221 protein-coding genes, 1 tRNA gene and 3 pseudogenes (2 of these 225 cut by a window edge) are annotated in these 221254 nt (G+C 66.7%); 92 read left to right on the forward strand and 133 right to left on the reverse strand.

Going from position 1 to position 221254, the window contains the following annotated elements:
* Positions 1-563, reverse strand: partial view of a trigger factor gene (gene tig / locus ACP7CK_RS11280; RefSeq protein WP_426026043.1) — the beginning only. The gene continues 781 nt to the left of window position 1, outside the view; 563 of the gene's 1344 nt are visible here — the first part of the coding sequence; it begins with the start codon at positions 561-563; its stop codon lies off the left edge, out of view.
* A gap of 192 nt (positions 564-755) precedes the next feature.
* Between tig and ACP7CK_RS11285 the strand changes: the two genes are divergently transcribed.
* The gene (locus tag ACP7CK_RS11285; RefSeq protein WP_426026044.1) at positions 756-1457 is read left to right on the forward strand and encodes an MBL fold metallo-hydrolase; all 702 of its coding nucleotides are present in this window, start codon (positions 756-758) and stop codon (positions 1455-1457) included.
* A 1-nt stretch (position 1458) separates the two neighbouring features.
* Here the strand turns inward: ACP7CK_RS11285 and ACP7CK_RS11290 are convergent, their stop codons facing one another.
* Positions 1459-1752 carry a DUF883 C-terminal domain-containing protein gene (locus ACP7CK_RS11290; protein ID WP_040349637.1) on the reverse strand — a complete coding sequence of 98 codons (294 nt, stop codon included), beginning with the start codon at positions 1750-1752 and terminating at the stop codon, positions 1459-1461.
* 109 nt (positions 1753-1861) lie between these two features.
* On the opposite strand from ACP7CK_RS11290, the gene ACP7CK_RS11295 reads away from it, so the two are divergent.
* Together ACP7CK_RS11295 and ACP7CK_RS11300 are read left to right on the forward strand one after the other, a co-directional pair.
* A complete protein-coding gene (locus ACP7CK_RS11295) occupies positions 1862-2026 on the forward strand; it encodes a hypothetical protein (protein WP_426026045.1) in 165 nt (54 codons plus the stop codon).
* 117 nt (positions 2027-2143) lie between these two features.
* A complete protein-coding gene (locus ACP7CK_RS11300) occupies positions 2144-2362 on the forward strand; it encodes a general stress protein (protein ID WP_035306217.1) in 219 nt (72 codons plus the stop codon).
* Between the two features lie 174 nt (positions 2363-2536).
* Here the strand turns inward: ACP7CK_RS11300 and ACP7CK_RS11305 are convergent, their stop codons facing one another.
* From ACP7CK_RS11305 to ACP7CK_RS11335, 7 genes are all read right to left on the reverse strand, one after another.
* Positions 2537-2749 (reverse strand): hypothetical protein, encoded by a 213-nt coding sequence (locus tag ACP7CK_RS11305; RefSeq protein WP_426026046.1) that lies wholly within the window; start codon positions 2747-2749, stop codon positions 2537-2539.
* 131 nt (positions 2750-2880) lie between these two features.
* Positions 2881-5043 carry an ergothioneine biosynthesis protein EgtB gene (gene egtB, locus ACP7CK_RS11310; RefSeq protein WP_426026047.1) on the reverse strand — a complete coding sequence of 721 codons (2163 nt, stop codon included), beginning with the start codon at positions 5041-5043 and terminating at the stop codon, positions 2881-2883.
* Between the two features lie 117 nt (positions 5044-5160).
* Positions 5161-6372 (reverse strand): acyl-CoA dehydrogenase family protein, encoded by a 1212-nt coding sequence (locus ACP7CK_RS11315; protein WP_008259750.1) that lies wholly within the window; start codon positions 6370-6372, stop codon positions 5161-5163.
* 104 nt (positions 6373-6476) lie between these two features.
* On the reverse strand, positions 6477-6782 hold the full coding sequence (locus ACP7CK_RS11320) for an SCP2 sterol-binding domain-containing protein (protein ID WP_035306210.1): 306 nt from the start codon (positions 6780-6782) through the stop codon (positions 6477-6479).
* 259 nt (positions 6783-7041) lie between these two features.
* On the reverse strand, positions 7042-7320 hold the full coding sequence (locus ACP7CK_RS11325) for a SemiSWEET family sugar transporter (protein WP_008259199.1): 279 nt from the start codon (positions 7318-7320) through the stop codon (positions 7042-7044).
* Positions 7321-7352: 32 nt separating this feature from the next.
* Positions 7353-8861 carry an amidase gene (locus ACP7CK_RS11330; RefSeq protein ID WP_426026048.1) on the reverse strand — a complete coding sequence of 503 codons (1509 nt, stop codon included), beginning with the start codon at positions 8859-8861 and terminating at the stop codon, positions 7353-7355.
* Positions 8795-11044: a DPP IV N-terminal domain-containing protein gene (locus ACP7CK_RS11335; protein WP_426026049.1), complete on the reverse strand. Its 2250-nt coding sequence runs from the start codon at positions 11042-11044 to the stop codon at positions 8795-8797. Before ACP7CK_RS11335 ends, ACP7CK_RS11330 begins: the two co-directional genes overlap by 67 nt.
* A gap of 108 nt (positions 11045-11152) precedes the next feature.
* Between ACP7CK_RS11335 and ACP7CK_RS11340 the strand changes: the two genes are divergently transcribed.
* The 4 genes from ACP7CK_RS11340 to ACP7CK_RS11355 are packed head-to-tail and all read left to right on the forward strand — an operon-like array spanning position 11153 to position 12820.
* Positions 11153-11968: a ferredoxin--NADP reductase gene (locus tag ACP7CK_RS11340; protein ID WP_426026050.1), complete on the forward strand. Its 816-nt coding sequence runs from the start codon at positions 11153-11155 to the stop codon at positions 11966-11968.
* Positions 11969-12008: 40 nt separating this feature from the next.
* A complete protein-coding gene (locus ACP7CK_RS11345; RefSeq protein WP_035306208.1) occupies positions 12009-12341 on the forward strand; it encodes a chorismate mutase in 333 nt (110 codons plus the stop codon).
* A gap of 25 nt (positions 12342-12366) precedes the next feature.
* Positions 12367-12555 (forward strand): antitoxin, encoded by a 189-nt coding sequence (locus ACP7CK_RS11350; protein WP_292147187.1) that lies wholly within the window; start codon positions 12367-12369, stop codon positions 12553-12555.
* Positions 12548-12820 (forward strand): type II toxin-antitoxin system RelE/ParE family toxin, encoded by a 273-nt coding sequence (locus ACP7CK_RS11355; RefSeq protein ID WP_040349638.1) that lies wholly within the window; start codon positions 12548-12550, stop codon positions 12818-12820. Before ACP7CK_RS11350 ends, ACP7CK_RS11355 begins: the two co-directional genes overlap by 8 nt.
* On the opposite strand, the gene ACP7CK_RS11360 is transcribed toward ACP7CK_RS11355, so the two are convergent.
* Entirely contained in the window at positions 12817-13170 is a 354-nt protein-coding gene (locus ACP7CK_RS11360) for an Hpt domain-containing protein (RefSeq protein ID WP_008259521.1), read from the reverse strand. The genes ACP7CK_RS11355 and ACP7CK_RS11360 overlap by 4 nt on opposite strands.
* Positions 13170-14582, reverse strand: a complete 1413-nt coding sequence (locus tag ACP7CK_RS11365) for an amino acid permease (RefSeq protein ID WP_008261041.1) — start codon at positions 14580-14582, stop codon at positions 13170-13172. The genes ACP7CK_RS11360 and ACP7CK_RS11365 overlap by 1 nt, the downstream gene beginning before the upstream one ends.
* Before the next feature lie 155 nt (positions 14583-14737).
* On the opposite strand from ACP7CK_RS11365, the gene ACP7CK_RS11370 reads away from it, so the two are divergent.
* Positions 14738-14813, forward strand: a tRNA-Lys gene (locus ACP7CK_RS11370).
* A gap of 634 nt (positions 14814-15447) precedes the next feature.
* Here ACP7CK_RS11370 and ACP7CK_RS11375 read toward each other — a convergent pair.
* Both ACP7CK_RS11375 and ACP7CK_RS11380 read right to left on the reverse strand, forming a co-directional pair.
* Positions 15448-16410 (reverse strand): DUF4928 family protein, encoded by a 963-nt coding sequence (locus ACP7CK_RS11375; protein WP_419756400.1) that lies wholly within the window; start codon positions 16408-16410, stop codon positions 15448-15450.
* Positions 16407-16985 (reverse strand): hypothetical protein, encoded by a 579-nt coding sequence (locus tag ACP7CK_RS11380; RefSeq protein WP_419756401.1) that lies wholly within the window; start codon positions 16983-16985, stop codon positions 16407-16409. Before ACP7CK_RS11380 ends, ACP7CK_RS11375 begins: the two co-directional genes overlap by 4 nt.
* A 115-nt stretch (positions 16986-17100) precedes the next feature.
* Between ACP7CK_RS11380 and ACP7CK_RS11385 the strand changes: the two genes are divergently transcribed.
* Positions 17101-18309, forward strand: coding sequence for a DNA cytosine methyltransferase (locus tag ACP7CK_RS11385; protein WP_419756402.1), 1209 nt, complete (start codon positions 17101-17103; stop codon positions 18307-18309).
* A 195-nt stretch (positions 18310-18504) separates the two neighbouring features.
* Here ACP7CK_RS11385 and ACP7CK_RS11390 read toward each other — a convergent pair whose 3' ends face one another.
* From ACP7CK_RS11390 to ACP7CK_RS11400, 3 genes are read right to left on the reverse strand one after another with little or no spacing between them, the layout of a single operon-like run.
* Positions 18505-18810 carry a hypothetical protein gene (locus ACP7CK_RS11390; protein WP_421731826.1) on the reverse strand — a complete coding sequence of 102 codons (306 nt, stop codon included), beginning with the start codon at positions 18808-18810 and terminating at the stop codon, positions 18505-18507.
* Between the two features lie 11 nt (positions 18811-18821).
* Complete coding sequence (locus tag ACP7CK_RS11395; RefSeq protein ID WP_419756404.1) at positions 18822-19700, reverse strand: ImmA/IrrE family metallo-endopeptidase; 879 nt, start codon at positions 19698-19700, stop codon at positions 18822-18824.
* Positions 19701-19716: 16 nt separating this feature from the next.
* Complete coding sequence (locus ACP7CK_RS11400) at positions 19717-20043, reverse strand: helix-turn-helix domain-containing protein (protein WP_304271708.1); 327 nt, start codon at positions 20041-20043, stop codon at positions 19717-19719.
* Between the two features lie 126 nt (positions 20044-20169).
* Here ACP7CK_RS11400 and ACP7CK_RS11405 point away from each other — a divergent pair, with 126 nt between their 5' ends.
* From ACP7CK_RS11405 to ACP7CK_RS11420, 4 genes are all read left to right on the forward strand, one after another.
* The gene (locus ACP7CK_RS11405) at positions 20170-20385 is read left to right on the forward strand and encodes a hypothetical protein (protein ID WP_421732049.1); all 216 of its coding nucleotides are present in this window, start codon (positions 20170-20172) and stop codon (positions 20383-20385) included.
* Between the two features lie 195 nt (positions 20386-20580).
* Positions 20581-21741 carry an SAVED domain-containing protein gene (locus ACP7CK_RS11410; protein WP_426026051.1) on the forward strand — a complete coding sequence of 387 codons (1161 nt, stop codon included), beginning with the start codon at positions 20581-20583 and terminating at the stop codon, positions 21739-21741.
* The gene (locus ACP7CK_RS11415) at positions 21734-22948 is read left to right on the forward strand and encodes a nucleotidyltransferase domain-containing protein (RefSeq protein ID WP_419756406.1); all 1215 of its coding nucleotides are present in this window, start codon (positions 21734-21736) and stop codon (positions 22946-22948) included. Before ACP7CK_RS11410 ends, ACP7CK_RS11415 begins: the two co-directional genes overlap by 8 nt.
* Complete coding sequence (locus tag ACP7CK_RS11420) at positions 22945-23421, forward strand: hypothetical protein (protein WP_419756407.1); 477 nt, start codon at positions 22945-22947, stop codon at positions 23419-23421. Before ACP7CK_RS11415 ends, ACP7CK_RS11420 begins: the two co-directional genes overlap by 4 nt.
* Positions 23422-23536: 115 nt before the next feature.
* Here ACP7CK_RS11420 and ACP7CK_RS11425 read toward each other — a convergent pair whose 3' ends face one another.
* Together ACP7CK_RS11425 and ACP7CK_RS11430 are read right to left on the reverse strand one after the other, a co-directional pair.
* The gene (locus ACP7CK_RS11425; RefSeq protein WP_419756408.1) at positions 23537-24976 is read right to left on the reverse strand and encodes an IS1182 family transposase; all 1440 of its coding nucleotides are present in this window, start codon (positions 24974-24976) and stop codon (positions 23537-23539) included.
* 240 nt (positions 24977-25216) lie between these two features.
* Positions 25217-27235 (reverse strand): ParB/RepB/Spo0J family partition protein, encoded by a 2019-nt coding sequence (locus tag ACP7CK_RS11430; RefSeq protein WP_419756409.1) that lies wholly within the window; start codon positions 27233-27235, stop codon positions 25217-25219.
* A gap of 502 nt (positions 27236-27737) precedes the next feature.
* Here ACP7CK_RS11430 and ACP7CK_RS11435 point away from each other — a divergent pair.
* The 3 genes from ACP7CK_RS11435 to ACP7CK_RS11445 are packed head-to-tail and all read left to right on the forward strand — an operon-like array spanning position 27738 to position 30818.
* Positions 27738-28091 carry a helix-turn-helix transcriptional regulator gene (locus tag ACP7CK_RS11435; RefSeq protein WP_426026052.1) on the forward strand — a complete coding sequence of 118 codons (354 nt, stop codon included), beginning with the start codon at positions 27738-27740 and terminating at the stop codon, positions 28089-28091.
* Positions 28088-29383, forward strand: coding sequence for a type II toxin-antitoxin system HipA family toxin (locus ACP7CK_RS11440; protein WP_426026053.1), 1296 nt, complete (start codon positions 28088-28090; stop codon positions 29381-29383). The genes ACP7CK_RS11435 and ACP7CK_RS11440 overlap by 4 nt, the downstream gene beginning before the upstream one ends.
* A gap of 46 nt (positions 29384-29429) precedes the next feature.
* Positions 29430-30818: an RES family NAD+ phosphorylase gene (locus ACP7CK_RS11445; protein ID WP_426026054.1), complete on the forward strand. Its 1389-nt coding sequence runs from the start codon at positions 29430-29432 to the stop codon at positions 30816-30818.
* A gap of 80 nt (positions 30819-30898) precedes the next feature.
* Here the strand turns inward: ACP7CK_RS11445 and ACP7CK_RS11450 are convergent, their stop codons facing one another.
* The 7 genes from ACP7CK_RS11450 to ACP7CK_RS11480 all read right to left on the reverse strand — a co-directional run bounded on the left by ACP7CK_RS11450 (position 30899) and on the right by ACP7CK_RS11480 (position 39957).
* Positions 30899-32224, reverse strand: coding sequence for an MFS transporter (locus ACP7CK_RS11450; RefSeq protein ID WP_426026055.1), 1326 nt, complete (start codon positions 32222-32224; stop codon positions 30899-30901).
* Between the two features lie 105 nt (positions 32225-32329).
* Positions 32330-32956: a transmembrane anchor protein gene (locus ACP7CK_RS11455; protein ID WP_426026056.1), complete on the reverse strand. Its 627-nt coding sequence runs from the start codon at positions 32954-32956 to the stop codon at positions 32330-32332.
* 14 nt (positions 32957-32970) lie between these two features.
* Positions 32971-33633, reverse strand: a complete 663-nt coding sequence (locus tag ACP7CK_RS11460; protein WP_426026057.1) for a HupE/UreJ family protein — start codon at positions 33631-33633, stop codon at positions 32971-32973.
* A 119-nt stretch (positions 33634-33752) separates the two neighbouring features.
* Complete coding sequence (locus tag ACP7CK_RS11465) at positions 33753-36941, reverse strand: efflux RND transporter permease subunit (protein ID WP_426026058.1); 3189 nt, start codon at positions 36939-36941, stop codon at positions 33753-33755.
* Positions 36942-36955: 14 nt separating this feature from the next.
* A complete protein-coding gene (locus ACP7CK_RS11470) occupies positions 36956-38212 on the reverse strand; it encodes an efflux RND transporter periplasmic adaptor subunit (RefSeq protein WP_426026059.1) in 1257 nt (418 codons plus the stop codon).
* Entirely contained in the window at positions 38209-39513 is a 1305-nt protein-coding gene (locus ACP7CK_RS11475) for a TolC family protein (protein ID WP_426026060.1), read from the reverse strand. The genes ACP7CK_RS11470 and ACP7CK_RS11475 overlap by 4 nt, the downstream gene beginning before the upstream one ends.
* Before the next feature lie 48 nt (positions 39514-39561).
* Positions 39562-39957, reverse strand: a complete 396-nt coding sequence (locus tag ACP7CK_RS11480; RefSeq protein ID WP_426026061.1) for a hypothetical protein — start codon at positions 39955-39957, stop codon at positions 39562-39564.
* Positions 39958-40321: 364 nt separating this feature from the next.
* Here ACP7CK_RS11480 and ACP7CK_RS11485 point away from each other — a divergent pair, with 364 nt between their 5' ends.
* The 3 genes from ACP7CK_RS11485 to ACP7CK_RS11495 all read left to right on the forward strand — a co-directional run bounded on the left by ACP7CK_RS11485 (position 40322) and on the right by ACP7CK_RS11495 (position 43066).
* Positions 40322-40618 carry an ATPase, T2SS/T4P/T4SS family gene (locus ACP7CK_RS11485; protein WP_426026062.1) on the forward strand — a complete coding sequence of 99 codons (297 nt, stop codon included), beginning with the start codon at positions 40322-40324 and terminating at the stop codon, positions 40616-40618.
* Positions 40584-42428 (forward strand): type IV secretory system conjugative DNA transfer family protein, encoded by a 1845-nt coding sequence (locus ACP7CK_RS11490; RefSeq protein ID WP_426026063.1) that lies wholly within the window; start codon positions 40584-40586, stop codon positions 42426-42428. Before ACP7CK_RS11485 ends, ACP7CK_RS11490 begins: the two co-directional genes overlap by 35 nt.
* A gap of 95 nt (positions 42429-42523) precedes the next feature.
* Positions 42524-43066 carry an LPD7 domain-containing protein gene (locus ACP7CK_RS11495; RefSeq protein WP_426026064.1) on the forward strand — a complete coding sequence of 181 codons (543 nt, stop codon included), beginning with the start codon at positions 42524-42526 and terminating at the stop codon, positions 43064-43066.
* Positions 43067-43131: 65 nt separating this feature from the next.
* Here the strand turns inward: ACP7CK_RS11495 and ACP7CK_RS11500 are convergent, their stop codons facing one another.
* The 7 genes from ACP7CK_RS11500 to ACP7CK_RS11530 form a co-directional block, all read right to left on the reverse strand.
* Positions 43132-43350: an ammonium transporter family protein gene (locus ACP7CK_RS11500; protein WP_426026065.1), complete on the reverse strand. Its 219-nt coding sequence runs from the start codon at positions 43348-43350 to the stop codon at positions 43132-43134.
* A gap of 10 nt (positions 43351-43360) precedes the next feature.
* On the reverse strand, positions 43361-43744 hold the full coding sequence (locus ACP7CK_RS11505) for a copper resistance CopC family protein (RefSeq protein ID WP_426026066.1): 384 nt from the start codon (positions 43742-43744) through the stop codon (positions 43361-43363).
* Positions 43745-43761: 17 nt separating this feature from the next.
* Complete coding sequence (locus tag ACP7CK_RS11510) at positions 43762-44958, reverse strand: copper resistance protein B (protein ID WP_426026067.1); 1197 nt, start codon at positions 44956-44958, stop codon at positions 43762-43764.
* Complete coding sequence (locus ACP7CK_RS11515) at positions 44955-46766, reverse strand: copper resistance system multicopper oxidase (protein WP_426026068.1); 1812 nt, start codon at positions 46764-46766, stop codon at positions 44955-44957. The genes ACP7CK_RS11510 and ACP7CK_RS11515 overlap by 4 nt, the downstream gene beginning before the upstream one ends.
* Before the next feature lie 129 nt (positions 46767-46895).
* The gene (locus tag ACP7CK_RS11520) at positions 46896-47465 is read right to left on the reverse strand and encodes an RNA polymerase sigma factor (RefSeq protein WP_426026069.1); all 570 of its coding nucleotides are present in this window, start codon (positions 47463-47465) and stop codon (positions 46896-46898) included.
* A 9-nt stretch (positions 47466-47474) separates the two neighbouring features.
* On the reverse strand, positions 47475-47915 hold the full coding sequence (locus tag ACP7CK_RS11525; RefSeq protein ID WP_426026070.1) for a Spy/CpxP family protein refolding chaperone: 441 nt from the start codon (positions 47913-47915) through the stop codon (positions 47475-47477).
* Positions 47912-48190, reverse strand: a complete 279-nt coding sequence (locus ACP7CK_RS11530; protein WP_426026071.1) for a hypothetical protein — start codon at positions 48188-48190, stop codon at positions 47912-47914. Before ACP7CK_RS11530 ends, ACP7CK_RS11525 begins: the two co-directional genes overlap by 4 nt.
* 129 nt (positions 48191-48319) lie before the next feature.
* Between ACP7CK_RS11530 and ACP7CK_RS11535 the strand changes: the two genes are divergently transcribed.
* From ACP7CK_RS11535 to ACP7CK_RS11545, 3 genes are read left to right on the forward strand one after another with little or no spacing between them, the layout of a single operon-like run.
* Entirely contained in the window at positions 48320-49474 is a 1155-nt protein-coding gene (locus ACP7CK_RS11535) for an acyltransferase family protein (RefSeq protein WP_426026072.1), read from the forward strand.
* On the forward strand, positions 49471-49947 hold the full coding sequence (locus tag ACP7CK_RS11540; protein ID WP_426026073.1) for a DUF411 domain-containing protein: 477 nt from the start codon (positions 49471-49473) through the stop codon (positions 49945-49947). The genes ACP7CK_RS11535 and ACP7CK_RS11540 overlap by 4 nt, the downstream gene beginning before the upstream one ends.
* A 47-nt stretch (positions 49948-49994) precedes the next feature.
* Positions 49995-50486: a YybH family protein gene (locus tag ACP7CK_RS11545; RefSeq protein WP_426026074.1), complete on the forward strand. Its 492-nt coding sequence runs from the start codon at positions 49995-49997 to the stop codon at positions 50484-50486.
* 98 nt (positions 50487-50584) lie between these two features.
* Here the strand turns inward: ACP7CK_RS11545 and ACP7CK_RS11550 are convergent, their stop codons facing one another.
* From ACP7CK_RS11550 to ACP7CK_RS11570, 5 genes are all read right to left on the reverse strand, one after another.
* Complete coding sequence (locus ACP7CK_RS11550; protein ID WP_426026075.1) at positions 50585-50731, reverse strand: hypothetical protein; 147 nt, start codon at positions 50729-50731, stop codon at positions 50585-50587.
* A 48-nt stretch (positions 50732-50779) separates the two neighbouring features.
* Positions 50780-51112 (reverse strand): hypothetical protein, encoded by a 333-nt coding sequence (locus ACP7CK_RS11555; RefSeq protein WP_426026076.1) that lies wholly within the window; start codon positions 51110-51112, stop codon positions 50780-50782.
* A 73-nt stretch (positions 51113-51185) separates the two neighbouring features.
* On the reverse strand, positions 51186-52100 hold the full coding sequence (gene copD / locus ACP7CK_RS11560) for a copper homeostasis membrane protein CopD (protein ID WP_426026077.1): 915 nt from the start codon (positions 52098-52100) through the stop codon (positions 51186-51188).
* 4 nt (positions 52101-52104) lie between these two features.
* A complete protein-coding gene (copC, locus tag ACP7CK_RS11565) occupies positions 52105-52467 on the reverse strand; it encodes a copper homeostasis periplasmic binding protein CopC (protein ID WP_426026078.1) in 363 nt (120 codons plus the stop codon).
* A gap of 114 nt (positions 52468-52581) precedes the next feature.
* Positions 52582-52773, reverse strand: coding sequence for a heavy-metal-associated domain-containing protein (locus tag ACP7CK_RS11570; RefSeq protein WP_426026079.1), 192 nt, complete (start codon positions 52771-52773; stop codon positions 52582-52584).
* Between the two features lie 199 nt (positions 52774-52972).
* On the opposite strand from ACP7CK_RS11570, the gene ACP7CK_RS11575 reads away from it, so the two are divergent.
* Positions 52973-53404, forward strand: coding sequence for a DUF4396 domain-containing protein (locus tag ACP7CK_RS11575; RefSeq protein ID WP_426026080.1), 432 nt, complete (start codon positions 52973-52975; stop codon positions 53402-53404).
* A 56-nt stretch (positions 53405-53460) separates the two neighbouring features.
* Here the strand turns inward: ACP7CK_RS11575 and ACP7CK_RS11580 are convergent, their stop codons facing one another.
* The 3 genes from ACP7CK_RS11580 to ACP7CK_RS11590 form a co-directional block, all read right to left on the reverse strand.
* Positions 53461-53835 (reverse strand): YkvA family protein, encoded by a 375-nt coding sequence (locus ACP7CK_RS11580; RefSeq protein ID WP_426026081.1) that lies wholly within the window; start codon positions 53833-53835, stop codon positions 53461-53463.
* Between the two features lie 79 nt (positions 53836-53914).
* On the reverse strand, positions 53915-54361 hold the full coding sequence (locus tag ACP7CK_RS11585) for a DUF305 domain-containing protein (protein WP_426026082.1): 447 nt from the start codon (positions 54359-54361) through the stop codon (positions 53915-53917).
* Between the two features lie 93 nt (positions 54362-54454).
* Positions 54455-54907: a DUF305 domain-containing protein gene (locus ACP7CK_RS11590; RefSeq protein WP_426026083.1), complete on the reverse strand. Its 453-nt coding sequence runs from the start codon at positions 54905-54907 to the stop codon at positions 54455-54457.
* A gap of 124 nt (positions 54908-55031) precedes the next feature.
* Here ACP7CK_RS11590 and ACP7CK_RS11595 point away from each other — a divergent pair, with 124 nt between their 5' ends.
* The gene (locus tag ACP7CK_RS11595) at positions 55032-57515 is read left to right on the forward strand and encodes a heavy metal translocating P-type ATPase (protein WP_426026084.1); all 2484 of its coding nucleotides are present in this window, start codon (positions 55032-55034) and stop codon (positions 57513-57515) included.
* Complete coding sequence (cueR, locus tag ACP7CK_RS11600) at positions 57512-57964, forward strand: Cu(I)-responsive transcriptional regulator (protein WP_426026085.1); 453 nt, start codon at positions 57512-57514, stop codon at positions 57962-57964. The genes ACP7CK_RS11595 and cueR overlap by 4 nt, the downstream gene beginning before the upstream one ends.
* A 37-nt stretch (positions 57965-58001) precedes the next feature.
* Here the strand turns inward: cueR and ACP7CK_RS11605 are convergent, their stop codons facing one another.
* Complete coding sequence (locus ACP7CK_RS11605; protein ID WP_426026086.1) at positions 58002-59039, reverse strand: relaxase/mobilization nuclease domain-containing protein; 1038 nt, start codon at positions 59037-59039, stop codon at positions 58002-58004.
* Positions 59036-59557 carry a plasmid mobilization relaxosome protein MobC gene (mobC, locus tag ACP7CK_RS11610; RefSeq protein ID WP_426026087.1) on the reverse strand — a complete coding sequence of 174 codons (522 nt, stop codon included), beginning with the start codon at positions 59555-59557 and terminating at the stop codon, positions 59036-59038. Before mobC ends, ACP7CK_RS11605 begins: the two co-directional genes overlap by 4 nt.
* Before the next feature lie 326 nt (positions 59558-59883).
* Here mobC and ACP7CK_RS11615 point away from each other — a divergent pair, with 326 nt between their 5' ends.
* Positions 59884-61011: a hypothetical protein gene (locus tag ACP7CK_RS11615; protein ID WP_419756248.1), complete on the forward strand. Its 1128-nt coding sequence runs from the start codon at positions 59884-59886 to the stop codon at positions 61009-61011.
* A gap of 36 nt (positions 61012-61047) precedes the next feature.
* Here ACP7CK_RS11615 and ACP7CK_RS11620 read toward each other — a convergent pair whose 3' ends face one another.
* Positions 61048-61932 (reverse strand): ArdC family protein, encoded by an 885-nt coding sequence (locus ACP7CK_RS11620; RefSeq protein WP_419756249.1) that lies wholly within the window; start codon positions 61930-61932, stop codon positions 61048-61050.
* A gap of 66 nt (positions 61933-61998) precedes the next feature.
* Positions 61999-62295 carry a DUF736 domain-containing protein gene (locus tag ACP7CK_RS11625; protein WP_419756250.1) on the reverse strand — a complete coding sequence of 99 codons (297 nt, stop codon included), beginning with the start codon at positions 62293-62295 and terminating at the stop codon, positions 61999-62001.
* A 497-nt stretch (positions 62296-62792) separates the two neighbouring features.
* Here ACP7CK_RS11625 and ACP7CK_RS11630 point away from each other — a divergent pair, with 497 nt between their 5' ends.
* From ACP7CK_RS11630 to ACP7CK_RS11675, 10 genes are read left to right on the forward strand one after another with little or no spacing between them, the layout of a single operon-like run.
* Positions 62793-63149, forward strand: a complete 357-nt coding sequence (locus tag ACP7CK_RS11630; protein WP_419756251.1) for a PepSY domain-containing protein — start codon at positions 62793-62795, stop codon at positions 63147-63149.
* 52 nt (positions 63150-63201) lie between these two features.
* Complete coding sequence (locus tag ACP7CK_RS11635; RefSeq protein ID WP_419756252.1) at positions 63202-63879, forward strand: response regulator transcription factor; 678 nt, start codon at positions 63202-63204, stop codon at positions 63877-63879.
* Positions 63872-65227 (forward strand): sensor histidine kinase, encoded by a 1356-nt coding sequence (locus tag ACP7CK_RS11640; protein WP_419756253.1) that lies wholly within the window; start codon positions 63872-63874, stop codon positions 65225-65227. Before ACP7CK_RS11635 ends, ACP7CK_RS11640 begins: the two co-directional genes overlap by 8 nt.
* 8 nt (positions 65228-65235) lie before the next feature.
* Entirely contained in the window at positions 65236-66582 is a 1347-nt protein-coding gene (locus ACP7CK_RS11645; protein WP_419756254.1) for a TolC family protein, read from the forward strand.
* Entirely contained in the window at positions 66570-67625 is a 1056-nt protein-coding gene (locus ACP7CK_RS11650) for an efflux RND transporter periplasmic adaptor subunit (RefSeq protein WP_419756255.1), read from the forward strand. Before ACP7CK_RS11645 ends, ACP7CK_RS11650 begins: the two co-directional genes overlap by 13 nt.
* Positions 67622-70669 (forward strand): efflux RND transporter permease subunit, encoded by a 3048-nt coding sequence (locus tag ACP7CK_RS11655; protein WP_421731741.1) that lies wholly within the window; start codon positions 67622-67624, stop codon positions 70667-70669. Before ACP7CK_RS11650 ends, ACP7CK_RS11655 begins: the two co-directional genes overlap by 4 nt.
* Positions 70666-71280: a dual specificity protein phosphatase family protein gene (locus ACP7CK_RS11660; protein ID WP_419756257.1), complete on the forward strand. Its 615-nt coding sequence runs from the start codon at positions 70666-70668 to the stop codon at positions 71278-71280. The genes ACP7CK_RS11655 and ACP7CK_RS11660 overlap by 4 nt, the downstream gene beginning before the upstream one ends.
* Positions 71280-72047 (forward strand): phosphatase PAP2 family protein, encoded by a 768-nt coding sequence (locus ACP7CK_RS11665; RefSeq protein WP_421732054.1) that lies wholly within the window; start codon positions 71280-71282, stop codon positions 72045-72047. The genes ACP7CK_RS11660 and ACP7CK_RS11665 overlap by 1 nt, the downstream gene beginning before the upstream one ends.
* Entirely contained in the window at positions 72044-72673 is a 630-nt protein-coding gene (locus ACP7CK_RS11670) for a methyltransferase family protein (RefSeq protein ID WP_419756259.1), read from the forward strand. Before ACP7CK_RS11665 ends, ACP7CK_RS11670 begins: the two co-directional genes overlap by 4 nt.
* 31 nt (positions 72674-72704) lie before the next feature.
* A complete protein-coding gene (locus ACP7CK_RS11675; RefSeq protein ID WP_419756260.1) occupies positions 72705-72941 on the forward strand; it encodes a hypothetical protein in 237 nt (78 codons plus the stop codon).
* Positions 72942-72979: 38 nt separating this feature from the next.
* Here ACP7CK_RS11675 and ACP7CK_RS11680 read toward each other — a convergent pair whose 3' ends face one another.
* The 8 genes from ACP7CK_RS11680 to ACP7CK_RS11715 form a co-directional block, all read right to left on the reverse strand.
* On the reverse strand, positions 72980-73603 hold the full coding sequence (locus tag ACP7CK_RS11680) for a hypothetical protein (protein ID WP_419756261.1): 624 nt from the start codon (positions 73601-73603) through the stop codon (positions 72980-72982).
* Between the two features lie 66 nt (positions 73604-73669).
* A complete protein-coding gene (gene lgt, locus ACP7CK_RS11685; RefSeq protein WP_419756262.1) occupies positions 73670-74536 on the reverse strand; it encodes a prolipoprotein diacylglyceryl transferase in 867 nt (288 codons plus the stop codon).
* Between the two features lie 105 nt (positions 74537-74641).
* A complete protein-coding gene (crcB, locus tag ACP7CK_RS11690; RefSeq protein ID WP_419756263.1) occupies positions 74642-75016 on the reverse strand; it encodes a fluoride efflux transporter CrcB in 375 nt (124 codons plus the stop codon).
* Between the two features lie 53 nt (positions 75017-75069).
* Positions 75070-76176 (reverse strand): hypothetical protein, encoded by a 1107-nt coding sequence (locus ACP7CK_RS11695; protein WP_419756264.1) that lies wholly within the window; start codon positions 76174-76176, stop codon positions 75070-75072.
* Positions 76166-77077: a HEPN domain-containing protein gene (locus tag ACP7CK_RS11700; RefSeq protein ID WP_419756265.1), complete on the reverse strand. Its 912-nt coding sequence runs from the start codon at positions 77075-77077 to the stop codon at positions 76166-76168. The genes ACP7CK_RS11695 and ACP7CK_RS11700 overlap by 11 nt, the downstream gene beginning before the upstream one ends.
* Positions 77078-77132: 55 nt before the next feature.
* Positions 77133-77285 carry a hypothetical protein gene (locus ACP7CK_RS11705; RefSeq protein WP_419756266.1) on the reverse strand — a complete coding sequence of 51 codons (153 nt, stop codon included), beginning with the start codon at positions 77283-77285 and terminating at the stop codon, positions 77133-77135.
* A 12-nt stretch (positions 77286-77297) separates the two neighbouring features.
* The gene (locus ACP7CK_RS11710; protein WP_426026088.1) at positions 77298-77963 is read right to left on the reverse strand and encodes a hypothetical protein; all 666 of its coding nucleotides are present in this window, start codon (positions 77961-77963) and stop codon (positions 77298-77300) included.
* 75 nt (positions 77964-78038) lie between these two features.
* A complete protein-coding gene (locus ACP7CK_RS11715) occupies positions 78039-78602 on the reverse strand; it encodes a manganese efflux pump MntP family protein (protein ID WP_419756268.1) in 564 nt (187 codons plus the stop codon).
* A gap of 221 nt (positions 78603-78823) precedes the next feature.
* On the opposite strand from ACP7CK_RS11715, the gene ACP7CK_RS11720 reads away from it, so the two are divergent.
* Entirely contained in the window at positions 78824-79099 is a 276-nt protein-coding gene (locus ACP7CK_RS11720; RefSeq protein WP_419756269.1) for a metal/formaldehyde-sensitive transcriptional repressor, read from the forward strand.
* Positions 79100-79106: 7 nt separating this feature from the next.
* On the forward strand, positions 79107-80045 hold the full coding sequence (gene dmeF, locus ACP7CK_RS11725) for a CDF family Co(II)/Ni(II) efflux transporter DmeF (RefSeq protein WP_419756270.1): 939 nt from the start codon (positions 79107-79109) through the stop codon (positions 80043-80045).
* Between the two features lie 34 nt (positions 80046-80079).
* Here the strand turns inward: dmeF and ACP7CK_RS11730 are convergent, their stop codons facing one another.
* The 8 genes from ACP7CK_RS11730 to ACP7CK_RS11765 form a co-directional block, all read right to left on the reverse strand.
* The gene (locus ACP7CK_RS11730; RefSeq protein ID WP_419756271.1) at positions 80080-81288 is read right to left on the reverse strand and encodes a hypothetical protein; all 1209 of its coding nucleotides are present in this window, start codon (positions 81286-81288) and stop codon (positions 80080-80082) included.
* Between the two features lie 239 nt (positions 81289-81527).
* Entirely contained in the window at positions 81528-82970 is a 1443-nt protein-coding gene (locus ACP7CK_RS11735) for an integrase arm-type DNA-binding domain-containing protein (RefSeq protein ID WP_421732055.1), read from the reverse strand.
* Positions 82971-83405: 435 nt separating this feature from the next.
* A complete protein-coding gene (locus tag ACP7CK_RS11740) occupies positions 83406-84053 on the reverse strand; it encodes a hypothetical protein (RefSeq protein ID WP_035306196.1) in 648 nt (215 codons plus the stop codon).
* 49 nt (positions 84054-84102) lie between these two features.
* The gene (locus ACP7CK_RS11745; RefSeq protein ID WP_292149344.1) at positions 84103-84447 is read right to left on the reverse strand and encodes a hypothetical protein; all 345 of its coding nucleotides are present in this window, start codon (positions 84445-84447) and stop codon (positions 84103-84105) included.
* Between the two features lie 322 nt (positions 84448-84769).
* Complete coding sequence (locus ACP7CK_RS11750; protein WP_426026089.1) at positions 84770-86458, reverse strand: cisplatin damage response ATP-dependent DNA ligase; 1689 nt, start codon at positions 86456-86458, stop codon at positions 84770-84772.
* A 97-nt stretch (positions 86459-86555) separates the two neighbouring features.
* Entirely contained in the window at positions 86556-87068 is a 513-nt protein-coding gene (locus tag ACP7CK_RS11755) for an RcnB family protein (RefSeq protein WP_426026090.1), read from the reverse strand.
* 121 nt (positions 87069-87189) lie between these two features.
* Positions 87190-89007 carry a response regulator gene (locus tag ACP7CK_RS11760; RefSeq protein ID WP_426026092.1) on the reverse strand — a complete coding sequence of 606 codons (1818 nt, stop codon included), beginning with the start codon at positions 89005-89007 and terminating at the stop codon, positions 87190-87192.
* Between the two features lie 85 nt (positions 89008-89092).
* Positions 89093-89398, reverse strand: a complete 306-nt coding sequence (locus tag ACP7CK_RS11765; protein ID WP_426026093.1) for a BolA family protein — start codon at positions 89396-89398, stop codon at positions 89093-89095.
* 45 nt (positions 89399-89443) lie between these two features.
* Here ACP7CK_RS11765 and ACP7CK_RS11770 point away from each other — a divergent pair, with 45 nt between their 5' ends.
* A complete protein-coding gene (locus tag ACP7CK_RS11770; RefSeq protein ID WP_292149338.1) occupies positions 89444-90112 on the forward strand; it encodes a J domain-containing protein in 669 nt (222 codons plus the stop codon).
* Between the two features lie 23 nt (positions 90113-90135).
* On the opposite strand, the gene ACP7CK_RS11775 is transcribed toward ACP7CK_RS11770, so the two are convergent.
* Together ACP7CK_RS11775 and ACP7CK_RS11780 are read right to left on the reverse strand one after the other, a co-directional pair.
* On the reverse strand, positions 90136-90816 hold the full coding sequence (locus tag ACP7CK_RS11775) for an SDR family oxidoreductase (protein ID WP_426026094.1): 681 nt from the start codon (positions 90814-90816) through the stop codon (positions 90136-90138).
* Between the two features lie 42 nt (positions 90817-90858).
* The gene (locus ACP7CK_RS11780; protein ID WP_008258855.1) at positions 90859-92028 is read right to left on the reverse strand and encodes an N-acetylmuramoyl-L-alanine amidase family protein; all 1170 of its coding nucleotides are present in this window, start codon (positions 92026-92028) and stop codon (positions 90859-90861) included.
* A gap of 517 nt (positions 92029-92545) precedes the next feature.
* Here ACP7CK_RS11780 and ACP7CK_RS11785 point away from each other — a divergent pair.
* Genes ACP7CK_RS11785 through ACP7CK_RS11795 form a run of 3 tightly spaced genes read left to right on the forward strand, consistent with a single transcriptional unit; the run spans position 92546 to position 97617 of the window.
* Entirely contained in the window at positions 92546-95338 is a 2793-nt protein-coding gene (locus ACP7CK_RS11785) for an Rne/Rng family ribonuclease (RefSeq protein WP_426026097.1), read from the forward strand.
* A 58-nt stretch (positions 95339-95396) separates the two neighbouring features.
* Positions 95397-96797: a M48 family metalloprotease gene (locus ACP7CK_RS11790; protein ID WP_426026099.1), complete on the forward strand. Its 1401-nt coding sequence runs from the start codon at positions 95397-95399 to the stop codon at positions 96795-96797.
* Positions 96798-96828: 31 nt separating this feature from the next.
* Positions 96829-97617: a thioredoxin domain-containing protein gene (locus tag ACP7CK_RS11795; RefSeq protein ID WP_426026100.1), complete on the forward strand. Its 789-nt coding sequence runs from the start codon at positions 96829-96831 to the stop codon at positions 97615-97617.
* A 124-nt stretch (positions 97618-97741) separates the two neighbouring features.
* Here ACP7CK_RS11795 and tuf read toward each other — a convergent pair whose 3' ends face one another.
* The 4 genes from tuf to rpsL form a co-directional block, all read right to left on the reverse strand.
* Complete coding sequence (gene tuf, locus ACP7CK_RS11800; RefSeq protein WP_040349698.1) at positions 97742-98932, reverse strand: elongation factor Tu; 1191 nt, start codon at positions 98930-98932, stop codon at positions 97742-97744.
* 110 nt (positions 98933-99042) lie between these two features.
* Positions 99043-101121 carry an elongation factor G gene (fusA, locus tag ACP7CK_RS11805; protein WP_008258868.1) on the reverse strand — a complete coding sequence of 693 codons (2079 nt, stop codon included), beginning with the start codon at positions 101119-101121 and terminating at the stop codon, positions 99043-99045.
* Between the two features lie 166 nt (positions 101122-101287).
* Positions 101288-101761 carry a 30S ribosomal protein S7 gene (gene rpsG / locus ACP7CK_RS11810; protein WP_008260172.1) on the reverse strand — a complete coding sequence of 158 codons (474 nt, stop codon included), beginning with the start codon at positions 101759-101761 and terminating at the stop codon, positions 101288-101290.
* Positions 101762-101842: 81 nt separating this feature from the next.
* Complete coding sequence (rpsL, locus tag ACP7CK_RS11815) at positions 101843-102217, reverse strand: 30S ribosomal protein S12 (RefSeq protein ID WP_008260482.1); 375 nt, start codon at positions 102215-102217, stop codon at positions 101843-101845.
* 468 nt (positions 102218-102685) lie between these two features.
* On the opposite strand from rpsL, the gene ACP7CK_RS11820 reads away from it, so the two are divergent.
* Entirely contained in the window at positions 102686-103318 is a 633-nt protein-coding gene (locus tag ACP7CK_RS11820) for a hypothetical protein (protein ID WP_426026101.1), read from the forward strand.
* Positions 103315-104142 carry a hypothetical protein gene (locus ACP7CK_RS11825; RefSeq protein WP_426026102.1) on the forward strand — a complete coding sequence of 276 codons (828 nt, stop codon included), beginning with the start codon at positions 103315-103317 and terminating at the stop codon, positions 104140-104142. The genes ACP7CK_RS11820 and ACP7CK_RS11825 overlap by 4 nt, the downstream gene beginning before the upstream one ends.
* A 64-nt stretch (positions 104143-104206) precedes the next feature.
* On the opposite strand, the gene rpoC is transcribed toward ACP7CK_RS11825, so the two are convergent.
* The 3 genes from rpoC to ACP7CK_RS11840 all read right to left on the reverse strand — a co-directional run bounded on the left by rpoC (position 104207) and on the right by ACP7CK_RS11840 (position 113626).
* Positions 104207-108403, reverse strand: coding sequence for a DNA-directed RNA polymerase subunit beta' (gene rpoC / locus ACP7CK_RS11830; RefSeq protein WP_008263311.1), 4197 nt, complete (start codon positions 108401-108403; stop codon positions 104207-104209).
* A gap of 117 nt (positions 108404-108520) precedes the next feature.
* Positions 108521-112636, reverse strand: coding sequence for a DNA-directed RNA polymerase subunit beta (rpoB, locus tag ACP7CK_RS11835; RefSeq protein ID WP_008260904.1), 4116 nt, complete (start codon positions 112634-112636; stop codon positions 108521-108523).
* A gap of 300 nt (positions 112637-112936) precedes the next feature.
* Positions 112937-113626, reverse strand: coding sequence for a hypothetical protein (locus ACP7CK_RS11840; protein WP_426026103.1), 690 nt, complete (start codon positions 113624-113626; stop codon positions 112937-112939).
* A gap of 91 nt (positions 113627-113717) precedes the next feature.
* Here ACP7CK_RS11840 and ACP7CK_RS11845 point away from each other — a divergent pair, with 91 nt between their 5' ends.
* Both ACP7CK_RS11845 and ACP7CK_RS11850 read left to right on the forward strand, forming a co-directional pair.
* Positions 113718-114272 (forward strand): FKBP-type peptidyl-prolyl cis-trans isomerase, encoded by a 555-nt coding sequence (locus tag ACP7CK_RS11845; protein ID WP_426026104.1) that lies wholly within the window; start codon positions 113718-113720, stop codon positions 114270-114272.
* A 15-nt stretch (positions 114273-114287) separates the two neighbouring features.
* Positions 114288-116051: a patatin-like phospholipase family protein gene (locus tag ACP7CK_RS11850; protein ID WP_426026105.1), complete on the forward strand. Its 1764-nt coding sequence runs from the start codon at positions 114288-114290 to the stop codon at positions 116049-116051.
* Here ACP7CK_RS11850 and ACP7CK_RS11855 read toward each other — a convergent pair.
* Genes ACP7CK_RS11855 through ACP7CK_RS11875 form a run of 5 tightly spaced genes read right to left on the reverse strand, consistent with a single transcriptional unit; the run spans position 116017 to position 120013 of the window.
* Positions 116017-116709 carry an LrgB family protein gene (locus ACP7CK_RS11855; RefSeq protein ID WP_008258778.1) on the reverse strand — a complete coding sequence of 231 codons (693 nt, stop codon included), beginning with the start codon at positions 116707-116709 and terminating at the stop codon, positions 116017-116019. The two genes, ACP7CK_RS11850 and ACP7CK_RS11855, sit on opposite strands and share 35 nt — an antisense overlap.
* Complete coding sequence (locus tag ACP7CK_RS11860; protein WP_426026351.1) at positions 116706-117089, reverse strand: CidA/LrgA family protein; 384 nt, start codon at positions 117087-117089, stop codon at positions 116706-116708. The genes ACP7CK_RS11855 and ACP7CK_RS11860 overlap by 4 nt, the downstream gene beginning before the upstream one ends.
* 2 nt (positions 117090-117091) lie before the next feature.
* On the reverse strand, positions 117092-118897 hold the full coding sequence (locus ACP7CK_RS11865; protein ID WP_426026106.1) for an aminopeptidase P family protein: 1806 nt from the start codon (positions 118895-118897) through the stop codon (positions 117092-117094).
* 18 nt (positions 118898-118915) lie between these two features.
* Positions 118916-119782 (reverse strand): 50S ribosomal protein L11 methyltransferase, encoded by an 867-nt coding sequence (locus tag ACP7CK_RS11870; RefSeq protein WP_035310799.1) that lies wholly within the window; start codon positions 119780-119782, stop codon positions 118916-118918.
* 3 nt (positions 119783-119785) lie between these two features.
* Positions 119786-120013 carry a hypothetical protein gene (locus ACP7CK_RS11875; protein ID WP_426026107.1) on the reverse strand — a complete coding sequence of 76 codons (228 nt, stop codon included), beginning with the start codon at positions 120011-120013 and terminating at the stop codon, positions 119786-119788.
* Positions 120014-120023: 10 nt separating this feature from the next.
* Here ACP7CK_RS11875 and ACP7CK_RS11880 point away from each other — a divergent pair, with 10 nt between their 5' ends.
* On the forward strand, positions 120024-120500 hold the full coding sequence (locus tag ACP7CK_RS11880; protein WP_426026108.1) for a hypothetical protein: 477 nt from the start codon (positions 120024-120026) through the stop codon (positions 120498-120500).
* A 61-nt stretch (positions 120501-120561) separates the two neighbouring features.
* Here ACP7CK_RS11880 and ACP7CK_RS11885 read toward each other — a convergent pair whose 3' ends face one another.
* Complete coding sequence (locus ACP7CK_RS11885) at positions 120562-121458, reverse strand: LysR family transcriptional regulator (RefSeq protein WP_008261683.1); 897 nt, start codon at positions 121456-121458, stop codon at positions 120562-120564.
* 97 nt (positions 121459-121555) lie between these two features.
* On the opposite strand from ACP7CK_RS11885, the gene ACP7CK_RS11890 reads away from it, so the two are divergent.
* The 5 genes from ACP7CK_RS11890 to ACP7CK_RS11910 all read left to right on the forward strand — a co-directional run bounded on the left by ACP7CK_RS11890 (position 121556) and on the right by ACP7CK_RS11910 (position 126683).
* Positions 121556-121723: a hypothetical protein gene (locus ACP7CK_RS11890; protein WP_426026109.1), complete on the forward strand. Its 168-nt coding sequence runs from the start codon at positions 121556-121558 to the stop codon at positions 121721-121723.
* Between the two features lie 23 nt (positions 121724-121746).
* Positions 121747-122916: an MFS transporter gene (locus tag ACP7CK_RS11895; protein ID WP_426026110.1), complete on the forward strand. Its 1170-nt coding sequence runs from the start codon at positions 121747-121749 to the stop codon at positions 122914-122916.
* A 219-nt stretch (positions 122917-123135) separates the two neighbouring features.
* Positions 123136-124773 (forward strand): DEAD/DEAH box helicase, encoded by a 1638-nt coding sequence (locus tag ACP7CK_RS11900; protein WP_292148262.1) that lies wholly within the window; start codon positions 123136-123138, stop codon positions 124771-124773.
* Between the two features lie 80 nt (positions 124774-124853).
* Positions 124854-125906 (forward strand): GGDEF domain-containing protein, encoded by a 1053-nt coding sequence (locus ACP7CK_RS11905; protein ID WP_426026111.1) that lies wholly within the window; start codon positions 124854-124856, stop codon positions 125904-125906.
* 27 nt (positions 125907-125933) lie between these two features.
* Positions 125934-126683 (forward strand): lysophospholipid acyltransferase family protein, encoded by a 750-nt coding sequence (locus ACP7CK_RS11910; protein WP_426026112.1) that lies wholly within the window; start codon positions 125934-125936, stop codon positions 126681-126683.
* Here the strand turns inward: ACP7CK_RS11910 and ACP7CK_RS11915 are convergent.
* The 12 genes from ACP7CK_RS11915 to ACP7CK_RS11970 all read right to left on the reverse strand — a co-directional run bounded on the left by ACP7CK_RS11915 (position 126676) and on the right by ACP7CK_RS11970 (position 134696).
* The gene (locus ACP7CK_RS11915; RefSeq protein ID WP_426026113.1) at positions 126676-127032 is read right to left on the reverse strand and encodes a TfoX/Sxy family protein; all 357 of its coding nucleotides are present in this window, start codon (positions 127030-127032) and stop codon (positions 126676-126678) included. The two genes, ACP7CK_RS11910 and ACP7CK_RS11915, sit on opposite strands and share 8 nt — an antisense overlap.
* 1 nt (position 127033) lies before the next feature.
* Entirely contained in the window at positions 127034-127423 is a 390-nt protein-coding gene (locus ACP7CK_RS11920) for a HesB/IscA family protein (protein WP_035306948.1), read from the reverse strand.
* A 13-nt stretch (positions 127424-127436) separates the two neighbouring features.
* Positions 127437-127826: an SUF system Fe-S cluster assembly protein gene (locus ACP7CK_RS11925; RefSeq protein WP_291754962.1), complete on the reverse strand. Its 390-nt coding sequence runs from the start codon at positions 127824-127826 to the stop codon at positions 127437-127439.
* A 4-nt stretch (positions 127827-127830) separates the two neighbouring features.
* Positions 127831-129042 (reverse strand): aminotransferase class V-fold PLP-dependent enzyme, encoded by a 1212-nt coding sequence (locus ACP7CK_RS11930; RefSeq protein ID WP_426026352.1) that lies wholly within the window; start codon positions 129040-129042, stop codon positions 127831-127833.
* Between the two features lie 77 nt (positions 129043-129119).
* Entirely contained in the window at positions 129120-130142 is a 1023-nt protein-coding gene (gene sufD, locus ACP7CK_RS11935; RefSeq protein WP_008262359.1) for a Fe-S cluster assembly protein SufD, read from the reverse strand.
* On the reverse strand, positions 130139-130888 hold the full coding sequence (sufC, locus tag ACP7CK_RS11940) for a Fe-S cluster assembly ATPase SufC (protein ID WP_008260455.1): 750 nt from the start codon (positions 130886-130888) through the stop codon (positions 130139-130141). Before sufC ends, sufD begins: the two co-directional genes overlap by 4 nt.
* A 6-nt stretch (positions 130889-130894) precedes the next feature.
* Positions 130895-131197, reverse strand: coding sequence for a type II toxin-antitoxin system RelE/ParE family toxin (locus tag ACP7CK_RS11945; protein WP_426026115.1), 303 nt, complete (start codon positions 131195-131197; stop codon positions 130895-130897).
* Positions 131194-131454 (reverse strand): hypothetical protein, encoded by a 261-nt coding sequence (locus ACP7CK_RS11950; protein WP_426026116.1) that lies wholly within the window; start codon positions 131452-131454, stop codon positions 131194-131196. The genes ACP7CK_RS11945 and ACP7CK_RS11950 overlap by 4 nt, the downstream gene beginning before the upstream one ends.
* The gene (locus tag ACP7CK_RS11955) at positions 131454-131615 is read right to left on the reverse strand and encodes a hypothetical protein (protein WP_426026117.1); all 162 of its coding nucleotides are present in this window, start codon (positions 131613-131615) and stop codon (positions 131454-131456) included. The genes ACP7CK_RS11950 and ACP7CK_RS11955 overlap by 1 nt, the downstream gene beginning before the upstream one ends.
* On the reverse strand, positions 131612-133078 hold the full coding sequence (gene sufB, locus ACP7CK_RS11960) for a Fe-S cluster assembly protein SufB (protein ID WP_426026118.1): 1467 nt from the start codon (positions 133076-133078) through the stop codon (positions 131612-131614). The genes ACP7CK_RS11955 and sufB overlap by 4 nt, the downstream gene beginning before the upstream one ends.
* Positions 133078-134217, reverse strand: a complete 1140-nt coding sequence (locus ACP7CK_RS11965; protein ID WP_426026119.1) for a cysteine desulfurase family protein — start codon at positions 134215-134217, stop codon at positions 133078-133080. Before ACP7CK_RS11965 ends, sufB begins: the two co-directional genes overlap by 1 nt.
* On the reverse strand, positions 134214-134696 hold the full coding sequence (locus ACP7CK_RS11970) for an Rrf2 family transcriptional regulator (protein ID WP_008264270.1): 483 nt from the start codon (positions 134694-134696) through the stop codon (positions 134214-134216). The genes ACP7CK_RS11965 and ACP7CK_RS11970 overlap by 4 nt, the downstream gene beginning before the upstream one ends.
* A 158-nt stretch (positions 134697-134854) precedes the next feature.
* Between ACP7CK_RS11970 and ACP7CK_RS11975 the strand changes: the two genes are divergently transcribed.
* On the forward strand, positions 134855-135505 hold the full coding sequence (locus ACP7CK_RS11975) for an alpha/beta hydrolase (protein ID WP_008262115.1): 651 nt from the start codon (positions 134855-134857) through the stop codon (positions 135503-135505).
* A gap of 32 nt (positions 135506-135537) precedes the next feature.
* Positions 135538-136824: an NAD(P)/FAD-dependent oxidoreductase gene (locus ACP7CK_RS11980; RefSeq protein WP_426026120.1), complete on the forward strand. Its 1287-nt coding sequence runs from the start codon at positions 135538-135540 to the stop codon at positions 136822-136824.
* Positions 136825-136843: 19 nt separating this feature from the next.
* Here the strand turns inward: ACP7CK_RS11980 and ACP7CK_RS11985 are convergent, their stop codons facing one another.
* From ACP7CK_RS11985 to ACP7CK_RS12010, 6 genes are all read right to left on the reverse strand, one after another.
* Complete coding sequence (locus tag ACP7CK_RS11985) at positions 136844-137803, reverse strand: DMT family transporter (protein WP_372705691.1); 960 nt, start codon at positions 137801-137803, stop codon at positions 136844-136846.
* An 88-nt stretch (positions 137804-137891) separates the two neighbouring features.
* A complete protein-coding gene (gene ahpF / locus ACP7CK_RS11990; protein WP_426026121.1) occupies positions 137892-139478 on the reverse strand; it encodes an alkyl hydroperoxide reductase subunit F in 1587 nt (528 codons plus the stop codon).
* 159 nt (positions 139479-139637) lie between these two features.
* The gene (ahpC, locus tag ACP7CK_RS11995) at positions 139638-140201 is read right to left on the reverse strand and encodes an alkyl hydroperoxide reductase subunit C (RefSeq protein ID WP_008260815.1); all 564 of its coding nucleotides are present in this window, start codon (positions 140199-140201) and stop codon (positions 139638-139640) included.
* A gap of 119 nt (positions 140202-140320) precedes the next feature.
* A complete protein-coding gene (locus tag ACP7CK_RS12000; protein WP_426026122.1) occupies positions 140321-140998 on the reverse strand; it encodes a DUF6624 domain-containing protein in 678 nt (225 codons plus the stop codon).
* A gap of 62 nt (positions 140999-141060) precedes the next feature.
* Positions 141061-142263, reverse strand: a complete 1203-nt coding sequence (locus tag ACP7CK_RS12005) for an exo-beta-N-acetylmuramidase NamZ family protein (protein ID WP_426026123.1) — start codon at positions 142261-142263, stop codon at positions 141061-141063.
* Positions 142260-142766, reverse strand: coding sequence for a DOMON-like domain-containing protein (locus ACP7CK_RS12010; RefSeq protein ID WP_426026124.1), 507 nt, complete (start codon positions 142764-142766; stop codon positions 142260-142262). Before ACP7CK_RS12010 ends, ACP7CK_RS12005 begins: the two co-directional genes overlap by 4 nt.
* 199 nt (positions 142767-142965) lie before the next feature.
* Between ACP7CK_RS12010 and tyrS the strand changes: the two genes are divergently transcribed.
* From tyrS to ACP7CK_RS12030, 4 genes are all read left to right on the forward strand, one after another.
* The gene (tyrS, locus tag ACP7CK_RS12015; protein WP_426026125.1) at positions 142966-144219 is read left to right on the forward strand and encodes a tyrosine--tRNA ligase; all 1254 of its coding nucleotides are present in this window, start codon (positions 142966-142968) and stop codon (positions 144217-144219) included.
* A gap of 127 nt (positions 144220-144346) precedes the next feature.
* Positions 144347-144814 carry a peroxiredoxin gene (locus tag ACP7CK_RS12020; protein WP_426026126.1) on the forward strand — a complete coding sequence of 156 codons (468 nt, stop codon included), beginning with the start codon at positions 144347-144349 and terminating at the stop codon, positions 144812-144814.
* 158 nt (positions 144815-144972) lie between these two features.
* Entirely contained in the window at positions 144973-146118 is a 1146-nt protein-coding gene (locus tag ACP7CK_RS12025) for a peptidoglycan DD-metalloendopeptidase family protein (RefSeq protein WP_008264420.1), read from the forward strand.
* Positions 146102-146659 carry a bactofilin family protein gene (locus tag ACP7CK_RS12030; protein ID WP_040350235.1) on the forward strand — a complete coding sequence of 186 codons (558 nt, stop codon included), beginning with the start codon at positions 146102-146104 and terminating at the stop codon, positions 146657-146659. The genes ACP7CK_RS12025 and ACP7CK_RS12030 overlap by 17 nt, the downstream gene beginning before the upstream one ends.
* A gap of 78 nt (positions 146660-146737) precedes the next feature.
* Here the strand turns inward: ACP7CK_RS12030 and prfB are convergent.
* Positions 146738-147863 (reverse strand): peptide chain release factor 2 gene (gene prfB / locus ACP7CK_RS12035; protein ID WP_292148240.1). Its coding sequence is split into 2 segments (ribosomal slippage): positions 146738-147793 and positions 147795-147863, totalling 1125 coding nucleotides; the frame shifts between segments, so codons are not numbered across the junction.
* Between the two features lie 119 nt (positions 147864-147982).
* Complete coding sequence (locus tag ACP7CK_RS12040; protein ID WP_426026127.1) at positions 147983-150388, reverse strand: penicillin-binding protein 1A; 2406 nt, start codon at positions 150386-150388, stop codon at positions 147983-147985.
* 138 nt (positions 150389-150526) lie between these two features.
* Between ACP7CK_RS12040 and ACP7CK_RS12045 the strand changes: the two genes are divergently transcribed.
* Complete coding sequence (locus ACP7CK_RS12045; protein WP_426026128.1) at positions 150527-150955, forward strand: organic hydroperoxide resistance protein; 429 nt, start codon at positions 150527-150529, stop codon at positions 150953-150955.
* On the opposite strand, the gene ACP7CK_RS12050 is transcribed toward ACP7CK_RS12045, so the two are convergent.
* The 4 genes from ACP7CK_RS12050 to ACP7CK_RS12065 are packed head-to-tail and all read right to left on the reverse strand — an operon-like array spanning position 150952 to position 154625.
* Positions 150952-152079 (reverse strand): ABC transporter permease, encoded by a 1128-nt coding sequence (locus ACP7CK_RS12050; protein ID WP_292148238.1) that lies wholly within the window; start codon positions 152077-152079, stop codon positions 150952-150954. The two genes, ACP7CK_RS12045 and ACP7CK_RS12050, sit on opposite strands and share 4 nt — an antisense overlap.
* Position 152080: 1 nt before the next feature.
* Positions 152081-153019, reverse strand: coding sequence for an ABC transporter ATP-binding protein (locus tag ACP7CK_RS12055; RefSeq protein ID WP_426026129.1), 939 nt, complete (start codon positions 153017-153019; stop codon positions 152081-152083).
* On the reverse strand, positions 153016-154005 hold the full coding sequence (locus tag ACP7CK_RS12060; protein WP_426026130.1) for an HlyD family secretion protein: 990 nt from the start codon (positions 154003-154005) through the stop codon (positions 153016-153018). Before ACP7CK_RS12060 ends, ACP7CK_RS12055 begins: the two co-directional genes overlap by 4 nt.
* Entirely contained in the window at positions 154002-154625 is a 624-nt protein-coding gene (locus ACP7CK_RS12065) for a TetR/AcrR family transcriptional regulator (RefSeq protein WP_292148235.1), read from the reverse strand. Before ACP7CK_RS12065 ends, ACP7CK_RS12060 begins: the two co-directional genes overlap by 4 nt.
* A gap of 121 nt (positions 154626-154746) precedes the next feature.
* Here ACP7CK_RS12065 and cobS point away from each other — a divergent pair, with 121 nt between their 5' ends.
* The 6 genes from cobS to ACP7CK_RS12095 all read left to right on the forward strand — a co-directional run bounded on the left by cobS (position 154747) and on the right by ACP7CK_RS12095 (position 161555).
* Positions 154747-155757: a cobaltochelatase subunit CobS gene (gene cobS / locus ACP7CK_RS12070; RefSeq protein ID WP_372705679.1), complete on the forward strand. Its 1011-nt coding sequence runs from the start codon at positions 154747-154749 to the stop codon at positions 155755-155757.
* 69 nt (positions 155758-155826) lie between these two features.
* Positions 155827-157590 (forward strand): response regulator, encoded by a 1764-nt coding sequence (locus ACP7CK_RS12075; RefSeq protein ID WP_426026131.1) that lies wholly within the window; start codon positions 155827-155829, stop codon positions 157588-157590.
* A 63-nt stretch (positions 157591-157653) separates the two neighbouring features.
* The gene (gene mutL, locus ACP7CK_RS12080) at positions 157654-159540 is read left to right on the forward strand and encodes a DNA mismatch repair endonuclease MutL (RefSeq protein ID WP_426026132.1); all 1887 of its coding nucleotides are present in this window, start codon (positions 157654-157656) and stop codon (positions 159538-159540) included.
* Between the two features lie 163 nt (positions 159541-159703).
* Positions 159704-160537, forward strand: a complete 834-nt coding sequence (locus ACP7CK_RS12085; protein WP_426026133.1) for a hypothetical protein — start codon at positions 159704-159706, stop codon at positions 160535-160537.
* A 4-nt stretch (positions 160538-160541) separates the two neighbouring features.
* Entirely contained in the window at positions 160542-161027 is a 486-nt protein-coding gene (locus ACP7CK_RS12090; protein WP_426026134.1) for a low molecular weight protein-tyrosine-phosphatase, read from the forward strand.
* 177 nt (positions 161028-161204) lie between these two features.
* On the forward strand, positions 161205-161555 hold the full coding sequence (locus ACP7CK_RS12095) for an endonuclease domain-containing protein (RefSeq protein WP_426026135.1): 351 nt from the start codon (positions 161205-161207) through the stop codon (positions 161553-161555).
* A 212-nt stretch (positions 161556-161767) separates the two neighbouring features.
* Here the strand turns inward: ACP7CK_RS12095 and ACP7CK_RS12100 are convergent, their stop codons facing one another.
* Positions 161768-162061, reverse strand: coding sequence for a hypothetical protein (locus ACP7CK_RS12100; protein WP_426026136.1), 294 nt, complete (start codon positions 162059-162061; stop codon positions 161768-161770).
* 98 nt (positions 162062-162159) lie between these two features.
* On the opposite strand from ACP7CK_RS12100, the gene ACP7CK_RS12105 reads away from it, so the two are divergent.
* Together ACP7CK_RS12105 and ACP7CK_RS12110 are read left to right on the forward strand one after the other, a co-directional pair.
* Positions 162160-162609, forward strand: a complete 450-nt coding sequence (locus ACP7CK_RS12105) for an RNA polymerase sigma factor (RefSeq protein ID WP_426026137.1) — start codon at positions 162160-162162, stop codon at positions 162607-162609.
* Positions 162606-163178: a hypothetical protein gene (locus ACP7CK_RS12110; RefSeq protein WP_426026138.1), complete on the forward strand. Its 573-nt coding sequence runs from the start codon at positions 162606-162608 to the stop codon at positions 163176-163178. Before ACP7CK_RS12105 ends, ACP7CK_RS12110 begins: the two co-directional genes overlap by 4 nt.
* A gap of 7 nt (positions 163179-163185) precedes the next feature.
* Here the strand turns inward: ACP7CK_RS12110 and rsmD are convergent, their stop codons facing one another.
* Together rsmD and ACP7CK_RS12120 are read right to left on the reverse strand one after the other, a co-directional pair.
* Positions 163186-163749, reverse strand: a complete 564-nt coding sequence (gene rsmD, locus ACP7CK_RS12115) for a 16S rRNA (guanine(966)-N(2))-methyltransferase RsmD (protein WP_426026140.1) — start codon at positions 163747-163749, stop codon at positions 163186-163188.
* A 3-nt stretch (positions 163750-163752) separates the two neighbouring features.
* Positions 163753-165312, reverse strand: a complete 1560-nt coding sequence (locus ACP7CK_RS12120) for a pseudouridine synthase (RefSeq protein WP_426026141.1) — start codon at positions 165310-165312, stop codon at positions 163753-163755.
* 12 nt (positions 165313-165324) lie between these two features.
* Between ACP7CK_RS12120 and tadA the strand changes: the two genes are divergently transcribed.
* Complete coding sequence (gene tadA, locus ACP7CK_RS12125; RefSeq protein ID WP_426026353.1) at positions 165325-165783, forward strand: tRNA adenosine(34) deaminase TadA; 459 nt, start codon at positions 165325-165327, stop codon at positions 165781-165783.
* A gap of 39 nt (positions 165784-165822) precedes the next feature.
* Entirely contained in the window at positions 165823-166266 is a 444-nt protein-coding gene (locus ACP7CK_RS12130) for an MliC family protein (protein ID WP_008264014.1), read from the forward strand.
* Here the strand turns inward: ACP7CK_RS12130 and ACP7CK_RS12135 are convergent.
* From ACP7CK_RS12135 to ACP7CK_RS12145, 3 genes are read right to left on the reverse strand one after another with little or no spacing between them, the layout of a single operon-like run.
* The gene (locus ACP7CK_RS12135; RefSeq protein ID WP_426026354.1) at positions 166263-166850 is read right to left on the reverse strand and encodes a GNAT family N-acetyltransferase; all 588 of its coding nucleotides are present in this window, start codon (positions 166848-166850) and stop codon (positions 166263-166265) included. The genes ACP7CK_RS12130 and ACP7CK_RS12135 overlap by 4 nt on opposite strands.
* Positions 166850-167956: a 3-dehydroquinate synthase gene (gene aroB, locus ACP7CK_RS12140; RefSeq protein ID WP_426026143.1), complete on the reverse strand. Its 1107-nt coding sequence runs from the start codon at positions 167954-167956 to the stop codon at positions 166850-166852. The genes ACP7CK_RS12135 and aroB overlap by 1 nt, the downstream gene beginning before the upstream one ends.
* Complete coding sequence (locus ACP7CK_RS12145; RefSeq protein WP_426026144.1) at positions 167953-168519, reverse strand: shikimate kinase; 567 nt, start codon at positions 168517-168519, stop codon at positions 167953-167955. Before ACP7CK_RS12145 ends, aroB begins: the two co-directional genes overlap by 4 nt.
* 125 nt (positions 168520-168644) lie before the next feature.
* On the opposite strand from ACP7CK_RS12145, the gene ACP7CK_RS12150 reads away from it, so the two are divergent.
* Together ACP7CK_RS12150 and ACP7CK_RS12155 are read left to right on the forward strand one after the other, a co-directional pair.
* A complete protein-coding gene (locus ACP7CK_RS12150; RefSeq protein ID WP_426026145.1) occupies positions 168645-169547 on the forward strand; it encodes a site-specific tyrosine recombinase XerD in 903 nt (300 codons plus the stop codon).
* Between the two features lie 17 nt (positions 169548-169564).
* On the forward strand, positions 169565-169816 hold the full coding sequence (locus ACP7CK_RS12155; RefSeq protein WP_426026146.1) for a DUF1902 domain-containing protein: 252 nt from the start codon (positions 169565-169567) through the stop codon (positions 169814-169816).
* 284 nt (positions 169817-170100) lie between these two features.
* Here ACP7CK_RS12155 and ACP7CK_RS12160 read toward each other — a convergent pair whose 3' ends face one another.
* From ACP7CK_RS12160 to ACP7CK_RS12170, 3 genes are all read right to left on the reverse strand, one after another.
* Entirely contained in the window at positions 170101-170409 is a 309-nt protein-coding gene (locus tag ACP7CK_RS12160; protein WP_426026147.1) for a hypothetical protein, read from the reverse strand.
* Positions 170410-170639: 230 nt separating this feature from the next.
* Complete coding sequence (locus ACP7CK_RS12165; RefSeq protein ID WP_426026148.1) at positions 170640-170957, reverse strand: RNA polymerase sigma factor; 318 nt, start codon at positions 170955-170957, stop codon at positions 170640-170642.
* Positions 170958-171005: 48 nt separating this feature from the next.
* Positions 171006-171563, reverse strand: coding sequence for a helicase (locus ACP7CK_RS12170; protein WP_426026149.1), 558 nt, complete (start codon positions 171561-171563; stop codon positions 171006-171008).
* Positions 171564-171660: 97 nt separating this feature from the next.
* Between ACP7CK_RS12170 and ACP7CK_RS12175 the strand changes: the two genes are divergently transcribed.
* Positions 171661-171909 carry a helix-turn-helix domain-containing protein gene (locus ACP7CK_RS12175; RefSeq protein ID WP_426026150.1) on the forward strand — a complete coding sequence of 83 codons (249 nt, stop codon included), beginning with the start codon at positions 171661-171663 and terminating at the stop codon, positions 171907-171909.
* 106 nt (positions 171910-172015) lie between these two features.
* On the opposite strand, the gene ACP7CK_RS12180 is transcribed toward ACP7CK_RS12175, so the two are convergent.
* The 4 genes from ACP7CK_RS12180 to traA form a co-directional block, all read right to left on the reverse strand.
* Complete coding sequence (locus tag ACP7CK_RS12180; protein WP_426026151.1) at positions 172016-172582, reverse strand: homing endonuclease associated repeat-containing protein; 567 nt, start codon at positions 172580-172582, stop codon at positions 172016-172018.
* Positions 172486-173361 carry a recombinase family protein gene (locus ACP7CK_RS12185; RefSeq protein ID WP_426026152.1) on the reverse strand — a complete coding sequence of 292 codons (876 nt, stop codon included), beginning with the start codon at positions 173359-173361 and terminating at the stop codon, positions 172486-172488. Before ACP7CK_RS12185 ends, ACP7CK_RS12180 begins: the two co-directional genes overlap by 97 nt.
* 84 nt (positions 173362-173445) lie before the next feature.
* Positions 173446-174138, reverse strand: coding sequence for a DUF6118 family protein (locus ACP7CK_RS12190; protein ID WP_426026154.1), 693 nt, complete (start codon positions 174136-174138; stop codon positions 173446-173448).
* Between the two features lie 18 nt (positions 174139-174156).
* Positions 174157-177147: a Ti-type conjugative transfer relaxase TraA gene (gene traA, locus ACP7CK_RS12195; protein WP_426026155.1), complete on the reverse strand. Its 2991-nt coding sequence runs from the start codon at positions 177145-177147 to the stop codon at positions 174157-174159.
* Positions 177148-177574: 427 nt separating this feature from the next.
* Between traA and ACP7CK_RS12200 the strand changes: the two genes are divergently transcribed.
* Both ACP7CK_RS12200 and ACP7CK_RS12205 read left to right on the forward strand, forming a co-directional pair.
* Complete coding sequence (locus tag ACP7CK_RS12200) at positions 177575-177862, forward strand: mobilization protein (protein WP_426026156.1); 288 nt, start codon at positions 177575-177577, stop codon at positions 177860-177862.
* Between the two features lie 69 nt (positions 177863-177931).
* Positions 177932-179461 (forward strand): type IV secretory system conjugative DNA transfer family protein, encoded by a 1530-nt coding sequence (locus ACP7CK_RS12205; RefSeq protein WP_426026157.1) that lies wholly within the window; start codon positions 177932-177934, stop codon positions 179459-179461.
* A gap of 298 nt (positions 179462-179759) precedes the next feature.
* Here the strand turns inward: ACP7CK_RS12205 and ACP7CK_RS12210 are convergent, their stop codons facing one another.
* Positions 179760-180071, reverse strand: coding sequence for a transposase (locus tag ACP7CK_RS12210; RefSeq protein WP_426026159.1), 312 nt, complete (start codon positions 180069-180071; stop codon positions 179760-179762).
* On the opposite strand from ACP7CK_RS12210, the gene ACP7CK_RS12215 reads away from it, so the two are divergent.
* The 3 genes and pseudogenes from ACP7CK_RS12215 to ACP7CK_RS12225 all read left to right on the forward strand — a co-directional run.
* Positions 179973-180959, forward strand: a complete 987-nt coding sequence (locus ACP7CK_RS12215; protein ID WP_426026160.1) for an IS110 family transposase — start codon at positions 179973-179975, stop codon at positions 180957-180959. The two genes, ACP7CK_RS12210 and ACP7CK_RS12215, sit on opposite strands and share 99 nt — an antisense overlap.
* Positions 180960-181097: 138 nt before the next feature.
* The gene (locus ACP7CK_RS12220; protein ID WP_426026162.1) at positions 181098-182300 is read left to right on the forward strand and encodes an IS256 family transposase; all 1203 of its coding nucleotides are present in this window, start codon (positions 181098-181100) and stop codon (positions 182298-182300) included.
* 67 nt (positions 182301-182367) lie between these two features.
* Positions 182368-182595: pseudogene (locus ACP7CK_RS12225) on the forward strand (IS110-like element ISMmg1 family transposase); the annotation flags it as partial.
* Positions 182596-182850: 255 nt separating this feature from the next.
* On the opposite strand, the pseudogene ACP7CK_RS12230 reads toward ACP7CK_RS12225, so the two are convergent.
* The 10 genes and pseudogenes from ACP7CK_RS12230 to ACP7CK_RS12275 form a co-directional block, all read right to left on the reverse strand.
* Positions 182851-183215, reverse strand: a pseudogene (locus ACP7CK_RS12230) (IS5 family transposase); the annotation flags it as partial.
* 294 nt (positions 183216-183509) lie between these two features.
* Complete coding sequence (locus ACP7CK_RS12235) at positions 183510-184850, reverse strand: acetyl-CoA hydrolase/transferase family protein (RefSeq protein WP_426026164.1); 1341 nt, start codon at positions 184848-184850, stop codon at positions 183510-183512.
* Positions 184851-184935: 85 nt separating this feature from the next.
* On the reverse strand, positions 184936-185619 hold the full coding sequence (locus ACP7CK_RS12240; RefSeq protein ID WP_426026165.1) for an OmpW/AlkL family protein: 684 nt from the start codon (positions 185617-185619) through the stop codon (positions 184936-184938).
* A gap of 61 nt (positions 185620-185680) precedes the next feature.
* Complete coding sequence (gene bphC, locus ACP7CK_RS12245; protein WP_426026166.1) at positions 185681-186547, reverse strand: biphenyl-2,3-diol 1,2-dioxygenase; 867 nt, start codon at positions 186545-186547, stop codon at positions 185681-185683.
* Positions 186544-187398: a 3-(cis-5,6-dihydroxycyclohexa-1,3-dien-1-yl)propanoate dehydrogenase gene (hcaB, locus tag ACP7CK_RS12250; RefSeq protein ID WP_426026167.1), complete on the reverse strand. Its 855-nt coding sequence runs from the start codon at positions 187396-187398 to the stop codon at positions 186544-186546. Before hcaB ends, bphC begins: the two co-directional genes overlap by 4 nt.
* A gap of 1 nt (position 187399) precedes the next feature.
* Complete coding sequence (locus ACP7CK_RS12255; RefSeq protein ID WP_426026169.1) at positions 187400-188629, reverse strand: NAD(P)/FAD-dependent oxidoreductase; 1230 nt, start codon at positions 188627-188629, stop codon at positions 187400-187402.
* The gene (locus ACP7CK_RS12260; RefSeq protein ID WP_426026170.1) at positions 188629-188952 is read right to left on the reverse strand and encodes a non-heme iron oxygenase ferredoxin subunit; all 324 of its coding nucleotides are present in this window, start codon (positions 188950-188952) and stop codon (positions 188629-188631) included. The genes ACP7CK_RS12255 and ACP7CK_RS12260 overlap by 1 nt, the downstream gene beginning before the upstream one ends.
* A gap of 12 nt (positions 188953-188964) precedes the next feature.
* Positions 188965-189528, reverse strand: a complete 564-nt coding sequence (locus ACP7CK_RS12265; RefSeq protein WP_426026171.1) for an aromatic-ring-hydroxylating dioxygenase subunit beta — start codon at positions 189526-189528, stop codon at positions 188965-188967.
* Between the two features lie 65 nt (positions 189529-189593).
* Positions 189594-190955: an SRPBCC family protein gene (locus ACP7CK_RS12270; protein ID WP_426026172.1), complete on the reverse strand. Its 1362-nt coding sequence runs from the start codon at positions 190953-190955 to the stop codon at positions 189594-189596.
* Between the two features lie 54 nt (positions 190956-191009).
* On the reverse strand, positions 191010-191879 hold the full coding sequence (locus ACP7CK_RS12275) for an alpha/beta fold hydrolase (protein WP_426026173.1): 870 nt from the start codon (positions 191877-191879) through the stop codon (positions 191010-191012).
* Between the two features lie 227 nt (positions 191880-192106).
* Between ACP7CK_RS12275 and ACP7CK_RS12280 the strand changes: the two genes are divergently transcribed.
* Positions 192107-192904: a GntR family transcriptional regulator gene (locus ACP7CK_RS12280; protein ID WP_426026174.1), complete on the forward strand. Its 798-nt coding sequence runs from the start codon at positions 192107-192109 to the stop codon at positions 192902-192904.
* 15 nt (positions 192905-192919) lie between these two features.
* Here ACP7CK_RS12280 and ACP7CK_RS12285 read toward each other — a convergent pair whose 3' ends face one another.
* Genes ACP7CK_RS12285 through ACP7CK_RS12300 form a run of 4 tightly spaced genes read right to left on the reverse strand, consistent with a single transcriptional unit; the run spans position 192920 to position 195853 of the window.
* Positions 192920-193078, reverse strand: coding sequence for a hypothetical protein (locus tag ACP7CK_RS12285; RefSeq protein WP_426026175.1), 159 nt, complete (start codon positions 193076-193078; stop codon positions 192920-192922).
* Positions 193075-194130, reverse strand: a complete 1056-nt coding sequence (gene dmpG, locus ACP7CK_RS12290) for a 4-hydroxy-2-oxovalerate aldolase (RefSeq protein WP_426026176.1) — start codon at positions 194128-194130, stop codon at positions 193075-193077. Before dmpG ends, ACP7CK_RS12285 begins: the two co-directional genes overlap by 4 nt.
* Entirely contained in the window at positions 194127-195071 is a 945-nt protein-coding gene (locus ACP7CK_RS12295; protein WP_426026177.1) for an acetaldehyde dehydrogenase (acetylating), read from the reverse strand. The genes dmpG and ACP7CK_RS12295 overlap by 4 nt, the downstream gene beginning before the upstream one ends.
* Entirely contained in the window at positions 195068-195853 is a 786-nt protein-coding gene (locus tag ACP7CK_RS12300; protein ID WP_426026178.1) for a 2-keto-4-pentenoate hydratase, read from the reverse strand. Before ACP7CK_RS12300 ends, ACP7CK_RS12295 begins: the two co-directional genes overlap by 4 nt.
* Before the next feature lie 111 nt (positions 195854-195964).
* Here ACP7CK_RS12300 and ACP7CK_RS12305 point away from each other — a divergent pair, with 111 nt between their 5' ends.
* Both ACP7CK_RS12305 and ACP7CK_RS12310 read left to right on the forward strand, forming a co-directional pair.
* Complete coding sequence (locus ACP7CK_RS12305; RefSeq protein ID WP_426026179.1) at positions 195965-196735, forward strand: IclR family transcriptional regulator; 771 nt, start codon at positions 195965-195967, stop codon at positions 196733-196735.
* Between the two features lie 289 nt (positions 196736-197024).
* Positions 197025-198024: pseudogene (locus ACP7CK_RS12310) on the forward strand (IS110 family transposase).
* Between the two features lie 629 nt (positions 198025-198653).
* Here the strand turns inward: ACP7CK_RS12310 and ACP7CK_RS12315 are convergent.
* The gene (locus ACP7CK_RS12315) at positions 198654-200081 is read right to left on the reverse strand and encodes a tyrosine-type recombinase/integrase (protein ID WP_426026180.1); all 1428 of its coding nucleotides are present in this window, start codon (positions 200079-200081) and stop codon (positions 198654-198656) included.
* Positions 200082-200455: 374 nt separating this feature from the next.
* Here ACP7CK_RS12315 and ACP7CK_RS12320 point away from each other — a divergent pair, with 374 nt between their 5' ends.
* From ACP7CK_RS12320 to ACP7CK_RS12330, 3 genes are all read left to right on the forward strand, one after another.
* Positions 200456-201403, forward strand: coding sequence for an acetyl-CoA carboxylase carboxyltransferase subunit alpha (locus ACP7CK_RS12320; protein WP_008263509.1), 948 nt, complete (start codon positions 200456-200458; stop codon positions 201401-201403).
* Positions 201404-201539: 136 nt separating this feature from the next.
* A complete protein-coding gene (locus ACP7CK_RS12325) occupies positions 201540-202022 on the forward strand; it encodes a response regulator (protein WP_230307721.1) in 483 nt (160 codons plus the stop codon).
* The gene (locus ACP7CK_RS12330) at positions 202019-202507 is read left to right on the forward strand and encodes a chemotaxis protein CheE (protein WP_426026181.1); all 489 of its coding nucleotides are present in this window, start codon (positions 202019-202021) and stop codon (positions 202505-202507) included. The genes ACP7CK_RS12325 and ACP7CK_RS12330 overlap by 4 nt, the downstream gene beginning before the upstream one ends.
* Here the strand turns inward: ACP7CK_RS12330 and ACP7CK_RS12335 are convergent.
* From ACP7CK_RS12335 to ACP7CK_RS12345, 3 genes are all read right to left on the reverse strand, one after another.
* Positions 202492-204315 carry an ABCB family ABC transporter ATP-binding protein/permease gene (locus tag ACP7CK_RS12335; protein WP_426026182.1) on the reverse strand — a complete coding sequence of 608 codons (1824 nt, stop codon included), beginning with the start codon at positions 204313-204315 and terminating at the stop codon, positions 202492-202494. The genes ACP7CK_RS12330 and ACP7CK_RS12335 overlap by 16 nt on opposite strands.
* A gap of 125 nt (positions 204316-204440) precedes the next feature.
* Positions 204441-205457 carry a threonine aldolase family protein gene (locus ACP7CK_RS12340; protein WP_426026183.1) on the reverse strand — a complete coding sequence of 339 codons (1017 nt, stop codon included), beginning with the start codon at positions 205455-205457 and terminating at the stop codon, positions 204441-204443.
* Positions 205457-206404, reverse strand: a complete 948-nt coding sequence (locus ACP7CK_RS12345) for a mechanosensitive ion channel family protein (protein WP_426026184.1) — start codon at positions 206402-206404, stop codon at positions 205457-205459. Before ACP7CK_RS12345 ends, ACP7CK_RS12340 begins: the two co-directional genes overlap by 1 nt.
* A gap of 822 nt (positions 206405-207226) precedes the next feature.
* Here ACP7CK_RS12345 and ettA point away from each other — a divergent pair.
* The 8 genes from ettA to metH are packed head-to-tail and all read left to right on the forward strand — an operon-like array spanning position 207227 to position 216140.
* Entirely contained in the window at positions 207227-208894 is a 1668-nt protein-coding gene (ettA, locus tag ACP7CK_RS12350) for an energy-dependent translational throttle protein EttA (protein WP_035308847.1), read from the forward strand.
* Between the two features lie 24 nt (positions 208895-208918).
* Positions 208919-209152 carry a DUF433 domain-containing protein gene (locus tag ACP7CK_RS12355; protein ID WP_035308849.1) on the forward strand — a complete coding sequence of 78 codons (234 nt, stop codon included), beginning with the start codon at positions 208919-208921 and terminating at the stop codon, positions 209150-209152.
* Positions 209149-209481, forward strand: coding sequence for a DUF5615 family PIN-like protein (locus ACP7CK_RS12360; RefSeq protein WP_426026185.1), 333 nt, complete (start codon positions 209149-209151; stop codon positions 209479-209481). Before ACP7CK_RS12355 ends, ACP7CK_RS12360 begins: the two co-directional genes overlap by 4 nt.
* Positions 209478-210404 (forward strand): 2-hydroxyacid dehydrogenase, encoded by a 927-nt coding sequence (locus ACP7CK_RS12365; protein WP_291754400.1) that lies wholly within the window; start codon positions 209478-209480, stop codon positions 210402-210404. Before ACP7CK_RS12360 ends, ACP7CK_RS12365 begins: the two co-directional genes overlap by 4 nt.
* 47 nt (positions 210405-210451) lie before the next feature.
* Entirely contained in the window at positions 210452-211426 is a 975-nt protein-coding gene (locus ACP7CK_RS12370) for an ArsR/SmtB family transcription factor (protein ID WP_291754398.1), read from the forward strand.
* Positions 211426-212379: a methylenetetrahydrofolate reductase [NAD(P)H] gene (gene metF, locus ACP7CK_RS12375; RefSeq protein WP_426026355.1), complete on the forward strand. Its 954-nt coding sequence runs from the start codon at positions 211426-211428 to the stop codon at positions 212377-212379. The genes ACP7CK_RS12370 and metF overlap by 1 nt, the downstream gene beginning before the upstream one ends.
* Positions 212379-213473, forward strand: coding sequence for a homocysteine S-methyltransferase family protein (locus ACP7CK_RS12380; protein WP_426026186.1), 1095 nt, complete (start codon positions 212379-212381; stop codon positions 213471-213473). Before metF ends, ACP7CK_RS12380 begins: the two co-directional genes overlap by 1 nt.
* Positions 213474-216140: a methionine synthase gene (gene metH, locus ACP7CK_RS12385; protein WP_426026187.1), complete on the forward strand. Its 2667-nt coding sequence runs from the start codon at positions 213474-213476 to the stop codon at positions 216138-216140.
* A gap of 45 nt (positions 216141-216185) precedes the next feature.
* Here metH and ACP7CK_RS12390 read toward each other — a convergent pair whose 3' ends face one another.
* Together ACP7CK_RS12390 and ACP7CK_RS12395 are read right to left on the reverse strand one after the other, a co-directional pair.
* Positions 216186-216770, reverse strand: coding sequence for a hypothetical protein (locus tag ACP7CK_RS12390; RefSeq protein ID WP_426026188.1), 585 nt, complete (start codon positions 216768-216770; stop codon positions 216186-216188).
* Between the two features lie 134 nt (positions 216771-216904).
* Positions 216905-220081 carry a TonB-dependent receptor gene (locus ACP7CK_RS12395; protein WP_426026190.1) on the reverse strand — a complete coding sequence of 1059 codons (3177 nt, stop codon included), beginning with the start codon at positions 220079-220081 and terminating at the stop codon, positions 216905-216907.
* A 550-nt stretch (positions 220082-220631) separates the two neighbouring features.
* Between ACP7CK_RS12395 and ACP7CK_RS12400 the strand changes: the two genes are divergently transcribed.
* Positions 220632-221254 carry the 5' portion of an MBL fold metallo-hydrolase gene (locus ACP7CK_RS12400; protein WP_426026356.1) on the forward strand. 280 nt of this gene lie beyond the right edge of the window, so only the first 623 of its 903 coding nucleotides appear in the window; its start codon is at positions 220632-220634; the stop codon falls past the right edge of the window.

Below are 221254 nucleotides of genomic sequence, written 5' to 3' on the forward strand. Positions count from 1 at the left end.
CCGCCGTCGAAGGGCTCGCCGTCCAGCTTGCCCAGGAAGTCGATGGTCAGTTGGTCGCCCTCGGCGGCCTTGACGGTCTTGCCCTTCTTGTCCTCGTAGGACTTGGCCTGGCCGGCCAGTTCGGTCAGGGCCTCGTCCAGATCGGCGTCCGAGGCTTCGTAGGTCGGGCGTTCCAGCTTCAGGGTCTTGGGATCGACCGGGGTGAAGTCCGGCATGATTTCCAGGGCCATTTCATAGGCCAAGTCTTCCTGACCGGCCATGACCTTGTCCATGTCGGAGGTCAGCTTCATCTCGGCCGGGGCGGCCGGACGGATCTTGGCCTCGTCTAGGGCCTTCTGGCTGGTCTCGTTCAGTTCGGCGTTGATGATCTCGCCCATGAACTCGCGGCCGAAGGTCTTCTTGACGTGGGCGACCGGCACCTTGCCCGGGCGGAAGCCCTTCAGCTTCACCTGCGGGGCGACTTCCTTGACGCGGGCTTCGAGCTTCTCGTTCAGCTCCGCGACGGGAATGGTGACCGCGAGCACGCGGCTGAGGCCTTCGTTCGACTTTTCGACGACTTGCATGGTCGGGATTTCTGACGCTCTGGGGCGCATGGACCGTCGAAACGGTCGGCGCGAAATGGATAAAGCAAGAAGGCCGCCCCGTTGGGAGCGGCGCCTCGAAGCCCGCCCTTATGTCGAGAAGGGCCCCAAAGGTCAACGTGAGCGTGGCCTCGGACGGTGGTTTCGCGCCGCAGGGGCGATTATGTAGGACGGATGAGCCAGCCCGCCTCCCCCATCGGCGTCTTCGTCACGCCCGTCACCCCGCTTCAGCAGAACTGCACCACCGTCTGGTGCACCGCCACGAACAAGGCGGCGGTGATCGATCCGGGCGGGACGGTGGATGCGGTTCTGGGCGAGGTGACGCGGCGCGGCCTGACCCTCGATCAGATCTGGATCACCCACGGCCACCTGGACCACGCCGGCGGCGCGGCCGAAATGCAGGAGAAGACCGGGGTCCAGATCACCGGGCCGCAGAAGGCCGATCAGTTCTGGATCGACCGGATCGTGGAGAGCGGCCGGATGTACGGCCTGCCCGATGCGCGGCCCTTCACCCCCGACCGCTGGCTGGAGGACGGCGATACGGTCAGCCTGGGCGAGACGACCTGGGAGGTGCGGCATTGCCCCGGCCATACGCCGGGCCATGTGATCTTCTTCAATCGCGCGGCGCGATTCGCCCAGGTGGGGGACGTTCTGTTCAAGGGATCAGTCGGCCGCACCGACTTCCCGATGAGCGATCCGCCCGCCCTGATCCGCGCCGTGGTCGAGAAGCTGTGGCCGCTGGGCGACGACGTGACCTTCGTGCCGGGGCACGGGCCGATCTCGACCTTCGGCGAGGAGCGGCGGACCAATCCCTTCGTGTCGGATGCGGCGCTGCAAAGGGCGCCGATCCAGCGGGAACCGGTGGGGCCGGCCTAGATCAGCGGCGCAGAAGCATGCCGATGATGACGCCGACGCCCAGGGCGTAGAGGGTCGTCTTCATCGGTTCATCGCGGATGCCGTCGCGGGCGGTTTCGACCCGGCCGACCACCTTGCTGCGGATCAGTTCGGCGTCTTCACGCAGGGCCTGACGCAGGGAGGTCGTATCTTCGAAGCTGCGGCGCTCGCCTTCGGCCAGGATGGCGTCGGCCTGACGGTCCAGACGCTGGGTCAGGGTGTCGTCTTCCAGGACGATGTCGTCCGGCGATGCGGGGGTGATGGGGGTCTGGGTCATGGTGATCTCCGGGGTTCGGACACTGAACCGGCGCGCCCCGATCCAGTTCCAACCCCGCCGTGAACATTGCGGGTCGCGTGGCGTTCCTTCAGCACCAAAGGAGAAGACCATGACCTATGTCGAACCCACGCCCCCCGGAACGCCGCAACCCGAGATCCAGCCGGACCCGACGCCCCAGCCCGAAATCGATCCGTCCGACACGCCCGACGAAATGCCGCCGATGGAGCCCGGCGGCGGCGACGGAGGCGATTCCCGCCCCTACGGAGCCGATTGAAGTCAAACCACAAAGACGTTCAGAGGCGGGACAGTAAAACGAAGTTCCGCACGGAACCGTCACCGAGTCACAGGGTTCACTTCGGCAAGCGCAACCGCAGCACTGAAAGGAACACCGATGGACAGCCAACCCACGCGACCCTCCGGCGTTTCCAAGCGAGGCTTCGCCTCGATGGATCCGGAACGGCAGCGCGAGATCGCGCGCAAAGGGGGCGCCAGCGTCCCCAGCGAGAAGAGAAGCTTCTCCCAGGACCGCAGTTTGGCGGCCCAGGCCGGACGCAAGGGCGGCGAGGCCTCGCATGGCCCGAAGAAGGACGCTTCGAACGAAGCCGAGTGATACGGCTTCAGTGAGAGTCTGCAGGGCGGCGCATCAAAGATGCGCCGCCCTTTTTCTGTTCCCCGTGGCTCTGCGGACAAGTCCTGAATGAGGGAGACAGCGACACGGGCAAAGGTCGGACGCCAGCGCCCGTAAGCGGACCTTTCAAACGGCTATTATGGGTGGAAAGCAGCCCTAAACACGGCCTGCTATTTCAGCGTCAATCTCCGCTACTCGCGCTTCCAGCTTCGCCAAGTAGGGGGTGCCATGCTTCGCCATTTTTTCGGGTGAGTAACCGCGAATACCAATCCGGTAGTTTTCCACCTCGTCAACGAGCGTGCTCCTAAGCCGCTCAAGCTCGTTGAGGCTGAGGGTTTTGCGTCGCTCATATGCGGTGCTGTTGTGCATCCGGCGATCTTCGTCGTTCGACTGAATGTCCGCAACGGGTCGCGAAGCGAAATTGACCCACCGTCAGAAAGCCGACCTTCAGATCGCGACTGTAGGCGTCGTCGGCCTTGGCTAAGGCTCGCCCCAGGGTTTCACCCTCGCAGCAAGGCCAGGGCCACGCGGGGTTCGGGCGAAACCTCGAAACCGGCCATGGACCAGCCGGACTCCTTGGCCAGTGCGGCGACCGAATCCTGCGTGAACTTGCGCGAGCTTTCGGTGTGGAGGGTCTCTCCGGCCATGAAGGTGAAGACGCTGTCGCCCACGCGGGCGGCGGTTTGGCGCGCGGCCTGGAGGTGCATCTCCATGCGCGACTGATCCGGGTTCCAGACGGCGCGGTGGGCGAAGGCGTCCAGGTCGAAATCGGCGTCCAGTTCGGCGTTGGCGCGGACGAGGAGGTTCAGGTTGAAGGCGGCGGTGACGCCCTGGCTGTCGTCATAGGCGGCGACAAGGATCGCGGGATCCTTGACCAGATCGACGCCCAGAATGAACAGCGCCCCCTCCCCCAGCATCCGCCGGGCCGAGGCGAGGAACCGCACCGCCTCGTCCGGCTCCAGATTGCCGATGGTCGATCCGGGGAAGAAACCGATCCGTCGTCCGTGCGGCAAATCGTCCGGCAGGGGCGCCAGATGTTCGAAGTCGCCCAGGACCGGCTGGACCCGCAGGCGGGGATAGTCGGCGCGGATACGGGCGGCGGCGTCCAGCAGGGCTGACTCGCTGATGTCCAGCGGCACATAGGCGCCGAGGTCGGGCGCGGCGTCCAGCAGGAGACGGGTCTTTTCGCTGGCCCCCGATCCGAACTCGACCAGGACGGCTTCGGGGCCGAAGTCGGCGGTCAGGGCGGCGGCGCGGTCGCGCAACAGGGCCGTCTCCTGACGGGTCGGATAATATTCCGGCAGGGCGGTGATGTCCTCGAACAGGCGCGAGCCCTCGGCGTCGTAGAACCATTTGGGCGGCACGGCCTTCTGGTCGCGCGACAGGCCCTGGACAAGGTCACGCCGGAAGGCGGCGGTCTGGGTGTCGTCCTCGGGGGAAACCTTGCGCTCGTGCGGGGCGTCTTCGGCCAGTCTCAGACCCATGAAGGCCCACCTCTGTTGGGGGTAGAAGAAGTTGCGATAGGTGATGCGGGCATGGCCGGGCGGCGTGGCGAAGGCGCCGCCGCGCAGGACCATCTGATTGGCCATGAACTTGCCATTGTACTCGGCCGCCGTGCCCGGCGTCGGCTGGAAGCCGGGATACGGGGCGTAGGCGCTGGACGTCCACTGCCAGACCTCGCCCGACAGGTTGGAGAAGGCGTCGGGGGCCGTGGTGGCGGCGTGCTCCCACTCGGCCTCGGACGGCAGGCGTTTGCCGGCCCAGCGGGCGTAGGCGTCGGCCTCGTAGAAGCTGACATGACGCACCGGGGCGGAGGGATCGACGGGAACGCGGCCGGTCAGGCTCATGACCGTCCAGTCGTCGCCGTCGCGGCGCCAGTAGAGGGGCGTGGTCCAGCCTTCAGCCTTCACCGTGGCCCAGCCGTCGGACAGCCACAGCTCGGGTCGGGCGTAGCCGCCGTCGGCGATGAAGCCCAGCCAGTCGCCATTGGTCACGAGATCGGCGGCCAGGGCGAAGGGCTCCAGCCAGACCCGGTGAGACGGTCCCTCGTTGTCGAAGGCGAAACCGGCGCCGTCGTGGCCGATTGAGACCAGGCCGCCGTCGAAGGCGACAACGCCGCCGCGCGGACCCTCAACCGGCGCCTGACGCGGCTCGACCCCATAGGCGGCCGGGTCCAGCGGCGAGCGGGACATCAGGTTCAGCAGGTCCATCAGGAACAGCTCCTGGTGCTGCTGGTCGTGGTGCAGGCCCAGTTCGAACAGATAGAGTTGCTGACCGCTGGACGGACCCGAGGCCAGCCAGGCGGCCATGCGGCGATCGATCTCGCGCCGATAGGCCAGGACCTCGTCCACCGAGGGGCGGGTCATCAGGCCGCGCTGGGGCCGGGGCACCCGTTCGCCCAGGGCCTCGTAGTAGGAGTTGAACAGCTGCTGGAAGCGCGGATCGACCGGCTGGTAGTCCGGATCGGCCGACAGGATCATCGCCTCGAAGAACCAGCTGGTGTGGGCCAGGTGCCATTTGCCTGGACTGCAATCCGGCATGGACTGGGCCGACAGGTCCTCGGGCGAAAGGCCGGCGGCCAGGGCGGGCATGGCGGCCCGGGTCTCCCTGAAACGCGCCACATCCGACGCCGCCCGCGTATCGGGCTCGAAGCGAGCATTCATGTCAGCCGTTCCGTCCCGCCTCAGCCCCGAAGCCCCGGCGGGCGTCGCGTCGTCCAAGCAGAACGAACGTCACGCCTCAGCCGGAGTTCCCCTGATCTAGGAAGCGTAACGGTGAATTCAACGCACCGGCTTGCCGCCGTGTTTGGCGTACTCCAGCCGGGCGATGCTGCGGTTGTGAACCTCGTCCGGGCCGTCGGCGATCCGCAGGGTGCGCACCGTCGCATAGAGTTCGGCCAGGGGCGTGTCGCCCGAGACGCCGGCGCCGCCGAAGGCCTGGATGGCGTCGTCGATGACCTGAAGCGCCATGCGGGGGGCGGCGACCTTGATCTGGGCGATTTCGGAGCGGGCGTTCTTGGCCCCCGCCTCGTCCATCATCCAGGCGGCCTTCAGCACCAGCAGGCGGCACATCTCGATATTGGTGCGGGCGTCGGCGACCCGCTGCTCCCAGACCGAATGTTCGGCCAGCTGTTTCCTGAAGGCGGTGCGGTTCAGGAGGCGCTTCACCATCAGCTCCAGCGCCCGTTCGGCCGCGCCGATCACGCGCATGCAGTGGTGGATACGGCCGGGGCCGAGGCGCCCTTGCGCGATCTCGAACCCCCGGCCCTCGCCGGCGATCAGGTTCGAGGCGGGGACGCGGACGTTCTCCAGCACCACCTCGGCGTGGCCGATGGGACGTTCGTCATAGCCGAACACCGACAGCATCCGCTCGACGCGGAAGCCGGGCGTGTCGACGGGGACGATGATCTGGGACTGCTGGGCGTGGGTCGCGGCGTCCGGGTCGGTCTTGCCCATGACGATGGTCACGGCGACGTTCGGATGGGCCATATTGGTCGACCACCATTTGCGGCCGTTGATGACATAGTGGTCGCCGTCGCGCTCGATCCGGGTCTGGATATTGGTGGCGTCGGACGAGGCGACCTCGGGCTCGGTCATCAGGAAGGCCGAGCGGATTTGGCCGGCCATCAGCGGTTTCAGCCAGCGGTCCTGCTGGGCCGCGTCGCCGTACATGTGCAGGACTTCCATATTGCCGGTGTCGGGGGCGTTGCAGTTGAACACCTCCGACGACCACAGATGGGCGCCCATCATCTCGGCCAGGGGGGCGTAGTCGAGGTTGGTCAGGCCGGCGCCATGCTCGCCCGGCAGGAACATGTTCCACAGGCCCGCCTCGCGCGCAGCGGCCTTCATGGCCTCCATGACCGGGGGCTGGCGGTTCGGGTTCTCGCGCACCTGGGCGAAATATTCGGCCTCGCGCGGGATGACCTGTTCGTCGAGGAAACGGCGCACGCGGGCGTGCCAGTCCAGGGCGCGGTCGGAATGTCTGAAGTCCATGTCGTTTCCTCGTTTTTCGTTCGCGTCTCTGACGGGCGCTGAAGACGAAAACGGCGCGGCCCCGAGGGGAGCCGCGCCGCAATCAACTGTTGCTCAGCCTGCCATCAGCGCTTCAGCAGCGGGGCCAGTTTCTGGGCGATCATCATGTCGCCGGCGATCTTCAGCTTGCCCTGCATGAAGGCCATCATCGGATCCAGCTTGCCTTCCGACAGGGCCATGAAGTCATCCCATTTCATCGAGATGGTGGCGTCGGCGGGCTTGTCTTCGTTGGTGACGGTGTTCGGCGCCGAGGCGCCGTCGATGAAGATCTTGCCCTCGTCGCCGAGGTCGAGCTTCACGGTCTTGCCGAGGCCGGAGTTGTCGCCGACGGCGCCGCGGATGTGTTCTGTGACTTGTGCGAGATCAGGCATTGGAGGCGTCTCCCTTGGACGTTGGAACACATGCCGTAACCCGCATCGCGCAGGGCGCCAAGATCACGTCGGGTAAAGCTGTCGTCACTTGTCGTCGGACGAGCGCGAATACAGGCCGGCCAGGGCCAGCGCGGCCATGAAGAAGACGAAGGCCGCGACGATAGCGGCGACGAATGGGACTGCGTCCTGGGGCATGCGAAATCTCCTCCGCCCACGATTGCGCCGTCAGACAGGGTTCGCCTTGATCCGGATCAAACCGTCACGCTTCGGGATCGCCGTTCCGGAAGCGCCATTTCATCGCCAGGACGCCCGAAGCCATGACCAGGGCGCATGAGTTGGCGATGGTCACCGGCCAGGCCTGGGTCATGACGCCGTAGACGACCCACAGGGCGAAACAGGTCACGGTCAGCGAATAGGTCTTCAGACTGACCGAGGAGGCGTCGCGCTCCTTCCAGATCTTGATCGCCTGGGGCGCGAAACTGGTCACGGAGCAGACCGCTGCGGCCGAGCCGACGATATTGGCGATCAGGTCGCTCATGCCGCATTCCCAGCGGCCGCGACCGCCCGATGTCAGGGCCGGGATACAGGCGGCGGCCGCCGCGCCTGCGTCGCCTGTTCGAAGGCGTAACCAAGGGAAAGGATGCGCGCGTCATCCCATTTTCCACCGATAAAGCTGAGACCTACGGGCATATTCTGATCAAACCCCATCGGCACGGTCAGGTGGGGATAGCCGGCGACGGCGGCCAGACGGCTGGCGGCGCCCTGCATGTCGTCGTCGTCCTTGGGGTCATTGGTCCAGGCGCGCGAGGTGGTGGGGGCGACCAGGGCGGACAGGCTGTGCGCCCGCATCAGCCGGTCGATCCCTTCCTCCCCCGCCAGTCGCAGCGAGGTGGCGCGGGCCTGGATATAGGCGGGGTCGTCCAGCCCGCCCATGGCCTGGGCCTGTTCGAAGACGTCCTGGCCGAACAGCACGGTCTCGCGCGGCTCGGCGGCGTTGAAGGCGATGACCTGGGCCAGGGTGCGTGTCCTGACCTGGGTCGGGTCGGTCGAGGCCAGATAGGCGTTCAGATCGTGCTTCAGTTCGTACAGCAGCACCTTGAACTCAGCCTCGCCCAGGGTGCGGCCGTCAGGCCCCTCCGGCAGATCGATCAGGACGGCGCCGGCGTCGCGCAGGGCCTGCAGGTTCTGTTCGAACACCGCCTGGGTCTCGGGCGAATAGCCCTGCAGGAACCGCATCACCCCGATCCGCGCACCGCGCAGCGATCCTGCGTCCAGGGCGGCGACATAGTCGGTCTTGCGCGCATCCGCCTCGACCGTGGCGGCGTCGGCAGGGTCCGAACCGGCGATGACGGTCAGCACCCGCGCGGCGTCGCGAACGGTCGCCGCCATCGGGCCGGCGGTGTCCTGGGAATGGCTGATCGGCACGATGTGGGTGCGCGAGACCAGGCCGACCGTGGGCTTGAACCCGACGATCCCGTTGACCGAGGCCGGACAGGTGATGGAGCCGTCCGTCTCGGTGCCTATGGCCGCAGGCGTCAGGCCCAGGGCCACCGCCGCACCGCTGCCGGACGAGGAGCCGCAGGGGGTGCGGGCGGGATCATAGGGGTTCAGGGTCTGGCCGCCGACCGCGCTCCAGCCGCTGATCGAGTCCGACGAGCGGATATTGGCCCATTCCGACAGATTGGTCTTGCCGACGATGACCGCGCCACCGGCGCGCAGACGGGCGACCAGGGGCGCGTCGCGGCCCGGCGCATTGTTCGCCAGAGCCAGCGCCCCGGCGGTGGTCGGCATGTCCGCCGTCTCGATATTATCCTTCAGCAGGATCGGCATTCCGGACACGGCGGACACGCCGCGGCCGGTCGGCGAAGCCACGCTCCAGCGCAGCACCGCATGGGCGCTGTCGTTCAGCCGGCCGGCCGCGACCACCGCCGACGCGGACGGATAATCCCTCGCCTGACCGCCCGCCCCGGCCGTGCATCCCGCCAGGGACAGCGCGACCGCAGCCGCGAGGATCAGTCGGCGGCCGGTTCCGCCCGCTTGCCGATCGTGCGGTCCAGGAAGTCGAGGTAGGTGCGCCATTGCTGAAGTTGCCTCGGTTCGCCGCGGACGCCGTGTCTCTGGCCGGGATAGAGCATCATCTCGAACGGCGTGCTCTTGGCCTGAAGGGCGTCGATCACGCGGGTGGCGTTGCCGAAGATGACATTGTCGTCGGCCATGCCGTGCAGGATCAGCAGCCGGCCGGTCAGGTCGTCGAGGCGCGGCAGGACGTCGGTGGCCGCATAGCCGTCCGGATTGTCCTGCGGCGTGGACATGTAGCGTTCGGTATAATGGGTGTCGTAGAGGCTCCATTCCGTCGGCGCCGCGCCCGCCAGGGCGGCCGCCAGATCCGCATCCTTGTCGGTCAGGGTCAGCAGGCTGAGGAAGCCGCCGAAGCTCCAGCCCATGACCGCGATATGGTCAGGATCGACATAGGGCAGCGTCTTCAACCATTTGGCGGCCAAGGCCTGATCCTCGACCGCAGGAAGGCCCAGGCGGCGATAGATGCTGGTCTCGAAGGCCTGGGACCGGTCGCCCTCGCCACGGTTGTCGACGCGGAAGACGATATAGCCGGCCTCGGTCAGCAGTTGGTTGGTCAGGGGCTGCCAGCTCTTCTGCACGCCCGCGCCGGTGCCGGGACCGCCATAGACCTGCATCACCACCGGATATTTCTTCGACGGATCGAAGTCGGGCGGGGTGGTCATGCGCCAGACCAGGGTTTCGCCGTGGCTCTGCATCGTGCCGAACTCGGGCGTGCGAAGACGCGAGACATAGGGGGCGAAGGCGTGGGCGGCGTCGAGCCTGTTCTCCTCGATCCAGCGCACGCGCGTGCCGTCGATCCGGTACAGGGCCGATTGCGGCGGGGTCTTCGGATCGGAATAGTTGCCGACATAGGCGGTCGCCGGCCCGTTGACCGAGACGTTCCACCAGCCGCCGGCCGGGGTCACCGCCACGGGATCGACGGTGCGGTTCAGGCTGGCGCGGAACATCTGCTGCTCGATCGGCAGTTCCTTGCCGTCGCGCATCGAGGCGGTGAAATAGACCTCGCCGGTCTGTGCGTTGACGCCGTCCAGATGTTTAACCGGATAGTCGCCGCGCGTGATGGCCCGCAGTTGGCGCCCATTGCGGTCGTACAAATACAGGTGGCGCCAGCCGCTGTCCTCGTTCGACCAGATGAAACGGCCGTCCGCCAGGACATGGAAGTCGTTGTTCAGATCGACCCAGGCCTGGGCCTTCTGGCTGAGGATGACGCGAGAGGCGCCGGTGGCCGGATCGACGCTGAGCAGGTCCAGCGTCTTCTGGTCGCGCGACTGGCGCTGGACATACAGGGTCTGGCCGTCGCCGGCCCAGTCGACCCGCGCCAGATAGATGTCGGTGTTGGAGCCCAGGTCGACCTTGACCCGCGCCCCGGTCTGCAGGTCGCGGACATAGAGTTCGACCACGGCGTTGGGCCGGCCGGCGCGGGGATAGCGCTGTTCGACCATGGTGGCGCCGGCGCCGGTGATCTCGAACCGGGGCACGATGTCCACCGGGCTTTCGTCCACACGCGTCAGGGCGATGTAGCGTTCGTCCGGGCTCCACCAATAGCCGGTGTCGCGGTCCATCTCCTCCTGGGCGATGAACTCGGCCGTGGCCCAGGTGATCAGGCCGGCGCCGTCGTCGGTGATCGGGGTCTCCTGGCCGGTCGCCAGGTCGTAGATCACCAGGTTCTGGTCGCGGACCCAGGAGACATAATTGCCCTTGGGCGAGACCTTGGCGTCGATCTCGTCGGCGGCGGTCTCGGTCAGGCGGCGCACCTTGCCGTCGGCGCGGCTGGCCAGGAAGATGTCGCCCTCCAGCGGCGCCAGGATGTAGCGGCCCTGCTGGTCCCAGGAATAGTCGACGACGCCGCGGGCGCTGATCCGCATCCGCTCGCGCCGGGCCTTTTCGGCCTCGGACAGTTCGCCGGCGTCGGGGACCAAGGCGCGGGCGTCGATCAGCTTGTATGGTTCGCCCTCGCCGGTCGGGGCGGCCCACAGGTCCTGGACGTCCACATTGTCCTCGCGCGAGCGCAGGAAGGCCACCAGCTGGCCGTCGGGCGACAGGCTGACCCCCTTGGCCACCGGGCCGTTCAGGCTGGGGCTGGAGAAGACCCGCTCGGGCGTAAGGATGTTGGAGGGCGACTCCTGGGCGACCGCTGAACCGGCCGAGAGGAGGATGGTCGAGGCAAGAAGAATTGTGCGCATGGTCGGCGACGCTAGCGGCGCTTCTGCAAGCCGTCACGAGGAAAAGTCGCCATTGGGACGATGGCTTTTCCTTCCCTGCGAGCGGGTCTCAGATTAGAGAGGCGTACGATGACCGACGCCGCCCCCTCCCCCGCTCCCGTCAAAGCCAGCCCGTTCAACGAACTGGAGGTTCTGTGGGTCCGCCACTGGACCGACAGCCTGTTCAGCTTCGGCGTGAAACGGCCCGAGGATTTCCGCTTCCGCTCGGGCGAGTTCGTGATGATCGGCCTGCCCGGCGAAGACGGCGGCAAGCCCGTCCTGCGCGCCTATTCCATCGCCAGCCCCTGCTGGGCCGAGGAGCTGGAGTTCTTCTCGATCAAGGTCGCCGACGGTCCCCTGACCTCGCGCCTGCAGAAGATCCAACCGGGCGACACGCTGCTGATGGGCAAGAAACCGACGGGCACCCTGGTGCTGGACGCCCTGACCGGCGGCGAGCGGCTGTTCCTGATCGGCACGGGCACGGGCCTGGCCCCCTGGCTGAGCGTGGCGCGCGATCCCGAGACCTATTCCCGCTTCGGCCATGTCTATGTGATCCACACGGTGCGGAACGTCGCCGACCTGGCTTACCGCGACTTCTTCACCCGCGAGATCCACGACGATCCGCTGATCGGCGACGAGGCCAGGGCGCAGCTGACCTATTATCCGACGGTCACGCGCGAGGAATTCCAGACCCCCGGCCGGATCACCGACCGGATCAAGGCGGGCGACTTCTTCCGCGACCTGGGCCTGCCGGAAGGCTTCGACCCCGCCCGCGACCGCGCCATGCTGTGCGGCTCCATGGCCATGATCAAGGAAGCCGGCGAACTGCTGGAGACCTATGGGCTGAAGGAAGGCTCGAACGCCGAACCCGCCGACTATGTGCTGGAACGCGCCTTCGTCGGCTGACGTCTTGGCTTGGGCGGCCTGAGCGGCTAACCCCACGACCATGCACCACCCTGCCCTTGTCGCCGTCGACGCCCGCGTCGATCCCGCCGAATGCCAGTCGATGGCCGAGGTCCGCCAGGGCGTGGACGCTTTGGACCGCGCCCTGGTCGCCCTGCTGGCCGAACGCCAGCGCTATATGGAGGCGGCCGCCCGCATCAAGCCCGACCGCGACGCCGTCTTCGACCAGGCCCGCATCGACGACGTCGTGGCCAAGGTCCTGACCGCCGCCGAAGCCCACGACCTGGCGCCCGAGATCGCCGAACCGGTCTGGCGCCTGCTGATCGACCGCTGCATCGCCCACGAGTTCGCGGTCTACGACCGGACTCGGAGCTAACGCCTTACAGTGGTATTCTCCTGACATGGCGCATCAGGAACCTTCCATCTTCAGCCAGCCTGACCCCGAGGCGGACGCCCGATCCCTGGAAGAGGCGGAGGCCGATTTCGCGGCCGGCCGGGTCGTCCCGCATGAAGAGGTCGCAAAGTGGCTTCTGACCTGGGGCACACCTGAGGAAGGCCCGCCGCCGGAGTCTTGGGGCCTGGATGACTAGGGTGGTTTGGACGATCAGGTCCCTTCGGAGCCTCCGGTCGATCCAAGCCTATATTTCCCACTTCAACCCGCTGGCCAGTCAGCGCATAGCAAGTCGGCTCAAGGCCGCCGGCGATAGTCTGGCTGATTTCCCCGAACGTGGAGCGCCGATAGGCGGCGGTCGCCGCCAGTTGACGCATGTCCCACCCTATTTGCTGCGTTACCGCGTAGTGGGAGACATGGTGGTGATACTCGACATCAGACATTCCGCCCAGGACCTCGACTAGCCTCGCAGCCCTCGCAGCATCAGCTCGTGGCGATAGGCGGCCACGTCGGCCAGGGCGACATCCAGCGCCGTCTTGACCCGGTCCAGCGCCGGCGCCGCCAGGGTCTGTTCCGCCGCTTCCGCCTCGGCGCAGATCGAAGCCAGGTCGCCGGCCCCGATCCCTGCCGCCGCGCCCCGAATGGTGTGCACCCCGTCGCGCCAGCCGTCGGCCTTGGGGTTCAGCAGCACAGACCAGAGGGCGGCCTGTTCGACGAACAGGCCCAGCACCTCTTCCGAAATCGACGCGTCGCCGCCGGTCATGGCCTCAAGCACGCTGAAGTCGACGGCGCCGGTCAGATCGCGGCGCGCCATCAGGCGGCCTCTTCCTCACCCTTGGCCAGGCGCGAGTTCTTCGACGACCACAGCAGATAGATGGCCACGCCGATCAGGTTCCAGACGACGAAGCCCACCTGGGTGACGGGCTTCAGACTCAGGAAGAAGACGATGCAGCCGATCACGCTGATCGCGCCGACCAGGGGCCACAGCGGCGCCTTGAACACCCGTTTGCGATTCGGCTCGCGAATCCGCAGCACGACCAGGCACACCCCCACCGAACAGAAGGCCGCCAGGGTGCCGGCGTTGGCCAGGGACGCCAGTTCGTCCAGCGGCAGCAGGCCGGCCAGGATCGCCACCACCACAGCCGTAAAGACCGTCACCACCGCCGGCACGCCGCGCGCCGACACCTTGGCCAGGCGGCGCGGCAGCAGGCCGTCGCGCGCCATGCCCAGGAAGATGCGGCTCTGGCCGAACAGGAAGGCCAGCAGCACGGTCGGGAGCGCGATCACCGCCGCCGCCGCGATCCACTGGGCCGCCGTCCCCTGCCCCATCTGGCGCAGGATCAGGGCCAGGGGCTCGGGGCTGTCGGCGAAATCCGCCACCGGCCGGGCGCCGATGGCGGCGGCCGCGACCACCAGATACAGGGCCGTGCAGACCAGCATGGAGCCGACGATGCCGATGGCCAGGTCGCGCTCGGGCTTCTTGGTCTCCTCGGCCGCCGTCGAAATGGCGTCGAACCCATAGAAGGCGAAGAAGATGATGGCCGCCGCCGCCATCACCCCGGTCTGGACGAAGGGGGCGCCGAAGCCGTTGGGCATGAAGGGGGTGAAGTTCTCGGGCTTGAAGGCCGGCAGGGCGATGGCGACGAAGACCACCAGGGCGGCGATCTTGATCACCACCAGCACGGCGTTCAGCGTCGCGCTCTCCTTGGTGCCCAGCAGCAGCAGGCCCGTCACCACCCCGATGATGGCTACGGCCGGCAGGTTGATGATCCCGCCGGCGTGCGGCCCGGCGACCAGGGCGGCCGGCAGATCGACGCCCAGACCGCTGAGGAAGCCGACCGCGTAACCGGACCAGCCCACCGCCACGGCGCTGACCACCAGCGAATATTCCAGGATCAGGCTCCAGCCCACCACCCAGGCGATCATCTCGCCCAGGACGGCGTAGGAATAGGTATAGGCGCTGCCCGCCGCCGGCATCATGGTCGACAGTTCGGCATAGGCCAGGGCGGCGCAGGCGCAGACCAAGCCGGCCAGACCGAAGCTGATCAGCACCGCCGGCCCCGCCAGCCCCGCCCCGACCCCGATCAGGGTCAGAATGCCGGTGCCGACGATGGCGCCCACGCCCAGGGCCAGCAGGTGCGGCCAGCTGAGCGTCGGCTTCAGGCGTGGTCCGTCGTGTGGCGCCGTCATGACGTCGATCGAACGACGCCGGTTCCAGAAGGCCATGATGATTGCTCCCCCGCCGCCCCACGCGACCGATTCCGTGCGGACCATGCCCGTCAAAGAAAGTTTGCGAAAGCGCTTGCCAACCCCCCAAGGGCTGGGTAGTAGGAGCGCCCTTCGGCAAGGCCTCTCGCCCCCGAAGACGAAGACGACCGGTCGGGTGATTAGCTCAGTTGGTAGAGCAGCTGACTCTTAATCAGCGGGTCGTAGGTTCGAACCCTACATCACCCACCATCGTCCTTCAATGAAATCAGCAGTTTATGGCCACCAAGGGGTGACCGCTCGTTCTAGCTTGACCGTTTAGAACGGTGTTTAGAACGGTGACTTTGGCGACTATTCGCGGGCGTTGAGCGCCGGTGACTTTCGCGTGATCGAGCGCTCGAACCCGAGGACTCACGGTGCGACGCCATCGGGTCGCCCGCACCTCGCACTGAGGGCATCATCGCCGATCTGGACGGAGGTTCGAGATGAGCACGCGCGTAGGTCAGCGGTTTCTGCGCACCCCTCAGGCGGGAGAGTATCTTGGCCTCTCCAGCAGGACGCTCGAGAAGCACAGAACCTACGGCACGGGGCCGGTGTATCGTAAACTTGGTGGGCGGGTCGTATACGACCTGGACGATCTCTGTCAGTGGGCGGACAGCGGCCTCCGAGCTTCGACATCGGATCTGTGCTCAGGCCCGCACCCAGCATCTCCACGCTCCTAGAGCGCTGCTCCCCTTCCGCAATGCGGTTCCTGACAGCTGTGCGCCAACTGCGGACATTGGCTGTAACGCCCGAAGCGGACATTCTGATCGCAAGTTGGCTTTAGCCGAATTGCCCGACGCCGATTGGGTTGATTCATCAGGCCAAAGGTTGAGGCGTAGGTTTATCACCCGCCCAGCGCGACACGAAGGCTGGGACTGGGCTCAACCTGATCGATGATCGCGTTGTAGGTCTCAATAAGCCGCGTTAGCTGGCCTCGAACGTTCAAAGCCTTGAAGCCACCGAGGCTGTAAAGTTGCACGCAAACGAACTGTTCGAAGTCCACGAACTCGATCCGACTGCCGAGCCCTTCTGCATCAGCGAGAACCTCCGCCGCGATCAAGGGCTTGGGATTAGTGACGATGACTGGCCGCGTCCCTGCGTCTAGGTTCGCGCGGCATTTGCCGATCAGCTGGGCAGTGGGCGCATTGGTGACGTGCAGCACCGCGTCCTCCAGCTCGAAATCCCCGCCCCTGCCCTTGGCGTCATTCTGGTTGGAGCCGTGATGGGTGACGCCGCCTCGTCCCAACGACAACTCCAGGACCGCCCCCACGATATGCTGCATGACCGCACCCACGATCATCACCCCGCCCATGGACTTCTGGCGCAGCTCGGCCTGCGCGAGCAGCTCGCGCAAGGCCATCCGCAGGCTGAGCGCTGGATCGGCCCGGAACGCGATCGGAGTGGTGTTGAAATAGTCCCGCGCCTTCTGCACCCAGAAGGCCTCAACCGCGTCAAGATCCAGATCCCCTGCCGCATGACGACGGTTGAGCAGGGCGACCAGCTCCTCCATCCGGTCGATGCTGCCGCGGCTGGTTCGTCCACCCTCACTGCCCAAGCTGTTGTTGACGCCATGTCGTCTGAGGATCCGGTTGGCCGCTACCCCGCCGGCTCCGGCGACCTGGGCGCTGTTGGCGGCCCGGAAGTCGAACGCGTCCAGCGGCATGTCGCGCCCCCGGGCGCGATCCACCACGACTAGGGCGATCGCCAACGGCCCGGTCGTGGCGAAACGGCCGCCGGCGATCAGGGCTTCTAGGTCCGCGAGGGCTTCGGCGCTCAAGGCCGGAGGCGTCAACTCATCACCGGTCATGCGCGATCCACCGGAAGGGCCTGATCGGTCAGGGCCAGTTCCGCAAAGCGAAGGAAGTCTTTTACCCGACGGGCATGAAGCACCAGAGCGCCATCCCTGGTCACGATTTGCAGGAGCCCGGCCCGGACCGCCCAATCCGACACGATGAGAAACCGTCGCGGGCGGATGTAGCAGGCCACATAGGGATTGGAGCCCAAATGGACCCGGCCGAACGCGCCGCCGTTGCAGCTGGCGACGGGAACTGCGCCGACGGCGGCCAAGACCAGAACGGCTGAGGCGACGCCCAGGTCGAGCCCCCGCAACGGCGTCTCGTCGTCGTCATCGCGCTGGCCGTCCAGTTCGGCCTCGATCTGGCTTTCCTCGCCGCTTGGGTCGAAGGCGTCCTCGACCCGACGCACCAAGGCGGCCTCCAACTCCAGCACGCGGGAGACGTCCGCCCAGCTGGCTGCAGTGAGATCCTGATAATGCTGATTGCCCACAGGCGCGGCCTCATCACCCGACACTTCCCAGCGCCGGGGCCATCGGAGCCGCCCCGGATCGGGCGCGGCGGGCGTCTCAAGGTCGAAGGTCTTCATTCCAGCGCTCGCCTAGCGTGCAACCTTGTCCACCGATTCGCCTTTTTCAGCATTGACGTTAACGGAACATAAGTGGAACTAGAATGAAGATGTGCGCCGATTCGGAGGGTGAGCCATGACCGTCAGCCCGTTCCCCGCGCCCGGATCGCAAGGCGCGCAGCGCGTCTTCTTCGAATTCTTCGCCGGCGGCGGCATGGCGCGAGCCGGCCTGAAGGGCTGGCGCTGCGACTTTGCCAACGATTTCGACCCGATGAAGGCGGCGGTTTACGCCGCCAACTGGGGTGACGATCACCTCGTTTGCGGCGACGTCGCCGAGGTCAAACCGGCCCAGCTCCCCGGCCGCGCCGACCTCGTCTGGGGCTCCTTCCCCTGCCAGGATCTGTCCCTGGCCGGGCTCAACAAGGGCCTTGGCGCGCGTAACGGGAACGAACACACCCGCTCGGGCTCGTTCTGGCCTTTCTGGTCCCTGATCACGGCGCTCAAGGCCGAGGGCCGCGCCCCGCGCACCCTGATCCTGGAGAATGTCTACGGCGCCCTGACGTCCAATCAGGGGCGGGACTTCGCCGCCATCTGCGAGGCCATCACCGAAGCCGGGTACCGGTTTGGGGCGATGGTCATCGATGCTCGTCGGTTCGTCGCGCAATCGCGCCCGCGGCTGTTCATCGTCGCCGTCGATGAGACCGTCGCCCTGCCGGGCGGCGTCATCAGCCAGACGCCTGAAGCGGCTTGGACACCGGCCCGGCTGCAGGCCGCCGTCGACGGCCTGCCCGAAGCGGTGCGCCAACACCATTTCTGGTGGGCCATGCCCGTACCCACGGAAACGCCGCCCCTCTTCTCCGACCAGATCGAGGAAGAACCGGCCGACGTGCCCTGGCACACACCCGCCGAGACGCGGAAGCTGCTGGCCATGATGAGCCCACTCAACCGCGCCAAGGTGAAGACCGCCCAGACCCAGGGCCGGCGCGTGGTGGGGGGGGTCTACCGCCGCACCCGCCCGGACGCCCAAGGCCGCAAGGTCCAACGCGCCGAGGTGCGCTTCGATGAGGTGGCTGGCTGCCTGCGCACCCCTGCCGGCGGCAGCTCCCGCCAGATCATCCTGGTGGTCGAAGGCGACCGGGTCCGTTCACGACTGCTGTCCGGCCGCGAAGCCGCCCGGCTGATGGGGCTAGACGACGATTACGTCCTGCCGGCCCGCTACAACGACGCCTATCACGTCGCCGGCGACGGCGTCGTCGCCCCCGTCGTCACCCACCTGGCCCGCAGCTTGTTAGAGCCCGTCCTTGCTTGGGATGACGGCGCACTGGCGATGATCGCGGCTGAGTAGCGGCAAGCTGCGCCACGCGGGTTATGCGCCACCCACAACAGCCACTGTATTCCTGAACGCGCTAGAACCGGACCTCAGCGCCGAGGCGAAAAGCGGACAATCACAGCACTGGATGGTCGGACTGCTCGCCGTACTGGACGTTCGATCGATGATCCGGGCATTGGAGCGATCCGCGCGGTCGGCCGCCGCGATAGATTACTCCTCATAGCGCCCCTCGTGGTGTCTCGGAATAGCATCGCCCGTGAGTTCGACGGTCATGACGTGCATGTCCGGCCGGATCGAGAAGGCTTGGGATTGGTCCCACCAGCGCGCGTGAACTGATAGGGTAAGTCCATCCTGACCTTTCAAGGTGTAGTTCCATCGCTGTCCGGAGTTCCGCTGCTCTTCCCCGCCCTGCATGCCAACTTCGGCCGCTGATTGGGGCACGGCATAAATGTTCTTCTTAACTACCGCCTCGTCGATGATCTCCACGAAACGGCAATACATATCCCTGAGGTCCATCGTACTTCTGCCTATCGAAACCGCGTGTTCCGCCGGTTCCAATTCCGGTCATCGTCTTCGGCATCCTCATCTTCGTCGATGACAAGAAGCGTGGTTGTCCAGCCGTCGCGCTGGAGCAGGACCTGTTCGTAGAGCGCCGAGACATCGCCACGGCGTTCCAGCCAAGCCGTCGTAGCCACACTTTGAAGATTGGATGCGGTGCCGACTGGATGAGTGCGGCGAAACTCGTGCGTGAGGGTTTCGCGTGAAATCGGCTGGCCTAGCTTGAGGCCCAAATAGGGAAACTCTCGCGGGAGTATGAAACGGCGGACCAGGCCGTCCTTGCACATCAAGATCCCGATCTTGGCGTCAGCCTGATCAACGTAGAGACGCGCCAGGAATTCCTGGGATACGTCGAACCGGTCGGCGAGGGTGCGGATGTTGACAACATCTTCGTCCGAACCGAGTGCTTTGCGCGCGGTTCGATATTCGGGCAGGGGGACGAGGAGGGTCGCCGCGAACTCGTTGGCTTCGACCTCAATCTGCTCGAGCGCTGGGCGGTCGGTGAAGCCTGCCGCCCGGGCGGCTCTGACGGCGGCGGAATCGCACTCGAAACGGGATTTGAGGGTGCGGTGCCAAGGGTTGAGGAAGTGCCCGAGCTCATGGCCCAGGGTAAAGTTGCGCCGGCCGCGATTGAGGCCGCGTCGAAGCCCGATGGCGCCTTTTTCGCCCTGAACGACGAGGGTGCCTTCAAATCGATCGGTGTCGAAGTCGTCGATGGCGACGATACCGACGGCTCGTGCGATGCCATCGAGCGGAACTCGGTCGGGAACCGAGCCATATTGCGCGCGCAGCTGCTTGTGAATTTCGAGGGCGAGCTTCCGCGGCTGGCCGATATCGGCCAGCTCCATCAAATCTATGACCGGATCACTTGCGCTCACTGTCTGTGATCCGATCCAGCAGTTTCTCGAAGATGTCGAAATCTGCGTCAGTCATGCCCTCGAACTTGGAACTATTCCGACGGAAAAACTGGTCGGCCTTGGTCAAGTCGCCTGGTTGTTCGTTAATGAGGTAGGCAACCGTGGTTCCGAAATGCCCGGAAATCTTCTGGAGCAGGTCAAGCGATGGGTTCTTGCTCCGATTGCTCTCCAGTTCCCAGATGTGAGCCTTCGACGCGCCAATCGCGTCCGCCACCTGTTGCAGGGACTGCCCCTTTTTTAGGCGCAGCTCCTTAAGCCGGTCCCCTATCGCCACATGCCCTCCTTACGCTTGTACAAATAGATCGAACGATCCGGTCGAATCATCTTGACACGAACGAACCGTCTGATTTACCCATACAGATGCCGGATCAGCGGCAATTTGGCAAGGGAGAATACGACGATGGGCAAGGGCAAAGGCGGCGGTTCCTATCGGAGCGCCATTTCGGGCCGGTATGTGACCTCCGGGCACGGCAAGGCCAGTCCCCGCACCACGGTGAAGGAAAGCGGCGGCAAGAGCGGCAGCACGGGCGGGGCCTACCGCAGCGCGATCTCGGGTCGCTTCGTCACCACCAAGCACGGCAAGGCCAGCCCGCACACGACGGTGCGCGAGAGCTAAGCGGGGCCGCATCGCTCCGGCGATGCGGTTCGCTTGAAGTCGGGGAATCTCGGTAGTTAGTTCACAGCATGTTCCCGGTTTGGGTCCGTGTTGTTCTAGGGAGGGGCAAGTGCGCGTGAGACAGATCATCGAGCTGCCGCCGTCAGGCGGTCGAACAAAAGAGCCCGGCATGGCCGGAAGAATGAGGAACCAGGAGTGGGAGTTTCAAACCGAACCCGCCTGACACTCTGGACGCGTAGCGGCGGCCGTTGCCAGTTCTGCAACGACCCGCTTCTCGGCGACTGGCTGTCCGGCAAAGACGAGCTGAATAACGGCTACGTCGCGCACATCGTCGCGGAATCTGCCGGCGGGCCGCGCGGCGATCCGCACCGTTCGCCGAAGCTGGCCGACGACGTCGCCAACCTGATGCTGCTCTGCAATGCGCATCACCGCCTGATCGACGGAAACGACACCTCGCAGGACTATCCCGAGGCCCTGCTGCTGGAGATGAAAGCCGCGCATGAAACGCGGATCGACATCGTCACCGGCATCGCGCCCGACCGGGCGTCACATGTTCTCCTCTATTCCGCCCGTGTCGGCGAACATGACTGCCCTGCCCGTTATGACCTGGCCAAGGCTGCGATGTTGCCGGAACGCTTTCCTGCGGTTCGCGAACCCATCGCGCTCGACCTGACCCGCTGCGAATTCGGGGATCACGAACCGGAATACTGGAGCATTCAGTCGCCCAACCTGCGCAGGCAGTTTGACCGCAAGGTCCGTGACCAACTGGCGGATGGGCACATCAAGCACCTATCGGTTTTCGCGCTGGCCCCGCAGCCGCTCTTGATCGAACTCGGACGGTTGCTGTCGGATATTCCTGCTGTGACGGTCCACCAGTTGCACCGGGAGCCTCAAGGCTGGGACTGGCGCGACGGCCGCGACCCCGTCGCTTTCGAGGCAAGCGAGAAGGTCGGTATCGGCAAGTCGGTGGCGCTGATCCTGAGCCTGAGCGCGATCATCACCGACGACCGCATCGAAGCCGTTCTCGGCGATGCGCCGATCTGGCGGATCACCGTGCCGCAACCGGATCGTGACATTATGCACCGGCACGACGATCTCGGCCGGTTCCGTGAAACGGTCCGGCGCACGTTCGACCAGATCAAGGCCGTTCACGGCCAGGACGCGGCGATCCACGTCTTTCCGGCGATGCCGGTCTCGGCGGCTGTCGAACTCGGTCGTGTCTGGATGCCGAAGGCTGATCTGCCACTCATCATCTACGACGAGAACCGTGCGCATGGCGGCTTCGAGCCGCGGCTGACCATCGGCCAAATTTCCTCCCCCACCAACGCGGCTCGAAAGGAGCTCGATCATGCCTGACGGCTCCCCGAACAGAACTTTTGACAGCCTGTATTTCCGGAAAGTCGAGACCTACGGCTTCCTGGATCGTCTGTGTCAGGAACTCGACCTGACGGAGACGCAGTATCAGGAAGCGAAGTCGCGCTACGAGACGGTCGGGTCCTGGCTGGCCTATGCGGACGACATGCTGCTGAAGACCAGCGTGATCTACGCCCAGGGCTCGACGGCTATCGGCACCAACGTCAAGCCGATCAAGAGCAACGAGCATGATGTCGATCTGATCGCCCTACTGCCCGACGCCAAGCCGAGCATGCAGCCGGGCCTCGTCAAGCAATTGGTCGGAGACCGTATCCGTGAGAACGGCCGTTACCGTCCGATCCTGGAGGAGAAGCAGCGCTGCTGGCGCATCGTGTACGCCAACGAATTCCATCTGGACATCACGCCCTCGATCCCGAACCCGCACTGCCCCAGCGGTGGCGAATTGGTGCCGGACAAATCGCTCAGCCAGTGGAAGCCGTCGAACCCGAAGGGCTTCCGCGACAAGTTCGATGAGCGCTCCAAGCTGGTGCCGCTCCTGCGTGTCGAGAAGGCGATGCAGGAGAACCGCTACACGGCCGATGCGAGTGTCGAGCCGTTCCCGACCAAGTCGGGTGCGAAGGGTGTTCTGCGCCGCACGGTGCAGATCCTGAAGCGTCACCGCGACGTCGCTTTCGAGAAGCAGGATTTGTCGCTGGCGCCGCTTTCGGTGATCATCACGCAGCTGGCTGCGCGCAGCTACGAATACTGCTGCCGACAATGGACGTTCGACAACGAACTCGACCTCCTGCTGAGCATCGTCAAGTTTATGCCGATGTTCATCGAGAAAGAGGTGTTCGAGGGCCGCACGCACTATTTCATCTGGAACGAAACCACCCACGGCGAGAACTTCGCCGAGAAGTGGAACGTCGAGCCGGCGCGGGCGGATGCGTTCTATCGGTGGCACCGCAAGGCCCAGGCCGATCTCAGCCGGCTGATCGAAATGGATGGCCTGGACGAGCTGGTGGGCGAACTGCGTCACTCGCTCGGCGATGGCGTCGTCGAGAAGGCGCTGAACGCCTACACCGGCCGCATCTCGGAGGCGCGGTCGACCGGCAAGCTCGGTGTGGCGGCGGGCGTCGGGCTGGTCACGGGGGTCGCGAAAGCGACGCCGGTGAGGGCCAACACCTTCTTCGGAGCGCCGGACGAGTGAACTACGGCGGCAGGCCATCTCTGTCTGTGGCGCAGCAGCTGCTCCATCTGCGCAGCAGCGAGGTCTATCCGGGCAACGGCTCGGTGGCGCGCGGGCGGCTGACCTGGCGCATGTCCAGGCGGCCGTTTCCGCTCGCTCGCGAATACGAGCTGCGCCTCGTGTACCAAGAGGGCGAAACGCCTCAACTGTTCGTCGACAGACCGGATCTCGTCCTTCTGGCGGAGGGCGACAAGCTGCCTCACGTGTATTCTCAGCGGCCTACGCGGCTGTGTCTGTACTGGCCGAATGCCCGGGAGTGGACAGCGTCGGACCGTCTCGACCTGACGTTCCTGCCTTGGATGGATACGTGGCTCTATTATTTCGAGGACTGGATGGCTGGCGGTCGGAAGGAATGGCAGGGCGGGGGCGAACATCCGGACCCGTCTGAAGCGTCTTCACGCGAGCGTCGACGAGTGCTGAGACAGTTCACCTAGCACTGACTTCACCTAATGCAGACGAACTGAACCGCCGGTATGAGTCGAGGCCGTGTAAAAACGTGCAGAGCTGCGGCTAGGCGGAGGTTGCGACGAGGCGCAGAGCGCCCCCTCCTCAGGCCCTGATCGCTTCCATCAGGGGCTTCGTGCCCAGCACCGCCATCACCCGTTTCATGTTGTAGGCTAGGATGTGGAGGCTGATCTCGGTCTTCACGTTGGGCAGCCGCTTCGTCAGGAAGTGAGTGTGGCCCATCCAGGCCTTGATCGTGCCGAACGGGTGTTCGACCAAGCTTCGTCGGACGCGCATGGCGCGCGGGGCCAGGTCCATCCGCGTCTGGAGCGCGTCGATCACCGCTTCATTCTCCCAGCGGCTGACCCGACGCTCGATGCTGGGGGTGCATTGCGGCTTGAGCGAACAGCCGGTGCAACTGGCCCGGTCCCAGTATCGATGCAGGGTCATGCCCTTCTCGACGGTCGTCATGTGACGAGGCAGCAGCGCCCCGGCCGGGCAGCGATAGACGTCCTGCTCGGGCAGGTAGACGAAGTCCTGCTTGCCGAAGCGACCCGCCGCCTTGGCGCCTGAGGTCAGGGGCTTGGGCACGAAGGGGGTCACGCCCATGGTCTCGCAGGCGAGGATCTCTTCTCCGGAGAAGTAGCCGCGGTCGGCCAGCACATCGAGCGCCTCCACGCCCATCGCGTCCTTGGCCTTCTCAGCCATGGAGGCCAACTGCTCGCGGTCGCTTCCCGTCATCACGACCTCATGGGCGACGATCAGGTGATGCTCACCTTCGACGGCGGACTGGACGTTGTAGCCGACCATGCCGCTCCCCCGGCCGGACGTGGCCATGGATCTGGCGTCGGGATCGGTCAGGGAGACCTGGCCGTCCGGCGACGCCTCGACCTCGGCCTCCATGGCCTTGAGCATCGCCATCTGGGCGCGGAGCCGATCGATCTTCTCGACCAGTCGTCCGGATCGCGCCTCGGCGGCTTCGCCCTCGTGGCGGTCCGCCGTGTCCAGGTCCTGAAGATAGCCGGCGATGTGCTCGGCCACCTGTTCGATCCGCCGCTTCACCTTGTACGCCGTGAAGTTCCGGTCCCGGGTGTTCACCGCCTTGAACTTCGAACCGTCGATCGCGACCAGCGCCGATCCGAACAGGCTGAGCTGGCGGCAGAGCACGACGAACTGGGCGCACGCCGCCTGGATTGCCGCGCCGTTCCCGCGGCGGAAGTCGGCGATGGTCTTGTGGTCCGGCGCCAGTCGCCCCGTCAGCCACATCAGCTCGACGTTGCGCTGCGCCTCCCGTTCCAGCCGCCGGCTGGACTGCACCTTGTTCAGATAGCCGTAGACGTAGAGCTTCAGCAGCATCGCCGGGTGATAGGCCGGTCGGCCCGTCGCCGCCGGCGTCATGCCCTCGAAGCCCAGAGCCTTCAGGTCCAGGTCGTCAACAAAGACATCGACCACCCGGACCGGATTATCCTCAGCCACATAGTCATCGAGGCACTCGGGAAGCAGCGTCTGCTGCCGGCGGTCTGCACCCTGAACGAAGCGGCTCATGCCCACCTCCTGCTGCCCCCGGAAGGCTACCCTAATTCGCTCGATCCGCAGGCGTTTTCACACAGCCTCAGTCACGAGCGGTCTCGTTGTCGGTTGCCTCAGCGACTTGGTCGCCTGGGCGCGCCGTTCAGACTGGCGCGTGAACTGCTTCTTTCACACCCTCGTCCCCAGTGCGGGCGACGCACGAAAAAAGCCGCGCGCCCCCAAAGGGCGCGCGGCCAAGTTTCGCTCGCGATCTAGCTATTCAGCGGCGAACGAATAGCCGTCGTCCGTCACGGGCGCGTCGGCGGCTTCGGTTTCGTCGTCAGCGACCGGCGCGACCCGCAGGACGGCGGGCAACCAGCCCTTGCCCTCGACCAGCCGCTCCGCCGCCTCCGCCATGTCGCCCTTCTTGAACCCGGCGATGCGACCCGCTTCCTCGGGATTGACCGCCTCGGTCACGGCCTCCAGCACCCGCGCCTTGGGAACACGGTTGAAGTAGCTGGCGGCGGTGGCCGACCATGTGCCGCTCATATCCAGCCCGACCGCCGTCGCCAGCGTCTCGGCCTGCGCCCACGCGCCGGGCCGCCGGTCGTGCGGGTCGCGCACGGCATGGAGGCCGACCCCCGCGCAACAGGCCAGCAGGTCCAGTTGCTCCGAGGGCGCGAGCCCGGCCACCACGCCCCACAGGTCTTCCGCCCGCTCGGGCAGCCGCGCGCCCCACGCCTCGCACCGGTCGTTGACCCGGCGCCCGGCGGGACCGTCCAGAACTCCCGGCGCCAGCCGCTCCAGCCCGCTGACCGTCAGCCGAAGCTGCAACGGCGTCCAGACGCCGTAGGTCGGATAGAAGACCTGCAGGGCCAGGGCGTGAACCACGGTCGCGAGCGCCGCCCCCACATCGGCCTGCACCGCGTCGCGCAGCCCCATGGTCTTGTGAGCGGTCAGGTCGATCAGCAGACGATCGGACAGCGGCGAAGCCGCATCCTCCACCTCGACGCCGCCGTCCGCGGCGTCCGGCTCTCGCTCGGCCCCATCGCCGTCGCCGTCGGCGTCGGCGTCGGCTTCCGCCAACGGCGGCTCCACGACCGCGTCCTCGGCCCGGACCAGACCCCGCTCGAAGCGGGCGAGGCCGTCATGGCCGAGCATGACCATGACCCCGGCCCGCGCCTTGGTTTCGGGGGCGTAGTCGAAGTCCGGGCCGAAGGCCTGAAGGGCCTTGTCGATCGCCTCCAGCCGGGCGTCCACCTCGGGCGGCAGCATATCGGCGGCGTCCGTCTCCGAGACGAGCCGGTCGTACTCTTCCGACAGGTCCGCGATCTGCGCGGCGTCCGCATCCGACCGCTCCACCGCGACCGGATAGACCCGCCCGAGCGCCGACACGTCGGCATACTCCACGCACGGTTCGGCCCATTTCCAGCCTTCCCGCTCGCGCGCCTCGTCGGCCAGCCCGGCCAGCTTGTCGCTGACCAGCCGGTCCAGCAACCCGGCGTCCTCCAGCCAGCCGCCGCCGTCCTCGGTGAACAGGTCGCGCAACACCGGCCCGCCCGCCGCCTCATAGGCCTCGACGCCGACAAAGCGGACGCGCCGGTCATCGACCCGCACCTTGGCCTCGGTCATGGCGCGGCGGATGGCGTAGGCCGGGGTGTGGGGGCCGATCTGCGCCAGCACCTGCCGCTGCCGGTCCTGGTCCTCGCTGACGCAGAAGGCGGTCAGCTGGTCCAGCGCCAGCGTCCCCTCCCGATACGCCGTCATCAACTCCGGGGCCGCCGCCGCCAGCCGCAGCCGCTGGCGCACCACATGGGCCGACACCCCGAACCGGGCGCCGATTTCCTCGGGGCCGTAGCCCTTCTCTACGGCCAGCCGCTGGAAGGCCTCGAACTGGTCGGCGGGGTGCATGGCCTCGCGGGTGATGTTCTCGTCGAGGCTGATTTCGTGGGCGTCGTTCTCGTCATCCACGATGACCCGCACCGGATGGGTCCGCTTGATCGCCTTGCGCTTGGCCAGCAGCCGCAGCCCCTGACGGCGTCCCTCGCCGATGGTGACGAGATAGTTCCCCGTGGGGACGCCCTCCCCGTCCCGCTCGATCTCGACCACGGGCGGCTGCAACACCCCCTTGGCCTTGATGGAGGCGGCGAAGGCCTCGATGGTCGCCGGGCTGTGCGGCGTCTTCCTCGCGTTCTTCGGCGAGGCCTTGAGCCGGTTCAGCGGCACGATCACCTCCGCGCCGTGCTGCGGCGCGGTCGCTTCGGTCGCGACGGTTTCGATGGGTTGAGCAGTCATGTCTGCCTCCTTTGGGCATGGGTTGCAGGCACGCGAACTGCGCGCCTGAAACCCTGCCCCTCGGCGAGAGCGGGGTAGCAAGGGCCAGGGCGGACCGGCCGGAGGGGGATCGCCCGGCCTGCACAAGCCTGACGCCCCTGACGATGATGATCCTGATCGCCGGCGCGGAAGGTCGGGGAGACCGGCCGGTCCGGCGGCGGAGCCGCTTCACCCTGGCCCGCGCGAGGGCGGAGCCCTTAGCCTTCGGCGACCTGTCGCGGGGGCCGTTCGCAGCGTCGGGCCAAGCCCCGAACGCTTACAACCGTGAACCTGCGGGTTTGAACCCCACGCCAGCCGACCACATGATCATCACAAGTCGCCATTTCTGGCGAGTTATAGCCGTTTATGCGTATAACTCGCCACATATGGCGAGTTACGAGATTTAACTTGCGATCTTCATAATTCGCCATTATTGACGAATTAACGCGCGCATCCCTATATAAGTCGTCGAAAGTGGCGAGTTATGAAAATCACCAATCTGACCACGGACAAGGCGGTTCTGGGCGAACTGGGCCGCCGCACCACGGATTACCGGCTCCAGCGGCACATGACCCAGTCGCAATTCGCCGAGGCCGCCGGCGTGTCGAAGCGGACGGTCGAACGGCTGGAGGCGGGCGAGTCCATCCAGCTCAGCAATCTGGTCCGCGCCCTGCGCGTGCTGGGCCGGCTGGACGCCTTCGACCGCGCCCTGCCGGACGCCCCGGCCAATCCGATCGATCTGCTTGAACGTCACGGCAAGACGCGTCAGCGGGCCCGCCCCGACGCCAAGGGCGACGAACCGGGCGCTGCGCCCTGGCGATGGGGTGACGAGGCGTGACCGTCGCCGCCGTCAATCTCTGGGGCCGCCGCATCGGCGCCGTGTCGCTGGCGCCGGGCGAGGACGTCGCGACCTTCGCCTATGACCCCGCCTTTATCGGCTCGGGGATTCAGGTCGCGCCGCTGGAGATGCCGCTGGGCGACCAGGTGTTCAGCTTTCCCGGCCTCAACCCCGAGAGCTTCCACGGCCTGCCCGGCCTGCTGGCCGACGCCCTGCCCGACCGTTACGGCGCCACCCTGATCGACGCCTGGCTGGCCAGCCAGGGCCGCACCCGGGACAGTTTCGACGCCGTCGAGCGGCTTTGCTACACCGGCTCGCGCGGCATGGGCGCGCTGGAGTTCACGCCGGCGAAGGGCCCGCGCGCGCGCAAATCCGAAAAGGTCCAGATCGAAAGCCTCGTGCAACTGGCCTCCAAGGTCCTGACGCACCGCAACGACCTGCAGACCTCCTTCGCGGACGGCGAGGAGGCCGACGCACTGCGCGAGATCCTGCTGGTCGGCACCTCGGCGGGCGGGGCGCGCGCCAAGGCCGTGATCGCCTGGAACCCGGACACCAACGAGGTGCGCTCCGGCCAGGTCGAGGCCGGCGACGGCTTCAGCTACTGGCTGCTGAAGTTCGACGGGGTCAGCGAGAACCGCGACCGGGGCCTGGCCGATCCGCAGGGCTACGGGGCCGTCGAGTTCGCCTATTCGGAGATGGCCAAGGCGGCCGGGATCGTCATGACCGACTGCAGGCTCCTGGCCGAGGGCGGCCGGCGCCACTTCATGACCCGGCGCTTCGACCGGACGCCGAAAGGCAAGCTGCACATGCAGTCGCTCGCGGCCCTGGCGCACTACGACTACTGCAGCCCCGACAGCTACACCTATGAGCAGGCCTTCCACGTCATGCGCCGCCTCGGCCTCCCGATGGAGGCGATGGAGGAAATGTACCGGCGCATGGCCTTCAACCTCATCGCCCGGAACCAGGACGACCACGTCAAGAACATCGCCTTTCTGATGGACCAGTCGGGCGCCTGGTCTCTGGCCCCGGCGTATGACATCACCTGGGCCTACGACCTGCGCAACAAGTGGCTGGCCCGCCACCAGATGTCCGTGAACGGCAAGCGCGACGACTTCACCCGCGCGGATCTGGACGAATGCGCCGCCACCGCCTCGATCAACGCGGCCCGGGCGCGGTCGATCGTCGAGGCGGTGAAGGCCGCCGTGGCCGATTGGCCGCGCTTCGCCGAGGCTGCGGACGTCGATGAGACGATGCGGCGGTCGATCGACCCGAGCTTCCGCCTCGACCTTTGAGCCAGAACCGGTCGCGCGACGCCGTCGCAGACCCTATGTGGCCCGCATGGACGACGACGAACTTTCCGAGAAGCGGCTGTGCATCGCCTGTGTCGACGAGCCCTTTCTGGCCGGGCAGATGATGAAGGACGGCGAGACTGCCGTCTGCGACTACTGCGGGAAGACGGAAGCCACCGAGACCATCGCCGAACTCGCCGATCGCTTTGAGCTCCTGTTCGAGGCGCATTTCGAACGCGCGGCGGAAACCTCCTGGGACGATCAGCGCGGCGACGAGGTCGCCTTCATCATCCAGGACACCGGCCGGATCGACGAAGCTCCCGCCAATGACATCCAGCAGGTCATGGCGGACCGTCATGAAGACATGGAAGCCGCCCAGATGGGCGAGCGAACCGCCTATGATTCTGAGCTGTCCTACGTCGAGAGCGACATCGACGATCGGCGGTTTCAGGAGGACTGGGAGGCTCTCGAAACCGACCTGAAGACCCGTAACCGCTTCTTCAGCGACGAGGTCGAGACGGTGTTCGGGCGGCTGTTCGCCGATCTCCACGCGCTCAAGACCCGTGACGGCCGGCCGGTGATCCGCGCGATCGGCGTCGGCACGGACCTGCCCGCCCTGTATCGGGCGCGCGCCTTCCAATCGAGCGCCGCCTTCGACGAGGCGATCATCGATCCCGAACGCTTCGTCGGCACGCCCGCGCCCCGCTTCGCCCGCGCGGGCCGGATGAATCCTCATGGCGTCCCCTTTTTCTACGGCGCCACCACCGAACAGCTCGCCCTGACCGAGGTGCGCCCGCCGGTCGGCAGCCGGGTGATCACGGGCCGCTTCGAGCTGCAGGCGACCCTCCAGGTGCTCGATGTCGAGGCGCTGGAAAGCGTGCTGGAGCGGGGCAGTCTGTTCGACCCGGCCTTCGGCGATCGCCTGGCCCGGGCGAAATTCCTCGGCAAGCTGGCGCGCCGGATCCGCATGCCGGTGCTGCCCGATGACGAGCTGACCGACTATCTCGTGACGCAGGTGATGGCCGGCTACCTCGCGTCCCGGATATCGCCGTCGGTTCACGGCGTGGCCTATGGTTCGGCCCAGGGCGAGCCGGAGGCCTTCAACGTCGCGCTGTTCAACGGGTCGTCGCGCGTCCGGCCGGCCGCGGCGCTATCCGGCGCCCGTCACGAGGTGCGGGCATCGGGAAACGAGGACGAGATCGACGCCTGGGTGGTATCGACCACGATCAAGGCCCCTCCCCCGTCGCCGCCCCCTGCGGCGCCGGTGCAGTTCATCTTGGAACCGCCTGATCCTGAAACGCTGGACCTGCGCGCGGAGGTCCTGGTGCTCGACCGCGACAGCATGAAAGTCCATCACGTTCACACGGTGTGCGTGAAGGCCGACGCCCTGCCGATCTACCGGTTCTCGCACACGGACGGGGATCCGGAGCCGTTCTAGCAGGCGGGTTTCTCTTCAACTCTCTCGGCCTCGACAATTTCCGGTCGGCGTCCGGAATGGCCCCGTCCTAAAGGCCGCCGTCATCCGCCGTGCGGCGGCCACCGCCGGTGACGGTCGTCGATGACGAAGGGATGGGCGTGACTGTTCTCCGGTCCCGGTTCTCCATCGGCCAGATGCGGGTCGTCGGCGTCCAGATCGGCGTGGGAGTGAGCCAGCGCGTCCGGATCGTGAGCCGGCCAGACGATCCATCCCGCCACCGTCCCGATCGCGCACAAGGCGGCGAGCACGAGGAAGGCGGCGCCCGGCTGGGCCTCGGCGCTGACCAGGCCGGCGACGGGATAGGCGATCAGCCAGCAGGCGTGGGACAGGGCGAACTGGGCGGCGAACAGCGCCGGCCGGTCTTGGGCCGTCGAGGAGCGGCGCAGCGCCCGTCCGGCCGGCGTGATCGTCAGCGAATAGCCGAAGCCCATAACGACCCAGAGGGCGATCAACGCCGGATAGGAGGTCGCCACCCAGGGACCGGCCAGCAGGGTGGCGGTCATCAAGGCGGCGCCGGCCGTCATGGCGACCCGGTCGGTCATCCGTCCCAGAAGCCGGGGCAGGAGCAAGGCGGCGAAGATCGATCCGCTTCCGAACGCCGCCAGCGCCCAGGCGGTGGCCTGATCGGACAGGCCGAAGCGGGACTGCACCAGGACGACGGTGTTGACGAACACCATCGCGCCGCCCGCCGCTGTGGCCAGGCTGACGGCGAGAAGGCCTCGCAGCCGTGGCGTGAAGATGAAGAGCCTCAGACCCCCCGTCAGCCGTTGGACGAAGGGCCTGGGCGCGACCCAGACGAGCGCCGGCAGGGCCGCCGTGATCACGAAGAGGGCCGAAACGCCGAAGCCGATCGCTGTGCCCGCGAACAGGTTGTTGTAGCTGATGAAGGCCAGCAACACCGCGGCCAGGACCGGGCTGGCCACGCTCTCGAGGTCCGCCGCCAGCCGCGAAAGCGACAGGGCCTTGGTGTAGTCCGCCTCGTCCGGCAGCAGATCGGGGATCATGGCCTGAAAGGCCGGCGTGAAGGCCGCCGACGCGACATAGAGGACCGTCATCAGGGCGTAGACCTGCCAGGCCGCGCCGACGAACGGCAGGGAGGCCGCGACGCCCGCGCGAACCAGATCCAGGCAGACCAAAAGCGTCTTGCGGGGCAGGCGCGCGGCCAGGGCGCTGGCGAAGGGCGCGACGGCGATATAGGCGACCATCTTGATGGCCAGGGCCGCGCCGAGAATCTCCCCGGCCCGCGCGCCCGCGAGATCGTGCGCGAGGAGGCTGAGCGCCACGGTCGCCATGCCGGTCCCGAGCAGCGCCGACACCTGGGCGATGAAGAGATGCCGATAACCAGGGTGGCGAAGCGGCGAGAACATGGAACGTCTCCGTTGTAAGCGACGGCGCGGCGGTCGACCCGTGGAAAACCGCCAACGCCACAACGGCGATGCGACGGCTGGGCGCCGTCGCCATCGCCGCCTGGATCAGACCACCCGTTTCACCTCGGTATAGGCGCCCGAGGTTTGCAGGGTGATGGTCACGGGTTCTCCGGTCCGATTGCGCCAGAACCAGCCGTGACTGCCGTCGAAGGCGGCGATCAGGTCGCCCTCGACCCGCTGTTCCGACCCCTTGCCGTAGCCATGGTAGGGCGTGCCGGGGCGGTCCGCATGGGTGTCGTAGTTGATGCGGCCGCCGCTGCTCGTCCAGGTGAACCGGACCCGGGCGCCCTCGGCCATCACGAGCTTGATCTCCGCGCCTTGATCGGGCGCGAGGGTCAGAACGGTCCGGTCCGTCCGCTGGCCGGCCGGGGACGCCCCTGGCGGCGTCGCGGCGGCGGCGGAGGACGCAGCCAAGGGCGTCACGGGGGCCGGCGCAGTGTCGGCGGTCCCGGCCGTCTCCGCCTCGGCTTCGGCGGCGAGCTGCCTCTTGATGCGGCCCATCTCCGTCAGGCCGAACACGGAACCGACCCGCGTCGGGTCGACGCCGTACTCGGCGGGCAGGACGACCGTGACGAGGAGCGCCGACGCGACGACCAGGGCGATGCCGGTGGATTTCAGCAGCGCCGCGGTCGACGGAAGTTCCGAAACATCGGGTTTATTGGCGTTATACATGCTCAGGTCTCCGGTCAGACGACGAAGAAGCCGACGAGCTGATAGCCCGCCAGAATGAAGCCGAGGCTCATGAGGACGACGTTGGCGGCGTAGGCGTGACGCCAGAAGCCGGATGTCTTCCTCCAGAAGCCCATGACGATGAGGATGGCGCCGAGGGCCAGCAGCTGCCCCGCCTCGACGCCGATGTTGAAGGCGATCAGATTGCCGATCAGCCCGTCACGGGACAGGTTGAAGTCCTGCAGCTTGGTGGCCAAGCCGAACCCGTGGAACAGGCCGAAAATCAGCGTGGCGGCCTTGGTTGAGGGCTGGAAGCCGAACCAACGCTGATAGGCGCCCATGTTGTCGAGCGCCTTGTAGACGACCGACAGGCCGATGATGGCGTCGACCAGATAGCTGGAGACGCTGATGTCGGTCAGCACCCCCAGCAACAGGGTGGAGGAGTGGCCGACGGCGAACAGCGTCACATAGAGGCTGATGTCCTTCATCCGGTAGAGGAAGAAGATCACCCCCAGCAGGAACAGCAGGTGGTCGTAGCCGGTGACCATGTGCTTGGCCCCCAGATAGAGGAACGGCCAGAACAGGAAGCCGGACGTCTCCTGGATATAGCCCTTGTCGCCGTCCGCGACCCCGTGGGCCATGGCCTGAGACCACGCCCCGTCGAGGATGAAGAACAGCACGATTGCGACCAGCGCTGTCGTGGGCGATCTGAGCCACGACACGGGGTCGGGACGGCTTGCCGCTGTCATAATGACCTTTCGGGACGTCAGAGAGGGAAGGTGGGAAAACGACCGGCCCATTATTTGACCCCGCGACCGGGACGGAACGGCAGGTGGTCCAGCCAGGCCGGACGGGGTCGATCCCCGGGTCCGTCGCGCCCGTGCACCAGACTGTAGAGCGCGGGCAGGACGAGCAGGGTCAGGATCGTCGAGGAAATGATCCCCCCGATCACGACCGTGGCCAGCGGACGCTGGACTTCGGCCCCGGCCCCGACGTTCAGCGCCATGGGCACGAAGCCCAGGCTGGCGACGAGTGCGGTCATCAGCACGGGCCGCAGGCGGGTCAGGGCGCCCTCCCGGACGGCGTCCCTGACGGGCTTGCCCTCCTCGATCAGACCCCGGATGAAGCTGACCATCACCACGCCGTTCAGCACCGCCACGCCCGACAGCGCGATGAAGCCGACCGCCGCCGAGATCGACAGCGGCAGGCCTCGCATCGCCAGCGCCGCCACGCCGCCGGTCAGGGCCAAGGGCACGCCGGAGAAGACGATGGCGCTGTCCTTGACCGACCGGAACAAAGCGAACAGCAGGCCGAAGATCAGCAGCAGCACGATCGGCACGACCAGCTGCAGCCGTTTGGCCGCCGAGATCAGCTGCTCGAACGTGCCGCCATAGCTGATCCAGTACCCGGCGGGCACCTCGACCTCGGCTCCGACCTTGTCCTGCACCTCAGCGATGAAGGAGCCCAGATCCCGGCCGCGGACGTTGGCGGTGACCACCACGCGCCGCTTGCCGTCCTCGCGGCTGATCTGGTTCGGTCCCTTCTCGACCACGATGGTCGCGACCTCTTCCAGGGGAATGAAGGCGCGGCCCCCGCCGCCAGTTGAGGGCAGAGGAATCTGCAGCCGACCGATGGCGTCGGTGTTCTGACGCATCTCTTCGGGCAGGCGGACCACCACGTCGAAGCGGCGGTCGCCCTCGAAGACCTGACCGGCCGTCGTGCCGCCGATCGAGGCGGCCACCACCTGCTGCACGTCGTCCAGGCTGAGGCCGAGCCGGGCCAGGGCGGCGCGGTCGGGCGTGATCTGAAGCACGGGCAGGCCGGTGACCTGCTCGACCGCCACGTCCTGGGCGCCGTCGATGCCGCCGATGACTCCTTCGATGGCCTGACCCGTCTCCAGAAGCTGGTCCAGGTCGTCGCCGAAGACCTTGATGGCGACATCGGCGCGGACGCCGCTGAGCAGTTCGTTGAACCGCATCTGGATCGGCTGGGTGAATTCGTAGTTGTTGCCGGGGATCAGCTCGACCGCCGCCCGCATCTCCTCGACCAGTTCGGTCTTGGGCTTTCTGGGGTCGGGCCATTCGGACCGCTCTTTCAGCATGATGAAGGTGTCGGCGACCGAGGGCGGCATGGGGTCGGTGGCGACCTCGGCTGTGCCGATCTTGGCGAACACCCGCTCGACCTCCGGGAACTGCGAAAGTCGCCGCTCCAGCGCCGTCTGCATCTGCACCGCCTGGGTCAGGCTGGTGCCCGGGATGCGCAGGGCGTGCATGGCGATGTCGCCCTCGTCGAGGTTCGGGATGAACTCCGATCCCATCCGCGACGCGCCCAGACCGGCGATGACCACCAGGGCGATGGCGACCCCCACGAAAGCCACGCGCAGCCGCAGGGCCACGTCCAGCGCGGGCTCGTAGAACCGGCGCGCTCCCCGCATGATGAAGCTGTCCTTCTCCTCGACCTTGCCGGTGACAAACATGGCCACTGCGGCCGGCACGAAGGTCAGAGACAGGACCAGGGCGATGGTCAGCGCCATGACGACGGTGATCGCCATCGGATGGAACATCTTCCCCTCCACCCCGGTCAGGGCGAAAATCGGCACATAGACCAAGGTGATGATCAGCACCCCGAACAGCGACGGCCGGATGACCTCGCTGGACGCCGAGGCGGCCAGGTTGAACCGTTCCTCGCGCGACAGGATGCGACCCAGACGGTGCTGGGCCTCGCCGAAACGGCGCAAACAGTTTTCGACGATGATGACGGCGCCATCGACGATCAGGCCGAAGTCGAGCGCGCCCAGGCTCATCAGATTGCCGGACGTGCCGGTCTGCACCATGCCGGTGATGGTCATCAGCATGGTCACCGGAATGACCGCCGCCGTGATCAGGGCCGCGCGGATGTTCCCGAGCAGCAGGAACAGCACGACGATGACCAGCAGCGCCCCTTCGAGCAGGTTCTTCTCGACGGTGTGGACGGCGCGTTCCACCAGATCGGTCCGGTCATAGACCGCCACCGCGCTGACCCCGGCCGGCAGGGACTCCGCCGCCACTTCCAACCGCGCCGCGGCGGCCTGGGCCACGGTGCGGCTGTTCTCGCCGACCAGCATGAAGACCGTGCCGAGCACGATCTCCTCGCCGTCCTGGGTCGCCGCTCCGGTGCGCAGCTCCTCGCCCATGATCACATCGGCGACGTCCGCCACGCGGATCGGCGCTCCGCCGCGATTGGAGACGACGATGGCGCCCAGGTCTTCAATCCCGATCGCCTGGCCGGCCACCCGCACCAGATATTGTTCGCCGTAGCGTTCGACATAGCCGGCGCCAACGTTGGCGTTGTTGCGCTCCAGCGCCTCGACCACCTCGGCCATGGTCACGCCATAGGCGGCCAGACGGTCGGGATAGGGGGTGACGTGATACTGCCGTTCGAACCCGCCGATGGTGTTGACCTCGGTGACGCCCGGCGTGTTGCGAAGCTGGGGCCGGATCACCCAGTCCTGAAGCGTTCGCAGGTCTTCGGCCGTGTACATCTCGCCGTCGGGCCGGCGCGCGCCCTGGTCGGCGACCACCGTGTACATGAAGATTTCGCCCAAGCCGGTAGCGATGGGTCCGAGTTCGGGGGTTACCCCTTCCGGCAGTTGCCCTCGCGCGGCCTGGAGCCGTTCGTTGACCAGCTGGCGCGCGAAATAGATGTCGGTCCCGTCCTCGAAGACGATCGTGACCTGGCTCAGGCCGTAGCGCGAGATGGAGCGGGTGTACTGCAGCCCCGGCACGCCCGCGACGGCGGTCTCGATCGGAAAGGTGATGCGCTGTTCGGACTCCAGCGGCGAGAAGCCGGGGGCCTCGGTGCTGATCTGCACCTGGACGTTGGTGATGTCCGGCGTGGCGTCGATGGGCAGGCGCTGGAAGCTCCAGACCCCCACGGCGCAGGCCAGAAGGACGAGCGCCATGACGATCCAGCGGAACCGGATCGACAGCGCGATGATGCGTTCAAGCATGATGTGCGCGCCCCCTAGTGGTCATGGCTCGCGCCGGACTTCTCGACGTCCGCGCGAATGAGGAAGGCGCCGTCGACGACGTATTCGGTCCCGGGTTCGAGTCCGCCGAGCACCTCGGTCCATTCCGGCGTGCGGCGGCCGAGCTCCAGCATCCGCACCTCATAGGTGTTCCCCACCTTGGCGTAGACGACCTGGAAGTCGCGGAACGGCTGGATGGCCTTGGTCTGAACGGCCAGCGGCACCTCAGTGGTCGCGACCTGCACGGTTCCCCGCACCCCCAGTCCCGGACGCCAAGCCCCGTTCTGGGACGGCAGATGGACGTGGGCGATCAAGGTCTGGCTGGTGATGTCGGCGGTCGGCAGGATGGCCTCGACCGGAGCGATGATCCGGTGATCTCCGGCGAGGGACAGCACCTCCACCCGCTGTCCCACCCGCACCCGCTCGGCATCGCGCGGATAGAGGAAGAACTCGGCATGGACCTGGCTGGGATCGCCGATCACCAGCATGGGATCCCCGCCGCCGGTGATCGATCCGACATTGGTGTTCTTGGCCATGATGACGCCGGAGATCGGCGCGGTGACGGCGTAGGTCTGCAGGCTCTCGCTGGATTCCACGCGCGCCAGAACCTGGCCGCGTCGGACCCGATCGCCGAGCTCGACCGACAGCGCCATGACCCGCCCGGGGTAGCGGGCATGGACCTCGCTCTGCCCTTCGGGCGTGATCTCGATCCGTCCCTGCAGCGGCAGGGATTCGCCCAGATAGGCTGAACCGGCGCGCTCGGTGGTCACCCCGCCCGCCCGGGCGGCCTCCGGCGTGATGATCGTCCGCCCCTCGTAGGACGGATAGGTCCAGCGATGTTGTTTCCCTGCGTGGGCGGCGGCGACCGCAACGTCGAACGAATGCGGCTCGGCCACCACGGTCGGACTGGTCAGATAGTCCTCGGTCGCGGTGAAGGCGAAGCGGTCGATCTTCGGCCCGAGACGGGTCAAGACGATCGAGGCCTGGACCTGGCGCGGGTCCAACGGCTTGTCCTTCAGATAGGGATAGAGCCGGTAGAGCGGCTCCGGCCCCTCCTCGAAGATGGTGACTTCCACGGCGAAGTCGCCGTCGCGCAGCATCCGCCCATTGTGCGGGCCGCGCTCATAGTCGCCGGCCTGGGCCTCGGCCTCGGCCGGATCCGCGCCGCCGCCCTCGCCGCAGGCGGAAACCCCTGCGGCCAACGCCAGCAAGGAGACGGCGATCCATCGCCGCGAAGGAGAGAAACGGGTCATGGCTGGATCTCCGAGGCGATCAACAGGTCGCCGTGCGCGCCGGTCAGCCGGTCAAGGCGGGCGCGATCGATGTGAAATTGTTTGAGGACGGCCACGCGTCGCGCCCGCGTTTCGAGCAAGGCCCGCTGGGCGCTGATGACGTCGTTGTAGGTGAAGCCGCCGCGGTTGAAGCCCTCGCGGACGAGGACCACGGCGCGCTCCGCCTGAGGCAGGGTTTCCTCCTGGATGCGCCGGGCCTCCAGCGCCCGGGAGGCGAGTTGGACCTGAAGCCGGGCGATCTCGCGCTCGCGCTCCTGACGCGCCACGGCCAGATCGCTGTCGGCCGCCAGCCCTTCGGCGCGGGCCCGGTCGATCGCGCCCTGGTTCCGGTCGTAACGACCCAGCGGAATGGAGCCGCCGACGACCAGGCCGACCGCGCCGTCGTCCCACAGGCTGCGCACGCCGACGCTGACGGTGGCGTCCGGCGTCGCCCGGGCCTGCTCGACCCGCACGCGGGCGTCAGCGATCTCGCGCTGCGCGGTGAAGACGATCAGGTCGGCCTCCGCGACATCGCCCGCCGTCACACGCGCCGCGCTCGTGTCAACAAAGTCGGCCGGATCGAGCGAGAAGTCGGACACGCCGGACCAGAATCGCGACAGGATCGCGCGCGTCAGTCGGGCCTGAATCTCGGCCTGGTCGAAATCGATCTGGGCCTGGGCGAGTTCGGCTTCAGCGCGGGCGCCGGCGAACAGCGGGTCACGCGCCACGTCGACACGGCGCTGCACCTCGGCCTGGAACCGCTCGGCCAGTTGGAGGCGTTCGGCGGCGATCTCCAGCTCGGCCTGGGCGGCGAGGGCGTCGGCCCAGGCGCGCTGCACAGCCTCGAGCCGGTCGAGCCGGCGAACGGCGGCCTCGGCCTGGACGACCCGGGCTTCGGCCTGCGCCAGCGAAACGCGCGCGGGGCGGTCCCCGCCCCGCTCCAGACGCTGCTCATAGGTGAGGGTCGCCTCGGTGCGATCGGCGATCCCGCCGCCGCCGATCGTCGGCAGGTTCTCGACCGTTAGGCCAAGGGTGGGGTTGGGCCGCACGTCCGCCTGGCGGACGCCGGCCTCTCCGGCCCGGACCCGCGCCTCAGACCCGGCTCGGGCCGGATCGACCGCGGCGGACCGGGACAGGGCCTCGGCCAAGGATAGCGGAACCGCAGCCGCGCGGTCCTGCGCGACGACGACGGTGGGCGGGATCACCGCCAGTGAGAGCGCCAGCGTCGAAACGACGGCCAGACGCGCCCACGACCCGGCCGGGCCGGTCATGTGCTTCTTCAAGGAAGTCTCCAAAAAACAGTGCGCGTGCGGCCCTGCGGCCGCGACGGATCAGGCGATCAGGCGCAGCTGTTTCGGAGGGTGTTCGGGTCCATCGCCGATGAGCCCTTCAGGCAGTTGGCCCGCCCCGAGCGTCGTGGGGGGAACACGCGCGCTCACAAGCCCAGGCAGGCCGCCCTGGTGGTCTGGAAGGGCCGCATGGCTGTCGCCGCCACCGTGATGATGATGGCCGGCGGGAAGGGTTCCGGACGGCGTCTCGACCCCAGCTTCGGCCGCGATCTCGACGGCGTCACCCTGTGTTTGGTTATGGTCGTGACCGATTTCGTCGCTGTGTTCCAACGTCGCGTGCGACACATCGTGGCGGAGATCCGACACGCCATGGGTCATCATCCCGCCGATGACGGCGACGCAGACGATGGCGCAGAGGGCGTGAATCAGTTTGTGCAAGATGAGCCTCGTCCCGCCGGTATCGCGTCTTGCCCCAAACTGCAACGCGGCATGGTGGACGCCGGCGCAATCATCCAGGACGACCGATCGGTCGGTTGCGGCTCTGAAAGCCGGGCGATGACGGGACTCTCCAAAAACCCATACACGGCCGTGGGGCGCGGCTCGCGAAAGCGTAAGCGACGCGCTAGAGTGTCAAACGGCGGGTTCCGGGAACGATAGGCGCCGATCGAGAGCCAGGGGACGTGCGAACGTCGGCAGCGGTCGGCGGCGAAACGCCGGGCTTCATCACAGAAGTTCCTGGCCCGCCCCCTTCCCTCACCCCGGTTCGATCAGCCCCTGACGCACAGCCAAGGCGACGGCCTCGATGCGGGTGCGCACCCGCAATTTGGAACAGGCCTTTTCGAGATATCTGCGCAACGTCAACTCCGGCCATCCGGGTTCGATCACCACGGTCCATGCGGATTCGGCGGCCCTGGCCTTTGAACAATTGACCTTGCTGGTGAGAGAATCCGAAGGCGGACGCGACCTGCCGCGCGAGGACATCCGGGCTCTGCTCCATCTGCTCGTCGATGTGGTCGTGCAGATGAAGAAGGTCGACGGCCGATTTCGGATGACGGAGGTCTGGCATGACCCGCTTCGAAAGCGCCGGCCCGGGCGCTAGGGCGGCGGTGATCGCCGCCGTCGTCCTCTTCCTCCTGGGCGTCACCGCCATCGGCGCCACGGCCATCGCCCTGATCGGCCTGGGCCGGTTCTCGGGCGACATCGAGCCCGCCCGGATTCCCGCCTGGTTCCTCTATTACCGGCACGATCCCGAGGTGCGCCGCTGGCTCGCGATCGGCGCCGCCTCGACCAGCCTGTTCACCCTGGTCCTGTCCGCCGCGGTTGCGCTCAATCGTCGTCGCCCGCTCCATGGCGCCGCGCGCTGGGCGTCCGCTTCGGAACAGCGCCGTGCCGGCCTGCGTGCGCGACAGGGCGTGATCCTCGGCCGGACCGGCGACGGTTTGCTGATCGCGGATGGGCCTCACCACGTCATGCTTTACGCGCCGACCCGCACCGGCAAGGGCGTCGGAGTGGTGATCCCCAACCTGCTGGCCTGGCCCGGATCGGTGGTCGTGCTGGACATCAAGCGGGAGAACTACGCGGCCAGCGCCGGCTATCGCGCCGAGGCCGGTCAGCGCGTCCTGCTGTTCGATCCCCTGGCCCCCGGCGGCGGCGGCGCCCGCTTCAATCCCCTCGGTCATATCGACCGGAGCGACCCGATCGAGGTCCTGGACGAACTACAGCGCATGTCGGCGATGCTGTTCACCGGCAGCGATCACGCCGATCCCTTCTGGTCCGAGGCCGCTCGGACGGGCTTCATCGGCGTCGGCGCCTTCGTCGCCGAGACCTCCGAGCGGCCCTTCACGCTCGGCGAGATCTATCGCCAGCTCACCGAGGGCGATCCCCGCTTGCGGTTCCCCGGATTGATCGAGGACCGGCGGCGCCAGGGCCGGCCGTTGTCCGCCGGCTGCGTGTCCGCCCTCACGGATTTCTGCGCCTCCAGCGAAAACACTTTCGCCTCGGTGCGCCAGTCGATCACCAGCCGCATGGGCCTGTGGCTGAACCCCGCGGTCGATGCGGCGACCAGCGCCAGCGATTTCGACCTCAGGACAGTGCGTCAGGGACGACTGTCGCTCTACCTCGGCGCCTCCCCCGACAATCTGCTGCGGGTCGCGCCGCTCTACGCCCTGCTGTTCCAGCAACTCGTCGATCTCAATAGCCGCGCCCTCCCCGGTCCCGCCGACGCGCCCGTCCTCGTCCTGCTCGACGAATTCGCCCGGCTCGGACATGCGCCGGTGCTGGCCCACGCCTTCGCCTGGGTCGCCGGCTACGGCCTGCGTTTGCTTCCGGTGATCCAGAGCCCCTCCCAGCTCCGTGCCCTCTACGGCCCCGACCTCACCGAGGAAATCCTGACCAACTGCGCCGTCGAGATCGTCTTCGCGCCCAAGGAGTTGAAGGTCGCCCAGGATCTCAGCGAACGGCTCGGCTACTATACCTACGGCGCCCGTAGCCGGAGCCGGCCAAGCGGGCTCGCGCAGGGGCGGCGGAGTCATACGGATTCCGATCAGCGCCGCGCCCTGATGCTGCCGCAGGAACTGATGCAACTGCCCGCCGACAGGCTCATCGTGCTGAAAGCCGGGCTGCCGCCGGTCCGCGCCCGCAAGATCGTCTACTACCGCGAACGCGCGTTCATGGACCGGCTTCGGCCGGCGCCGATGATTTCGTCCGCGCCTTGGCCCACGCTCCCGCCCCCGTCACCGCCGACGGAACCCGAGTTGGACTTCGACAGCCTCGCCCTGGCCCTCGCCGCTGAAGGACTTCCCCCGCCGTCGGCCGACGCATCCGAGGCGGTGTTCGGCGACTGGATCGATCGGATGATCGACACCGCCGCGCCGTCCGTCGGCGAACTCGTGGAGGCGCGTGACCGCTGATGGAGGACCAGAAGCAAGACCGCCCCGATCAGAACCGGGTCGCACCGGCGGCCGGCCCGGACGCGCCGCGCCCGCGATCGACCGAGAAAGGCGACATGCCGCCCGCCCTGCTCGACCGCTATCTGGTGGAGCGCGACCGACAAGGCCGCGCCGAACGATTCTTCCGCGATCACCGGGCCCAGGAGCCGATGTTCAGCGACAAGGGGCGATCCCTGATCGCCACTCAGGCCTATCCGGACGCCGTGGCCGACATGCTCAAGGTGGCCCGGCATCGGGGCTGGTCGAAGATCCGGGTGGCGGGGGACGAAGCGTTCCGGCGAGAGGTCTGGATCCAGGCCCAGGCGCTCGGACTGGACGTGACCGGATATCGTCCGAGACAACGCGACCGCCAGGCCGGCGGCGATTCCCCGGACCGCAAGAGGGAGACGGCTTCGCCCGCCCCCGTTCGCGTCGGTCGAGCTTTGGACGATCGGTTGAGAACGGCCTCCACCGTCGTTCGCGCGCTCGTGGCCGATCCCGAAGCGCAAGGCCGTCTGATCGAGCGCGCCTGGGCGCGCGCGGCGACCCATCTGGAGCGAATGCGTCGGCCGCCGGACAGGGAGGCCGGCCGACGCCGAGATCAGGGTCGCGACCGCTGACCGGCGGAATCCGGCAGCGTTCCGGAGCGACGGGCCTCGCCGCCCCGGAAGGACCGAAGGTCTTGTCAGCCCTGAGGCGCGGGCGCCGGCGCGGCCGGAGCGTCATCGGACGGTTCGGCCGCAGGCGCCGTCGGGTCCTGAGCCGGCCGCATCTCGTCACAGCATTTCATCTCGGCGTCGGCCGCCATGTCCTTGCAGCACTCGCAGCCTTCGGCGGCGAGCGCCGCGCCGGCGCTCAGGACGAAGGCCGCGCCGGCGGCGGCCATCAGGTTGGAAATTCTCATCTTCGCTCTCCTAGTGGACCATGAAGCTGACGGAGCCGGACATCTTGTGACCATCCGGGCCTTCGGCGGTCCAGGCGGCAGTGTAGGTCCCGGGCGCGAGGCGCGGCAAGGCCACGCTGACGGTGGCGGCGGCGGGCGCGGCGGGCGCGGTCACCGCGACCGGGGCCTGGCCCTCGGCGGTGAGCGTCACGGTCTTCAAGATCATCGCGTGCGGGAAGGTGACGCTGAAGCGTTCGGGCGAGCCGGAGGTCATGGCGCCGTCGGCCGGGACGGTGGTGATGCCCGATTGAGGCGCGGCCGCCTGGGCCGGCATGGCGTGGCCGGCGTGCGGATCCTGGGCGGCGGCGCCGCCGGCGAACGCCAGGGCGGCGGTGAGGACGAGCGTGCGGATCATGGGGTGGTCTCCTTGGGTTAGAACCAGGCCTTGAGGCCGATGACGAAACGGACGTCGTCAGCCTCGCCGCCTCGGGCTTCGATGTAGTCGGCGGTGTCGCCGAACGCGCGGCTCCACTCGACGCCGACGTAGGGAGCGAACTCCTTGCGGAATTCGTAGCGCAGCCGCAGGCCCGCCTCGATCGAGGAGAGGCCCGAACCGATCTCCAGTTCCGGAATGTCGCTGGCCGAAGCGTCGATTTCGAGGCGCGGCTGGAGGATCAGGCGCTGCGTGATGCGCTGGTCGTATTCAGCCTCGACGCGGGCGGTCAGGTCGCCCTCGGTCGACAGGAAGGCGGCGGCGTCAATCTCCCACCAGTAGGGCGCGAGCCCCTGGAGGCCGAGGACGAGATGCGTCGTGTCCTCGCCGTCGGGGCGGAAGTCCTGGCGGACGCCGGCTTGTAGGTCCCAGAAAGGCGTCACGGCGCGGCTGTAGAGGGCCTGGAGTTCGGCTTGCTCCAGACCGCCGCCGAAGTCACCTTCGCCTTCCGACTTCCACCAGAAGCGGTTTATGTCGCCGCCGGTCCAGCCCTGGACGTCCCAGAGATAGCTCTCGCCATCGTCGCCGAAGCCCGCCTCGAGGCGGTCGATGATGACGGCCGTCGTGCGGACGTCGCCGTTCTCGCGAACGAGGGTCTGGCGGGCGGCGGCCATAGCGTCCGCGCCGAAGACGAGGTCCGCGGCATGGATCGGGCTGCTCAGGGCGGCGGCCGGAAGCGGGTCTTCCGGAGGACGGCCGGGATTGTCGGCGCTGGTCGGCGCATCCGGCGGCCCCATGCTCATGGTCGACATGTCATGCCCGGCGTGGGGATCGGCGGCCTGAGCGGGAGCCATGGCGGACATGTCGTGGCCTGCGTGCGGATCGGACGGCGCCACCGGCTGCATCGTCGACATGTCGTGACCCGCATGGGGATCAACGGGCGCGGCCTGGGCCGGCATCTGATGGCCGGCGTGAGGGTCGGCGGCCGGCGGCGTCTGCGCGGGCGGCATGACATGACCCGCGTGCGGGTCCTGCGCGGGCGGCCGAGCGGGCGCCTGCGGCGTGGGAGCCGGAGCGGGCGCGAGTCGCGCCGACGCCGGCGGCATTGTGTGACCCGCGTGCGGGTCCTGGGCCTGGGCGCTGAAGGCGCTGGCGGCGAGGATCAGCGGCGCGAGGGCGACGGCGAGGCGGTTCATGACGCGGCTCCGTCCATGGGCCGCACCGTCACGACGTTGAACATCCCGGCGTGCATGTGCATCAGCATATGGCAGTGGAAGGCCCAGTCGCCGGGCGCGTCAGCGGTCAGGTCGAAGGTCACCTTGCCGCCCGGCGCCACGTTGACGGTGTGCTTCAACGGCTGATGCCCAGCCGGGCCGCCGGTCACCAGTTCGAAGAAGTGGCCGTGCAGGTGGATGGGGTGGGCCATCATGGTGTCGTTCACCAGGGTCACCCGCACCCGCTCATCCCGCTCGAAGCGGATCGGTTCGACCAGCTCGCTGAACTTGCGGCCGTCGAAGCCCCACATGAACCGTTCCATATTGCCGGTCAGGTGGATTTCCATTGTCCGCGACGGCGGGCGCTGGTCCTTGTTGGGCTGGAGCGACACCAGATCGGTGTAGACGAGCACGCGGTGATCGACGTCCGTCAGGCCGATGGGACGCTCGCCCAGCCGGTTCGCCGGGTCCATGGCGATCGCATCGACGCCCACGCCGACCGCCATGTCCGGCGGGGCGTTTTCGGGATCGCGCATGTTCATCCCGGCCATCGACATCCCGGCCATGTCGCCGGCCGGCGCCGCCCCTTGCCCTGGCGTTCCATGGTCCATGCCCGCCATCGCGCCGTGATCCATCCCGGACATGCCGCCCATTGAGCCGTGATCCATTCCCCCCATGCCCATGTCGCGCATGGTCAAGTTCGGCACCTCGCGCAGGGGCGGCACCTCGGCGGTCATGCCCAGGCGCGGCGCCAGGGTCGCCCGCCCCATGCCGGACCGGTCGATAGCCTCGGAGACGATGGTGTAGGCGCGGTCCTCGGTCGGCTGGACGATCACGTCATAGGTCTCGGCCACCGAAATCTGGAACTCGTCGGTCTCGACCGGGCGCACGTTCTCGCCGTCCGCCTGGACCACGGTCATGGGCAGGCCGGGGATGCGGATGTTGAAGATGGACATGGCCGAGGCGTTGATGATGCGCAGCCGCACCCGCTCGCCGGGCCGGAACAGGCCGGTCCAGTTCTCCTGCGGTCCGTGGCCATTGATCAGATAGGTGTAGGTCGAGCCGTTGACGTCGAGAATGTCGCGCGGGTCCATCCGCATCTCGCCCCACATGCGCCGCTCCTCCAGGCTCATCCGGTCCTCGCCCGAGATGAGGCCCGCGAGCGTGGTGCGCTGCTGGTTGAAGTAGCCGGGACTCTTCTTCAGCTTGGACAGGATTTCGTGCGGATGCATGAAACTCCAGTCCGACAGGACCAGCACATGCTCTCGGTCGTAAGCGACGGGATCGGCGCCCGCCGGGTCGATGACGATCGGACCGTAATGGCCCATCGCTTCCTGAAGGTTGGAGTGGCTGTGATACCAGAAGGTGCCCGACTGCTTGATCGGGAACTCGTAGACGAAGGTCTCGCGGGCCTTGATGCCGGGAAAGCTGATGCCCGGCACCCCGTCCATCTGGAATGGAACCAGCAGGCCGTGCCAGTGGATCGAGGTGTCCTCGTCCAGGCTGTTGGTCACGGACAGTCGGACGTTCTGGCCCTCCCGCAGACGCAGCAGCGGCGCCGGCAGCACGCCGTTGATGGTCACCGCATGGCCGGTGCGTCCCCCGACCGTGAAGGGCGAGTGGCCCACGGTGAGGTCGACGTTCGGTCCCGTCAGCGTCGGCAGGTCCGACCGCAGGCCCGTCGATCCCGTCTGCGCCCAGGCGGGCAGCAGGCCCTGCAGTCCCAGCAGGCCGCCGCCGGCGGCGGCGCCTCGGAGGAGCGTTCGGCGATCAAAGTGCGCGGTCGACATAAGCGAGAAGTTCCTTGGCCGGCTATTCAGCCGTTCGTTCAGATACGCATCCGGGCGGCGCATCCCTTGCGTCAGGTCGCCACAGCCGGTCAGGCTCGCGACCTTGTGCACCTTCCCATCATGGCAAGGTCAAGCGTCTTCACCCGGCTTCCGCGCCAAGGCTTCGCCCAGCTTCTTGCGGGCGCGAGCGATGCGGGTCTCCACGGCCTTGGGCGTGAGGCCCAGGATGGCGGCGATCTCGGCGTGAGGCCGCCCTTCAAGCGCGGCGAGCAGAAGCGGCGCCTTCAGGGCGTCGGGCAAGTCGGACAATGCGCGCTGCAGAGCCTCGGCCCGGCGCTGGTCGTCCAGCCGGGTCTCCGGCGCAGGGGTCGCGTCCCCCACCGCCGTCGCCTCGGGCGCATCCAGACCCATGACCCCGCGCACGACGCGGCGGACCGCGCGCCGACGGCTCCAGTCGCGACATTTGTTCAGGGCGATCGAGCGCAGCCAGACCTCGAACGGCCGAGCCGGATCGTATCGCCGCAGGGCGAGCCAGGCGGACGCATAGGCTTCCTGAAGCACGTCGTGCGCCTCGGCCTCGTCGCCGACGTAACGGCGCACGAACCGGTAGAGGTCGGCCTTGGTGGCGGTCATCAGGGCGGTGAAGGCGGCCCGGTCTCCACCCGCCGCGCGGACCTCTATGCTCTCCTCGGCCCCCACGCGCCGCGCTTAGCCGGCGTCGTCGCGCAGGGCGTCGACGACCGCCGCGTCGAACACCTCGGCCTGGGCCGGGGTCAGCACGGATCGCATCTCGAAGACATGGGTGATGGTGGCCTTCTGGAGATCGCCCATGGCCGCGTGGAAATGATCAACCGCCGCCTGGACCTGCGGCGTGTCGCCGTCGCTGGCGGCGATGGCGGCGGCCAGTTCGCGATTGGCGGCCCGGACCTCGGCCTCCAGCGCGGGTCGCTGAGCGGCGAAGCGGGCTTCGATGACGTCGAGCCGACGATCCTGCTCCGCGCTCAGATCGAGTTGTTCATGGACGACGCTGTGCAGGCTGGGCGGCTGCCTCTCCCGCATGACCCAGGTCGCGCTCGCCCAGGTCGCCGCACCGCTGGCGAGCGCGGCGAGGATCGCGGTGAGGACGATGGATTTCCAGCCCGCCCTCATCCCCGGACATCCAGGCCGGAGAGCGGCGACAGGCCGGCCGACACCGTGAAGATCCGCATTTCCGATGGCTCGGGCCGAGGCGCCAGGAGCATCAGGCCGCCGTTGGCGACGCCGATCACCAGCGCCAGGGCCACGGCGGCGACCCGGACCTGACCCATGCGGGTACGGTCCCTGCGCTCACCGATACGCGCCCAGACCGCGTCTTCGACGCCGGCGAGCCGCGCGGTGTCGCCCGGCGCGACCGCTCCGATCAGTCTTTCCATATCGTCAGTCATCGCGCACCTGCGTCACGCCCCCTCTGCCATACGCGCGGGCTTCAGTTTCCCCTCATGAGGGGACGGGCCGGCGCCCGCGTAGATACCAGAGAACGACCGGGACAGCCGCGTCGTCCGTGGGGGATCGATGTGAGCGACAGGTCAGGCCCCCAGCGGGTCCCCTTTCCGGACGTGCTCGATCCGCTCACCGGCGTGCGGTTCTTCCTCGCGCTCGGCGTCGTGCTGTTTCACTTCCAGCTCTACTGGACCTTGCCGGCGGAGAGCGCCGGCCTGTTGAACCGGGCCCGGCTGGGTGTGGACGTCTTTTTCATCCTGTCGGGCTTCATCCTGACGCACGTCTATCTGCAGGGGGACGAGGCGCCGCACTACAGGCGGTTCCTGGCGGCGCGGTTCGCGCGGATCTATCCCGCTCACCTGTTCATTCTCCTGGCCATGCTGGGACTCGTGCTCATCGCCCCCCTGTTCGGGGTCGGCCTAGAGCCGGGCCGGTTCAATTCCCCCGACTTCGCCGGCACCCTGCTGCTGGTCCAGGCGTGGTTTCCGCGCGAGACCCTGGCCTTGTGGAACGGACCGGCCTGGTCGCTGTCCGCGGAGTGGTTCGCCTATCTGGCCTTCCCCGCCTACGCCGCCCTTGCGCTGCATCTGCGGGCCAGACCGTGGGTCCTGATCGCGCTCGCGATGATGCTGTTCGTGGCGCTCGACGCCTTTTACCGCGCCCAGTTCGGACGGGTTCTGCCTCGGGCCGAGGACAGTCTGGGCATCCTGCGCATCGCCCCGGAATTCCTCTACGGCATAGGTCTCTACTACCTCGGCCAACGCTGGACCCCTTCGCCGCGCGTGGCCGTCATGGGCGCCTGGGGAACCACGGCTGCGCTGCTTGGTCTCATGCAGATCGGCGCCGACGACCGCATCATCGTGGCGGCGGCTGGCCCCTTCATTCTGGCGCTCGCGTTGTTGGCCAAGGCCCCTGGTCGGACTTTCCTGTCCCACCCCGTCGCCTTGTTTGTGGGCGAGGCCTCGTTCGCCCTCTATCTCGTCCACATCCCCATCCTGATGGTGTGGCGCAACGCGGCGCAGGCGTTCGCCGGTTGGCCCGGCGACTACCGGATGGGGGTGGGCGAGCTGACCGCCCTGCTGGTGTTGACGCTCGCCGCCGCCGCCGCCATCCATGTCTTCGTCGAGCAGCCGGGCCGCCGCTGGCTCCGGGAACGGATGGCGCCGCAGCGCGCCGACCCTGTCGAAGCCAGACGATCCGTTCACAGCGATCAGGGAGAACCCTTTTGAACCCCGCCAACCTGAACCGTCGCCTGCTGCTGGGCGCGGCCGTTTTCATCGGCATAGGCGGAACCGCGTGCGCGCAGACGCCGCGGTCGAGGAACCTGACGGTCTTCAAGACGCCAACGTGCGCCTGCTGCGACGCCTGGATCGCGCACATGCGCCAGGCGGGCTTCAGCGCCACCATCACGGTTCTTCCGAGCCTCCAGTCGGTCCGGAGCAGTCGAGGACTGCCGGACGCGCTGGCGTCCTGTCACACCGGGTTGATCGATGGTTATCTGGTCGAAGGTCATGTGCCCGCCCAGGACGTCATCCGCCTGCTGGCTGAGCGACCGACAGCGATCGGTATCGCCGTGCCGGCCATGCCGCTCGGTTCTCCCGGCATGGAGACACCGCAGGGGCACAAAGAGCCTTACGACACTCTGCTGGTGCTTCGGTCGGGCGCGACCCGCGTGTTCGCTCGCCACAACCAGCCGACCTGACACACCGCGCTCAGCCCATTCAGATCACCCACAAACCGGAGCCTGCAATGTCCCGCACATCCCTTGTCCTCGCCCTGTCGTTCGCCGTGCTTTCCGCGACGCCCGCCTTCGCCCAGGACCACGCCCACGGCCCCGACCACGCCGCGGGCTCGGTCGCCGCTGAAGCAGCGGACGCGGCCACCGCCGTCGACGCCTTCCACGCCGCGCTCAAGGCCGGCGACACGGCCGCCGCTCTGACGTTTCTGGCGCCGGACGTGATGATCTTCGAAGAAGGCGGCGCGGAGCGGTCGCGCGAGGAATACGCGTCCCATCACCTGGGTTCGGACGCCGCCTTCGCCGCCGCGTCGGAGGCGACCGTGGCCCGGCGGTCGGGCTGGGCCGACGGCGATGTCGCCTGGGTCACCAGCGAGGGCCGCACGACGGGCCGGTTCAACGGCCGCACCGTGGATCGCCTGACCACCGAGACCATGGTGCTGAAGCGGCACGCCGAGGGCTGGCGCATCCACCACATTCACTGGTCGTCGCGCGCGCCCGGTTAACGGTTCCAGGATCCTGAGCAGAAGACCAACTGGTTCTCCCTGGGGAATCCGGAAGCCAAGACGCCCGCCCTCGCAGGCGGGCGTCCCTGATCAAGCGATCAGCAGCAGGTGCAGGCTTCTGCGCACGCCGCGATGGCGTCGCAGCACGCGCATACGGCCTGGGCCACGGCGTCCGGCGCAGCCGCGAAGGCGGCGGAACCGGAAGCCAGCAGCACCAGGGTTGCAATGGTGAGAGTGCGTTTCATGGTTTTGATCTCTGTTTGATTTGAACGAAGTTGGTCTTCAGAACAGGATCAAGTTCGTGGAGGAGGGTCGTCCGCCTCGAGGCTGAAGTCGGCGTGTCGCGCATCGAGCGATGGATAGCGGACGGACGAATAGCTGCGCGCGGGCGTTGAACCGCCGCCTTGCGGGATGAGGCTTTGGCAGAAGACCAGACAGGCCTTCTGGCACGCGACCTTTACGGCCTTCGGCTGGCACGGGGCGCCGTCGTCGTTCATCGACATGGACATCATGTCCTGATCGACCGGGGCTTCGCACGCTATCGAAGCGGTAGACACGAACAAAACCGCCAGCGCCGCGAGGAGCGCAGCCGTCAGCGGGAAAAGATCATGGCGCAGGAACGACATCGTCCTGATCATACCTCGAACACGCCGGAGAGCGACAATCTTCCCAAGGTTGGCCCGGAATCGCCGACAACCGTCACAGAGACGCCGGGGGCGGTAGGGTTCCCATAGCCGCGACGACAGCCAGGAGCGCCAGGCCTAATCCCGTTTCGAGCAGCAGGCTTCGCCTCAGATCGCGCATAGCGGCGGCGGATGGTTCGCCCGCCTGAACGGCCGAGCCCAGCGCCGGGGTCAACCGAAACCGGTTGCTGGCCGCAAGCGCGAGCATCAGTCCGAACAGGATGAGTTTGGCGATCAGAAGCTGGCCGTAGAGGCCGGTTCCCAGGTCTCCGACGCGCGCAGGGCCGACAAGGAACCAACTGTTCACGAGACCGGTCAGCACCAGCAGGGCGACGGCCAGCGTCCCCAGGCCGGCGAAGCCGTGCAGGGCGCGATGGATCACGATATCGTCCGGCGCGGCCCGGCGCACCAGCAGGATCGTCAGGGCCGCCAAGGCTCCCAGCCACAACGCGGCGGCGATCGCGTGAACGATGTCTGCGCCGAGATGGAGAAGCCCGCCGGGGCCTTCGGTGGCCGCGCCATGACCGGTCCAGGCGAAGCTCCCGGCCACGATCAAGCCTGCCGACGCCGTCAGGCCCCAGAGCATCCGACTCGGTTTCATCGCGATGACCATGACAAGGCTGAGAACGGCGATGACCGCCCGAACGACCATGGCCACGCCCAGGGCCGTGCCGGTGATCATGAAGGACAGAGACGCGGGTTTGACCGCTTCGTTCAGCGACCCGGCCATGACGGCGGTCTGGGCCACCAGCGCGGCGAGCGACGCGAGCGCGACGACGAACGCCGCGACGATCAACGTCGGACGCGTCCAGGCGAGGTTCGGGCCGTCAGCGCCCCTGAAGCTGAAGAGCAGGAACAGCGGCATGCCGAGAAGGACCACGGCACCGCTGTATTGAAGCCAGCGGAGCACAATGACCGCGACCTCGAGCACGGCGTCAGCGCACCGAGAAGGTGTAGGACCCCGTCATGCGGTGGCCGTCGCTCGACGCGATGCGCCAGTCGACGCGGTAGGCGCCGGCAGCCAGCGGGCGGGTCAGGGCACCCGTCAGGGTCTTGCCGTCCTCGGCGACCGAGGTTCGGATCGCGACCTTCTCCCCCGCCGCATTGACGACGTCGAAGCCGGAAAAGGCGGGCACCGTGCGCTCGCTGAAGGTCAGGGTGACCGTCCGCGTCGCGGCCACGGTCGCGTTGGGCGCCGGCGTCGCGCTGACCAGCCTGGCGTGGGCCGCCGCCGGTCCAGCGGCGAAGGCCACGGCCGCCGCCACGGCGATGAACGGCGCGGGATTGAAGTGACGCATACTCAGTCTCCAGACGTTGGCCGATCCCGGCCTTCTGCTTCTTTACGCGCCTCACGGGCGCTCCCCTCATGAAGGACGATCGCGGCCGATCCAAGGACCGGCCGCGACACTCGTTCAGGCGACGCCGTAGCCGGCTTGCTCGATCGCCGCCCGGACGCGGCCCTCGTCGGCGTCGCCTTCCACCCGCAACGTCCCCGTAGCGACCTCGATCTCCATCCGGGCCGTGGGCGCCACCTCCAGCACGGCGGCCCTCACGGTCGCGGCGCAGCCGCCGCAGGTCATCCGTTCAACCTTCAACTCGATCATCGTCATCTCCTTTGTCGATCGACGATGAGGCAGGTGGGGTTTCCCAGCATGGCAAGGTCAAGGGGCGAACGGCATGCTTGACCTTGCCATGCTGGGAAGGTGCAGAAGGAACGGCAGGAGCGACATGATGAACCATAATCACGACCCCCAAGCGCAAGATGCCGCGCCCGACGAGCAGGCGCGCGCCCATGGCGTTTCATTGAACCGCCTAGCCTTCACCGCGACGCTGCATTGCCTTTCGGGCTGCGCCGTCGGCGAAGTGCTGGGAATGATCATCGGAACGGCGCTCGGATGGAGCGCCCTGTCGACCATCGGCCTTGCCGTGGGGCTGGCCTTCGTCTTTGGCTACGCCTTCACTATGGTCCCGCTGTTGCGGGCGGGTCTGGCGTTCGGGGCGGTTCTGAAGCTGGCTTTGGCGGCCGACACGGTCTCGATCGCCATCATGGAGATCGTCGATAACGCCATCATGCTGGTCATCCCCGGGGCGATGGACGCCCATGTGGACTCGCCGCTGTTCTGGGGCAGCCTCGGAGCCGCGCTCCTGATCGCAGGCGCCGCCGCCTTCCCCGTCAATCGTTGGCTGATCTCGCGGGGCAAGGGCCATGCCGTGGTCCACGCCCATCACCACTGAATGAGCGCAATTGGCTTCACGGACCGCGACGCCTTCGAGGCAGCGATCGGGGCAATTCAGAGGAACAGGTTCTGGAGAGCCCACCCACACGCCGCCGCGGCGGCGACCCACAGTGCGGCGATGACGCCCGCGGCGGCGAGACTCCGGGGTCGAGCGGCTTGATCAGAGGCCAAACGGCGAAACTCCGCCATCAGGGGATCCGGTATGAGCCGTATCGCCGCTGCTATGCCGAGGGGCACGATGATTAGATCGTCCAGGTAGCCAAGCACCGGAATGAAGTCCGGAATCAGATCGATCGGGCTGAGCGCGTAGGCCGCGACCGCACCGGCGATCAGCTTGGCCGCCAAAGGCGTCCGCTTGTCTCTCGCCGCAAACCAGAGGGCGGTGACATCGCGTTTGATCCCACGCGCCCATGCAGCCAGGGTCTTCATGCGACGGTTCACCGACGATCTCCGCTAACGGGACAATTCGCAACGCGCGGCATAGCAGAAGACCTTAGGACACGCGCGTTCAGAGCCGGTCCAGTATCGACTGCATCTGATTGATCTCACGCTTCTGCGCCTCGACGATCTCTCCGCAGAGCGGGACGATTTCGGGGTCCGTGAGCGAGGCCTGCTCGCACATCAGGATCGCGCCGGAGTGATGGGGGATCATGCCCCGGATCAGCTCCTTGTCGCCAATCGCCGCCTGAGTGCGCATGGCGTAGAAGCTGGCGGCGAAGACCACAACGGCCCCGAGACCAATCATCCAGTTGACGCGCTTGTTCTGATACATGGAGCGCATCAACACGAGCATGAGGACGGTCATCGGCGCGACCATCATCAGCGTCATGTAGACGTTGTTCAGGTTGAAGTAGAAATGATCCAGCGTCGCGATCATCGTGTACATCACCAGATACATGATGATGAAATCGAGGATCAGCTCGAGCGCCAAGTTCCGGTAGCTGTGGCCGTGCATGTCGTTTCCTCCAGGGGCCCCGAGCCTCAGGTCGGGCCGCCCCCATGCAAATACGCGCGGGAGGCGCCGATCCCGCGCGTTTCACAGGGACGATCAGCTCGCGGGTTGGGCTGGGGCCGGCATGTCGCCCGCCCCGCCGGCGCGGTGAGCTGTGACCCATTCCTCCAACATCGGGATCTCCCGGCCCTGGTCCGCGATGGTCTTCTCGGCCATGCGGCGCAGGGCGGGGTCGGGGTTTTCACGCAGCACGACCTGGGACATCTCAATCGCGCCGCGATGATGCTCGATCATCTTCAGGGCGTAGGTCTCCTGAACATCCGACCCGGCGGCCTGCATCATGCCTTGGTGCATCTTGTTCTCGGACGGACTGAAGGGCGTCTGCGGACCGGCCATTGGTTCGCCCGCCATGCCGCCCGGCATCTCTGAGGTCGCAGCCGTCTCGGTCCCGCTGTCCGCCGCCGTTTCGGCGTTCTCGGCCGGCGTACAGGCCATCAGCAGTGCAGACAGGGCGACGCCGGCAAGGCCCGGCTTAAGGGTGATCGACATCTTGGCTCTCCATCGGTGAAGTCCAACCAACAGCCTTGCGCGCACGCCGTTCCAAAAAGGCGCTTGACCCTCCCATGACTGGAACCTTCATCAAGGGCGGGACTTCGATTTGGAGACCGTCCCTATGACCGCCACAACCCTGCGAACCCTCGACATCCCCGTGCTCGGCATGACCTGCGCCAGCTGCGTCGGGCGAGTCGAAAAGGCGATCCGCGCCGCGCCCGGCGTGAAGAGCGCCATGGTGAACCTCGCCGCCGAACGCGCGCGGGTGGAACTGGACGACGCTGGCTCCGCGCAGGCGGTGACCCAGGCGATCCGCTCCGCCGGCTACGAGCCGATCGAACACACCCTCGAGCTGAAGATCAGCGGCATGACCTGCGCCAGCTGCGTCGGCCGGGTGGAACGCGCCCTGAAGGCCGCCCCCGGCGTTGTGGACGCCAGCGTCAACCTGGCCACCGAGCGCGCCACCGTCCGGGTGCTGGAAGGCGCCGCAGATGCCCGCGCTCTGACAGAAGCCGTGGCCAAGGCGGGCTACACCGCCGAGGCGGCGTCCGCGCCGGACGCGACCAGCGAGGATCGCGAACAGGCCTTGCGCGCCGCCGAAATCCGCGGTCTCGGCCGCGCCGTCGCCATCGCGGGCGCGGCCACCCTGCCGTTGTTCGTCATCGAGATGGGGCTGCATTTCATTCCCGGCGCCCACGGCTGGCTGATGGACTCCATCGGCATGACGCCCTGGCGGATCATCAGCTTCCTGCTGGCGACCTTCGTGCTCTTCGTGCCGGGTCTGCGCTTCTATCGGAAAGGCGTGCCGAACCTCGTCAGGCTGACGCCGGACATGAATTCGCTGGTCGTGCTGGGCGCCACCGCCGCCTGGGCCTTCTCCACCGTCGCCACCTTCACGCCGCAGTGGCTGCCCGCCGGCACGGCGAACGTCTATTTCGAGGCGGCGGCGGTGATCGTCACCCTGATCCTGGTCGGCCGCTGGTTCGAAGCGCGCGCGAAGGGCCAGACCAGCCAAGCCATTCGCCGCCTGATGACGCTTCAGGCCAAGACGGCGCGCGTGGAGCGGGATGGATCGGAGATTGAACTGCCGATCGATCAGGTCACGCCCGGCGACGTGATCGTCGTCCGGCCGGGCGAACGCATTCCGGTCGATGGCTCGGTGCTGTCGGGAGCCTCGTTCGTCGATGAGTCCATGCTGACCGGCGAGCCAATTCCTGTCGAGAAGATCGAGGGCACCAAGGTCGTCGGCGGCACGATCAACACCACCGGCGCCTTCCGCTTCCGCGCCGAGAAGGTGGGGTCCGAGACCGTGCTGGCCCAGATCGTTCGCATGGTCGAGACGGCGCAGGGGGCGAAGCTACCGATCCAGGCGCTGGTCGATAAGGTCACCGGCTGGTTCGTTCCGGCCGTCATCGCCATCGCTGTGCTGACCTTCGGAGTCTGGCTGGTGTTCGGCCCGCAGCCGGCGCTCGGCTTCGCCCTCGTCAACGCGGTCGCGGTGCTGATCATCGCCTGCCCCTGCGCCATGGGGTTGGCGACGCCGACCTCGATCATGGTCGGGACCGGCCGCGCCGCAGAACTCGGTATCCTGTTCCGCAAAGGCGAGGCGCTTCAAGCGCTCCAGGGCGTCGAAGTCGTCGCTTTCGACAAGACGGGCACGCTGACCGAAGGGCGGCCGAAACTGACCGACCTCACCGTCGCCGAGGGCTTCGCCGAGGACGAGGTGTTGAGTCTGGTCGCCGCGCTGGAGACCCGTTCGGAGCACCCCATCGCCCGTGCCATCATCCAGGCCGCCGAGACACGGGGACTGCCCGTGCCGGAACTCGAAACCTTCTCGTCGCGCCCCGGTTTCGGCGCTGAAGGCCGGGTCGCCGGCCGCTCGGTTCAGGTCGGTGCCGACCGCCTGATGCGAGGTCTCGGCCACGACCTGTCCGCTTTCGCCGATCAGGCCGAGCGGCTCGGCGAAGAAGGCAAGAGCCCCCTCTATGCGGCCATCGACGGCCGCCTCGCCGCCATCATCGCCGTCGCCGACCCCATCAAGCCGACCACGCCCGCCGCCATCGCCGCGATCCACGCGCTGGGGCTCAAGGTGGCGATGGTCACCGGCGACAACCGCCGGACCGCCGAGGCCGTGGCCCGACGCCTGGGCATCGACGAGGTGCGCGCCGAGGTTCTGCCGGACGGCAAGGTCGAGGCCGTCCGCGCCCTTCAGGCCGGCGGACGACGCGTCGCCTTCGTTGGCGACGGCGTCAATGACGCCCCGGCTCTGGCGGCGGCCGATGTCGGGCTCGCCGTCGGCGGCGGCACGGACGTCGCCATCGAGAGCGCGGATGTGGTCCTGACCGGAGGCGACCTCCGTGGAGCGGTAAACGCCATCGCCCTGTCGCGCGCCACGATGCGCAACATCCGCCAGAACCTGGTCTGGGCGTTCGGCTACAACGTCGTGCTGATCCCGGTCGCGGCGGGTCTGCTGTTCCCGCTGTTCGGCTGGCTGCTGTCACCCATGCTGGCCGCCGGCGCCATGGCCCTGTCCAGCGTCAGCGTCCTGACCAACGCGCTGCGTCTGCGCGGCTTCAAGACCCGCTTCGAAGGAGCCCATCCATGAACATCGGCCAGGCCTCCAGGGCGACGGGCGTATCGAGCAAGATGATCCGCTACTACGAATCCGTCGGCCTGATCCGGCCCGCGGACCGGACCGAGAGCAACTACCGGGACTTCTCGGACCGGGACGTGAACGAGTTGAGGTTTATCCGCCGGGCGCGAAACCTGGGCTTTTCTGTCGAGGAGATCACCCACCTGCTGTCGCTCTGGCGCGACCGGGAGCGCCCCAGCCGGGACGTGAAGGCCATCGCCGAAAAACATGTCGCCGACCTCGACGCCCGGATCGCCGAGATGTCCGCCATGGCCGACACCCTGCGCGACCTGGCACGTTGCTGCGCCGGCGACGACCGGCCGGACTGTCCGATCCTCACCGACCTGGCCGCCCCACACGCGGCGCCGGGTCCCGCTCCGACGAAGACGCGACGCGGCTCGAAACCTGCTGCTTCCTCGTGACCCCTTTCAACCCGGCCCGATCTGTAGCCGTTGACGCTTAGCGTCGACGCCCCGCCGATCGATCGGGCGGCCCGGTCGGAGGACGGGCGGGGTCCTTCCCGAGCCGCGCCTGCTCAAGCTGACGCTCGATCTGTTGTCCTTGGGTCTGGACGGGCGGCATGTCGCGCACGAACTGCTCGATCCGGCGGCCCAGTGCCTGGTCCTCGGCGCGGCCGGACCGGGCCAGCCTGAGCGCTTCGGCGACAAAGGCGCGTCGGACCGCCAGCTGCCGGTCCCAGATCGGTTCGAGCCAGGCCGCGCCACGACCGTCCTGTCTTGCGGCCTCGCGATAGGCGCTCGCCAGCACCGTGGGGATTTCGCCCGTCCCCGCGACGAACCGCTCGCGCAGTTTGCGCACGGGGAGGCGCTCGGCCTTCCTGACCACGCCCCGCGCTCGACGCGGGGTCGCCTCGGCTTCAACGCCCCTCGCCCGAAGCGCCCCTGCGAACCTGTCCCGCCAGACCTGCAGATCGGCCTTGCGCGGGTTCAGCCGTTCGCCGTCCCGCCCCAGCGCCCGCACGGTCAGATGCACATGAGGGTGACGGTCGTCGGTGTGGAGTGCGAACACATAGGGATGGCGGCCGCCGAAGGTCTGGTCGGCGAAGGCGCGGGCCGCGTCCTGCACCCGGAAGGGGTCGGTCCCCGCCGGCATGCTCAACACGATCGACAGGGAGACCGGCGAATCCCGTCGCTGCCTCGGATCGACGGAGAGCTCCGCCGTCCAGTCCTCCGCCAGCGTCCGGACCGCGGCCCGACCCTCCAGCCGTTCGCCGTCCGCCCCCTCAAGGACGAGCTTGCCGTTGCGCGAGATGTAGTCGAGGTGACGCAGCAGGTGACCCCCGTCACGCGTCCGGCCCGTGATCTTGACCATCGCCTCCGGCGTCCGGCGCACGACCCGCATCAGCCGCGCGCGCGTTCCCGGCGCCGGCCCGGCGGTGGGCCCGCCCAGCAAGGCGGCGGTGATCCGCGCACGGCGAAGATCGACGGGCGGACGCAAGGCCTCCTCGAACCCGAACGGCGTCCGGAAATCCGTCACGCCGTGGCCGACCAGTAAATGAGGTTGCCGTCGAAGGCCTCGCGCAGACCCGTTATATGGGCCCGGATTTCGTCGGCGAAGGCCGCCAGCTGCGCCGTCTCCAAGTCAAGCACCGTCCCTTCCATCACCGCCGTGTTCAGGGCGCGGGCGATCTGGTTGACGTTGACGCCAATCCGCCGGAGTTCGCGCTGGACCTCTATGAAGGCCAAGGCCTCCGGCCGGGCGAACTGGGGCCTGCCGTGAAGGCGCCGGCGGATCAACGCCGCGGACCATTGGGTGCGCGACAGGCCCACGCTCGCCGCCTCCGTCTCCAGCAGGGCCAGGTCCATCTCGCCCAGACGAAGGGTCAGCTTGCCCGACTTGCCCCCGGGCGGCGGAATCTCGAGCCCGGGAAGAGACGCCTGCGCGGCGCCTTCCATGAGGCTGCGCAGAAATCTCGACCGGCCGCCACGTCCCGCCGCTACGGCGTCGAAACGGCGGGCCAGATCGGGCGAGAGGCGAAGGGTGAGGCGGTCCATCAGTCGAGAGCTTTGTCAGACATTGCCGGCGCAAAGCCTATCCTGCCCTAGACCGTCATCCCCCTCGCCCCGTAGAGCTCCGGTGCTGCCCGCCCTCCCCTCGGCGGCCGTTCACGTCCGCTCGCCCGCCGCCCTTTCGGGCGCCCCAGCCTGGCGGGTCGCTCGCGTTCCCCCGTTGATTCCGCCAGGTTGAACACGCCCCGAGGCCCAACGGCGGAACGCGAGCGCATCCGGCTGCGGACTTCGCAAAGACCTGCCGAGCCAAGCGAGAATCATCCCATCAGAAGGCGTACCGGAGCCTTGCCGAACTGCGCAGAGGGCTGACCATGCACCCGACAGAACCGGCTGAACGAGAGCCCATCGACGTCAACGCGATGCGGCTTCCCTCCATCGTCCGAAACGACCTCCATCGGGCGGACGTCGCCTACGTCCTTCACTACGACGAAACCAACAACATCCGGCGACTGCATCTGGAGACCAACGCCTTCAACGTGCCGGTCCTGAACTGCTGGGTGCTCGGCGGGTTCGCGCGGCGGGATGCGACGCCGGTCGACCTGGGTCGATTGCGAGAACGCGCGCGGATTCACCCCAACGCCGAGGAGCTCAAGTTCGCGCTGTTCGGCAAGGGCGACTTTCCGACCGTATTGGGTGCGCGGAAGCTGGAAGTGTTTCTCGAGTGGGCGCTCGAGGAAGAACTCCTGGTCCACTACCTCGCGCTCGATCCCTTTTACTGGTCTGTCGTTGATGTCGTGGACTCGGTGCTGGCCGCCGGCGAGATGCCCGGCGGCTTCGACGAGACCCTGAAGTCGGATCTCTCAACCGTACTCCGAGCCGACCGCTCTCGGACCGCAGCTCTGATGGCGCGGTTCGACTACCCCGACCTTCTTCCGGAGAACCGCCACGCCTTCATGACCGCGCTGATCGAGTTCGCGAGCGACTACTCCGATGACCTCGATCCGTTCAGCTATCAGATGCTCCGGGGTCTCCTTCAGATGGGGCGCCACAACCCGTTGCCCTTCATCGAGGGTGGGACGCCGCGGGTTCTGATCGACGGCTTCAGGGATTTCTTCCTCGAGCGGATCTGCATCCTGAAGAACGCCAGCCACATCTTCGACGCCGAGGACGTCGTCTCCAACGAACTCGCCGCTCTAACCTTGACCGACCAAGGGGCGCCGTTCTGCAACTACCGTTTTGTTCTGCGCTCGCACGACGAGCCGGGGGTTCAGATTTCGGATGTTCTGGTCGGCCTGCTGGGACGTTTCTTCAGCTGGGTATCGGAGAGTACGGCGGAGGACGTCCTGGACCTGAAGGCTAACCTGTCGCGGGCACAGGCGCGAAACCGTGAGCGCCTAATCCGCCTTCTCGAGGCCAGTTACGCGGAGAACGCGGCGTTCACCCATACGATCGTCAGCCTTGCGGATCGTCACAAGGCCGCGCTCTTCCTCGACTTCTGAGCAGACGGGCCGGCCGTTGGCCGGCCCGCCTGGCGATCAGCACTGCAGTCCGCGCAGGTGATCGACGGCTTTTTGAGCGTGAGACGCCGCCGAGACGATGAAGCGCTTGTCGTCTTTCAGAACCTGAAGCCAGTTGGCGATATAGGCCGCATGGTCCTCCCGCGGTTCGAGGGTCAGGCCAAGATCTGCGCAGAGGAAGGCGGCGCCCAGCTCAGCGACCAGTTCCTCGCGCGCATAGGCCGGATCGCCGAAGCGCTGGCGTCCGAAGTCCCTATCAAGGCGTGTGGCATGCCGCGTCCAGTGCGTCATCTCGTGCCCCAGCGTGCTATAGTAGCCGTCAGCGCTCTCGAAGCATTCGAACGGCGGCATCTGCACATAGTCCGGACCGGGCGCGTAGTAGGCGCAGCCGCCGCCGTGACGGACCTCCGCGCCGCAGTTTTCAAAGAAGGCGTCGATGCGGGCGATCCGTTCGTCCGGATTGATGATGAGCGTTTCCGACGCGCCGTAGCGATCCGGCAGGTCTTCGATCTGATCGACGTTGAAGACTGTGTAGGCCTTGAGGAAGGGGATGCGTCGCTCGACCTCGTCGCCGGTTTGATCTTCGCCGTCTCGGACGATCTGGCTGGCGTAGACCACCATCGCGCCGTGTTCGCCTTTTCGGACGTGAGCGCCGAGCGCCAGCGCCTGCCGGAACGTCATCCAGGTGGATCGGCTGTAGCCGCGATCGGCGGCTTCGGCCCAGAGCAGAACGACGTTGATGCCGTTATAGGGCGTCCCGTCATGACGCAGGGGGCGGCTGACGGAGGCGCCGGCTTTCCAAGGCTGGGTCCAGGGCCGGACGCCGGCTTCGAGCTGGGCGATGATCTGGTTGGTGATGCGGCTGTAGAGATCGCGACGTGAGGGTTCGGTGGGGCGCGACATGGCGGCCTCCTTGAAATGGATTTGAGAAGAAGGCGGCGGCGCTGGCTCAGCGCCGCCGCGGCCCGGTCAGCGGGACCAGATCAGGCTTTGTCCGCCGTCGATCTCGACCAGCGAGGCGTAGATCGGGGCCGGGAAGCTGGGATCGTCGAGCTTGACCGACAGGTAGTCGCGGTTCTGCTGGCTCGTCTTCTTCCAGGCGGCGCCGAACTCGGTCTGGCCGGAGAAGATGCGGTAGTCGGGGGCCTTGTCGTCGGTCTTCTCATTGGCCCGGAGCTGGGCCGCCTTGACGTTGAGGGTCAGGGTCTTGATCGAACCGCTGTAGCTGCCGTCCGCTTGCTGGGTGAAGGTGCCGATGGTGGCCATGGTCGTCTCTCCTTTTCTGTCGAGCCACGCCTGCCGCGGCCTCGATGGCGATCGACGGACCGGGAGACGGGCGACCCGCAGGTCGGAGCGCCGCAGGCGAGAGAGACCCCGCAGCGCGAGCGGAGGACCGGCAGGGGCGTGTTTCTTGGCTTGCGCGAGGAGGCCGAAGGCCGGGGAAGAAACTCGCTTCGGCCGGTTGCGGAAGACGCCCGGCTTTCGGTCAGATCAAGCCCTTCGAGAGGCCGCGCCGGCTGGCGCCGCCAACACGGACGACGACGGAAGCCTCGCTCTCACCCAGCCTCAGACGGCCGCCTCACGCGTAGACCCGGCCTAAACTTCTGCGGGCAAACAAGGCAAGTATCCGACGAAACCTCCAGATCCGTCTCGGCTGGGCGAAGGCTTGGCGTCAGCAAGGATTAACGCTCCCGCGAGGCTGGGCGAAGGTTCGTCTGGCTAAGGTGTCGATGCGTCCAACCCGGACGCTGTGGAGAAAGACGATGAAGCGCAAGATCGTAATCGGCCTGTCAGCCGCGGCTCTGGTCACAACCCTGGCGGTCGGCGGCGTCGCTCTCGCCGGCGCAACGCAGACCTCCGAAGACCAAGATGAGGGCCGGGAAATCGCGGCCGCCCTCGCCGCTCGCGTGTCTCTGGCGGACGCGGTGTCCATCGCTGAACGGCAAGGCGGCGGCAAGGCGCTCGAGGCCGCCTTCGATGATGAAACCGGCAATCGGTGGGAGATCGAGCTGGCCCAAAACGGGCGCGTGGTCGGCTACACGGTTGACATGAGCTCCGGCGCCGTCTCGCCTGCTGCGGCGGAAGCCGAGGACGGCGAAGGTCCGGAAGACGAGGATTGAACCGGAAAGACCTCGCCCGGCCCGCCGGGCGAGGGGCTCCTGGAGTGGAAAAGTGAAAATCCTCTTGATCGAAGATGACGCCGAAGCCGCTCAATTCGCGGCGCGCGGTCTCAAGGAAGCGGGACATATCGTCGATGTGGCCGGACGCGCCGACGACGGCGAGCACCTGGCGCTTGAGGGGCACTATGACGTGTTCATCGTCGATCGCATGCTGCCAGGCGGAGACGGCTTGAGCATTGTCAAGCGCGCCCGCGCGGCGGGCGTCTCGACGCCGACCCTCTTCCTCACCGCGATGAGCGGCGTCGGAGACCGCGTCGATGGACTTGAGGCAGGCGGAGACGACTACCTGGTCAAGCCTTACGCCTTCAGCGAGTTGCTGGCCCGCGTCAACGCCCTCGGCCGCCGTGCGCCCGCGTTGGACATGCGCGACAAACTGCGAACCGGCGACATTGAAATCGATCTGGGCTCCCGAACGGCGCGGCGGAACGGCGTCGATCTCGAGCTGACGCCTCAGGAGTATCGTCTGCTCGAATTTCTTGTGCGGCACGCGGGTCTCGTCGTGACGCGGGAAATGCTGCTGCAGAAGGTCTGGGGATTCGATTTCGAACCCCGCGCCAATCTCATCGACGCCCATATGAGCCGCTTGCGCGCCAAGGTGGACAAACCCTTCGGCCAGGAACGCATCCAGACCGCCAGAGGCACCGGCTATCGGCTGACCGACATTGACTAGGGCTTTCCGTTCCGTCGCGTTCCGGCTGGCGCTGGTCTATGCGATCGTCTTCGCGCTCGGCGGAGGGGCGCTTTGGGCCACCTTCGACTTCGCGGTGGGCCGCTACGCGGCCGACGCCCTCACCGCTGATCTCAGAACGGAGACGCAGGTTCTGCTCGCCGAGGACGGCGGCGCCGATCAGGCGGCGTTGATCCGAAAGGTTCAGGCTCGAAGCCGTCTCGCGGGCCCCTTCGTCTACAGCGTGACGGACGCGCAAGGCCGCCGGTTGGCGGGGCAACTTCCCGACGGTCTGATGCCCCGGCGCGGTCTCGACGAAATCCAGCTGCCCCATCCGGAAGACGACGGCGGCGACGTCGAGGAAATCCCGGTCAAAACCCTGACGACCGACCTGCCGGACGGCGTGCTCGTCGTCGGCAAGTCGACCTATGCTCTCCACGAACTGGAAGAGCTGATCCATCAGCTTGGGATCTGGGCCGTCGCGGGACTCGCCCTGGTCGCGGGTTTGGCGGGCGCCGCCGCGGGCGGCCTGCTCGGCTCCCGGCTCAACCGGATCAACCGGGCGGCGGCGCGAATCATGGAAGGGCGGCGCGGCGAACGCGTGCCCTCGGTCGGTCTCGGCCTCGAGCTGGAAATCGTCCGGGGCAACCTCAACGCCCTGCTCGACTGGCAGGAGAAGGCCCTCGACGCCCTGCGCCATGTGTCGACAGATATCGCGCATGATCTGCGAACACCGCTGAATCGCCTGCGCCAACGGCTGGATCGCGCCCAGACGGACGCGATTGAGGATCGGGTGCCGATCTCGACGGTCTCGGCCGCCATCACCGATCTCGATCAGGTGCTCGAAACCTTCTCGGCGCTACTCCGGATCGGCCAACTTGAGGGAGGCGCCGGCCGCAGCCACTTCCAGCCCGTGAAGCTGGAGCGGGTTATCGAGCGCGTCTTCGACGCCTACCTGCCGGTCAGCGAGGAGAGTGGACATCTGTTGACGCGGGTCGTGGACAGCGACGCGGAAGTCATGGGCGATCCCGAGCTGCTCGTGCAGCTCCTCACCAATCTCGTCGACAACGCCTTGGCGCATTCGGGACCAGGCAGCCGGATCCAGATCGAGGCCTACGAGGACGACCGAAAAGTGGTCCTGGCGGTCCGGGACTCGGGATGCGGCGTCCCCGAGGATGAACTGGGACGCCTGACGCGCCGCTTCCATCGGCTCGATAGCAGCCGGCACATGCCGGGACAGGGTCTCGGCCTCTCCCTCGTCGCGGCGATCACGGCGCTCCACGAAGGCGAACTCATGATAGGGTCCAACCATCCAGGGTTGGCGGTGCGCGTGGCGCTCCCGACGCTATGAGGGGATTCATGAGACCTGGGGCAAGGCCCGCCGCCATCCTGGCGCTTTGCGCGCTCGCTCCTTTGGCGGGATGCGCGGTCTATGCGCCAGAGGCCCTGACCACGACGCTTCCGGCGGATCCGACGCCTGCGACAATCGGCCGGTTCGAGCGCGACGGTCAGGCCATCGGCGTGGACCTCACCGCTCCGCTGGACCCGGCGGACCTCGCCGCCCTCGCCGTGGTGCTCAACCCGGAGCTCCGCGCGCAGCGGGCCCGCGTCGGCGTCACGCAGGCGCAGGTTTTCGAAGCCGGGCTTCTCCCCGATCCGCAGTTCAGCGCCAGCCTGGACCGCCCCCAGTCGGCGCCCGGCCTGGTCGATGCGCTCGCCGCATCGCTCGGCCTGGACACCTCCGCCTTCTACATTCGACCCCAGGCGTTGCGCGGGGCGCGGGCGGGCGAGCGCCAGGCGCGCCTCGATCTGGCTTGGCTCGAATGGCAGACGGGGAACCAAGCTTCGGTGCTGGCGGCCCGAATTCAGGGCCTGGAAACGGCCCTGACCTTCGCTCGGGAGGCTGAGGCTATCTCATCCTCAGTGCTGAACCGTTCGTTGGGCGCGGTGGCCCGTGGCGATCTGTCGGCGGTCGATATCGAGGCTCGCCGACTGGCGGAGGCTGACGCCGCCGACCGCGCGCGCACGACCGAGCGCGATCTGACGGCGGCGCGCCTGGAGTTGAACGCCATCCTGGGGCTCAGCCCGCAGGTGCAGATCAGCCTGGCCCCGCTCGCCCCGGCCCCGCCTTGCCTGCCGGCGTCCGAGGCGCTCGTCGCGCGGGCTTTGTCCGACCGTTTGGACCTGGCGGCGCTCCGAGCCGGATACGAGGCCCAGGAGGCGGCGCTGCATGTCGCTGTGCTGCAGCAGTACCCCCGTCTCAATCTGTCGCTCAACGCGGCGCGGGACACTGGCGCCGTTCGCACCAACGGAGTCGCGGTCGGATTCGATTTGCCGCTATGGAACCGCAACCGCGGTCAGATCGCCATTCAGGAAGCCACCCGCGAACAGCTCCGCGTGGAATATGAGGCGCGTCTGTTCGCGACGCGGGCCGATCTCGCCACCCTGTCATCCGCTTTGGAGATCGGCCGCAGACAGAGATCTGATCTGCTGGCGCAGGTCGGCCCGCTGCGGACGACCGTCGAAGCCTTCGAACGCGCCGGCACACGGGGCGACATTGCGCAAGTCATCGCCGAAACGGCGCGGCTCTCCCTGTTGGACAAGGAAATCGCTCTGGCGGCCCTCGACCAGGCCATGGCTGAGCAGTGGCGCGCCCTTCAAATGGCCGCCGGGCGAGAGTTGGAGGCCGACGCATGCGCCGCTTGATCCTGTCACTAATGCTCGCCGCAACGCCGATCGCCTGTTCCAAGCCGGCCGAGAAGGCGGCTGATCCCGTGGCGCAGGTTCGCACCGCGCCGGTCGCGCTGGCCGACCTCGACGAGACGATCACCGCCTACGGACAGGTCGAGTTCGATGCGGCTGGCCTTCGCGCCCTCGCCGCGCCCTTCGAGGCCCAGGTGATTCAGATTCACGTTCGGGTCGGACAGTCCGTCAGTGCGGGCCAGCCGGTCGTCACGCTCGGCGCCAGTCCCCAGACCCGGCTCGATCTGGACCGGCTGGCCCGCGAAGCGCAGGTCGCAGAGGCCGAAGCCGCCAGGCTCCGTCGTCTGCGGGCCGACGGGCTGGCCTCGGACGCCGAAGTCCAGACGGCGAGCGCCAACGCCCAGACCGCGCGCCAGGCCAGCGCCAATCTACGGCGTCTGACGCAAGGGGGACGGCTGACCCTCACCGCGCCGGCGGCGGGCATCATCGACGCCTTGCCGAGCAGTCCCGGAAGCCTCACCCCGGCCGGAACAGTGGTCGCCAGCCTGGGCGCGGCCGGCCGGCTGAACGCTCGGCTCGGGGTCGAGGTCGAGGACGCCCAGCGTCTTCGGGCCGGAGCGCCTCTGACCCTCACGGGTCTGCACGATCAGGGCGGCTCGGCCGCCTCCCGGATCGCCTCCATCGATCGGCGTGTCGATCCTACCACCCGCCTGGCCGCGCTGTTGGCGCCGGTTCCTCCCGGCGCGCCCTTGCTGCCGGGCGAAGCGATCAAGGCTCAGGTGGTGGTCGCAACACGCAACGGCGTTCTGACTGCGCCTCGCACCGCCATCCTCTATGACGGTGAAACGCCCTACGTCTTCGTCGTCGTCGGCGGCAAGGCGGCGCGACGTCCTGTTCAGATCGGCCTGGAACAATCGGACCGGGTCGAGCTCGTCTCCGGTCTGCGGCCCGGCGACCGAGTGGTGATCGAAGGCGGCCCTTCACTCACGGACGGCATGGCCGTGCGCGAAGCCATCACGCGCCCGACGGCGGCGGGCCGTTCATGACGCGCTGGCTCTCGGGTCAGATTCGCTTCGTCCTGCTGGCGTTCGTCCTGCTGGGCCTGGCGGGATCCGCCGCGGCGTTCCGCCTGCCCGTCAGCCTGTTCCCGCGCATCGACTTCCCCCGCGTCGTGGTGGCCATCGACGCCGGCGACCGGCCGGTCGAGCAGATGGTCAGTCAGGTCACACGTCCGGTCGAACGCGCGCTCAGAACGGTTCCAGGCGTCGTTTCGGTTCGATCCACGAGCAGTCGGGGCTCCGCCGAACTGTCGGTGAACTTCGCCTGGGGCGCGGACATGGTCGCCGCCACCCTTCAGGCGGAATCGGCGGTCAACGCCGTCGTCCCTGACCTTCCCGCCGGCACGCGCTTCGAAGTCCGCCGCATGGACCCGACGGTCTTTCCGGTGCTGGGACTGGCTCTGGTCTCCCAGACCCGCGATCCGGTGGCGTTGAGGGATTTCGCCCAGCTCCAGCTGGCCCCCCTTCTGTCCTCGACGCCCGGCGTCGCGAGCGTCGATGTTCTCGGCGGCCAGGAGAAGGAATACCAGGTGCTGGCCGACCCGGCGCGCCTGCAGGCGCTCGGTCTATCGGTGGAGGATCTGGCCCGCGTTCTCTCCTCCAACAATGTGGTGGTGGCCGCCGGTCGTCTGGAAGACCGCTACCGTCTGTATCTGGTCCTGACCGACAATCAGCTGACGAGCGTCGACGACATCCGCAGGACCGTGATCCAGACCGGCGCCCGCGGCGTGGTCGAACTCGACGACATCGCCGAAGTGGTGGTTCGGCAGACCCCGCAATGGACCCGGGTCACATCCCAGGGGCAGGATGCGGTCCTGCTCAACATTCGCCAGACGCCGGACGCCAACAGCGTGGGTCTCGTCAAGGAGGTTCGACGCAGGATCGCGGCCTTCAAGGCCGAGACCCCGCACGATGTTCGCATCGTGACCTTCTACGATCAGTCGCAGCTGGTCACGGCGGCCGCCGGCAGCGTGCGGGACGCGATACTGCTCGGCGCCCTGTTGGCGGGCGTGGTGCTGTTCGTCTTCCTGCGCAGTCTGCGTTTCATGCTGATCGTCGCCCTGATGCTGCCAGCGGTGCTGGCGACGACCTGCATTGCGCTCGCCCTGTTCGGGATGAGTTTCAACATGATGACGCTCGGCGGCATGGCCGCAGCCGTCGGCCTGGTGGTCGATGATGCGGTGGTGATGCTTGAGCATCTCATGCGCCGTCTCCAGGAGAAACGGCGCGGAGGCTCCGAAGACCAGGGCGTTCTCGGTTCCGCCGCGGAGATGGCCCGTCCCCTGATCGGATCCACCCTGGCCACCATTCTCGTCTTCGCGCCCCTCGCCTTCCTCGGCGGCGTCACCGGCGGCTTCTTCAAGGCGCTGGCCATCACGATGTCGGCTTCGCTGGCGGTGTCCCTGGTGTTCGCCCTGTTCGTCGCGCCCCTCCTGGCTGAGAAATGGGTGCGCGACAGGGACGTCGAACAGGCTGAGCGGGCCGGGAATCTGCTTGAGCGGTTCGGCGGTCGCTACGAAGCCTTGATGTCGCGCGTCCTCGGCCGGCCTGGTCGATGGGCTCTGATCGTGGGGGCCGCCCTGCTCCTCGTCGGCGGGCTCGCCTACACCCGGGTCGGCTCAGGCTTCATGCCGAAGATGGACGAGGGCGGTTTCATTCTCGACTACTACGCCGCTCCCGGCGCCTCGTTGACCGAAACCGACCGCTTGCTGCGCCAGGTCGAGGCGATCCTCCAAGCCACGCCCGATGTCGAAAGCTATTCGCGCCGCACCGGTCTTCAACTCGGCGGCGGCCTCTCCGAAGCCAACGAGGGCGACTTCTTCGTCCGGCTGAAGGCCAAGGGCCGCCGCCCGATCGAGGTCGTCACCGCGGAGGTCCGCGGCAAGATCGAGGCGACCGTTCCCGGGCTCACCGTCGAGACGGCCCAGCTGATGGAGGATCTCATAGGCGACCTGACGGCCGTCCCGCAGCCGATCGAGGTCAAGCTGTTGGGCGCCGACGAGGCCGCGCTCAAGGCGGCTTCGCCCATGGTGACCGACGCGATCGGCAAGATCCGGGGCGTCGTCGAGGTGGACGGCGGCCTGCGGGTCGCCGGCGATGCGGTGGTCATCACCGTCGACCGGCCCGCCGCCGCTCTCGAGGGCCTCGACCCCGAGGCCGTCACCCGCCAACTCCAGCTTCTGGTCGGCGGCAATGTCATCGGCCAGATCCAAGAGGGCGAGAAGCTGGTCGGGGTCCGCGTCTGGACCGACGGCACGCTGCGCGATCGCGTGCGGGCGCTGGAGAGCCTGCCCCTGCGCGCGCCGGACGGCCACACCCTGCCGCTCTCGCGTGTAGCCACCCTGGCCATCGCGCCCGGCCAGCCGCAGATCACGCGCGAGAACCTCCAGCCGCTCGTCGCCGTCACAGCGCGTCTGGACAAGCGCGACCTGGGCTCGGCGATGCGCGAAGTGCAGCGCACGGTCTCGTCGCTCGCCCTGCCCTCCGGCGTGCGCGTCGAATACGGCGGGCTCTATGCCGAGCAACAGAAGTCCTTCCGCGATCTGGCCGTGGTGTTCGTCAGCGCCTTGGTGCTGGTCGGTTTGTTGTTCCTCTACCTCTTCCGCGGCTGGCCGGCGGCGGTGAGCATCGTCGTCACCCTGCTGCTCGCCGCGTCGAGCGTCTTCCTCGGCCTGTGGGCGACCGGCACGGAACTCAACATCTCGGCCATGATGGGCCTGACCATGGTCATCGGCATCGTCGCCGAGCTCGGCGTCTTCTATCTGGCCGAACTGCCGGCGGATCGAAGGCCTGACGCGCCGACCCTGATCGCCGCGGGACGCGCGCGCCTTCGACCCATCCTGATGTCGGCCTTGATCGCCATTCTCGCCCTGTCGCCTCTGGCTCTGGGGCTCGGGGAAGGCTCGGCGATGCAGAAGCCGCTCGCTATCGCCATCATCACCGGCCTGATCGCCGGGGTGCCGCTGATCCTGATCTTCTGCCCGGCCCTTCTGGCCCGTCTGTCGACGCCGTTGCGGGAAAGCCGCCGATGATCATCGAACGCCTGGCGGCGCGACGACGCCCAAGACTGCTGACCCTCCTGGGGCGCATCGCGTTCAGGGTCGGCCTGCTGGCCGCGATCCTGATCGCCATCGTGATCGCCTACGTCGGGGTCACGGCCATGACCGGCAACTTCCACACCGTGGCCGAGGGCGAGGTCTATCGGTCGGCCCAACCGACGCCGGCGGCCCTGAAGCGCTATGTCCGCGAGCACGGCATCAAGACCGTGATCAACCTGCGAGGCGAGAACCTATCGGACGGCTGGTATCAGGACGAGGTGGCGACCTCCCGACGGCTCGGCTTGCGCCACATCGACTTCCGCATGTCCGCCAAACGCGGGATCACCCGCCGTGAGGCCTGGCGCCTGATCCAGATCATGCAACGCGCGCCCAAACCGATCTTGATCCACTGCGAGTCGGGCGCGGATCGAACCGGTCTGGCCTCGGCGCTCTACGTCGCCGGGATTCAGCACAGGGGCGAAGACGCCGCGGAAGATCAGCTTTCCCTACGGTATGGGCACATCGCCGCGCCCTTCGGCAAGGGCTGGGGCATGACGGTCACCTTCGAGGCGATGGAGCCGTCTCTCGGCTTCACCGGCAGCTGATGCGCTTGCCCCTGACCCTTTTGCGCCGCGCCAGAGACCGGCTCACCGTCGCCGCGATCGGCGGCTTCCTCGCGGCTTCCGCCGGTCTCTGGGCCTTCCTGACCATCGCCGGCGAGATGCGGGAGGGCGAGACCCGCGCGCTCGACGAACGGCTGCTGCTGATGCTGCGAACGCCGGGCGATCCGAACAATCCGCTCGGCCCGCGCTGGCTCGAGGAGGCGATGCGGGACATCACCGCCCTGGGCGGATTCACCGTCCTGACCCTGATCGCCGTGGTGGCGGTGATCGCCCTGGCGCGCGCCCGGCGTTGGCGCTCCGCCGTCACCCTGGCGGGCGTGGCGCTCGGCGCCGAGCTGACGAGCGATCTGCTCAAGCTGGTTTACGCGCGGCCACGCCCGGACCTCACCGCTCAGGAGAGCTACGTCTATACGCACAGCTTTCCCAGCGGCCATTCGACGGTGTCGACGGCCATCTATTTCACCCTGGCCGCACTCCTGGCCAGCCAGGTCGCCCGCCGGGGGTCGCGCGCTCTGATCCTTCTGACCACGGGACTTCTCGTGCTGGCCATCGGCGTCAGCCGGGTCTATCTCGGCGTGCACTGGCCCACCGATGTCGTGGCGGGCTGGGCGGTGGGGTCGATGTGGGCCGTGGCGGGGTGGCGGCTGCTTCGCTTCGCCAGCGACCACCGTCTTCCCAAAGCCGCCACCCCGGACCAAGCTGCTTCGCGCGCGTCGGCGCGTTCCACCTCAACAGAGGGTCTGCAATGACCGCGTCCGCCTCCCCCGTTCCCAATCTCCGCCGGGTCCAGCGCATCCGCAAAGGCGTGCTTCTGGTCGCCATCCTGGCGGTGCTGGCTTTCTCAGCCGTGACCCGATCGGTCGGCGGGGAGACCGTGCTTCACGAAGGACTGGAGGCGATCGGCCTGGCGCTGATCGCGATCTGCATCATCGGGCGCGCCTGGTGTTCGCTGTACATCGGCGGGCGCAAGAAGGCCGAGATCGTCGATCGCGGCCCCTACTCCATCACCCGCAATCCGCTGTACGTCTTCAGCTTCATGGGCGCTTTCGGCATGGGGGCGCTGACGGGCAGCGCCACGATCGCCATCCTGTTCCTCCTCATCGCCGTGGCGGTGTTCGCCGCGACGGTTAAACGCGAGGAAACTTGGCTTCGCTCGACCTTCGGCGACACCTACGAAGCCTATGTCGCGCGAACGCCCCGCTTCTGGCCGGACTTTTCCCTGTGGCGCGACGGCGAAACCCTGGAGATCCGCCCCCGCTTCTTCCTCCGTACCCTTCTGGACGGAGCGGTAATGGTGATCGCCTATCCGTTGTTCGAGTCGATCGAGTATTTCCAGGATCTCGGTTGGATCCGCATTCTTCTGTCCCTGCCCTGACATCCCGAGGGCGTTTCAACGGGAGGCCTCCATGGCGTCCACCCATTCCCCCGTTCAGTTCGCGGTCATCCGGCGAGACGGCGACTGGCAGGTGCTGCGTGACGGCAGCGACGCCGGTCATTACGACTTCAGCGTCGATGCCATCGAGTCGGCCCTGGTCCGCGCGACCACGCTGATCGACAGGGGTGAGCCGGCCCAGGTGTTCGTGCAGGACGACAAGGGACAGCTTCGTCAGGTCGATCCGATCGGCGGCGAAATCCTCAACTGAACCCGGCACGCCCGCGCTGCGATCCGGCGCGCCTCCAGCTATGGATGACCGCTCGATTGCGGCTTGCGGAAGCGCCAGTCGCGGTCGATGCGTTTTGTAATCCCGACCAGCTGCAGGAAGGTCACGACCGCGATCGCCACGCCCGCGCCCGCCAAGGTCGCCCCGGTCTCGATCATGGGCGTCGCCTCGATCAGAAGCGGCAGCAGCGTCCACTTCTCCGGGAACGGCATGACATTGACGTTGGGATCCGCTTTCAGATGCGGACAGTGAGCGAGAGAACGATCGACACAGGCGCGGTGAAGCGGGGCGATCGAACCGGCATCCATGACGACCCTTCGGTCCTCGATCTCATGCGGCAGACCATGGCATTTGCCCTGCCGGCGCAACAATCCCGCCGAGGTTCGGCGCGCCACCTGCGTCCAGCGGTCGTCCGGCGCCGTCGGTTCGCCGCACATCGGGCAGAGCATGCCCAGCATGGTCTGCCGCTGCCGGACCAGATGGTTCTTGGAATACTGAGGCCGGCCATATCCCGCGTTCTGGACCTGAACGAGGGCGGGACGACCCTGAACGGTCGGACACGGCCGGATGCCGATGACCGGTTCCTCGGTCCAACTGGTCACCCAGGGAACATCGACCCCGACCGCGAGCGCTGACTTCTTCATGGGGCCTCTGGGTCGCTCCGATACTCCAATCGACGCCGCCGACCTGCGCAAGTCAATCATCAGCACTCATTCCGCCACCGGCCGCCTCCACGCCCGCCAGATCAGCCAGGCGCCGAGCAGCATCATCGGCGTCGACAGGATCATCCCCATCGTCAGGCCCAACGGCAGATTGTCGAGACCGGCGTCGGGCTGGCGCACGTTCTCGAGCGAGGCGCGGATGACGCCATAGCCGAGCAGAAAGAGGCCCGCGACGAACCCGGGTCTGGCCAGCAGCCGGGCCTTGTAGACCGCGAGCCACAGGACGACGAACAGCAACACCCCCTCGAGCCCGGCCTCATACAGTTGACTGGGATGGCGCGGCTCCATGCCGGCCGGGCAATAGCCGTACATCTGCTGGATGCGGGCATTGCAGAACACCATGCCCCAAGGCGCCTCGGTCGTGCGGCCCCAGAGTTCGCCGTTGATGAAGTTCGCGATCCGCCCGAAGCCAAGGCCGATCGGCACGACGGGCGCGACCAGGTCACCCAAGCTGAGCAGGCGAACCTGATGTCGAAGCGCGAACACGACCATGGCCAGGGTCACGCCGATCAGGCCGCCATGGAACGACATCCCGCCATCCCACAATCGGAACAGGGCGAACCGTTCCGTCAGGGTCTCGCCGGTGAACAGCTGTCCATACAGGTCCGGCTGATAGAACAGGGCGTATCCCAGGCGCCCGCCGAGGACGATGCCCAGGGTCACGCCCAGCATCAGGTTGTCGAGCTGTTGGACCGTGATCGGCGGCTTGCCGGGCGCCCACAGCGCTGGGGACCTGGCGATCCGCGCGGCATACCACCAGCCCAATACGATGCCAGCGACGTAGGCGAGGGCGTACCAACGGATGTCCAGAGGACCGATACTGACGATCACGGGATCGAAGTCTGGGAACGGCACGGACTCTCCTGAGCGGCTCGGGATCAAGGGCGGCGGTTTCTTATCGTCCTGAGTGGTGTTTGGTTCGAGGGCGAAGGCGGTTCTGGAGCGCTTTTGTCAGCGGGCTCACAGGAGGCGCCGCGCGATGACCAGCCCAATGCCCAAAGCCAGGACAGACGCGACCACGCTGACAATCGCATAGCCGACTGCAGCCCCGAGCCTTCCTCGCTCACAGAGAAGCAGGGTCTCCAAGGAGAAAGCGGAGAAGGTGGTGAAGCCACCAAGGAGCCCGGTCGTCAGAAAGAGCCTGATGTGCTGGCTAGCTTCACCTCTCAGGGCGAAGAATCCCGCGACGAGACCCATCAGCAGCGATCCGACCACGTTGACGGAGAGGGTTCCATAGGGGAAATCGAGCCCGCCCGCCCGACCGGCCACGATGTTGACTGCGTGCCGCAGGGCGCCGCCCAAGCCGGCGCCGAGGAAAACGATCAGAAAGTTCATGGTCGGCCTCCGTCCGTGCTTGCCTCAAGCCAGGCGACATTTCATCGGCCAGCCTATTCGAGATCAAAATCGGGGGTGAGCGCGAGCAATCCCGTTTCGATTTGGTTCCAGGTCAGCCGAAGCGCCTTCAAATCCTCGGGCGTAAACAGGTGCGCGTGGTGCGAGGCCGCGCGCAGCTTTCCGGCCTGTTTAAGCAGATCGAACACCGCCTCAGGATCGTCGAAACCGGCCTCGAAGATCGCTTGGAAATGCTCCGGGTGGCTCATGATCCGCGCGTAGTGCGTGTAGTCCGCGTGGTCCAGCACCTCCCCTCCCCGATTCTTCCACTTTCCGAGCAAGTCCTTGCAGTCGCACAGCGGCAGGCGCTCATCCGGCCAATCCTCGCCGTAGGTCTCCGCCATCACAGCATCGAGAATCTCCCGCAGGGTCAGCTCGTAGCGGTGAACCAGCGTCTTGGCGCGCTTCACATGCGGCGGAGCCGAGTTGGCCTGGAGCCGCGCCTTCAGTCGGCGTCGCTTCTCGGCCATGGTCAGAAGGCGCCGTCTCGGCCAGTGCGATAGCCGCAAACCCGCAGCGTCGAAGAAATTGCGATAGCCGGCCAGATTGGCGAACTGAGGCATGTCGGTGATCGAGAAAACGCCGACAGCCTCTCGCACGCCGCGCGTCAGCCGCTCGCTATCGGCGAACATATCTGCCATCGCCGACGCCCGCGCAAAGGCTTCGATTTGCGGGCGTTCCGACAGGGCGAGGGGGGCGACGCCTAGACCGCTGTCCGACATCCGTAGGATGCGATCGACGAAGTCGTCCGTCGGCGTCCGGAACCGCTCCAGTACGCTCGGCAGGGCGTAGCCAGCGGCGAGTTGGGCGATGTGCTCGGCGCGGTCGACGAAGCCCGGCGCGAAAGCGGCGCGATAGAGACGGTCGGCCTCCGCCTGGGCCCGCATCATGGCGTCGAGGCCCCCGATGCGATCACGCGACGGCCAGGCGCCGGCCGCCGCCATGGCGATCGCGCTCTCATGCGTCGCCAGGCCGGCCGCGCCATAGCCGCCGGCCGCCCTCATTAGCGCGGTTTCGCGCCGGATGCTCTCGAACGGCTCCGCGGCGAGCCGCGCCGCCTCCATGGTCGCCAACAGGCGCGAGTCGAACAGCTCACGCGCCATCGCCCGCCTCCTTGCGCAGATGCGCAAGCCGTTCCTCGCAGACCGTCGTCGCCAAGCCGCGCAGCACTTCGACCCGTTCGGTCAACCAGGCCAATTCCTCGTCGCTGATCTTGTAGTGCTTGGAGTAACGCGCCTTCACATAGGCCTCGCGCAACAGCTCGAAGCAGCGGCGCTCGAACTTGGTCTCGCGCGGCCAGGCCTCGGCCAGACGCGCGTCGATGGCCTCACCTTTCTTGCGCAGGAAGGACAGGTTATGCGCCTTGCCGCTATAGAGGGTCACCACGAGTAGGACGCAGTGATAGAGGTGCTCGGCTGCTTGATGGAGTAGGAATGCTGCCCAGTTCGGCTGCTTGTTCTCGATAAAGAAGCGAGCGCCTACCTGAGCGCCCGCAGCACTCGTGGTCCACTTCTCGAAATGCTGCTCCGCCTCTTCGAGAGCCACGGCCGCTTTCAAGTCCGCCGGCTTGTGCAGCTTGGCGCCGGCCGTGTCGTGAAGCACGACGCCCTCCCGCACGATGTCAGCGAAGAAGTAACGTCCGCGATCCAGTTGCTCGTTCACGTCATCCAGACTGTGAACGATCAGGCTGACCGGCGTCTTGATGTCGGGCCCGAGGGGCATCAGCCGGTTCTCGGCGTCATGCCAGAACTCGCCGTCGGTCAGGTCCTCGTGGTCCACGACGACCAGCAGGTCGAAGTCCGAGAAGTAGCGCCCGACCGGGTCATGCACCCAGTCGCCCCGCGCATACGATCCGTAGAGGATGACCTTGAGGATCTTGCCGTTCTTCAGCCGTTCGGCGCGCCGCGTGGCGATAGCCTCGGCGAACGCCTCTTTGATGATCTCGACCACCCGGCGCAGTTCGGCCTGCTTGCGCGCCGGCAAATGATCGAGGCTCTTCTTCATCCCGCGAGTCTCCCCGAAGGGAGTCCGCGCCGCAAGGCCGAAACCATCGATTGGATCACGGCTGAAACCACGCCGCGATCGTCGGCCATGCCGCTCTCAGGATCACGGCGATCACGACGGCCGCGACCGGCGCCAGCACGAGCATCAATCCGACCCGCGCCGACCCGTTTCCCACCTTCCAGTCGTCCGGCCACTCCTTGTTGCCCATCCCCCACTCCTTTCAATCCAGAGCGCCGAGGCTCGTCACCACCCAGGCGGACCGTTCCGCCGCATGGCGCGCCTCCAGTTCGATCCAGACCATCTGGCCGACGCCCGCCCCGGCCAACACGTCCTTGGCGATGACCGCGGTGTAGCTTTCGATCGGGTCGAGGTCGTTCTTCTCGGCCGTGATCTGCCGCGCCGCGCTGCGCGCCGGCAGATCGAGCAGCTTGCGGCCCAGGTCGCCGAGACCCTGATAGAGGAGTTCCAGCCGGGACGTGTCGGCCTTCACATCGCGCAGTACGCCGATAAAGCTCTCGGTCTCCCCGGGCATGGGATCCATCGCCTTGATCCCCACCACGCCGACCGGCGGCGGCTGATGGGCCTCGGGCGGCAGATCGGCCGGCGTGCCTGAACCCAAGGCGACGAATCCTTTCAGCCCCGCGAGCGGTTTGCCCTTGCCGGTCGCCGGGTCGAGACCGGCCTTCAGCCAGCCTCCCGCGCCCGCCATCGACTGCTTGACGATGGCGGCGCCGCAGTCATGCCGAGGCCACGGCGGCTGACTGGTCTCGAAGAAGACGCCGCTGCCGCAGGTGCATTGATAAACGAAGATCGCCGACGCGCAGTCTGGACACCGCCACGGATAGATCCATGACCGGCATTCCGGTCGATGCAGAAAATGTCCCATTCATCGCCTCCGCGCTCAGGGTAAGCGCGGCTGCAGAAAACGCACAAGCCTGAGTTGAGAGAAACTGTGCCGCACTCAGCCCGTTAGATGCTCGATCAGAATGACTGATCCCAATGCGATCAGCGCCAGTCCACCGATCAGCTCTGCGGCCTTGCCGAACCGCCCTCCGACGGCGCGGCCGATCAGCATGCCCGTCGTGGTCAAGACGAAGGTCGTCAGGCCGATCGACAGCGCGATGATCCAGATGTTGGCGCCCAGGAATGCAAGACCGACGCCGACCGCCGCCGCGTCGATGCTGGTCCCCACCGCCGTTGCGACCAGCGCCCACGGGCCGGACCGACGGGCGGGTTCGCCCCCGTCCGCCGCCTGGGGCCGGGTCGCCTCCCAGATCATCTTGGCGCCAACAGCGACGAGGAGAACGAAGGCGATCCAGTGATCGATCCTTTCCACCAGGCCCGCGGCCACAAGGCCCAACCCCCAACCAATAACGGGCGTCACCGCCTCGATCACGCCGAACACGGCGCCGGCGCGAACCGCGCCGGCGAAGTTTGGCCGATGGGAGGCGCCTCGACCGACCGCCGCCGCGAAGGCGTCCGTCGACATGCTGAGAGACAGGACGGCGATGGCGCCAGGCGTCATGGGGAAGCTCCACCGGGCACGCGACAGCGCGATCCACGCCGGCCGGGGCGGCGTCGGATGCGCTGGTTTCGCTAGGCGGTGTGACCGCTGATCGGACCACGCGCTGAAACGCGAGTGTGTTGACCCGACCCCGGCGATCGCCGCCGGCAGCTACTCCCCAACAGGAAACGGGCTTGTAGAGCGACTGGCGTGTGAGAACAAGATACTCTAGAGGAGTATTTATGGCCCACACCGTCGCCAACAAACAGAAGATCACCGCCCGGGTCCGCCGGATCGTCGGCCAACTCAACGGCATCGAACGCGCCATCGAGTCCGAAGCCGGTTGCTCCGCCGTCCTGCAACAGGTCGCCGCCGCCCGCGGGGCGCTGGGCGGCCTGTTCGAAGAATTGCTGGAGGACCACCTTCGCCACCACGTCGCTGGGGCCGACCTGAGTGAGGCGGCCCGGCAGGCCGGCGCCGACGAACTGGTCGCCTTGATCCGCCGCTACGCCCGCTGAGAACCCCATGACCGCTTTCGACACCGACCACCTGACGCACGACCACCACTTCTTGGGGTCCTCCCACGACGCCAATGCCCGAAAGACCCTGTGGGTCGTCGCCCTGACGGCCGTCATGATGGTGGGCGAGATCATCGCGGGCACGGTGTTCGGGTCCATGGCCCTGCTCGCCGACGGCTTCCACATGGCGACCCACGCCGGCGCCCTGGCCGTCGCGGCCGGCGCCTATGCCTACGCCAAGCGCCACGCCGACAATCGCCGCTTCAGCTTCGGCACCGGCAAGGTCGGCGATCTCGCTGGCTTCGCGTCCGCCCTGGTGCTGGGCATCGTCGCCGTGGGGATCGCCGGCGAGTCCGTCGGCCGGCTGTTCGATCCTCGACCCGTGGCGTTCAGCCAGGCGACGCTGGTCGCCGTCCTCGGCCTCGCCGTCAACCTGGTCAGCGCCCTGCTCCTCGCGGGCGGCGGACATCACCATCATCACCACGGGCATCATCACCACGACGACCATGACGATCACGACCATGGTCACGGCCAAAATCACCGGGACAACAACCTGCGCTCGGCCTATTTCCACGTCCTGGCCGACGCCCTGACCTCGGTCCTGGCGATCATCGCCCTCGTCGCCGGCCGCTACCTCGGATGGGTTTGGCTCGATCCTCTGATGGGCATCGTCGGCGCCATCGTCATCGCGCGCTGGTCATGGTCGCTGATGCGCGACACCGCCGCCGTCCTTCTCGACACCACCGACCACCACGTCGAGGACGAGGTGCGCGAACTCGTCGAGGGTCCCGGCGACGCGCGGATCACCGATCTGCACGTCTGGCGCGTCGGCCCGGAGGCGCATGCGGCGATCGTCAGTGTCGCGGGCGGCGTGGCCGCAGAGACCATTCGCGCGCGCCTGCGGCCTGTTCACGAAATCGGCCATCTGACCGTGGAGTGCCGATAGGATTTATCGGGGTGTTCAAGCCGCCGCGCAGGGTTCACCGGGCCTCCGTGAGCTGCAGCTTGAACGTTCGAATGAGCGCGGCGGCGGCGTCCGCGTCGATGTCGAGGCGGAGACAGTGGCTGGGCGAGACGTCGAGGGTCGCCCGAGGCGTGACGCCGGAAAGGACGCGGTCATGCGCGACACCGCGCGTCGCGTCGGCCTCGAACAAGGATTCTGCTGCCAGGTAGTGCACATATTCTTCAACGCTCAGGTCCAGGCCCGTGTCCATGATCGATGAGATGCGCTGAAGGTGGTCGATATTCAGCGTGTCCTCGAAGAAGAGCTCGCGATGTTCGAGGTCTTCGGCGACTTCGTTTAGATCCGTCACAGCATGCATCGCCTGATACAGGATGGTGTGCAGCCTCCCGATGGCCGACGTGAAATGGCCGTTGGACTCGTCGTCCCGCATCCGGACTTCATGGTAGTATAGCCCCGCGCCGACGACGCCGTCGGAGAAGGCGGGCACCATGTCCCGCGCCATCTCCATGACGCTCGGCATCACAACGCTCCAGATCCCGCTGACGGCAGGCCCCTGGTCCTCGGTGAACAAGCTGTCCAGACGCACGAGTGTCGCGCGGCCCTGCGCCTCCAGCTGGTGAAGGCGAGCCGCATACTGCGGATAGATCCGATCGCCATTCTCATCCAGCAGCAGCAGGTAGTGGATTTGGTCCATACCAAGCGCATCAAAAGCGTCCGCGATCTCGACCACGGCGCGCCCGGAAACGACCGTGTCCACGAAGATGAACCGTTCGGTGTTGAGCAGGTGTTCCATGTTGTCGTGGTGGCCGACCCGACAAACGACATCGCGATGGAACCGGTAGAAGCGATAGTAGGGGTTGTTCACATCGCCCCTCGCGATCGCCGCGACCACCCGGGCCCAAAATGCTCGAATGTGGGTGCTTTTAAGGTCGGCGACGCCCAGCTCACCCGCGTCCGCCGTGAAGGGAATGTGAATCGTTGCCGACAGGGGATCGGTGAGGCCGCGTTTCCAAAGCCGGAGTCGTTCGGCCGAAGCCACGGCGGGCTTCAGGATACTGCGGCGATAGCTTGCGGCCGTTCGCACGATCGGAGAGGCGCCCCGGCTTGGGACCACTGTGATCGCGTAACCTTCATCCTGAAGGCGGTCGCAGGTTCGCGCGACCTTGATGACGGCGCGGGCGTAGGAGCGGACGACGTCCGGAGTGATGAGGTCGGTTACGGTCACGGTGAATATCTGGGACAGGGGTTTCCGGAGATGGGGACGCCTGGAACCAAAATCAGGGGTCAGTCCGTCGTGCGGATAGACGACCGCCCAGCCTTAAAAGGCGCGGCCAAGTTTGCGCGCGCCCAACCACTGGACCCACCATCGCATAGGCTTCATCCAACGGGCGCGTCAGCTAATCCGCACAACGCTGAATGGGAATTCTGCCCCGTCCGCAGCGAGTTATGGCCGCCGCCCCCTCCTCACCTGGCCACCTGCCGTCGAGGTCGTCGGCTCGGCGCATCGATCAGCACACCCGGCAGTGCGTGGATGGCGACACGCGCTGCCTGCACTTCGAGCCTTCGCATCGCCGCCCTCGGCCCCGAGTTGAGCCGGGCCGCGTCAGGATCGATCGCCATCAAATCCTCCAGCAGCGCACGGCTCGAGCTGTTCAGCCAACGGGTCAGGTCGGCGGGCGCCGTCCTTCCCCGTCCGACGACGCCGCTCAGAACGAACACCGACAGCTTCTCCTGAGCGCTCCGGAGGTGGTCTCGCATCAACTTGGAGCGGGTGATGTAGCCGGGGTTCACGCCCGGGAGGGCGTGGTTCATCAGCAGGTGCATATCCACCTCGGAAATCTGCGCCGCCTGGCCCAGCGTCCGGTAGGTCTGACGCAGATCGTTGCCCCAATGGCTCAGGGTCGTGCGCTTCTCCTTGTGCTCTTCCATGTGTCCGCTGGGGCTGTCGCTCGGGAACAACCAGACCTGTCCGCTCTGCGGATAGATGATCGGCCCGATGCGGCGCAGCCGGAAAATCGATTCCATCATGGCTCGCGACAGGGGGATGTCGAAGGCCTTGTCGGTTCCGCCTTTGGGGCTGCGGATGTGCATCACCCGCTCGCGCAGGTTCAGGTCTTCGACGCGGACGTTCTTGAGCGCCTCCGGACGGCAGCCGGACAGCAGCATCAGCAGGTGGTACTCGCGCCGGATCGGATTGGGCACCGCCGCCAGCTGCTCGAACCAGGCCGGCAGATCGGCCACGCCCATGGCCGTGTCCTTGCGCTTCTCCGGGTTCCAGTCGATCGCCTGGGACGGGTTCTCCGCCGGCAGCGCCCGGCAGGTCTTGCGGGCGTGGTTGTAGACCGCGCGGAAACTTCGCATGGCCCCGTTGGCGATCGACGGCCCGTTGTCGGCGGAGATTTTGTCGTGGCGGTCGGCAAGCAGCCGCGGCTCGTCTCCGATCCTGGACAGGGGCCAGTCCAGCCAGTCGGCGAACAGCCGCTCCATGTGGTCCTTGTAGAGCCTGAGAGTCGCCTTGCTCCGCCCCTTGCGCTCCAGATGCGAGACCCGGAACCGGGACCAAGCCTCACGCAAGGTCGGTATCGCCGAAGACGCGTCAGGCGGCGCAGGCGGTTGTGGGGACGGCGGTCGCGGGTCGTCACCGCCCGCGATCCGGCCGAGGAGGGTCTTGGCCTTGGCGCGCGCGTCGCGGGCGGACAGCTCGCCCACCTCCGCCACCTTCATGCGGATGCTTTTTCGCTCGCCGCCGGTGCGCAGGTCGGCCTGGATCATGAAGCTCTTGGTGCGGCTTCCGATGAGCACGAAGAAGCCGCCGAGGTCGGTGTCGCGGGCGCGATACTGACCGGTCTGGGCGAACGGAAGGCCGATCAGGTTCTTGTCCGTGAGCGGCAGTCTGAGGTCGGGCATGTTGCTAACTCGAAGGCCATTAGAACGGCGTTTTCGAGGGCGTTTAGAACGGCGTTAGAACGGTGAACTTCTCTCGCCGAGTCTGTATCGGGCGCCTGCGAAAAACTACGACGAGTTGCGCACGGCTACGATAAAAGTCAATTAGGTCAATAGCCTGTATCGCGCTCTGGCGGGTGTTCGGCGGTATTCGGAAATGCCGAGAACGGCCTCTCTTAATCAGCGGGTCGTAGGTTCGAACCCTACATCACCCACCATCGTCTTTCCCTTCAGAAATCAGAAAATTCAGCCGCTCTCCGGAACGAGACGGCTGTCGAACCGACTGCGAAATCACGGTTCCGCGGCGTCGCGGGGCTGAGAGTCAGCAACTCGCATCTCGCCCTCAACCGTCTTCGCCCGCCAGCGTCTTGGCTGGCGGGCGTCGCATCCGGCCTGCCCCTAGCGGTAGAGGGCCCGCTCTCGCGAGATGTCTTCACTGCTGTAGGGTTGAGCGTCGCTGTCGAACCGGCTCCAACCGGAGGCGCGATAGGCTTCGCCGCGCGACACGGCGTCGAAGCCCTGGCGGCCGTTCAGGATGGCCTCGACCCGGCTTTCATCGTCACCGTCTGACTTGACGCTGACCAGGGTTCCGCCGCGCCGGACCCCTTCGGCGTAGACATTGGCGTCTTCGTCCGAGTGGCCGGCCTCCTTCAGGGCGCCGAGCAGGCCGCCTGTAGCGCCCCCAGCCGCCGCGCCTATGGCGGCGCCGACCGCCGTCGAGGCGAGCCAGCCTGCCGCCACGACCGGCCCAAGCCCGGGGATGGCCAACATTCCCAGACCGGCCAGGAGACCGGCCCCGGCTCCGGCCAGGCCGCCGGTCGCCGCGCCCGTGCCGGCTCCGTCGGCGACATCATTCTCTCCGTCGCCGTTGCGGTCGCCGAGCGGGCCCGCGCCGTCCTTGTGGGGATGCGAATGGCCGGCGTGCCAGTTGTCGGCGTTGTTGGACACGATGCTGATGTCGTCAGGCTTGAAGCCGGCGGCTTCCAGGTCTGACACGGCCTGCAGGGCCTGGGTGTGGCTGTCGAAGAGACGGGTGACGGTCGCCATTGGGCGCTCCTGAATCTGATGGTTTGAAAATCTGGGGAGACGCGCGCGCCTATTGCGCGGTGACGACGCCCTTGTAGTCGACCGAGACGGTGGCTTGAGCGCCGTCCTTCATGGCCGTGGCGGACCAGACGCCGTTCTCGTTTTGCATCAGCGGTCCGACGTCCGTGTAGCCTTGCTTCTCGATCGCTTCCCGGGCCTGGCCTTCGGTGAAGGAATTGGCGCCGGGCGTCAGCGCCGTGGTCTGGGTGGTGTCGTCCATATCCACCGCAGGATTGCGGGGCGTTTCCGACGTGGAGACCGCCGGACCTTCGACCGGTCCGGTCGTCTCGTCATTGTCGCCGCAAGCGGCCAGCAGAGCGCCGGCGGCGACGAGCGCGAAGATGGGCTTGATCATGATGCGTGTCCTTTCGAGATACAGATTTGAAGTGGCCGCCGCCTCAAATCGTTCCGAAAGAAACGCCAATCAGGGTCGTCATCCGCGTAACAGAGCCGTAACGACCGCCTACACTACGACAACGGCGGCGGCCTTTACTGCAACGCTTTGCAATTGGCTGATCGCTCGGCAGACATGAATAAATCATCTGGTTCAACGCTACTGAAGCCAGACGCACTCGACCTATTTTCAGGCCGAAGTCTTTACGCCGGAAGGTCCCGTTCGGCGAGGGCTTGCCCCGACCCGGTCAAAGCCGCGTCGCGGTCTCACCCGCGGCAAGGCGCTAGACCTTGGCGATGCGCCCCCCTCCGGTCTCTATCGCATCCAGCAAGTCCATGACGGCGTCGAGGGTGTCCGCCTCGCGTGCGGGCTTGTCCCAGCGGATGCGGCTGACGCGGGGAAAACGCATCGCCACGCCCGACTTGTGCCGGGTCGAACGCTGAAGTCCCTCGAAGGCGATCTCCAGCACCAGGCCGAAATCCCGCTCGGCCCGCACCGACCGCACCGGGCCGAACCGGTCCACCGTGTGGTCGCGCACGAACTTGTCGAGCTGTTTCAGTTCTTCGTCGGTGAAGCCGAAATAGGCCTTGCCCACGGGGGTCAGCGCCCCCTCCTCCGTCCAGACCCCGAAGGTATAGTCGGAATAGAAGCTGGACCGTTTGCCGTGCCCGCGCTGGGCGTACATCAGGACGGCGTCGATGACGTGAGGATCCCGCTTCCACTTGAACCACGCCCCCTTGGGGCGGCCCGCCACATAGGGGCTGTCCCACCGCTTGAGCATCAGCCCCTCGGCCGCCGCCCCGACCGGCGGATCGGCCCGCAGGCGGGCCAGGCTGTCCCAGTCCGCATACTCGACCAGGGGCGACAGATGCAGCCGCCCGCCCCCATGGCCCTGGACCAGGGTCTCCAGTCGCGCCCGCCGCTCACGCAGGGACAGGCTTCGCAAATCCGTCGCGCCGTCCGCCAGCAGATCATAGGCGACCACCGCCGCCGGAAAGGCCGCCATGGTCCTGGCGTCCACCTTCTTGCGGTTCAGCCTTTGTTGCAGGTCGCCGAAGGGGGCGATGGCGCCGTCGCGCCAGACCACCAGTTCGCCGTCCAGCGCGCCCTCGAACGCCAGGGCCTCCATCACATCGGGGAAGGCGCCCGAAATCTCGTCCCCGGTGCGGGACCACAGTTTGCGGACCGCGCCCTCGACCACCGCCTGAACCCGGATCCCGTCCCACTTCCATTCGGCGGCGTAGTCGGCCGGGTCCATCTTGGGAAAATCGACCGCCTCGTCGACAGCGACAGCCAGCATCACCGGGCGGAACCGCCCTGGCGCATCCGGGCTGGGCCGTTCGGCCCGTCCCTCCAGCCAGGCGAACAGATCGCCATAGGGGGGCGGGACCGCGTGCCAGACCTCCTCGATGGCCGAGACGTCCACCGGCTCAAGCGGCGTAATCGTCTCCGCCCCGTCCGGTGAAGGGGGCGTCAGACGCGTCTCGGGCCGCATCATCGCCGCCGCCGTCTTGGCCAGCCGGCCCGACAGCCCAACCCGCAACCCGCCGGTCATCAGCTTCAACAAGGCCCAGCGTCCCTTGGGCTCCAGGGCGTCCAGCCAGCCCTCCAGCAGGCCCTTGACCTCGGCGCGGGTCGCGGTCCGCAACCCCTCGATCACCTCGCCCAGTTCGGGCTCGCGATTGGGCCGGCGGTCGGACGGCGCCGGCCAGATCAGGGCGACCGTCTCGGCCAGGTCGCCGACATAGTCATAGGACCAGCCGAACAGCACCCCGTCCACCCGCGCCTCGACCGCCTTGCGGATCATGGCGGGCTTGGCCGCGTCGAAGGTCAGGTCGCCGGTCAGGGCCGCCAGGGCCCAGCCCCGATCCGGATCGGGCGTCGTCTTCAGATAGTCCCGCACCAGCACCAGCTTGGCGTTCCGCGAGGCGGTCAGCGACAGGCGGTCCAGAAGTTCGGCGAAGGCGCGCATGGGCATCCATATTGGGCGCTCGAGACGTCGCCGTCAGCCCAGAACGAAAAACGCCCCGGAGGTTTCCCTCCGGGGCGCAGATCGGATCACGCGACGATCAGTTGAACAGGCCGGCGATGACGGCGGTGATCAGACCGCCTGCGACCGCCGCCAGCACCACGTCATTTCCGCTGCGGACATACTGATAACCGCGCGGCGGCGCACGCAGGCCGTAGCGGCCGTAGTCGTTCACCACATAACCGTTGCTGCGGTAATAGGACGGCATGCGCTGGCCATAGCTCCAGGTGCGAACCGCATAGCCGCGCGGGGCGACATAGCGCGGCGCATGATAGCGACGCTGGGCCTGCTGCCAGCGGTCGTACTGCCGTTGATCCTGGCGATACTCCTGGCGATCCTGACGCTGGTCCCGACGGAAGTCGCGGCGATCATCCCGGCGGTCGTGGCGGTCATCGCGTCTTTCGTCACGCCTGTCATGGCGATTGTGCTGGCGGTTGTCCTGGCGCTGTTCGTAGCGGCGGTCGTCACGAGACTGGGCCGAGGCGGCTCCGGCGGCGCCCACGGCGGTGGCGGCCAGGACCGCGGCCATCGTGGCGGTGAGAATCTTCTTCATGGGATGTCTCCATCTGCGGCCGAACCATTCGACTGCCCACACTATGGAGACCGGCGGCTGAGGCGGGTCTGAACCGGCGCGGTCGCCTGCCGTTCAGACCAAGACCGCCTTTCAGCCTCAATCAGGCGGCGACCGACTGTTCCGCAGGCGACATGGCGCGGCCCACGGCCTCGCGTCCGCCCGGAACACGGCTCATCATCTCGGCCAGGGCCCCGAAATCGATGGGTTTGGTCAGATAGGCGTCCGCGCCCGCGTCCAGGCCGGCCTGATGATCTTCACTGCGCGCCGAGGCGGACAGCACGACGATGGGTGTGTCGGCGTTGAGCCCCTGGCCTTCGCGGATCCTGCGGGTGGCGGTCAGGCCGTCCATCACCGGCATGTTGACGTCCATGATGATCAGGTCGAACTGCTGCTCGCTCGCCGCCTCCAGGGACAGTTGCCCGTTCTCGGCCGTGGCGGTGACATGCGAGGCCGTGCTCATCCAGGCCTCCAGAATCATGCGGTTCACGGGATGGTCCTCGACCACCAGCACCCGCAGGCTTTCACCGCATTCTATCTCGGTCTCGACCCGTTCGATCGAGACACGGCGGCTCCATTCCACCACCTCGGCTTCGACGGTCAGGGTGAAGCTCGACCCGTGGCCCACGGAGGAATCGACGCTGATGTCGCCGCCCATGATGTTGGCCATGCGTCGCGCGATGGTCAGCCCCAGGCCCGTGCCGCCGAACCGGCGCGTCGAGGAGGCGTCCACCTGGGTGAAGGGCTGGAACAACCGCTCGAGATCGGTCGGAGAAATGCCGGATCCGCTGTCGGTGACGCAGAACTCGAACCCGACCCTGCGGTCGGAAATACGTCGGCCGCGCACGACATAGCGGATTTCGCCGACGTCGGTGAACTTGACTGCGTTCGAGAGCAGGTTCTGCACGACCTGGCAGACCCGCAGCGGATCCCCGCGCACCACGGCCGGAATATCCCCTTCCAGTTCGGACACGAAGGTCAGCCCCTTGGCCTCGGCCTGGGCCTCGAAGGGTCCGGAAATCCGGCGCTGCAGGTCATCGACGACGACATCGACGACTTCGAAGGTCATCTTTCCCGCCTCGATCTTGGTCATGTCGAGGATGTCGTTCAGCAGGGACAGAAGATTGTCGCCGGAATTGCGGATGATCGACAGATATTCGCGCTGGGTCCCTTCAAGTCGCGTCGCGCTGAGCAGTTGCGCCGCCCCGAGGACGCCGTTCATCGGCGTGCGAAGCTCGTGCGAGATGACGCCCAGGAAGTTCGACTTTGCGTCGTTGGCGGCGTCCGCCTTGTCGCGCGCAGCCTCCAGTTCCTCGATCAGATGGGCCTGATGCGCCTGGAAGGCGTCGATCCGGCGTTCGCGCAGCATGGTCATGGTGACCAGGACGAACAGGCAGGCCATGGTGAACGGCAGGACGGCCAGCATCGACCAGAACTGCGGCGTCCCCCACAGGCTGAACAGGATAACGCAGGCGGCGACGCCATAGGGCGAAGAGATGATGACGGCCTGCCGCGGCGAATTGCGCAACTGGGCGAAGACCAGCACATAGCCCGAAATGATCAGGGCGACGGCCAGGGTCTGACCGAACGCCGAATTCGAGAACCAGGCCATCAGCGGCGCAGCGGCCCATGCGGCGGTGGTGACGGTCGCCACGGCGGGAAAAACCATGCCCCAACCGACATCGACGCGGTGGCTGAGCTTGTGTTCGACGACGCCGCGGATGGAACCGGCCGCCAAAGTGACCACGAACCATATCATGGCCTGCCACCACGCCACCGTGCCCAGCAGACCCAGGGCCCAGCTGGCGATGATCAGGTACCGCAGATATTGGGTCTGCAGGATGGCCGTCAGGGCCTGAGCAGGATCGCCCGCGCGCCGGTCGCCCGGAAAGGCCTTCGCGACGCCGTCAGATTCCACCATGTTCCAGCCGTCCCCACGTTCTGTTTGGTCGCGTGACGCTAGGACGAAGGTTCTAAGACGGAGTGAACGCTGGTTTTCTTCGCAATCAGGCGCTGTGGAAATCTTCGACGGGGGTGAGAGCCCGGATCGACAGGGCGTGAATCGGGCCCGACAGCTCCTGTTTCAGCACCGCGTTGACCGTCCTCTGCCGCTCCAGCCGCGACTGTCCTTCGAAGGCCGCAGAAACGACCACCAGATTGAAGTGGCTTTCGCCGCCGGGCTTTGCGTCCATGCCGCCTTCGTGGTGGTGGCCGGCGTGCCGTCCGCTGTCGTCTTCGATCTCCAGCCGTTGCGGCGAAAGCGCGGCGTTCAGTTTTTCACGGATAATCGTCGCCACGGGGCCGTCTGACATGATCGTTTCCTTGAAGAGGTCCAATTCCACACTACACTTCGGGCGATGTCCGCTTCCTTTCAATACAAGCCGCGCTTCACCGACATTCGGGTCAAGCCGCCGAAGCCCGAGGAGGAAGCCGCCAAGGCGGACGTCCTGCATCTCAAGCCGGGCGAAAAACCGTGCCAATGGCCCGACTGCCGCAAGGCCGCGACCGCCAAGGCGCCCAAGTCGCGCGAGCGGCTGAACGACTTCTACGAATTCTGCCAGGGGCATGCGGGCGAATACAACAAGGGCTGGAACTTCTACGCCGGAATGAGCGAAGGCCAGGTCCGCGCCGTTCAGGAGAACGAGGCCATGACCGGCGGACGTCCGACCTGGGAGATGAAGGCCGGCAAGTTCACGCGCGAGGCCGCCGCCTTCTCCGCCAAGATGGGCACAGCGAACAACACCGGCGCCGGCTCCTGGCGTGACAGTTTCGGCCTGTTCGGCCGTCGCGGCGACCAGGCCCCGCAGTCCCCGACCGAGGATCGCCGAATCGGCAAGCTGGAACGCGCCGCCCTGGCCGATCTCGATCTCGATCCCGGCGCCGAGAAGGCCAAGATCAAGTCTCAGTACCACGACCTTCTGAAACGCTTCCATCCGGACACCAACGGCGGCGACCGCGGCGCCGAGGCCAAGCTGCAACGCGTCATCAAGGCCTGGAAGACGCTGAAAAAGGCGGGCCTGGCCTAAACCAGGCTGGCGGATCCGCGCCTTCAGTCGGCGTAGATCATCTTGCGGGTCATGCCGCCGTCCACCGTCAGCACCTGTCCGGTGACGAATCCGGCCTCGACGAGATAGAGGACGGCCTCGGCAATGTCCTCGGCGCGTCCGACACGCCCCACGGGATGCTGGGCGTGATCGCTTTCACTCAGACCTTCCGGCGCGGCGATCCAGCCCGGCGCGATCGCATTGACCCTGATCTTCGGCCCCAGACTGATCGCCATCGCATGGGTCAGGGCGGACAGCGCGCCCTTGGCCGCAGCATAGGCCTCGGTCTGAGGCTCCGACATGGTCGCCCGGGTCGAGGTCATGTGAATGATGCTGGCCCCTTCGCGCAGCATCGGGATGGCGGCGCGCGACATCAGGAAGGCGCCCGTCAGGTGGCTGTCCACCGTCCGGCGCCAGGCCTCCAGCGACAGGTCGGCCAGTGGGCCGTTGGTCGGATCGGCGACGCCGGCGTTGCTGACCAGAAGATCCAGCTCCGACCATCCCAGTTCGGCATAGGCCGCCGCGACCGAGGCTTCGTCGCCGACGTCGCAGAGAACCGACCGCGCGCCGGACGAGGCGGGCTTCAGGTCGAAGGCGGCGACCTCCCAGCCCCGATCCGTCAGGGCCTGACAAAGTCCGGCGCCGATCAGGCCTGCGCCCCCGGTGATGATCGCTCTCTTTTTCATAGTCACGCAAACCGCTGAGCCGAAGCCTGGTTGCAGCCGAAGTCAGGGCTGCCCGGCTCCATCAGTCGACGCCGTCATCAACGGGGCCGTCGGCTCCCGGAAATAGCGGTCGATGCCGTCAGCGACCGACTTCATCAAACGGCGACGCGCGCGTTCGTCGGTCAGCAGACGCTCGTCCTCGGGATTGGTGATGAAGCCCATCTCCAGCAGCACGGCCGGCACATCGGGCGCCAGCAGCACGGCCAGGCCGGCGTCACGGTGGCTGCGGCGCAGCAGCGGATGGTCGGAGCCTTCCAGATGGGTCAGCAGGACGCGGGCGAACTGGGCCGAACGGTTCTGGGTGGCGCGCTGGGTCATGTCCAGCAGGATGCGGTCCACCGACGGGTCCCGCCCCGGCAGGTGCAGTTCACGGTGCCAGTTGTCGGTCCGCGTGAACTCGCGCACGGCCCGTCCGGCGCCCTGTTCCGACAGGGTATAGACGCTGGCGCCGCGCAGGGCCGGATCGGACCCGGCGTCGGCGTGCAGCGAGATGAACAGATCGGCGTCCGACTGGCGGGCGATGGAAACGCGGCGATACAGATCGACATAGGTGTCATCGGCCCGCGTCAGGCGAACCCGATAGCGGCCGGTGCGCTCCAGCTCGGTCTTCAGAACCAGGGCGGCGGCCAGGGTGACCTGTTTCTCACGGGTCAGGGCTCCGCTGGCGCCCGGGTCCTTGCCGCCGTGCCCCGCGTCGATGACGATCAGCGGGCGTTCGGCGCGACGCGGCGCCGGCGTCGTCCGCGGCGCGGGTCGTGACGCGGCTATAGCTCCACCGACGGCCTTCAGATCGACGACATAGCGATAATGGGCCACCCCGTCGCCGGGGGGCAGCAGAAAGCGGCGCTCGATCTCGCTGCCGCGCGCCAGCTCCAGCTCAATCCGTGACGCCCCGCCCGAGGCGCTGACCTGATAGGAGCGGACCAGGCCCGAACCGCCGCCGTTCAGGCCGCGGCCGGGCGCGACGCCGTTCAGGGCCAGGGTGACCCGGCCCGCGGCGCCCGTATCGATGACGCGCCCCTGTGTCGACTTGTCCAGATCGATGACCACGCGGGTCCGGTCGCCGTCCGCGCCGAAGCGCACGCCCAGGACATCCCCCTGGGCGCCCCAGGCGAAACCCCGCGTCGAAAACAGGGCGACCGTGCAGATGACGACGAAGGCCAAGGCGGTCATCGCCCATTCCCTCGCGCCCCAGCGCTCTACACCTGTCAAAACACGACCGCCCATAACGACGTCGAACCCAATCCTACTGGAACCTGGTCATCATGATGCCAGATGCTCGTATTCAGGGGGTTAAGGCCGAACACCTTTTAATTCGCGTCCGGCGTGACTATGATGTGACTGCTCGCGAACCGATCGCGCCTTCTTCGCCTCAGCGGAACCCGGCGCGCCCTCCTCGCGGCGCTGACTTTTCACCAATCCGAGAACCGCGCCGGCGTCGCCGGTGGTTCGAAGAGCGGACCAGTGTCGCGGCCTTACCCGTTTCAACGGATTGGCGCGCACGGTTCAGGACCGACGACCTCCATGGGCCTTTCCGCCTGCGTCCCCCTACGGCTTGACCAAGCCCGCTTCGCCGTTTTCGGCGAGGGGATTTCGCGCGCCCCGGCCCCTCCCCCCATTCGGCGAGCCGCCGTGACCCTGTCCAGAGTTCTGGAAGGGCCGGCCCGTGCGCGCCAGAGAGAGACTTTCCATGTCAAAGACAATGCTGATCGACGCGGCCCACCCGGAGGAAACCCGGGTCGCCATCGTGGACGGACGCCAGATTGAGGAATTCGATTTCGAATCCCGTGCGAAGCGCCAGCTTCGCGGCAACATCTACCTGGCCAAGGTCACCCGCGTAGAGCCCAGCCTGCAGGCTGCGTTCATTGAATACGGCGGCAACCGCCACGGCTTCCTGGCCTTCAACGAAATCCACCCGGACTACTACCAGATTCCGGTCGCCGACCGCGAAGCCATCATGGCCGAAGCGCACGACGACGACGATGACGACGATCTGGGCCGCGAATCCGACGACGACGCCGATCCCGAAGCCGCCCTGGCCGACGAGGAGCGCCTGAAGCGCCGCCTGATGCGCCGCTACAAGATCCAGGACGTCATCAAGCGTCGCCAGATCCTGCTGGTCCAGGTCGTCAAGGACGAACGCGGCGCCAAGGGCGCGGCCCTGACCACCTGGCTGTCGCTGGCCGGCCGCTACTGCGTCCTGATGCCCAATACGGGCAAGGGCGGCGGCATCAGCCGCAAGATCACCAACACCTCCGACCGTCGCCGCCTGAAGAGCGCCGTCTCGGCCCTGGAAGTGCCCAAGGGCATGGGCCTGATCATCCGCACGGCCGGCGCGAAGCGCACCAAGGCCGAGATCAAGCGCGACTACCAATATCTGCTGCGCCTGTGGGAGACGATCCGCGAGACCACCCTCGCCTCTCACGCGCCCTCGGTCATCTACGAGGAAGAGAACCTGGTCCGCCGCGCCGTGCGCGACATGTTCGACAAGGATTTCGACGGCATCCAGGTGGAGGGCGTCGAGGGCTTCAAGGAGGCGCGCGACTTCATGCGCGTGCTGATGCCGTCGCAGGCCAAGAAGGTTCACCTGTATCGCGGCTCGCGCCCCCTGTTCGCGGCCAACGGCATCGAGGAGTTGCTGACCCAGATTCACCAGCCGGTCGTACCGCTGAAGTCCGGCGGCTATCTGGTGATCAACCAGACCGAGGCCCTGGTGGCCATCGACGTCAACTCGGGCCGCGCCACCAAGGAACGCAACGTCGAACAGACGGCGTTCAAGACCAATATGGAAGCGGCGGAAGAAGCGGCCCGCCAGCTGCGCCTGCGCGACCTCGCCGGCCTGGTCGTGATCGACTTCATCGACATGGATGAGGGCAAGAACAACCGCACGGTCGAGCGCGTGCTGAAGGACGCCCTGTCCTCCGACCGCGCCCGCATCCAGATGGGCCGCATCTCGCCCTTCGGCCTGATGGAGATCAGCCGCCAGCGCCGTCGCCTGGGCGTGATCGAGGGCGCGACCGAGGCCTGCCCGCACTGCCAGGGCACCGGCCGCATCCGCTCCGCCGAATCCGCCGCCCTGATGACCCTGCGCGCGGTCGATATCGAGGCCGGCAAGAACGGCGCGGGCGTCGTGGTGCTGAAGGTCTGCACCGCCGTCGGCCTGTACATCCTGAACCACAAGCGCGCCTATCTGCAGTCGCTGCTGGAGCGGCGCGGCCTGAACGTCATCGTCCAGATCGACGACAGCCTGGGCCAGGGCGAGCACAATATCGAACGGACCGAGACGAACGAGGACTTCGTCGCGCCCGAGATTGAGATGCCCAACCTCGACGACGACTTCGACGCCTCGCTGTACGAAGACGAGGATGAGGACGACGACGAGGAAATCGTCGGCGACGACGAGGACGAGGACGATGTCGAGGCGCTGGACCGCGAGGACAGCGACGACGACGAACCGCGCGAACGCGCTGAACGCGCCGAGTCCGGCGGTCGTGACCGGGGTCGTGGCCGCAATCGCCGCCGTCGCGGCGGTCGTCGCGACGAGGAAACCGCCGAGGTCTCCGACGCCTCGGACGCCGCCGATACGCTGAACATCGACGACGCCTCGGACGACGAAGAGGACGAGAACGGCCGTCGCCGTCGCCGGGGTCGCCGTGGCGGTCGCCGCGTCCGCGAGGACGGCGAGCGTGACGTCTACACCTGGGTCCGCGGCCGCACCCCGTCGCTGGACGATCCTTATGTCTGGTTCGACCCGCTGAACCCGGGCCGTCCCGAGGCGCGCGCCGAACGTCCGGATCGTGCTGAGCGTCCCCAGGCCGCACAGGCCGAGGTCGAAGGTCTGGACGCCACGGCGTCCGAGGGCTCGGGCGAGGAAGGCGGCCGTTCGCGTCGCCGTCGTCGTCGTGGCCGGGGTCGGGGCGGCGACGCCATCGGCCAGGAGATCAAGGTCGAGAACCGCGCCACCAATGAGGGCATGCCGCCCGACGGTTCGCCCCTGACGCCGATGGCCGTAGCCGATGGAGCCGGGGCCGCCCCCGTCCAGGCCCAGACGCCGGAGACGGACGCCCCCGCCGTCGCGCCCGAGCCCCAGCGTCGTCGCGTTCGCCGCAAGTCGGCCAGCGCCGACGCCGTGGTCCAGCCGGCACGGGAAACCGAAGCTGCGCCGGCGCCGGTCGAAACCGCCGCCGAGCCGCACGTCGAGCCGCACCCCGACACGGCCATCGAGCCGAACGAGGCGGCGCTCGAAGGCGCGCCGGTCGAACTGGACGTGACGCCGCAAGAGGCCCTGGCCGCCGAGCCGGTCATGGTCTCGCCGGTCGAACGGCCTGTCCCGCCGGTCGCTGTCGAACCCCAACCGGCGGCTCTGCCGGAACCGTTCGTCGCCCCGACGCCCGAGATCGACGTCGAGGCGATCATCGCCGAAGACCCGAACCAGATCTCGGCCCCGCCCGAAAAGCCCAAACGTGGGTGGTGGCGCCGCTGATCGGTCACGATTAGACTGTCAGGATGCAGACGGGGGTCGGCCGCTACTGGAGTACGCCATGACGTGGCTTCCCCGTTCCGCATCTCGTGTTCTGGCCGCGGCGGCGGTGGGCTTCGCAGCCCTCGTCGCCGCCGGCCAGGCCTCGGCCCAGAGCCTGATCCGCGACACCGAGATCGAGGGCATCATCCGCGAATGGGTCGATCCGGTCTTCGTCTCCATGGGGCTGAACCCGACCGACGTCGAAGTTCTTCTGGTCAATGACAACGAGCTGAACGCCTTCGCCACGCGTGGGCGGATCATGGGCGTCAACACCGGCCTGATCCTGCGCACCAAGAACCCCAACGAACTGCTGGGGGTGATGGCGCACGAGGCGGGCCATATCAAGAACCGCCACACCCTGCGCGACGGGGCCCAGAACGCCGCCAAACAGCCGATGTTCATGACCATGGCCCTCGGGGCCCTGGCCATCGCCGCCGGCGCGCCGGACGCGGGTCTCGCCCTGCTGGGCTCCAGCCAGTATTTCGGCACGATCGGCGCGCTTCAGTATATGCAGGGCCAGGAGGGCGAAGCCGACCTGACCGGCGCCCGCGCCCTGGAGGGCGCCGGCGAATCCGGCGCGGGCCTGGTCTCCTTCTTCGAGAATTTCCGCGCCCAGGAGGTCTTCTCCGACGCCCGCCGCTATCCCTATTTCCGCAGCCACCCCCTGTCGTCGCAGCGCATCGAATCCATGCGCCGCTTCGTCCAGGACCAGCCCCATTACGATCATCGCGACAGCCGCGAGCGGATGGCCCAGCACGCCCTGATCCTGGCCAAGATCCACGCCTTCATGGATCCGCCGAACACCACCCTGCGCGCCTATCCCTCGACCAACACGGCCCTGCCCGCCCGCTACGCCCGCGCCATCGCCTGGTATCGCGACGGCCAGACCGACAAGGCCCTGTCGGCGGTGGACGCCCTGATCGCCGAGGATCCGCAGAACCCCTATTTCGCCGAACTGAAGGGCCAGATCTATTTCGAGGAGGGCCGTCCGGTCGAGGCCGTCGCCGCCCACCGCGAGGCCGTGCGGCTCAAGCCCGACGCCCCCCTGCTGCGCATCAACCTGGCCCACGCCCTGATCGGCACGGACGATCCCAAGAACCTGGACGAGGCCATCGACCAACTGAAACACGCCACCGTCGCCGAGCGGGAGAACACCATGGCCTGGCGTCTGCTGGGCCAGGCCTACGCCGCCCAGGGCAAGGAGGGCGAGGCCCGTCTGGCGACGGCCGAGTATTATTTCGCCGCCGGCCAGGAGCGCGAAGCCACCCAGTTCGCCCTGCGGGCCCGCAGCATGCTGGACCCCAATTCCATCGAATGGCGCCGGGCGGTGGACATCGTCCTGGCGTCAGGCGCCACGCCCGACGATCTGCTGGACCTGGATCGTCGCGACGCCGCGCGCAAGCCGACCACGCTGAACTGACGCCCTGCCCCCCTACTGACTGCGAGCCTTCATGACCGACGACGCCCCCGCGCCTGAGCCCCACACCCCGCCGCCCGCCAAAAGCAGCCGCCTCACGGGCGCGGTCGCCGGCTATGTCGCGCTGGGCGTCTCGGTCGTGGCCCTGGGCCTGGCCGCCGCCCCCTATTTCGGCGGCGGTTCGGGCGACGACGTCCGCACCTATCTGCTGACCCACCCCGAGGTGCTGCAGGAGGCCAGCCTGGCGCTTCAGGCCAAGGAGGGCCAGGCCCGCGTCGACGACACCAATACAGCGGCGGCCGCCAATGCCACCCTGCTGGCCCCCGACGCCCGCGACCCCGCGTTCGGCCCGGCCGACGCCAAGGTGACGGTGATCGAGTTCTTCGACTTCCGCTGCCCCGGCTGCAAGGCCGTGGCGCCCCAGTTCCGCGCCCTGATGGCGGCCCACCCTGACGTCCGCTTCGTCTTCAAGGATTGGCCCATCCTGGACCGGGGCGAGGACGTCGCGTCCCAGTACGCCGCCCGCGCCGCGCTGGCCGCGCACCAACAAGGCAAGTATCTGGAAGTCTACGACGCCCTGATGTCCGAGCGCGCCCTGACGCCCGAATCCACCGACCGCATCCTGGCCCAACACGGCGTGGACATGGCGCGCGCCAAACAGACCCTGGTCGCGCCCGAAACCACCCGCCACATCGCCGACATCCACACCACTGCGGCGGCGCTGAAGCTTCAGGGCACCCCCACCTTCTTCGTCAACGGCAAGGCCGCCGCCAGCATCGACCCCGCCGAGATCGCCCGGATGATCGAGGCCGCCAAGCGCTGATCTGAAGCCGCAAGGCAGTCCCCACAGCAAAACGGCCCCCGGATCGCTCCGGGGGCCGTTCTGTTAGGCGACGACATCCGTCTGGCCTCAAGCAGCGCGTGAGCGCGTTAGGCCAAAAGAATGATTACTCGATGATCTTGGCGACGACGCCGGCGCCGACGGTGCGGCCGCCTTCACGGATGGCGAAGCGCAGGCCCTGGTCCATGGCGATCGGGGTGATCAGTTCGACGTTCAGCTCGGCGTTGTCGCCGGGCATGATCATTTCGACGCCTTCCTTCAGCTGCACGATGCCGGTCACGTCGGTCGTGCGGAAGTAGAACTGCGGGCGATAGTTGGTGAAGAACGGGGTGTGACGGCCGCCTTCTTCCTTGGTCAGGATGTAGGCTTCGGCCAGGAACTTGGTGTGCGGGGTGATCGAACCCGGCTTGCACAGAACCTGACCGCGCTCGACGTCTTCACGCTTGGTGCCGCGCAGCAGAACGCCGACGTTGTCGCCCGCTTGACCCTGGTCCAGCAGCTTGCGGAACATTTCGACGCCGGTGCAGGTCGTCTTCTGGACCGGACGGATGCCGACGATTTCGACTTCTTCACCGACCTTGACGATGCCCTTTTCGACGCGGCCCGTGACCACGGTGCCGCGGCCCGAGATCGAGAAGACGTCTTCGACCGGCATCAGGAACGGCAGGTCGACCGGACGTTCCGGCTGCGGGATGTAGCTGTCGACGGTTTCCATCAGGGCCAGAACGCGCTGTTCGCCGATTTCCGGGTTCACGCCGTCGGTCGCGGCCTTGGCCGAACCCTTGGTGATCGGAATGTCGTCGCCCGGGAACTGGTACGACGAGAGCAGCTCGCGCACTTCCATCTCGACCAGTTCCAGCAGTTCTTCGTCGTCGACCAGGTCGACCTTGTTCATGAAGACCACCAGGGCCGGCACGCCGACCTGACGGGCCAGCAGGATGTGCTCGCGGGTCTGCGGCATCGGGCCGTCAGCGGCCGAAACCACCAGGATCGCGCCGTCCATCTGCGCCGCGCCGGTGATCATGTTCTTCACATAGTCGGCGTGGCCGGGGCAGTCGACGTGGGCGTAGTGACGGTTGGCCGTCTCATACTCAACGTGCGCCGTGTTGATCGTGATGCCGCGCGCCTTTTCTTCCGGCGCAGCGTCGATGTCCGCATAGGCCATCGCCTTGGCGCCGCCAGCCTTCGCCAGCGTCATCGTGATCGCCGCCGTCAGCGTCGTCTTGCCGTGGTCAACGTGACCGATCGTGCCGATGTTGCAGTGCGGCTTCGTGCGTTCGAACTTTTCCTTGGCCATTTTCTAGCTCCTAGGTCCCCGAACCGGGGTTCCTGCAGTCTGGGGGTTAAGGGCGCCCGGCCCTTGGCGGACCGGGCGCTTTTTAGGTCCGCTTCTCCGAAAGGAAAAGCTTAGGCGTACTTCTTGATCACTTCGTCGGCGACGTGCTGCGGCACCGGCTCATAGTGGTCGTATTGCATCGTGAACTGGGCGCGGCCCTGCGACATGCCGCGCAGCGTGTTCACATAGCCGAACATGTTGGCCAGGGGCACGAAGGCGTTCACGACGGTGGCGTTGCCGCGCATGTCCTGACCCTGGATCATGCCGCGACGGCCGTTCAGGTCGCCGATGACCGAACCGAGGTATTCCTCGGGGGTCACGACCTCGACCGCCATGATCGGCTCGAGCAGCTTCGGCGCGCCCTTTTCCTTCAGTTCGCGGAAGGCGGCGCGGGCCGCGATTTCGAACGCCAGCACGCTGGAGTCGACGTCGTGGTACTTGCCGTCCGTCAGGGTCGCCTTGAAGTCGATCAGCGGGAAGCCGGCCAGCAGACCCGAGTCCTTGATGGAGTTCAGGCCCTTTTCGACGCCCGGGATATATTCCTTGGGCACCGCGCCGCCGACGATCGAGTTCTCGAACACGAAGCCCGAACCCGGCTCGCCCGGTTCGAAGGTGATCATGACGCGGGCGAACTGGCCCGTACCGCCGGTCTGCTTCTTGTGGGTGTAGTCGATGTCGACCTTGCGGCCGAGCGATTCACGATAGGCGACCTGCGGCGCGCCGATGGTGGCCTCGACCTTGTAGGTGCGCTTCAGGATGTCGATCTTGATGTCCAAGTGAAGCTCGCCCATGCCCTTCAGGATGGTCTGGCCCGACTCGTGGTCGGTCGAGACGGTGAAGGACGGATCTTCCGAAGCCAGCTTGGCCAGGGCAACGCCCAGCTTCTCCTGGTCGGCCTTGGTCTTGGGCTCGACCGAGATCTCGATGACCGGGGCCGGGAATTCCATCTTCTCGAGGATGACGGGCGACTTCAGCGGATCGCACAGGGTGTCCCCGGTGCGGGTTTCCTTCAGGCCGGCCAGGGCGACGATGTCGCCGGCGAAGGCTTCCTTGACGTCTTCACGGTTGTTCGAGTGCATCTGCAGCATCCGGCCGACGCGCTCTTTCTTGTCGCGGCTGGAGTTCAGCAGGCTCATGCCCGTTTCCATCTTGCCGGAATACAGGCGGCAGAAGGTCAGCGAACCGACGAAGGGGTCGTCCATGATCTTGAACGCCAGGACCGAAAGGGGCTCGTCGTCCGACGCCTTGCGGGTGATCGGCTCTTCCGTCTTGAAGTCGATGCCCGGCGTCGGCGGGATGTCCAGCGGCGACGGCAGATAGTCGACCACGGCGTCCAGCAGGGTCTGCACGCCCTTGTTCTTGAAGGCCGAGCCGCACAGGATCGGATAGAAGGCGCCGGTCAGCACGGCCTTGCGGATGCACTTCTTCAGCACTTCGACCGAAGGCTCGACGCCGTCCAGATAGGCCTGCATGGCTTCGTCGTCGAGTTCGACGGCGTTGTCGATCAGGTACTGGCGGGCTTCATTGGCCTTGTCGACCAGGTCCGCCGGGATCTCGCCGACGGTGAAGTTGGCGCCCAGGGCGTCGTTGTCCCAGACGACCGAGCGCATCTCGACGATGTCGACCAGGCCGGACAGGGTGTTTTCCGAACCGATCGGGAACTGGATCGGCACGGCCTTGGCGCCCAGGCGGTCGCGGATCGACTGGACCGAGGCGTCGAAGTCGGCGCCGATCTTGTCCATCTTGTTGACGAAGACGATGCGCGGCACCGAATATTTGTCGGCCTGGCGCCAGACGGTTTCGGTCTGCGGCTCAACGCCGGCGTTGCCGTCCAGCACGGTCACGGCGCCGTCGAGGACGCGCAGCGAACGCTCGACTTCGATGGTGAAGTCCACGTGTCCGGGGGTGTCGATGATGTTCAGGCGCTTGCCCTGCCAGAAGGCGGTCGTCGCGGCCGAAGTGATCGTGATGCCGCGTTCCTGCTCCTGGTCCATCCAGTCCATGGTCGCAGCGCCGTCGTGCACTTCGCCGATCTTGTGGTTCTTGCCGGTGTAATAGAGAATCCGCTCGGTCGTCGTCGTCTTGCCCGCGTCGATGTGGGCCATGATGCCGAAGTTGCGGTAGTCCTCGAGCTTGTGCGTACGAGCCATGAAAACGTGCCTTGAGAAGTAGGTCTAGGACGCGGGTGGCGCCCTCGGGATGATCGTCGATGCAGCGGATAAGCGAGCGCGGGCGATTTAGCTCAAACCGCCCGCGCCGGATAGTCTTAGATAGGAACCGCCCATTACCTTTGAAAGGGAGACGGTTTTAAGACGCTTACCAGCGATAGTGGCTGAAGGCGCGGTTCGCCTCGGCCATCTTGTGGGTGTCTTCGCGCTTTTTGACCGCGGTGCCGCGATTGTTCGAGGCGTCCAGCAGCTCGGCGGCCAGCTTCTCGGTCATGGTGTTTTCACCACGCTTGCGCGCGGCGTTGACCAGCCAGCGGATGGCCAGGGCGCGACGACGGTCCGGACGGACCTCGACCGGCACCTGATAGGTGGCGCCGCCGACGCGACGCGAACGGACTTCGACCGACGGGGCGACATTGTCCAGGGCGGCGTGGAAGGTGGCGACCGGCTCCTGGTCTTTCTTCTTGTCGGCCAGGATGTCGAAGGCGCCGTACACGATGTTCTCGGCGACGGCCTTCTTACCTTCGTACATGACGTAGTTCATGAACTTGGTGACGATCAGGTCCCCGAACTTGGGATCCGGCAGAACTTCGCGCTTCTGGGCGCGGTGACGACGCGACATGGAGTATTCCTTGCAGTGCCCGGCGCTCGCCGGGAAGATCTCGAAAAGGCCTCCGGGCGCGAGGGCCCGGACGCGAATGGCTTACTTCGGACGCTTGGCGCCGTAGTGCGAACGACGCTGCTTGCGGTCCTTGACGCCCTGCGTGTCGAGCACGCCGCGCAGGATGTGGTAGCGAACGCCGGGCAAGTCCTTCACGCGGCCGCCGCGGATCAGAACAACCGAGTGTTCCTGAAGGTTGTGGCCTTCACCGGGGATGTAGCAAACGGCTTCGTAGCCGTTCTTGGCCAGACGGACCTTGGCGACCTTACGCAGAGCCGAGTTCGGCTTCTTCGGGGTCGTGGTGTAGACGCGGGTGCAGACGCCGCGACGCTGGGGCGAACCCTCCAGAGCCGGCACCTTGTTACGGGTGGGCTTGGGCTTGCGCGGCTTGCGGATCAGCTGGTTGATCGTAGGCATTCGAAACTTATCTCGACTTCTGATGGAGGCGTGTGTCTTTCGACCGAAGCGCCTCTCGCCTTCTTGTGAACGGGGGACCATCCCCTCGCCCGGGTGTCATCGAGACTGATCGCGTGACCCGAACAGTCCCTGGTTCGCTCCGGCGCACCGGAAAACACAAAGGGCCGGAACGCGCGCTTTGGGCGTTCCGGCGGGCACAGCCCGTCCGTTCAATTGTCACGATCTCAGCGACCGGCGAACCGGCCACGCCTCGAAAGTGGGCGGCTTCTACGCGGGATGGGGGGATTGGTCAAGGGCGGCGGGGGGCCGGCCGCCCCTCGTCCACCGATTGACACAGCCAAGACGCGAACAAACCCAACCTGCGCCCGAAAGCGGCCACGCTTGCAGCCCAGCCTCGTTTTCGGGTGACGGGGGGTCAGGATGCGGACCGAGGGCGATTGGCCGGCGAGAGGGCGAAGAGCGGGGCTGGTGGTCGTCTCCATGGGCCTGAATGCGGGCCTGATCGCGCTTCTGTCCGTCGGCGACACTCGCTCCGGCCATCTTGGCGCCCCGGCCGCCGCGCCCCTGTATCTCTATATCGAGCCGCGCCCGCGCCTGGCCCAGGAGCGCGCGCCCGTCAGGCCCTTCTCGGCTTCCCGCACGGCCTCGCACCGCATCCTGCAGGACGCCGACGGCGTTCCGCGCCCCGACGACAGCCGCATTGAGCCTTCCGCCGTTCCTGCCCCCACCCCAGGCGACGCCATCGATTCGCGTTGGCGGGTCGGCCCCGGTGCGGCGACGCGCGGCCTGCCCCTGTCCTGCGAGAGACCGAACAGACTGTCGGTCGAAGCGCGTCGCTACTGCGAAGATCGAGCGCGACGATTCGCAGGCGCGGCGCGGCCCATCGCCGGCTCGGGCGACGCCGAACGCGACGCTGTCTTCGCCCGGCACGGCGCGCGGAGATTGGCCGCATGGGAGGCGCAACGCGCTGAACCGCCGCGCGGCGATCCAGCTTGCGAGACGCCCCACCCGGTCGCAGGGTGCGAGGGCGTCAATATCGAAGTCGATCTCTTCTCTTCGCGGGACGGTTTCCTGCCCAATCTGCGAAAGCGTCGTGAATGAGCGTGTCCGCCCTGCCCCGCCCGAATCGCCGACGGCCTGACTGGCGCAAGGCGGGTCTGGCGACGGCGTCTGTCGCCATCAACACCGCCCTGATCGCCGCCCTGTCCTTCACCGCGCTGGGGATCGAGGGGCGAGACTTTATCGGTGAACAGCCGCCGATCTATCTGGACATCGAACCCCGCCCCCTGCTGCCCGACGAACGGCCCCGCGTGCCGATCCTGGCCACGCCGGACATCGCACCCGCTGCGGCCGCCCCGACGTCCTCGCCCACGCCTTCGGTCCGTGCGCCCACGCCCAAGACCCAGGCCGTCCCCCGCCCTGCCCCATTGCGTCCGCGTCTGGCCGCACCGGCCCCGCCCGGCGCGCCGCCGCCGGCCGACGGCTGGCGCGTAGATCCCGCCAATCGGTCCGGGGCCATGGCGCGGTCGCTGCGCCAGGGCCTGCCCGGCTGCGCCTCGCCAGATCTGCTGAACGAGATGGAGCGCCGCCACTGCCGCGACGCGTTCGCCCGGCGCGGCGAGAACGCCGCCCCGATCACCGGCTCGGGCAATCCCCAACGCGACGCCGCCTTCGCCCGCGAGGGGGCGCGCCGTCTGGCGGAGTGGGAGGCCAAGCGTCGCCCCCTGTCCGGCGGCGTGGGCGTGGTCGGCCCTGCAGACTGCGTCGGTTCGAACTTCGGCACGGGCTGCGCGGGCGCTCAATTGAACCCATCGCTCGCCCCGGATTCCAGCCGCAACGTCCAGACCCGTCGTGACGGCCATCGCGCCGGCGGCGTCCCGATCACGCCCGGCGCCTCCGCCCCGATGGAACGCTGGAAGGACTGAACGAAAAAGGGCGGCGCCGTCGCCGGCGCCGCCCTCTTCATTTCATCACATCCGAACCCGGAGATCAGCCTTCGCTGCTCTCCAGCTCCAGTTGCAGATCGGCCGGCAGCGGCTCGATCGCGTCTTCGCGGGCTTGCGTCAGCTCGGCGTCGCGATCGTTGGCGATCTTCTGCAGGGCCCGCAGATAGGCGCCCGTGCCGGCCGGGATCAGGCGGCCGACGATGACGTTTTCCTTCAGGCCTTCCAGCATGTCCTTCTTGCCGTGGACCGAGGCGTCGGTGAGGACGCGGGTGGTCTCCTGGAAGGACGCCGCCGAGATGAAGCTGCGGGTCTGCAGCGACGCCTTGGTGATGCCCAGCAGGACGGGCTGGGTGGTGGCCTGACGGCCGCCGCGCTTCTCGACCTTCAGGTTTTCCAGAACGGCTTCGGCCACTTCGACGGTGTCGCCGCGGATCAGGGTGGTTTCACCCGAATCCAGGACTTCGACCTTCTGCAGCATCTGACGCACGATGACTTCGATGTGCTTGTCGTTGATCGGCACGCCCTGCAGTCGGTAAACCTCCTGCACTTCGTTCACCAGATACTCGGCCAGCGCCTCGACGCCCTGGATGCGCAGCAGATCGTGCGGATCCGGGTTGCCGTCGATGATGTAGTCGCCCTTCTGGATCAGATCGCCGTCGTGGACGGAGATGTGCTTGCCCTTCGGGATCAGGAACTCGACCGGTTCGCCCTGCACGCCGTCGGCGTTGACTTCCGGCGTGATCTTGATGCGGCGCTTGTTCTTGTAGTCGCGACCGAATTCGACGCGACCATCCATCTCGGCGATGACCGCGCAGTCCTTGGGACGGCGGGCTTCGAACAGTTCGGCGACGCGCGGCAGACCGCCGGTGATGTCGCGGGTCTTGGCGCCTTCGGTCGGGACGCGGGCGATGATCTCGCCCGGCTTGACCTCGTCGCCGTTCGACACGGACAGAACCGCGCCCACGGGCAGCAGGTAACGGGCGTCAGAGCCCGAGGCCAGCTTGGCGTAGGCGTCGCCGAGAGTGACGCCCATGGCCGGACGCAGGTCCGAACCCCGCGGGCTGGCGCGCCAGTCGCTGACGACGCGCTGGGCGATGCCCGTCGCTTCGTCAGTTTCTTCCTTGACCGACAGGCCTTCGACCAGGTCCTCGAAGCGGATCAGGCCGCCGACTTCCGTCAGGATCGGCGTGGTGTAGGGGTCCCACTCGGCCAGACGTTGGTTCTTCTTGACCTCGCTGCCTTCCTTGACCCGGATCCGGGCGCCGTAAGGCGCCTTGTGGGTCTCGCGGTCCTTGCCGTCCACGACCACGGTCACGATGACGTTGCGGCTCATCGCCACCAGGTCGCCGTGAGCGGCGGTAACGGTCGGGCCGGTGATCTTGGCCACGCCGGCGTTGGTCGCCTCCATGAAGGAGGTTTCCGCCACCTGGGCCGTGCCGCCGATGTGGAAGGTCCGCATCGTCAGCTGGGTGCCCGGCTCGCCGATGGACTGGGCGGCGATGACGCCGACCGCTTCACCGATGTTGACGTTGGTGCCGCGCGCCAGGTCACGCCCGTAGCAGTGGGCGCAGATGCCGGCTTCCGCCTCGCAGGTCAGGGCCGAACGGACCTTGACCGACTGAACGCCGGCGGCGTCGACCGCCTCGACCACTTCTTCCACCAGATAGGTGTCGGCGGGGAACAGGACCGTATCCGTGCCCGGCTCCTTGATGTCCTCGGCCGCATAGCGACCCAGGATGCGGGCGCCCAGCGAGACCAGGACGTCGCCGCCTTCCATGACCGCGCGCAGTGTGATGCCGCGCGTCGAGCCGCAGTCGTCTTCGGTGACGATCGAGTCCTGCGCCACGTCCACCAGACGACGGGTCAGATAACCCGAGTTGGCGGTCTTCAGCGCGGTGTCGGCCAGACCCTTACGGGCGCCGTGGGTGGAGTTGAAGTATTCAAGGACGGTCAGGCCTTCCTTGAAGTTCGAGGTGATCGGCGTTTCGATGATCTCGCCGGAGGGCTTGGCCATCAGGCCGCGCATGCCGCCCAGCTGCTTCATCTGCGCCTGCGAACCCCGGGCGCCGGAGTTGGCCATCATGAAGACCGAGTTGATGTCGGGGTTTTCACCCTCGATCAGCACGCGCGGCTGCGCGATCTCGCCCATCATGGCGTCGGCGATCCGGTCCGTGGCCTTGGCCCAGGCGTCGACGACCTTGTTGTACTTCTCGCCGCGCGTGATCAGGCCGTCGGCGTACTGTTGCTCGTACTCCTCCACCTGGGTGCGGGTTTCGGCGACCAGTTCGGCCTTCTTCGCCGGGATCACGATGTCGTCCTTGCCGAACGAAATGCCGGCCTTGGCGGCTTCGCGGAAGCCCAGGCCCATCATCTGGTCGGCGAAGATGACCGTCGCCTTCTGACCGCAGTGGCGATAGACCACGTCGATCAGATTGCCGATTTCCTTCTTGGTCAGGTTCTTCTCGAGCAGGCGATAGCCGACGTTCGGGTTGCGCGGCAGCAGGGCGCCCAGCTTCATCCGGCCCGGCGTGGTGTCGATGACCTTGGTCACCTCCTTGCCTTCGGCGTCCTGTTCCGTCCAGCGCGCCTTGATGCGGCTGTGCAGGGTCACGACCTTGGCGTCCAGCGCCGCGTCGATCTCGCCCATATTGGCGAACAGCTTGCCTTCACCCGGCTCGCCGTCCTTGACCAGCGACAGATAGTACAGACCCAGGACGATGTCCTGCGACGGCACGATGATCGGCTTGCCGTTGGCGGGCGACAGGATGTTGTTGGTCGACATCATCAGGACGCGCGCTTCCAGCTGGGCCTCGAGGCTCAGCGGGACGTGCACGGCCATCTGGTCGCCGTCGAAGTCGGCGTTGAACGCCGTACAGACCAGCGGGTGCAGGCGGATGGCCTTGCCCTCGATCAGCTTGGGTTCGAACGCCTGGATGCCCAGACGGTGAAGCGTCGGCGCGCGGTTCAGCAGAACCGGGTGTTCGCGGATGACCTCGTCCAGGATGTCCCAGACGGCGGGCTGTTCGCGCTCGACCATGCGCTTGGACTGTTTGACGGTGCCCGACAGGCCCTTGGCGTCAAGGCGCGCATAGATGAACGGCTTGAACAGCTCCAGCGCCATCTTCTTGGGCAGGCCGCACTCGTGCAGCTTCAGTTCCGGACCCACGGTGATGACCGAACGGCCCGAATAGTCGACGCGCTTGCCCAGAAGGTTCTGACGGAAGCGGCCCTGCTTGCCCTTCAGCATGTCGGCCAGCGACTTCAGCGGACGCTTGTTGGCGCCCGTGATGACGCGACCGCGACGGCCGTTGTCGAACAGCGCATCGACGGACTCTTGCAGCATCCGCTTTTCGTTACGGATGATGATGTCCGGCGCCCGCAGCTCCATGAGGCGCTTCAGGCGGTTGTTCCGGTTGATGACGCGGCGATACAGGTCGTTCAGGTCGGAGGTCGCGAAACGACCGCCGTCCAGCGGCACCAGCGGACGCAGTTCCGGCGGGATGACCGGCACGATGGTCAGGATCATCCACTCGGGCTTGTTGCCCGATTCCAGGAAGGCCTCGATCAGCTTCAGGCGCTTGGACGCCTTCTTGGCCTTCATTTCCGACGGGCTGTCGGCCAGTTCGCCGCGGTGCTTTTCAGCCTCGGCGTGCAGGTCGATGCCCATCAGCAGGTTGCGAACGGCCTCGGCGCCGATCTCGGCGGTGAAGCCGTCATCGCCGAACTCTTCCTGGTAGCGATAGAACTCGTCTTCCGTCAGCAGCTGGTTCTGCTTCAGCGGGGTCAGGCCCGGCTCGGTGACGATATAGTTCTCGAAATACAGGACGCGCTCGACGTCCTTCAGCGCCATGTCCAGCATCAGCGAGATGCGCGACGGCAGCGACTTCAGGAACCAGATGTGGGCGACCGGGGCGGCCAGGTCGATGTGACCCATGCGCTCGCGGCGAACGCGGGCCAGGGTGACTTCGACGCCGCACTTCTCGCAGATGATGCCCTTGTACTTCATGCGCTTGTACTTGCCGCACAGGCATTCGTAGTCCTTGGTCGGGCCAAAGATACGGGCGCAGAACAGGCCGTCACGCTCGGGCTTGAACGTGCGGTAGTTGATGGTTTCCGGCTTCTTGATCTCGCCGAACGACCACGAGCGGATCTTCTCCGGCGAGGCCAGGGCGATCTTGATCTGGTCGAAGGTCGGGGTGACCGGGACCGGGTTGAAGATGTTCAGGACTTCCTGGTTCATCTTGGTTCCTTGCTGCGGCTAGAGCCGCGAAAATTATTCAGAGGGAGAACAGCGCCGTGATTGGTGATTGGTGAGTCGTGACGGGCGTCGGCCCAGTCACGACTCACGCGTCACGCCTCACGAATTCTCCAGCTCCACGTTCAGACCCAGCGAACGCATTTCCTTGATGAGCACGTTGAAGCTCTCGGGAATGCCGGCCTCGAAGCTGTCGTCGCCGCGGACGATGGCCTCGTAGACCTTGGTCCGGCCGGCCACGTCGTCGGACTTCACCGTCAGCATCTCCTGCAGGGTGTAGGCGGCGCCGTAGGCTTCCAGAGCCCAGACCTCCATTTCCCCGAAGCGCTGACCGCCGAACTGCGCCTTGCCGCCCAGCGGCTGCTGGGTGACGAGCGAGTACGGGCCGATCGAACGGGCGTGGATCTTGTCGTCGACCAGGTGGTGCAGCTTCAGCATGTAGATGTAGCCGACCGTGACCGGACGCTTGAACTGTTCACCCGTTTGACCGTCGTACAGGATCGACTGGGCCGACTTGTTCAGACCAGCTTCTTCCAGCAGGCGTTCGATGTCGCCGATGTGCGCACCGTCGAAGACCGGGGTCGCGAAGGGCACGCCCTTGGACAGGTTCTTCGCCAGTTCGATCAGCTCTTCCTCATCCTGCGGCAGCGGGGTTTCCGGGCCGTAGATATGCGTCAGACGATCGATCAGGGCCTGCTTCTGACCACCCTGCTGCCAGGCTTCCAGCAGACCGGAGATCTGCTTGCCCAGGCCGGCGGCGGCCCAACCCAGGTGGGTTTCGAAGATCTGGCCGATGTTCATGCGCGAAGGCACGCCCAGCGGGTTCAGAACGACGTCCACGTGGGTGCCGTCTTCCAGGTGCGGCATGTCCTCGATCGGCAGGATCTTGGAGATGACGCCCTTGTTGCCGTGACGGCCGGCCATCTTGTCGCCGGGCTGAAGCTTGCGCTTCACGGCCACGAAGACCTTGACCATCTTCATCACGCCGGGGGGCAGTTCGTCGCCGCGTTGCAGCTTCTCGACCTTGTCTTCGAAACGACGGTCCAGTTGCTTACGCGCATCCTCGAACTGGCGCTTCATCGCCTCCAGCTCGCCCATGGCCTTCTCGTCGTCCAGGGCGATCTGCCACCACAGACCACGGCTGACCTCGGCCAGCTTCTCTTCGGTCAGTTCGCCGCGGCCGATGCCCTTCGGGCCCGAGACGGCGTTCTTGCCCAGGATCAGCGGCTTCAGGCGGCCATAGACGTTGCGCTCAAGGATCTTGAGCTCATCGTCGCGGTCCTTGCCCAAGCGTTCGATCTCGGCGCGTTCGATCGCCATGGCGCGCTCGTCCTTGTCCACGCCGTGACGGTTGAAGACGCGAACGTCAACGATCGTGCCGGCGACGCCGGGCGGCAGGCGCAGGGAGGTGTCACGGACGTCCGAAGCCTTCTCGCCGAAGATGGCGCGCAGCAGCTTCTCTTCCGGGGTCATCGGGCTTTCGCCCTTCGGCGTCACCTTGCCGACCAGGATGTCGCCCGGCTGGACCTCGGCGCCGATGGCCACGATGCCTGCTTCGTCGAGGTTGCGCAGGGCTTCCTCGCCGACGTTGGGGATGTCGCGGGTGATTTCCTCCGGGCCCAACTTCGTATCACGCGCCATCACTTCGAATTCCTCGAGGTGGATGGAGGTGAAGACGTCGTCGCGCACGATGCGCTCCGAGATCAGGATGGAGTCTTCGAAGTTGTAGCCGTTCCACGGCATGAAGGCGACGAGGGCGTTGCGGCCCAGGGCCAGTTCGCCCAGGTCCGTCGACGGACCGTCGGCGATGACGTCGCCGGCCTTCACCTGGTCGCCCACGCGCACGATCGGGCGCTGGTTGATGCAGGTCGACTGGTTGGAACGCTGGAACTTCGACAGGCGATAGATGTCGACGCCCGAACGGGCGGCGTCCACGTCGCCGGTGGCGCGCACGACGATCCGGGTGCCGTCGATCTGTTCGACGACGCCTTCACGACGGGCGACCACGACGGCGCCGGAGTCCACGGCCACGACCGCTTCCATGCCGGTGCCGACCAGCGGCGCGTCCGACTGCACCAAAGGCACGGCCTGACGTTGCATGTTCGCGCCCATCAGTGCGCGGTTGGCGTCATCGTTTTCCAGGAAGGGGATCAGGGCGGCGGCGACCGAAACGACCTGCTTCGGCGACACGTCCATCATGTCCACGGCGTCGCGGTTCAGCAGCTGGGATTCGCCGTTGATCCGGCCGGGGACCAGGTCCTCGACGATGCTGCCGTTCTTCAGTTCGATGTTGGCCTGGGCGATCGTGTATTTCGACTCTTCCATGGCCGAGATGTAGACCACCTCGTTCTGGGCCACGCCGTCCTTCACGCGACGGTACGGGCTCTCGATGAAGCCGTACTTGTTGACGCGCGCGTGGGTGGCCAGCGAGTTGATCAGGCCGATGTTCGGGCCTTCCGGCGTTTCGATCGGGCAGATGCGGCCGTAGTGGGTCGGGTGAACGTCGCGGACTTCGAAGCCCGCGCGCTCGCGCGTCAGACCGCCCGGGCCAAGCGCCGAAAGGCGACGCTTGTGGGTGATTTCCGACAGCGGGTTCGTCTGGTCCATGAACTGCGACAGCTGCGACGAACCGAAGAACTCGCGAACCGCAGCGGCGGCCGGCTTGGCGTTGATCAGGTCGTGCGGCATGACCGTGTCGATATCGACCGAGGACATGCGCTCCTTGATGGCGCGCTCCATCCGCAGCAGGCCGACGCGGTACTGGTTTTCCAGCAGTTCGCCGACCGAACGGACCCGGCGGTTGCCCAGGTTGTCGATGTCGTCGATCTCGCCGCGGCCGTCCTTCAGGCCGACCAGGATCTGCAGCACCTTCAGCACGTCGTCCTTGCGCAGGACGCGGATCTCGTCGGAAACCTCGGGGGTCTCCAGGCGCATGTTCATCTTGACCCGACCGACGGCCGACAGGTCATAGCGTTCGCTGTCGAAGAACAGCGAGTTGAACATGTTGTCGGCGGCTTCCGGGGTGGGCGGCTCGCCCGGACGCATCACGCGATAGACGTCGAACAGGGCGTCCTCGCGGGTGTCGTTCTTGTCGATGCGCAGGGTGTTGCGCATGTAGGCGCCGACCGTGACGTGGTCGATGTCCAGCACCTCGATGGTGGTGAAGCCGTTTTGCTCCAGCACTTCGATGGTCGGGGCGTCCAGCTCGTCGCCGGCCTCGGCGAAGATCTCGCCGGTTTCGAAGTTGACGGCGTCATTGGCCAGATACTTGGTGACCAGGGCGTCGGCGGCCAGCGACAGCGAGGTCGTGGTGTCGCCCAGCTTCTTGGCGGCGCGGGCGCTGATCTTCTGGCCGGCCTGGGCGATCACTTCGCCGGTGTCGGCGTCGACCAGATCGAACTCCGGCTTCACACCGCGCCAGCGCTCGGCCTTGTACGGCGTGACCCAGCCCTCGCCGCGCTTCTCGTAAGGCACGGTCTCGTAGAAGGTCTTCAGGATTTCTTCGCCGTCCATGCCCAGACCCATCAGGAAGGTCGTGGCCGGCAGCTTGCGGCGGCGGTCGATGCGGACGTAGACTACGTCCTTGGCGTCGAACTCGAAGTCGAGCCACGAACCGCGGTACGGGATCACGCGGGCGGCGAACAGCAGCTTGCCCGAGCTGTGCGTCTTGCCCTTGTCGTGGTCGAAGAAGACGCCCGGCGAACGGTGCATCTGCGAGACGATCACGCGCTCGGTGCCGTTGACGATGAAGGTGCCCTTGTCCGTCATGAGCGGGATGTCGCCCATGTAGACGTCCTGCTCCTTGATGTCCTTGACCGAACGGGCTCCCGTTTCCTCGTCGGTCTCGAACACGATCAGGCGCAGCTTGACCTTCAGCGGCGCGGCATAGGTCATGTCGCGCTGGATGCATTCTTCAACGTCGTACTTCGGATCCTCGAACTCGTACGAGACGTATTCCAGGATGGCGCGTTCGTTGAAGTCCTTGATCGGGAACACCGACTTGAAGACCGCCTCGATGCCCTGCTCCTTGCGCTGGCCCGGACGGACCTCGCGTTGCAGGAACTGTTCGTAGGAAGCGCGCTGGACCTCGATCAGGTTCGGCATCGCGACCGCTTCGGGGATGCGCCCGAAGGATTTGCGGATGCGCTTCTTGCCGGTGAACGAAGTGGCGGAAGCGATCTGACCGTTGATGGCGAGATCGTGGGCGACGTCAGTCATTCAGTGTTTCCCATGACGCACGACCCGGGGAAGTCGCGCGTGAAATGCAGCAGCCACGGCGCGCGTTTTAAGCGTCCGCAGCCAGGTTTTCGGCGTCCACCCTCGGCCCGCTGCCGGGCCAGGACGCCTGAATTGTACCGGCTCCCTGGGGAAGGAGCCGCGCCTTCGCTCCGGTCGGAGGGCGACGGACCGGGCCTCGGCGCTTGCGCGCAGACTCTTTAGGAGTGTTGCGGAACGCGGACATATACTCGCTTCCACGGCGAAATAAAGACCCTTTCGCCTCCCCGCCTTCGACCGCGTCTATTTTTGAATCGCCACCTTCATCTCAAAGCGTGTCGAGCCGTCGGGCTGAACGGTCATCACAAAGTCCACAGGCGTATCATGGCCGCAGGCGGTCCAGGTCCAACGCTCGCTCCACGTTGTCGGATTCAGCGGATCGCCGGTCAGAGACGTTAGCTCGGTATCGGTCAGACGCCCTGCCGCTTGGGGAAACCGGGCCTTGCAGGACGAACTATCGGCGTTCAACATGGGGATAAGCTGAGGCGTCACCTGCCGCAGGATATCCAAATAGAGTCTCGGCCCGGTCATGGTGGCGCCAACGCTCAGGTTCAGTCCACGCCACTGTCCGTCATGGAAAAAGACGAGGACATTGATCTGACGTTCCGCTCCGCACCACTGCGTTGTCGTGCGTATCAAGGCTTCGCCCTGCTCCACCCGCTCGCCGTCAGCCGAGACCTTTATCGGTAAGGTCTCCAAGGCTGTTTGAGCCACGATGCTATCGGCGTCTACTGTCGTATCAACGCAGTCGGGCGCGACCCCCATAGTTGTCCAGGACGCCAGTGCTTGTTGAACGACTGGCTTCCAGTTTCGCTCTGCGGTCGCGTGGATCAGCACTGCCAATGGCTCGCTCGAAACCAGCGCCTCCACAGAACGAAAACCGACCACTTGATCGGCAACCTGTGCCGGCGGCTCGGCCATTTGGGTCATCATAGGTATCATCCCCTTTGCCCATCGCTGCCTCACACCTGGAGGCGACAGACGTGTCTGGCGGCGTAGCACCAGCCTTGGTAGACGTCACCGTATGATCCGCATCGCCCTACCCCTGCTCGCCGCCCTCTCGCTCGCCGCCTGCGCCTCGCGCGGCCAGCCCGTCACCTATGCCGAGACCGCCTCGGCCGCCGCCCGCGCCGCCGCCGAGGTGGAGGGCCAGGCCTCTCTGACGCCGCAACAGGCCTGGGACGCGGGCAACACCGCCTATCTGGCCTGGAACGGCGCCCGGCGCGGCTGGACCACGACCGAAAGCGGCCTGCAGTACCGTCGCGTCGGCAAGGCCCACCCGAACGGCGCCCAGCCGTCAGCGACCGACACGGTCAAGGTCCACTATCGCGGGACCTTCATCGACGGACGCGAGTTCGACAGCTCCTACGCCCGCAACGCGCCGGCCGAGTTCCCGCTGAACCGCGTCATCAAGGGCTGGACCGAGGGCGTCGCCCTGATGCGGGTCGGCGAGATCTATGAGTTCGTCATCCCCGCCTCGCTCGGCTACGGCGGCCGCTGGGTCGGCGGCGACGAACTGCCGCCCAACTCGACCCTGCGCTTCTCGGTCGAACTTCTGGACGTGAAGCCGGCGGCCTGATCGGACAATCCCCCCATGGCTCCGCTTCGTTCCGACACCCTGGCCTCGGCCCTGTCGCGCATCTTCGAGGGGCCGATGATCGATCGGGCCAGTTGGTTCGCCCTGACCGGCGGCGAGCGGCTGTTCACGGCGGGGGATCCGTCAGACACCCTGTATCTGGTCCGTTCGGGCCGTCTGGGCGTCTTCCACAGCGAACCGGATCAGCCCGTCCATCTGCTCGGCGTCGTGCGTCCCGGCGAGCCGGTCGGTGAAATGGCCATGCTGGCGGGGACGCCGCACACCGCCGACGTCGTGGCCCTGCGCGACACCGAAATCCTGGCCCTGCCGCGCGAAGCCTTCTTCGAGGCCGCCCGGACCGAGCCGGACCTGATGGTCGAACTGTCGCGGCTGATGATCCACCGCGCCCGCGAGCGGGCGGGCGGCGCGGCCGAACCCAGCGTCTTCGGCTTTGTCTCGGCCCGCCCCCGTCCGATCCGCGCCTTCGTCGAACGGATCGCCGCCGCGATCCAGGCCATGGGCTTCACCTGCCGGGTCATCGACCAGTCGGCCCTGACCTCGGCCGCCGAATGGTTCAGCCGGGTCGAGGACGGCCACGACTATGTCCTCTATGTCGCCGAACAGGGCCAGCCGGCCTGGGCCGAACTGTGCGCCCGCCAGGTGGACCGGCTGTTCATCGTCGGCAGCGGCCTCTTGGCGCCGCCCGCCGACCTGCCCCGCCGGATGGGCTTCGGCGACGGCCGGCGTCTTACCGACCTGATCCTGCTGCGCGATCCACGCATGAACCAGCCGGCCAACACCCGGGTCTGGCTGAACGTGCTCCAGCCCGACCGCTGGTTCCACTGCGTCTCGGGCGTGGCGGCCGACACCGAGCGGATGGCTCGCGTCATCACCGGCACGGCCGTGGGTCTGGTTCTTTCAGGGGGCGGCGCACGGGCCTATTGCCACATGGGGGCGATCAAGGCGCTGGAAGAGGCCAGGGTGCCCATCGACTTCGTGGGCGGCGCCTCCATGGGGGCGGTCGTGGCCGCCGGCCCCGCTCTGGGCTGGTCGTTCGAACGGCTGGACTACGAGATCCGCCGCGCCTTCGTCGAGTCCGACCCCCTGTCCGACCTGGCCTTTCCCATCATCGCCATGTCCCGCGCCCGCAAGGTGGCGGGCCTGCTGGAGCGGGCCTATGGCGACATAGATCTGGCCGATCTGGCCCTGCCCTTCTTCGCCGTTTCGTCCAACCTGACCTCGGGTCGGATCGAGGTCCATCGCACCGGCCTGATGCGCCGGGCCATGCGCGCCTCCATCGCCATTCCCGGCGTCCTGCCGCCCGTGGTCATGGACGGCCAGGTGCTGGTGGACGGAGCGGTGCTGAAGAATTTCCCCACCAGCGTGATGCGCCAGCTGAACAGCGGCCCCATCATCGGCGTGGACATGTCCCAGACCCGCGGCGTCGATCCGGCCGCACTGGAAAATCCGCCCTCCTGGTGGAAATGGGTGCTGTCGGGCGCCTGGAAGGCCGGCCCGCCCATCGTCTCCATCCTGATGCGCTCGGCGACCATCACCACCGACGCGGAGATGGATCAGTCGCGCGCCGCCGCCGACGTCCTGATCCTGCCCAAGATCGGCGGAACCGACATCCGCGACTGGAAAGCCTATGACGAACCGGTCGCTGCGGGATACGAGGCGACCAAGGCGGCGCTGGCGGAACTGCCCTGCCCGGTGGGACGTATCCGCAATCGCCCCGGCTCAGGGGCTATAGCAGCAGGGCCAGAACCGACAGGAGCGTAGCTGTCGCCACGGCGTTCAAGGCCATGCCCAGGCTGGCGAACGCGCCCGCCGTCGCATCGACCTGAAACGCGCGCGCTGCGCCAAATCCGTGGGCCGAGACCCCGATCGCCAGACCGCGTGCGCGGAAATCCCGGATCTTCAGAGCATTGAACAAGGGAGTCGCCGTCATGGCTCCGATCACCCCGGCGATCAGCACAATGACCGCCGCCAAGGCCGGAACCCCGCCCAGTTGCTGGGCGACGGCCATCGCCACCGGGGTCGTCGTCGCCCGCGGCGCGATCGACGCCAGGATTTCACGCGGCGCGCCGAACAAGGTCAGAACACCCACCGCGCTGACCACCGCCGTCGTCGCTCCCGCCGCCAGCGCCAGGCTGATCGGAACAGCCAGCCGCCGGATCAGCGCCCGCTGCGCCCAAACCGGAACCGCCAGGCCCACGACCGCCGGTCCCAGCAGGAAGCTCAGCGCCTCAGTCGCGCTCCTGTAGGTGGCGTAGCCGGTGCGGGTGATCAGCAACAGACCGATCAGAACCGGCGTCGCCAGTAGAACCGGATGGCAGAGCGGATGCCTTTCGCTGCGACGCGACAACTGGTCGGCGCCCTCGAACACCACCAGCGTAACCGCCAGCCAGAACAGCGGCGTCGTCATCAAGGCGTTCACGACATCGCCTCCCCGCCCTCTTTGTCCCCTGCGTCTTCAGGCCCAAACCGCGCGACCGCCCACCGGAACACCAGCGCGGTCACCACCATCGTCAGAAGCGTTGAAACCGCAGTGGCCGCCAGAATACCGATCCCGTAGCGGGACAAGGGCTCGCCCTCGTCAATCAGTCCGACCGCCGCTGGCACGAACATGATCGACAGGTGCGCCGTCAGCCACGCCGTCACCGCCTTCAGAGTGGGCCGCTCGCGCGGGACCAGCGCCAGCCAGCCCAGCAGCAGAACCAGACCGATAACGGACCCCGGAAGCGGCAGACCCGTCACCCTGTGGATCACCTCGCCCATCAACTGGCAGGTCATCAGAAGGGCTATGGCGGCGAGCATGGTCACAGCGGCGCGCAGGCCTGCTCCAGCCAGGCCCGCACCTCGGCCCCGACCAGGGGCCCGACCTTGGCCAGGGTCTCGGCGTGATAGGCGTCGACGTAAGCCCGTTCGGGCGGGGTCAGCAGATCCACCGCGATCAGCTTGCGATCGATGGGCGCAAAGGTCAGCTGTTCGAACCCGTGCATCGGCCGCTCGCCGCCCTCGGGAACCACGGCCGGCGTCACCACCTGCAGGGTCTCGATGCGGATGCCCCAGTGGCCCTCGCGGTAATAGCCGGGCTCATTGGACAGGATCATCCCCTCCAGCAGCGGCTGGCTGGTGCCCCATTTGGCGATCCGCTGCGGCCCCTCGTGAACCCCCAGATAGGAGCCGACGCCGTGGCCGGTGCCGTGATCGTAATCCAGGCCCGCCGCCCACATCGGCGCGCGGGCGATGGCGTCCAGAGCCATGCCGCTGGTCCCCGCCGGGAAGCGGATGGTCGCCATGGCGATATGGGATTTCAGCACCAGGGTGAACTTGTGACGCTGGTCCGCCGTCGGCTCGCCCACCGCCATGGTGCGGGTCACATCGGTCGTCCCGTCCAGATACTGGCCGCCGCCGTCCACCAGCAGCAGGGAGCCCTTCTCGATCTTGCGGATCGTGGCGCCCACCGGCTTGTAATGCGGCAGGGCGCCGTTCGGCCCGGCGCCGGCGATGGTGTCGAAGCTCAGGTCCTTCAGCCCCCCGGTCGCCTCGCGGAACCGCTCCAGCGTCTCCACCACCTCGCGCTCGTCCGGCAGGGTCTGCTGCGCCGTCGTATCGACCCAGTGCAGGAAGTTCGCCAGGGCCGCGCCGTCGCGGATATGGGCCCGGCGGCTGCCCTCGATCTCGACCGCATTCTTGGTCGCGCGCGGCAGGGCGCAGGGGTCCGCCGCCCGCACCACCGTCGCTCCCGCCTGCTCCAGCCGGTCGAAATACCAGGCGGACGACAGGGCCGGATCGATCATGACCTTCTTGCCCGCCAGACCGTCCAGCGCCTCGGCCAGCCGTTCGGGCGCCTCCAGCTGGACGTCGTCGCCCAGCCAGGCCGGCAGTTCATTCGTCACCTTGGCCCCGTCCAGGAACAGCCGCGCCTTGCCGTCGGCCTCCAGCACGGCCTGGCCGATCGGCAGGGGCGAACGGATCACGTCGCCGCCGCGTACATTGAACAGCCAGGCGATCGACATGGGCGCGGTCAGCACCACGGCCTCGGCGCCGGCGTCGGCCACGGCCTGACCGATCCGCGCCCGCTTCGCCGCATGGCTTTCGCCGGAATAGACGTCCTCGTGAGGAACCACCGGGGCGGTCGGCTGGGCCGGACGATCCGCGCCCCACGCCTGATCCAGCGGATTGACCTCGACCGGCTTCAACTCGGCCCCGGCCTTCTGCGCCGCCCGCTTCAGGGCGACCAGGGCGTCCGGGCTGTGCAACTTTGGATCATAGCCGATCACCTGACCCGCGCTCGCCGTCTCCAGATAGACGGCGACGTCGTTCAGATCACGCCGTTCGAACAGGGCCGGATCGGTCTGGGCCTTGACCTGGACCGTATAGCGGCCGTCGGTGAACATGCTGGCCCGATCCTGAAACACCACCGCCGCCCCGGCCGAGCCGGTGAAGCCGGTGGCCCAGGCCAGCCGCTCGTTGGCGTCCGGCAGATATTCGTTCTGATGCTCGTCCTCGTGCGGGATCAGGAAGCCGTCCAGCCCCTGCTCCGCCATTCGGGCGCGCAGCAGCGGCAGGTGCTTCGCCCCGAAGGACGGATCGGTGGTCTCATCAAAGGTCTGGCGCATCGTCTCGTCTCTCGTTCCTCAGCCCATCCGCCGCAGCACCAGGGCGCTCCAGGCGTCGTGATGGATGCGCTTCTCCAGCCGGAATCCGCGCGAGGTATAGGCCGCCGTCACCCGGCGCTCCTGGGTCCGCAACAGGCCCGACAGGATGGCGACCCCGCCCAGGCTCAAGGCCATCTTGATGTCCTGCGACAGGGCCACCAGCGGCGGGGCCAGGATATTGGCGAAGACCAGATCATAGGGCCCATGACGGCGCACCCGCTGATCGTTCAGGCCCGAGGCGTGGACGAAGCTGGCGTGGGCCTGGTTCAAGGCGGCGTTCTCGTTGGCGATCCGCACCGAGGGGGCGTCGATGTCGGTGCCGACCGCGATCCGACTGCCGGTCCGCGCCGCCGCGATGGCCAGGACGCCCGTGCCGCAGCCGACGTCCAGCACCCGCTCGAACCGCTCGCGCTTCAGCAGGTCGTCGAAGGCCTCCAGACAGCCGACCGTCGTGCCGTGGTGGCCGGTGCCGAAGGCGGCGCCGGCGTCGATCTTCAGATTGACGGCGTTGGGCGGCACCCGTCCCTCGTCATGCGCCCCATAGACGAAGAAGCGCCCGGCGCGCACCGGCGGCAAGCCCGACAAGGACATGGCCAGCCAGTCGGCGTCGGCCAGCTTCTCGACCGTGACAGTGACCGGATAGTCGGCCAGGGTCGCCTTCAGCCCCTCGACCTCCTCGGCCGTGGTCGGGAAGGCGTCGATGCGCCAGATGTTGCGATCCTCGTCCTCTTCCAGGATGGAATAGGTCGCGCCCTCAAGCGTGGGATCGGCGTCGATGGCGGCGGCGGCGGCCTCTGCGTTTTCGCGCGGACCCCGTGCGATTATCTGAACTGCAGACTCGGACATTTTTCAAACACCGCTAAGATGACGAATCATTGCGATCCGGCGCTTCGTCTTCCCGACGCCGCCGGGCTTTTTAACGAACCGAGGGGTCGGGGAATACATGGCCAAGTCACCGTCTACGTCTAAAACTGCGTCGCCGAAGCCGGCGACCGCCGCTTCCAAGCCTAAAGCTGCGCCGAAGTCGAGCGCCGCGAAGGCCGTCGCCGAGAAAACCGTCACGCCCAAGGCCGCCAAGCCCGCCGCCGTGAAGACCGCCACCGCCAAACCGGCCGCTGCAAAAACACCCGCCAAGACGACCGCGCCCAAGGCCGCTGTCGCCAAGACGTCGCCGGCCAAGCCCAAGGCCGCCCCGGCCGCCAAGCCGACCGCCAAGCCGGCCGCACCCGCCGCTTCCAAGTCTGCCCCCGTGAAGGCCGCCGCGCCCAAGGCGACGACGAAGACCGCCGCCAAGGCCGCGCCGAAGACGTCTGCGCCCAAGCCCGCCACGGCCAAGCCTGTCGCAGCCAAGGCGCCGACGCCCAAGGCTCCGGCCGCTGCGTCCAAGCCGGCTGAACCCGTCGCCGCTCCGGCTCCCAAGCCCGCCGCCGCCGCACCGGCTCCCGCGCCGACGCCCAAGCCGGTCGAAACGCCCAAGCCCGCGCCGGCGGCCGCGCCTGCGCCCAAGGCTGAGGAAAAGGGCTTCTTCGCCAAGCTCGGCGACATGATCTTCGGCAAGCGCTGATCACGGCTCACAGACCAGACTGAAGTCGCCGGACGGTTCGCCCCGTCCGGCGATTTTCGTTTCAGCGCAGCCGTTCCGCCAGAAAATCCACGAACACCCGCACGCGCGCCGGCATATTGGCGCCGCCGACGAAGACCGCATGGATCGGCTCCCGGTCGCCCGGATTGAAGTCCTCCAGCAAGGGAACCAGCCGCCCCGCGTCGATGGCGTCGGCCACGCTGAAATTCCCGACCCGCGTCACCCCGACCCCGGCCACCGCCAGCTGAGTCAGGGTCTCGCCGTTGTTCGCCTCGATCGGCCCCCGCACCGTCAGGGCGTAGTCGCGGCCGTCCCGGCGAAACGGCCAGACGGGCTCGGCGCGGCGGAAGTTGAAGTTCAGGCAATCATGGTCGTGCAGGTCTTCCGGAACCGTCGGCGTCCCGCGTCGGGCCAGATAGTCGGGCGAGGCGACGATGGTCCGCCCCGTGTCGCCCAGACGCCGCGCCGTCAGCGGACTGTCGGCCAGCGGCCCGAACCGGATCGCCACATCCGCCTGTCCCGCCGCCACATCGACCACGACATCGGTCAGGTTGATGTCGATCAGGATGTGCGGATAGCGACGCACGAAATCCCCGAGCAGAGGCACCACATGCTGGCGTCCGTGGGCCAGTGAGGCGCTGACCCGCACCCGCCCGCGCGGCGCCCCCTGATCGGCGATGCCCTGTTCGGCGTCGTCCAGGTCGGCGAGGATGCGACGCGCCGCGCCCAGATAGGTCTGGCCCTCGGCCGTCAGGGTCAGGACGCGCGTCGTGCGCAGCATCAGCCGCACCCCCAGCCGCGCCTCGATCCGGTCGATAGTCCGGCTGACCGCCGACGGGGTCAGGCCCAGGACCCGCCCGGCGGCGGAGAAACTGCCGCTTTTAGTCACGGCGACGAAGATCTCCATCTCCCGCGCCCGGTCCGCGCCATTCATCTGCATCTTTGCGTCCAGATCAAAAATCCTTGGCCTCCCGCCTGCCTACCGCCGCTGCGGCGCGGCGTCCATCTGTGCGTCCGAACACAGACGAGGGACAGTCATGGACTATCGCCAACTTGGATCATCGGGCCTGCGGGTTCCCGTCCTCAGCTTCGGCACGGGCGCATTCGCGGCGCTCGACGCCGCCAGCGCCGTCCTGCCGTCCTATCCCCACAGCCCCTGTCGCCAGCAGGAAGGATTCGCCCGCCTGAACCCGCCGCTGGTCTGAACCTCCCAAAGGTCTCCTCCCCCATGAAACTCAATCCTCCCCTCCTCGCCCTCGCGGCCGGGGCCTTCGGCATCGGCGTGACCGAGTTCGCCCCGATGGGCCTGCTGCCGGTCATCGCCACGGACCTGGGCGTCTCCATTCCCACGGCCGGTCTGTTGATCAGCGCCTATGCGCTGGGCGTCATGCTGGGCGCGCCCCTGATGACCCTGACCACGGGTCGCGTGCCGCGCCGCGCCCTGCTGATCGGCCTGGCCGCCGTCTTCACCCTGGGCAATCTGATGGCGGCCGTCTCGACCGACTACGCCATGCTGCTGGTCGCGCGGGTCGTCACCTCGCTGAACCACGGCGCCTTTTTCGGCGTCGGCTCCATCGTGGCCGCCAGCCTGGTGCCGCCCAACCGTCAGGCCGGCGCGGTCGCGGCCATGTTCATGGGCCTGACCATCGCCACCGTCGTCGGCGTGCCGCTGGCGGCCTGGGCAGGCGACGTCCTGGGCTGGCGCGCCTCCTTCTGGGCCATCGCCGGCATCGGCCTGATCGTCATGGCCGCCCTGCGCCTGACCCTGCCCAAACTGCCGGCGCCGGCCGGCGGCGACGCCCTGGCGGAGGTGCGCGTCCTGGGTCGCGGCCCCGTTCTGTCGGCCCTGGCCCTGACCGTGATCGGCTCCAGCGCCATGTTCACCGTCTTCACCTATATCGCCCCGATCCTGCATGAAGAGGCCCACGCCTCCATCGGCTTCGTCACCGCCATGCTGGTCGTCTACGGCCTGGGCCTGACGGTCGGGAACTGGCTGGGCGGCAAGTTCGCCGACCGGTCGGTGGATCGCACCCTGATCATCACCCTGGCGTCTCTGACGGCCATCCTGGTTCTGTTCGCCTTCACCATGCCGTTCGCCGTTCCCGCCCCGTTCGTGATCTTCATCTGGGGCGTGGCCAGCTTCGCCCTGGTGCCGCCGCTGCAGGTGCGGGTGATGGCCGCCGCCTCGGATGCGCCCAACCTGGCCTCGTCGGTCAATATCGGCGCGTTCAATCTGGGCAACGCCGTCGGCGCGGCCGTGGGCGGGGCGGTGATCGCCGGGGGGCTGGGCTATCCGGCGGTCGCCCTGGCCGGCGCCGCCTCTGCGGCCCTGGGTCTGGTTCTGGTCCTCTTTCTGACCCGCAAGCGCGCCCCCGCCACGGCTCCGGCCATCGGCTGACGGCTCAGCCCCTGGAAAAGATGCGACCTCGGCCGACGCCGGGGTCGCATCCTCCATCGCGTGGCGACGGCGGAATATCGATAATAGTTGACTTTTGCGAGGGGACTTCTATATCGCGTCCAGCCTCGGGACAGGTCTGCGATACGCGCCGCCCGCTCGCCCAAAGAGGGGCGGTTCCGTTGCTGTTACGCACGCAGACGCTTTCTCTCCCAAGGATTCATGACCGAATTTTCCCAACTGGGCCTCTCGCCCACGACCCTGCAGGCCGTCGCCGACACCGGCTACACGACCGCCACTCCGATTCAGGAACAGGCGATCCCTGTGGCCCTGGCCGGCCGCGACGTCCTGGGCATCGCCCAGACCGGCACCGGCAAGACCGCCGCCTTCACCCTGCCCCTGGTCGAACGCCTGGCGTCGGGCCGAGCCCGCGCCCGCATGCCGCGCGCCATCGTCCTGGCCCCGACCCGCGAACTGGCCGACCAGGTCGCCGAGAGCTTCGCCAAATACGCCAAGGGCACCAAACTGACCTGGGTGCTGCTGATCGGCGGCGTCTCCATGGGCGACCAGGTGGCGGCGCTGAACAAGGGCGTCGACGTCCTGATCGCCACCCCGGGCCGCCTGCTGGACCTGTTCGAACGCGGCAAGATGCTGCTGACGGGCGTCGAGATCATGGTGGTGGACGAAGCCGACCGCATGCTGGACATGGGCTTCATCCCCGACATCGAGCGCATCTTCAAACTGACGCCGCCGCGTCGCCAGACCCTGTTCTTCTCGGCCACCATGCCGCCCGAGATCACACGTCTGACCGCCGCCTTCCTCAAGGATCCGACCCGGATCGAGGCCTCGCGTCCGGCCATGACGGCCGACACCATCACCCAATATATCGTCCGCATCCCGACCTCGGACCCCAAGGCCAAGCGCGCCGCCCTGCGCGCCCTGATGAGCCGCACCGACGTGCGCAACGGCATCGTCTTCTGCAACCGCAAGTCTGAAGTCGATATCGTCGCCAAGTCGCTGAAGACCCACGGGTTCGACGCCGCCGCCATCCACGGCGACCTGGACCAGTCGCACCGCACCAAGACCCTGGCGGACTTCCGCTCGGGCGCGCTGAAGATCCTGGTGGCCTCCGACGTCGCCGCACGCGGCCTGGACATCCCGGACGTCAGCCACGTCTTCAACTACGACGTCTCGCACCACGCCGACGACTATGTCCACCGCATCGGCCGCACCGGTCGCGCGGGCAAGCTGGGTCAGGCCTTCATGATCGTGACCCCGGCCGACGACAAGTCGCTGGATAAGGTGCTGAAGCTGATCAAGATGGATCCGCAGGAGCTGGTCCTCGACGACATCGACTTCGACGCGATCAAGGACGGCGGGCGTGACGACAAGCGTTCGTCCCGGTCGAACGAGACCCGCTCGGGCGGTCGCGGCCGTTCACGCGCCGCCGAACCGGCCCAGGCCCCCGCGCCCGCCGTCGCTCTGGCCGAGACGGACGCCGCCGAGGCGCCGACGCGCTCGCGAAGCCGCCGCAAGGCCAAGCCCGAGGTTTCCGTCGAGACCGTCGTCGAAACCGAGATGGCTCCTGTCGTTGAGAAGCCCGCGGGCCGCGGCCGCAGCCGCGCCCGGTCTGAACCCCGGCCCGAAGCGAAGATCGAACCCCGGATCGAATCCCGGATCGAGGCTGAGCCCGCTCCCTCGGAAGAAGCCCGCGCCGCTCGCACGGACCGCGAGCCTCAGCTCCGTCAGTCGGACCGTCGCGGCGAGCGTCGTCCGGAAGAACGCGAACGTTCGGGCGTCAAGGGTTTCGGCGACGACATCCCCGCCTTCCTGCGTCGCCCCGTCGTCATCCGCGCCTGATTTATAACGCCGTTTACCCGGTATTACGGATAGGCCTCTAATCTCCCCGAAGTTCCAGAACGGGACTTCGGGAGAAGCGAATGACAGCGCAGGTCGAAACGGCGGTTCGGGGACCGGAAGCCTATTCTCTTGCGCGCAACGCCATCGCCGAAATGGAGAAGGCCGGCGTCTGGCCCACGCCGCTGAATTTCGAACTCTGGATTCATTATCTCGGCGACCCCGAAGGTCCTCTGGGGGTCGAGATCAAGCGCCTGCTGGCTGAAGACGCCGTCATATCCGACGAGACCTCGGAAATGCTCGCCGCCGAATTCCTGCCCCGCGGCCGTCTGTCGGAAGAGATTCGCGACGCCGGCGCCGTGCTGGATCGCGAGTTGGCCAGTGTCTCCGCCGCCATCGCCAAGGCCCACAAGACCCAGACCGACTTTGGCGAGACTCTGGCCGACGCCTCGCAGACCATGGACACCGCCGTCGAGGACGCCTCCGCCCTGAAGAGCCTGGTCGGCGGACTGTCCACGGCCACCCAACGCGTTCGCCGCGAGACCGCCAGCCTCGAAAAACGCCTGGAAAGCTCCAACAAGGAAGTCGCCCGTCTTCGCGAGCATCTGGAACAGGTGCGCCGCGACGCGATGACCGACGCCCTGACCAATCTGGCCAACCGCAAGGCCTTCGACGAGCGCCTGGAACAGGCCTGCGCCGACGCCGGCCGCACGCCCCTAACCCTGGCCATCCTCGACATCGATCATTTCAAGCGGTTCAACGACACCTGGGGGCATCAGACCGGTGATCAGGTGCTGCGGTATGTCTCCACCATCCTGTCACGCGTCTGTTCCGGCAATCGGTTCGTGGCGCGGTTCGGCGGCGAAGAGTTCGCGATCATCTTCCCGGGCGAGAGCCCTGGCGCCGTCATGGCCGCGCTGGAGCATATCCGCGAAGAGGTCTCCTCCCGTTCCCTGCGGCGGCGCTCCACCAACGACGATCTCGGCGCCGTCACTCTTTCCGCCGGATTTGCGGAACATCTGCCCCGTGAAGGCGCCGCCGCCCTGCTCGAGCGCGCCGACGAGGCCCTCTATGCGTCCAAGCGCGGCGGCCGCAATCGCGTCACCAGCGCGCGCGCGCTCGAAAACGCCGCCTGAGCCGCGACTTTCTGCCATAGTCGGCCCATGCGCAGCCTCGCCTTCAATATCGCCTACTGGATCCTGTCGATCAGCTATGGCCTGACCGCAGCCTTCGCCGCCCTGGCGCCGGGACGCGGCGCCACCAGCCGGGTCATCCGCGCCTATGTCAGACGGATGGTCCAGGCCATGGCGGTCTTCGCCGGCATCAGGCTGGATGTGCGGGGCAAGGAACGGCTGCCCCCGGGCGCCTTCATCATCGCCTCGAAACATCAAAGCTGGGGCGACGGCTTCGCCACCTACGACCAGTTCGACGACCTGGCCTTCGTCACCGGCGATCACCTGGAGAAGTTTCCCCTGCTGGGCGGGGTGTTGAAGAAGCTGGGCGCCATCGTCGTCAACAGTTGCGGCGGCCACGAAGCCCGCCAGGCCCTGGCCACCCGCGCCGCCGAGGCCAAGGCCGAGAACCGCAAGATCCTGATATACCCCGAGGGTCATCTGGCGCCGGTCGGTCAGAAGTTCCGCTACCGTTCGGGCGTCTGGCACATGTACCGCGACTTCGAGATGCCGGTCGTGCCCCTGGCCACCAACCTCGGCCTGTTCTGGCCCGAGGAGAAGTACGAGAAGCACGCAGGCACAGCGAAGCTGGAGTTCCTGGACCCCATCCCCGTGGGCCTGCCCAAGGACGAATTCCTGGCGCGCCTAGAGGCGGTGGTTGAGGCCCGCACGGCCGAACTGATCGCCGAGGCCACGGGCCAGCCGGTGACGCCGGCGGTTCTGATGGATACGCCTAAATAGGCTTCGGTTTCTTCCCGGACGCCTTGCGCACCGCCACCTCCAGCGACCGACGCGCCCAGACGGCGGCCTCGTCGGGGTCGTCCAGCGCCGTCTCCGGCAGGGTCCAGTATCCCATGGACATCGTCCGCCCGTCCTTGGTCGGATATCTGAATTGCCTACACCCTGCCTCGACGAAGGCCTCGCCCAGCGCCTCGTCACCCTTCAGCCAGACCAAGCCGTCATCCAGCAAGGCGAACATCACGCCCGAGGCATAGACCCCGGCGCCGCCGAACATCCGCTTGATCTCCAGCCGCCCCAGGCCCGCGAAATGCTCGCGCACCCATTCGCCGAAGGCCGCGTCATACGCCATCTCAGACGGCGGCGGCCGGGACGATGGTGACGCTCTCGCCGCAGCCGCAGGCGTCGGTCTGGTTCGGATTGTTGAACACGAACTTGGACGCCAGCCGGGTCGTCTCGTAGTCGATCTCGGTGCCGATCAGGAACAGCACGGCCTTGGGTTCGATCAGGATGGTGACGCCCTTGTCCTCGACCACCTCGTCCAGCGGGCCGATCTCGTCGGCATAGGCGAAGGTGTACTCCTGCCCGGCGCAGCCGCCGTTCTTGACCCCGATCCGCAGACCGATGTGGTCGTTCTCGGCATTGTCCAGGATCTCGCGCACGCGTTCGGCGGCGGCGTCCGTCAGGGTCACGGCCTTGGGACGCGGGCGGCGCGGACGGGATGTGGCCTGGAGTTCGGTCATTGGACTATCCACGTCAGAACATGTTGAGCGCGAGCTTGGCCTCGTCGCTCATCTTCGAGGAATCCCACGGCGGGTCGAACACCAGATTGGCCTTGGCGCTGCGCACCCCCTCAACCTTCTCGACCGCCGTCTCGACCCAGCCGGGCATTTCGCCGGCGACGGGGCACCCCGGGGCGGTCAGGGTCATGTCGACCACCACGTCGCGGTCGTCGGACACATCGACCCGGTAGATCAGGCCCAGCTCATAGATGTCGACCGGGATTTCCGGATCATAGACCGACTTCAGCGCCGCGATCAGCTCCTCGGTCAGCTTGTCCAGCTCGACCTGGGAAAGGGCGCTCTTCTGGGGTTCGTCCCAGGCGTTCTTGAAGGCGTCGGTGTCTTGAATGGTGTCGTCTGTCATGGGCTTACACGAAGAAGTTCCGCGCCTTGATCAGCGCGTCCACGAAGGCGTCGGCATCCTCCACGGTGTTATATAGGGCGAAGGAGGCGCGTGTGCTCGACGTCACGCCCATTCTTTTCGCCAGCGGCTCGGCGCAGTGCTGTCCGGCCCGCACGGCCACGCCGTAACGATCCATGATCTGGGCCACGTCATGGGCGTGGGCGCCCTCGACGGCGAAGGTCAGGATCGCGCCCTTCCCCTCCGCCTGCCCCAGAATCCGCAGCCAGTTCTGCCCTTGCAGCCGATCGACAGCGTGCTGGTACAGGGCATGTTCATGCGCCTGAACCGACGCCCGATCGTATTGCGCCAGCCAGTCCAGCGCCACGCCCAGGCCGATGGCCTCCAGGATCGGCGGCGTTCCCGCCTCGAACCGATGGGGCGGCCTGGCGTATGTCACGCGATCCATCTCGACCGTCTCGATCATTTCGCCGCCGCCCTGATAGGGCGGCAGGGCCTCCAGCGCCTCGGCCTTGCCGTACAGGGCGCCGATGCCGGTCGGCCCGAACAGCTTGTGACCGGTCAGGACATAGAAGTCGCAACCGATGGCCTGGACGTCCGGCGTCGCATGGACCGCCCCCTGGCACCCGTCGATCAGCACCTTGATCCGGGAGTCGGGGGCGCCGGCCGCATGCGCCAGTCGCGTGATCTCGGCCACCGGATTGATGGTGCCCAGCACGTTCGACATATGGGTGACGGCGACCATGCGCGTCTTCGGCGACAGCAGGTCCGCGTAAGCCGCCATGTCCAGCGACCCGTCGTCCAACACCGGGATCCATTTGAGCACCGCCCCGCGCCGTTCGCGCAGCAGGTGCCAGGGCACGATATTGGAATGGTGCTCCATCTCCGAGACGATGATCTCGTCGCCCGGTTCGATGCTCAACCCCAGCCCATTGGCGACCAGATTGATCGCCTCGGTGCCGCCCTTGGTCCAGACGACCTGCTCGGGGCTCTCGGCGTTCAGGAAACGGGCGACGATCTCGCGCGCCTTCTCGAAGGCCTCGGTCGCCTCGTTCGACAGGGTGTGCAGGCCGCGATGGACGTTGGCGTATCCGCCCTCCATCGTCGCCACCAGGGCGTCGATCACCGCGCGCGGCTTCTGGGCCGAGGCCGCATTGTCCAGATAGACCAGCGGCTTGCCGTTCACCTGTCGCGACAGGATCGGGAACTGCGCCCGCACGGCATAGGGATCAAATCCTCCCCCCCTGGGGGAGGTGGCGGGACGCTCTTGCGCCGCGACGGAGGGGGCAAGATCAGTCACAACCGAGCCGTCAGCCATTCCCGCGCCACCTCTCTCGCGCCCTCGTGCTCGATCCGGTCGATGACCTCGATCAGGAAGGCCTGGGTCAACAGGGCGCGGGCCTCCTCGGCCGGAATGCCGCGCTGCTGCATGTAGAACAGGGCGCTCTCGTCCAGCGCCCCCACCGTATTGCCGTGCGCGCACTGCACGTCGTCGGCATAGATGATCAGTTCGGGCTTGGCGTCGATCTCGGCCCGCTCGGAGGCGATCAGGGCGTGGTGGCCCATCCGCGCATCGGTGCCGTCGGCCCCGCGCTCGACCACGATCTTGCCCTGGAAGACGCCCCGCGCCGTATCGCGCGCCACGCCCTTGATCAGTTGCGACGTGGCGCCGTCGCGCTCCATGTGCCGCACCACGCTGGTCAGGTCGGCCTGCCGCGATCCATTCAGCAAATACAGGCCGTCGGCCTGAACCTGCGCCCCCTGGGCGAAGTGAGCGATGCGGGTCTCGATCCGCTGCAGCTTGGCGCCGGTGGCGATGATGGTCTGGCGATAGACGCCGCCCGCCTCGACCTTCACATGGGCTTCGGCGATGGAAATGGCGTCCTCCGGCTCCTCGACCAGGACGACGCGCGTCACCTCGGCCCCGGCCGCCACATCCAGCTCCAGCGTATTGTGGGCCACATAGGCCGAGCCGGCGCCCTCGTGCGTCTCCAGCAGCAGCAGCTTGGCGCCCGCCCGCACGGCGACCCGCGCCCTGGCCGTATGCCCCGTCCCGACGGCGTTCGAGATATAGCGCAGCCGCAGCGTCTGCTCGCCCGAGGCGATGAAGTCGGTCACGCCCACCGGCCGCCCATTGGCGAAGACGATGGCCTCTCCACCCAGGGCGTAGAACGGCCCCGGCGCGCCCACGGCGGCCGTGCCCGACGGCGTCGGAGCCTCGCGCAGATGACGCTTCAGGTCGCTGTACTTCCACGCCTCATCCCGCCGCGACGGGAATGTGGCCGCGTCGGTCAGGTCGATGGCGAAGGTCGCGCTCATGCCGGTTCCGGAAGATATTTGTCATATCCTTCCGCCTCCAGCTGATGCGCCAGTTCCGGCCCGCCCGAGGCCACGATCCGGCCGCCGGCCAGCACATGGACCCGGTCCGGTTTGATGTAGTCGAGCAGGCGCTGATAGTGGGTGATGACCAGCATGGCCCGGTCGGGACGACGCAGGGCGTTCACCCCTTCCGACACGATCCGCAGGGCGTCGATGTCCAGGCCGGAATCCGTCTCGTCCAGGATCAGCAACGACGGCTCCAGCAAGGCCATCTGCAGGATCTCCATCCGCTTCTTCTCGCCGCCGGAGAAGCCGACGTTCAGCGGCCGCTTCAGCATGTCGAAGTCCATCTTCAACGCCTTGGACGCCTCCCGGACCAGCTTCAGGAAGGCCGGCGCCGCCACCTCCTCCTCGCCCCGCGCGCGCTTCTGGGCGTTCAGCGCCGTCCGCACGAAGGTCAGGGCCGGCACGCCGGGGATCTCGATCGGATACTGGAACGACAGGAAGACGCCCTTGGCCGCCCGTTCGGCCGGGTCCAGCGCCAGCAGGTCCTCGCCCGCCCACTCGACCGCGCCTTCGGTCGCCTCATAGCCCGGCCGTCCCGACAGGGCATAGCCCAGCGTCGACTTCCCGGCCCCGTTCGGCCCCATGATGGCGTGCACCTCGCCGGCGGGGACGTCGAGGGTCAGTCCCTTGAGGATCGGCTTGTCGCCGACGGAGACGTGGAGGTTGGAGATGGAGAGCATGTTCAATCAGTCGTTCGGAGTGGGATGAACGGCGCTCAAATCCTGTCGAGCGTCGTAGAAGGCGATGATGCGAATGCCGTCCGGGCGTTCGCGATAGACGATGATCTTCTTCCAGTCGGCTGCGCTCCATTCGAGAAGCCCAGGCCAGCGGGACAGATGACCTTGACGAGGATGCTCGGCCAGACGCCAGAGCGTAGCTTTGATCTCCATTTCCGCCTTGTCCGCAGTTGCAAGACTGTGCGCGTCAAGGTGATCCAGAAAGTCGGAGAACGCCGTCAGCGCGGGCTCAGACCATTCGAAATCCTTCACCGCGTACGCCGCGCCGCAAGCCGGGCCTCCGCGTCCTCGTTCGAAATAATCCGCCCCTCACGCTCCGCGGCCAGTCCCGCTTCGATCTGCGCGATCTGGTCCGCCGACAACGGCGAGCCACGATGAGCCTCATTGTCCATGATGAAACCTTCGGCCGCCGAGGCGATAAATTCGCCGACCGGCATCCCGATCTCGGCCGCCGCACGCTTCAGGCGGTCAGCGGCATCTTCTCGGAAAGGAACGGCAATCGTTTCCATCAGAATGTCCTCAACGTTCGGATCAGACCAGAATTGTCGATGATACCACGATCCAGCCCCAAGATGGCGGCCGCCCCGGCCGCCAGAACATCGAGCGTCAGGCCATTTAGAATCGGCTTTTCACCGACGGAGACGTGGAGATTGTCGATGGCGATGCTCACCCCACACTCCCTTCCAGGCTGATCGCCACCAGCTTCTGCGCCTCGACGGCGAACTCCATCGGCAACTTCTGCATCACATCACGGACGAAGCCGTTGACCAGCAGGGCCACCGCCTCCTCCTGCGACAGCCCGCGCTGCTGGGCGTAGAACATCTGGTCGTCGGACAGACGCGTCGTCGTCGCCTCGTGCTCCAGCTGGGCCGAGCCGTTGCGGGCCTCGATATAGGGGATGGTGTGCGAGCCGCATTCCTTGCCGATCAGCAAGGAATCGCACTGGGTGAAGTTGCGCACCCCCGTCGCCTTCGGATGCACCGAGACCATGCCGCGATAGGTCGAGTCCGATTTCCCCGCCGACACCGCCTTGGCGATGATCCGCGACTTGGTGTTCTTGCCCAGGTGGATCATCTTGGTGCCGGTGTCGGCCTGCTGACAGCCGTTGGTGATGGCGATGGAATAGAACTCGCCCGAGCTGTCGTCGCCCTTCAGGATGCAGGACGGATATTTCCAGGTCACGGCCGAACCGGTCTCGACCTGGGTCCACGACACCTTGGACCGGTCGCCCCGGCAATCCGCGCGCTTGGTGACGAAGTTGTAGATGCCGCCCTTGCCCTCGGCGTCGCCCGGATACCAGTTCTGGACGGTCGAATATTTCACCTCGGCGTCGTCCAGGGCCACGATCTCGACCACGGCCGCGTGCAGCTGGTTCTCGTCGCGCATCGGCGCGGTGCAGCCTTCCAGATAGGAGCAATAGCTGCCCTTGTCGGCGATGATCAGGGTGCGTTCGAACTGGCCCGTCTGGCTCGCATTGATGCGGAAATAGGTCGACAGCTCCATCGGGCAGCGCACGCCCGGCGGGATGTAGACGAAGGACCCGTCCGAAAAGACCGCGCTGTTCAGGGCCGCGAAATAGTTGTCCGAGACCGGCACCACCGACCCCAGATATTGCCGCACCAGCTCAGGATATTCGCGCAAGGCCTCGGAAATGGGCATGAAGATCACGCCGACCTTGGCCAGTTCCTCCTTGAAGGTGGTGACCACCGAGACGCTGTCGAACACGGCGTCCACCGCCACGCGCGGCGCGCCCTGCACCCCCGCCAGAACCTCCTGCTCCTTCAGCGGGATGCCCAGCTTCTTGTAGATTTCCAGGATCTCGGGATCGACCTCGTCCAGAGACTTCGGCCCCTCCTTCTGCTTGGGCGCGGCGTAGTAGAACAGGTCCTGATAGTCGACCGGCTCATACTTTACCGCCGCCCAGGTCGGCTCCTCCATCGCCAGCCAGCGCTCATAGGCGGCCAGGCGCCATTCCAGCATCCATTCCGGCTCGCCCTTCTTCTCGGAGATGAAGCGCACGATGTCGGCGTTCAGGCCGCGCGGCGCGAACTCCTGCTCGATGTCCGACGTAAAGCCGTGCGCGTATTTCTCCAGCGCGGCGACGGCGTCGATGGTTTCCTTGACGGCGGCCATCAGGCGACCTCTCTCACGCGCGCGGCGGCGCGTGTCTTGTGCTTGTCGTAGGCGGCGATCCAGGCGTCGGCGAACCGGCTCCAGTCGCTCTCGGTCGTGCCCCAGCCGCCGGAAACGCGCACGCCCCCGGTCGCCAGAGCGTTCAATCCCATGGCGCTGATGGTCTTGGACGGCTTGACCTTGCCGGACGAACAGGCCGAGCCCGCCGACACCATGACGCCGGCCAGATCAAGAATGATAAGTTGTTGAGGACTGTCCCAGCCCTCGACCGCCATGAACAGGGTGTTGGGCAGGCGCGGCGCATCTCCGCCAATCACGGTCGCCCCGGCGGCCTCGACCCTGGCCTCGGCGGAATCGCGCCATCCGACATGCGAAGCCATCGTCTCCAGATCCCGCGCGGCGCAATCGGCGGCCACGCCGAAACCGGCGATGCCCGGAACATTCTCGGTCCCGGCGCGCAGACCCCGCTCCTGCCCGGCCCCGTGCAGGATGCGAACGCCCGCCACGCCTTCCTTCAGGATCAAGGCCCCGACGCCCTGCGGCCCACCCAGCTTGTGCGCCGAAAGCGTCAGGCTGTCCGCGTCCAGAACGCGCATGTCGACCGGGATCTTGCCCGCCGACTGGATCGCATCGACGTGCAGCCAGCCGCCGGCCGCGCGCACCAGGGCGGCGGCTTCGACCACCGGCTGGATCACGCCGCTTTCATTGTTCGCATGATGGATGGCGACCACGGCCCGGCCCGGACGCGCCAAGGCCTGCGCCAACCACGCCAGATCGACGACGCCGTTCGCATCGACCGGCAGCACCTCGACGGGCGCGCCCGCATTCGCCGCGGCCTCGGCCACGCACGGATGTTCCGTCGCCGAAACGATCAGCCGCTCGCATCCGGCCGCCAGCGCGCTGGCGATGGCTTGGGCATTCGCCTCGGTCCCGCCGCTGTTGAACACCACAGCCGTCGGATCAGCGCCGACCAGTTCACCGACCTGGGCCCGCGCCGTCTCGACCCGCGCCCGCGCTCGCCGCCCGGCCGCATGGACCGCCGACGGATTGCCGTTATCGGCCAGGGTCCGCGTCATGATCTCGAGAACCTCGGGCCGCACCAGGCCTGAGGCGTTGTAATCCAGATAGATCGCGCTCATGCCGCCACTCCCACAGCTTGGGGCGGTTCGACATTGCGCCGACGCTGGCCTGTGCGGTTCATCACCACGTCTTCCAGCGACACCCCGGCCAGATAGCGATGGATCTCGTCACCCAGGTCTTCCCACAGATCATGGGTGATGCAGCGTTCGCCGGCCATCATGCAGCCCTTGGGCGAGCCGTGCGCCACGCAGCGCGTCGCCCGGATCGGTTCGTCCACCGCCAGCACGATCTCGGCCACCACCGTCTCATGCGCCCCCTTGGCCAGCCGATAGCCACCGCCGGGTCCGCGCACGCTCTTGACCAGGTCGCTCTTGCGCAGACGGGCGAACAACTGCTCCAGATAGCTCAGCGAAATCTCCTGGCGCGCGGCGATTTCAGCCAGCGAAACCGCCCGGATTTCGCCGCTTTCGCCGCGTCCGTTCTTCGCCAGATCGGCCATCGCCATCACGGCGTATCGTCCCTTGGTCGACAGACGCATATTGCAGCCTCAAAAATTGCGCGCTTTTCGGGGCTCTTGTGCTAGAACCCGCGCCTTCGCAAAGGCGCCTCGCTTGCGGAGGGACTTAGAAAGTCCCACCTCAGCGGTCAAGTATTACGCACACGCGAAACGACAGTTGAACGGATTCCAGAGCCCCTATGCCTGAAGTCATCCTGCCCGGCGCCTCCGGTCGCATCGAAGGCCGCTATTCCCCGGGCAAGCGCCCGAACGCCCCCATCGCGTTGATTCTGCATCCGCATCCCAAGGCGGGCGGACATATGAACAACCCGGTGACCGTCACCCTGCACCAGCTGTTCCAGCAGCGCGGCTTCGCCACCTTGCGCTATAATTCGCGCGGCGTCGGCAAGTCGCAGGGTGAATTCGATTCGGGCATCGGCGAACTGGCCGATGCGGCCACGGCCCTGGACTGGCTTCAGTCGAACAACCCCGGCGCCAGCCAGACCTGGGTCGGCGGCTATCAGTTCGGCGCCTATATCGGCATGCAGCTTCTGATGCGCCGCCCCGAGACGGACGGCTTCATCTCGGTCTCGCCCCCGTCCAACATGTACGATTTCAGCTTCCTGGCCCCCTGCCCGGCCTCGGGCCTGTTCCTGCACGGCACCGCGGACACCGTCGTGCCCCCGGCCGAGGTCGAACGCGTGGTCAACAAGCTGCGCACCCAGAAGGGCATCATCATCGACTATGAGCTGGAAGAGGGCGCCAGCCACTTCTGGCAGGACCACATCAGCGCCGTCGAACGCCGCGTCGGCGCCTATCTGGACAAGCGTCTGGAAGAAAAGCCGGCCTGATCCGATCCTCGGGTCGCGCGTTGGAGACCCGAATGGAACATGACATCGTCATTATCGGCGGCGGCGCGGGCGGGCTTGAGCTCGCCGCCCGCCTGGGCCGTCGGTTCGGCCCGCGCGAGGGCCGCCGTCGCGTCCTGCTGATCGATCACTCCATCTTCCACCTGTGGAAGCCCAGCCTGCACGAGGTCGCTGCGGGGTCTCTGGACAGCCACCAGGAGGGCCTGTCCTACCCGGTGCTGGCGCGGCGCAATCATTTCAGCTTCGCCTTCGGCGATCTGACCGGCCTCGATCCGACGAACAAGACCCTGACCCTGGGCGAAATCCGGGATCAGGACGACGCCGTCCTGGTTCGCCCCCGCACGGTGAAGTTCCGCACCCTCGTCCTGGCCATCGGCAGCGGGTCGAACCTGTTCGGCACGCCCGGCGCCGCCGAACACGCCCATCTGCTGGAGGACGTGGCGGACGCCGAGGCGTTCAACAAACGGCTGACCGCCGCCTTCCTGGCGACCGCCTATTCCGACGGGCAGACGATGAACATCGCCATCGTCGGGGCCGGCGCCACCGGGGTCGAACTGTCCACCGAACTGATCGAGGGGCATGACGAACTGTCGGCCGGCCTGACCGAGGGTCAGAAGTTCGACCTCGCGGTCACCCTCGTCGAGGCCGCGCCCCGCATCCTGGGCGGCCTGCCCGAACGGGTCTCGGCCAAGGCCGCCCATGCCCTGGAAGAAAAGGGCGTGCGCCTGCTGACCGACGCCAAGGTCAAGGCCGTCCACGCCGGCCGGCTGGACACCTCCAGGGGCGAGGTGCCCGCCGACCTGATCGTCTGGGCGGCCGGGGTGAAGGCGGCCGAGACCAACCGCAACCTGGGCCTGACCACCGGCCGCCTCAATCAGTTCGTGGTGGACGACCACCTGCGCACCTCGGCCCCTGACATCTACGCCATGGGGGACTGCGCCGAGGCGCCGGGGCCCGAGGGGCGTCCGGTCCCCGCCCGCGCCCAGGCGGCGGCCCAGCAGGCCGCCTATCTGGCCAAGGCCCTGGCCATGGCTCGGTCAGACCCGTCGCGCGATCCCGGCCCCTACGTCTATCGTGACAAGGGTTCGCTGGTGTCCCTGGGCGGCGACCGGGGGGTCGGCTCCCTGATGGGCAATCTGGGCGGTCCGAACTTCCTGATCGAGGGCCTGATCGCCAAATGGGCCTATATGGCCCTGCACCTGGACCATCACCGCGCCATCCTGGGCGTCCGCCGCACCGCCATCCTGGCCTTGTCGCGCCTGCTGCACCGCCGTGTCTCCGGACGGCTGAAGCTGCACTGAGGCGCGCGCGGCCCGTGGCTCAGTGCAGCGGTTCCTCGGCGATTGGGGCTGGACCGTGGGCGCGCACGCACCAGATCACGCTGACGATCATCATCAGTATGGCCAGGATCTCGATCACAGCCGGTCCCCGTCGCTCCCAGATGTAGCCGTAGACGAAGGCGAACACCGTCTCGAACACGATCATCTGCCCCAGCATGGTCAGCGGCAGACGGCGGCTGGCCTGGTTCCACAGGGCGTTGCCGATGATGGAGGCGAACAGGGCCACGCCCAGGCAGACGCCCGCGAGCTTCAGCCACGCACCGCCGGTCCAGCCCTGGGTCGTCAGCGCCGCGGGAACCGCCAGGAGCAGCGCCAGACCGCCCGTGACCACCCCGGTCAGCAGCGACCAGTCGTGGGGCGACACCTGTGTCAGCCGCGCCATCCAGCGGCTGTTGCCCACCGCATAGACCGTCCAGGAGATCAGGGCGCCCAGGGCGCAGCCCAGACCGATCAGCGTCTGAATCCCGGTTGGTCCGCCGGAAACGCCATGGCCGTGCGACAGGGCGCGCCAGCCGATCAGCCCCACCGCCACGGCCGCCAGGACAATGGGCGGCGCCGTCCGAGACGCCGGCGGCCCGCCTCCATCCTTCAGCCCCCACAGGGCCACCACCACCGGCACCATGCCCACGATCAGGGCCGACGCCGCCACCCCGGCCAGGTGAACGGCGACGACCACAAAGGCGAAATAGACCAGATTGCCCGCCAGGCTCAGCCAGACGAGGGCGCGCCACGTGCCCGCCTCGATCAGGGGCGCCAGCCGTCGCCAGCGCGGGGCGATCAGAACGACCGCGATCAGCCCGTAGGCCAGATAGCGTCCGGCGGTCAGCAACAGCGGCGACGCCTCCGGCGCGAACTTGGGCGCCAGGAACACCAGCCCCCACATCGCGCCTGCCCCCAGGCCGGAAGCCACACCCCACAGCCGGTCCGAGGATGCCGTCATTGTCGCGCTCCGCCTTCAACCCTGGCCGCGCTTACACGGTTTGTCAGGCGGCGAACACCGGCCCCCAGACCGATGGATCGACCGCCACCTAAGCCGCCTCGACCGCCTCTTCGGCCGGAATCGTGCGGATCATATAGTCGAAGGCCGACAGCCCCGCCTTGGAGCCTTCGCCCATGGCGATGACGATCTGCTTGTAGGGCACGGTGGTCACGTCGCCCGCGCCGAATATGCCCGGCTGCGAGGTCTCGCCGCGATGATCCACCTCGATCTCCCCGCGCGCCGTCAGGGCCACGGCGCCGCGCAGCCATTCGGTGTTCGGCACCAGGCCGATCTGGACGAAGACGCCTTCCAGATCGACGTCATGATGGGCGTCGGAGTTGCGATCCTTGTAGGACAGGCCCGTCACCTTCTCGCCGTCGCCATGCACCTGGGTCGTCAGGGCCGAGGTGACGATCCGCACGTTCGGCAGGGTCGCCAGCTTGCGTTGCAGCACCGCATCGGCCCGCAGTTCGCTGTCGAATTCGATCAGGGTCACATGGGCCACGATGCCCGCCAGATCGATGGCCGCCTCGACGCCCGAGTTGCCGCCGCCGATCACGGCCACCCGCTTGCCCTTGAACAGCGGCCCGTCGCAGTGCGGGCAATAGGCCACGCCCTTGTTCTTGTACTGGTCCTCGCCCGGCACGTTCATCTGGCGCCAGCGCGCGCCGGTGGCCAGGATGACGGTCCGCGACTTCAGACTGGCGCCGTTCTCCAGCACCACCTCGTGCAGACCGCCGGGAACTTCGGCCGGCACCAGCCTGGCCGCCTTCTGCAGGTTCATGATGTCCACCTCATATTCGCGGACATGCTGCTCCAGATGGGCGGCCAGTTTCGGCCCCTCGGTGTGCGGCACCGAGATGAAGTTCTCGATCGCCATGGTGTCCAGCACCTGGCCGCCGAACCGCTCGGCCACAATGCCGGTGCGGATGCCCTTGCGCGCCGTATAGATGGCGGCCGCCGCCCCGGCGGGGCCGCCGCCGACCACCAGCACGTCGAACGGGTCCTTGGACTTCAGCCGTTCGGCGGCCCGCGCCTCGGCGCCCGAATCCAGCCGGGCGACGATCTGCTCCAGCTCCATCCGGCCCTGGCCGAACAGTTCGCCGTTCAGGAAGACCGTCGGCACGGCCATGATCTTGCGCTCCTCGACCTCGTCCTTGAACAGGCCGCCCTCGATGGCGACGTGTTTGATGCGCGGGTTCAGCACGCTCATCAGGTTCAGGGCCTGCACCACGTCGGGGCAGTTCTGGCACGACAGCGAGAAATAGGTCTCGAACACATAGTCGCCGTCCAGGTCCTTGACCTGCTGGATCACCTCCTGCGCCGCCTTGGACGGATGGCCGCCGACGTGCAGCAGGGCCAGCACCAGCGAGGTGAACTCATGGCCCAGCGGAATCCCCGCGAACCGCACGCCGATATCCGTGCCCTTGCGGCGGATCAGGAAGCTGGGCTGGCGTTCGTCGTCATAGTCGCGGCCCATCTCGACCTTGCCGTGCGAGACCGAGACGATCTCCTCCAGCAGGGTCTTCAGCTCCTGCGACTTCGGCCCGGCGCCCAGCGAGGCGACCAGTTCGACCGGATGGACGATGTTCTTCAGATAGGCCTCGAGCTGAGATTTCAGATTGGCGTCCAGCATGGGAGAGGTCCTTGAAACAGTTGAACTCATGACGCCTGCAAGCCCGACCGCGGGCGAGGCGAGACATGAAGAAGGATGTCGGCGGGGGCTGGAAACGCAACGCGCCCCCGCCGACGGACGGGTCCGGCGCCGGGCCGGACCCGATGGGTCGCGTCAGTCTTAGATCTTGCCGACGAGGTCGAGCGACGGGGCCAGGGTGGCTTCGCCTTCTTCCCACTTGGCCGGGCAGACTTCACCCGGGTGCGAACGCACATATTGCGCGGCCTTGACCTTGCGCAGCAGTTCGGCGGCGTTGCGGCCGATGCCTTCCGAGGTGGTCTCGGTGAACTGGATCACGCCGTCCGGATCGACCAGGAAGGTCGCACGGTCGGCCAGGCCCACGCCCGGACGCATGGCGTCGAAGTTGTTGGTCACCAGGCCCGAGGGGTCGCCCAGCATGGTGTAGGTGATCTTGCCGATGGCCGGCGACGAGTCGTGCCAGGCCTTGTGCGAGAAATGGGTGTCGGTCGACACCGAATAGATCTCGACGCCCAGCTTCTGGAACTCGGCGTAGTGGTCGGCCAGGTCTTCCAGCTCGGTCGGGCAGACGAAGGTGAAGTCGGCCGGATAGAAGAAGAAGATCGCCCACTTGCCCGCCACGTCCGCGTCGGTGACGGTCAGGAACTTGCCGTCCTTGTAGGCCTCGGCCGTGAAGGGTTTGAGGGTCGTGTTGATAAGGGCCATGCAGGGCTTCCATTCCGTTGGGAGGTTGGGGAGGCCCGCTTCCTACCGCACCGCAGCAGATAAGCCCAATCACTTATTTGCAGATGCGTGATAGATTTTAGTTATGACAAGACCGGACATTAAGTGCAGGGCGGATAGGTTCGGAAATGCGCTTCGTACTCAGCCATTGTGCCGGGGAAATTCATAGCACTGCGTCTTTCATCGACGCGCTCGGGATCCTCCAGCTTGTCCACGACCCAACGACCATCCTTGCACGTCATCTGCGTGCCATAGCGCTGCGGCCGACCCTCATTGATCGCCAAACGGTCATACATCAGGCCATAGCTCTGACCATCGACCTCTCCCTGCGCGACAAGGGGCTCTAGCACCGGAACGAATCGTCGCCAGTTTTCTAAGTCGGAATGCTGAATGATCAGAAAGGCGGCGCCGGCAGCCTGCTCGCCATAGACCGATTTCTTGAACCAGCCCTCAGGGGGGACCATGGTCAGAAGTTCGTCGAGCAAAGCCTTATCTACGGCCCCTATGCTTTCCCAAGCCAATGACTCAGCGGACTGTCGCTCATCCGCAGGCAAGGTGCTGAAGTCCAGAACCGTAAAGACGCGTCTCCCGACCTGATCCAAAGCCCCCATACGTTCGAGCCGCTCGCGGTCTGAAGTTGGGGGAGGCAAATCAGCCTGTCGCGCCTTCTCGACAGCGATAGCCTCGGCGACTGGCGCAACAAAGGCTCTTGCCTCGGCGCTCACCTCGGTCGGCGCGTGCTGAACCAGCATCGCCGCAGCCAAGATCAAACCAATCATAGCGCCCCTCCACAACCGAAAGAGGAAATGACCGCGCCTTCATGGCGAAGTTTAGGCGAAGTTCAATACAGCAGGACCCCCCGCCGCGCCTCTTCCCACGCCGCCTCATCCGGCCGCGTCGCCGCCTCCAGATCCCCCGGCCCCGCCGCCGCGTCATCCACCCATTCCCGCAAGCCCGGTCCGCCGTTGATCACATCGATGGGCAGTTTTCCGAACGCATACTCGTACGGGAAATCCCGCCACAGATCGTAGTCGGGGTACAACCGCCGGATCGCCTTGAACCCCAGGGCCTGCACGCGCCACGGCTTGAAGGCGGCATGGTCATAGCCGGGGTGATCGACATGGATCTGCACCCCGCTGCACAGCTGGCCGACGTGCTTATGGAAGGTCGGCTCGAACCACATGTCGCGTAAGGTACAGCCGCCCAGCCACTCCGGCGCCAGAGCGTGCATCTCGGCGATCACCGCCCGCGCATCAATGTCCGGCGCCCCGAACAGCTCCAGCGGCCGGGTCGTGCCCCGGCCTTCCGACAGGGTCGCCCCCTCCAGCATCACCGTCCCGGCATAGGCGCGCGCCATCGACAGGTTCGGCGCATTCGGGCTGGGATTGACCCAGGCCCGCTCGCCCAGCGGCCAGCCGAAGCCCGGCCCCGCCTCGGGGGCCCAGCCCTGCATCTCCACGACGCGATAATCCAGATCCAGCTTGAACCGGTCGATGAACCACAGGCCCAGTTCGCCCATCGTCATCCCGTGCCGCATCGGCATCGGCCCCGCCCCGACGAAACTCTCCCAGCCGGGCTTCAGCGTCTGCCCCTCGACCGGCCGCCCCGCCGGATTGGGCCGGTCCAGCACCCACACCGACTTGCCGTGTTTCGCCGCCGCCTCCAGCACGTACAGAAGCGTGGTCACATAGGTGTAGATGCGGCAGCCCAGGTCCTGCAGGTCGATCAGAACGACGTCGAACGTCTCCATCCATTCGTCCCTGGGCCGGCGCACCTCGCCGTACAGGCTGAAGACCGGAAACCCGTGCACCGGATCGCGATAATCCGGACTCTCCATCATATTGTCCTGCAGATCGCCCTTCATCCCGTGCTGCGGCCCGAAGGCGGCGGTCAGTTCGATCTCGGGACAGGCGGCCAGGGCGTCCACCGCATGACCCAGGTCCTTGGTCACCGAGGCCGGGTGCGCCAGCAGGGCCACGCGCCGCCCCTTCAACTGGGCCTTCAGGGCGTCGTCGGACAGCAGGCGGTCGAGACCGAAATTCATGGCAGTTCCAGCGCGAACGAGTCGGGATGATGAAAATCCGGCTTATCCGATGGATGCGCCAGGGCCCAATAGGCGATCGCCCCGTCCAGCCTCTCGACCACCGCCGTCAGCCCGACCGCGTCCGTCGCATCCTCGGGCAGCTCCACATCGACCGTCAGCCCGAACCGCCCCGGCGCCATCCGCGTCACGATGAAGGGCGCCGCGATCTCCAGCCCCCGCATCCCCTCGCGATAGCCGTCGAACCGATAGGCCGCCCAGGCCCCCGACGGCGACAGATTATATTCGACATAGCCGCCCTCCGTCCGCACGAAGGCCTCGAAACAGGTCGTCCGCCACAGCCCGTCCGTTCGCGCCCGCGCCGCCGCCTGCGGCCAGCGCACCATTTCAACCGGCCCGGCCACGACATATTCGAGGCTCAACACCCGCCCCGCCCGCCGCGCCTGGACCTCCAGCGTCAGCCCGGCGGGCGGCGAACTCGGGTGTGGGATCAGGGGCAGACGCATCCGTCCTTCGTAGCGAAGGCTTGACGCCGGTCAACGCTGCGCCTTATCCAGAACCCATGTTCGCCGCCCGCGCCATCGCCGGCCTGTATTACCGCCCGCTGTAAGCGAGCGGCCCGCGAACACGCGCCGCCTTCGCTGGCGACGCGCTCTTCGGAAATGGAAGACGACCGCCGGCATCCCTGCTAACGGAGCCTCCGCCATGACCGAACACGCCTTCAAATCCGACTTCCTCCGCACCCTCCAGGCGCGCGGCTACATCCATCAGATCACCCACCCGGTCGAGCTGGATGCGGCGGCGGCCGACGGCGTGGTGGCGGGCTACATCGGCTTCGACGCCACCGCCCCGTCGCTGCACGTCGGCAGCCTGATCCAGATCATGATGCTGCGCCGGCTCCAGCAGGCGGGCGGCAAGCCCATCGTCCTGATGGGCGGCGGCACCACCAAGGTCGGCGACCCGACCGGCAAGGACACGTCGCGCCCCCAGCTGACCGAAGAGACCATCCAGTCGAACATCGACTCGATCCAGACGGTCTTCGCCAAATTCCTGACCTTCGGCGGCGGCCCGACCGACGCGGTCATGGTCAACAACGACGACTGGCTGTCGGGCTACGGCTACATCCAGTTCCTGCGCGATTTCGGCACCCACTTCACCGTCAACCGGATGCTGAGCTTCGATTCCGTCAAGCTGCGCCTTGAGCGCGAGCAGCCGATGACCTTCCTCGAGTTCAACTACATGCTGATGCAGTCGGTGGACTTCCTGGAGCTGAACCGCGCCCTGAAGGTGACCTTGCAGATGGGCGGGTCGGACCAGTGGGGCAATATCACCTCGGGCGTCGATCTGGTCCGCCGCGTGGACCAGAAGGCCGCCTTCGGCCTGACCACCCCGCTGCTGACCACGGCCTCGGGCGGCAAGATGGGCAAGACCGCCCAGGGCGCCGTCTGGCTGAACGCCGAACAGCTCAGCCCCTATGACTACTGGCAGTTCTGGCGCAACGCCGAGGACGCCGACGTCGGCCGCTTCATGCGCCTGTTCACCGACCTGAGCCTGGAGCAGGTCGCCGAATACGAGGCCCTGGAAGGCGCGGCCATCAACGACGCCAAGAAGGCCCTCGCCGACGCCGCCACCACCCTGCTGCATGGCGCCGAGGAAGCCGGCAAGGCCCGCGCCGCCGCCGAGACCGCCTTCGAGAAGGGTCAGGTCTCCGCCGACCTGCCGACCGTCGAACTGCCGGCGGCCGAGGTCTACGGCGCCATGATCGCCGCCGTCGTGACCAAGGCCGGCCTGACCGCCTCGAACGGCGAGGCGCGCCGCCTGGCCCAGGGCGGCGGCCTGCGCCTCAACGACGCCGCCGTGTCCGACGGCGCCCAACTGCTGACCGAGGCCGACCTCAAGGACGGCGTCATCAAGCTGGCGGCCGGCAAGAAGAAGATCGTACTCGTTCGCCCAACCTAACACCCCGTCACCCTCGGACTTGATCCGAGGGCCGGGCTTTCCGCCGCTCGTGCGAACGGGCGGCGCAGAACCCGCCCCCCTTCCGATCCTCGGGTCGAGCCCGAGGATGACGACAGGAACAGAGACCATGTCCGCCACCGAAGGCCAGCCCGCCCCCGCCCTCGACCTGCCGACCGACAACGGCGGCCAGGTTTCCCTCGCCGCCCTCAAGGGCAAGCCCGCCGTCGTCTATTTCTATCCCAAGGACGACACGACCGGCTGCACCCGCGAAGCCCAGGACTTCACCGCCCTGGCGCCCGACTTCGCCGCCCTGGGCGTTCCCGTCATCGGCGTGTCCAAGGACACGGTGAAGAAGCACGACAAGTTCAAGGCCAAGTACGACCTCGCCGTCGTCCTGGCCTCGGACGAGGACGGCGCGGCTTGCGAGGCCTGGGGCGTCTGGGTGCAGAAGAAGCTCTACGGCCGCGAATATATGGGCATAGAGCGCGCGACCTTCCTGATCGACGCCGACGGCCGGGTCGTCCGGGCCTGGCGCAACGTCAAGGTCGCCGACCACGCCGCCGCCGTTCTGGAGGCTGCCCGTTCATTGGGTTGAATTCCGATTCGGAGTTTCGCCAAATGCGCGAATCTCAATCAACAATCGCGTGATGAGGCCGTAAAACTTCATCAATCGTGGTTAACAGGGCGTGAACAGTCTTGCCCGTGTCATCGTTGCACCGGATAAACCCCACCTCGACGTGGGGGCGTTGCGTAATGACCGTGCAAGATCAGTCGCCGGAATCATCTTGGTTCGAACGTTTTTTGCCCGTTCGATACCTTTATCTGCGCAGCCGTGACGATATCCGGGCCTATGCCCTGACCGCGCAGAGACAGCTGGTTCTGGGCGCGGTCGCCGTGGCCGTCGTCCTCTGGTCCCTGGTGGCCTCCGGTGCCTTCCTGTTCGACCTCATCGCCCAGCACCGCTCCGACGCCGAGGTCGTGCGCGCGCGCGCCGCGTCGGAACGTCTGAACGCCGACCTTCAGGCCCGGCTGGAGAGCGCGGTGGTCCGCATGTCCGCCGCCAACGGCTCGCTGGAACAGACCGCCGCCATGATCGAACGGCGCCACGCCGCCCTGACCACGGTGATGACCGACTTCCATGGCGTGGAGGGAGCCCAGCGCGCCCTCGCGCCCGCCGCCATCCCCGACAGCGCCAGCCCGATCCAGCGGATCCTGGCCGTGCGGCTGGATCAGGAGCGGCTGCTGGACCGGGCCGAAGACTTCGCCCAGACCCGGGCCGAACGCCTGCGTCTCGCCTTCCGTCTGGCGGGTCTGAACCCCGCCGCCTATGTCGCCGCGTCCGAGCCCCTGGGCGGCCCCCTGGTCGAGGCGCGCGACCCGCGCGCCCTGGCCGCCATCCTGGACGTGGACGAGCCCTTCGCCGTCCGCATCCGCCACGCCGCCACCAACCTGAACGAGATGCGGGCCTTGACCGACGCGGCGGGGGGCCTGCCGTTCAAACGCCCGACACAGGCCCGCACCACCTCGGGCTTCGGCGTCCGCTTCGATCCGTTCAACGGCCGGCCCGCCGTCCACCAGGGCCAGGACTTCGCCGCTCCCCTGAACACGCCCATCTACGCCACGGCCCCGGGCGTGGTCGCCTACGCCGGCGTCCGTTCAGGCTATGGCAATACTGTAGAGCTAGACCATGGTCGCGGTTTCAAGACGCGTTACGCCCATCTCAACACCCTGGGGGTTCAGCCCGGCCAGTCGGTCGCGCTCGGCCAACGTATCGGAGGGATGGGCACGACGGGCCGCTCCACCGGCGTCCACCTCCATTACGAAGTCTGGCTGAACGGCCGACCCCAGAACCCCGCACGCTTCCTCAGAGCAGGAGACCAACTTGTTCAACAAAATTAGCAAACCCTCGAGCCCGACCCCGGCGGCTCGCCCGACCGCTCCGGTCATCCCGCCGCTGCCGGACATGCCCGCCGCGCCGCGCGCCGGCGGCGCCGCCCCTTCGGCCGTGCCGACCGGCCGCGGTCTGTCGACCCTGTCGTCCGACCTGGTGTTCGAAGGCAATGTCTCGGGCGCCGGCGATCTGCAGATCGACGGCCAGGTGAAGGGCGACGTCCGCGTCGGCCGCCTGATCGTCGGCGAGACCGGCGCCGTCGAAGGCAATGTTCAGGCTGACTATGTCGAGGTGCGCGGCCGGGTCGTCGGCGGCGTCCAGGGCAAGCAGGTCAAACTGGTCGCCACCGCCTATGTGGACGGCGACATCACGGCCGAACAGCTGTCGATCGACGTCGGCGCCTTCTTCCAGGGCCGCGTCGCCCAAGGGCAGCGTCAGGCGCCCGCCCCCGCCGCCGTGACCCCGGTCGCGCCGGTCGTGCAGGCGGCGGCCCCTCTCGCTCCGAAGCCGGAAACCGCTCCGGTCGTCCAGGGGAAGGAAACGGTCTGACCCCGAGGCCCTGAAGTCAAAAGGGCGGCCCGGTGTCCGGGCCGCCCTTTTTCTTGTCCGCGGTCGTCCCGGCGCCGATCAGGCGTCCGCGCTGGAGCCGCGCGTCTCGCCGACCCGCGCCGCCAGGGCCGCGCCCATGAAGGCGTCCAGATCACCGTCCAGCACCCCTTGGGTGTCCGAGGTCTCGACCTCGGTCCGCAGGTCCTTCACCATCTGGTACGGCTGCAGCACATAGGATCGGATCTGGTGGCCCCAGCCGATGTCCGTCTTGGCGTCCGCCAGGGCCTGGGCCACGGCTTCGCGCTTCTGCAGCTCCAGCTCATACAGCCGCGCCCGCAGCATCTTCCACGCCTGTTCGCGGTTCTGGTGCTGCGACCGGCCGGCCTGGCAGGCCACGACGGTGTTGGTCGGAACGTGGGTCAGACGCACGGCCGAGTCCGTCTTGTTGATGTGCTGGCCGCCGGCGCCCGAGGCCCGGTAGGTGTCGGTGCGGACGTCCGACGGATTGATGTCGATCTCGATGGCGTCGTCCACGACCGGCGACACCCCGATGGAGGCGAAGCTGGTGTGCCGCTTGGCCGCCGCGTCATAGGGGCTGATGCGCACCAGGCGGTGAACGCCTGATTCCGACTTCAGCCAGCCGTAGGCGTTCGGCCCGGAGATCAGGATGGTGGCCGACTTGACCCCCGCCTGTTCGCCCTCCTCGTGGGCCTCGATCGTGACCTCGTACCCATGCGCCTTGGCCCAGCGCGAATACATCCGCAGCAGCATGCCGGCCCAGTCGTTCGACTCCGTGCCGCCGGCGCCGGAGTTGACTTCCAGATAGGCGTCGTTGCCGTCGGCCTCGCCGGACAGCAGGGCTTCCAGCTCGGCCCGGGCGGCGCGGTCCTTGATGCCCCGCAGCAGGACGCGCGCCTCTTCCAGCGTACCCTCGTCGCCTTCCTCGTCCGCCATCTCGGCCAGCATCACCCCGTCCTCGAGGTCCTGCTCCATCGCCTTGACGGTGTTGATCTTGGCTTCCAGCTGCGAACGATCGCGGCTGACGGCCTGGGCTTCTTCGGGCTTGTCCCACAGGGTCGGATCCTCGACCCGTGCGTTCAGCTCATCGAGCTTTCTTAGAGCGACATCCCAGTCAAAGACGCCTCCTGAGCAGAGCGACGCTCTGCTCGATGTCGGCCTTCATGGCCTCGACATCCGGTCTCATCGCAATCTCCAGCGACACAAGGCCCTCAGACAGCAAGGCTCGCGGCCTTGCAAAAGGGCAGGATTAAAGGAAAACGGCGCGCCACGAGGACGCGCCGTTCGAAAGGCCTACCTAGAGCCTCAATACAATCCGCTCAAGTCCTCGGCCGGCGCCTTCTTCGGCGGAGGGGCGGCGGCGGGCGGCGGTGGCGCTGCGGCTGCGGCGGCCTCCTGCTCGCGGCGGATCACCTCATAATAGTTCTGGGGCCCGACGGGCTGGGTCGGGGCCTGGACCGGCCGCGGGGCCTGACGTTCCGTACCCGGACGGAATGCCTCTTCGATGCCGTTCACCATGCGGAAGACGGCGTTCTTGGGCCGCACGAAGGGCCGCGCCGGCCGTTCCTTCAGCGCCGTCTGCATGAATTCGGTGAACACCGGCACGGCGGCCGAGGCGCCCGCCTCGCCCGACCCCAGCGACCGGTTGTCGTCGAAGCCGATGAAGACGCCCACCACGATGTCGGTGGTGAAGCCGACGAACCAGGCCGACCGATATTCATTGGTCGTGCCGGTCTTGCCCGCCACCCAGCGGCCCAGGCCGCGCGCGCTGGCGGCCGTGCCCCGCTGGACCACGCCTTCCAGCATCGAACTCATCTGATAGGCGGTGATGGGATCGATGACCTGGGTTCCGCGCGGTTGAAGGCGCGGCGATTCCTGACCGGAGAAGCCCCGGGAGCAGTCGCGGCAGCTGCGGGTGTCGGCGCGGAAGATGGTCTCGCCGTCGCGATCCTGGACATAGTCGATCAGATAGGGGGTGACCCGCCGCCCGCCGTTGGCGAAGGCGGAATAGGCGGCCGTGATCTCCAGCGGCGTCACCTCGCCGGCCCCCAGCGACACCGAAAGGTTGGGCGTCAGGCCGGGGATGCCCATCCGGGCCGACTGATCGACGATCTTCTTCATGCCCACCGACTGGGCCAGCCGCACCGTCATGACGTTCCGGGACAGCTCCAGCCCGCGCCGCAAGCTCTGCGGCCCATAGTATTCGCGGCTGTAGTTCTCCGGCGTCCAGCGCTGGCCGTTGGCCCCGCCGGCGAAGCTGATCGGCGCGTCCAGCACGATGGAGGCCGGGGTGAAGTCGCCTTCCAGGGCGGTCGCATAGACGAAGGGCTTGAAGGCTGAACCCGGCTGGCGCCGCGCCTGGGTCGCCCGGTTGAAGCTGGACAGGGCGTAGGAATAGCCCCCCACCATCGCCAGCACCCGGCCCGACTGGGGCTCGATCGCCACCAGGGCGCCGTTGACGCGCGGCACCTGTTTCAGGGCGTACTGACCGCCCTTCCGCTCGACGAAGATCAGTTCGCCGCGCCGCAGTTGCTTGTTGGCGTTGGCCCAGGCGGCGTCGGCGGCGATCAGGGTTCCGGTCTCGTCATCCTTGGCGGTGCGGATGCGGACGGTGTTTCCGCTGACGCTCTCGATGGCGGCGGCTTGCCAGGTGCGGCGTTCGGGCGGCGCCTGTTCCTTCAGGGCGGCGGCCTGCCATCCCTCGGCGAAGTCCGTCGTGCCCCAGCCCCCGCGCCAGCCGTGGCGTCGGTCATAGTTCTCCAGCCCCTGCATCAGGGCCTGGCGCGCCGCCGTCTGCAGCGTCGGATCCAGGGTGGTGCGCATATAGAAGCCGCCGGCGCGCAGCTGCGCCCCGAAGTCCGGATTGGCGGCAGCCTGGCGCCGCGCCTCTTCCACGAAGAAGTCGGCGTCCTTGTACTCCGACCGTTGCGGCGCATCGCGCGTGACCAGCGGCCGGGCGCGCGCCTCGACCAGCTGGGCCTCGGTCAGCCAGCCGCTCTGCTCCATCTCGCCCAGCACCCAGTCCCGCCGGCCCTTGGCCGCGCCGGGGTGGCGTTTGGGGTGATAATTGTTCGGCCCCTTGGGCAGGGAGGCCAGGAAGGCCGCCTCGTCCGGGGTCAGCTGCGCCAGCGACTTGCCGAAATAGTTGTAGGCCGCCGAGGCGATGCCGAACGAGCGATAGCCCAGGAAGATCTCGTTCAGATACAGGTTGAGGATCTGCTCCTTGGACAGGGTCGCCTCCAGGCGATTGGCCAGGATGGCTTCCTTCAGCTTGCGGTTCAGGCTCGATTCATTGGTCAGCAGGACGTTCTTGGCCACCTGCTGGGTGATGGTCGATCCGCCCTCCAGCCGGCGCCCCTGCACCAGGTTGAAGATGTTCTTGATCGAGGCCCGGCCGATGCCGCCCACGTCGATCCCGCCGTGCTGGAAGAAGTTGCGGTCTTCCGCGGCCAGGAAGGCCTGCACCACGGTCAGGGGAATCTGGTCATAGGACACATAGATTCGGCGCTCGTCCGAGAATTCGCCGATCAGGGTGCCGTCGCCGGCATAGACCCGCGTCGCCGTCGGCGGCCGATAATCGGCCAGCTCGGACGCGTCCGGCAGGTCATGAAACAGCCATGCCGCATAGACGGCGACGACCAACCCCGCCAGGGCGATGCCGCCCAGCAGAACCATGCCCGCCCATACGAACCAGCGTTCGGCAATCTTCACTGCGTACTCCGACGACGCGCCCCGAAATCGTGCTTTAGCCCGCGTCGCCCCCTAAAGGCTAGGGCGCGGATGCAACGCCCCCTTCCCGTCTCCCGTTAAGCCCCCATCTGAAGCCTTCCCAATCCACAGGAGCCCACCATGGAAGTTCTGTATCGCGCCCAGGCCACAGCCTCCGGCGGCGGCCGCGAAGACGGCCGCTCGGCCACCGACGACGGCAAGATCGACGTCAAACTGTCCACGCCTGCGGAAATGGGCGGCAAGGGCGGCGACGGGACCAACCCCGAACAGCTGTTCGCCACCGGCTACGCCGCCTGCTACCTCGGCGCCCTGCGTCTGGTCAGCGGCAAGGCCGGAACCCCGGTCGGCCCGGACACCAAGATCACCGCCGGTATCGGCTTCGGCAAGAATACGCGCGGCGAGGGCTTCAACCTCGACGTCGACCTGACCGTCACCGACCACGGCCTGGACCAGGCGGTCATCGACGACCTGATCGAGAAGGCCCACCAGGTCTGTCCCTATTCCAACGCCACGCGCGGCAACGTCGATGTGAAACTGGCCGCCGTCTAATCCAGCGTGGTCCGGTAGCGCAGCATCGCCAGCGCTCCGACGGTCAGCACGAACAGCCCGAGTGCGAACAGGCTCGGCCCGGCGTTCTCCAGCCCGACGCCCTTGAGCAGCGATCCCCTCACCACCCGCAGAAAATGGGTGACGGGGATCGCCGTGCCGAGCGCCTGGGCCCAGTCGGGCATGCCCCGGAACGGGAACATGAAGCCCGACAGCAGGATCGACGGCAGCATGTAGAACACGCTCATCTGCATCGCCTGCAGCTGGGTCTTCGCCACCGTCGAGATCAGGAAGCCCAGGGCCAGCGAGCCGACGATGAACAGAATCAGCCCCGCCCCCAGGGCGATCCAGCCGCCGCTCATGGGCACGTTGAACAACAGCCGCGCCAGCACCAGGATCACCGTCGCCTGGACCAGGCCGACCAGCACATAGGGCGTCAGCTTGCCGACCATGACCTCCAGCGGCCGCACCGGCGTCGACAGCAGCGTCTCCATCGTGCCCCGCTCGCGTTCCCGCGCCATGCCCAGCGAGGTCATCATCACCAGCGTCATCGACAGGATCACGCCCAGCAGGCCGGGCACGATATTGTAGGCGGTGATGGCTTCGGGATTGTAGCGCCGGTGCACGATCACCTCAAAGGGCGCGGCGCCCGACGCCCGGGCGGCCAGCGGTCCGGTCAGGTCGCGCGTCAGCGCCTGCGCCGGCAGGTTCGCCAGGGCCGCCACCGCTCCGGAAGTCGCAGACGGATCGGTCGCGTCGGCCTCGACCAGGATCTGCGCCGCATCGCCGCGCACCACCCGTCGGGTGAAGTCGGCCGGGATGATCACGGCGAACTGCACCTCGCCCCGCTCCAGCGCCCGGTCCAGCTCCGGCTGGCTGCGCGCCTGCACGGCGATGTCGAAATAGCCGCTGTTGTGCAACGCCGTCAGGATCGAGCGCGAGAAGGCGCCATTGTCCTGCACCAGCACCGCCGTCGGCAGGTTCCGCGGATCGTCGTTGATGGCGTAGCCGAACAGCAGCAGTTGGATGATCGGCAGCAGCAGGATCATCGCATAGGTCAGCCGGTCGCGGGTCAGCTGGACGAACTCCTTGGCCATCACGGCCCAGGTGCGGGTCAGGGACAGCATCTCAGGCCGGCCTCCCCTTCTCCACCTCGATATCGTGGATCAGCTGGATGAACACGTCCTCCAACGTCGGCCGCGTCTCGCGCCATGTCAGCGGCGGTTTGCGGAACGGCCGGATCGCCGCCTCCAGCGCCGCGCGGTCCCGCCCAGACACATGCAGAACCGTGCCGAACGGCGCCGCCATCTCCACGCCCGGCTTCGCGCGCAGCTCGGCCCCCAGCCGGTCCGCCCCTGGCCCCTCGGCCTGAAAGGTCACCAGCCCCGAGGCCTCGATCACCGCGTCCGCCGTACCCCGCGCCAGGGTCCGACCGCCGGCGATATAGGCGATCTCGTGGCAGCGTTCGGCCTCATCCATGTAGTGGGTCGAGACCAGCACCGTCATGCCCTCGGCCGCCAGGGCGTGGATCTCGTCCCAGAAGGTGCGCCGCGCCTGCGGGTCGACCCCCGCCGTCGGCTCGTCGAGAAGCAGCAGATCGGGCCCGTGCAGCGTCGCCGCCGCCAGCGCCAGCCGCTGCTTCCAGCCGCCCGAAAGATGACCCGCCAGCTGCGCCCGCCGTTCGGTCAGCCCCAGCCGGTCCAGGGCTGTCTGCACCCGCTCGCGTCGCCGGTCCAACTCGTGCACCCGCGCCGTGAAGGTCAGGTTCTCCTCGATCGACAGGTCTTCGTAGAGAGAGAATTTCTGCGTCATATAGCCGACGCGCCGCTTGATCGCCTGCGACTGGCGCAAGACGTCATAGCCCAGCACCGTGCCCTCGCCGCTGTCCGGCGTCAGCAGGCCGCACAGCATCCGCAGCGTCGTCGTCTTGCCCGCCCCATTGGGCCCGAGGAAGCCGCAGATGCGCCCGCGTTCGACCGTGATGCCGAAATCCCTGACCGCGTGCAGTGGGCCAAACGACTTGTTCAGACCGCGCACGTCGATCACCGGTCCGGCGGCGTCGGTCACTCCCCCGCCCCCAGCGGCGTCACATCCACCGGCAGGCCCGGGTTCAACGTCGCCGCCTGCTCCGGCCGCGCCTCGATCCGATAGACCAGCCGGTCCCGGCTGGCGCGGCTGTACAGAACCGGCGGGGTGAACTCGGGCCGCGGGCTGACCCAGCTGATCCGGGCGCGTCTCGCCGCCCCGCAGCCGTCGCAGCTGAACCGCACCGTCCCGCCGGGCCGATAGCGGGCCATCTCCGCCTCGGGCGCGAAGAAGACCAGCTTGACCTCGCTGTCCGGCAGCAGGGCCATCACCGGCGTATTGGCCCCCGCCCACTCACCGGGCTGGAAGAAGATCTCCTCGACCCGCGCCGCCACCGGCGCCGTCGGCGACAACTGGCCCAGCCGCGCCTCGGCCTCGCTCAGCCCGCCGCCCGCTTGCAAGGCCTGCTGTTCCGCCTGCGAGATCGCATCCTGCCGCGCCCCCATCGCCGCCACATCGCGCCGTCGCCTGACCGCCGCCGTCTGGGCGCGGGCCGCGTCGCGCGCCGCCCGCGCCTGATCCAGCCGCGCCGGTGCATAGATGCCCTGCCGCACCAGCGGCTCGATCCGCGCAAAGTCCGCCTCGGCGGCCCGCTCGCTGGCCTGGGCGGCGGCCAGTTCGGCGTCGAACACCGACAGTTCCTCAACGCGCTGGCCCTTTCTCAGGTCGGCGGCCCGCGCCTCGGCCGCACCGACCGCCGCCGCCGCGCTGTCGGCCTGGGCCTGCTGCACCCGCGGGTCGATCAGGAAGGTGCGGCCGCCCGCCGCCACCCGCTCGCCTTCCCGCACATAGAGGGCAGAGACGGCGCCCGAGACCGGCGCCGCCAGATAGACCCGCTCGCCCTCGATATAGCCGGTCAGGGTCCGCGCCCCGTCGCCGCGCAGGACCAACCACCAGACGAGAGCTCCAACGACGGCGATCGCCCCGATCGCCAGCACGAACCGCACGCTCATGCCCGGGCGTTTCATGGTTTCATTCCCCTCAGGACCGTATCCAGATGCTGGTCGGCCAGCGCCACCGGGTCGATCGTGCCGGCCCCGATCGGCTCGAAGGTCTCGCGCCAGATCATCGCCAGCAGCATCGGCCCTATCAGGCCGAAGACGAACAATCGCGGATCGCCCGCCCGCACCTCGCCGCGCGCCTGCGCCGCTGCGATCAGCCCGCCGATCAGCCACAGCCCCGGCGCGACCACCGTCTCATGCCAGATGGTCGCCAGTTCGGGATGGTTGCGGCTTTCGGCGATGACCAGCTTGACCACGCCGCTGATGCGTCGGTCAGTGACCACCGTCCGCGCCAGCATGCCGATCCCCAGCCGCGCCGCCTGTTCGAACGGAACCTCGGCCGAGGCCATGGCCTTGACCCGCTCGATGTTGGGCGAGATGGCGTCGGTCACCACAGCCCGGAACAGATCGGCCTTGGTCTCGAAATACAGATACAGCGCCCCCTTCGACACTCCGGCCCGCCGCGCCACCTCCTCCAGCCGCGCGCCCTGGAAGCCGCGCTCGGCGAACACGTCCAGGGCGGCGGCGAGGATTTCAGCCGGGCGATCGGCGGGGCGGCGTCGGAATTTGGGCTCGCCGACGGACAAGATGACGCCTCTTTATAACTGACCGGTCAGTTATTAATTAGCCGGAACCCGGCTGTAAAGCCGCGTCCTCCCATCCTCGTCAAAGCGCCCACTGGACCCCGCGGCGCTGGAATTCTAAGGGATGCGGATGACCTCCCCGCTCGACGCCACTCCCGACCCCCTGCTGACGCTCGAACCCGCCCGCCGCGTGACCCTGCGCGAGGCCTTCGGCGTGGACAGCGACATGACCGTGCCCGCCTTCGCCGAGCGCGACAGCCATGTGCCCGAGATCGACGAGGCCTATCGCTTCGACCCGCAGACGACGATCGCCATCTGCGCCGGCTTCGCATTCGACCGCCGCGTCATGGTCCAAGGCTATCACGGCACGGGCAAGTCGACCCATATCGAACAGGTCGCCGCCCGCCTGAACTGGCCCCTGGTGCGCGTCAACCTGGACAGCCATGTCAGCCGGATCGACCTGATCGGCAAGGACGCCATCGTCCTGAAGGACGGCAAGCAGATCACCGAATTCCGCGAGGGCATCCTGCCCTGGGCGCTGCAACGCCCCGTCGCCCTGGTGTTCGACGAATATGACGCCGGCCGCCCCGACGTGATGTTCGTGATCCAGCGCGTGCTCGAGGCCCAGGGCCGCCTGACCCTGCTGGACCAGAACCGCGTCATCCGCCCCAACAAGCATTTCCGCCTGTTCGCCACGACCAATACCATCGGCCTGGGCGACACCACGGGCCTGTATCACGGCGCGCAACAGATCAATCAGGCCCAGTTGGACCGCTGGAACATCGTGACGACGCTGAACTACCTCGACCACGACGTCGAGGCCGAGATCGTCGCCGCCAAGGTGCCCGAGTGGAAGGACGCCGAGGGCCGCCGTCGCATCGCCGCCATGGTCCGCGTCGCCGACATGACCAGGAACGCCTTCATGAACGGCGACATCTCCACCGTCATGTCGCCCCGCACCGTCATCACCTGGGCCCAGAACGCCATCATCTTCGGCGGCGACCTGGCGCTCAGCTTCCGCCTGACCTTCCTGAACAAGTGCGACGAACTGGAACGCCCCACCATCGCGGAATTCTACCAGCGCGCCTTCGGCGAAGACCTGCCCGAGGCGGCCACGCGGGTGAAGGTGGGCTGAAACGCCCCAGATTGAGGCCTCGTTAAGCTCCCTCGCGTAAGGCCACGCTTGAAGCGGGGACTTGGCGTAGTGGCCGACAGTACAGATTACCTAAAAGCCTATGCCGACCGTTACCGGGACATGTTCCCGGTGCGGCTGGTCACTATCGCCGCGATCGTGATCGTGGGCTGGTGGGTGATCGGCTGGGGTTGGGCGACCAATTTCGCGGTCTTCCAGTTCGGCCTCTACCTGGTGCTCTGGAACGTCGTCCAGACCGCTCGCGCCCGCCCCCGCGCCCCGGGGGCCGAGCGACGTTTCAGGCTCAGCACCGAGGCCGTCACCCTCGGCCTCTCCACGCACAACGCCCTGTTCATTCTCGCGGTCTGGCATTCCCAGCCCCATTATCTCGACTATCTGCGCCTGCTGCTGGCCGGCAATCTGATGGTCGGCGCCCTTCAGGTGCACATCAGCCGGCGCAGTTTCGCCGCCGCCGTCGTCCCGCCGTCCATCGCGGCCATGATCCTCGCCTCCAACCAGCCCCAGGCGACCACGGGGATCAAGGTCGCCGTCGGCGTGTTCGTCCTGGGCGTCATCGCCGCCTCCTGGCGCCAATGGCGCAGCGATCGCCAGACGGTCGAACTGATGGTGGCCCTGACCGAACGCTCGCGCGAGCTTCAGACCGCCCTGGCCCAGGCCGAGACCGACCGCGCCGCCGCCGAACGGGCCAACAAGGCCAAGTCCCGCTTCCTGGCCATGATCAGCCACGAGGTCCGCACCCCCCTGAACGTCATCCTGGGCCTGACCGAGGTGTTGCGCGGCCGTCGTCGCCCCAAGGCCGAGGCCGCCGTGATCGACGACATGGCCGAGGCCGGGGGGATGCTGTTGCGCCTGCTGAACGGCGCCCTGGACATCTCCAAGATCGAGTCCGGCGAGGTCGATCTGCGCCTCGCCCCGGTCGATCTGGGCGAGCGGCTGGACGCCATCGCGCGCGTCTGGCGATCCCGCGTGGACGAACTGGGCCTGAGCCTGAAGATCGAGCTTCAGGGCGTGCGCGAGCATTTCGTCGTGATGACGGACGAGGGTCGGGTCGAGCAGGTCCTGATCAACTATCTGTCCAATGCGCTGAAGCTGACGCCGGCCGGGACCATCTGCATCCGGATCCGCGCCCTGCCCGCCGCCGACGGCCGCATCGACCTGGATTTCGAGGTTCACGACCAGGGCCCCGGCGTGCCCGAGGATCAGCGCGAACGCATCTTCCTGCCGTTCGAACAACTGGACGCCGGCCGCGCGGCGGGCGGCGCCGGCCTGGGTCTGGCCCTGTGTCGCGCCAGCGTCCAGGCCCTGGGCGGCGCCCTCGGCGTGCGGGCGGCCCAGCCCCGGGGCGCGGTCTTCTGGTTCCGCTTCACGGCCGAGCGGGCGACGCTTTCGACCGCCGCCGTCCAGCCTCACGCCTCGGTCGCCGCCCCGCGCGCGCCCCGCGTCCTGGCCGCCGAGGATCATGCGGCGAACCGCAAGCTGCTGGCCCTGCTGTTCCAGTCCTTCGGCCTGGACCTGGTGCTGGTCGAGAACGGGCGCGAGGCGGTCGAGGCCCTGCGCGCGACGCCCTTCGATCTGGTCCTGATGGATGTGATGATGCCGGTCATGGACGGGGTCGAGGCCCTGACGGCGATCCGCGCCGAGGAGGCCGCCACCGGCCGCCCCCGCACGGCGATCCAGATGCTGACCGCCAATGTGTTCGACGAGGACGTGGCCCGCTACATGGCGGCCGGCGCCGACGGCGTTCTGCGCAAGCCCATCGAGATCGCCGCCCTCCAGGCCGTTCTCTCGGCCGCCCCCCAGCACGCTGACGCCTGACGGGGCCGCGCGCCCACACGCCGTCGTGGCGCGAATCCCTTCGCCGCCCTATCTTGGGTGAACATGCCCATCCGCCGCCTCTCCCCCGAAACCGTCAACCGCATCGCCGCCGGCGAGGTGGTCGAGCGCCCGGCCAGCGCCATCAAGGAACTGGTCGAGAACGCCCTGGACGCGGGCGGCCGCAATATCGAGATCCAGGCCGACGGCGGGGGCCTGTCGCGCATCCTGATCGCCGACGACGGCAAGGGCATCCCGAAAGACGAGCTGCCCCTGGCCATCGAGCGCCACGCCACCTCCAAGCTGGAGCCCGACGACGCCGGCGATGTGGACCTGTTGCGCATCCACACCCTGGGCTTCCGGGGCGAGGCCCTGCCCTCGATCGGCTCGGTCGCCCGCCTGTCGATCACCACCCGGTCGCGTGACGAGGCCGAGGCCTGGGTCATCCAAGTCGAGGGCGGCGCCACCCGTCCCCTGGCCCCCGCCCCCTTCCCCGGCCCGCACGGCGCGCGGGTCGAGGTGCGCGACCTCTTCTACGCCACCCCCGCCCGGCTCAAGTTCATGAAGTCCGAACGGGCCGAGGCCATGGCCATTTCGGAAGAGATCAAACGCCAGGCCATGGCGCACGAGGCCGTGGCCTTCACCCTGTCGCTGGACGGCAAGGTCGCCCTTCGCCTGCCCGCCGAACACCCCGGCGACGAAGGCCGGCTGAAGCGGCTGTCGGCCCTGCTGGGCCGCGATTTCGAGGCCAACGCCCTGCTGATCGATCAGGCGCGGGACGGGGTGCGCCTGTCGGGCTACGCCGGCCTGCCCACCTATTCGCGCGGCAATGCGGCGCATCAGTATCTGTTCGTCAACGGCCGCCCGGTGAAGGACCGGCTGCTGCAAGGGGCCCTGCGCGGCGCCTATGCCGACTTCCTGGCCAGGGACCGGCACCCGGCCGCCGTCCTGTTCCTGGACATCGACCCGCTGTACGTGGACGTCAACGTCCACCCCGCCAAGGCCGAGGTCCGGTTCCGTGACCCGGCCCTGGTGCGCGGCCTGATCGTCGGCGCCCTGCGTCACGCCCTCCACGCCGCCGGCCACCGCGCCTCCACCACCGTCGCCGCCGACGCCATGGCCGGTTTTCAGCCCCACACCGGCGTCACCACCGGACCGGCCTACAGCCCCAGTTCCCCCTCGGCCCAGGGGTTCAGCGGCTGGACCGGCTGGTCCCAGCCCGCCGCCGCCCAAGTCCTGCCCGGCCTCAACGAACGCAGCGCCCGCGTGGAACCGAGCTGGGACGCCCCGTCATGGACGCAACAGCCGCCCGCCGACGCCGCCAGTCACGACTCACGATTCACTCCTCACGCCCCGCCCATCGACCCCCTCGACTACCCCCTGGGCGCCGCGCGGGGCCAACTGCACGCCAACTATATCGTGGCCCAGACCCGCGACGGCCTGGTCATCGTCGATCAGCACGCCGCCCACGAGCGGCTGGTCTATGAGCGGATGAAGGCCCAGATGGCCGAGGGGTCCGTGACCCGCCAGGCCCTGCTGACGCCCGAGGTGGTCGATCTGGACCCGGCCGAGGCCGAACGCGTCGCCTCGCGCGCCGAGGAACTGGCCGAGATGGGCCTGATCGTCGAGGCCTTCGGCGCCGGCGCCGTCCTGGTGCGCGAGACCCCGGCCATGCTGGGCGACACCGACGTCCAGGGCCTGATCCGCGACATCGCCGACGATCTGGCCGAACACGGCGCCGCCCTGTCGCTGAAGGAACGGATGGCCGAGGTCTGCGGCACCATGGCCTGCCACGGCAGCGTCCGCTCCGGCCGCATCCTCAGCGCCCCCGAGATGAACGCCCTCCTCCGCCAGATGGAAGCCACCCCGCACAGCGGCCAGTGCAACCACGGCCGGCCGACCTATGTGGAGCTGAAGCTGCACGATCTGGAGAGGTTGTTTGGGAGAAGGTGAAGGGTGAGTGGTGAGCGCGCCTCCACGCCATACCCCATTCTCGAGCGTTCGCGCCGCCCCCACCCCAACTCGTCATCCTCGGGCTTGTCCCGAGGATCCATACGCCCGATCCTGACGCTGGCGCACCCTACGGACACGCGCATTCCAAGGAGTGAATCAGCAAGTGATAAATATCCCGCCGATCATTGAGCGCATCACAGAACTTCTAAATCAAGATACTGATGCCAGCGTCACCTACGCCGCTCTAGAAGCTCGCCTTGCCTTGGAAAAGGTTTGTTATGATCGTCTTAGACAATGCCACGACTATATTTCACATGAAGATTTGAAAAAATGGCAACCAAACCAGGTCGTAAACACACTGATTAATGACGTTGACCAACACGCAACGTCCACCCGAACATTAAGTATTTCCCGACTACCTTCCGTGGAGGGAAGAGACCCTAAAGACGAAGATTACGTCGAAATAGGAACGGAGGTCGGGTTTGATCCGAAGCTGATGGGAAAATTTTGGAATGCCTTGGCGAAGCTGGCTCTTCACGTGCGGCTTCCTCAAAGCAGAAACGATGTAATCCCGAACTATGGAGACAAGGAAAAAATTAAAGCAAAAGTGATAGATGTTATTACTGAGCTGAGAAGACTATCCAATACAACGATGACTTTTTCCGGAATCGGAGAAGAAGTTTCTTTTGAATGCGATTGTGGAACTAAGAATCGCAGGCGTGCAGATTTACTTAAAGAAGGGCAAGTCGTATCCTGCATCAATCCTGAATGTGCAGGCAGTTGGCATGTCAGAATCGACGGTAAAGACATCGGCTTCAAGGCCAGATTGGCGCATATAAAATGCGAACAATGCGCCAAGTGCAATCACATCCCATGGCGCTCCGTTGCCGCGATGAAATATGATCAGGTTGGATCGTTTTACTGCGACTCTTGCGAGTACAAAAACTATTTTAAGTGGGTCCTCAAACAAGTTCGGCCTGAAATAGTCTTGGACTAATAAATTGACGCTTCCCTCCATCCTCTTCGTCTGCCTCGGCAACATCTGTCGCTCCCCCCTCGCCGAGGCCGCCCTCCGCGCCGAGGCTCAACGCCTGCGGCTCGACCTGATCGTCGAGTCCGCCGGCACGGGGAACTGGCATGTCGGCCATCCGCCCGATCCGCGCGCCCAGGCCGTGGCGCGCAAACATGGGATCGATATTTCCGGCTATCAGGGCCGGCAGGTGACGCCGGCGGACTTCCGCCGCTTCACCCACGTCATCGCCCTGGACCACGACAACCTGGCTGATCTGCGCCGGATCGCCCCCAGGGACGATGAAGGGGGCGCCGTCGCCGAACTCAGCCTGCTGCTCGACCACGTGCCCGGCCGCGAGGGCCAGGCCGTGACCGATCCCTATTTCGGCGACGACGCCGGGTTCGACGTCACCTGGGCCGAGGTGACGGCGGCGGCGGAACAGCTGGCCGGGAGACTGCGCCGCACGCGCGACTGACCGCGCCCCCTCCGTCTCGCCGGCTTCGCCGGCGATCCACCTCCCCCAAGGGGGGAGGATTTCGGTCGTCGTCACCGTTCGCATTCCTCCCCCCTTGGGGGAGGGGGACCGCCGCGCCTCTTCGCGCGGTGGTGGAGGGGGCTTGCCGCGCACCGGGTCTCGACGCACATTCCCGCCATGGATGCATCACGCAAAACCCTGGATCGCGCCCGTGAACTCCGCCGCAGCCTGACCCTGCCCGAGGTCCTGCTGTGGCAGGCGTTGCGCAAACGCGGGCTGTGCGGGGCGCGGTTCCGGCGTCAGCATCCGATCGGGCCCTATATCCTCGACTTCTACTGCGACGCGGCCCGGCTGGCGGTCGAGATCGACGGGTCCAGCCATGACGCCCCCGATCAGGCGCGGCATGACGCCCGCCGCACCGACTGGCTGAACCAGAGGGGCGTCGCCGTGCTGCGGATACCGGCGCGGGATGTGCTGGCGGACATGGCCGGGGTGCTGGAGGGGATCGGGTTGCGGCTCAGGGGCTAGACGGGCCCCCTCCGTCTCGCCGGCTTCGCCGGCGATCCACCTCCCCCAAGGGGGGAGGATTTCGGTCATCACCACGCGCATTCTCGGTCATCACCGTTCGCATTCCTCCCCCCTTGGGGGAGGGGGACCGCCGCGCCTCTTCGCGCGGTGGTGGAGGGGGCCGCCGCGCGGCCGGCGCCCGAAGCGGTCGCACCCGCCGTCGGCCTCGACGATCAGTCGCGGCCCCGTCCCGTGATCCTGCGCCAGATGCGCTTGCGCGCCTCGACCACCGACACCCCCAGCAGGGCCGCCGTGGTCCAGAACAGGGCCTCGGTCGTCACCGCAGCGACAATGGCCAGGGTGATGCGCGCCCCGCGATCCAGATCCAGATAGAGGCCCAGCCCGAACCCGGCCCAGGCGCACACCGCCGCCACCAGCAGGGCCGCCGCCAGGGCCTTCAAAAATCCCTTACTGCGCATCAGCACGCCCTTTTTCGGCGTCTCCACCGTCCCTGTCTCGATCGTCATGGCGAACTCCTTTGTTTTTCGACGCCTGACCTGAAAGTCTCGGCCGGTTCCTGAGTCTTTCATCCCGACCGACGATTTTTTCACGGAGACCGCCGCGCTTGGGACGCGACCAGACCTTCGAGGCCCTGCTGGCCGAGCACGGCGGCATGCTGCGCCGCATCGCCTCGGCCTATGAGGCGGATCGCGAGCGGCGGCGCGAGCTCGAGCAGGACATATTGCTGGCCGTCTGGCGCGCCCTGCCCAAACACCGGGGCGAGGCGCCCCTGCGCCATTTCATCGCCCGGGTGGCCCACAATCGCGCCGTCACCCATGTGGCCCGCGAGGCGGCCGAGACGCGGGATCTGCACGAACGGCTGGGCCAGGCGGTGCGCGCCCTGCCCCTGTCGCTGCGCCAGCCGGCGCTTCTGACCCTGGAAGGCTTCGCCCCGGCCGAGATCGCCGACATGCTGGGCCTGAACCCCAACACCGTCTCCATCCGCCTGACCCGCGCAAAGGCGGCGCTGCGAGAGGCCCTGAACCCCGCTCCGTCCCAAGAGGTCCGCCCATGACCCGCCCTGATGACGACTGGACCGACCTGACCCAGGCCTGGACCGAAACCCCCGACCCCGAACCCCGGCTGGACGCCGGCTTCATCCGGTCGCTGCGCCGCCGCGACCGGCTGGCGCGGCTCAATTTCTGGGTGGAGATGGGCGGCGGGGTCGTCGTGCTGGGGGTCGTGGGCTGGGGCGCCTATCGCGGCCTTCCCCTGGCCCCGCTCGCGGCCGGCCTGGCCTTCGTCCTCGTGGCCCTGGGCCTGACCGTCTGGGCGCGACGCGACCATCCCGGCCTATTGACCGAGACGCCCCAGGCCGGGCTTCGCTTCGCCCTGGGCCAGGCCCGCACCGGCTATCGCTGGGCCCTGTCCGGCGTCGCCATCAGCGTGGCGGCCATGATCTTCCTGGGGGTCATCCTGACGACGGTCGATCCCGCGCAGGGGCCAGCCGGGGCCGTCATCGCCGGGATGTTCGGCTTCCTGGTCATCTGCATCGGCTACTACCTGCGTCACGCCCGCCGCTGCCGCCGTCGGATGGCGGCGCATCGGGCGGCGCTGGAGGCGCTGGAAATAGACGCCCCGTAGGTCCGGATTAGGCGACCCGGAGGAACAGCACCCGCGCCGCGCCATAGTCCCGCGCGTCCAGCCGGTCATAGCCAGGCGTGTCGATGTCGGGCTCGTCCGAGCCGCGCTCGAACACCACCAGGGCGCCGGGCTTCAGCCAGTTCCCCTCCAGCAGCCTTGCCAGCGTCTGCTCCCCCAGACCCTTGCCGTAGGGCGGGTCCAGGAAGGCGATGTCGAAGGCCTCGCCGTCCGATCCGGGCCGCACGCCCAGGTCCGTGGCGCTGCGCCGATGGACGCGGGTGCGCCCCATAACCCCATAGGCGTCGGCGTTCTCGCGGATCGCGCCCCGCGCCCCGTCGTCGGTCTCGACGAACAGGCAGAAGCCCGCGCCCCGGCTGACCGCCTCGAACCCCAGGGCGCCCGATCCGGCGTACAGGTCGATGACCCGCGCGCCGTTCAGGCTCTCGGCCCAGGCGGCGTGTTCCAGCACGTTGAACACGGCCTGCCGCGCCCGGTCCGAGGTCGGGCGCGTGCCCTGCCCCTCCGGCGCGACGATGGCCCGGCCCTTCAGGCTTCCCGCAACGATCCGCAAGCCTCAGCTCCGGGGCGTGCGGGGCTTGCCCCCCGGCGCGCGGCCGCTGGTGCCCGAAGGCCCCGCCGGCTTGCCGCCGCCGGTGCGTGGCGGCCGGGTTTCGCGTCCGCTGGGCGAAGCCGCGCCGAAGCCGCGCGGCTTGAACTCGCGCTTGCCGGCGTCAGCGCCCGCCGTGCGCGGCTTGTACTCGCGCTTGGGCCCGTCGCTGCTGCGGGCCGGAGCCCCCTCGCGCGGCGTATAGGCGCGGGCGGGACGATCACCGTCCTCGCGCGGCTTGTAGGTGCGGGCCGGGCGTTCGCCGTCGGTCGGGGCGCCCTCGCGCGGTTTGAAGCTCTTCTTCGGATGGCCGGTCTTGGGCGCGGCCTTGGCCCAGCCTTCCTTCTTCGGCGGGCGCTCGCGGCGCTCGACCGCGTCGGCCTGGGCCGTTTCGGCGGCGCGGACCCGGCTGGGCTTGCGCGACGGGTCCGACATGGCCGAGCCCGAGCGTCCCTTGACGATGGGCGTCGACACCCGGCGGCCGGGGATGGGCGCGGGCGTCTCGACCGTATTGCCGGTCGGCAGGTTCTCGGGCCGGATGTACTCCGCCAGCAGTTCGCGGATCACGCGCGGCCCGACCTCTTCGACCGAGCCGATGGGCAGGACGTCGAGGCGGAACGGACCATAGGCCAGGCGGATCAGGCGATTGACCGTCAGGCCGACCGACTCCAGCACCTTGCGGACTTCGCGGTTCTTGCCCTCGGTGATCGAGACCGAGATCCACAGGTTGGCCGGGGCGCGACCATCCTCGGACTTGGACTCCTTGGCCTTGTCCAGCGTCGCCTCGATGGGGCCGTAGGAGACGCCGTCCACGACCACGCCGTCCTTCAGCTTGTCCAGCTGTTCCTGGGTGATCTTGCCCCGCGCCCGCGCCCGGTACTGACGCACCAGCGAGGTCGCCGGCAGTTCCAGCGCCCGGCTCAGTTCGCCGTCGTTGGTCAGCAGCAGCAGGCCCTCGGTCGCCAGGTCGAGCCGTCCGACCGAGATCACGCGCGGCAGGCCGGCCGGCAGGGCGTCGAACACGGTCGGCCGTCCGGTCGGATCGCTGTGGCTGGTCAGCAGGCCGGCCGGCTTGTGATAGCGCCAGACGCGCGTCGCCTGGGTCGAGCCGATGGGCTTGCCGTCCACAGTAATCACGTCGTCGCGCGTCACCAGGGTGGCGGGCGTGTCCAGGATGCGGCCGTTGACCGCCACCTTGCCCAGACCGATCAGCCGCTCGACCTCGCGACGCGAGGCGATGCCGGCGCGGGCCATGGTCTTGGCGATTCGCTCGGCGCGCAGGGGCGTGTCGCTCTTGCCCGCATTGGACGACGGCTTGCCGTCCTTGCCGGCGCGCGGCCGATCTCCCCGGTCCGGCTTGTCGCCGAACCGCTTGGGGCCGTCTTCGCGAGGGCTGCGCGGCTTGTCGCCGAAGGAGGTCTTCCCGTCGCCGCTCTTGCGAGGACCGGAGGATTTAAAGGGCCGGGGCGACCGTTCGTCTTGACGGGCGCGGGGCTTCTTGTCGTTGTCGTCTGTATGGCGGACCATGATGAGCGGTTCATGCGCATGGCGCTGGACCAAGCGCAAGCGGCGGCGGACGCAGGAGAGGTGCCTGTGGGCGCAATTCTTGTCGATCCTGCCTCAGGTGAGGTAATTTCGACCGGCGCCAACGGCCCGATTGCGGCGCACGACCCCACCGCCCACGCCGAGATCGTCGCCATGCGGCGCGCGGCGACGGCGCTGGAAAACTACCGACTGACCGGCCTGACCCTCTATGTGACGCTGGAGCCCTGCGCCATGTGCGCCGGCGCCATCAGCCACGCCCGGATCGGCCGCGTGGTCTGGGCCGCCGACGATCCCAAGGGCGGCGCCGTGCTCCACGGCCCCCGCCTGTTCGAACAGCCCACATGCCACTGGCGCCCGGCGACGGACTGGGGTCTTCTGGCCGACGAGTCGTCCGGCCTGCTCAAATCCTTCTTCCGTCAACGGAGGGGAACGGCCGCGAACGGCGTACGTTAGACCGGCGCGCCAAGCGGCGCCGTTGTGAGGATAAGCGTCTTGTTCAAGCCGGTTCCGCCGTCGTCCCTCGTCCACCGCGGCCTGGCCGCCCCCGCCCTTGTCGCCGCCCTGGCGCTTCTGGCCGCCTGCGGCCCCGATCCCGACAAGGCCCCCAGCACCGGCGACGAAGTCAAGGAACGCGCCATCGAGGCCCAGACCGCCCGCCAGCGCACCGGCGCCGAGGTCCAGGACCGCACCCTGAACCGCGTCGTCCACACCGTCTATCTGTGCGACAACGGCGAACGCCTGTCGGTCGATTTCGACAATCCGCGCCAGATGGCGACCATCCGCAACTCGTCCGGCGAGGCCATCGACCTGTACCAGGAACGCGCCGCCGACGGCATCTGGTACCGCGCCTCCAACGTCGATCTGCGCGGCAAGGGCGTCCTCGCCACCTGGTCCGTCCAGGGCCGCCAGCCGACGCAATGCCGGGCGGTGGATTAGGCCAGCGCCGCCAGCCTTCGATCCAGCCCGTCCCGCACCTCGGGCCAGTCGTCATCGATGACGGCGAACATCGCGGTGTCACGCGCACGCCCTGTCCAGGTGATCTTGTGCTTTCTCAGCACCCCCTCGGCCCTGGCGCCCAGTTTCAGGATCGCCGCCCGGCTTCGGGCGTTGAGGGCGTCGGTGATGATCTCGACCCGCACCGCCCCGGCGTCAAAGGCATGGCCCAGCAACAGCCGTTTGCAGGCCGGATTGATCGCCCCGCCCCGCGCCTCAGGCCGATAGAAGGTCGAGCCGATCTCGCAGCGGCGATAGGCCGGATGGATCTCGTACAGGCTGGTCGTGCCCACCACCGCCCCGTCCGAGCGTCGCCGCACGGCGTAGGCGATCCGTGTCCCGGACCGCATGGCCGTCAGGGCGCTGTCCCACCAGCCGCCGAAATGCTCGCCCTGGGCCGAGCCGACCATGGCGGCCCAGGCCTCGGGATCGCAGTTCAGCGCCGCACGAACCTCGTCTTTCAGACCGTCCTCGAACGGCTCCAGCCGCACGAACCGATCCTCCAGCGGGACCGGGACGATCCGCATCACGCCGTCGCGCCTTCCTCGATCAGGAAGGCGCGCACCTTGTCCGCATCCACGCCCTTGGCGACGAAGGCCTGGCCGATCCCGCGCGCCAGGATCAGGGTCAGGGCCCCGCCCTCGGCCTTCTTGTCGCCGGCCATCAGGGCCAGCAGCCGGTCGGCCGCGAACACGCCCGCCTGATCCAGACGCGTCGGCAGGCCCGCCGCCGCGACCACCGCCTCGACCCGCGCCACATCCTCGGCCGAACACAGGCCCTCGCGCGCCGAATAGCGGAACGCCATACAGCACCCCAAGGCCACGGCTTCCCCATGCGCCAGCGCGTCTTCGTCGAACCCGACCTCGGTCTCGACGGCATGGCCGAAGGTGTGGCCCAGGTTCAGCAGGGCGCGCCGCCCGGCTTCCTTCTCGTCCTCGCCGACCACGGCGCTCTTGATCTCGACCGAGCGGATCACGGCCCGTTCCAGCGCCGCCGGATCGCCCTCGGCGCCCGCCGACCCTTCGCCCGCCAGCCAGTCGAAGAAGCCCGCGTCGCAGATCAGGCCGTGCTTCAGCACCTCGGCCCAGCCGGACTTCACCTGCCGCGCCGGCAGGGTCGCCAGAACGTCGATGTCGGCCAGCACCAGGCGCGGCTGATGAAAGGCGCCGACCAGGTTCTTGCCGCGCGGCGTATCGATGGCCGTCTTGCCGCCCACGGACGAATCGACCTGGGCCAGCAAAGTCGTCGGGATCTGCACGAAGTCGACGCCGCGCATGTAAAGCGCCGCCGCCAGTCCAGCGAGGTCGCCGACCACGCCGCCGCCCAGGGCGATGACCACGTCCTTGCGGTCCAGCCCGATCTCCAGCAGCCGGTCCAGCACCTGTTCCAACTGGGTGAAGGACTTCGACCCCTCGCCCGCCGGCACAGCCACGATCTCGCTCCTCACGCCCGCCGCCGTCAGCGACGCCGTCAGGGCCGGCGCATGGATGCGCGCCACGGTCTCGTCGGTGACGATGACGGTCCGGCCCTTGGCCAGCGGCGCGATCCGTTCGCCCGCCTGGGCCAACAGCCCGCGTCCCACCACGACATCATAGGCCGCGAAGGCCCCGCCGCTGACTGGAATGATCGTCACGTCTTCGTCTCCGCGCGCCGTCTCTGGCGCCAGTGCCGGCGCAGATGTTTGTGAATGGCGTCGACCGCCTGGCCATGCGAGCCCTGGCCCACATCGACCGCCACATCCGCCTCGCCATAGATTGGATACCGCACCTCGGCCAGGTCGGTCAGCACCGTCAGCGGGTCCTTGCCCCGCAACAGCGGCCGGGTGTCGCGCCGCGCCACCCGTTCCGCGATCACCGCCAGATCGGCCCTCAGCCAGACCGTGTCGGCCCGTTCCTTCAGCAGGGCCCGCGTCTCCGCATTCATCATCGCCCCGCCGCCGGTGGCCAGCACAATGGGCGGCCCTTCCAACAGGCGGCGGATCACCCGCGCCTCGCCGGCCCGAAACTCTTCTTCCCCCAGCGCGGCGAAGATTTCGGACACCGTCATCCCGGCCGCCGATTCGATCTCCACGTCACCGTCGGCGAACGGCAGTCTCAGCCGATTGGCCAGACGGCGCCCCACCGACGATTTGCCCACCCCCATCAGCCCGACCAGGGCTATGGTGCGGGTCGGCCCCGGATTCGCGCGCCGCCTCATCCGGCGGCTCCGGCGGAACAGACGGTCGAGGAAACGGAGAAGGCGGCGACGCAGGCAGGCATGATCCTGAAAACCTCTACACCAAGCCTGACCACACGCCATCCGTTCGCAGGACGGATTGCGCCATGACGCCCCAGATCGAGGCCTTTCTGGAGATGATGGCGGTCGAACGCGACGCCTCGCCCCACACCTTGTCGGCCTATGGGCGGGATCTGAGCGACGCCGAAACCGCCTTGTCGGACGCCGGCGGACTGATGAAGGCTGACGCCGAGGCGCTGGAGGCCTGGTTCGCCGACCTGTCGCGCCGCGGCCTGTCCGCCGCCACCGCCGCCCGCCGTCGCTCCTCCGCGCGCCAGTTCTATCGCTTCGCCCTGGCCGAGGGATGGCGGACCGACGATCCGTCGCGCCGTCTGGACGCCCCCCGGCAGGGCCGTCCCCTGCCCAAACTGCTGAGCCGCGACGAGATCGACCGCCTGCTGGCCGCTTCCGCCGCTCGTGACGCGGCGGCGGGCCTGCGCCTGGTCGCCCTGGTCGAGATGGCCTACGCCTCGGGCCTGCGCGTGTCGGAGCTTCTGGGGCTGAAGGTCGAGGCCGTGCGCCGCGACCCCGCCTATCTGATCGTGCGCGGCAAGGGCGGCAAGGAAAGGCTCGCGCCCCTGAACACCGCCGCCCGCGAGGCGATCAAGGCCTGGCTGACCGCCCGCGACGCCCGGCGAAAACCCGAGGCGCCTGACAGCCCCTGGCTCTTCCCCTCGTCCGGCCGCTCGGGCCATCTGACCCCGCGCCGCTTCGCCCAGTTGCTGGACGAAGCCGCGATCACGGCGGGGATCGACCCCGCCCGCGTCAGTCCCCACGTCCTGCGCCACGCCTTCGCCACCCACCTGCTTGAAGGCGGCGCCGACCTGCGCGTCGTCCAGACCCTGCTGGGCCACGCCGACATCGCCACGACCCAGATCTACACCCACGTCGCCACCGACCGCCTGGCCCAGGTCGTCCAGCAGAACCACCCCTTGGCGCGGGATGATTGACGGCGCATATTTGAGCCATGGCCGAGGATTTCTACGTCAAGGCGATCTGGGATCCCGAGGCCGAAGTCTGGTTCAGCGACTCCAACATCGTTGGCCTCGTGATCCAAACCGCGACGCTGACCGAGTTCGAAGTGCTGGCCCGGCATTTCGCTGCAGAGCTTCTGGCCGAGAATATGAACGTTGTCGGCGACACCCTCATTCGGTTCGAGGCTGCAGCACATTTCACGGTCGCGGCTCTTCCCTTCCCTCTCCCTATGGGAGAAGGCTAGTCACCCTTCTCTTGTTTAATTGTCTGTAATATAGGGAGATTTTTTCAGTGAAAAATGCCGTGTAGGATTCGTGTAGATGATTCTTCACGTTCGCAACAAACGATGGCTGGAGTCGGTGGCGGCGTCCATGAATTTGGGCTGCTTAAGTATAAGCAGTTGGGCTCCGCGAGGCGTCAGTCGAAGGCCGCCGCAGCCCTTTCTGCGCCCAAGGCGCGCAAACCCAGCCAGGCCTAGGCCTGATGGTAACGGCAGACGTCCGCGCCAACCGTTACCATCCCGCCCGCCTAGAATAGCAACAGCTGCCTGTTCGCCTGATCGAAGGCCTTCCATTCCGGCGACCGTGACTCGTGATCCAACCACGCCTCCACGAAGGCTTCCGCACTGTCGTAACCATCCATCGCCGCCTTGGGCGTGAAGTGCGACCTGTAACCCGTCTCGGTGATCGGCAACGGGGCCCGCTCGGGCGACACGCTCACCACTTCCAGATGGGCCATGTGGGTTCTGTCGTCATAGACCAGATAGTCGGCGTTCCACCTGATTTCGATCTCGATGCCGTTCCAGTGTGTCCGTGTGATTGAATAGTCCTTCTTCATATCCGCCTCTGGGGTTTGGGTTCGTACTGAACCCTTGCCCGTCGGCGAGACTGGGGGAGCAAACGGAGCGGGAGACTTCGCGGGGACCCGGCTGCAACGAGCACTGCGAGAGAAGCTGGGCGGAAGGCTCTCCGAAGTGCGCCAGGGGCAACGCCCCGAGCTCTTCGCGATAGGGATTGCAACCCGGATGGGCTGAGATCACCGGCGCAGCCGGACGCTCAGGGCGAAGCCTAAAGCCCGCCGCGCTTCGGCGCGGATCGCCCTGCTGCTGGGTCTCGCTTTTTCAGTCGCGCGAGTTCCAGCGCCTCGTCACGCTCGGCGGTCCTGACCGCTCGTGCGAGCCGCACCATCGCGGCGGCAAACATCGCCTTCACGGCTTCCGGGGGTATTCCAAGATGCAATCCGATCTCGTCGTACGTCATCTCCCCGAAACGATGGAGAACGAACACGTCCCGCAGCCTTGTGGGCAGTCGCAGGATTGCGACTTTGATGACATCCGCAGAGCTTCTTGCACCTCGGCGTCTTGGCCGAGGTTTTGATGCTGTCATCCGCCTGTTCTCCCATTGAAGCCGTGGCTGGTCTCTTCCATTTGCGGTCTACGCGCCGAACGCGCCGTGCTCGATATCCGCCGACAGCGCGATGAGATCCTGCCGCGATCGCGCAATCATGGCGTGGGCTTCGGGGTGGTCCTCGGGCCAAATCAGACGCTCCAGGACAGCAAGCCTTGCGATGATCGCTTCGAAGCTTACGGATGCGGAATCAGGAATTGCCTCCAACAGACGCTCACGCCTCTCGAACAACGTGTCCAAGATGCCGTCGATGTCCCGAAGCTCCTTGGACCAAGGCAATGCTTGCTGTTCGGTGTGACTAAGATTGCACCAAGAATGCTCCCGGATCAGCCAACCCTCCAGTTTCGCCCAACGGTTCTGGAGCCGCTCTATTTGGGCGTCGATAGCCAGCCAGTTCTTGCATTGTCTGGCCGCCTCAGAGGAAGCAACCAACGCGGCGGGTGCTAGATTGTCGGAGATGGCTGCGGTACCGGCGGCAGGGCTGGCCAGTCCAAACGCTGCGACCGATGTTCCCGCGATGAGCCCGCGCCTGGAAATCTCAGGCAGGCGCGAGTCCTCGACGCCCGTCTTACGACGCGACCCCATGACTAAAGCCTTCTAATCACTTATGATGATTTTATCATCGTCGAATGCAAATCGTGCGTCAACACAAAATCGTCTTCTGTGATAATAAAGTAGTCATTTGCTGACATCTCCTCAAATTAAGGCCGCACGGGCCCTGCTCGGTTGGAGCCAGCCGGCGTTGGCGGAGGCTTCGGGGCTGTCGCTGCCCACCATTGTGCGTATGGAAAGCAAACTAGGTCCCGGGCGCAGTTCTGCAGCTAATGTCGAATCCGTTCAGGTGGCCCTTGAAGCCGCTGGAATCACCTTCCTAGAAAGCACAAACGAATCCGGGCCCGGGGTGCGCCTGAAGCGCGGGCTTGAAGGATGACTATGTAGTTCCCCCCCTTTGAAGCTGGCCCACGTAATGTCGTCTTCGGGAATTTGGAGTCGACCCGCAACAAATGCGGGTGCTTAGGTCGACGCCGTGCAAGAACTCAAGGCTGGTCATAGCTAAGCCGGGCTGGCAGCCGTCCTCCTTCTACGCCCGCCGCCGCGCAAGCCTCTGTCACAGAGCCGAAAACCTTTCGTAGAGACCAGAGGGAAGGAACTCGATTGTCCGCTTCGATCCGGGCGCTGGTCACGCGACCGACTTCCCGGCTCAGGCGCCTCAACTCTTCGATCATTTCCTGCCGAGAGATGTGCTGACCTTTGCTGTCACGCCCCTTCGTCAATTTGGGCCGAGCATATCCGATCAGTTTATAAGTATTCATCATTCCCCCGAACCGCTCTGCATAAGTGGACGAATGGGGGCAAAGCTTGCTGGCCTCAATAATCGTCCTGGACAGTTTTCCTTCAGAAGCCAGCACTTTGCGTAGATCGACAAGCAGCTCCTCGTCAGTTTGACCATATGAGCCAGAAAGAACAGCGCGACGTTTCTGGGCATTTTTGAAAAGAGCAGATGGTATTATCGGCGGACCGACCGTCGTGAACTTCCATTCTGAACGCGGCTTAAGAACGGCGTCATGGCCCAGGACCCGCGCGGTCTTGGCATAGCCCTGCACTCCCACCAGCAAATCGCATGTAAGTACGTTCCGTACTCGGCCACTCTCCACCGCGACCCATCGTGCCACATCTGTCGATTAGCGTTCAAAGCGTTGGCAATCAGGCCCGTGTCCAACCGTTCGTGAACGTATGAACGGAAAATTCTCAGGACGACGCCGACTTCGCGAGTTGATCCTTTCTCGAATCGAACGGTGTAGCCCGGATTGCTCTTTCGCTGGCTTCGAGCAAGCAGCCGTCCGGGTGACCCGTCCGCATGAAACTCTCTGCGCTGAAGGCCAAAAGGACAACCACCCCCTTGCGCATAGCCGCCCTCCGCCATCCGCCGCTTCCCGCGCCTGACCTTGACGGATAGATCTCGACTGTATTCACCGGCCATGACACGCTTGATCTGCTTCATGATCGGGCTGGTGAAGTCATTACGAAAGCGTTCGCCGCAGTAGTGGATTGGAACGCCCGCTTGACGGCACATGAACTCGTAGTGGGCGCTTTCATCGGCGTCTTGGTATCGGCCCCATCGGCTGACATCAAGAACCAGTATAGCTTCGAAATCGGCACTTCCGGCCACAACCTCGGACAGCATTGTAGCGAGTCCCACCCGCTTTTTGGTGGTGACGCCACTGATGCCAGCGTCTTCGAAGGACCGAACTATCTCAAACCCTTCGACCCTCGCATACTCCGCTATCGCGGCACTTTGGTTAGCGAGCGAGTATTTCTGAAGCTCGGTGGACATCCGCAGATATTGAGCGGCTGGGCGAAGGGCAGTGATCGGATTTTTCATCGACGTGGGTAAACCCGATATCAGCCCCACAGCGAACCTCTAATGATGTTCTGGGGCCGTACGTCGGCCATCTGAAACCGCCCACTAAGGCTCCCGCCCCGGTGCTGCCTCTCGCGGCGGTACCACCGTCACTGTGCACCGCTGCCTTCTGCCAGTCTCGACCGCCGCCGCCAGGCACGTATCGAGGACCTCCAGGTTGTTCTTGGCAAGCCGCGAGTCTGCGTTCACCCGAGCCCAGACTTCCGGATTGGCCGCTCGCATCAGTTCCCCACCTGCTGTCCACCGGTCCCCCCGCATGACAAGGGCCGCCACCCGCGTATTCAGCCCGAACGGGGCCACGCTGGCGATGATCGGCGACACTAGAAGCCCGACCGCGAACGCGACACCACCGGTCCAGCACAGCAGCCGGAACTGGCGATCCTTTGCCCACGCCTGGCCGATGAGGCTCGACAGCCGCGCCCGCTCGCGCTCCGTCTCCTGCGTCGCACGATCCAGCCTCTGCGCCGCCTCTCGCACAAGCGTCGAACCCGCCCTCGCGATACCTTGGCCCTGCTGCTCGGGCGTGAGGTTAAGCGCCGGCGAGGCCAGCACCGTCTCCAACGACTGGCCGATCTCGTCGAGACCCTTGCCGAGTATCGCGAGATCCTGACTGTAGTCCGGCGTCCGGTTCTCCCGGATCGCCGCTGGAAGGCGTTCGATCGCGCGGCGCAGCACCGAGACCTCGGCCCGCAGGTCCTCGAACGCCTGGGCCGGGTCGCCCGCCTGATCCTCCGCCATCCTCGCCTCCTGACTTCGCTACAACGACAGGCCCCGATGCAAGTCCCGCCCGATCTGCTGGATCGCCTGCTGCACGCTGCGCGCTGAGATCACCCGATCGAGGGTCGAACTCTGGCCCATTCCCAAGTCCTGCGCCCGCGACCGCACCAGCGACGCCAGCTGCGGATCGCGCTTCAGCGTGCCCGCCATCGCCTTCATGCGCGCCTCCACGCGTTGGCGTTCGCCTCTGTGCCGCCACCCGTCCAGCCGGTCATGCTGCGTTTCCAGCCGCTTCCAATCCTTCACCAACCGGTCGGCCTTCAACATCGGATCATGCCGCACCCGCGCTTCGCGGCGGATGGCGCCCGCCAGCTCGGCACCGCGTTCAACCCCGCGAAGATCCCGCATGGCGCGCCAGGTTGAGGGCTCATGACGCAAGGCGTTATGCAGGTCGCGCGTCGCCCCCGGCCTCGTCTGATCCAGCACCGCCCCGGTCTCGCGCAGTTCGCGCTTCTGATATTCAAGCACGGGCAGCTTCTGGGCGCGCATCCGCCCGGTATCGTCGATCGCCCGCGCATAGCGCTCCACCAAAACCTCCAACGTCTGCGCGGGAACGGGAGCCGTTCGCCCCGGGCCGGACAACGACAGGCCTTCCACGCGGCTGAACTGCGGCGGCGCCGCGCGCTTGTTCAGGTTCAACCCGTCGAACAGGCCCCGTTTGCGAGATTCGGCGTCGTGACCCGTGGCGCGGGTCGGCGCTTCGAGGCCGCGCCGTGCGGCATAGTCCAGCGTGGTTTCCTTGAGCCCCGTCCGCGAAAGCCGCGCCGACAAAGCGTCCAGCTCCTTGAACTCATTCCGGTCGGCATAGAGGGTCGCCGTCTCCCGGTGGCGGGTCATGGCGACATAGGTCAGGTGCCGGTCCATCGTGCCGGACGCCAGCACATAGGTCCGGTCCACCGTCGCGCCTTGGGCCTTATGGATGGTGGTGGCGTAGCCGTGATCCACGGCAGCATAGTCCGCCATCGACACCGACACGACGCGGCCTTGACCGGGTCCCTTGGCGCTGTCCAAGCGGACCTCAAGCCGACCGGGTTCGGCCCGCGCCACCGTGCCTAGCATGCCGTTCTTCACGCCGAGGTCGCGGTTGTTCTGCCGGAACAGGATCCGGTCCCCGGCGGCGAAGGCCCGTTCGCCCTCAGTCGTCTGATAGACCTGCTCGCCTCCAAGCTCGCCCCGGTCCTGCCGCACGGCGCGGACCGCGTCGTTCAGCTCCGCCACGTGCGCGCGGCGGTGCGCCAGCACCAGCCGCGAGCCCTCGCGCCGGGCGTCCATATCGGCGATCACGTCGGCGACGATGGCGCTGCGGGCCGCGCTGAGATCGGCCTCAAAGCGGATGGCGCCGCGCTCGGCGTAAGCCGTCAGACCCTCGGCGGTGCGGTGGCGAGCGAAGTCCACCGACGCGTCCCGCTGCCAGTCTTCGCGCTGTCGGCGGATTTGGCCCAGCTCGACGAAGCCGACACGCTCGGCCACCGCACGGAAGGCCGCGCCGGGGCCGATCGGCTGGAGCTGTTCCGGGTCGCCTACCAGGACCACCTTGGCGCCGGACCGGTCGGCCTGCGCCAATACCCGCGAGAGCTGGCGGCTTCCGACCATCCCGGCCTCGTCGATCACCAGCACGCTGCGCGGGCCAAGGGTGTCGCGACCGCGCTTCCAGCTCCGTTCCCAGCTCGCCAGCGTCCGCGAGGCGATCCCCGAGGACTCCTCCAGCCCTTCGGCCGCCTTGCCCGCCAGCGCCGCGCCCATGACCCGGTAGCCGTCGGCCTCCCACGCCTGACGGGCGGCGCTGAGCATGGTGCTCTTGCCGGCGCCCGCCATGCCGACCACGGCCCCGATGCGTTCGGGACCGACGAGGTGGCGCACCGCCTGGCTCTGCTGCCCTGACAGGAACGGCCGGTCGGCGAGAGCGCGCTCGGTGTGGCTGCGACTGATCCCGAACGTCCGGCTGTCCGCCATCCGGTCGGCGCTGTCGGCCATCGACTGTTCGACGGCGATCATCTCCGTGGTGGAGTAGCGCGCCGGCTCTAAAGTCCGGCCGAACTCATCCCTTTGCTCGGGGCGCAATTCGACCAAGGCGGGCGACGCCATGGCTCTGGCGAAGGCCCGCTGGAAAGCGTCGGGATCATCGACGTAGCGGTGGATCACCCTGGCCACATCGGTGCGGTCGAACACGCTCTTCTCGTTCGTGACCAAGGTCAGCGCCTGCTCGGGCTTCTCGCGGATCAGTCGGGCGTTGCGCTGCGCCTGTTCCGCGTCCTGACGGGCGCGCGCCACGGACTTGCCGCGCCGGTCCATCTGGGTGGCGTGGACGCCCATGTGCTGCGTAGGCTCGATTTCCAGACTGCAGTCTTGGTGGGAGCGATGATCGATACGCAGGTCGTGACCCGCCAGGGCCAGATGACGGTTGGCGCGATCTTCCCAATCCAGACGCAAATCGCGCAGCTGTTCGTGCGAGGTCGGCAGGCCGAGCGCGATCAGCCGCTTGTTCTCCAGCTCCATCTCGGACTTCTCACCGAGGCCCTCGCGTTCAACCTTGCGGGTGGTCAGCAGAATGTGGGCGTGGTGGTTGCGCACGTCGGTGTCGCCGTGCGGACTGTGGATCGCAAAATCCACTGCCACCCCGTAGCGATCGGCCAGCCCTTGAGCGAACTCCCGTGTCAGCGCCAGCCGCTGCTCGGGCGTCAGTTCGTGCGGCAGCGCCACTTCCACCTCGCGGGCCACCCGCGCGTCCTTGCGGGTCTCTGCGAACTCCGCCGCATTCCACAAGGTCGAGCGGTCCTGCGCCCACTCCGCGTCCACGCCGTCCGGCAGCACGATCTCGGTGTGCTCCACGCCGCGACGGGCGGCGAAGTCGTGGGTCTGGCCGTCGCGTTCGTTCGTCAGCCTCTGCGAGGCGCGATAGGCGGCAGCCGCGACAGCGCTGCGTCCGCTGCTGCGGCTGATCGGCTTCATCGCCAGATGATAGATCGCCATGACGACCTCCCAGGCGCCGCCGGGAGGGCGGCCAGACTGGCGTGCCGAGATCACGCAAAGCCAGGCTGCAACCTGGGTCCGTCGATCTGAAAATATCAAGCCCTGAGTTGCGCAGCAACTCGTAAGTGCGCCCTTCGCTAATCTTCACTTCGCTCGATAGGCTCGGTGAGGAGCGCTTGTGAGCAAGCGGATCAGCAAATGGAAGAGGCCAATCAGCAATGGAGTAGTGGCCGCCGTGCGAATCGAGTCCGCATCCTCGTGAAAGCATGACGGGGCCTGCGGTCCGTCGCAACGTCGTCGTGAACGCAAGGGCATTGCTGGGACGTTGCTAGCAGCGTCGCCGGGTGCAGCGCTGAAGACAGGTGACGCCTCGGCGATCTCTCGCTACCTTGGGTTCTGAAAGAGGAGCGGCGACACGGAGGAGATGATGGCGAGGCGATCAATCGCCGAGCGGCTGGCTCAACTGGAGGCCCAGCGCAAATCGCTACAGACCAAGCTCGGCAAACAGGAGCGGGCCAGAGATACGCGCCGCAAGATACTGCTCGGCGCCCTGGTCCTGCACCGGCTGGAGAAGGGTCAGGACGCCTTTTCGAAAGAGCAGCTTCCCGACTGGCTGCGGCGCGAACTGCCCGGCTTCATCACCCGCGACGACGACGCCGCCCTCTTCCCCGATCTGATCGACGGCGGCGCGGCGCCGCTGCCAGACCAGACTTGATCGGCCGGGGTGGTGCGCTGGGTCTTCGGTTGGATCGGGTTAATCGTTACCTTGATCGGCGGTTCCCTGATGGGCACCATTGTCGGCCTTGTCTTCATCATCCCCTTCATCCTGATCCGGCACACCAATGAGACGACGCAGAACTGGCTGTTGCTCGCGGCCGGATCGACGGGAGCCCTCTTCGCCTGGCTCAAATGGCGAGCGGCGAACGCCGGGCGCGACGATACCGGCGACGTGCATGGCTCGGCCCGGTGGGCGAGTGAGCGGGAGGTGTGGGTCTCGCTCGGCGGCGGTGAAGGGCTGATCGTCGGGCGGGAGAACCGCAGGAACGGCCAGCTTCTGCGTTACGATGGCGAGCAGCATCTGATCACCATCGCACCGACCCGGTCGGGCAAGGGCGTTGGCGCCATCATTCCCAATCTGCTCACTACCAACCGCTCGGTCCTCTGCATCGACCCAAAGGGAGAGAATGCGCGCATCACCCTGCCAGCGCGCCTCCGGTTCGGGCTTGTCGAGGTGCTGGACCCGTTCGGCGCGTCCGGAATTCCATCCTCGTCCTTCAATCCGCTGGACGGCCTCGATCCGGACAGTCTGGAACTGGCGGAGGATGCGGCGCTGCTGGCGGACGCCCTCGTTTATGATCCTCCGGGCCAGACTGGCGAGGCGCACTGGAATGAGGAGGCCAAGGCGCTGATCGCCGGCGTCATCCTCCATGTCGTCTGTTCCGAGCACCCTAGCGCCCGCAACCTCGTCACCGTGCGCGACAGGCTCACCTGCGCCCCCGAGGCCTTCGACGACATGCTGTCGGTCATGCAGAAGTCGAGGCATGCCGGCGGCCTCGTCGCGCGGGCCGCCAATCGTCATCTGAGCAAGAGTGGGCGCGAGGCGGCGGGCGTGCTGTCGTCGGCCCAGCGCCATACCCACTTCCTCGACAGCCAGCGAATGGCGGCAGTGCTGGAGCATTCGGATTTCCGGTTCGAGGATCTCAAGGCCGGGGTCTGCACGGTGTTTCTGGTCCTGCCACCGGAGCGGTTGAGCACGCATGCGCGCTGGCTGCGTCTGCTCGTGGCCCAAGCCATCGGCGCGCTGGCCAAATCCACAGATCGACCGGACAGGCCGGTCCTTCTTCTGCTGGATGAGTTCGCCGCCCTGGGGCGGTTGGAGCCGCTAGAACATGCCTTCGGTCTGATGGCGGGTTATGGCCTGCAACTGTGGCCGATCCTCCAAGATCTGCACCAGCTCAGGAGCGTCTACGGAGAACGCGCCGGGACGTTTCTGTCGAACGCCGGGCTGATCCAGATCTTCAACGTCGGTGATGTCGAGACCGCGAGCTGGGTCTCCCGGTCGATGGGCTCGGGGACCGTCGCTTACCGAACGGCGAGCAGCGGAGAATCGCAGTCGCCAGGGCCCATGATGTTCTCGCAGACTTCCACCAGCACCTCCACAACAGACCATCTCGTGAAGCGGGAATTGCTGACGCCCGACGAGGTGATGCGGCTCGATTCCAGTCTGGAGATCCTGCTGCGCCAGGGACAGGCGCCGGTCGCGGCCCTGAAGGTGAGGTATTTTGCTGAAGGGGAGTTTCGGGGGCTGCACTGAACGTGCGCGTTTGCAGCTAAAGACTCAACGGGAGACCGAACGGCCTGGGGTGCCGATAACCTCTTCGACGCGACGAACAGCTTCACCGATGTCGTAGACATTAAACGTCGCGATCGCATCAGCGTCAAACTCCGCTTGGGGAGCAAATCGCGTGGCGCCGCTCCGTCCAAAGACGACCACATCATCTAGGACGAATCGACATTCAGCGCATCCAGATCATGCATGCGGCGATGTGGACCAAGGCCGGGCAATGGCGAGCGAGTCTGTCGAAGCGTGCGGCGAACAGTTGAAAAGTACGTTATCTGTTAAAGCAGAGCTCGGCGCGGTTGCGCAGCTTATAGATCAGCGGGTCATGCGGAATCGGGGTTTTGCGTGAGCGGGTCGAGGGGATGACGGCCTCGGCTCCGATCCCGGCCAGATACGTCCGCAGGCTGTTGGCGTCATAGGTCCGGTTGGCGAGGACGGCCTTGGGGCGGTGACCCTCCAGAAGTGCCGGGACGGCGAGAATGTCATGGCTCTGTCCTGGCGCGATCAGGAACCGGACAGGCCGTCCGAGCTTGTCGCAGGCTATGTGGACCTTGGTCGTCAGTTCGCCTCGGGAACGCCCCACAGCCGGATCGAGGCCCCTTTTATGGTTGGCTCACCCCTCACTGTATCGTTGGTGCCGCACGAAAGAGGGTCGTTTGAAGAAGGAGCGAAGATCATGGACGTATCGGTTCTTGGAATCGATCTGGGCAAAACAGCTGCAGCGTCGTTGGGTTGGACTCAACGGGCAGGTTGTCGTCCGTCGGCGGATGCGGCGAGAGACGGTCATCACCTACGTGGCGGCCTTGCCGCCTGCGTCGTGGCGATCGAGGCCTGCTGCGGCGCGCATCACATGGGCCGCGCTCTGGCACGGCAAGGTCATACAGTACGGCTGATGTCGCCGGAATATGTCCGTCCCTACGTCAAGGCGCAGAAGAACGACGACCGCGATGCCGAGGCGATCGCCGAAGCGGCGACCCGGCCGACCATGCGGTTCGTCGAGTTGAAGACCGAAGAGCAACTCGACATGCAGACGCTGCACCGCATCCGCGATCAGCTCGTCGGGGACCGCGCCTCGCTGATGAACCAGATCAGAAGCCTCCTTCTCGAGCGGGGTCATATCATGCCGCAAGGTCGCGCGAAGCTGGCCGCCCTGCTTGAGGAGATGCTGGATGACAACGCACCGGTACTCAGCCCTCGCATCCATCGGCTCGTAAGTGACATGCGCTTGCGCTGGACCGCCATCGACGAACGGATCGCAGATCTCGATGCCGAGTTCACAGATGCGGCCCGGACGGACGCACGGGTACGTAGATTGCTGACCATTCCAGGCATAGGAGCGCTCAATGCGACCGCACTGGTGGCCGCTGTCGGCGATGCCCGGACCTTTGGCCGTGGTCGCGACCTTTCCGCATGGCTGGGTCTGGTTCCGTGGCAGGCGACCACCGGGGTCGTGTCCCAGGACGTGGTGTAACTCGCCGGTGGTAGCGTAGCCGCTCGCGAAGCGCGCCCATTACGGGGCGCCGTAGCGAGTGAGCGGCTGCGCGGTGGTCATCCGCGGTTCTTCGGTAGGGTCGGGTTTGCGAATGCAACCCCAACCAAGGAACCGAAGATGACCGACGACATGATGACCTTAAGGGCGCTGATGGAGAAGAGCCCCGACGCCAGCTTTTTGCGCGAGATGATCGGCTATGGCGCCCGGCGCCTGATGGAGCTGGAGGTGGGCGGCCTGACCGGGGCGGCGCACGGCGAGAAGAACCCGGAGCGGCTGGTCCAGCGCAACGGCTACCGCGACCGCGACTGGGAGACCCGGGCCGGTACGGTGGAGTTGCGTATCCCCAAGCTACGCAAGGGGAGCTACTTCCCCTTCTTCCTGGAGCCTCGGCGGCTGGCGGAGAAGGCGCTGACGGCCGTCGTGCAGGAGGCCTACATCCAGGGGATATCGACGCGTTCGGTCGATGACCTGGTCCAGGCCATGGGCATGAGCGGGATCAGCAAGAGCCAGGTCTCGCGGCTGTGCGAAGAGATCGACGTTCGCGTGAAGGCCTTCCTCGACCGGCCGATCGAGGGCGACTGGCCGTATCTGTGGATCGACGCCACCTACATCAAGGTCCGCCAGAACGGCCGTATCGTCTCGGTGGCGGTGATCGTCGCGGTCGGAGCGAACGCCGATGGCCGGCGCGAGGTCCTGGGCATGCAGGTCGGCCCCTCCGAGGCGGAGACGTTCTGGACCGACTTCCTGCGCGGGCTCGCCCGCCGGGGTCTGCGCGGCGTCAAGCTCGTCGTCTCCGACGCCCACGAAGGCATCAAGGCGGCGGTCTCCAAGGTGATGAACGGATCGGTCTGGCAACGCTGCCGGGTCCACTTCATGCGCAACGTCTCGGCCCATGCGGGAAAGAGCGCCCGCCGCGTGGTCACCGCCTTCATGAGCGCCGCCTTCGCCCAGGACGACGCCGAGGCCGCCAAGGTCCAGTGGCGCAAGGTCGCCGACCAGCTGCGCCCCAAGCTGCCCCGGCTCGCCGGTCTGCTCGACGAGGCCGAAACCGACGTCCTGGCCTATATGACCTTCCCGCCGGCCCACCGGGCCAAGCTTCACTCCACCAATCCGCTGGAGCGGCTCAACGGCGAGATCAAGCGCCGCACCGAGGTCGTCGGGATATTCCCGAACGAGGCCGCGATCATCAGGCTCGTCGGAGCCATCCTGCTGGAGCAGAACGATGAATGGTCCGTCCAGCGATCTCGCTACTTGAGTCTGGAAACCATCGCCACCCTGGGCGACAATCCCCTCGTCAGCCTGCCAGACATGGCCGCCTGACCGATCCCGGCCCCGCCGGAGATCCCGGCGATCAAGCCGCCGCAGTTACACCACGCGATGGGACACGATCACCACCGGCGGCAAACCGCAGCTGCTTGGCATCACCAAGCGCGGGAGCCGCTATTTGCGAAAGAACCTGATCCAGGGCGCTCGCGCATCCCTGCCCACAATGAGCAAGAGTGATACGCGACTTGGTGCCTGGCTGCGCGGTTTGCTGTCGCGCTCCCATCCCAACACCGTCGTCGTCGCGTTGGCTGCGAAGATGGCGAGGATCGTCTGGGCGTTGCTGCGCCATGAACCAACTACGATCCTGTCGCCCACGCGGTGTGAACAAGATCGGCCGATGCACGGTGCATCGGCTGGAAGATGTCTGCGGGAGGTGAGTGAAGATGGCCTGACAGTCGACCGGTGTCCTGGAACCCTATGGCTAAAAATGGCACTCGATGCCGGCCCCTTTATGAGGACCAGGACGCGCGGATCTCCATCTTGGCCAACGACCTCTTGTCGGAAGGCCGGATACGTTTTCGCAGACTGCTTAGAACATCAGACACAAACCGCTTGCCGACGGGGCGAGCCATACGTTTCGGCCGCTGCCCCGGCCGGTCGTCGCCTGCTGGTGAGCCCGCACAAGGTCGAATCCAGCATGAGATACTGGTTGTGCGCGGTCCTCGATGAGGTCAGTGAAGACCTTCTCCTACACCCCGGCCGCCGCCCATCGGCTGAAGCGCTTGTGCGCCGTCTTCCACTTGCCGGCGCTCGGGGAGGTCCTGCCAGTGGGCGCTGGATCGAAGCACCCAAAGGACGCCGTTCATGAACAGCCGTTGTCAGACCCGTCCGACCGGGATCCGAAACCTTGCCCGGCAACAAGGGCGCAATCCGGGCCCACTGCGCCTCGTCCAGCTCGTAACGCTTCACAACCATTGCAGACCTCCGCCGACCCCAAGTGAACCCCCTGAATGTCGATTGGACCTAGAGGGGGCCAAAAAGCTGGGCGCCCGGTGACGGGCGTGCGGGCCAGCGGCGGACTCCGCGACCGGACGGCCCGCGATGCCATCGGCGCCCTGCGGATCGCCGTGTCCCTGACGATCTACTTCCTCGCCATGTTCATCGTCAGCTTCGCGATGGGGCGCTGGATCGAGGCGGGCTATCCGCGCACCACGACCCTTGTCGAATACGAATCGAAAACATTCAAATCCAACAAAAAGCGATTCAAGCGGGGCCGCAAGCGTACACTGGCTCCATCGCTGTGGCTTGGGCCGTCAGTGCGTCACGGAACTGCGGTGCCGCCAACCCGATCAGGGTGCGGGCACGCTCGGCCGTGCTGAGGCCCTTGAGGTTGGCGACGCCATATTCGGTGACGACGATATGGACGTCGTTGCGCGGCGTGGTCACCGGGCCGCACAGCGTCGGCACGATGCGTGACACCGTTCCGCTCTTCGCCGTCGCATGGCAGGCGATGATCGATTGGCCGCCCTTGGAGGCATAGGCACCGCGCACGAAATCGAGCTGGCCGCCCGAGCCCGTGAACTGACGGCCGTTCAGGTGTTCGGAACAGCAGGCTCCATTGAGGTCGATCTCCAGCGTCGCATTGACCGAAACCATCCGCTCGTTCTGGCCGATGACATGGACATCGTTGACGTAGGAGACCGGGTGGCCCTCGATAGCCGGGTTCTCGCGCAAATATTCATAGGTCGAACGGTCGCCCATGCAGAAGGCGAACACTGTCTTGCCGGGGTTCAGACTCTTGCGCGCATTGTTGACGACGCCCGCCTTCATCAGCTCGACCAACCCCGGCGTCAGCATTTCGGTGTGGATGCCCAGACCCTTGTGATCCTTCAGGGCGGCGCAGACGGCGTCCGGCAGGGCACCGATCCCCATCTGAAGGGTGGCGCCGTCGCCGACCAGACCTGCGATTAGCCCGCCGATGACGGTGTCGGCCGGTTGCGGCCTAGCCCTGGGGACTTCCAGCAGTGGGACGGCGTTTTCGACCACGGCCGTGACGTTCGAGACGTGGACGGTCGACTGGCCGAACACGCGAGGCATGTGCGGATTGACCTCGAGGATCACGCGTTTCGCCGTCCGGGAGACCGGCTGGGCGTAGTCGGTGTTGGTGCCGAAGCTGAAATTCCCGTCCGCATCCATAGGCGAGACCGTGGCGACCAAGGTGTCGACGCCGATCTCCTGGCACAGGATACGCGGGGCCTGCTGGAATCCGGTCGGGATCACCTGAACCACGGGCGCCTTGCCCTCGTCGTGGGCGCGGGCGTCGAGCCGCCGTTCGACGGCGCTGTGGAACAGGCTGTAGGGATGGATGCGGTCCATCAGATCGTAGCGCAGCACAGTGTCGCCGGCGATCGAGGTCGAGAGCAGATAATAGACGCGAAGGTCATCGACCTGTCCCGCTTCGGCCCGGTCGGCGATGGCCTTGAGGATCGCAGGCGGCTGACCCACGCCAAGGGCCATGGCGATCTTCGAACCCGAAGGGATCAGAGCGGCAGCCTCGGCGGCGGAGGTCAAGCGTTGGGCGTATAGGGCGGTCAGATCGGTCACGGACACTCCGGGTCGATAGTCTGTCACAAAACCGCGGTGCTCTGTCCGTCATCGGCCGGGCCGTCGCCATGCGGTCGAAATGGGCTCAGAAGCGATGGCCGAGCCCGACGCCGACAATCGTCGGATCGATCGTCACGCGCGCCGACGCGGGCGCGCCGCTCGCCATGGCCGAGACGTCGGTTTTCAGCCAGACCTGTTGGACATAGGCGTGCACTGTCCAGCGTTCAGAAACATCGTAGTCCATACCCAGCTTGAGCGCAGGTCCGAACGCATTGTCGACGCTGACATCGCTCAGGGCCCCGTCGTCGACGTTCAGGAACACGGCATAGGTCACGCCGACGCCGACATAGGGCCGCAAGGCGCCCAGGCCCGAGAAGTGGTATTCACCCGACACGGTCAGCGGGCCGTAGTTGGTGCTCGCCAGCGTGCCGAAGGGGGCCAGGGGCCCCGCGCCCTCGAGGTGGGCGCGGGGCGGAAATCCCGCATAGGCGTTAATCGCGAAATGCGGCGTTAGGAAGTAGCTCGCATCGAAAGTCACCGTGGCGTTGTCCTCCATCGAGACCGAGCCGCCGGGAACGGGCGCGCCGCCCACGGCGATGTCCGCGCTCTCGTTGGTGAAGACGTTCGCGACATCCACGTGGACCAGCCAGCGTTTGAAATTGCCGGAACTTCCGATCGCATCGGCTGGACTGTGCTGGGCCCATGCCGGGCAAGACACGGTGCCCAGGCCAAGACCGAGCAACAGGGGTGCCAGCAAAGCTTCTTTCATCAGTCTTCTCCCATTTTCCGTTCTTGTTCTTTGCGAGCCGGATCGGTCCGGCCGATTCGTGTCAGACGAACCGGTGGCCCCAGATGCTGATCCTGTCGTAGCGCACTACCGACCAGCCGGGCGGGACTCCACGGGCGCCCCAGCCGTACTCAACCGCGAAGCCGGATGGCGTCGCCCCATAGAAGGAGATCATGTGATCGTTGGTGTGCCGCCCGAGGGTCGCCACGATCGCGCGGTCGGCTTCGAACTTGTCCAGGGCCAGGCCGACGTCGTCCAGCTGGTTCAGTTCCAGCATGAAGTGGTGCAGCGTCTTTCCTGCCGGCGCACTGAGCAGGGCGAGCGTGTGATGGCGTCCGTTGCAGTGCAGGAAGTACAACCGAACGGTCAGCTCGTTGTTCAGCTTCCAGTCGATGACGTCCGAGAGATGGAATCCCAGTCCCTTGATGTAGAAATCGAGGGCGGCGGCGGTGTCGGGAACGTTCAGCACATAGTGGCCGAGGCCCTGGTCGCCGGTCAGGAAGCCCGAAACCCCGATCGGAGACACGAAGGGCACCTCGAACATCTCGGTCGCGCCATAGAAGATCTCGACCCGGTTCCCGGCCGGATCCCGGCATGAAACCAGCCCTAGGACCCCGCGATCCGCCACGAGGTCCGGACCCTCGACGGTCACGGCGACGTCGTGCGCCTCAAGCCGCTTCCTGACGGCGACGAGCGCGTCCTCGCTGTCGACCTCATAGCCCGCGAAGGAGAAGTCGTCGGCGGTGCCCTTCCGGACATCCAGGCGCCAGGCGCGGGAATCGATGCGGAACCGGGCCCCGTCCTCGCCGACGGAGGTCTCCATCACCCCCAACCTGGCGCCAGCGAAGGCGCGCCAGGCGGCGACATCCGACACCTCGAAGCCCAGGTAGCTAAGCCGCTGGATGCTCATGCCGGTTCCCTTCTGACGGCCTGTTCGCAGAAATGCTTTTCAAGCTCGGCGCCGAGGTTGGCGTCGATGAGGCCGCGCACGCCCCAGCCGCCGTTGAAATCCAGTATCGAGCCAGTCAGGGGAACGGTTTCCGCCCGCGTCGCGAAGAAGACGTAGGCGCCGGCGTATTGCTCGGCGGTGGCGACCTCTCCCGTTGGCAGGACATGATTGAGCATATCGGGCAGCGAGAGGGTCGAAATGCTCTGGTCTTGCAGGCCCAGCGCCTCGAGTCCGCGCAGATCGGCGCCGACGATGCCGCCGGGAGCGATGCCGTTGACGCGGATGTAGGGACCCCATTCATAGGCGAGCTGCTTGATGAGGCCGACGACGGCGTGCTTGCTGGCCGTGTAAAGCGGTCCTCCGCCCGAGGTGTAGAAGGCGGCGTTCGACGCGGTGAAGATAACGCGCCCCTTGCTCTTGTAGAGGGCGGGAAGGGCGGCCTTGGCGGCCAGCAGATAGCCTTTGACGTTGATCGAGAACATCTCGTCGAAGGCCGCCTCGATCCGATCGTCGGCGAGATCGACCAACTGGGCCATGTAGTCCCACACACCCGCGTTGCCGACCAGGCAGTCCAGCTTGCCGAAGGTTTCGACGCAGCGGGCGACGGCCTGTTTGTGGCTGTCGAGGAACCGGACGTCGCCCTCGATCCCCACAACGGCGTCGCCGTGGTCCGCCTTGAGCTTGGCCAGCCCGGCGCTCGACCGGTCCAGAACGGCGACCCGGGCGCCCTCGGCCACATAGCGGTCGACGATCGCCCGTCCCAAGCCGGACGCGCCGCCCGTGACCAGCGCGACTTCTCCATTCAGTCTCATGTCATTCTCTTCCCTGATTTGAGCGCGCGAGATCGCGCAGGCTCATGTTTGAGTCTTCCAGCGCCTCGGGAGGGATGTGGGCTTCCCACTCCACGAGCTTGATCGCCACGGCGAAGTCGCGCGGCGCGTCCACGGCGACCACCGCCCGAACCTTGCCATCCTGAAGCCGGAACAGAAGCGCTGGCCCGGCACCCAAGGTCCCACGCGCCACGATTTCGCCGGGCCCTTCAATGTCGCCGCCGATCTGCATCCTATGCCCGGCGATTTCGGTCCAGGAGACCGGTGTCTGCGGCGCGGCCTCGTTCTTACCCAGGATCGACGCCGCCACGGCCACCGCCTGTCGCTGCGCGTTCAGATAGGTCTCCAGGGACCGCCGTCCGCCGTCGCGCAACGGCCAGCTCGCCACGTCGCCGACCGCGAAAATCCCTTCCGCCCGCGTTGCGCCGCGCCCATCGACGACGATCCCGCGCTCGCAGATCAAGCCCGCCTCCCGTGCCAGTCGGTCGGCCGGTTCGGCGCCGATGCAGATCAGGGCGGCGTCCGCATCGAACCGGCGGCCGTCGCTGGCGGTCACCGCCCCGAGCCGGTCCCAGCCGACAAAGCCGCTGACGCCGACCCCGAGTTCCACGCGCACATCCAGTGCCAGAAGCCGCGCACGGATCCAGGCGCCGACGCGGCGTCCCAGTACCCGCACCAGCAATTCGTCCGACGCTTCGAGGATTGTCACATCAAGGCCGAGCTTACGCGCCGTGGTGGCGACCTCGCAGCCGATCAGCCCGCCGCCCATCACGACCAGCCGCATGCCTGGCGTCCAGTCCCGGCGCAGGCGATCCACGTCGTCGAGGGTGCGCAGGGTGGCGACCCCGGCCAGATCGGCGCCGGCGAGCGAGCACCCGCGCGCGCGGCTGCCCATGGCGGCGACGATCACGCCTGCCGTGAGCGTCGTTCCGTCGTCGAGGCGGATTTCTCGCTTGGCCGTGTCCAGGGAGGTGGCGGTCCTGCCGAAGATCAGGTCGATCCGAGCCTCTTCGTACCAGTCGCGCGCAGCCAGCGGCGGCGGTTGCGCCAAGTCTCCGCCGAGCACCGCCTTGGACAGCGACGGCCGGTCATAGGGCAGATGGGCTTCGTCCCCGATTAGGGATATCCGCCCTTCGTAGCCCTCGGCGCGCAGGATCTGGGCCGTGGTGACGCCGGCGACGCCGCTACCGATGATGGCGACATGGTCGACCATCACGCCGTCTCGCCGAAGTCAAGATCGACCAGCACGAAATCGTCTTCCACCTTGACCGGGAACACCCGCAGCGCCTTGCCTGCCGGGAGCGCCTTCACCTTGCCCGTGCGGACGCAGAATTTCGCGAAATGCAGGGAGCATTCGACGACGCCGCCTTCCAGATAGCCGTCGGAAAGCGCCCATTCTCCGTGCGTGCAGGTGTCCTGCACCGCGAAGAACTCGCCGTCCACGTTGCACAGGAGCACTGGTTCCGGTCCGCCTTCGTGGCGATGCATGTCGCCCGGCTGGAGATCCGACCGCCTCATGATGTTCGTCCACGCCATGGTTCGACCGCGTCAGAAGAAGATGCTGAGGTTGTTGGAGAGGATGGTGCTCTGATCGATAAGGATCGTGCGGCTGGCGATCTTGAAGCCCGCTTCGTCCGTCGTTCGCCGCAATGTGTCGCGCCGCTCGCCGGCGAAGATGTCGAGCTGTCGCTCCAGCCGGTTGCGATAGACGATGAACGCGTTCGACGTCTGGAGCTCGTCCGGTGATGCCCCCGGCGCGACCATCACATTGCTGATGATGTGCCGGGTCCGCGACGCCGGGTTTTCGGACCAGCCGACATCGGATGTGATCTTGCGAAGCCGCCCCTTCATCATGTTTAGGTCGTCGTCGAAGTGGGCGTATTCACCGAAGCCGGAGTATTCCTGATCCACGTCGCGCATGGTGCGCGTGGTGCGGATCGGCATGAAGTAGCGGATATCCTCGGCCAGCAGGGCGAACCACGCTTCGAAGCGCCGGTCATTGAGAAGCTTCGCTTCCCAATAGTAGAACTGTTCGATTTCCTGCTGGAGTTCAGGCGCGATCGGTGCCGGCTTCCTGGTGAAAGTGTCGGGTTTATTGACGGACATCAACATGGCGAGTCCCTTGCGATTCGAGGGTGTGTGGGAACGGATTGGAGAGGGCCGTGGCCGCGGCGCGGCTATTCAGGCGCCGCCGTGACCGGGCGGGTCGCGTCGAGCGCGCGCCAAGTGTCGGAGGTCATCATTCGCGCCCACTGGGCGTACATGCCCCGCGCGGCTTCCTCGCTGTAGACGTAGCTGATCCGGCCGGGATAGTCCGGGTCGTTGTCCACGGCCTGGCCGAGGCCCATTTCCATGTTGAACGGGCGGCTGCGCGCCTTGTGTCCGCGTAGGATGTGCTGGATCTCGACCCAGTTCTCGCCGTCGTCCTGTTCGAACACCCCCCCGGCCGAGAAGGTACGCAGCGTCTGACGCCGGAACTCCTCCTTGATGTCGTCCGGCGCGTCGGCGTCGACGACGGTGAAGGCCCAGACCTCGATCTCGTTCGGTCCGCGCGGATGCCAGGCCCGCACAGTGTTGATGCCGGGCAGGAAGGAGCAGGTCGGGAAGACGGTCATGTGCTGGGCCATCACGCGGGTGCCACGCTCGACGCTGCCCAGACGTTCGGCGGCTTTTTCGGCGGCGGGACCCTCGGTCAGATAGCTGGTGATCTTCGGCCCCATGATGGCCAGGAGCAGATTGGGGTCGCCGATATAGAAACCGGTTCCATGCCCGCCCCACGGCGCACTGTACTGTTTGCCCACGGTCGGTGGCGCCAAGTCGGCCAGGTCCAGCCCTTCGGGTAGGCCGGCGAGTATCCCCGAGAGGTGCGAGGTGGTGCCGGCGTGGTACATGTCGCTGCAGAACTGTTCGGCGGCGAATTTCCAGTTGCAGGGGATGACCCATTTCTGGATGCCGGGGATCGCCTCGGTCCCCGCCTCGGTCCGATCCAGCATGTGGTCCATGTAGAATTTGGCTTCGCCGAGATAGGCGTCCAGACTGGGCGCGTCGGCGTCCCAGTTGGCGAAGATCAGGCCCTTGTAGGTTTCGACGCGGGCCTGGAGCGGCCCCCACTCGGCCTTGTTGAGGCAGGGGAACGCCTCTTTTTCGAAAGGAACGCTCACCAGATTGCCGCCCGTGTCGTAGGCCCATCCGTGATAGCTGCAGGTGAACGCCTTGGCGTTGCCGGCGTCCGCGCGGCAAATGCGCATTCCGCGATGCCGGCATTGATTCAGGAAGACCTTGATGCCTCCGTCCTTTTGCCGGACGACGAGCACCGGGTCCTCGCCCATGTAGTTGGTGATGTAGTCGCCCGGCTTCCTGATCTGGCTCTCGTGGCCCAGCAGGAGCCACGCGCGTCCGAACACACGCTCCAGCTCTAGCTCGTAGAGGCTTTCATCGCTGTAGATTTTCGGGTCCAGGCGGCCGGTGGTCTCGCCGGCCATGTCCAGGATCTGCTTGTCGGTCCAGCGTGTTCTCGCTGCGGGCAAGCTCGTGTCCACGGTGCTCACCTTACTTTCCTCAATATTAGTCATCGTTTCCTCCTGATCTATTGTTTAGCGCGAGGCCAACAGGTCTCGTTGAACCGACGACTCCAGATCCGCGTCGGACAGGAAATCCTGCACTTGCCGGATAAATCCGGCGGCGTGCTCGATCTGCACCCAGTGACCGCAACGGCCGAAGACATGCAGTTGAGACGAAACAATGAGCTGATGCAGGCGCAGGGACGTCTCAAGCGGAACCACCTGGTCGTCGCGGCCATGCAAGATGAGCGTCTCGTGCGGGATCGCCCTGATATCGTCGTCCGGGCTGGCGAGCGCCTCGACCCAGCGCTGCCTGGGCGCGGGAAACATCGAGGAGAAGGCTTCCTGGAAGCCTGGCCTGACGCTGGCCTTGAAGCGCAGTTCGGCCAGTTCGTCGTTCACGAGGCTCCTGTCATAGGCGAAATAGTCCATCACCTTGCGCATGTTCTGCGCCGACGGCTCATAGCCCCAGACGGCGTCGAGTCCCTTGGTGACTTCGAACTCCACGCCCGCCGCACCCATCAATATGAGCCGACGAACCCGCTGTGGAAAACGAATGGCGAACGCTAGGGACAGGGCACCGCCAAACGAATTCCCGACGAGATCGATGCGGTCGAGCTCCATCGCGTCCAGGAGGTCGACCAGATGGGCGACCCAAGCCTCACGGCCGTAGGCGATGTCCGAAGGCCGTTCGGTGAAGCCGAAGCCAACCATGTCGGGGGCGACGACACGCCTGTGGGTCGACAGGGCGGGGATCACCGTGCGCCAATTCGCCCAAGCAGTGACGCCTGGGCCCGATCCATGAATGAGGACGACGGGAGCGCCCTCGCCGACATCATGGACGTTGGTGCGGATGGCGCCGGCCTGGACGGTTCGGCCGATTTCCGGATGCGCTTCACCCATGACTTGATTTCCGCCGCGCGGCGATAGGCGACAGCCCGCCGGCACGGGTTGGCGCAGGGTTAGGGGCTAGCAAGCGCAGCGGCGCTTCGTCCATCGGTCGTCCTCCCAATCGCAGCGCTTTAACCGCGCCGTCTAAATAACGTTATTTGATGATAAACACGATATTATTTATGTAAAGCGATTTTATAGCCCTGTACGACGCACAAATTTCGGCTATGCGAGCAGCCATGGGTGCCATCGCAGGCCGCCCTGCCTCTGGCACGCCATGCCGTTGGACATTTCAAGGAGATTTCGTCGAGATGATTGATCCCGGAAGCGACCAATGGGCGATCTCCGGTGCCGACGCGGGTCCGGCCGAAAGACGAGGTTCAACGGCCATTGAATCGGCGTACACGATCCTCAGAGTCGGGATCGTCGAGGGCGTTTATCCGCAGGGCTCGAAACTCCACCTGGAAAACCTGAAATCGTCATTGGGTATCAGCGGAAGCACGCTTCGCGAGGCCCTGACCCGTCTGATGGCCGACTGCCTCGTTGTCGCCGAAGGGCAAAAAGGATTCACCGTCGCGCCAATGTCGCTGTCGGATCTGGAAGACCTCACCAGCGCGCGGATAACCTTGGAGACGAGCGCCCTGGCTGAAAGCATCAAGCTTGGCGGAAACTCCTGGGAGGACAACTTAGTCACGTGTTTTCATCGGCTGGCGCGGGCCCAGGAGCGGCTCGAAGCGGATCCGGCGAGTGCTTTCGACGCGTGGGAAGTTCGGAACAAGGAGTTCCACGAGGCGCTTGTCGCGGCCTCACCATCGAATTGGCTGAGAAATTTCAGGCAGATCCTGTTTCAGAACTCGGAACGCTATCGCCGACTGTCGGGCACCCACGGCCCGATTCCGGTGGACGTGCATCGGGAGCATCAAGAGATATTCTCGGCCGCGATGGCGCGTGACGGTGATCGGGCGGCCGAAGCCCTGGCGCACCACATCCAGCGTGCGGCGAACGTGATCCGGTCGAACGCCCTGCTCAAAGCGTAGGGCGGAGACTTCGTCTCAGGCCGAGGCGCTGAGGTTCGGATCGAGGGACCGGGCGTTGGAGGCGGCGCGGCCGTCAATGGACAGTGTCGCGCCGAGAAAGAACGCGGCCCCGACCGCCTCCAGGAACCGCCTGTCCGGCGCCTTCACCGCAAGGGCGCCGGACGCGAGGATCAACGCGCCTTGACCATGTCCAGGGCGACATCAACGATCATGTCTTCCTGGCCGCCGATCATCTTGCGGCGTCCCAATTCGATCAGGATGGCGCGGGTGTCGAGGCCGTGTTCGGCGGCGGCCTTTTCGGCGTGACGCAGGAAGCTGGAATAGACGCCTGCATAGCCGAGACTCAGCGTCTCTCGATCCACTCGCACCGGCCGATCCTGTAGCGGCCTCACCAGATCCTCGGCGGCGTCCATCAGGGCGAACAGGTCCGTCCCATGTTCCCAGCCGTAGACGTCGGCGGCGGCAATGAAGGCCTCCAGCGGGGCATTGCCTGCGCCCGCGCCCATCCCGGCCAGGGACGCATCGACCCGGACGGCGCCGTTCTGGACCGCCGCGATCGAGTTGGCGACGCCGAGCGACAGATTGTGGTGGGCGTGGATGCCGCGCTGGGTTTCGGGCTTCAGCACCCGGTCATAGGCTTGGAGACGGGCCGCGACGTCATCCATCGTCATGGCCCCGCCCGAGTCCGTAACATAGACGCAGTGGGCACCGTAGCTCTCCATCAGCAGGGCCTGCTGCGCCAGAACCTCAGGGGGCGTCATATGGCTCATCATCAGGAAGCCGGACACGTCCATGCCGAGGTTGCGGGCGTATTCAATATGCTGGCGGGAAACGTCCGCCTCGGTCGAATGGGTCGCGACGCGCACCGATCGGACGCCCAGCCTATAGGCGTGCTTCAGGTCGTGGACCGTGCCGATGCCGGGCAGAAGCAGGGTCGTCAGGACACTGTGTTCCAGCACGTCCGCCACCGCCTCGATCCAGGCCCAGTCGGTGTGGGCACCGAAGCCATAATTGAACGACGAACCCGACAGGCCGTCGCCGTGGGCGACCTCGATAGCGTCGACCCTGGCCCGGTCCAGCATGCGCGCGACCGCACGGACATCGTCGAGGCCGTACTGGTGGCGTATCGCGTGCATGCCGTCGCGCAGGGTCACGTCCTGGATATAGAGCTTGCCGGCGGGGACGCCGACCGGGCCGGAAGCGGGGGGTGTCGGAACAGCGGTCATGCGGCGACTTTCTGATGATGGCGTACGGCGATCCGCTCGGCGGTCTTCAGGGCGGCCGAGGTCATGATGTCGAGGTTGCCGGCATAGGCGGGCAGATAGTGGGCGGCGCCCTCGACCTCGAGGAAGACCGAGACCTTGGTCCCCGAGAAGTCGCCGTCCATCTCGGGAATGCGAAGCGGATGGTTGTCGCCGATGGTCTCGAACTGGACCGCCTGCTTCAGGCGGTATCCTGGCACATATGATTTGACGTCCTCGACCATGCTCAGCACCGACGCTTCGATGGCCTTCGTGTCCGCGCCCGGTCCGACCAGGCAATAGACGGTGTCGCGCATGATCAGGGGCGGCTCGGCTGGGTTCAGCACGATGATGGCCTTGCCGCGTCGCGCGCCGCCGACCTTCTCGATGGCCTGGGACGTCGTCTCGGTGAACTCGTCGATATTGGCGCGGGTGCCGGGACCGGCCGACTTGGAGGCGATGGAGGCGACGATCTCGCCATAGATCACCGGTGACACGCGGTTGACCGCCGCGACGATCGGGATCGTCGCCTGGCCCCCGCAGGTGACCATATTGACGTTGGGCTCATCCAGATTGGCCAGGCCGTTGACCGCCGGAATGGTGAAGGGTCCGATAGCCGCCGGGGTCAGGTCGATGACGATCTTGCCATGCTCACGCAGGATACGGTCGTGCTTCTCATGCGCCCCGGCCGAGGTGGCGTCGAACACGATCTTGATTTCGTCGAATCCCGGCAAGGCGACCAGACCGTCGATCCCGTCCGACGTGATCGGCACGCCAAGACGTTCCGCGCGCTTCAGCCCGTCCGATCCAGGATCGACGCCGACGAAACACCCCATCTCCAGCACGTCCGACAGACGCATGATCTTGATCATCAGATCCGTGCCGATATTGCCCGAGCCGATGATGGCCACCTTGATCTTGTTCATGCCGCGTCTCCGTAGGTAAAACTGGCGGTTCCGAGGCCACCGATTGTGGCTTTGACCACGTCGCCTGGTTTGAGAGCCACCATGGGCCCCAGGGCTCCGCTAAGGACCACCTCCCCGGCTCGAAGCGGCTCGCCCCGCTCGGCCAGCGTCCTGGCGAGCCATGCGAGGGCCTTAAGGGGATGGCCAAGGCAGGCCGCGCCGGTGCCGAGAGACACCGCTTCGCCATTAACTTCCAGCACCATGCCGCAGGTCCACAGGTCCAGGCTGGCCAGCGGCTTGCGTTCACGGCCCAGGACGAAGAACGCCGAGGAGCCATTGTCAGCGACCGTGTCGGCGAAGGTGATCTTCCAGTCGGCGATGCGGCTGTCGACGATTTCGATGGCCGCCACGGCGTGCGCGACGCCGGCCGCGATAGCCTCATCGGTCGCAGCAGGGTCCGGCAGATCCGCGCCGAGGATGAAGGCGACTTCGGCTTCGGCCTTGGGCTGGATCACGCTCGACGGAGACAAGCGGCCATTGTCCGCGATGGCCATGTCCTCGAACAGGACACCGAAGTCGGGTCGATCGACGCCGAGTTGAATCTGCACGGCCTTTGCGGTCAGCCCGATCTTGCGACCCACGATCTTGCGCCCCTCACGGGTCCAACGGGCGGTGTTGGCGCTCTGGACGGCGTAGGCCCCGTCGATGTCCTGGGGGTCCAGCACGTCGCGGAGGGGCGCCACAGTCTCGCCGGCATAAGCATTGCGAAGACGCAGTGCGACATCCTCCGGGTCGATCGTCATGGTCGTCCTCCGTATTGCTGTTGACCGACTCTATGCCGCTCGCAGGAGGCCTTGGCGATGTTGCGCGAAGGCGCAGCTCTCATATAGTAAGAGCTTGTTGGAGCCCTCGCTATGGCCACGCCCGCCTCTCAAACCCTCGAAAAGGCCTTGGGGCTGTTCGCTGTGGTTCTTGCAGACGACGGGAATAGTCCTCTCAGCGTCTTGGCGGAAAGGGCCGGATTGCCGTTCTCGACGGCGCATCGCCTCACCGCAACCCTCGAACGGCAGGGCATGATCCAAAAGGAATCCCGCGGTCGATACGTGGCTGGCCCCACGATGCTGGCGGCCGCACGGACTCTCGACGAGGGGCGACTGGTCGCCCGGCTCAGCCGACCGGTGCTCGCTGGGCTCGCGCGCCGCTTGAAGCAGACGGTGCATCTCGGCCAGCTGGAAGATGGGATGGTCACCTACCTTCTGAAGGAATCCCACGGCCCGGCCGCCACGTTCACACAGGAGGGCATGCAGCTCGAAGCCTACTGCTCGGGGATCGGAAAGGTTCTCCTTGCCCATCTCGATGAAGATCGGCGTGAGCGTTACCTCGCCGACGGACCGTTCGTCGCCCTCACGCCGAGCACCATCGTCAAGCCCTCGGCGCTCAGAGACCATTTGGCCATCGTGAAGGCGCAAGGCTGGGCGGTCGACGACTCCGAGGTCTTCGAGACGTTGAAATGTGTCGCGGCCCCGCTGCGGTGCTCGGACGGGACGGTGGTGGCGGCGGTCTCAATCTCGTCCCCCGCCGGCCTCGCGGATGACGCCTATGAACACGCGCTCGTCACCCTTCTGGAGGCTGTCACGACAATCGAGGCCAAACTTACCCACGCAGCGCACGCGAAGCCCGATTAAGAGGGACCAGGCCCGCTCGACACACTTTTACAGCGACAGTCGGATCCGTACGGTGGGCGGACACCACATGAAAAGCCCGGTGGGACTCGACGCGGAAGCGGCTGCCCACACTAGGTGATAGACCCATAAATGGGATTCCCATTTGGGCCGAATGCTGATTCCTTTCGCCTTGTTTTGGGATGGAATGGCCCGTGACCTGCCCCTTTGACGTGATGGTGTGGACGACCTCCACCTAACCAGCTGTTCTGGCGGTGTCGTCATCAGGGACGTCACGTCTAGGAGCGGTATCATGCAGACCATCGCTGTCGTCGGGCTCGATCTGGCGAAGACTGTTTTCCAAGTTCACGGTGTCGCGACAGGCGGCACGGTCGTCGTTAGGCGGCAACTGCGACGCGGCCAGGTGCTGGCCTTCTTTCAATCGATTGGGCCCTGCCTCGTCGGCATCAAAGCGTGCGCCTCAGCCACCACTGGGCGCGTGAACTGATGGCGATCGGCCACGAGGTGCGGCTCATGCCGCCGGCTTACGTGAAGGCTCATGTGACGCGGGGCAAGACCGACGCGGCCGACGCCGAGGCCGTCACCCGGCCGACCATGCGGTTCGTGGCAGTGAAGTCCAAAGTGCAGCAGGCGGTGTTCATGCTGCACAAAACCCGGGACCTTCTCGTTCGCCAGAGAACTATGCTGATCAACTCGTTGCGGGGCCACCTCGGGGAGTTCGGCATCGTCGCTCCTCAAGGTCCAGCTGGGGTGCAGGCAGCGCTGAAGGACCTGCGTGGAGAGGATCAGGACTTGCCGGATCTGGCGCGAGCCGCACTTGGCGGGCTGGCAGAACAGCTCGAACACCTCGGCGCAGAGATCAGCCGGCTGGTGCGTCTGATCCTCAACTGGCATCGGCGGGATGAGACGAGCCGGCGACTAGCGACCATCCCGGGCATCGGGCCGATCACCGCCAGCGCCATGGCGGCGAGTGCGTCAGATCCGGGTCTCTTCCGTTCCGGTCGGCAGTTCGCAGCCTGGCTGGGGCTCACGCCGCGCGCCAACAGCAGTGGCGGCAAGGAACGCCAGGGTGGCATCAGCAAGACGGGCGACAGCTACCTTCGACGTCTTCTGGTCGTCGGGGCGACTGCCGTCCTGCGGATGGCACGGCAGCGAGGACGGGAGGGCTGGTTCGGCAATCTCCTCGAACGAAAGAAGCAGAAGGTCGCGCGGTGGCCCTGGCCAACAAACCAGCTCGCATAGCCTGGACCCTGATGGCCCGACAGGAGGACTACAGGCCCACGGCGGCATAGAGGTCGGCCCGGCCTTCACCCAGGACCGGTGCCGTAGACGAAGGAGTGGCGAGACGTGATGACGAGCCGGCCGCAGCCGGGGATCGGTGAAACCCAGGGGGTCAGAGCGCCTCGAGCGCGTTGACGTGATTAGGGAGCCGGTCCGCGGACTTCATCAGAGCCAGCACGCATAGCTGCATCAACAGGCCGAACACATGACTGCACTCGACCGAGCGCCAACGTCGTTTCCACTCTTGCGTCTTGGAGGTCGTCCACACACGACGTCCCTGATGACGACACCGCCAGAACAGCTGGTTAGGTGGAGGTCGTCCACGCCATCACGTCAGTGAGGACCGGATGACATCGACATAGACGCCCTGGTGTTAGTGAAAGCTTCTGACGAAGGATGAGACCTCGCTATCGCCCCCTCCTCAAGAGCGCCACGGCGCGCGGGAGCATAGCAGCGGAAGACGCAGACCGGCGGGCCGCATCGAACTCGACGCGGCTCGCTCCACCGGCCTGCTTTGCCAGACGGCCGATCAAGAGCGCAGGCTGCGCATCGGACGTATGGCAGAGACACAGACCAGACCTTCGCCACCAGCGGCGCACCGAACTCGGCGCGTGAACCCTCGGCGGCGACGGACCGGACATCAATGAGGCCTGCGCGGCTCCGTCGTTCGCCTCGCCCGTGCGACGCGTTTAACCTGAATGGTCTCTTTTACTTCCGTCGTGACCAATGGTTCTCGGGGTTCCCAATCGCTCATGCCCTGCAACACGAGGTCGGCGTGCTTGATGGTGTCCACATGGCCGTAATGCTCCTGGATCATCTGCACCGACGTTCCCATCTGCTCGGCCAACAGCAACTCGCTGACGCCTTCGGTCAGGCGGATGGTGGCGTAGGTATGCCGGAACGAATAGGTCGAGCGCATAATGCCGGATGGGCCGACACGCAGGTTCGCGTCGTCCAGAAGATCGGCGATGAAGGCCTTGTAGAGGGTGCGTTCTTCGGTGCCGGTGGCGCTGCTGAATACCGGCGCCTCCAAGGCGGTGCTCACCGCGATGGCACGAATACGGTCTAGGTATTTTCCGACGTTGCTGCTCGGCGCGACCAACTGGCGCGACTTGCCCTTGCCGCGCACGGACAGCACCGTCACTGGCTGACCGTTCTTGTCCGTCGCGTCGGTCACGTCGCGCCAACGCAGGTTACGCGCCTCGGATGGCCGCATGCCGGTGTTGCACATAATCAGGACGAATTGATAAACCATCTCCCGATACCAGCGGGCGGTCTTAGTCTTCGACGCCTCAACCCACTTGGTGCGAGCGTGGGTATGGAGGCGGCGGTATTCCTCCAGAGAGAACGCGTCTCGGCGTTGCTTCTCAAGCGACGGCATACCCTCGATGCGGTGATGGGGCGGGGCTTCCTGTTTCGTAATCGCGTCATTGATGATGGCGCGGTAGATCTTCATTTCGAACCGGATCGTCGCATCACTGACGATGATCCAGTCCGTGTTCTCGGGCTCCGAGGTCTCCGTCGTCTGCTTGCCGACCGCGCGCCCTTTCTGCTTCGTCTTGTCGTCGGCGAGGCTCTTGACGGCATCGCGTTCGGCGTCTGTCATCGGACGGACGTTGCCGTGGCGGGCCATACGGCCAGGGCTGAGCGACCGCCGCCAGGACGGATAGTTTTGCCAGCGGTCCAGCGCGATTAGGTCGATCTGGGTCTTGCCGACATAGGGGTTGAGCTGGTTCTTCACGACCGACTCAATCAACTTCACACGGCCAAGCGTGATCTCGCCGCGCTGCGCGCGCAGTCGCTGCTCGGCGATGTAGTCTTTCGCGACGGCAGAGAACGGACGGTTGAAGACCGGGAGATTGCGCTTCAACGCAAAGCGGACTTCGCTTTCGTGGTCATAAGCGAGGGTCCGCGCTGTCGTGATATCCGGCGTCTTCAAGGCAATGGTCTTGTAGCGCGTCGCCTTCGGCAGTCGAATGCGGCAGTACCAATCCCGGCTCTGCAAATCGCCGCGCCGGAAGATGACCAGTCCGGGTTTCAGCTCTTCCTTGTCCGTGACAAACGCCATGACAGCCTCCATCGTCGTGTAGATTTCGTGCACATCCCGGCGCTAAGTCATTGATCCACCGTGACGTGCATACATCGTGTAGAAATGTCGTAGCAAAAACTGCTCTGTGATTCTAGCTATTTAGGGTTCTCGCCTTATCCCAGCGGGAGAGGGCTTGAGCGCCCGAGAGCGCAGCGATCGGTCTTGCGCGAAAGGGTGAGGGGTATGGGTGCGAACTCGCCCACCGACAGGCCCTCATCCGGCCCTGCGGGCCACCTTCTCCCCATCGTAGAAGGAAGCGGCTCTGAACCCCGCTTGCCCGGCGGCCTCGACCTCTCTAGTTTCCCCCGCCTTCCCTAGGGGCGGTTTTCCCGCCTGCAGTCCCGGACGCCTTTATGGCCACGCACTATCTCGACTTCGAAAAGCCGATCGCCGATCTGGAAGCCAAGATCGAGGAACTGTCGGCCCTGTCCGAGACCTCCGGCGGTTTCGACGCCGAGGTCGCGGGCCTGCGCAAGAAGGCGGAACAGCTGCGCAAGAAGACCTACGCCGGTCTCGACCCCTGGATGAAGACCCAGGTGGCGCGCCATCCGCAGCGGCCGCATTTCATTGACTATGTCGAGAGCCTGTTCACCGACTGGAACGAGCTGCACGGCGACCGCAAGTTCGGCGACGATCAGGCCATACTGGGCGGCCTGGCCCGGTTCCGCGGTCGGCCCGTCGTCATCATGGGCCAGGAAAAGGGCCACGACACCGCCACCCGCATCACCCACAATTTCGGCATGGCCCGGCCCGAAGGCTATCGCAAGGCCGTGCGCCTGATGGACCTGGCCGAACAGTTCGGCCTGCCGGTGCTCAGCTTCATCGACACCGCCGGCGCCTATCCGGGCCTGGGCGCCGAGGAGCGCGGCCAGGCCGAGGCCATCGCCCGTTCGACCGAACGCTGCCTGACCCTGGGCGTCCCCTCCATCGCCACCATCGCGGGCGAAGGCGGTTCGGGCGGGGCCATCGCCATCGCCGCCGCCAGCCGCGTGCTGATGCTGGAACATTCGATCTATTCGGTCATCTCGCCCGAAGGCGCGGCCGGCATCCTGTGGCGCGACGGCGCCCGGGCCAGGGACGCGGCCATGGCCATGAAGATCACCGGCCCGGACCTGCTGGCGCTGAAGATCGTGGACCGGCTGATCGACGAACCCGTCGGCGGCGCCCACACCGACCGCGCCGCCGCCATGGCCAACGTCGGCGACGTCCTGGCCGAGGAGCTGAAGGCCTTCGAAGGCCTGTCGCCCCAGCAGATCCGCAAACAGCGCGCCGACCGCTTCTACGCCATCGGCGCGCTTTGACCGAACGGCGTTAACCCCGAATCCATGAAATCAGGTGAAGCTCTCCCCTGACCGGGGCGAAATCTGATCAATCATGGCGACACAGGGCGATTCTCTTCGAGAAAGCGCGGTTTTCAACCTCAGCGGCGCCATCACCATGGTCGTCGACGATTCGCCCTTCTCCCTGACCCTGACGGCGGGCGCCCTGGCCGGTTTCGGCATTCGCCCCGCCTTCACGGTCGGCAGAGGCGCCGAGGCGCGCCGCATTCTTCAGGAGAAGCCGGTCGATCTGCTGTTGGTCGATACCGACATGCCGGACATCGACGGTTTCGAACTGGTGCGCTGGCTGCGTCGGTCAGGGCCCAACCCCAACGCCTTCACGCCCGTGATCATGACCGCCAGCCATATTCGGCGCGGGCGGGTCACCGAAGCCCGCGACTGCGGCGCCAATTTCGTCGTCACCAAGCCGTTCAGCGCCGCCATGCTGCTGGAGCGGATCCTGTGGGTCGCGCGCGACAGCCGGCCCTTCCTCGAGGTCGGGGACTATCTGGGACCGGATCGCCGGTTCCGGCACGACGACTATGACGGCGAAGAACGGCGGGCCGACATGATCCGCAAGAAGACCATGGAGTTCGCATGACGGTCATCACCCATGTCCAGCGCAAATCCCGTCTCGCGGAGATGGTGGATCGTCCCGGCGGCGTCAGCGTCGGGGTCGCCCTGGCCCAGGCCAAGGCCAATCTGGACGGGCTGAAGGACCAGGCCCTGGCCATCATATCCGAGAATATCGGCGCCCTGCTGGCGCACCCGACGCCGGACATCCCCGAAGCCCTGCGTCTGGACAGCGCCTACGCCGCCTCCAGCCAGGTCATCGACGCCGCCAGCCCCTTCGCCCTGGACGACCTGTGCACGGCGGCCAAGGGCCTGTGCGATCTGCTGGACGCCGCGCCGCGCCAGGGGGGGTTCGACTGGCGCATCGCCACGGTCCACGCCCAGGCGATGAAACTGCTGCTCAGCCTGACCCCGGACGCCCCCGGCACGGCCGAGGCCCGCATCGCCATCATGGCCAATCTGAGCGAAGTCCTGAGACGCAAACTGCCGACGTCGCCTCAGTCCCCGGCCTGAGCCGCCTTGCCCGCCCGTGTCTGCTTGCGCCACAGGGCGGCGTATTCTCCGCCCAGCCGCGCCACCAGCTCATGGTGCGCGCCGCGCTCGACGATCCGCCCGGCCTTCAGCACCAGGATCTGATCGGCGTCGGCCACGGTCGACAGCCGGTGCGCCACCACCAGGGTGGTCCGCCCCTGGCTGACCCGGCGCAGGGTCTTCTGGATCGCCGCCTCGGTGCGGCTGTCCAGGGCGCTGGTCGCCTCGTCCAGGATCAGGATGCAGGGATCGGCCAGCAGGGCGCGGGCGATGCCCACCCTCTGGCGTTCTCCGCCCGACAGTTTCAGCCCCCGCTCCCCGACCCGGGTCTCCATCCCGTCGGGCAACCCCTGGATGAAGTCGGACAGTTCCGCCGCCGCCGCCGCCGCCCACACCTGGGCCGCATCGGCGTCCGGCCGGGCGAAGGCGATATTGGCGTAGAGGCTGTCGTTGAACAGGGCCACGTCCTGCGGCACCAGGGCCACCGCGGCCCGTAACGAGGCCTGGGTCACCGTCCGCGCGTCATGCCCGTCGATCAGGACCCGCCCCTCCTGCGGATCCAGCAGCCGCAGCGCCAGTTTGACGATGGTGGACTTGCCCGCTCCCGACGGCCCGACCAGGGCCGTGGTCGTGCCCGGCGCGGCGACAAAGCTGACGTCCTCCAGCCCGCTGGTCCGGGCGTCGTGGCGATAGCCGACCTGCTGGAACTCCACCGACGCCCCGCGCGCATCGACCGGTCGCGGCAAAGGGACGGCGTCGGCCGCATCCGCCACCTGGGGCGTCAGCCGCGTCACCTTCAGCATCTCCTCCATGTCGATGAAGGACTGGCGGATTTCCCGATAGGCGAAGCCCAGGATGTTCAGCGGGGCGTACAGGGAGATCATGATCAGCACCGCCGCCGCCACATCCCCCGGCCCCATCCGCCCCGCCGCCGCCTCGAACCCGGCCATCACCGCCATGACGCCTAGGCCGATATTCATGATCAGGGCCTGGACCCCGTTCAGCAGGGCCAGCGAACTGTTGGCCTTCAGCGACGCCTGGGCGTAGTCGCCCAGGGCCCGGTCATAGGTCTGGGCCGCCCGGGTCTCGGCCCCGAACGACTTGACCGTCTCATAGTTCAGCAGGGCGTCGACCGAGACGCCGGCCGCCTCGGAATCGGCGGCGTTCATGACCCGGCGATGCTCCAGCCGCCAGTTGGACAGGGCGAAGGTCGCGATCGTGTAGACCACCACCACCGCCACCGCGACCGCCGCGAACCGCCAGTCGTACTTGCCGCCCAGCACCGCCGCCGCCAGCGCCAGCTCCACCCCGGTCGGAACCAGGTTGAAGGCCAGGATGCGCAACAGGAAATCCACCGCCCGCGAGCCGCGATCCATGGTCCGCGACAGGGCGCCCGAGCGTTTGGTCTGGTGGAAATCCAGCGACAGGCTCAGCGCATGGGCGAACACCTCGGCCGCCGTCTTTCTCTGCGCCGCGGACCGCACCGGGGCGAACACCACGTCCGACACCTGGGGCGCGACCGACGACAGGAAGCGCACGATGGCCCAGCCTACGGCGAAGGCGGCGAAACCCCAGCCGACCGCCACGGCCGCCCCCTGCCCCGCCGCCAGCCGATTGACCGCCGCGCCCAGCATCAGGGGCGCCAGCACCCCCAGCGCCTTGCCCGCCAGCGTCAGGCCGACGGCCGAGACCAGCCGCACCCGCAATTGCGGCGCGCCCGACCGGCCCACCAGCCGCACCAGGTCCGCCAACGCCTGCAGCGTCGGGGGTCCCTCTGTCTTTTCCTGCATGCTCCCCGCCTGTTGCGCCTTGACCATAGGGTCGCGCCGGCCGCCGGAGCGCTCTCCGCGCATCGCCATGATCCGCATATGGACAGACTATGCGACCGGGGAAAGGCCGCACGCGCGACAAGGGCTCAGTTCAGGCCCGCGATCGCCTCGATCAGTTCGTCCACGGCCTCTGCCTGGGTCGCCCAGGAACACACGAACCGCACCGATCCGTCGTCGAACTGATAACAGGCCCAGCCCAGGGCGTTCAGCCTCTGGTGCGCCTCGGCCGGCATTCGCACGAACACCGTATTGGCCTCGACCGGATGGGCCAGGACATAGGGCGAGCGGGTCGCCACCCCCGCCGCCAGCCGTTTCGCCATCAGATTGGCGTGGGCGCCGCCCGATTCCCAGTCGCCGCTTTCCAGCAGGCCCAGCATCGGCCCGGCCAGCAGCCGCGCCTTGGACGCCACCTGCCCCGCCTGTTTCAGCCGGTTGTCCAGCCGCCGCGCCAGGCTCTTGTCGAACAGGACCAGGGCCTCGACGCAGTTCGCCCCCGCCTTGGCCCCGCCGAACACCAGCACATCCACGCCCAGGCGCGGAATATCCTTCAGGTCGAACCCGGCCGCGACGGCGTTGGCCAGACGCGCCCCGTCCATATGAACGCCGTATCCCCTGGCCTTCACCGGCTCGATCAGATGGCGCAGTTCTTCCTCGGTATAGACCGCGCCGTACTCGGTCGCCTGGGTCAGGGACAGGGCCGCCGGCGGCTGGCGATGGCCGACCTCGGGCTCGGCCAGTTGCGCCTTCAGCGCCAGCGGATCGATCCGCCCCGAAAACCCCGGCAGGCCGATCAGGCCGACGCCCTGGCCGAAGAAGCCCGGCGCCCCCGTCTCGTCGGTGCAGACATGGGCGGCGTTTTGCGCCAGCACCGCCTCGAACGGAAAGGCCAGCATCGACAGGGCGATGGCGTTGGCCGCCGTGCCGCTGAAGACGAACCGGATCTCGGCGTCGGCGTCCAGCCGTTGGCGGATCTGATCGGCGGCCCGCGCCGTGATCTCGTCTGAACCATAGGACCGGGCGTATCCGGCGTTGGCCCGCGCCAGACCTTCGACCGCGCTCGGCGCCATGCCGGCGGTGTTGTCGGATCCGAAATCGTATCGCATCAGCGCGTCTTCACCTTCACGTCATGCCCGCCGTCTTCCACCGTCCGTACACGGACGACCGGCATGACGTCTTCATCGCCATAGGGCACGGCGACCTGATGCGGGAAGGGAATTTCGATCCCGGCGGCGTCCAGCGCCTCCTTGCCGCCCTGCATCAGATCGGCCTGGGTCTGCCACCAGTCCTCGACCTTGACCCAGGCGTGCAACGTCACCTGCACCGCACTGTCCAGCAGGCCCGTCACCCCGGTCCAGGGGGGCGGGTCGTCCAGCACCTTCTCGTGCGCCGCCGCCATGTCGGCCAGGACGCAACGCGCCTTGTTCAGGTCGTCGCCATAGCCGACGCCGAAATTGATCTCGATCCGCCGCGTCTGCTGGCCGGTCAGATTGGTCAGGGGATCGCTCAGAACCTTGGAATTGGGAATGACGATCTTGTGGTTGTTGGCGTTCGACAACTGGGTCGTGAACAGGTCCAGCCGCTGCACCGTGCCGGCCATGCCGCCGACGTCCACCACATCGCCGACGCGATAGGGTCTCAGCACCAGCAGCATGATGCCCGAGGCCACGTTCGACAGGGTCCCTTGCAGGGCCAGGCCCACGGCCAGCGACGCCGCCCCCAGCACCGCGATGATCGAAGTGGTCTGCACCCCCAGCCGCTGCAGCACGGCGATCATGCCGATGATGAACACCACCACCCGCACGACCTGAACGGCGAAGCTGAGCACGGTCTGGTCGTGCCGGAAGGCGCCGACCCGTGACAGGGCGTTGCGCGCCAGCCGGGCCGACCATTTGGCCGCGATCACCGTCGCCGCAAAAATCAGGGCGGCGATCGTCAGATTGATGGCGAAATCACCGGCCATGTCGGTGATCTTGGCGATCATGACGGTATCGACCGCCACGGCCTGACGCCCGGCGGCGACGGCTTCGGCTATAGGGGAGGCATTCGACATAAGGGGGGTCTAACGTCTCGATCTCCGAATGGAAGCCCGCTCAAGGCAATTTCACCACGACGCCGACGCGACACGCCCCCTCCGTCGCGGCGCTCTGCGCCGCGCCACCTCCCCCAAGGGGGGAGGATCTCCGTCATCCCACTCCTCCCCCCACTCCTCCCCCCCTGGGGGAGGTGGATCGCCGCGCAGCGGCGAGACGGAGGGGGCCCGAACGAACGAGTCCAACTATCCTAATGACGCTGGTCCGACCCCAGCAATTCCAACACCTTCCCAGATTCTCACCCCCTCCAACCCATCACCCCTCCCACACCCCTTATAATCACCCCCGGTCTCGTCGCTTGGAGGGCTCGCTTGGCCTGCGACCTTGCGGCGGCGGGAGCGGATGGAACGGGAGCGGGGGTGAAATCCCCCCGCGGCGGCGCAGCTTATCGGTCGGGGATCGCCCCGGCGTCTGAAGCCGCGTCGCAGGATCGAGGGGGATACTCGATCGCACTCGGGACGGGGTTCGCAGACCCCGCCGACCCGTCGCAGGCTTATGGGGTTAGGCGATAAGACCGCCACCACTCGGCACCCCGAGCTTGCAGGCCAACCAACCGCGCGGGGCGTCAAACCTTCGTCGAAACGGTACTCAAAGCACTAAACTCCGGGCGAAGGCCCGGCGCCCCGCCCAGCCCTCCGCTTCCAAAGGGCCTCCAACTCCGCCGCGAAAACGGCGGAGGCGCCGTCGTTCGCCGCTCGCCTTATTTGCTCTCTGGCGCCAGGATCGCTACATCCGCCCAAACCTCCCAATCCGACGAAACCCGAAGGGCGAAACCGCACCTCATGGCGCAGCAATATATTTTCCAGATGCAGGGTCTGACCAAGACCTTCCCCGGCGGCCGCAAGATCTTCGAGAACATCTGGCTCAGCTTCTATAACGACGCCAAGATCGGCGTCGTCGGCGTCAACGGCTCGGGTAAATCCACCCTGCTGAAGATCATGGCCGGCCTGGACAACGAGTTCACCGGCGAGGCCCGCGCCGCCGACGGCATCAAGCGCGGCTATCTGGAGCAGGAGCCCCAGCTGGACCCCGCCCTGAACGTGCGCGAGAACGTCGAGGCCTGGTGCGAAGAGAAACAGTGGGTCAACCGGTTCAACGCCGTCGCCGCCGAACTGGGCGAGAACTACACCGACGAGCTGATGGAGGAGATGACCGCCCTCCAGGAGAAGATCGACGCCGGCGACGTCTGGGACATCGACAGCCGCATCGAAATGGCCATGGGCGCCCTGCGCTGCCCGCCCGACGACTGGGAGGTCGCCAACCTGTCGGGCGGTGAGAAGCGCCGCGTGGCCCTGGCCCGCCTGCTGCTGTCCAAGCCCGACATGCTGCTGCTCGACGAACCGACCAACCACCTGGACGCCGAATCCGTCGCCTGGCTGCAGCACCACCTGGAAAACTTCCCCGGCTGCGTCATCCTGGTGACCCACGACCGCTACTTCCTGGACCTCGTCACCAAGTGGACGCTGGAGCTGGACCGCGGCAAGGGCCACCCGCACGAGGGCAACTATTCCTCGTGGCTGGAAGCCAAGACCAAGCGCGTCATTCAGGAACAGTCCGAATCCGAAGCCCGCCAGCGCGCCCTCACCCGCGAACTGGAATGGGTCCGTTCGGGCGCCAAGGCCCGTCAGGCCAAGTCCAAGGCCCGTCTGGCCGCCTATGAGCGGATGGTGGACGAGCAGGAATCGATGCGCGGCGCCCAGACCCACGCCCACATCCAGATCCCGCCTGGGCCGCGCCTGGGGAATGTCGTGCTGGAGGTCGAAGGCCTGGCCAAGACCTATGGCGACAAGACCCTGTTCGACAACCTGACCTTCAAGCTTCCGCCCAACGGCATCGTCGGCGTCATCGGCCCCAACGGCGCCGGCAAGTCGACCATGTTCAAGTTGATCACCGGTCAGGAAACCCCCGACGGCGGCACGATCAAGGTCGGCGAGACGGTCAAGCTGGCCTATGTCGACCAGTCGCGCGACGATCTGAAGCCGGACGAGACCATCTGGCAGGCCATCTCGGGCGGCACCGATGTGATGATGGTCGGCAAGCGCGAGATCAACACCCGCGCCTATGTCGGCAGCTTCAACTTCAAGGGCGGCGACCAGCAGAAGAAGGTCGGCCAGCTGTCCGGCGGTGAGCGCAACCGCGTCCACCTGGCCAAGACCCTGGCCTCGGGCGGCAATCTGATCCTGCTCGACGAACCGACCAACGACCTGGACATCGAAACCCTGCAGAACCTCGAAGAGGCGCTGGAAGAGTTCGCAGGCTGCGCCGTGGTCATCTCCCACGACCGCTGGTTCCTGGACCGACTGGCCACCCACATCCTCGCCTTCGAAGGCGACGGCCATGTGGAATGGTTCGAAGGAAACTTCGAAGCCTACGAACAGGACAAGATGCGTCGCCTGGGCGCCGACAGCATCATCCCCAAGCGCATCCAGCACCAGAAGTTCGGCCGCTGATCGATCTGTGATAGGATGCGGGACATGAGCGACGATCTTCTGTCCCGCATCACTATCGAAGACGGCAAACGCGCCGGTCGGCCCTGCATCCGGGGCATGCGTATCGCCGTGCATGACATTCTCGGGTGGCTGGCCTCCGGAATGACTGAGGCCCAGATCCTTTCCGACTACGAGGAATTGGAAGCCGACGACCTGCGGGCCGCCCTGGCCTACGCCGCGCAGGCGCTCGATCATTCGGTGGCGGCCGCTGCAGCTTGAAATTCCTGCTCGATCAGAACCTGCCCGTCCGCCTGATCGATGCGATCACCGCCTTCGATCATGAGGTCGAAGACGTCAGATTGATGGGGCTGGCCACGGCAGGCGACCGGGAAATCTGGGCCTTGGCGGCGTCACGGGGGGCGGTCGTCGTCAGCAAGGACAAGGACTTTCTTTTGCTGGCGCAGCTTAGCGCCAGCGGTCAGCCACTGGTCCACCTCAACCTCGGAAACTGTTCGAACGACGAACTCTACGCCATCGTGCGGCGCGACTGGACCAGCGTCGTCGCTCGGCTGACCGACGGCGAGGCCATTGTGGAGGTCCGACCATGACCCAACGCCCCGCCGTTCTCATCATGCAGCGGCATCTCGCCCCGCTCTCGCCGATCCTGGAGAGCGCCTATGACGTCTACCGCTTCTGGGAAGGCCCGCCGATCGAGGCCGCCCATGACATCCGCGCCCTGGTCGTCGCCGGCGAGGCGCCGCTGGACAAGGCGCTGATCGAACGCCTGCCCAACCTCGACCTGATCGCCTGTTTCACCTCGGGCTACGACGGGATCGACGTCGACTGGTGCCGTGAACGCGGCCTGCCGGTCACCCACGCGCCCGGCGTCAATCACGAGGACGTCGCCGACCACGCCCTGGGCCTGATCCTGGCCGCCCGCCGCCAGATCGTCTCGGGCGACCGGCAGGTCCGGTCCGGCGACTGGACCGCCGAGACCCGCACCCTCACCCCCTCTGTCCGGGGCCAGAAGGTCGGCGTCGTCGGCCTGGGCGCCATCGGCAAGGCCGTCGCCGCTCGCTGCGCGCCCTTCCGAATGGAGGTGGCGTGGTGGGGCCCCCGCCCCCGCGACGCCGAATGGCCCCGGGCTGAATCTCTGCTCAGCCTTGCGAAACAGAGCGACATCCTCGTGGTCGCCTGCAAGGCCGACGAAACCAACCGCGGCTTGATCTCGCGCGAGGTGCTTGAGGCGCTCGGCCCCGACGGCCTGCTGATCAATGTCTCGCGGGGCCAGGTGATCGACGAGGACGCCCTGATCGCCGCGCTGAAATCCGGCGCCCTGGGCCAAGCCGCCCTTGATGTTTTCGCAGAGGAGCCGACCGATCCAAACCGTTGGGCCGACGTACCCAATATGGTCCTGACGCCTCACACCGCCGGCGCCACGACAGCCGGCGTTCAGGGCATGCTGATGCTGCTGATGCAGAACCTTCAGGCGCATTTCGCCGGGGAACCACTGAAAACGCCCGTCCTCTAGGCGGTTTTCACTTGCATAATCATATAAGGATATCCTTATATGATCTCATGAGTCTTACCGCCGACCAGACTGTCGAAGCCCTGCGCGCCGCCGGCGAGCCGACCCGTCTGCGCATCCTGTCGCTGCTGGCCGGCGAGGAGCTTTCGGTCATGGAGATGTCGCGCATCCTCGACCAGAGCCAGCCGCGCGTCTCACGCCATCTGAAACTGATGACCGACGCCGGCCTGATCGAACGATTCCCCGACGGCGCCCGCGTCTATTATCGCCTGTCCCACGACGCCCACGCCCGCCGGTTGATCGACACTGTTCTGGACATCCTCGCCGACGACGCCGGGGAGGCGGACCATCGTCGCCTGGACGAGGTTCGCAAGGATCGCGAACAGGCGGCCGAAAGCTATTTCGAACAGATCGCCCCGCAATGGGACCGTCTTCGCTCCCTCTACGTCAGCGAAGCCGCCGTCGAGGCCGCCCTGGAAAAGGCCGTCGGCCCGGGCCCGTTCAAGCGGGTCGTCGATCTGGGCACCGGCTCCGGCCGCATGCTGACCCTGTTCGGCAAGAAGGCCAAGATGTCGGTCGGGCTGGATCTGAGCCAGAACATGCTCAACATCGCCCGCGCCAATGTCTCCAAGGCCGGGCTGAACAAGGTCGAACTGCGCCACGGCGACATCTTCGCCACCCGCCTGCCCGCCGCCAGCGCCGATCTGGTGATCGTGCATCAGGTGCTGCACTATCTGGCCGACCCCTTCGCCGCCGTGGCCGAGGCCGCGCGCCTGGTCTGCCCCGGCGGTCGGCTGGTGATCGTCGATTTCGCGCCCCATGATTTCGAACATATGCGCGAGGCGCATCAGCATCGCCGCCTGGGCTTCGCCGACCACGAAATCAACGGCTGGCTGACCGACAGCGGTCTGACGCCCTCCCCGCCGATCGCCCTGCCGCCCGACAATGAGGGCCTGACCGTGACGATCTGGACGGCGGAACGTCCCGTCAACGCATCCTTGGCCCAGGCCAGAAAGACCGCATGATGGCCGCGTCCTCCACCAATCTCGCCGAAGCCCGCGCCCTGCTGCTGTCGCCGCTGGGTCCGGTCGCCCGCGCCGGCTCGAACCACGACGCCGTGCGCGTCTCCTTCGAATTCTTCCCGCCCAAGACCGACGAGGCCGAAGCCAATCTGTGGACGGCGATCCGCCGCCTTGAGCCGCTGAATCCGGCCTTCGTCTCCGTCACCTATGGGGCCGGCGGCTCGACCCGCGAACGCACCCACCGCACCGTCCAGCGCATCATCGCCGAGACCTCGCTGCGTCCCGCCGCCCACCTGACCTGCGTCGAGGCCAGCCGCGACGAGGTCGACGAGGTCATCGCCGGCTACAAGAGCATCGGCGTCGATCACATCGTGGCCCTGCGCGGCGACCCGCCCGGCGGCGGCGGCATCGGCGGCGTCTACCAGCCCCGCGCAGACGGCTACGCCAACGCCACCGAACTGACCGCCGCCATCAGCCGCGTCGGCGGTTTCGACGTCACGGTGGGCGCCTATCCCGAAAAACACCCCGAAAGCCCCTCCATCGACCACGACATCGATGTGCTGAAGGCCAAGGTGGACGCCGGCGCCACCCGCGCCGTCAGCCAGTTCTTCTTCGACATCGACGCCTTCCTGCGCTTCCGCGACCGGGTGCGGGCGGCGGGCGTCACCATTCCGCTGATCCCCGGCGTCATGCCCGTGTCCAACTTCGCCGGCCTGACCCGCATGTGCGGCGCCTGCGGGACCAGCATCCCCGACTGGCTGAAGGCCCATTTCGACGGACTGGACGACGATCCCGAAACCCGCCGACTGCTCGCCGCCTCCGTCGCCGCAGAAACCTGCGCCCGCCTGCACGAAGAAGGCTTCTCCGACTTCCACTTCTACACCCTGAACCGCGCCGATCTGGTCTATGCGATCTGCCGCGTGCTGGGCGTGCGTGAAACCAAGGCGGCCGCCTGATGACCTCTCCCCTCACCCGCGCCGAGCGCATCGCCGCCCTGCATGCGGCGGCCAAGGAACGCATCCTCGTTCTCGACGGGAGCTGGGGCGTGATGATCCAGCGTCGGGGCCTCTCCGAAGCCGACTTCCGCGCCGACAGGTTCGTCGCCGCCAACGGCTATGACGAGGCGCAGCAGATGAAGGGGAACAACGACATCCTCTGCATCACCCGCCCGGACATCATCTCGGACCTGCACGACCAGTATTACGCCGCCGGCGCCGACATCTCCGAGACCAACACCTTCTCCGGCACCACCATCGCCCAGGAGGACTACGCCCTGGACGCCCAGGCGGTGTGGGACATCAATCTGGAAGGCGCCAAACTGGCCCGCGCCGCCGCCGACCGCTGGACGGAAAAGGAGCCGCACAAGCCGCGCTTCGCCGCCGGCTCCATCGGCCCGCTGAACAAGATGCTGTCCATGTCGTCCGACGTGAACGACCCCGGCGCCCGCAGCGTGACCTTCGACCAGGTCTATGAGGCCTATCGCCATCAGGTGAAGGCGCTGAACGCGGGCGGCGTCGATCTCTATCTGATCGAGACCATCACCGACACGCTGAACTGCAAGGCGGCGATCAAGGCCATCAAGGACCTGGAGGACGAGGGCATGGACGCCCTGCCCATCTGGATCAGCGGCACCATCACCGACCGGTCGGGCCGCACCCTGTCGGGCCAGACGGCGGAAGCCTTCTGGAACAGCGTCCGTCACGCCAAGCCCTTCGCCATCGGCTTCAACTGCGCCCTGGGCGCCGACCTGATGCGGCCCTTCATCGCCGAACTGAGCCGCGTCGCCGACACCCTGGTCGCCGCCTACCCCAACGCCGGCCTGCCCAACGCCATGGGCCAGTACGACGAGGAGCCGCACGAGACCGCCCACTTCATCGAGGAATGGGCCGCCTCCGGCCTGGTCAACATCGTCGGCGGCTGCTGCGGCACGACGCCGGACCACATCAAGCACGTCGCCCAAGAGGTCGCGCCGCTGAAGCCGCGCGCGATCCCGGAACGCCCGGTGGCCTTGCGCCTAAGCGGCCTCGAACCTTTTGAACTGGTAGCGTAAGTGCGTCCCACCTTCATCAACGTCGGCGAACGGACCAACGTCACCGGCTCGGCCAAATTCCGCAAGCTGGTGGTCGAAGGCGACTATTCCGCCGCGCTCGACGTCGCCCGCCAGCAGGTCGAGGCCGGGGCCCAGATCATCGACATCAACATGGACGAGGGCCTGCTGGACGGCGCTGTCGCCATGCGGACCTTCCTCAACCTGATCGCGGCCGAACCCGACATCGCCCGCGTGCCGGTGATGATCGACAGCTCCAAATGGGAGGTGATCGAGGCGGGCCTGAAGTGCGTCCAGGGCAAGCCCATCGTCAACTCGATCAGCATGAAAGAAGGCGAGGCCAAGTTCCGCGAACAGGCCGTCGCCTGTCTGCGCTATGGCGCCGCCGTCGTGGTCATGGCCTTCGACGAGGTGGGCCAGGCCGACACGGCCGCCCGCAAGATCGAGATCTGCACCCGCGCCTACAACATCCTGGTCAACGATGTCGGCTTCCCGCCCGAGGACATCATCTTCGACCCCAATATCTTCGCCGTGGCGACGGGGATCGAGGAGCACGACAACTACGCCGTCGACTTCATCGAGGCGGTGAAGGTCATCAAGGCTGCCCTGCCCTACGCCCGCATCAGCGGCGGGGTGTCGAACGTCTCGTTCAGCTTCCGCGGCAACGAACCGGTGCGCCGCGCCATCCACAGCGTCTTCCTGTACCATGCCATCAACGCCGGCATGGACATGGGCATCGTCAACGCCGGCGACCTGCCCGTCTATGACGACATCGACCCCGAGCTGCGCGAGGCGGTCGAGGACGTCATCCTGAACCGGCCCCAGCGGACCAATGTCTCGAACACCGAGCGGCTGGTCGACATGGCCCCTCGCTACAAGGGCGAAAAGGGTCAGGCCCGCGTCGTCGATCTGAAATGGCGCGACCAGCCGGTCGGCAAGCGGATCGAACACGCCCTGGTCCATGGCATCACCGAGTTCATCGAGGCCGACACCGAGGAGGCCCGCCTGAGCGTCAAACGGCCGCTGCACGTCATCGAAGGTCCGCTGATGGACGGGATGAACGTGGTCGGCGACCTGTTCGGCTCGGGCAAGATGTTCCTGCCCCAGGTGGTCAAGTCCGCCCGGGTGATGAAGCAGGCCGTGGCCTGGCTGGAACCCTATATGGAGGCTGAAAAGGCCGGCAAGCCGCGCGAACAGGCGGGCCGGATCCTGATGGCCACGGTCAAGGGCGACGTCCACGACATCGGCAAGAACATCGTCGGCGTCGTGCTGCAATGTAACAACTACGAGGTCATCGACCTGGGCGTCATGGTCCCGGCCGACCGGATCCTGGACGCCGCCGTCGAGCACAAGGTGGACATCATCGGCCTGTCCGGCCTGATCACCCCGTCGCTGGACGAGATGGTCTTCGTCGCCGCCGAGATGGAACGTCGCGGCTTCGACATTCCCCTGCTGATCGGCGGCGCCACCACCAGCCGGACCCATACGGCGGTCAAGATCGAACCGGCCTATCGCCGAGGCTCGACCACCTATGTCGTCGACGCCTCGCGCGCCGTCAGCGTTGTCTCGGGCCTGCTGTCCAAGACCGAACGCGCCAAGAACGAGGCCGCCACCCGCGACGAGTACATCCGCATCCGCGAGCAGTATGCGCGCGGCCAGGAGGTCAAGGCCCGCGCCACCCTGTCTCAGGCGCGCGAGAACCGTTTCCGCATCGACCCGACCCAGCCCCTGCCCGGCAAGCCGTCCTTCATTGGGGTGAAGGCCTTCGACGCCTGGGACCTGCAGGACCTCGCCGACCACATCGACTGGACCCCCTTCTTCGCCAGTTGGGAGCTGATCGGCCGCTATCCGCTGATCCTGGAGGACGAGATCGTCGGCGAGGCTGCGCGCGACCTGTTCGAGGACGCCAAGCTCATGCTGAAGCGGGTCATCGACGAGAAATGGTTCACGGCCAAGGGCGTGGTCGGCTTCTGGCCCGCCCGCGCCGACGGCGACGACGTCATCGTCTTCGCCGACGAGGGCCGGGACGCCGAGATCGCCCGGTTCCACACCCTGCGCCAGCAGATCAAGAAGTCGAACGGCAAGCCGAACCTGGCCCTGTCCGACTTCATCGCCGAGGAGGGCGACGACTATATCGGCGCCTTCGCCGTCACCGCCGGCCATGGCGAACTGGAAATCGCCAAACGGTTCAAGGACGCCGGCGACGACTATTCCGCCATCCTCGCCACCGCCCTGGCCGACCGCCTGGCCGAGGCCTTCGCCGAGCGGCTGCACAAGGAAGTCCGCACCCAACTCTGGGGCTACGCCGCCGACGAGGCGACCGACATCGACGACCTGATCACTGAACAATATCAGGGCATCCGCCCCGCCCCCGGCTATCCGGCCCAGCCCGACCACACGGAAAAGGCCACCCTGTTCCGCCTGCTTCAGGCCGAAACCAACGCCGGCATGGCCCTGACCGAAAGCTTCGCCATGACGCCCCCCGCCTCGGTCTCGGGCCTCTATTTCGGCCATCCGGGCAGCCACTATTTCGGCGTCGGCAAGATCGACCGCGATCAGGTCGAGGACTACGCCCGCCGCAAGGGCTGGGACGTCGCCACCTGCGAACGCTGGCTGGCCCCCATCCTCAACTACGACCCCTACGCCGCGAAACGCGAAACGGCGGCCTGAGCCGAGGCTCAGGCCGCCGTCTAGACGTCTTGAGGTTTGCCCTGATCAGTTCGGCGCGGCTGTCGCCGGCGCACCCGTCTCGGTCAGGCCCACATCGGCCAGGGTCGCCGGCGGGGTGGTGATATTGGCGCGGATGCGGCGCGCGGCGTGTTCACACCGGCCCGGCAGGCCATAGAACAGACCGAACGACTGGCTGCGCGCCGCCTCGTCTTGCGTGGCCAGCAGCGCAGCCCACTGGGCCTTGGCGGACGCGGCGGCTTGCTGCGCAGCGGCCTTGGTCGCGGCGGTCTGACGCGGTTCTGCGGCGGCCAGGGCGCTGCGGAAATCCTGCGCCTCCAGACGACCAAGACGCACCAGTTCGAGATCTTCCGGCGAATGATCGGTCAGGCTCTCGCCAAGATCGGCATGGCCCGTGACCAGGGCGTCGCACCAGGCCACCAGCGGATAATCCTGCGTCGGCGCCCCGCGCGGCAGCGGCCGGGCATAGGCCATCGCCTCGCGCACCTTCAGGGCGTCGGCGGTCTCGGCCGAGCGCGCGCCGGTGACGATGGGGCCGTCCTGATCCTGGGTGACGGCTGTGGTCGATAGCGAATGGGTCACGGCAAGCGCGACGGCGGCGAATTTCAGCATTGCATTCCTAGTCGTGAGGGTGTCCAGCCCAGCAAGGCTGTAACGCTCCACCCTCAAGATGGCGCCAGTGCGGCGCATAAAAAAGGGCGGCGGATAGAAATCCGCCGCCCCGTAACCCTCTAATCCAACTTAGATCAGAACTGATAGCGCAGGCCCAAGCGGAGCGAGCGCGGAGATTGATAACTTCTCGGCAGCCCATAATAGGGCGAACGAGCAGTTAGGACATTGCCAGACGTACGGATCAGGCCTTGTTCAACAACACGAGTTGTCTCGTCATTGTCAAACACATTGAACACGTCCACCGATGCGCTCAACTTGCCGTAATTCGTTTCCGCGACCGTGTAGGTCAAGTTCAGGTCCATTTGATAGGTCCAAGGCGTTTCACCTTGGGAGCCCCGAGGCGTTTGGATCGAGCTGTTGTTCGGACCGAACGGGCAATACCAGCCCGAAGGTCCACCCGACTGCGGCGCAAGCGGATCGACGGCCAGCGGCACCCGCCCAATGCAACCATATTTACGGCCAGACTGTGCAGTGAAGTTGGCGCCCACGTTGAAGCGCTCGACCGGCGACCAGTTACCATACACCTTGAAAGTGTGAGCCCGGTGATTAGGCAGATACCCGAAAGATCCAAGTTGATTGGCAACGTGGTCGTAGTCTTGAGTCAGCGATGTATCGGTCTGGCCGATATCCGACTTAACAGCACCCTCATAGTTCCCCTCAGATTTCGCGAGTGTATACGAACCCGCCAATCCCCACTTGCCGTCATACTCACGACGGAACGTGAACTCCAATGCCTGGTAAGTCCGTTCAACCTCATCAAAACCAAGATCTTCAGCAGTTAGCTCAACCGTCTGCGGATTGTAGCTTGGGTTCGGATTGCCAGCTGCATCAGTGCGAGTGTCGCCTTGAAGGTCGATGTAAACCGTTGCCGCATCGCCCGGATTGATCAGAACGTAAGGGAAGAGTGAAGCAAAATCAGAGTCGCCAGGTCCCGATTGACCGCAAGCGATATTATTGCGCACGCAATAACGGACGACAGCGTCGCCTATTGCAGTGTCCTCGATTGTACTTTCGAGGTTACGGTAGATACCCCGTACACCAACCGACCAATCGGCTAACATTCCAGAGTCAAAGCTATGCTCGTACCCCAGAATAAACTCACGCTCATACATCGGCTTCAGATCAGCTTCCGTCACAGAGCGCGGGTCCGGCGCTCCAGGAGGGCTGAGATAATCAAGCTGATACAGCGCACCGAAGGTCGGGTAACCATTGGCGTCTAAGACCACGTTACCAGAGGCATCCCTCGTCGGACCGGCGTAATAGGCGTCGGTGTAAATCTCACCTGAAGACGCGCGAATCGACGTGTTGGTAGCAATCGGGAGATAGTAATCGCCCACCGATCCGTAAATCCGATCCGAACCGGTATCGAATGGATCCCAGTTAAAACCAATGCGCGGAGCCCACTGATCCTTAATATCGATGTAAGATTCACCATCAACATTGTTGTAAGTATAGCGGTCGTTTCGAACGCCAAGCTGTAAGCTGAAGTTGCTCGCCAAATCCCACGAGTCTTGAACGTAGAAAGCTGACTGTTCCCCTGTGAACGTGCCATTGTTGGCAAACGTGACTACGTTCAAACAGCCCTGCCCAGTGGGCGCGATACCGTCGCACTGCGCCGCAGTTAGAACGTTGTACAGGGCACCACCGGAGTAGGCGCTGTTCGCCGAACTCGTCAGATCTTCACGGTCATACCCAATCCGGACATGGTGTTCGCCAAACAGATTGAAGTAGAAGTCACCATCAACGCGATAGGTTTCGCGAATGTCTTCGCCTGCAAGACCATAGGGTCCAGCTTGCCGGCCGACCCCAACGTAACCCGGGCCACCCGGGCGGGCGTAATCATACACGCCGGGAAGACCAACTGGCGAACCGTAGTCGAGCTGGCTGTTTTCCAGCTTACCGTATAGCGCAGACAGCGTGAACCAGTCCGTGAACACACCCGTATACTTATAGATCTGCGTGAGACCGCCCGCATCTGAGTATAGCGGATCCGTGACGGACGTCAGGCCCTGGGACGTGGTCGCGCTATAAGTCCGCGTCTGGCTCTCGGTCGTCGTCTCATCGTTCAAGAATGTCGCTTCGATCCGATGATTGGGATTTATCACCAAGTCGAGCTTCAGAGCCCAACGCGGATCGTCATAAGACGAAATTCCTTGACTATACGTCGAGCCCGGAGTGATCGCGCCAGTCCCGGAGTTATAAGCGAACGACCTCGAGAGCGCCCCTTCGCTTTCAACGTCACGGACATTGTACGCACCAAAGAAGAACAGATGGTCTTTGATTATCGGCCCACCCAAGTAGGCCGTATAGTCTGTCAACTGCGAATATGAGTACTGGTTGTATACCTCCAGTCCGGCGGAGTTATTACCACCTTGCTGATACGAAGTACCCCGCGTCGCGCGAAGGCTATTCGGCGTGTGGAAAACGCTTAAGCCGCCCGTGAATTCGTTGGAGCCAGAACGCGTGACGATATTGACGACACCACCTGTTCCCCGACCAAACTCCGCTTGGTAGCCGCCGGTCTTGACTTCAATCGTCTGTATGAAATCGAACGGAACTTCACCATATCCCAAAAACGTGCGCTGGTCGGTTACGTTTAAGCCGTTAATGTAATACACGCTCTCAGCGGCGGAAGTACCCGAAACCGAAACCAAGCTTTGATTACGGCGAGAGCTTGCATTGATGGTTGCGTCGGGAGAGCTGGTGCCCGGCGTAAACAGCGTTACTGCGTTAATGCTGCGTCCAGTAGGCACCTTTTCTGCAAAATCCTGAACGTCTAGAGTTAGACCCGTATCAGTTGCATTAAAGTCGCGAACACGTCGCGCCGTCACGACAATATCCCCAAGCTCCGCCGCACTAGCTGAGCCCTCCGAAGACAGGGTGAAAGCATATGAGGAACTGCCCGGATTTACTGCAGCACGTTGTGTGAGCGTTTCGTATCCAGGTTGAGTGATGGTGATCGAATAGCCGCCAACCGGCAACGCGGGCATACGAAACGTTCCGTCGGCACCTGTAGTGGCCGTACGAACAGTGCCCTGCGGCGACGTTGCAGCCACGGCAGCGCCCGACACCGGCGCTCCCGAAGCATCCGACACGGTCCCTGAGAGGACACCGCTTGTGTAGTCCTGCGCGGAAGCGGTGGTCGGTGCGATCATGACTGCAGCCACCGGCAGAGCGGCCGCCGCAAAGAGGGCGAAGCCGCCCATCATCGTGCCCGCCAACAGGCGCTCTCGAATGGTTTGGATTTTCAAAATCAAGCCCTCCAAAACGCAGCAGCCGTCGCCCTTGACGCTGCCGCATAAACTCCACGCCCCCATGCGCGCAGATTGGAATCGACCTTAATCAGCATTGATGAGCACGCTACGTCTATTACAGCCCCGTAACCCTTTAGTCGCCGAGCTGTCGCAATTTGGCCACACGATGTCGCGCTAGACCCAATTAGGCCATAAGCTCGACTGTATGCGTCACAGTGCGGGACAATTTACAACTTGAGAGGCGAAATTGACACAATCTTACTACGGTTAGGCTCGGACGAGGATTATTGTTATGAATCCCAATCCAGTGTGGCGTAACCTCGTTATGCCTCTACCGCTGCACCACCACCCGACTTGCATACGGCGCCGGCTCCGGCGTGCAGGAGGCGGCGATCAACTGCGTCGCCATGAGACAGAGAAGGGCCGCCGCGATGGGCTGGAGCCGATTTGAGACAGCGAAGGCGATTGATCGGGCCATGGCGGGCGCTCCGGCAAGGGTTACCAAGAAGTTAAGGCAAGGCCCGCGCCAGATGCGAACAGGTCGGTGATGATTCCCTTCGTGCGTGAGTTCGGCTTCGCCTATGGACGGCGCGACCAGGTTTCGCCCCTGATCCAGCGGGTGATCGCGAACAATCCGGGGCCGTTCACCTTCACCGGAACCGGGACCTATGTGGTCGGACCGCCCGAGGCGGGATCAGCGGTCGCGGTGATCGATCCGGGGCCGCTGGACCCGGCGCATCTGGAGGTCTTGCTGGCGGCGGTCGAAGGGCGGACGGTCAGCCACGTGCTGGTGACCCATACGCACCGCGATCACGCTCCCCTCGCCCGCCCCTTCGCCGAGCGGACCGGCGCCGTAATCCTGGCCGCCCGACCGCCGGCGCAGGAGACGCACGCCTCGGGCGGACTGGACGAGGATGAGGACGCGGTCTTTGCGCCTGATCAGGTTCTGACGGGCGGCGAAATCATCGAGGGCGACGGCTGGACGATGGAGGCGATGTTCACGCCGGGCCATGCGTCAAATCACATGGCCTTCGTGCTGAGGGAGGAAAACGCCCTGTTCAGCGGGGATCACGTCATGGGTTGGGCGACGACGGTGGTGGCGCCCCCGGACGGAAACATGCGCGATTACATGGCCAGCCTGGATGCGGTGATCGCCCGGGACTTCGCCAC

The sequence above is a fragment of the Brevundimonas sp. TSRC1-1 genome (assembly GCF_049898245.1).
Classification (GTDB): Bacteria; Pseudomonadota; Alphaproteobacteria; order Caulobacterales; family Caulobacteraceae; genus Brevundimonas; species Brevundimonas mediterranea_A.

Coding starts and splice junctions, on each gene's coding strand:
- ACP7CK_RS11590 (WP_426026083.1), bottom strand. CDS start 54,907: ATGTCGATCACCCTTAAGCCGGGCCTTGCCGGCGTCGCCCTGTCTGCA.
- ACP7CK_RS11350 (WP_292147187.1), top strand. CDS start 12,367: ATGGCGCATCAGGAACCTTCCATCTTCAGCCAGCCTGACCCCGAGGCG.
- ACP7CK_RS11300 (WP_035306217.1), top strand. CDS start 2,144: ATGGACAGCCAACCCACGCGACCCTCCGGCGTTTCCAAGCGAGGCTTC.
- ACP7CK_RS11525 (WP_426026070.1), bottom strand. CDS start 47,915: ATGAGGGCGGGCTGGAAATCCATCGTCCTCACCGCGATCCTCGCCGCG.
- ACP7CK_RS12050 (WP_292148238.1), bottom strand. CDS start 152,079: ATGCTGTCCCTGACCCGCACCTGGGCCGTGATGGCCAAGGAGTTCGTC.
- ACP7CK_RS12345 (WP_426026184.1), bottom strand. CDS start 206,404: ATGTCGAATGCCTCCCCTATAGCCGAAGCCGTCGCCGCCGGGCGTCAG.
- ACP7CK_RS11670 (WP_419756259.1), top strand. CDS start 72,044: ATGACCGCGTCCGCCTCCCCCGTTCCCAATCTCCGCCGGGTCCAGCGC.
- ACP7CK_RS11695 (WP_419756264.1), bottom strand. CDS start 76,176: ATGGCGCGTGAGCTGTTCGACTCGCGCCTGTTGGCGACCATGGAGGCG.
- ACP7CK_RS12010 (WP_426026124.1), bottom strand. CDS start 142,766: ATGCGTCTGCCCCTGATCCCACACCCGAGTTCGCCGCCCGCCGGGCTG.
- ACP7CK_RS11655 (WP_421731741.1), top strand. CDS start 67,622: ATGACGCGCTGGCTCTCGGGTCAGATTCGCTTCGTCCTGCTGGCGTTC.
- hcaB (WP_426026167.1), bottom strand. CDS start 187,398: ATGAGACTGAATGGAGAAGTCGCGCTGGTCACGGGCGGCGCGTCCGGC.
- ACP7CK_RS11355 (WP_040349638.1), top strand. CDS start 12,548: ATGACTAGGGTGGTTTGGACGATCAGGTCCCTTCGGAGCCTCCGGTCG.
- ACP7CK_RS12170 (WP_426026149.1), bottom strand. CDS start 171,563: ATGGGGTCGCGTCGTAAGACGGGCGTCGAGGACTCGCGCCTGCCTGAG.
- ACP7CK_RS11795 (WP_426026100.1), top strand. CDS start 96,829: ATGACCGACGACGCCCCCGCGCCTGAGCCCCACACCCCGCCGCCCGCC.
- ACP7CK_RS12265 (WP_426026171.1), bottom strand. CDS start 189,528: ATGTTGATGTCCGTCAATAAACCCGACACTTTCACCAGGAAGCCGGCA.
- ACP7CK_RS12205 (WP_426026157.1), top strand. CDS start 177,932: ATGGGCACCATTGTCGGCCTTGTCTTCATCATCCCCTTCATCCTGATC.
- rpsG (WP_008260172.1), bottom strand. CDS start 101,761: ATGTCGCGTCGTCACCGCGCCCAGAAGCGCGAAGTTCTGCCGGATCCC.
- ACP7CK_RS11415 (WP_419756406.1), top strand. CDS start 21,734: ATGCCTGACGGCTCCCCGAACAGAACTTTTGACAGCCTGTATTTCCGG.
- ACP7CK_RS11450 (WP_426026055.1), bottom strand. CDS start 32,224: ATGTTCTCGCCGCTTCGCCACCCTGGTTATCGGCATCTCTTCATCGCC.
- ACP7CK_RS11840 (WP_426026103.1), bottom strand. CDS start 113,626: ATGATGACCCAAATGGCCGAGCCGCCGGCACAGGTTGCCGATCAAGTG.
- ACP7CK_RS11595 (WP_426026084.1), top strand. CDS start 55,032: ATGACCGCCACAACCCTGCGAACCCTCGACATCCCCGTGCTCGGCATG.
- cobS (WP_372705679.1), top strand. CDS start 154,747: ATGCGGATGACCTCCCCGCTCGACGCCACTCCCGACCCCCTGCTGACG.
- ACP7CK_RS11495 (WP_426026064.1), top strand. CDS start 42,524: ATGCCGCCCGCCCTGCTCGACCGCTATCTGGTGGAGCGCGACCGACAA.
- ACP7CK_RS11675 (WP_419756260.1), top strand. CDS start 72,705: ATGGCGTCCACCCATTCCCCCGTTCAGTTCGCGGTCATCCGGCGAGAC.
- ACP7CK_RS11715 (WP_419756268.1), bottom strand. CDS start 78,602: ATGACGCCTGGCGCCATCGCCGTCCTGTCTCTCAGCATGTCGACGGAC.
- ACP7CK_RS11295 (WP_426026045.1), top strand. CDS start 1,862: ATGACCTATGTCGAACCCACGCCCCCCGGAACGCCGCAACCCGAGATC.
- ACP7CK_RS12220 (WP_426026162.1), top strand. CDS start 181,098: ATGACCGACGACATGATGACCTTAAGGGCGCTGATGGAGAAGAGCCCC.
- ACP7CK_RS11585 (WP_426026082.1), bottom strand. CDS start 54,361: ATGCACGGCCACAGCTACCGGAACTTGGCGCTCGAGCTGATCCTCGAT.
- ACP7CK_RS11770 (WP_292149338.1), top strand. CDS start 89,444: ATGTCCGCTTCCTTTCAATACAAGCCGCGCTTCACCGACATTCGGGTC.
- ahpC (WP_008260815.1), bottom strand. CDS start 140,201: ATGGCCCTTATCAACACGACCCTCAAACCCTTCACGGCCGAGGCCTAC.
- ACP7CK_RS12380 (WP_426026186.1), top strand. CDS start 212,379: ATGACCTCTCCCCTCACCCGCGCCGAGCGCATCGCCGCCCTGCATGCG.
- traA (WP_426026155.1), bottom strand. CDS start 177,147: ATGGCGATCTATCATCTGGCGATGAAGCCGATCAGCCGCAGCAGCGGA.
- ACP7CK_RS11425 (WP_419756408.1), bottom strand. CDS start 24,976: ATGAGCCGCTTCGTTCAGGGTGCAGACCGCCGGCAGCAGACGCTGCTT.
- ACP7CK_RS11455 (WP_426026056.1), bottom strand. CDS start 32,956: ATGTATAACGCCAATAAACCCGATGTTTCGGAACTTCCGTCGACCGCG.
- ACP7CK_RS11430 (WP_419756409.1), bottom strand. CDS start 27,235: ATGACTGCTCAACCCATCGAAACCGTCGCGACCGAAGCGACCGCGCCG.
- ACP7CK_RS11905 (WP_426026111.1), top strand. CDS start 124,854: ATGACAGCGCAGGTCGAAACGGCGGTTCGGGGACCGGAAGCCTATTCT.
- ACP7CK_RS11865 (WP_426026106.1), bottom strand. CDS start 118,897: ATGCGCCAGACCTTTGATGAGACCACCGATCCGTCCTTCGGGGCGAAG.
- ACP7CK_RS11625 (WP_419756250.1), bottom strand. CDS start 62,295: ATGGCCACCATCGGCACCTTCACCCAGCAAGCGGACGGCAGCTACAGC.
- ACP7CK_RS11320 (WP_035306210.1), bottom strand. CDS start 6,782: ATGCCTGATCTCGCACAAGTCACAGAACACATCCGCGGCGCCGTCGGC.
- ACP7CK_RS11445 (WP_426026054.1), top strand. CDS start 29,430: ATGGACGACGACGAACTTTCCGAGAAGCGGCTGTGCATCGCCTGTGTC.
- ACP7CK_RS12365 (WP_291754400.1), top strand. CDS start 209,478: ATGACCCAACGCCCCGCCGTTCTCATCATGCAGCGGCATCTCGCCCCG.
- ACP7CK_RS12215 (WP_426026160.1), top strand. CDS start 179,973: ATGGCTCTGTCCTGGCGCGATCAGGAACCGGACAGGCCGTCCGAGCTT.
- ACP7CK_RS12280 (WP_426026174.1), top strand. CDS start 192,107: ATGGGTGCCATCGCAGGCCGCCCTGCCTCTGGCACGCCATGCCGTTGG.
- egtB (WP_426026047.1), bottom strand. CDS start 5,043: ATGAATGCTCGCTTCGAGCCCGATACGCGGGCGGCGTCGGATGTGGCG.
- ACP7CK_RS12160 (WP_426026147.1), bottom strand. CDS start 170,409: ATGAAGAAGGACTATTCAATCACACGGACACACTGGAACGGCATCGAG.
- ACP7CK_RS11910 (WP_426026112.1), top strand. CDS start 125,934: ATGCGCAGCCTCGCCTTCAATATCGCCTACTGGATCCTGTCGATCAGC.
- ACP7CK_RS11710 (WP_426026088.1), bottom strand. CDS start 77,963: ATGGGACATTTTCTGCATCGACCGGAATGCCGGTCATGGATCTATCCG.
- ACP7CK_RS11385 (WP_419756402.1), top strand. CDS start 17,101: ATGACCGTCAGCCCGTTCCCCGCGCCCGGATCGCAAGGCGCGCAGCGC.
- mobC (WP_426026087.1), bottom strand. CDS start 59,557: ATGGACCGCCTCACCCTTCGCCTCTCGCCCGATCTGGCCCGCCGTTTC.
- rpoC (WP_008263311.1), bottom strand. CDS start 108,403: ATGAACCAGGAAGTCCTGAACATCTTCAACCCGGTCCCGGTCACCCCG.
- ACP7CK_RS11465 (WP_426026058.1), bottom strand. CDS start 36,941: ATGCTTGAACGCATCATCGCGCTGTCGATCCGGTTCCGCTGGATCGTC.
- ACP7CK_RS11755 (WP_426026090.1), bottom strand. CDS start 87,068: ATGAAGAAGATTCTCACCGCCACGATGGCCGCGGTCCTGGCCGCCACC.
- ACP7CK_RS11555 (WP_426026076.1), bottom strand. CDS start 51,112: ATGTCGTTCCTGCGCCATGATCTTTTCCCGCTGACGGCTGCGCTCCTC.
- bphC (WP_426026166.1), bottom strand. CDS start 186,547: ATGAGCATCCAGCGGCTTAGCTACCTGGGCTTCGAGGTGTCGGATGTC.
- ACP7CK_RS12240 (WP_426026165.1), bottom strand. CDS start 185,619: ATGAAAGAAGCTTTGCTGGCACCCCTGTTGCTCGGTCTTGGCCTGGGC.
- ACP7CK_RS12390 (WP_426026188.1), bottom strand. CDS start 216,770: ATGCTGAAATTCGCCGCCGTCGCGCTTGCCGTGACCCATTCGCTATCG.
- ACP7CK_RS11490 (WP_426026063.1), top strand. CDS start 40,584: ATGACCCGCTTCGAAAGCGCCGGCCCGGGCGCTAGGGCGGCGGTGATC.
- ACP7CK_RS12120 (WP_426026141.1), bottom strand. CDS start 165,312: ATGGTCCGCCATACAGACGACAACGACAAGAAGCCCCGCGCCCGTCAA.
- ACP7CK_RS11395 (WP_419756404.1), bottom strand. CDS start 19,700: ATGGAGCTGGCCGATATCGGCCAGCCGCGGAAGCTCGCCCTCGAAATT.
- sufC (WP_008260455.1), bottom strand. CDS start 130,888: ATGCTCTCCATCTCCAACCTCCACGTCTCCGTCGGCGACAAGCCGATC.
- ACP7CK_RS11365 (WP_008261041.1), bottom strand. CDS start 14,582: ATGGCCTTCTGGAACCGGCGTCGTTCGATCGACGTCATGACGGCGCCA.
- ACP7CK_RS12200 (WP_426026156.1), top strand. CDS start 177,575: ATGGCGAGGCGATCAATCGCCGAGCGGCTGGCTCAACTGGAGGCCCAG.
- ACP7CK_RS12025 (WP_008264420.1), top strand. CDS start 144,973: ATGACCGTGCAAGATCAGTCGCCGGAATCATCTTGGTTCGAACGTTTT.
- ACP7CK_RS12325 (WP_230307721.1), top strand. CDS start 201,540: ATGGTCGTCGACGATTCGCCCTTCTCCCTGACCCTGACGGCGGGCGCC.
- ACP7CK_RS12005 (WP_426026123.1), bottom strand. CDS start 142,263: ATGAATTTCGGTCTCGACCGCCTGCTGTCCGACGACGCCCTGAAGGCC.
- ACP7CK_RS11650 (WP_419756255.1), top strand. CDS start 66,570: ATGCGCCGCTTGATCCTGTCACTAATGCTCGCCGCAACGCCGATCGCC.
- ACP7CK_RS11345 (WP_035306208.1), top strand. CDS start 12,009: ATGCACCACCCTGCCCTTGTCGCCGTCGACGCCCGCGTCGATCCCGCC.
- ACP7CK_RS11870 (WP_035310799.1), bottom strand. CDS start 119,782: ATGTCCGAGTCTGCAGTTCAGATAATCGCACGGGGTCCGCGCGAAAAC.
- ACP7CK_RS11380 (WP_419756401.1), bottom strand. CDS start 16,985: ATGAAGACCTTCGACCTTGAGACGCCCGCCGCGCCCGATCCGGGGCGG.
- ACP7CK_RS11745 (WP_292149344.1), bottom strand. CDS start 84,447: ATGATCAAGCCCATCTTCGCGCTCGTCGCCGCCGGCGCTCTGCTGGCC.
- cueR (WP_426026085.1), top strand. CDS start 57,512: ATGAACATCGGCCAGGCCTCCAGGGCGACGGGCGTATCGAGCAAGATG.
- ACP7CK_RS11545 (WP_426026074.1), top strand. CDS start 49,995: ATGTCCCGCACATCCCTTGTCCTCGCCCTGTCGTTCGCCGTGCTTTCC.
- ACP7CK_RS11890 (WP_426026109.1), top strand. CDS start 121,556: ATGGACTATCGCCAACTTGGATCATCGGGCCTGCGGGTTCCCGTCCTC.
- ACP7CK_RS11315 (WP_008259750.1), bottom strand. CDS start 6,372: ATGGACTTCAGACATTCCGACCGCGCCCTGGACTGGCACGCCCGCGTG.
- ACP7CK_RS11950 (WP_426026116.1), bottom strand. CDS start 131,454: ATGGAAACGATTGCCGTTCCTTTCCGAGAAGATGCCGCTGACCGCCTG.
- ACP7CK_RS11550 (WP_426026075.1), bottom strand. CDS start 50,731: ATGAAACGCACTCTCACCATTGCAACCCTGGTGCTGCTGGCTTCCGGT.
- ACP7CK_RS12100 (WP_426026136.1), bottom strand. CDS start 162,061: ATGACGATCGAGACAGGGACGGTGGAGACGCCGAAAAAGGGCGTGCTG.
- ACP7CK_RS11980 (WP_426026120.1), top strand. CDS start 135,538: ATGGAACATGACATCGTCATTATCGGCGGCGGCGCGGGCGGGCTTGAG.
- sufB (WP_426026118.1), bottom strand. CDS start 133,078: ATGGCCGCCGTCAAGGAAACCATCGACGCCGTCGCCGCGCTGGAGAAA.
- ACP7CK_RS11630 (WP_419756251.1), top strand. CDS start 62,793: ATGAAGCGCAAGATCGTAATCGGCCTGTCAGCCGCGGCTCTGGTCACA.
- ACP7CK_RS12060 (WP_426026130.1), bottom strand. CDS start 154,005: ATGAAACGCCCGGGCATGAGCGTGCGGTTCGTGCTGGCGATCGGGGCG.
- sufD (WP_008262359.1), bottom strand. CDS start 130,142: ATGAGCGCGACCTTCGCCATCGACCTGACCGACGCGGCCACATTCCCG.
- ACP7CK_RS11435 (WP_426026052.1), top strand. CDS start 27,738: ATGAAAATCACCAATCTGACCACGGACAAGGCGGTTCTGGGCGAACTG.
- ACP7CK_RS11405 (WP_421732049.1), top strand. CDS start 20,170: ATGGGCAAGGGCAAAGGCGGCGGTTCCTATCGGAGCGCCATTTCGGGC.
- ettA (WP_035308847.1), top strand. CDS start 207,227: ATGGCGCAGCAATATATTTTCCAGATGCAGGGTCTGACCAAGACCTTC.
- ACP7CK_RS11885 (WP_008261683.1), bottom strand. CDS start 121,458: ATGCAGATGAATGGCGCGGACCGGGCGCGGGAGATGGAGATCTTCGTC.
- ACP7CK_RS12150 (WP_426026145.1), top strand. CDS start 168,645: ATGACGCCCCAGATCGAGGCCTTTCTGGAGATGATGGCGGTCGAACGC.
- ACP7CK_RS12045 (WP_426026128.1), top strand. CDS start 150,527: ATGGAAGTTCTGTATCGCGCCCAGGCCACAGCCTCCGGCGGCGGCCGC.
- ACP7CK_RS11775 (WP_426026094.1), bottom strand. CDS start 90,816: ATGAAAAAGAGAGCGATCATCACCGGGGGCGCAGGCCTGATCGGCGCC.
- ACP7CK_RS11615 (WP_419756248.1), top strand. CDS start 59,884: ATGCACCCGACAGAACCGGCTGAACGAGAGCCCATCGACGTCAACGCG.
- ACP7CK_RS12370 (WP_291754398.1), top strand. CDS start 210,452: ATGAGTCTTACCGCCGACCAGACTGTCGAAGCCCTGCGCGCCGCCGGC.
- fusA (WP_008258868.1), bottom strand. CDS start 101,121: ATGGCTCGTACGCACAAGCTCGAGGACTACCGCAACTTCGGCATCATG.
- copC (WP_426026078.1), bottom strand. CDS start 52,467: ATGCGTCACTTCAATCCCGCGCCGTTCATCGCCGTGGCGGCGGCCGTG.
- ACP7CK_RS11340 (WP_426026050.1), top strand. CDS start 11,153: ATGACCGACGCCGCCCCCTCCCCCGCTCCCGTCAAAGCCAGCCCGTTC.
- ACP7CK_RS11925 (WP_291754962.1), bottom strand. CDS start 127,826: ATGACAGACGACACCATTCAAGACACCGACGCCTTCAAGAACGCCTGG.
- ACP7CK_RS11785 (WP_426026097.1), top strand. CDS start 92,546: ATGTCAAAGACAATGCTGATCGACGCGGCCCACCCGGAGGAAACCCGG.
- ACP7CK_RS11845 (WP_426026104.1), top strand. CDS start 113,718: ATGATCCGCATCGCCCTACCCCTGCTCGCCGCCCTCTCGCTCGCCGCC.
- ACP7CK_RS11720 (WP_419756269.1), top strand. CDS start 78,824: ATGGCCCACACCGTCGCCAACAAACAGAAGATCACCGCCCGGGTCCGC.
- ACP7CK_RS12315 (WP_426026180.1), bottom strand. CDS start 200,081: ATGGCGTTTGTCACGGACAAGGAAGAGCTGAAACCCGGACTGGTCATC.
- ACP7CK_RS11645 (WP_419756254.1), top strand. CDS start 65,236: ATGAGACCTGGGGCAAGGCCCGCCGCCATCCTGGCGCTTTGCGCGCTC.
- ahpF (WP_426026121.1), bottom strand. CDS start 139,478: ATGCTGGACGCCAATCTGAAATCTCAGCTCGAGGCCTATCTGAAGAAC.
- ACP7CK_RS11375 (WP_419756400.1), bottom strand. CDS start 16,410: ATGACCGGTGATGAGTTGACGCCTCCGGCCTTGAGCGCCGAAGCCCTC.
- mutL (WP_426026132.1), top strand. CDS start 157,654: ATGCCCATCCGCCGCCTCTCCCCCGAAACCGTCAACCGCATCGCCGCC.
- crcB (WP_419756263.1), bottom strand. CDS start 75,016: ATGAACTTTCTGATCGTTTTCCTCGGCGCCGGCTTGGGCGGCGCCCTG.
- ACP7CK_RS12185 (WP_426026152.1), bottom strand. CDS start 173,361: ATGAAAAATCCGATCACTGCCCTTCGCCCAGCCGCTCAATATCTGCGG.
- ACP7CK_RS11895 (WP_426026110.1), top strand. CDS start 121,747: ATGAAACTCAATCCTCCCCTCCTCGCCCTCGCGGCCGGGGCCTTCGGC.
- ACP7CK_RS11285 (WP_426026044.1), top strand. CDS start 756: ATGAGCCAGCCCGCCTCCCCCATCGGCGTCTTCGTCACGCCCGTCACC.
- ACP7CK_RS11900 (WP_292148262.1), top strand. CDS start 123,136: ATGACCGAATTTTCCCAACTGGGCCTCTCGCCCACGACCCTGCAGGCC.
- ACP7CK_RS12320 (WP_008263509.1), top strand. CDS start 200,456: ATGGCCACGCACTATCTCGACTTCGAAAAGCCGATCGCCGATCTGGAA.
- ACP7CK_RS12330 (WP_426026181.1), top strand. CDS start 202,019: ATGACGGTCATCACCCATGTCCAGCGCAAATCCCGTCTCGCGGAGATG.
- ACP7CK_RS11860 (WP_426026351.1), bottom strand. CDS start 117,089: ATGCTCGCCGCCATAGCCCTTCTGATGACCTGCCAGTTGATGGGCGAG.
- ACP7CK_RS11705 (WP_419756266.1), bottom strand. CDS start 77,285: ATGGGCAACAAGGAGTGGCCGGACGACTGGAAGGTGGGAAACGGGTCG.
- ACP7CK_RS12190 (WP_426026154.1), bottom strand. CDS start 174,138: ATGGCGGAGGATCAGGCGGGCGACCCGGCCCAGGCGTTCGAGGACCTG.
- ACP7CK_RS12020 (WP_426026126.1), top strand. CDS start 144,347: ATGTCCGCCACCGAAGGCCAGCCCGCCCCCGCCCTCGACCTGCCGACC.
- ACP7CK_RS12165 (WP_426026148.1), bottom strand. CDS start 170,957: ATGACAGCATCAAAACCTCGGCCAAGACGCCGAGGTGCAAGAAGCTCT.
- ACP7CK_RS11750 (WP_426026089.1), bottom strand. CDS start 86,458: ATGCGCGCCTTCGCCGAACTTCTGGACCGCCTGTCGCTGACCGCCTCG.
- ACP7CK_RS11500 (WP_426026065.1), bottom strand. CDS start 43,350: ATGAGAATTTCCAACCTGATGGCCGCCGCCGGCGCGGCCTTCGTCCTG.
- ACP7CK_RS11360 (WP_008259521.1), bottom strand. CDS start 13,170: ATGGCGCGCCGCGATCTGACCGGCGCCGTCGACTTCAGCGTGCTTGAG.
- ACP7CK_RS11305 (WP_426026046.1), bottom strand. CDS start 2,749: ATGCACAACAGCACCGCATATGAGCGACGCAAAACCCTCAGCCTCAAC.
- ACP7CK_RS11485 (WP_426026062.1), top strand. CDS start 40,322: ATGCGGGTGCGCACCCGCAATTTGGAACAGGCCTTTTCGAGATATCTG.
- ACP7CK_RS11530 (WP_426026071.1), bottom strand. CDS start 48,190: ATGACTGACGATATGGAAAGACTGATCGGAGCGGTCGCGCCGGGCGAC.
- ACP7CK_RS11790 (WP_426026099.1), top strand. CDS start 95,397: ATGACGTGGCTTCCCCGTTCCGCATCTCGTGTTCTGGCCGCGGCGGCG.
- ACP7CK_RS11975 (WP_008262115.1), top strand. CDS start 134,855: ATGCCTGAAGTCATCCTGCCCGGCGCCTCCGGTCGCATCGAAGGCCGC.
- ACP7CK_RS11290 (WP_040349637.1), bottom strand. CDS start 1,752: ATGACCCAGACCCCCATCACCCCCGCATCGCCGGACGACATCGTCCTG.
- ACP7CK_RS11965 (WP_426026119.1), bottom strand. CDS start 134,217: ATGAGCGCGATCTATCTGGATTACAACGCCTCAGGCCTGGTGCGGCCC.
- ACP7CK_RS11780 (WP_008258855.1), bottom strand. CDS start 92,028: ATGACCGCCTTGGCCTTCGTCGTCATCTGCACGGTCGCCCTGTTTTCG.
- tyrS (WP_426026125.1), top strand. CDS start 142,966: ATGACCGAACACGCCTTCAAATCCGACTTCCTCCGCACCCTCCAGGCG.
- rpoB (WP_008260904.1), bottom strand. CDS start 112,636: ATGACTGACGTCGCCCACGATCTCGCCATCAACGGTCAGATCGCTTCC.
- ACP7CK_RS12110 (WP_426026138.1), top strand. CDS start 162,606: ATGACCCGCCCTGATGACGACTGGACCGACCTGACCCAGGCCTGGACC.
- ACP7CK_RS11620 (WP_419756249.1), bottom strand. CDS start 61,932: ATGTCGCGCCCCACCGAACCCTCACGTCGCGATCTCTACAGCCGCATC.
- ACP7CK_RS12340 (WP_426026183.1), bottom strand. CDS start 205,457: ATGCGATACGATTTCGGATCCGACAACACCGCCGGCATGGCGCCGAGC.
- metF (WP_426026355.1), top strand. CDS start 211,426: ATGGCCGCGTCCTCCACCAATCTCGCCGAAGCCCGCGCCCTGCTGCTG.
- ACP7CK_RS11765 (WP_426026093.1), bottom strand. CDS start 89,398: ATGTCAGACGGCCCCGTGGCGACGATTATCCGTGAAAAACTGAACGCC.
- ACP7CK_RS12255 (WP_426026169.1), bottom strand. CDS start 188,629: ATGGTCGACCATGTCGCCATCATCGGTAGCGGCGTCGCCGGCGTCACC.
- ACP7CK_RS11760 (WP_426026092.1), bottom strand. CDS start 89,007: ATGGTGGAATCTGACGGCGTCGCGAAGGCCTTTCCGGGCGACCGGCGC.
- ACP7CK_RS11825 (WP_426026102.1), top strand. CDS start 103,315: ATGAGCGTGTCCGCCCTGCCCCGCCCGAATCGCCGACGGCCTGACTGG.
- ACP7CK_RS11570 (WP_426026079.1), bottom strand. CDS start 52,773: ATGATCGAGTTGAAGGTTGAACGGATGACCTGCGGCGGCTGCGCCGCG.
- ACP7CK_RS12335 (WP_426026182.1), bottom strand. CDS start 204,315: ATGCAGGAAAAGACAGAGGGACCCCCGACGCTGCAGGCGTTGGCGGAC.
- ACP7CK_RS11970 (WP_008264270.1), bottom strand. CDS start 134,696: ATGCGTCTGTCGACCAAGGGACGATACGCCGTGATGGCGATGGCCGAT.
- ACP7CK_RS11700 (WP_419756265.1), bottom strand. CDS start 77,077: ATGAAGAAGAGCCTCGATCATTTGCCGGCGCGCAAGCAGGCCGAACTG.
- ACP7CK_RS11680 (WP_419756261.1), bottom strand. CDS start 73,603: ATGAAGAAGTCAGCGCTCGCGGTCGGGGTCGATGTTCCCTGGGTGACC.
- ACP7CK_RS12000 (WP_426026122.1), bottom strand. CDS start 140,998: ATGATTGGTTTGATCTTGGCTGCGGCGATGCTGGTTCAGCACGCGCCG.
- ACP7CK_RS11985 (WP_372705691.1), bottom strand. CDS start 137,803: ATGACGGCATCCTCGGACCGGCTGTGGGGTGTGGCTTCCGGCCTGGGG.
- ACP7CK_RS12155 (WP_426026146.1), top strand. CDS start 169,565: ATGGCCGAGGATTTCTACGTCAAGGCGATCTGGGATCCCGAGGCCGAA.
- ACP7CK_RS11390 (WP_421731826.1), bottom strand. CDS start 18,810: ATGGACCTCAGGGATATGTATTGCCGTTTCGTGGAGATCATCGACGAG.
- ACP7CK_RS11915 (WP_426026113.1), bottom strand. CDS start 127,032: ATGGCGTATGACGCGGCCTTCGGCGAATGGGTGCGCGAGCATTTCGCG.
- ACP7CK_RS12295 (WP_426026177.1), bottom strand. CDS start 195,071: ATGAACAAGATCAAGGTGGCCATCATCGGCTCGGGCAATATCGGCACG.
- ACP7CK_RS11920 (WP_035306948.1), bottom strand. CDS start 127,423: ATGACCGAACTCCAGGCCACATCCCGTCCGCGCCGCCCGCGTCCCAAG.
- ACP7CK_RS11510 (WP_426026067.1), bottom strand. CDS start 44,958: ATGAACCGCCTCGCCGTCGCCCTCGCGCCGCTGATCCTCGCCGCCAGC.
- ACP7CK_RS12305 (WP_426026179.1), top strand. CDS start 195,965: ATGGCCACGCCCGCCTCTCAAACCCTCGAAAAGGCCTTGGGGCTGTTC.
- ACP7CK_RS11515 (WP_426026068.1), bottom strand. CDS start 46,766: ATGTCGACCGCGCACTTTGATCGCCGAACGCTCCTCCGAGGCGCCGCC.
- dmeF (WP_419756270.1), top strand. CDS start 79,107: ATGACCGCTTTCGACACCGACCACCTGACGCACGACCACCACTTCTTG.
- ACP7CK_RS12260 (WP_426026170.1), bottom strand. CDS start 188,952: ATGGCGTGGACGAACATCATGAGGCGGTCGGATCTCCAGCCGGGCGAC.
- ACP7CK_RS12135 (WP_426026354.1), bottom strand. CDS start 166,850: ATGCGGATCGTCCCGGTCCCGCTGGAGGATCGGTTCGTGCGGCTGGAG.
- ACP7CK_RS12300 (WP_426026178.1), bottom strand. CDS start 195,853: ATGACGATCGACCCGGAGGATGTCGCACTGCGTCTTCGCAATGCTTAT.
- ACP7CK_RS11580 (WP_426026081.1), bottom strand. CDS start 53,835: ATGAAGACCCTGGCTGCATGGGCGCGTGGGATCAAACGCGATGTCACC.
- ACP7CK_RS11470 (WP_426026059.1), bottom strand. CDS start 38,212: ATGACCCGTTTCTCTCCTTCGCGGCGATGGATCGCCGTCTCCTTGCTG.
- ACP7CK_RS11325 (WP_008259199.1), bottom strand. CDS start 7,320: ATGAGCGACCTGATCGCCAATATCGTCGGCTCGGCCGCAGCGGTCTGC.
- ACP7CK_RS12355 (WP_035308849.1), top strand. CDS start 208,919: ATGAGCGACGATCTTCTGTCCCGCATCACTATCGAAGACGGCAAACGC.
- ACP7CK_RS11740 (WP_035306196.1), bottom strand. CDS start 84,053: ATGGCGACCGTCACCCGTCTCTTCGACAGCCACACCCAGGCCCTGCAG.
- ACP7CK_RS12145 (WP_426026144.1), bottom strand. CDS start 168,519: ATGAGGCGGCGCGCGAATCCGGGGCCGACCCGCACCATAGCCCTGGTC.
- ACP7CK_RS11335 (WP_426026049.1), bottom strand. CDS start 11,044: ATGCGCACAATTCTTCTTGCCTCGACCATCCTCCTCTCGGCCGGTTCA.
- ACP7CK_RS12095 (WP_426026135.1), top strand. CDS start 161,205: ATGGATGCATCACGCAAAACCCTGGATCGCGCCCGTGAACTCCGCCGC.
- ACP7CK_RS11735 (WP_421732055.1), bottom strand. CDS start 82,970: ATGCCCGACCTCAGACTGCCGCTCACGGACAAGAACCTGATCGGCCTT.
- ACP7CK_RS12275 (WP_426026173.1), bottom strand. CDS start 191,879: ATGGGTGAAGCGCATCCGGAAATCGGCCGAACCGTCCAGGCCGGCGCC.
- dmpG (WP_426026176.1), bottom strand. CDS start 194,130: ATGACCGCTGTTCCGACACCCCCCGCTTCCGGCCCGGTCGGCGTCCCC.
- ACP7CK_RS11330 (WP_426026048.1), bottom strand. CDS start 8,861: ATGGCGCACCTACCTCGACTTCCTGGACCGCACGATCGGCAAGCGGGC.
- rpsL (WP_008260482.1), bottom strand. CDS start 102,217: ATGCCTACGATCAACCAGCTGATCCGCAAGCCGCGCAAGCCCAAGCCC.
- tuf (WP_040349698.1), bottom strand. CDS start 98,932: ATGGCCAAGGAAAAGTTCGAACGCACGAAGCCGCACTGCAACATCGGC.
- ACP7CK_RS11665 (WP_421732054.1), top strand. CDS start 71,280: ATGCGCTTGCCCCTGACCCTTTTGCGCCGCGCCAGAGACCGGCTCACC.
- ACP7CK_RS11850 (WP_426026105.1), top strand. CDS start 114,288: ATGGCTCCGCTTCGTTCCGACACCCTGGCCTCGGCCCTGTCGCGCATC.
- ACP7CK_RS11505 (WP_426026066.1), bottom strand. CDS start 43,744: ATGATCCGCACGCTCGTCCTCACCGCCGCCCTGGCGTTCGCCGGCGGC.
- ACP7CK_RS11660 (WP_419756257.1), top strand. CDS start 70,666: ATGATCATCGAACGCCTGGCGGCGCGACGACGCCCAAGACTGCTGACC.
- tadA (WP_426026353.1), top strand. CDS start 165,325: ATGCGCATGGCGCTGGACCAAGCGCAAGCGGCGGCGGACGCAGGAGAG.